A 230686-nucleotide genomic window follows, 5' to 3' on the forward strand; every position below is an offset into this window, starting at 1 on the left:
AATGGCCATGTGCGCTTCTTGCCAATGTTATGTTCTAAATGATGTTGCATTACCAGAAATGGGTGACGATGAAGAAGCTATGCTTTCGGAAGCATTTTATGTTAAATCTAATAGCCGTTTAGGCTGTCAGATTCCAATTACTGAAGACTTAGAAGGTTTAGAGTTAGAATTAGCTCCTGAATACTAAAAATAAAAAAAGCGAGAATTTATTGATTCTCGCTTTTTTTTAATACTTTTTTATAAAATCATCCAAAGAAAACTCTTTTAATAACTTATCCAAATATTTCCCTCTACTGCTCGATTCCCGTTGATATGGCGCAAATAAACTAGTCGATTTATTCAGTTCGTCATTCAATTCTTTCAGGTAATTTTCTTCTTCTACTGTCTGCAATGACGACTTATTAGCGATAAAATCTAAAATTCGTTTTATAGTGATTTCTTTTTCAATAATAGCATTTTCGTCATTATTCAAAGTACAGATTCCGTAAACGCCTTTACAGTAATAATTCCATTCTTCTTCTAAAGCATTTTCTGCTTTTTCAGGATTTATTTCTCCTTTTTCATCAAAAACATTTCCATAAGCAAATGCTTTATTCTGATGTCTGTTTAAATGTAAAAGCAAGTTCTCTTTAAATTCCTTTTTCAATTCTTTATAAGATTCTGTCCTATTCTTTTTAATCAGATCTATAATATTTTTAGCAAAATATCTTTTGGACATTGTTACTGTATGCTGATCATTTAAAGGAGAACTAATCGTTATTTCTGAATTAATTACATAAGAAGGTGACGGAATTAACTTTTCTTCAATAAGCCCATTTAATTCATCATCAGATAATCTTGTAAGTCTTTTGACTTCTTCAAATTCCAGATAATTATCTACGATATAGGCAAGATTTTCATCTCTCATCTTAACTACTTTTTAAAAATTCTGACGGATCAAAAGGTTCAAATTCTCTTTCAGAAAAAACTTCTGTCAAAACCCCTGCTGAACACAGCCAAGAAATAGTTTCTTCCAGCGTATTTCCTGCTTTATAAATCATTTCGCTATATCGTGGCAAAATATAATATTGATTGTTTAAGAGAATGATTTCATCACCATCAAAAGTATCTCCAATTCTGATGGAGTTCAACACTTCCTCTTTCGTTAAAACCTCTTTTCCTTCATCCCAAAACCAATATTCGGTAATACGGTTTTTCCATTCTTCTAGAGTAAGAATTATGGTTTCAGGAAGATAAATCCTTACATAAGTTCCTCCTAAAATCCCGCTTCCGTATGTTTGGACATATTCTTTATAATCTTCATCAAAAGTTATGTTTAATGTTTTTTCGCAAGCCAATATATCTTCTTCATCAGCTGTAAATAAGTCCGTTTTATTGGTATTATAATTGGGAATGATCTTGTATTTATCGAAATTCATAACGTTTAAATTTTAATTGCTAAGTTACTATTTATTGAAACTATTTCTCACAAAAAAACCGTAATTACATTACTGCAATTACGGTTTTTTCTTTATACCAATTTTATTTATTCTTTTTAAATTCACTCCATTCATTGAAACGTCTATCAATAATTGGTTTTAAAGAATTGTAATTCTCCCATGTATTTTCAACATGATAAAATGACTCATATTCAAAGCCTTTTTTTTCTGCTTCTTTATCAAAGTGTTCTCCATAATCGTCACAGTAAGCTCCAAATTCTTTCGCAAAATCTGATTCATCATCATAATAATACGCTTCTGCAAATTCATTCCCTAAATCATTAAGATCATAATTTGAAAATTTTTCGTCACAATAATCTATTAAAAATTCAGCACCAGTCAATTCTCTATTTTTTATGGCATTAATTCCCTCTTCAGAATCTTCCAATTGCTCTTCTGATAAAAGATCTTTATCAATACACCAGGTTAAAAACATTCCAATATGAGTGGAAGCATTTACATCTGGTAAATCATCCGGATAATCTCCCCCGTAATGCCATGACGAATCATCATACTTTGCCATACTTCTTTTTTTTTAAAATTTCTCTTACAAAGATACTTTTATAATATTTTTAAAATTACTTATAAAGCCATTAGACTATCAAAATAAGCCACTTAAAACAAAAAACCGTAATTACATTACTGCAATTACGGTTTTTTCTTTATAACAATTTTAATTAATCTACGAAGATTATACCAAACCTGCTTTAATTAAATATTCAGCAATTTGGATGGTGTTTGTTGCAGCACCTTTTCTTAAGTTATCAGCAACAATCCACATGTTTAATGTATTTGGCTGGCTTTCGTCACGACGGATTCTTCCAACAAAAACATCATTTTTACCTTCTGCGTATAATGGCATTGGGTATGTAAAGGTATCTAAATTATCTTGTACTGTCACTCCATCTGTATTATGAAGGATTTCACGAACTTCATTTACCTCAAAATCATTAGTAAACTCAACGTTTACTGCTTCACTGTGTCCGCCTACAACTGGTACACGAACTGCAGTAGCGGTAACTCTGATAGTGTTATCTCCTAAGATTTTTTGAGTTTCACGAACTAATTTCATTTCTTCTTTAGTGTATCCGTTTTCTTCAAAACTATCGCAGTGTGGAATCGCATTTCTGTGAATTGGATATTTATAAGCCATATCACCTTGAACTCCAGCGTACTCGTTTTCTAATTGTTTAACTGCTTTTACACCTGTTCCTGTAATAGATTGATAAGTAGAAACGATAATTCTTTTAATGTTGTATTTTTTGTGCAAAGGAGCCAAAGTCATTACCATTTGAATAGTAGAACAGTTTGGATTTGCAATAATTTTATCTTCTTTAGTTAAAACATCAGCATTGATTTCTGGAACTACCAATTTTTTAGTCGGATCCATTCTCCATGCAGAAGAGTTATCGATAACAGTTGTTCCGGCAGCAGCAAATTTTGGAGCCCATTCTAATGAAGTATCTCCTCCAGCAGAGAAAACAGCGATATCAGCTTTCATATCAACAGCTGTCTGTAATCCTACTACTTTATATTTGGTTCCTTTGTATTCGATTTCTTTTCCAACTGATCTTTCTGATGCAACAGGAATTAATTCTGTAACAGGAAAATTTCTCTCTGCTAATACTTTAAGCATTACTTCGCCTACCATTCCAGTAGCGCCTACAACTGCAATTCTCATTTTTATATTTTTAAATAATCAATTAATCTAATTTGTAACGCAAAAGTAAGTATAATAAAAGTCTCCACAAGGTGATTCACAAAAAATAACAAATTGTTACAAAATAAACATTTTGTAAAAAAAACCGCCTCTTTAGAAGGCGGTTAAGTTAGACTTAGTGTAGCGGTATTATATTTTTATTTATTTTTCAATAAATCTCTAATCTGTATCAATAATTCTTCTTGAGTTGGTCCAGCTGGAGGCGGTGGTGCAACATCCTTCTTTTTTGCATGGTTCATTCCTTTAATTATCAAGAATAAAACAAAAGCCACAATTATAAAGTTAATTACTGCCGATATAAATACTCCGTATTTTACACCTCCAAAAGCAGTTAATTGTTCAATAGTCGATAAATGTGCAGCATCTAAAGCTGGTTTCAACAGCAATGGCGTGATTACATCTTCAATAAATGAGCTAACAATTTTACCAAAAGCAGCTCCAATGATCACCCCGACAGCCAGGTCAACCACATTGCCTTTCATTGCAAATTCCTTAAATTCTGAAAAAAATCCCATATCGTATCTGTTTATATTTATAATTAAGTAATGTCGAAAATACGCAATTTTATTGGAAATTCTTAATATTATCTAAAAAATACCCTCTTAACACGCTGCGAAATACTCGTCATTATCTCATATGGAATTGTTTTTAAGGCTACAGCCATCTCTATCACAGTTGGGCTTTCGCCGAAAATAATTACCGAATCTCCTTCTTTGCAATCTATATGGCTTACATTGACCATCAACATGTCCATGCAGACACTGCCAACGATTTTTGCTTTCTGGTTTTTAATCGTCACATACCCGATTTCATTTCCCCATAATCTTGAAATTCCGTCTGCATAACCAATCGGAATTGTGGCAATTTTGGTTTCTCTATCGGCCATAAAACGGCGTCCGTAACCTACGCTGTCGCCTGACGGAATGGTTCTTATTTGAGAAATTATCGATTTCAGAGTTCCGACATTTTCTAAATATTTTTGCTCAGCCGGATCATTTGAAACGCCATACAAACCAATTCCTAATCGCACCATACTATATTGAGCATCGGGAAAATTACTAATTCCAGAAGTATTCAAAGTATGCCTTATCGGGTTGATATTTAATTCTGACATTAACTTAGAAGACAGTTTTTCAAACAATGCAATCTGCTGTCGCACAAAATCAAAATGTTTCGGATCATCGCTTGTTGCCAAATGCGACAAAATGCTCTGAACACGCACAGTTGAATTGCCTTTTAAAGTCGTAATCAGTTCATCGATTGTATTGTTTTCAAAACCTAAACGATGCATTCCTGTATCCATTTTAATATGAATTGGATAATCTTTTAAGTTCTTTTCGCGAGCAATTTTCAAAAAAGCATTCAGCCCTTTTAAACTATAAATTTCAGGTTCTAATTGATACTGAATCATAGATGGAAAACTTGTCGATTCTGGATTCAGAACCATAATTGGAACTTTTATTCCGCCATTTTTCAGCGATATTCCTTCATCGGCGAAAGCCACTCCCAAATAATCTACTTTATGATGTTCTAACAGTTTTGCAATTTCTAGACCTCCATTTCCGTAACCAAACGCCTTTACCATAACCATCATTTTGACATTTGGCGCCAATTTTGACTTATAGTAATTAAAATTATGGCTTATAGCATCGAGATTAATTTCGAGAATTGTTTCATGCGTTTTTTCTTCAAGAAGCGAAACAATTTCTTCAAACTGAAAAGATCTTGCTCCTTTTATTAAAATGATTTCGTTATTGAAATTCAGATTGTCTATTACAGCAATAAAATCATCTGTATTTTGAAACATTGTGCTATTTGGAAATTTCGATGCAAAAGAAGAAATTGTTGGGCCAATGCCAATTACACGATTTATTTTATTGTCTGAAATTAGCTGGGCAACTTTAGAATATAATTCTTCATTTGTGAAGCCGCTTTGAAAAATATCTGATAAAATAACGGTTTTTGAGGCTCCTTTTTTCTTTTGGCTTTCTAAGAAATCCAACGCAATTTTAAGTGATTGAAAATCGGAACTGTAACTGTCATCAATAATACTACAATTATTGGTTCCGTTTTTCACTTCTAAACGCATTCGAACAGGATAAAGCATTTGAATACGGCTTTGAATTGTTTCCTGATCGTATTCAAAATGCAATAAAACCAACAAGCAAGAAATAGCATTTTCTAAAGAAGCCGAATCGTTAAATGGAATTTCTAAATTGAACGTTTCTTTTTTGTATTGATATTGAATAAAAGTATGATCGTTTTTATATTCTCTTTTTTCAATAAAAACATCTGCATGCTTATCGGTAAAACTCCATGAAAAAAGTTTTCGCGGATGAATCATATATTCAGCAGCAAACTGAGTCAGACATGATTCTACAACTTCTGTTTTTTGATAGATTATAACTGGACAATCTTTAAACAAAAGTAATTTTTCGTCAATCTTCTGCACTAAGTTTAAAAATCCTTCATCGTGAGCACTTCCAATATTGGTGAGTACACCGATTGTAGGTTTAATTATATTCTCGAGATGAATCATTTCGTTAACTGTCGAAATTCCAGCTTCGAAAATTCCTAAATTATGCTTTTCATTAATTCCAATTACCGAAAGCGGAACTCCGACTTGAGAGTTATAGCTTTTAGGACTTCTAATAATATTATAATCGGGGCTCAATAAAAAATTAAGCCATTCTTTTACAATCGTTTTGCCATTGCTTCCTGTTAGTCCGATAACTGGAAAATGAAAAAGATTTCTATAATATGCTGCAAACTCCTGAAGTGCCTGAAGTGTATTTTTGACTACCAAAAAATTAGCTTTATCGGTACAGCCTTCTGGAATATATTGGACAACAAAATTCTGAACTCCGTTTTCTATTAGATCTGGAATAAATAAATGAGCATCATTGTTAACACCCGCCAGAGCAAAAAATAATGTTTGTGATCCGTTTTGAAGAGAACGGCTGTCAATGGAGATATGATCGATTAAAACATCAGTATTTGAGCCAATGCATTTGGCATTTAATACTGAAACCAAGCTTTTTAAATTTAGGCTCATTTAGAAATTTCTTTTTTTCAAATTTAAAAAAAGGTTTGCCACGAATGTCCCAAATTTTCACTAATTATTCTATTTAATATGAAAATGCAGAAAAAGAAGGTTTGCCACGAATTGCACGAATTTACACGAATTAATTTTTAAAAAAATCTGCTAAATCTGCGTGATTTTTTTTGCCACAGATTAAAAAGATTATCACTTATTATAATCTATTTAATCCTAAAATCTGTGGCTAAAAAATAATTCGTGTGAATTCGTGTATTACGTGGCAGAAAACATTTATTGAGTATATTTGTTTTTACACCACAAATTTCCATGTTTTGAAAAAAGTACTTCCAATATTCTCTTATATATTACATCCGATTTTTATATCGCTATATGCCACTTTGTTTTATTTATTTTACAAAGATGATGTCTTCAGTACACAAGAAAAATATTTTGTTTTAATTCAGATTTTGGTAATCAATGTGATTGTTCCAGTCTTGTTTTATTTATTGCTAAAATCAACAGGACATGTAAAATCAATAATGCTGAGCCAGGCATCAGAACGAACCATTCCGCTCATCTTGCAATGTTTTTTATACATTTTATTGGTCAAAAGAAGTATTGTAATAAACCGCTATCCAGAGCTTCACTTCTTTTTTCTTGCTGCATTATTCAGTACCATTTTAGCTTTGGTATGTGTACTTTTCAAGACAAAAGCAAGTCTGCACATGGTCGCCGTTTCAGGTTTAACGATTTTTGTCATCGGATTAAACATTCATCTTCAGCTTCATAACCCGTATTGGCCTGCTTTACTTATTTTATTGTCGGGAATTGTGGCTTCATCGCGTTTAGAAATGAATGCGCATACTTCTAGAGAAATATTAATAGGATTGTTTATCGGAATAATGCCTCAGCTTTTATTTTTATATCTGTGGTTATAAAATATAAAAAATTAATCCCGCATTTAGGGTTTTCATATTGATCTTTTCGCCATCCAAAGTTGTTGCAGACTTAAACAAAGGACTTAAACCATAATATATATATACATTCCAAGTATTATATCCGGCGGCAAGATATGGGCCGTATTGAAATTTATTAATATCAGCATTATTCTTGATTTTGTATGTTTTCTCACCATCATCAAGAGTCGAAGCATTCGAAAAAACATAACTCAATTTTACTCCGCCATAAATACGCCAAAATTTAGTGCTTTCGTAAGTTGAATTACGCCATCTGAATTCGATTGGAAGATCTACCGAATATTGTCTGTAACGGTTGGAAACAAATTGCCCATAATCGTTTACTCCATATATTGTTTTTCCTGATCCGTCCTCAGAAATAGTAAGATTCTGATAATAATTTTGATAGCTTAAACCTAGACCCGCAGCGATAGCTACAGTTCTCGATTTATTAATGGGCATATCACGCAAAAAACCGCCTGAAAGTCCTAGAGAAAACTTATTCTGTTTAAAATCGATTGGAATATCGGTAAACATATTATAGGTAACCGAAAAATAAAACTGATCTTCTCGATACAAAGAATCAATCTTTATAACTGGTTTTATCTCAGGCTTAACGTCTTCTTGTGCAAAAGAGTTAAAAAAAGTGAGTAAAAATAAGCAGCTAAAAATAATTCGCATATCGTGGTTCGGGTTTAAAGAGGTAATTACAAATAAACGCTTTTTGAATCACATTTATTTCACATACAAATATAATTATAATGCGTTCTGCAGAAAGATATGAAGTAAAAATATTCTCATTTTGACTGCAAATAAAATTAATTGCTGCATTATTTTCAACAAATCAATTCGCAGCGATAAAAAATTAATCAATTTTGTTTTTATCTTTTATACCTTTGCAGAGCATGAAGAAAAAGCAGCTCATATTAAGTTTATCTTTTGCTGTAACAATATTGTTCTCGATATTGTTTCAGTCGATACACAGTTATGAGCATATTGTAAAGCAGCTTTCAGAAAAACAGTGCCATCATAATTATAATGATCCTAATGGTGAAATCACGCATCAGCACCATGATTATGACGTTTGTTTTGTTTGTCATTTTGCTTTTGAATCTTTTATTCTTCCTCAAAATTTCTCTTTTGAATTTCATTCATTTGATAAAGAAACGCCTTATTTCTTCCCATTTTCAGAGAAGATTTTTTCTATTTCAAACACTTCGTATTTCTTACGAGGGCCACCTGCGGCTATAGTTTCTTAAATTTCGATTATTCGAAAAAAATCATTTCTTTCAATTCAAATTCAAAAAACATTGAGTTTCCTAATCCTATTTTTATCAATTAGGGTCAGAATGCTTTATTGTACGTTTTTGGTTTTCATTCGAAGAAAAAATTCCATTTAACTATAGCATCATTTTCAAATGAAAAAAATTATAATTGCCCTTATTTTAGGGTTCTCGAGCGTACTTACTGCTCAAAATTCGGTTTCGGGAACTGTAACCGATAATCAAAACCAGCCATTGCCAGGAGTTTCTGTTTATGCTCCCGAATTACATAAAGGAACAACGACAGACGCAAACGGAAAATACGAATTGAATAATCTTCCAAACGGAAGCCTTCGCATTGCTTTTACTTATGTTGGATATGCCAATCAAAACAAAACAATTGCAAAATTGCTTAAGCAAAATACTCTAGACATTACTCTTGAAGAATCTATTTTAGAAATGGACGAAGTCGTAGTTTCAACACCTTTCAACAAATTGCAATCGCAAAACGTAATGAAAATTGAGCACGAAAGCATTAAAACATTACAACAAAAAGGAACTTCAACTTTGATAGAAGGTTTGGCAACAATTCCGGGAGTTTCTCAGATTTCAACGGGAACTTCTATCGGAAAACCTGTCATTCGCGGGCTAAGTGGAAACCGTGTTTTGGTTTATTCTCAAGGTGTTCGTATCGAAAATCAGCAATTTGGAGACGAACATGGTTTAGGTTTAAATGATGCTGGAATTGAAAGTGTTGAAGTTATCAAAGGTCCAGCTTCTTTATTATATGGTTCTGATGCTTTGGGAGGTGTTTTATATTTCAATCCTGAAAAATTTGCTGATGCTGGCGATTTTAAAGCTAATTTCAGTCAAAAATATTTCACCAATACTCAGGGAAGCAACTCTTCTATCGGATTAAAAACTTCTACAGACAATTGGAAATTCTTAGCTCGTGGAAGTTACAACACGCATTCTGATTACAAAATAGCTGGCGGAGACCGCGTAACCAATTCTCGTTATAACGAAACTGATTTTAAAACTGGAATTGGCTACAGTAATTCAACCTTTTCTAGTGTTTTAAGATACAACTACAACAAATTGGATATTGGAATTCCAGAAGATGGAATTGCAGAACAATCTTCAAGCAAAGACACTCAGTTTCCGAGACAAGGAATTTTCAATCATTTATTGAGTTTAAACAATGTTATCTTTTTTGAAAACTCAAAATTGGATGTTGATTTAGGCTACATCGCTAATGACAGAAGCGAATTTGAAGATAGCAATGAAGCTTCTTTACACATGAAACTGAATACTTTCAATTACAATGCAAAATACCATTTCCCTAAATTCGGAAAAATCGAAACGATTTTAGGCGTTCAAGGAATGCATCAAACCAACAAAAATTCTGGAGAAGAATATTTAATTCCAGATGCAACAACCAACGATTTTGGTGTTTTTGGAACTGCCAATTACGAATGGGACAACAGCGTTATTCAAGCCGGATTGCGTTTTGACAACCGTAATATTACTTCAATCGCTCACGGAATTGAAGGCGAAGAAGGCTATTTTCAAGCTTTAGACCGATCTTTTGATAGTTTTAATGCTTCTTTGGGGTATAAAACAAAACTGGAAGAACCGTTAACGCTTCGTTTAAATGTAGCGACAGGATTTAGAGCTCCAAACTTAGCCGAATTAACTTCAAACGGAGTTCACGAAGGAACAAATCGTTACGAAATTGGAAATGCAAATCTAAAAACAGAACAAAACGTTCAAACCGATTTAAATTTAGAATACAAAAACTCACACTTTGAATTTTTCGTAAACGGTTTCTATAACCACGTAAACAATTATATCTATACTTCGCCAACGGGAGAAGTTTTAGATGATAACGATGTTTTTGCTTATGTTCAAGATAATGCACAATTGTATGGAGGTGAAGTTGGTTTGCATTTTCACCCGCATCCATTAGATTGGTTACACTTTGAAACTAGTTTTGAAACGGTTACGGGTAAAAAAGAAAACAACGATTATCTGCCTTTGATTCCTGCAAACAATTGGAATAATACATTGAGAACTGAATTTAATATCAAAAACTGGTTAAGTGAAGGTTTTGCTTCGCTAAATGTTTCTTCAACTTTCAACCAAAATAATGTAAGCGGTTTCGAAACAGCTTCTAAAGGTTATACACTGGTAAATTTAGGTTTTGGAGGAACCGTGAAACTAGGAAAAACGGCTTTCGATATTAACTTAAACGGAAACAATTTATTTGATAAAAAATATATTGCACACCTTTCTAGATTAAAAACAGATGGTATTCCGAATATTGGAAGAAATATCGTTTTGGGAGTTAATTTCAATTTATAATTAGTTTAACCGCAAAGTACGCTAAGTTTTATTTATTAAGTAACTTTTAAAAAGAATCTCGCAAAGACGCAGAGACGCAAAGTTTTAAAAATTCTTTGCGACTTCGCGTCTTTGCGAGATTAAAAACATTGCGTACTTTGCGTTAAACATATCTCACAAAAAGCACTATTTTTGTTACAACAGATAAAAACTAACTATGAAAAAAACATTTTTATTAATGGCAATTACAACCGCAGGAATTTCGTTTGGACAAGGCAAAATGCAATATCCGCAGACTAAAAAAGGGGAAACTGTTGATGTTTACTTTGACACCAAAGTAAGCGATCCGTACCGTTGGTTAGAAGATGATAAATCTGCCGAAACTGGTGCTTGGGTAAAAGCCGAAAATGAAGTTACTTATGCTTATTTAGATAAAATTCCGTTTCGTGACGAACTTAAAAAACGAATGGAAACACTTTGGAACTACGAAAAAATAGGCGCTCCATTCAAAGAAGGAAAATTTACTTATTATTCTAAAAACAACGGTCTTCAAAATCAATCTGTAGTTTATAGAAAAGATGAAAATGGAAAAGAAGAAATTTTCTTAGATCCGAATACTTTCTCTAAAGACGGAACAACTTCTCTTGGCGGGCTTGATTTTTCTGAAGACGGAAGCAAAGCAGCTTATGCCATTTCTGAAGGTGGAAGCGACTGGAGAAAAGTGATCATCATAGATGCGCTTTCTAAGAAAGTTTTAGAAGATACTTTGGTTGATATAAAATTCAGCGGTATCTCTTGGCACGGAAATGAAGGTTTTTACTATTCTAGTTATGACAAACCAAAAGGAAGTGAATTATCTGCCAAAACAGATCAGCACAAATTATATTTCCATAAGATAGGAACTTCTCAAAAAGACGATAAAGTAATTTTTGGAGCCGACAAAAAAAGAAGATATGTAGGCGGATATGTTACTGAAGATAATCGTTACTTGGTCATTACAGCTGCTAATTCTACTTATGGTAATGAATTATACATTAAAGATCTTACTAAAGCAAATAGTCCAATTGTTACAATCGTTGATAACTTTGATAGTGACAATGGCGTCATTGACAACCAAGGAAGCAAATTGTTTATTGAAACCGATTTTAATGCTCCTAATAAACGTATTGTAACGGTTGATGCAGCAAATCCGAAGCCAGAAAACTGGAAAGATTTTATTAAAGAAACCAAAGATATTTTATCACCTTCAACTGGCGCTGGCTATTTCTTTGCCAATTACACCAAAGATGCCGTTTCATTTGTGCAACAATATGATTATAACGGAAAACTGGTTCGCGAAATTAAACTTCCTGCTGTTGGAACTGCAGGCGGATTTAGTGGTAAAAAAGCTGACAAAATTTTATACTACAGCTTTGCTAATTATACAACTCCAGGAAGTATATATTCCTTTGAACCAAAATCTGGTAAATCTGAGGTGTATCAAAAACCAAAAGTAGATTTCAAAAGCGAAGATTATGAGTCTAAACAAGTTTTCTATACTTCAAAAGACGGTACAAAAGTTCCGATGATTATTACATATAAAAAAGGAACAAAATTAGACGGTAAAAACCCAACTATTCTTTATGGTTACGGCGGATTCAATATTAGTTTAACGCCAAGTTTTAGTATTGCCAATGCGGTTTGGATGGAAAATGGAGGCGTTTATGCTGTAGCTAACTTAAGAGGCGGCGGTGAATACGGAAAAAAATGGCATGATGCTGGAACTAAACTTCAAAAGCAAAATGTATTTGATGATTTTATTGCTGCAGCAGAGTATTTAATTGCTCAGAAATATACCTCATCTGATTATTTAGCTATTCGCGGAGGATCTAACGGAGGTTTATTAGTTGGTGCAACGATGACTCAGCGTCCAGATTTAATGAAAGTGGCATTGCCAGCAGTTGGAGTTATGGATATGCTTCGTTATAATGCTTTTACAGCAGGTGCAGGATGGGCTTTTGATTACGGAACTGCTCAAGACAGCAAAGAGATGTTTGAATACTTAAAAGGATATTCTCCAGTTCACAACGTAAAACAAGGAACTCATTATCCAGCAACAATGGTTACTACTGGAGATCATGACGATCGCGTAGTTCCTGCACATAGTTTTAAATTTGCATCTGAATTACAGGAAAAACAAACGGGAGACAATCCGGTTTTAATTAGAATTGATGTTAAAGCAGGACACGGCGCAGGAAAATCTGTTGCGGCAAGCATTCAGGAGAATGTAGACATCCAGGCTTTTACACTTTACAATATGGGATTTAAAGCTTTACCTAAAAAGTAAGACTTTAAAGCCAGACTTTTTTTAGCCACGAATTCACGATTTATTTGTGAGTTCGTGGCTCTATTTTTTGCCACGAATTTCACGAATTAGCACGAATTTAATTAATGGAATTTGTAGAGTGCTTTTTTGCCACAGATTAAAAGGATTAAAATGATTTTTATTAATCTGTGAAAATCTTTTTAATCTGTGGCAAATATTATAACCACAAAGAATTAGTGGAAATTAGTGCAATTCGTGGCAAACCTTTTTTAAATTTGAAAAACTTAAAACTTAAACCATGAAAATTATAAAATGGGGAATTATTGGCTGTGGAAATGTTACTGAAGTAAAAAGCGGGCCAGCTTTCCAAAAGGCGCCAAATTCTGCTTTAGTTGCTGTGATGCGCAGAGATGCAGCTCTTGCAGAAGATTACGCCAAACGCCACAACGTTCCGAAATGGTATTCGAAAGCCGAGGATTTAATAAATGATCCAGAAGTTGATGCTGTTTACATTGCCACTCCTCCATCTTCTCATAAAGAATACACCATTTTATGTGCTAAAGCCGGAAAACCAGTTTATGTTGAGAAACCAATGGCTCTTACTTTTGAAGAGTGCAACGAAATGATCAATGCTTGTAAAGAACATAATGTTCCATTATTTGTTGCTTATTACAGAAGGGCTTTGCCTCGTTTTTTAAAAATAAAAGAAATAATCGATCAAGGAAAATTAGGAACTATAAGACATGTCAATTGTGTTTTGTATCATCCTTTTGAAGCACGTTATGATGACGAAATCAATCTTCCGTGGACTGTTTTACCACATATTTCAGGAGGTGGAATCTTTGTTGATTTAGCTTGCCATACTTTGGATTTCTTAGATTTTGTTTTAGGTCCGATAAAATCAGTTCGCGGACATGCGACTTCTCAGTTAAAAGCATATCCTGCCGAAGATGCGGTTTCGATGTCGTTCTTATTTGAAAATGGAATTCACGGATCTGGCATTTGGAATTTTGCAAGTTTTGAACGTTATGACAATACTGAAATTGTAGGTGATAAAGGAAAAATTTCATTCTCTACTTTTGGAAACGATCCAATTCATATTCAATATGCTGATGGAGAAAAAGAAACCATTACCATAGAAAATCCTCTTCACATTCAACAACCGTTTATTGAAACTGTTATTGCTGAACTTTTAGGTAATGAAAATGCTTCTCCTTCAAAAGGAGTTTCTGGTGCGAGAACCACTTGGGTTATTGATGAAGTTTTGAAAGAGTTTAGAAATTCCTAATTATCTTCATATTATAATAAAAAAAGCTTTGTCATATTTTTTTATACAACAAAGCTTTTTTTATCTTTTCAATATATTCTTACCTACGCCATTTGCCTCCACCGAGGTAAAAACCAATAGTTATCCCAAAATAGCTATTTTTTTCTTTACCGATAACATTCCCATAATAATCTTGCAAATCTGTTTTCGGAACAAAATTATATTCTGCAGTCAATCTAAATTTCCACCACTCAAAACCTGTACGAATCATTGCTCCAAAAACTGTGTTTGCTTTTGTATTGTACGAATTTCCCGCATCAAGCTGATCAGCAGTATAAAATACATTTTTAACATTATAAATCCCTAAACCTCCTCCAACAAATGGTGCAAAGGATCCGCGATCTTCTTTATTTATAGAATAATAATAATCCGACGTTGCTAAAACAGAAAAACTTGTCATTTCTGTTGTATTATATCTGTCTCTTTGCTCATCAATATAATATAAATCTTTAAACATTCCTGCTCCTTGAAGGCGAAGTCCAAGATTTAAATCATCTTCTAAATTAAATTTAGGCTCTAAACTTAATCCTCCTCCGCCTCCTTTTCCAGATCCTAAAACTAAACCACCGTCTAGGCCTACTCTAAACTTTCCCTTTTCCTGACCATGAATAAAACTTATTACACTTAAAAAAAGAACAACAAAAGTAATTTTCTTCATTAAAAAATATGTGTTAATTAATCGATGTCGAATCTATAATTTATAAAAGACATTTCATTACGGAAAGACGTAAAAAAAAGGACATTCTTTCGAATATCCTCTTTTTTTTAAACTATAAACTATAAAAAATTGGAAAAATTATAGGCTGTATTTGATACCTAATGTTAATCCTAAACCAGAAATACCAACATAAGAACTTAACTCGTCCATTGGTTTGTCTTTGTTAACGCCATTTGGATTTGTTAAAGCATTGTTTGAATTTACATCTAAACCATCTCTGTAATTAGTATGGATTTGAGCTGTAGATCTAGTAGCCAAAGCATCATTTCCGTTTACAGTAAATTCTGTTGTTTCTTTTGTTTTACCATGTACAGTAAAGTTACGGTACTCTAATTCAGCGAAAGCAGAAAGATGTGAAGTAAGTTTGTATGTCGTACCAACCGCAGCTGTAAATCCGATAGTTGGGTTTGGTTTTACTTTATCAACACTATGAACATTTCCAAAAACTGGAGCACCAGTACCTGGGTTAACTCCTACTGGAGCAACAGCGTCAGTTTTAATTTCTAAATCTCCATGAATTGGAACTAAAACCCCAACTTTAGTATATGGTTCAAATCCGTTAGATTCTCCTAAAAACATCACAATTGCAGGTGCTAAATCAAAAGCTGTAATTTGTCCAACTGATTTAAAATTGTAAATTCCTGTAGTTGCAGATGTAGGGATATATGGCTGATCAGAAGTTGTCTGTGCCATAGTTTTATCATTACTAGAATAATAATTAACCCCTAATTCAACTCCAATACGTGTTGAAAAACGGTAACCTGCAGTTATACCAGTTCTAAAACCTTGTCCAAAAGAACCTGTAATGCTTTTTTCAGAAACTAGTTTTCCTCCTACATAAGTTCTGTCTAATGCAGCATTTCCTCCAACAGTTGGAAACTCAGTTGAAGCTGTTTGGTTGAAATATGACCCTCCCAATTTAAAATACCATGTTTCTGGTTTTTCTGCTTTTTCTGTCTGCGCCATTGTTGCCATTGAGCAAACTAATAATCCTAATAAAAATAGGTTCTTTTTCATAATTTTGATTTATTGATTAGTACAAACATAGAATATTTTAACACATTCTTATGGTTTGTAAAGTTAGACTTGGAACGAAAACGTTGTAATTTTGGGCAATATTACTAAAAAAGTATTATGCATGCATATTTTTAACATAAAAATTTAACATGTGTTTAAATTTTAACTGTTAAATTTTTAGTTCAATTTAAAATTAATCTGCATTTTCTCCAATTCCTGCAATAATTCAGCTGAAATTTTAACCTTCAAACGACGGCTTGGCATACTTAGCTTCGTTACTACTTTTATTTCTTCAATCTCATTTACCTCTTGTATTTTTGCATTTCCTTCTCCCTCTTCATTTTCGTTTTCATCTTCAAAAACAGCATCATCTACTTCAAAATCGGCTGGAGTTTCTACCTCAACCAGTTTTTTTATTTTTTCTAATTCCATGATTTCAAAAGTCACAGAATTCTCTCCTTTGTTTTCAGCAAATAAATGACTCAATTTATGAATGAACTCAGGATGCAAATCTTTTATATTTAATAAAACGATTAGCTTTTTAGCGAAAGCTTCTAAAATATCTTGCAATTGACGAATCTCGACAAACTGCATTCTAGGATCCGATTTTTTTCCTGTATCATGATTGACCCAACCGTCTTTTATCATAATTTTCAAAAAGGCAAAGTTGTTTTGAATTAAGAAATGGCGGAATTTCAAATATTCTTCACCAAAAATCTTAAACTCATAACTTTCATCATAGCCTTCTAAATTGAATGCAGCCCACCCTTTTCCGTTTTTAGCTACGCGATGCTGTACGTTATTAATGATTCCGGCAAACATTAAGTTTTTCCCAACATATTCGTTCATACTTTTCAGCGATTCCAAACGAGAATTGCAGAAGTATTTCATTTCAAACCTAAAGTCATCTAGCGGATGTCCAGAAATATAGATTCCGACAACCTCTTTTTCTTTGGCCAGTTTTTCCATCGTGCTCCAGTCTTCGCACGGAGGTACAACAGGCTCTGCAATTTGGACTTCACTCGCTTCTCCAAATAAACTTACCTGAGAGGAATTTTCATTTTCCTGAAACTTCGATCCATAACGCATGGCTTTTTCGTAGAATGTAATTCCATCTCCATCATCGTGGAAATATTGTGCTCTGGTTGTTCCTTCAAACGAATCAAAACCTCCTGCAAGCGCTAAATTCTCAATTGCTTTTTTATTAGCGGCACGCAAATCAATTCGCTTCGCCAAATCAAAAATCGATTTATATCTTCCGTCTTTTCTATTCTCTACAATAGTTTCTACCGCACCAGAGCCAACTCCTTTAATCGCTCCCATTCCGAAACGAACCGCGTAATCGTCATTTACGGTAAATTTATAGTACGATTCGTTTACGTCTGGGCCTAAAACCTGTAATCCCATACGTTTACATTCTTCCATGAAGAACGAAACTTGTTTGATATCGTTCATGTTATTTGAAAGTACCGCTGCCATATATTCTGCAGGATAATGCGCTTTCAAATAAGCCGTTTGGTACGCAATCCAGGCATAACAAGTCGAGTGCGATTTGTTGAAGGCGTAACTCGCGAAGGCTTCCCAGTCTTTCCAGATTTTCTCCAGAATCTTGGCATCGTGACCTTTTGCTGCCGCTTGCTCCACGAACTTCGGCTTCATTTTATCCAGTACGTCTTTTTGCTTCTTACCCATCGCTTTACGCAAGACGTCGGCCTCACCCTTTGTAAATCCTGCCAAAGACTGAGACAAAAGCATTACCTGCTCTTGGTAAACTGTAATTCCGTAGGTTTCAGATAAATATTCGGCACAAGCATCTAAATCGTATTTGATTTCCTCGTCACCATTTTTTCTTCGAACGAAAGACGGAATATACTCCAAAGGTCCAGGACGATACAAGGCGTTCATCGCAATTAAATCTCCAAAAACTGTCGGTTTCAGATCTTTCATGTATTTCTGCATCCCAGGTGACTCGTATTGGAAGATTCCAACCGTTTCTCCTCTTTGGAAAAGTGCATACGTTTCTTCATCATCGATTGGAAAAGTATCTGGATTCAGTTCGATTCCCGTTCTGTATTTCACCAGTTTTACGGTATCTTTTATCAGCGTAAGGGTCTTCAGACCCAAGAAGTCCATTTTCAGCAATCCGGCACTTTCTGCAACCGAGTTATCGAACTGTGTTACATATAAATCGGAATCTTTAGCAGTGGTTACTGGAACATAATTCGTAATATCCGATGGGGTAATGATAACCCCACAGGCGTGAATTCCCGTATTACGCATCGATCCTTCCAGAATTTTTGCTTGCTGAATGGTTTCTCCTGCCAAATCATCTTCATTGGCAATCGCGATTAATTCTTTTACATTATCAAATTCGTCCGAACGAAGTGCTTTTTTCACCTCCTCTTCGCTCTCCGAAATAAAACGCGCCAAATTCCATTTTGACGGCATCATTCCCGGAATCAGTTTCGCAATTCTATCGGCTTCAAATAAAGGTAAATCCAATACACGAGCCGTATCACGAATTGCCGATTTGGTCGCCATTTTACCATAAGTGATAATCTGTGCTACCTGTTTTTGACCGTATTTGTTGATTACATATTCCATTACACGACCACGACCCTCGTCATCAAAGTCGATATCAATATCGGGCATCGATACACGGTCAGGATTTAGGAAACGCTCAAAAAGTAAGTCGTATTTAATCGGGTCAATATTGGTAATTCCAAGACAATACGCAACAGCCGAACCTGCTGCAGAACCACGTCCAGGTCCTACTGAAACGTCCATATTTCTAGCTTCGGCGATGAAATCCTGTACAATCAAAAAGTAACCCGGATAACCAGAGTTCGAAATTGTCATTAACTCAAAATCAAGACGCTCCTGAATCGATTCAGTAATTTCGCCATATCTTCTTTTGGCACCTTCCATAGTAAGGTGTCTCAGGTATTTATTTTCCCCGCGAACACCTCCGTCTTCTTCATCTTCAGGAACCATAAATTCATCCGGAATTTCGAATTTAGGAAGCAATACATCACGATAAAGTGAATATCCTTCAACTTTATCAATAATTTCCTGAATGTTGATAATGGCTTCTGGCAAATCGGCAAAGAGCTTTTTCATCTCGTCTTGCGACTTGAAATAATATTCCTGATTTGGAAGTCCGTAACGATAACCACGTCCACGTCCAATAGGTGTTGCCTGCTTTTCACCGTCTTTTACACAAAGTAAAATGTCGTGCGCATTGGCATCTTCTTTATTTAAATAATAAGTATTGTTGGTAGCAATTAGTTTTACATCGTGTTTTTTAGAGAACTCAATCAGGGTTTTATTGACACGATTTTCGTCTTCCTGATTGTGGCGCATTACTTCCAGATAGAAATCTTCGCCAAATTGATCTTTCCACCAAATCAAAGCTTCTTCCGCTTGATTTTCACCAATATTTAAGATTTTACTCGGAATTTCTCCGTATAAATTCCCAGACAATACCATGATATCGCCTTTGTATTGTTCAACAATCTTTCTGTCAATTCTTGGAACATAATAGAAACCGTCAGTATAAGCAATCGAAGCCATTTTGGCCAAATTGTGGTATCCAGCTTTATTTTTAGCCATTAAAACAACCTGATAACCGTTGTCTTTTTTGCTTTTATCTAAGTGATTTTCGCAGATATTAAATTCGCAACCTACAATTGGCTTTACTTCGGTTTCAGTAGGCTCTTCTCCAGCTTCAACCAAAGCTTTGTTTTTTCCAGAAGCTGCTTTATTGTGGTTCATAACAGCGCTCACGAAGTGGAATGCTCCCATCATGTTTCCGGTATCGGTCATCGCAACAGCCGGCATTCCGTTTTTAGCAGCTGCTGCTACAATATTTCCAACTCCGATAGTCGATTGAAGAACCGAAAACTGTGTATGATTATGCAAATGCGCAAATTTTGCTGCTTTAAAATCCGCTTTATCTTCTTCTGAAACAACGGTCTCTTTGCCTTCTCCCGCTAAAGCTTTGAGCTGTTCTCTGATTTTATCAGAAGCTGCTTTTAAGTTGATGTGTTTTAAACCAATTAACTTAAATGGCTCAGGATTTCTTTCTTGAAAATCTTTGAAATATTCCTTTGGAACGTCAAGTTCTTCTTTGGTAAAAACTTCTCTTCTGACCAATTCCAAGAAACAACGCGTAGTTGCCTCAACGTCGGCAGTTGCGTTGTGCGCTTCCGCGAATGGCTGATCGAAAAGATAACTGTGTAATTCGGTCAAAGTTGGAAGTTTGAATTTTCCTCCACGACCTCCCGGAAGCTGTAATAATGAAGCGGTAACTTCGGTACAAGTATCCAAAACAGGCATTGAACTCATTTGAGAATCCACTCCCATTCTATGGAATTCAGCTCCCATAATATTAACGTCGAAACCTAAATTCTGACCAACAATATATTTGGTTTTGCTTAAAGCAATATTGAATTTCTCTAAAACTTCGGCCAAAGTGATTCCATCGGCTTCCGCCAATTCGGTAGAGATTCCGTGAATACGCTCGGCATCATACGGAATATTAAAACCTTCTGGTTTTACCAAATAATCCTGATGTTCAATAAGCTGTCCCATTTCGTCATGCAACTGCCAAGCGATTTGTATACAGCGAGGCCAGTTATCTGAGTCAGTTATTGGTGCATCCCAGCGTTTTGGTAATCCGGTTGTTTCGGTATCGAATATTAAATACATAGAGTTGTGAAAAGTCAAATTTTAAAGCTCCAAATTCCAAATCCTACACATTGCAAAGCACTGACAACATGAAACATAACAAAATGTGAAATGAAAAATCGGAGGAATTCAAATTTACGCTTTTTTTTAAGTGAATGAAAAACGAAGTTATCAACAAAAGCACAATTAACATCTCAGCATTCAAAATACAAAAACAACCTAATTTGATTCTTTTTTTCTTAAAAAACTTCAATTATTCATTTTGGATACTCATTGAACCAAAATGAACACTTTTAAACTGCAGTGTAACGTGAACTTTGCTTCATCAAATTATAACAATTAAAAAATAATAATCATGAAAACAATTTTTATCACAGGAGCATCATCAGGTTTAGGAAAAGCAACAGCAAAGTTATTCCACGAAAAAGGATGGAATGTAATTGCAACAATGAGAACTCCTGAAAAGGAAACAGAACTTTCTCAATTAAAAAACGTAACGCTTTTGCCATTAGACGTTACAAATTATGAGCAGATACAAACTACAGTTCAAAAAGCAATCGAATTAAACAATATTGATGTCGTTTTTAATAACGCAGGTTATGGATTAATTGGTCCTTTGGAAAGCTTTTCAGATGATCAAATCACAAAACAGCTAAACACTAATTTATTGGGAACAATTCGCGTTACAAATGCTTTTATTCCTTATTTCAGAGAAAAAAGAAACGGATTATTTATTTCAACAACTTCTATCGGCGGATTGATTTCTTTTCCTTTAGGATCTGTTTATCACGCTACAAAATGGGGATTAGAAGGCTGGAGCGAAAGCATGGCATTTGAATTAAATCAGTTTGGAATAAACATTAAAACGGTTTCTCCAGGCGGAATTAAAACAGAATTCCTTCACGGTTCACTTGACACCGGCGTTAAACCCGAATACGAAGCCATGGCAAATAAAATGTTTGAAAATGTAGATGTAATGTTTGAAATGGCATCAACACCAGAACAAATTGCCGATGTTGTTTACGAAGCTGCAACTGATGGAAAAACCAAACTAAGATATGTTGCCGGAGAGGATGCTAAAGCGCTTTACCAACAAAGACTAGAACAAGGCGACGAAGTTTTTCGTGCTGCATTTGGCAAACAGTTTTTGGGAGCATAATTTATTCTGATACCGCTCAGGTTTTGATAATCTGAGCGGTATTAGTTTTTAATTTTTTATAACTTTATATCATGGAAAAGAAAAACAATACACCAACCAAAATTTCTTCTGTTTCACAGTTTCATACTTTATTTGATCTGCCAAAACCGTTGCATCCAATGATTAGTTTGGTTGACAATAAAATTCTGGCTGTTAAAGCAGAAACGAACAATTCTTTTTTACTAGATTTTTACAAAATATCATATAAATATTCTACTAATGGAAAAATGGGATACGGCCAGGGTTATTATGATTTCAACGAAGGTGGTTTGATGTTCACTTCTCCTAATCAATTGATTTTTACGGATAATGAAGAAGGTGCCGAATATCATGGCTATACTTTGTTTTTTCATCCGGATTTTATTCGAAATTATCCTTTAGGAAAAAACATTAAAAAATATGGCTTCTTTTCATACGATACCAATGAAGCTTTACATCTTTCTGACAGTGAAAAAACAACTATTTTAGGATTATTAAATAGCATTGAAAATGAACTTCATACGGCAATTGACGAAATAAGTCAGGATGTAATCGTGTCTTATATCGATGTTTTACTCAATTACAGTAATCGTTTTTACAAACGCCAATTCATTACAAGAAAAACGATTAGTAATGATTTATTACTTAAAGTGGAAGATACTTTAAATGATTATTTCAATAAGGCCGAAACTTTAAAAAAAGGATTGCCAACAGTCGAATTTCTAGCTTCGCAGATTAATGTTTCAAGCCATTATTTAAGCGATATGCTCCGCAATTTAACGGGGCAAAATGCACAGCAACACATTCATTCAAAATTAATTGAAAAATCAAAAGATTTTCTGATGACAACCAATCTTTCAGTTGCAGAAATTGCTTATCAATTGGGTTTTGAATATCCGCAATCGTTTAGTAAATTATTTAAAAAGAAAACGAATCTGACACCTTTGGAATTTAAAAATTCGTTGAATTAATTTTCAAAAAAACTGCCCTTAAAAAATCAGTTTTTATCTCAAAAAATCATAAAATTTCATAAAAATACCCTTCTTGGATGTCGTAGTATTTCGACCTTTTAGTGAATCTAAATAGTGTCCTAAAAACTCTTTTAAAAGCTTTAAAAAACCCAAAAAGCATCCTTTTTGCAAAAATTTCAAAACTAACAATTGTTACTATTTTTATGCATTTTGTTAGATTTTTTCAATTAAATTCTTATATTTTTTACTCATTTTGAGATAAATTTGCAAACTATTAAAACAAAAAACAAACAAGAAAAATTAAAGCCAAGAAAGAAAAAGCAAATCAATTTCTTAATCATTTTTCTTTCAAATTTTAGTTTGCAAAAGCCGTTTGGCAATTTGTAAATTGGTTTGGGTATCGTATATAATGAAATATCGAAATTGACGCTTTTGTATCTTTTTTTACTTTTGTTTTGCTATTATAATGAACAGGAAATTGCTGTGGTTATAGAAATTACAATTAAAAAAAATAAAAAATGAGTAAGACATTATTTGACAAAGTATGGGATTCACATGTTGTGCGTAAAATTGAAGATGGACCAGATGTGTTTTTTATTGACCGCCATTTCATTCATGAAGTTACGAGTCCTGTTGCTTTTTTAGGATTAAAATCAAGAGGCGTTAACGTATTATATCCGGAACGTACTTTTGCAACTGCCGACCACAATACACCAACCATAAACCAACATTTACCAGTTCAGGATCCGCTTTCTGCAAACCAACTTAAAGCTCTTGAAGACAACGCTACTGAATACGGAATTTCGCACTGGGGATTAGGTCACCAAAAAAATGGAATTGTACACGTAGTTGGTCCTGAAAACGGAATTACTTTGCCAGGTGCTACTATTGTATGTGGAGATTCTCATACGTCTACTCACGGTGCTTTTGGAGCTATCGCTTTTGGTATCGGAACGTCTGAGGTTGAAATGGTGCTTTCTACTCAATGTATTATGCAACCAAAACCAAAGAAAATGCGTATCAACGTAAATGGCAAATTGAGCAAAGGCGTTGGTCCAAAAGACGTTGCACTTTATATTATTGCTCAATTAACTACTTCTGGAGGTACAGGTTATTTTGTTGAATATGCTGGTGATGTTTTTGAAAACATGACTATGGAAGGCCGTATGACAGTTTGTAACTTAAGTATCGAAATGGGTGCTCGTGGAGGAATGATTGCTCCTGACCAAACTACTTTCGATTTCCTTGAAGGAAGACTTTACGCTCCAAAAGGAGAAGCTTGGACAAAAGCTGTTGAATACTGGAAAACGCTAAAAACAGATGCTGATGCTGTATTTGATGCTGAATTAAACATTAAAGCGGAAGACATCGAACCAATGATTACTTATGGTACAAACCCTGGAATGGGAATTGGTATCACAAAACATATTCCGAATGCTAAAGAAGTTGAAGGCGGTGAGGAAACTTACAAAAAGTCTTTAGCTTACATGGGCTTCAACGAAGACGACGTAATGATCGGAAAACAAATCGACTACGTTTTCTTAGGAAGTTGTACAAACGGACGTATTGAAGATTTTAGAGCTTTTGCTGAAATTGTAAAAGGAAGAAAAAAAGCAGATAATGTTACAGCTTGGTTAGTTCCAGGTTCTCACGTTGTTGAAGCGCAGATTAAAGAAGAAGGAATTTTAGACATTTTGACTGAAGCTGGTTTTGTATTGCGTCAGCCGGGATGTTCTGCTTGTTTAGCAATGAACGATGATAAAGTTCCTGCTGGAAAATATGCAGTAAGTACTTCAAACAGAAACTTTGAAGGTCGTCAAGGTCCTGGTTCAAGAACTTTGTTAGCTTCTCCAATTATGGCAGCAGCAGCGGCAGTTACTGGAAAACTAACTGATCCAAGAGAACTTTTTTAAAGATTTAGGAATGAAGATTAACGATTTTTGATTTCAGATTTCGGCACACTTCATTAAAAAATCTTTTAAAATTTCAATTCACATTTTACAAAAATATTAACGATTACAATTTTACATTCTAACAATAAATCTAAAATCAGAAATCGTTAATCAAAAATCAAAAATCAAAAATCAAAATGGCATACGATAAATTTAATATACTTACTAGCAGCGGCGTACCGTTGCCAATTGAGAACGTAGATACAGATCAAATCATTCCAGCTCGTTTCTTGAAAGCTACAAAACGTGAAGGTTTTGGAGACAATCTTTTCAGAGACTGGAGATATAATGGAGATGATACTCCAAAAGCTGATTTCGTTTTAAACAATCCTACTTACAGTGGAAAAATCTTGGTTGGAGGAAAAAACTTCGGTTCTGGATCTTCTAGAGAGCACGCTGCGTGGGCAGTTTATGATTACGGATTCCGTGCTGTAGTTTCTTCTTTCTTTGCTGATATCTTCAAAGGAAATTGTTTGAATATTGGTGTTTTACCAGTACAAATCAGCCCAGAATTTTTAGCTAATATTTTCAAAGCTATCGAAGCTGATCCAAAAACACAATTAGAAATCAATCTTCCAAACCAAACGATTACTTTATTGTCAACTGGCGAGCAGGAATCATTCGCTATTAACGGTTACAAAAAGAACAATTTAATTAATGGTTTTGACGACATTGATTACTTACAGGATATGAAGGAAGATATTAAGGCTTTCGCCGATAAACTTCCGTACTAATAGAAATATCATTCAGTCTATTAGACCCGAAAGGCTTCAAAACCTCTCGGGTCTTTCTAAATTAATAATACAAACCTGCTATCATTTCGAATTTAAAGAAATATAGAATATCAATATGGAAAAAAGAAAAATTGAAATAATGGATACGACGCTTCGTGATGGTGAACAAACATCTGGAGTATCATTTTCTGCTGCAGAAAAACTGACCATTGCGCAATTGTTGCTGGAGGAATTAAATATTGATAGAATTGAAATTGCTTCTGCCCGCGTAAGCGAAGGAGAATTTCAGGCTGTAAAAGGCATCACTTCTTGGGCTGAAGAAAAAGGGTACATTAAGAGAATTGAGGTCCTTACGTTTGTTGATGGAGGCGTTTCAATTGATTGGATGAAAAAAGCCGGCGCCAAAGTGCAGAATTTATTAACCAAGGGTTCAATGAATCACTTAACACACCAATTAAAGAAAACACCAGAACAGCATTTTTCTGAAATCGCTCAAATCATTGCTTTAGCCAAAGAAAACAATATTGAAACCAATGTTTACTTGGAAGACTGGAGCAACGGAATGCGAAATTCCCAAGATTATGTTTTTCAATTTCTAGATTTCTTAGCAACACAGCCAATTAAAAGAGTTTTACTTCCTGACACTTTAGGCGTTTTAATTCCGTCTCTAACTTTTGAATTTATATCAAAAATCAGAGCAAAATACCCAACCATTCATTTTGATTTTCATGCTCATAACGATTACGATTTAAGCGTTGCCAACGTTATGGAAGCGATAAAAGCGGGAATCAACGGACTTCACGTAACGGTAAATGGAATGGGAGAACGCGCTGGAAATGCTCCGCTTGAAAGCACAGTTGCAGTAATCAATGATTATATGCCAGAAGTTAATATTGGCATTAAAGAAACTTCGTTGTATTCTGTAAGCAAATTGGTTGAAACTTTTACAGGCTACAGAATTCCTGCCAACAAACCAATTGTAGGTGACAATGTTTTTACGCAAACAGCTGGAATTCACGCTGACGGAGACAATAAAAACAATTTATACTTTAATGATTTACTTCCGGAACGCTTTGGAAGAAAAAGAAAATACGCTTTAGGAAAAACCTCTGGAAAAGCCAATATCGAAAAAAATCTTCAGGAGTTAGGTCTAAAACTTAACAACGAAGATTTGAAATTGGTTACCCAAAGAATCATTGAATTGGGCGACAAAAAAGAAACCGTTACAAAGGAAGATCTTCCATACATTATTTCAGATGTTTTGGACAGTCATACTTACGAAGAAAAAATTACTATAAACTCTTATATGTTGGTACATTCTAAAGGAATGCGCCCATCTACGACTTTATCTTTAAATTTAAACGGAGAAATAATCGAAGAAAATGCACAGGGAGACGGTCAGTTTGATGCTTTTATGAATGCTTTGTCAAAAATTTACAAAAGCAAAAAACTAACGCTTCCAAAATTGATCGATTATGCAGTAAGAATCCCGCCAGGAAGTAGTTCTGATGCATTGTGCGAAACCATTATCACATGGGTCAACAACGGAAAAGAATTCAAAACCCGCGGATTAGATTCAGATCAAACCGTTGCAGCGATTATTGCGACACAGAAAATGTTGAATATAGTTACTTAATATAGGAACAAAGGTTCAAAGTTGCAAAGACACAGAGGTTTTTACCTGCTTTCAAAACTTTGAACCTTTGTTCCTCTGAACCTTTGAACCTTAATAACACATATAGAATGAAATTAAACATAGCCCTTTTAGCCGGAGACGGAATCGGACCAGAAGTAATAAATGAAGCTGTAAAAGTATCAGATGCTGTTGCACAAAAATTTGGACATGAAATCACTTGGAAACCAGCTTTAACTGGAGCAGCTGCGATTGATGCTGTAGGAGAGCCTTATCCAGATGCAACACACGAAGTTTGTAAAAACGCCGATGCCGTTCTTTTTGGAGCGATTGGACACCCTAAATATGATAACGATCCTTCTGCACCAGTACGTCCAGAGCAAGGTTTATTAAAAATGCGTAAAGCATTAGGTTTGTTTGCAAACGTAAGACCAACTTTTACATTCCCTTCTTTATTAGATAAATCTCCTTTAAAAAGAGAAAGAATTGAAGGAACTGATTTAGTTTTCTTAAGAGAATTAACTGGCGGAATTTACTTTGGTGAAAAAGGAAGAAAAGATAACGGAGACACAGCTTACGACAACTGCGTATATACAAGAGCCGAAGTGCAGCGTTTAGCTAAAAAAGGTTTCGAATTGGCAATGACACGTTCTAAAAAGTTATGCTGCGTTGACAAAGCAAACGTTTTGGAAACTTCACGCTTGTGGAGAGAAACAGTTCAAGCAATGGAAAAAGATTATCCAGAAGTTGAAGTTAGCTACGAATTTGTTGATGCTGTAGCAATGCGTTTGGTACAATGGCCAAACTCTTATGACGTATTAATTACTGAAAACTTATTTGGAGATATCTTAACAGATGAAGCTTCTGTAATTTCAGGTTCAATGGGATTAATGCCTTCTGCGTCTATGGGGGCTGAAGTATCTTTATTTGAACCTATTCACGGTTCTTACCCACAAGCTACAGGATTAAATATTGCAAACCCAATGGCTACTATTTTATCTGCTGCTATGATGTTCGAAAACTTCGGATTAATGGAAGAAGGAAAAGCGATGAGAGATGCCGTAAACAAAGCTTTAGAAGCTGGAGTAGTTACAGAAGATTTAGCTAATGGAGGCAAAGCTTACGGTACTAAAGAAGTTGGTGACTGGTTAGCTGCAAATGTATAATTAGTTAATTTTGTTTCAGGTTGTTGGTTTCAGGTTGTTGGAACGTGAAACCTGAAACTTGAAACAAAAAAAGGGATCAACGAAAGTTGATCCCTTTTATATTTTAGAAAAAAAACATTAATATTCTCTTCTGTTTCCGCGATCTCCGCCACGGTTGTTTCCGTAACCACCACGATCGTTTCCTCCGCGGTTGTTATTAAAACTTCTTCTTTCGCCCTCTGGTTTTGGCTCAGATTTATTTACAACAATAGTACGACCTGAAACAACAGCACCGTTCAATTCATCGATAGCTTTCTGAGCTTCGCTATCATTTGGCATTTCAACAAAACCAAAGCCTTTACTTCTTCCAGTAAATTTATCAGTAATAATTTTAACAGAGTCAACTGTTCCATAAGCCTCAAAAGACTCTCTTAAATCTGCTTCCTCAATACTGAATGGAAGGCTCCCAACGAAAATATTCATAGATATTTATTTATAATAAAAAACAAATGTAGTCTTATTTATATCTAATCCACCATATTATCAATTAATTTAAGTTTTTATTCTGATTTGATGTGCCTCAAATTAGAAAATTAATTGTTGTCATGAACAAAATTTTCTTGCGGTGTCACTGGGATTTTATAAAAAACGCCTTCCGAAAAATGTATTGTTTGCTTTTCAGCATCAGAACTAGCATTAACTGCTGTAAATTTAAAAGTTCCAGAAATGGTCTTATCAACTGTATTATATTCTGTAACAACAATTTCTCCGTTTCCTTTGTCTGTTCCAGTGGTAAATTCTGCTTCTTCTCCTTGATTAGTGTTTTTATAAACTGCTTTTATATCATCATTTACACCTAAAACATACGCTTTTTCAGCTGGTTCATGAAGTTGAAATTTAATCTGCTCATAACCTAAAGAACCTTCAATAGTAAAAAAACCATTCGTTTCGATTCCTGCTTTATAAACTTGAGCTCTCCAAAAAACATTATCTCTTAAGGCTTGAAAAGCTTTATTGTTAGACTTTACATCCTCTGATGTACAGGATACAAGTAGAAATAAAAGTGATAAAAAATAAAAGTATTTTTTCATATTTAAAATGAATTTGCTGCAAAAGTATCGTATTAAGAGCTAAACCCTAAAATTTAAAAAGTCAAAAAAATGCTAAAAAAACGACTCAGATATATTTAATGCTTTTTAAAACGTATTTTTCATAAAAAAATTATATCTTTGCGCCCTTAATTAACAGAGGTCGAGTACCTCAAAATTTAATCACTAGATTATGTCAGTAAAAATTAGATTACAAAGACACGGTAAAAAAGGAAAACCTTTTTACTGGGTAGTAGCTGCAGATGCACGCTCAAAAAGAGATGGTAGATACTTAGAGAAAATCGGTACTTACAATCCAAACACTAACCCAGCAACTGTTGAGTTAAACCTTGACAGCGCAGTTAAATGGTTACACAATGGTGCTCAACCAACTGATACTGCAAGAGCTATCCTTTCTTACAAAGGTGCTTTATTGAAACACCACCTTGATGGAGGAGTTCGTAAAGGTGCTTTAACACAAGAGCAAGCAGATGCTAAATTAACTGCTTGGTTAGAAGCAAAAGCTGGAAAAGTTGATGCTAAAAAAGATGGTTTATCTAAAGCAAAAGCTGATGCTAAAGCTACTGCATTAAAAGCAGAAAAAGAAGTTAACGCTAAGCGTATCGCTGATGCTGCCGCTGCACAAGCTGAAGCTGTTGCCGCTGAACAAGCTGCTGAGGCTACTGAAGAAGTTGCTGAAGTTGAAGCTGAAGAAGCTCCTGCTGCTGAAGAGAATAACGAAACAACTGAAGCATAATTTTACTTAGCGATAATGCGTAAAGAAGATTGTTTTTATTTAGGTAAAATCGCTAAAAAATTTAGTTTCAAAGGTGAAGTCTTAGTCTATTTAGACACAGATGAACCTGAGTTATACGAAAATCTGGAATCAGTGTTTGTTGAACACAACAAACACTTGGTTCCTTTTTTTATTGAAAAAAGCTCTTTACACAAAAATGACTTTCTAAGAGTTAGTTTTGAAGATGTTAATACCGAAGAAGATGCCGATGCATTAATCGGAAACGGTGTTTATCTCCCTTTATCTATGTTGCCAAAACTTACTGGCAACAAATTTTACTACCACGAAGTTATTGGTTTCGAAATCGAAGACAAACGTTTAGGTGTTTTCGGAAAAATAACTTCTATAAACGATTCTTCTGCTCAGCCTCTTTTTGAAGTATTAAATGGCGAAGTTGAAATTTTAATTCCTATGATTGACCAATTTCTTGTAAAAATCGATCGTGAGAATAAAAAAGTAATCATGGATCTTCCTGAAGGATTGGTGGAAATGTACTTGTAAAAAGTTTTCAGTTTTCAGTTTTCAGTCACAATTTTGAATTGTGTACCTTCTTAAATATTTACTTAAATTTTTCAGCAATGTCTGTATTCAGTTTTAAGCAATTTTCTATTAATCAAGATCGTTGTGCTATGAAAATAGGCACAGATGGTGTTTTACTTGGTGCTTGGGCTCCAATTAATCATAATCCTTTGAGCGTATTGGATGTTGGTACTGGAACTGGAATTATTGCTTTAATGCTCGCGCAAAGAAGTTATGCAGAACAAATTGATGCTCTTGAAATCGATGAAGAGGCGTACGAACAAGCTGTGGAAAATTTTGAAGCTTCTCCTTGGGGAGATCGCCTATTTTGTTTTCACGCGGGCTTGGATGAAATTATTGAAGAACCAGAAGATGAATATGATTTAATTGTTTCGAATCCACCTTTTTATGCTGAAGATTACAAAACAGAGAATGAACAACGTGATTTAGCTCGTTTTCAAGATGCAATGCCTTTTGAAGAATTAGTTGAAGCTGCCGACTTATTACTTTCAGAAAACGGAATATTTGCTTTAATTATCCCTTTCAAAGAAGAAGAAAAATTTATTGCTTTGGCAAAAGAATCAGAACTTTATCCTTTAAAAATTACAAGAGTTAAAGGAACTCCAAAATCGGAAATTAAGCGTAGTTTATTGGCTTTTAGCCGAAATGAAGTTTCTGAAGTCGAAATTTATGAACTTGTTATTGAAATTGATCGTCATGTTTATACTCCTGAGTATATTGAGCTGACTAAAGATTTCTATTTAAAGATGTAAAAAACATCTTTGTCAAAGTTTAGAACTTTGACAAAGATTCAGAGCTTTTCTATTTATCATTTTTAGCAAAAAGAATCGCTCTTTCCAGAACTTCATCTTTTCCTTGCTGAATACCTAAAATAGTTGGTTTTATTTCGATATCGGGCACAATTCCTATTCTTTGCACCTCTTTTTTATCTGGATAAAAAACACCGTAAGTTGTAAATGAAGTCCAAATACCCTTTATGATTTCAAACCTGTAATTTGCTCCATCTGTACCTGCAGTCTGACTGCCAATTACAATAGCTTTAGGCGCTACTTTTAGTGTCATAGCAGTAAATTCTGAATGACTTATGGATTTTTCATTCACCAAAAGAATAACATTTCCTTTATAGTAATCAGGATTAGTTTTTCCACAGAGAGTTTCTTCTTTTCTCCAAATATAACGTCCCGGATAACTTAAATCAGCATCAATAGACTTTACAAAATTTCTCGGTTCTGGGTTTAAATATTCTGCTATCGCAAAATTAGTCCCTTGAGGATAATTTCGAATGTCAAAAATAATAGATTTACAATCTTTAAACTTTTCCATCATTGCAGAAACATCTTCCGTTGTCAATACGGCCATATTTGCATAACCGATATTATTTTCTAACAATTTGTATTTCTCACTATTATTCTCGTAATTAATATTCAAGTCTTTATAGAGATATCTATTTATTGTTTTTATTGCCGTTTTACCATTTCTTACAAATTCAATTTTGCTAGTATCAGTACGGCCATAAAAAATTGGATATTCATTATTTAAAATTGCCGCATAATTGGATCCTTCAATATATTTTATATTCTCTTTTAAAAGATCGCCAATTGATTTCCCTTCTATTTTAGTAATAACATCCCCTATTCTAATATCATTTATTTTGGATAAGGATTCATTTTTAAATCCAGTAACAATTGCTTTATCATCGATGATTTTAACATCAAAAGAAATACCGTGACGTCCAAAGATATCGAATAATTTATTTGCTCCAAACAAGGCATGGGTATCATTTAACTTAGCGCTAACTTCTTTTAGCGACAAATAATAATCATCTTGTGAAATGGGATTAATCGTTCTTGGTAAAAATTCAAGTAAAGTTAAATTCCAATTTTGATCCATCTGATATTTGTACGGAAAGAAATATTCAACATAGTTCCAAAAACGGAACAAAAGCAAAAGACGAAAGTTTTTGTCTTTGTCGTTAAATTCAGCGTATTCTACTTCATTTTTAAATTCAATTCCTTTTTCAACATAGTACTGTTTACCTTGAATTCTATTTTGTTCAATAAATTTAAGTTTTTGGCAAAGGCTTTTAGAAAACAACAATGTATCTTGTATCCAAGAAAGATCAAGGTTTTTATCAAAATAATCAACTTTTTCGCTTGAGATTTCAGCTTCATATGCTTTAACCTTTCCTAAAGAGTTAATCCATTTTTCAATAACCTTTGAGAATTCTGCATCCGTTTTTGCTCCTTCTATTTTCGGTAATATTTTAAAAAGTTGCTCATCCCAATCAAAATTTCCACTGGCTACATTCGGATGATAATATTTTAAGAACCCCCAAACTTTACAGGTTGCAGCTAACTTTTGAGTTTCGGTAATTGGCTTTGAAAAAGAATATTGGAATAATAGTAAAAATACGATAAGTACTGCTTTTTTCATTCGAAAACTTGGGGTTTGGTTTATGTTAGTTAGAATTAGTATTAAACTTGTTCAAAAATGTTCTTAAACTGATACAGGATCCTTTCGATTAAACGCAGATCTTCGGTTACAATTTCTGCACCTCCCTTCATTTCCTGCTGAAAAGCAATCTGCTTGTTGTATGATGTCTTGAGCCCGTTTGGAAGCGCTACGTCTATAAGCAGATTTCCGTCTTTATCAGGAACCAGAGAAATGTTTTTGATTTCGCCTTTTAAAACGCCAAATTCCCTGTCAGGATAATTCGCCAGACGGATATTTACGCGTTGCCCAATTTTAATTTTCCCTGAATTCAAAGCAGGCGCTTTTACTTTTCCGATAAAACTATTTTTGGCATCCGGAATTATAGAAAATACATTATCTCCTACGTTTATTGTCTGGTTTTCATTCCAAACCTGCAAAAAAGTCACTTTACCGCTGATAGAGGATTTTAATGCATATGCCAGCTCCCAATCCTTTATCACTTTTTTCAGCTGGTAGAAGGACTGGGAAACATTTCGTCCAAGATTAACCTCTTCTCTGGTGCTATTTATTTGAGAATTCTGGCTTGATTTTGTATTGTCAATTAGAGATGACCTTAATTGGGAAATTGATGACAATAGGCTTCTGTAATTCTTCTGAGCCTGAAGAAATCCCAATTTTTTGGCTTCCATTTCCTGAGCAGAAATGATTCCTTTATTGAAAAGGGTTTCAAAACGGGCAACTTCATTCTTTTGAAGTTCCAATTCCCTTTCGTTAATTAATTTCTGCTGCTGGAGAATTTCTATTCTTTCGCTTATCTGGATTTTCTCAGACTGCTGTGCTCTACTTTCTACCTGAAAAGGATGAAGATCTTTATTTAATTCCTGAGCCTGATAATCTTTCTGGAAAATTGCAAAAGCGTTTTCGATTTCCCCTAACTGTGCATTTTTTAGCGATGCAAACGGGAAAGCTTTTTCAGGGTTGTTTATATCATAATGATCAACAATATCTTTTAGCAGAAAAACATCCTTATAATTAGCCGTGTTTTCAATAATGGCTAGCGTGCTGTTTTTATCAACCTCTGTTTTATCCTTCACTAAAATGGCTTCAATTCGCCCAGAAGATTTTGAAACAATCTTCTCTGGCGGAATGTTGGTGGTAATTACAATTTCGGTTTTTACAGTATCCGGATACTTGACGAACCAGGAAACAAAAAACAGCATGATAATGATGGCAAATATCAGAACGGTTCCCCATCTTATCATCCAATGAGGTACTTTGGTTAGGATATCCTGAACCTCTTCGCTTCTTAATTCAAATGTATCTTCTTTCATTGCTAATTGCCTAATTGCAGCTGATTTTTAACCAATTCAAAATAATTCCCTTTCTGTTCAACCAATGATGAATGGCTTCCTATTTCAATAATCTTTCCCTTATCCAAAACCACAATCTGGTCGGCGTTCATTACAGTGCTCAATCGATGCGCTATTACGATTACCGTTTTATTTTTAAAGAAAACATCAAGTTTTTTCATAATCTCCTTTTCATTGTTTGCATCAAGAGCCGATGTCGCTTCGTCAAAAAATAAAATTTCAGGATTTTTATAAACCGCCCTGGCAATCAGCAGCCGTTGCTTCTGTCCAGTGCTCATCCCTAACCCTTCTGCCCCTATTTTAGTATTGAAGCCCAAAGGCAGCTCACTGATATACCCTTTAATATTGGCTGCCTCTGCAGCATATAATAATCTTTCTTTATCAATGCGATCGATTCCAATGGCAATGTTATTGGCAATTGTATCACTAAAAATAAATCCCTCTTGCATGACTGCGCCGATATTTGATCTCCAAGCGCTTTGCGATATATTTTTAAGTTGCGCATTTCCGATTAAAACTTCCCCTTTTTCGGGTTCGTAAAATTTAAGAAGTAGCTTCATCAGCGTTGTTTTTCCGCTTCCACTAACTCCTACTATTGCTGTCACTTTATTGGAGGGAATCAACAGGCTTAGATTATCCAAAACAGGAACATCTGAGCCTAAATACCTAAATGAAAGGTTTTTAATTTCGATGTCTGCGTTTTGGGGAACATCATTTGTCTGATTGGCTTCTTGCTGCAATTCGTCTTCTTTCTGATGGATTTCAGATAGTCTGGCTAGCGAAATTTTAGCATCCTGCAATTCTCTCACAAACTCGATTAACTGGGTAATCGGCCCATTTAAACTCCCCACTATGGCACTTATGGCCAGCATCATCCCGAGTGTTATAGAACCGTCAATTACCAGTTTAGCCGATAGAAAAATGATAAATATATTCTTTAATTCATTAATAATTGAAGAGCCAATGGTTTGTGTCTGCTCCAGAATCAGTCCTTTTATCGATACTCTAAATAGTCTTGCCTGAACATACTCCCATCCCCAGCGCTTTTGCTTTTCTGCATTATGAAGCTTAATTTCCTGCATTCCGTTTATAAGCTCCATCACTTTACTCTGTTCATTTGACACCTCTGCAAATCGTTTGTAGTCCAGTGCTTCTCTTCTTTTCAGAAACAGCACTATCCACCCAAAGTAAAGCACGCTTCCTGCAAAAAAGACTAAAAAAATCTGCAGATTGAAATAGGCTAAAACAGCTCCCATAACAAACATATTAATTACAGAGAAGAGCACGTTAAGAGATGATGTGGTAAGTATTTTTTCGATACGGCGATGGTCGTTTATTCTCTGCATAATATCGCCCGTCATTCTCACATCAAAAAAAGAAATCGGAAGGTTCATCAGTTTTATAAAGAAATCTGAAATAAGAGAAATATTAATTCTGGTTGATAAATGCAATAAAATCCAACTCCTGATAAGTTCCAAGCCTGTTTTCCCCGCAAAAACAAAAAGCATGGCAAAGAGTATCAGATAAATAAAATGGATATTCTGATTCTGGATTCCGACATCGACAATGCTCTGCGTCAGAAATGGAAATATCAGGTTGAGCAGACTGCTTGCAAAGAGTCCTATTGCAAGCTGGATAAGAAATGATTTATATTGAAATAAGTACTGTGAAAGGAATTTAAATCCTAATCCTGAATTTTCTTCCTTATCAAAATCAGACTGAAAAAATTTTGGCGTTGCTTCTATCAATAACGCAATTCCTTCCTTAGTTTCCTCAACGGCATTATTGCCTATCCAAAATTTTAAAAAATCTTTCTTATTGTATTCAATCAGCCCAAAAGCAGGATCTGAGATGTAATACTTTCCTTTTTTGATTTTATAAAGTACAACATAGTGATCTTTGTTCCAATGCAATATGCATGGTAGCGGAGCTTCCTCTATTCTTTTTACAGATAGTTTTACGCCTAAAGTTCTAAATCCGATTTTTTCGGCCGCACCACTCAAAAAAAGCAGATTACTCCCTTCGCGAGTTGTTTCGCTAAAGTCTCTCAGCTCCTGTATATTGATTGTTTTACCGTAATATTTAGCTATGATTTTTAAACATGTCGGTCCGCAATCTTTATTATCTGCTTGTTTATAATGAGCGAATTTTTTCAATTTCTGATTAATTTTCTACCTTGAATGGTAAATTTTTGTTTTGCTAATGTAATATTTATCAGGCACTTTAAGAACTTTTTTATTGCCTTTATAATCCTTTTTGAGCCAAAATAAATGATACATTATTCCTTCAAATTGATTTTTATAATAAATTCTTCCATTATCAAATGTTATTTTACCTGTCAATCCTTCGAGCAGTATAAAATCAAAATGAGCTTTAATCTCTCCTGACATTTCTGCCGCTTTAATTAAATGGGTAAAACTTTCAATTTCAGTATTTAAATTAAATATTGACATTCCTGCCGTTAATGCATCCCAAGCAAAATTACATTCATCAAAACAATAGTGCTCTGAATTAGAAAACACCTTTTTGTAATCTTTACTTCTCATAAAAAAGGTATTCATCATTGGACAATTTTTATATAAGGCAAAACATCCTGTAGTATAATCATGTCTCACACTAATGAAATCATATTCATCAAGCATTTCATTTGTAATGAAATCACGAACATTACCATAAATAATGTCTAAATCGCTTTGCCCCCAAAAATCATATTGCTCAATAATTTCGGGAAATAAAAACCCATAGGCAGGTTTAAAATCACACAATTTATATGGATAATCGATATTTACCTCAAAACCCAGCTTTTTTAAAGCTTCGAGTTTCAACGCCTCTAAGGTTTTAAAAACAATTATTACATTATCTGGTTTGTTAAGTATTGTGCCCAAATTATCTGTAACAATGTAAAAATCTATACTTGGATTAAATGTACATGAATTTATAAAATAAGGAAAATACCAAGGATAATCTCCATACCAGCAAGTAATTACTGCTATTGATTTTAATCTCATTTTAGTATTTTTAAAATTCATCTTCTATTAAATCATTTATAAAGAACTCAAGGCTTTCTCTATTGTATGTCTTTGGATATTCAAAACCATTGACAAAAATGGTGGGTGTGAAATTATATTCATTTTCTTCACACCATTTGTATAGAGAGGTAAATATTCCATCAAATTCGGCAGTTGTGCTTATAGGAAACAAACTAAACCATTCCAATATTTTTTTAATCTCAAACCAATTATTTAATGCTTTTATAAAATCAAATTCACCATTTTGCTCATATATTTTCATCAAACTTCTAAATAGTTTTTTATTGTCTTTGCTTTCTGTTTCAATATTTGCTTTTAATATCACTTGTATTTGTAGATCATTATGATGTTTTTCTAAAATAGCTTCCATCAGTTTGTGTGCTCCCTTGCAATGGCCACAAAACGGACTTGAAATAACTGTAATTATGGTTTTACTTTCTTTGTTGCCAAGTATTATATGATTTTGTGGCAATTGAATTTTGCCTTTTGCAAGTAATGAATTTTTGAAGATATCATAATTTCGTTCAAATCGAATAGCTTTTAATTGATATTCTTTCAGTTCTTTCTGTTTAGTAAGTAATTTTTTCAAAGCTGACCAAATTAGATTAATAAATAAAAAAATAAATCCAAAAACAAGTACTGATTTAGTTAAAACTGCAAAAACTATATTTTGAAAAACAGTCAAATAACTTAGTTCTAAAAGGATAATCGAAATAATAGCTATGCAAATAGGGCACCATTTTTTCTCGACGAACTTTTGATAATATACCGATAAAAATAAAACAGGAATGGATGCTAAAAGCAATATTTTTTGAATTGTAAAATAATCTGTGGCATCGTCAGAAAATAAGAACACCAGTAAGCCAAAGAATTGGGAAACAAAGAAGACAATGCTCAAGTCACTAAAATTTACAACTTCAAAAATTTTCCATTTAGTAGAATCTACCACAGTAGTACAACTAGTGGATGCTGTCTCATTGCAAAAACCATTAAGCAATGTGCTTTTTGCACCAAACAAATCTTTGAGGGCAACAACAGAAAAAAGAATACCAATTATTGGAAAAACAACAAAAAATTTAGTTGAAAAATTTATCTCAAATTGATAAAGCCCCAACATGAATAATACAAAAGCGAAGATTTGTAAAGCCAACCACACAGAATTTTTATTTGATTTTAAGACTTCTACATTTTCCGGTTTCTCTAGTAAAAGTACAATACCATTCCACCGTGATTCAAGTTCTGATTCAGAAATTGCTAATGTCTTTTTATCTTTGTGGTAAAAAAAGGTATTATCTTTTCTTTCAAAAAAGTAGAGTTGTGGCTTATTCATTTCTTTACTCAAAAAAGCAACGAAATGGTTTGGCAATAACTTAATATTAGAAGCTTCAACTCGAATTACTGCATTTTCAATATTAAAGAAACTTAATGTGTCAGCAATTGATAGCAAGGAAGGATAATCAGGATGTGACTGATTTTGAAATAAAAATTCATCTTTGTCAATGTTTATATTTTCTTTGTTAAGATATTGGAATAGGTAATTTAACTCGTTGTTCATTTTTTCGATTAAAATTTTAATTGAGGCATTCATATAATCTATTGCATTTTGCAATAATTTTTTATTGATTTCTTTCCTAAAAGAAACTTTTTATATGAAATACATCTTGCTTTTTGGTAAAAATTTGACAAAATTTACATGAAGACTTTTTTTTAATTATTAATAAATTAAACATTATTTAGAATCAAGAGGAAGTTGTTTGTAATTGCTTATTTGCAAGTGGTATTTATAGATTAGTTGTTAAATATTTTAGTAATTATTCTTTCAATTTCTGCTTTGATTTCTGCACTGCTGCCTATCCATCTGCCAACGATATTTCCATCTTTATCGATTAAGACTTTTACCGGAATTGCTGCTACTGCATAGGTGTCTTCAATTCTGCTTTTGTTTTCTTTGATTGAAAAATGTTTCCATTTATCAATATTTTCCTTTTTTACAGTATTTCTCCATAAATCTAATTTTTCATCCCTTGTAACGCATATAATTTCAAAGCCTTTATCTTTGTTTTTATAGTACACTTCTTTTAGGAAAGAAAAATCTTCTCGACAAGGAGCACACCAAGTTGCCCAAAAATCAAGAAGCACATATTTTTTGTTTTTAAAAGAGCTTAGTCGTAATACGTCAGCATTTATATCTATTACTTTAAAATCAGGTGCTGGGCTTCCGATTCTACTACTTTCAAAATCAATTAATTTTTTAGCAAATTGTTTTCCTCCATATGATTTTTTTACTTCTGGTGTTAATTTATCATATAAATTTTTGATTGTATCATATGGAAATTGTTGATCTGCATCTACCAAAAGGCGATCTAATAAGTCAGGTGTTATAAATGAATTTGGATTTTTTTTTATAAATTCAAAATTAGATTGTCTATTTATTTTTATATTTTGATCCACCAATTGATCCAACTGATTATCAAGCGAATCTAAACTCTTTTGAAATTGAATTTTTAAAGAACTATCATTTACTGTAGTCATTTTAACGGTATACAATCTACTAACTTCTCTGATTGAATCAATTTGCTTGTGAATTTTTTCCTTTTCCGTTGTATTCTCCAATGCATAAAACTCATCATTGGTTCTAGAACCACTTATAATTGTAGTATTCAAATCATCAAAATCGATTACAGCATTCATTATACAGGGCTCCAAATAAATTATCTTTGAATTTAAATTTGTCATATAGAATCTAGCGTCAGTACAAATGATTGCTTTAACAGGAAAATCAATTTCTCCTTTAAATACAAATTTATTGTTATAAATCACTGAAGATTTTGTAATGCTTTTGCCATTGACTTTATATCTCAAATAAATATTTTTTGCATTAGCTTTTTTTGAGCAAACACTATTTAACACAAAGTTGTCCTGTGCTACCATTAGAAATGAAAGGAAACAAAAGAAAATTGTTAGTTTTAATTTCATGTGTCCATTTATTAAGTTTAATATAAAGCAAGAAATCTTAATTGAATAAGATTCCCTACTTTTAACACTAATTTATGTATAAGAAGCTTATGACTATTTAAACGTAAAACAAGAACGTCCATCGCACGCATTACAGCCTGATCCACAATCATATGCGCTAGAACAGACTCCACAGCCTTTTTTGTTTTCATCATATACTCCACTCCCTGCCATAATAGTCTTCATCTCTTTTCTTGATAATTTCCCTTGTGCATTAGCAAGACTCATTTTTTGTGTTTTCATAAATTTTAAAATTTTAAAATTTTAAATTATACATTGAAAAAATCAAAAAAAATCAAAACTTGTCGCGATCAATTTTAAAATTTTAGATTGTTTTTATTTTTTCAAAATTCATAAAAACCAAAATCATATAATTCATTTTTGTAGGAATTTTTTAGGATATTTTTAGGAAAACAAAAAAAATATTTAAAATTTATTAAGAAATAACTGTATATTAGCTTTTATTTATTGCGGATGGAACATGAAAATTTAATAAAAGCCAGAAAAGAAAAAGGATTAACTCAAAAGGAAATGGCCGAAATGCTTGCCATGGAACAGACTACTTATTCTAAAAAAGAAAGAGGCATTACAAAGATACGCGAAAATGAATGGGAACGTTTTGCTAGAATCTTAGATAAAAGTATTGACGATCTGAAAAACAGAAATAAAATAATTCAAAAAAATGAACAACTAGATCATTCATCCTATCTAAATATCATAGAAATTATAATTAAATACAATCAAAAATTGGAAGAAGAGAACTCTTTTTTAAGAAGGCAACTAGGTAGATAAAAAAACAGAGAAGATCTAAATCTTCTCTGTTTCAGTATTTAAAAACAAATTTTAGCAACACAATTTCTTTAGGACATGGCCGCGGTTACCCTAACCAAATAAAAACAACCTAACGGCCAACTCCTAAGAATCTCAGTACCAATCATCAATACTGAGAATTTGCTCAATGTTCCACGATCGAGCGCCTATACATTCAAAAAAAACATGACTAAATTCTAAATAAGGCTATATCGTATTACTTTTAAAAAAGTTAAAAATTCAACAACAAAGACGACTTGTTTCACAAATACCCGATGATGTATTTAGAGGACAAGTTTCGCCTGGCGGTATTAAAAAGCACCCTGCTTCTAAAGCATGAATCCAGCATTCGGGAATTCCTCCTTTCATGGTTTTCTGCTCAAATTTGTTAATGTATTGAGCACCTTCAAGCTTTAAAATCTTCTTTATCATAATTAATACCTTTTTTTAAATAGTAACAGAGTTTTTTTCTCCGTTATCTATTTAATTATAAAAATTAACAAGCATTATATTTTTCCACAACAGCAACATCATGACAATTGAGTTCTTGTAAATACTCATTTCCCAAAATGTTTTTCTGCTCTTTTTTTGTCAGCTTTCTTGTTTCTTTGCTTTTTAAAATTTTTTCTAACATAACTGGTTATTTACGTTTTTTGGTTTAGGCCTCAAATCTTCAATAACTTGATACCTTAAAAATTTTCTTTAGCAGCTTCCAACATAACTATTTGGTATACAGTTCCAGTGCGATGGTACGGTTCCAAATTCGGTACATCTTTTAGCCTTAAATCCATCTTCACAAATAGGAGCATGATCTCCATTTATTGTTTTCAGTTCATTCGCAGTCAACTCTACTGCACCTTTCAATTTCAAAATGTTCTTTAACATAACTGCAGGTTTTTTTAATCGGGGGTTGGGTTATTCTCTTCTATTTTTAACAGTCGAAGCTTCTGTATTTTTTAAGCTATTTTCTCCAAAATTTGAACTTCGTCTACGTAATCGTTTAAGAAATACTTCAATTCATTCAATTCATATTCATTTGGAAATAGCCTTTCGTTGACAATTTTAATGGGTGTATAATTAAAATTGTTCATAGAGCACCAATCATATTGTTTCTGAATTTCCTGATTTATCATCATGCTTACAGAATCAACATTCCATTTTTTAAGCCACTTCTTGTGCGGCATTCTTTTAATATACCAATCCGAAATTGCTTCAACTGTTTTTCCAGGTGTAGTTCTGTTAATAGTTAAAAGTCTTTCTACAACTGCTTTATAAGGATTGTCATTATTTTCTGGATTAATATTAAAAAGAACATTCAAAAATATTTTGTCTGGAAACTTCAATACTAAATCAAAAGCTTCTTGAAAAGTTTTATAACAATGTCCGCAGCTTGGGCTAAGAATTACAGAGAGTCTAACTCCTGCATTTTTATTACCGAATGTCAAGCCTCTTAGATCTTCAAATCCTTTATTATACTTTACTTTTTTAGATAAGAAATTCAATAATGAGTAATTTCTTTTAAATTTTTTAAGCTCTTTTAGAGAGTTTTCATTATCAAGCATTTTTCTTATCATTACTTTAACTGTCGCCCAGATTGGTATTAATAGCAATAAAGAAAATACATAAGGGAAAATTTCATTAAAACTGAAACTTAGCGTAAAAAGATCTGACGAAAACCAAACAATACTCTGAACTAATATTAAAAATGATATTGCAAGACACATTATGCACCATTTTTGAATTTCAAATTTTTGAATCCAGATCGAACAAACTATTACAGGAATAGCTAGTAGGCTCAAGAAACCAATAAAAATTGCTGAACTTAAAGGCTGAACTAGTATTGCAATTGTACTTGAACTAAAGAAAAGCAATGGTAAATCTGAAAAACTTAACCATCTATTTGCAATGTCGTCATTGAAACTTATTACCGAATGGCAAGAAGAATTAGAACTTAAATTACAAAATTTAGAAATTACTGTGTTTTTAACTCCCCATCTTTCCTGAACAATAAATATACTTACTATTAAACCAAGAACCGATGTTACCAAAAATGAAGTACTAAACCAATCAAAACGATTGTAGTAAAAAGACAATCCAGCTACAAGTGCAAGAGGCAGAAAATATTTCAACCAATTATATTCGATTTTTAAATTTTCTCTTGCTACTACATTGTTTGGCTCAATGGCAACAATTACACCGTTCCAATCTAAAAGAAATTTATCATAAGATAATTTTTGATTGCCTTTTTTTGTCGTGGTGATTTTAACACCGCTTTTAATCTTTTCAACTAATATTAATTCATCTTTAAAATATGCCAAAAAATTAGAAGGCAAATCTTCAATCTGCTCTTTCGAAACCCTTACAGCTGCATTCTCCACAGAAAGCAAATCAAACGAGTCTGTAATGGCAAACAAACTCGGATAATTTGGATGAGACAAAAACAGATCCTTGAACTCATTTTTGATGTCTGAGTATCGATTAATTTGCAGAAATTTTTGGACCAGTTTTAACATCGCTTTTGATTGTTTTTAAATCATAATTACACTGCAAAGATTGGGGTTTTTATTGATAAAAATCGCATATACACATACATTTTATTAATTATACCACATACAATTTATAAATTATACCAAGTATAGTGCAAGACACAACTAATTATAAAACAACGCATTACAACATATTTTTCTTTTCAAAAAGCTCACAAAGGCCATTTTCGATTAACGGTTTCGCTTTTTCTCTAGTTTTGGATAAGTAATAATTCAAACATTGAAAAACATGAAAATAAGGACAAGAAAATCATATGATTTTGAAGAAAAAAAATCATAAAAAAGAGGTCTAGAAAACGGCTTCAAATCGTCAAAAAAACCTCAAATCGGAAGTAAAAAAACTCCCTTAAAAGCAAAAAGCAAAACAATAATTTAGAAGTTTTTCCTACAAGTTAAGCTCGATTTTTTTACTGCTTTTGGCTAATAAAACTCAAAAAAACTTATAGCATAAACCAATTTTAGCGCTTTTTTGTGGCATTTAACAATGTTGCAAAAAGCAAATTTTGACAGATTAATATTGCAAAAATATAAACTAAAAATTCAAAGGCATGAAAAAGAAAACATTCACATTAGCAGATTTCGAACTAGAAAAAATTAATAAAGAAACTCAAAAAATTATCCGAGGTGGAGGCAACGATTCTACTAATCCGCCTACAAGCTATCCTATAAAAACTAATGGTGGCGGAAACGGTTGATTCAAATGAAATAAACACTAAAAAATCCAAATAAAACAATCCAAAAAAAGAAAGATATGAAAACTAAAATATTGACATTCAAAGATTTCGAGTTAGAAAAAATAGACAAAAAAACTCAAAAAATTATTCGAGGAGGCGATAACGATTCTATTGACCCACCTGTTGTAAGCTATCCTATTAAAACTAATGGTGGAGGAAACGGTTGATTCTAATTAAATATACACTAAAAAATCCAAATAAAACAATCCAAATAAAACAATCCAAATAAAACAATCCAAATAAAACAATCCAAATAAAACAATCCAAAAAAAGAAAGATATGAAAACTAAAATACTGACATTCAAAGATTTCGAGTTAGAAAAAATAGACAAAAAAACTCAAAAAATTATTCGAGGAGGCGATAACGATTCTATTGATCCGCCTGTTGTAAGCTATCCTATTAAAACTAATGGAGGTGGAAACGGCTGATTCTTATTAAATAAACACTAAAAAATCCAAATAAAACAATCCAAAAAGAAAGATATGAAAACTAAAATATTGACATTCAAAGATTTCGAGTTAGAAAAAATAGACAAAAAAACTCAAAGAATTATTCGAGGAGGCGATAACGATTCTATTGACCCGCCTGTTGTAAGCTATCCTATTAAAACTAATGGAGGAGGAAACGGTTAATAATTCAGCTTTAAATATTGTTCGCAAATTGAGCTGGAGATACTCCAGTTCTTTTGCGAAACGATTTTGCAAATGAAACTGCATTTTTAAAACCAACGCTTTCTGCAATTGCCTGAGTCGAATATTTACGATATAAATGATTTGTAATCATTTGATTAATAACATAATTAATCTTTAATTCATTCGAATATTCTCCAAAAGATTTTCCGAATCTTTTGTTGACAACATAGGACAAATAGGTTGTATTGGTTTTAATTTTTTTAGCAACATACGAAAGTGTAAAATCTGCATTTAAGTATTCTAGTTTTTCTTCTAGTGCCAATAATTTTTCTACAATTTTATTTTCTTTCGCTTCATCGATACTAAGATTTGCGTTTTCCTTTTTAAGCTGAGCATCTTCCAATTCTGGAAAGTCTTCCAAAACTATAGTTTTTTCTAATGCTGCTTTTTCGAGGTCAGCTTTTTCAATTTCTTTTTTCTCAAGATTAGCTTTAAATTCTTCAATTAAAGCGTTCATTTTTTTCTGAGCTTTATTTTTATCTCGAATATTTTTAATTAAGAAAAATACAATACCAACTACCAAAATAACATAGAAGACTTTTAGAGCTTTATTCCATAAAACTTCATATTTATACTTCTCTTGAATGCTCAACATCTCATCACTTAGATTTGCAGTACCCAATTTATAATTAACTTCTAAAGCTTCTTCCCGCAGTTGCCCCTCATATTTTTCATAAGCATCTAAATAAATTTTAGAATGCTTAAAGGCCAATTCAGGCTCGTTTTGAATATTATAAATTTTCGCCTGAACATAATTGGACTGAAAATAGCTGATATCTATTTTCTTCTCCTTAAGATAAAGCGAATCAACTTTTTTCAGGAATATCAGAGCTTTATCGTATTTCTTTTGAGCATAATAAAGATCTCCCAAATTATAATTTGCAGTCTTATAATAGTCTTCGTCATTATTTTGTTTCGCATACATTGCAATATCAAAATAAGATCTCTCGGCATTTTTAAAATCTTTTTTCAACAAATAGATATTTCCTAGACTTAAAGTAGCCGTCATTTTGTTATCCATATAGTTTTGAGAATAGGTTATCGCCCTTTTGTAAAAGTATTCGGCCGAATCAAGTAAAACTGCTTTACTTCGATTCTTCATATAATAACCTTCGTAGACATTCCCTAGATTCGTATAAATGTTACTTTTACTATTCTGAAATTGGTCTTTCTCATAAAGATTTTCGTTCTTGTCCAAAAAGTCACTGTTTTGTCTAAGATTTTTAACGGCGAGTTCATAATTACCCACAGCTTCATTAACCAAGGCGATGTTACTTTTAAACTTTACAATCTGAATAACATCATTAGTTTTGATAGAGAGTTTAATTCCTTCCTGATAATTAGTAAGAGCATTACTAAAGTTTCGTCTCTTCCATTCTATCAACCCTCTATAATTATATAGGTAAGCTCTAAGATTTATTTTTTGAACAGATTCTGGGAGTTTATTATAATAAGCTAATGCCTTGCTAAACCATTCATCACTCTTAGCTCTATTATTTTTTAATTGATAAAGATATGATCCTGCACCATAAGCAAATGCTATGTGTTCATTATTGCTAGATTTTTTTAACTCAGACGCATATTCAAGACCTTGATCAAAGTTACCATTCATGCTGAAACGAATTTTATCTTGTAATTCTAAGTACTTTTGTTCCGTGAGTTCCTCTTTGATTTGAGCAGTCCCACTAGAAAATATTAATAATAAAAAGAAAAAAGAGATGATCAGCCTCATTTAAGTTTGTTTTTGGTATTCAAAAATAGTCTATAAATTATCAATAAACTACAATTAATTTGCCAAATTCCTATTAATATTATTTTTCCACTAAAAAAATATAACAATTTAACATGTATTTGTTATATTTTTATTGTGTAAATTTGCTTTGCTAAAAATTAAAAAACATGAAACCAGACCTATTTCAATCCCCAGATTATTTTAACCTAGACGATTTATTATCAGACGAACATAAATTGGTTCGCGAATCTGCTCGTGCTTGGGTTAAAAAAGAAGTTTCTCCTATTATAGAAGAATATGCTCAAAAAGCTGAATTTCCTAAACAAATTATTAAAGGTCTGGGAGAAATTGGCGGTTTCGGCCCTTATATTCCGGTAGAATATGGCGGAGCAGGATTAGACCAAATCTCTTATGGCCTAATTATGCAAGAAATTGAAAGAGGTGATTCTGGCGTAAGATCTACCTCATCTGTTCAATCATCGTTAGTAATGTATCCGATTTGGAAATATGGAAACGAAGAACAAAGAATGAAATATCTGCCAAAGCTTGCTACGGGAGAATACATCGGATGTTTTGGTTTAACAGAACCAGACCATGGTTCTGATCCGGGAAGTATGATTACCAATTTTAAAGATATGGGTGATCATTATCTTTTAAACGGTGCCAAAATGTGGATTTCTAATGCTCCGTTTGCTGATATTGCTATTGTTTGGGCTAAAAATGAAGAAGGCCGAATTCATGGTTTAATTGTAGAACGCGGTATGGAAGGTTTTACAACTCCAGAAACTCATAACAAATGGTCACTACGTGCTTCTGCAACGGGAGAATTAATTTTTGATAATGTAAAAGTACCAAAAGAAAACCTTTTGCCAAATAAATCTGGTCTTGGTGCTCCGCTTGGCTGTTTAGATTCTGCTCGTTACGGAATTGCGTGGGGAGCAATCGGAGCTGCAATGGATTGTTACGATACGGCTTTAAGATATTCAAAAGAAAGAATTCAGTTTGGAAAACCAATTGGAGGAACACAGTTACAGCAGAAAAAACTGGCTGAAATGATTACCGAAATTACAAAAGCACAATTATTAACTTGGCGCTTAGGTGTTTTAAGAAATGAAGGCAGAGCAACAACCGCACAGATTTCTATGGCGAAACGCAATAATGTAAACATGGCAATTAATATAGCCAGAGAAGCAAGACAAATGCTCGGAGGTATGGGAATTACTGGCGAATACTCTATCATGCGTCACATGATGAACCTTGAAAGTGTTATTACTTACGAAGGTACTCACGACATACATTTGCTTATAACAGGAATGGATGTGACTGGAATTCCAGCATTTAAATAATCTGCGATTATTAAAATATACATAAAATCAATGCGAAAAGCTTCTTCTTGACGGAGAAGCTTTTTATCTTTGCATCAAAATTATTTCAAAAATGAATATCGAAACGATAAACAAAAGCATACAACCTCAAAAAGATCAACTTTTAAACCATTCTTTATACAATAAGATTCAAAATATAGACGACTTACACAGCTTTTTAGAAACTCACGTTTTTGCTGTTTGGGATTTTATGTCATTATTAAAAGCTTTACAAGCTAAACTTACTTGTACAACCACACCTTGGTTTGCTACAAAAAATCCGGAAACTAGATATTTAATTAATGAAATTGTTCTTGCAGAAGAAACAGATTTAAGTATTGACGGAAGAAGACAAAGCCACTACGAAATGTATCTAGAGGCTATGGAAGCTTGTGGAGCAGATACTACTGGAGTTTTAAAATTTTTATCAGAAGTAACTTCTCTTCATAACATTTTTGTGGCCATTAAACAAAGTTCGCTTCATCCAAATGTAAAAGCCTTTTTAGATTTTACTTTTAGAGTTATCGAAGAAGGAAAACCACACGAGATTGCAGCTGCGTTTACTTTTGGAAGAGAGGATTTGATTCCGAGTATGTTTACTGAAATCTTGAAAAACTTCCAGAAGAACCTTCCAGAAAGCGATTTAGCAAAATTGTTATACTATTTTGAAAGACATATAGAACTAGATGCCGATGAGCACGGTCCTATGGCAATGACAATGATTACAGAATTGTGTGAAAACGATGCGCAAAAATGGAAAGAAGTTGAAGAAGTTTCTATTCTTGCCTTAGAAAAACGCATCGCACTGTGGAATGCCATTGAAGAAGATATTTTGATGAAAACTGAAATGGTTTAATCCAAAAACACCTATTTAACGTAACTATTTGTTTAAGATGTTCACAAACCTAATTTGTCAAAATTATGAAACCGCATTTCAAACAAATAGTTATTGTTATACTCAGCATATTTTTATTAAGTTGCAGCACTGAACAATCAGATTCTGAGAACATTTCGGCTCCTCCGGCAACAACTCCGCCCACTGAAGAAGTTCCTACAACTCCGATTTCAAAATCCGTAAATTATCTTGCTTTAGGCGACAGTTACACCATTGGCCAAAGCGTCTGTGAAACCTGCCGTTATCCGGAACAGCTCAAAACTAAATTACAGACAATTTATCCCGAAACTGCTTTTTCATTAAAAGTCATTGCGACAACAGGATGGACCACTGCAAATTTAATTTCAGCAATCAATTCTCAAAATCCAGAATCAAATTATGATTTGGTAACACTTTTAATTGGCGTCAACAATCAATACCAACATTTAGATTTTTCAGTTTACGAAAAAGAATTTCCAGAATTACTCAACAAGGCAATTGCATTGGCCAAAGGCAACAACAAAAAAGTGATTGTGCTTTCGATTCCAGATTATGCCTATACTCCATTTGCTGCAAACTATACCGATTCAAACCGAATGAAGATTTCGAACGAGATAAATCAGTATAACAGTTTTGCTGAAAACTGTTGCATCTCCAAAAATGTTGCGTTTATTTCAATTACCGACATTACCAGACAAGGCCTTAACAATCCTAACTTAGTTGCTTCAGACGACCTGCATCCTTCTGAAACTGCTTATAAAATGTTTGTCGAAAGAATGATGCCTCAGGTTAAAACTGCTTTACAGAAATAAATTAGTTTTACAAATTGCATTTAGTAAAATATTTTCAAACAAAATAAAGATAACTTTGTATGTTGCTATAAATTAATTTGTCATGCAGGCTTCTGTTCCAAAAGATTTATTACCGTATATCAAGCATTATCTTTTTTTAGATGATCCAGAAACTGCGCTGCAAAAATTCCGCTTATTTTCAGATGGCAATACGGGTCTTGTTTTCTCTATAAAAAACAAACTTATTGCTGAAATAAATAAATACGAAGTAAAGAATTATCTGCCCACTTCATTTGTATACGGGCAGTTGAGCAGCTACAAAGATCTTTATTCTGAAAATGAAATTATGCTGATCATTGTCGTTTTTCAGCCCAACGGAATAAATCAATTATTAGGACTTCCTGCCAATGAATTTCACGATTCTATAATTCCTGTTGAAGATATATTTGGCAAAAAAACCTCAACCCTTCAAGAGCAATTGTCTGAGCAAAATAATACAACACGCATTGAGCATTTAAATCGTTTTTTTAGATCCATCATAGCAAAACCGAGCTCAAACCAACTGCTGATAAATAGTTCTCTAAATTTTATTGTTAACAATAAAGGACATTTCTCAATAAAACAATTGGTTGAATATACTGGTTACACTGAAAGGCATCTTGAAAGAAAATTCAAAGAATGCGTTGGGTTAAATCCGAAGAAATTTGGCAATGTGATAAGATTGCATCATTTTCTAAAATTATTAAAAGACAAAACCGAAGATATAAATCTGACATCAATTTCTTATGATGCCGGATTTTCAGATCAATCCCATTTAATAAAAGAATTTAGAAAACATACTGGAATTACTCCAACCGAATACATAAGCAACAGCGGAAAACTAACCAATAATCTTATAAAAACATTTCCGACGACAACATTCTAAAATGTCGGTTTTATACAATCTATAAAATACTGATGCCGCTATTTTTGATTAAAATTAATAGCACATTAAATGAAAAATCTTAAAATAGCCACAGCTCAGTTTGAAAACAAAAGTGGCGATAAAAAATATAACCTATCTGTAATTGAAAATCTTTCTCGAAAAGCATCAATCGAAGGCTGCGATGTGATTTCGTTTCATGAGTGCTCTATAACGGGATACACATTTGCAAGAAATTTATCAAAAGAACAAATGCTTGACTTGGCAGAATTAATTCCGAGTGGAGAAAGCATTTTAAAACTGATTGAAATTGCTAAAAAGAATAACATAGTAATATTAGCCGGACTCTTCGAAAAAGACGAAAACAACAATCTCTTTAAAGCTTATGTTTGTGTAGATAAAAACGGTTTACTGGCGAAGTACCGAAAATTACACCCGTTCATAAATCCATATTTAACCGCAGGTGACCGTTATTGCATTTTTGAAATTGAGGGTTGGAAATGCGGTATTCTAATTTGTTATGACAATAATATTATAGAAAATGTTCGTGCCACAAAACTTCTAGGTGCCGACATTATTTTTATGCCACACGTAACTATGTGCACGCCATCTACCCGACCTGGCGCTGGTTTTGTGGCACCGCAGCTTTGGGAAATGCGCGAAACCGACCCAACTTCTTTACGATTAGAATTTGACGGAATGAAAGGCCGTGATTGGTTAATGAAATGGCTTCCAGCAAGAGCTTACGACAATGCTATTTATGCGATATTTTCGAACCCAATTGGCATGGACGACGATCAGTTAAAAAACGGCTGTTCTATGATTATTGATCCTTTTGGAGATATTTTATCAGAATGTCGCACTTTTGAAGATTCTTTTGCAACAGCTGTACTTACGCCAGAAAAATGCATTCAGGCTGGAGGACATCGTTATATAAAAGCTAGAAGACCAGAATTGTACAGAGACATTATTAGTCAAAATCACGAATCAGAACAAAATGTAGTCTGGCTAAAATCTGATAAAAAAAACATAAATTAAGCATTTCGCCTGTCTAAAGCTATTGAAAGATCTATCTTTGAAGATTCATTAATCTACAGAATAAAGCCAAATAATGGAATTCCTTAAAACTACAACTCAGGATATCAATGCTGTCTTTGATATTTACAATGAAGCTACATCTTATCAAAAAACAGTAAATAATAAAAGTTGGAGAGGTTTTGAAAGAACATTAATCGAAAAAGAAATTGCCGAAAATCGTCATTATATAATCAAAGAAGGAAACGAAGTTGCTTGTACATTTGTACTCACTTTTAATGATTTAATTATTTGGAAAGAAGCCAGTAAAGATCCTGCAGTTTATCTTCATCGCATTGCCACAAATCCAAAATTCAGAGGACAATCTTATGTCAAAAAAATTATAGAATGGACTAAAGAATATGCCAAACAAAACGGTAAAGAATATATTAGGCTTGACACACATAGTGGCAATGAAAGAATAAATAAGTACTACACGAGTTGTGGTTTCACTTATAGAGGAATCAGTACTATTGAATGGACAAACGAATTACCAGAACATTATAAAGAAGGTTCTTTTAGTTTGTTTGAAATTAAACTCTAGATCCTTTTTTGGTTTTCCAAATAAAACCATCCAATAAATAATGTGTAAACTGTGGTACAGTAAGCAAAGGAACCAATAAAATCTGCCAACTCGAAAAATCAAAATTTGTGATGCTAATATTCTCATTCCAAACAAAAAGTTCCCAAAGGAATTCTTCCGAAAAGGCAATCAAAAGCAAAATTACAATGTAAATTAAAAGACCTTTATATTGTTTTAGGAAAGACAATCGCCCCAATTCAGCTTCCGATTTTCCGTCAATTTCTTTAAAATAAACTAAAGCCATATATGGGATTCCATGCGATACGACATTCAATAAAGTAAAAATCAAATCGTCATTAAAATAGATAATTCCGAAATACCACGACAAAGCCGTTCCCAAAATAATGCTGTTTTTCGGAATATTAAAAAACCGATTCTGAATTGATTTTATCGCGGTGTAAACTACATACAAAACTAAAATCCCAATGTAAATCCAAAACAGAATTTCTAGAATTCTTTGGTTTTCAAACCTTAAAAACTCATTTTCTACAAACCAGTTGAACTTTCGCTTAGACGAAAAAAACCAATACAGCATTGGATATCCTGTTGAAGCATAAATGGTAAGATTATCAATCCAAACCGAAATTTTGGTTTTCGTTTCCTTTCTGGCGTACAATCTCATGAAACCGTATTGCTGTCTTATAAAATGAAAAACAGCTACATAAGCCAGAAACGACCAAAAAACTAAACTTCCAAAAGAGAAAAGCACAATTCCCGTTACAAAACAAATAAGCGGCAACAGAATCAATCTTCTTTTTTGTTTCTGGAATTCATCGGCTACAAAATAGGTTTTGAATAAAGTCGCATAAACGTGCGCTACGTCTATAAAAACAATCAGAAAAAGCCAAGTATAAAAAGAATAATGCTCTTCAATCTGAGCAATATAATCCTGAAAAATAAAGATGGTCGCCAATACAAAAAATGACGGACCAATTATAAAAGCCAAATCGGTTTTAGGTTTATGAATCCAAGGTTGTTCCATCTACAATTTCATTTACAACATTAATTCCCTGATGAAAAGCTTCTTCAAAAATCGAAATTCCTGATAAATCACTATGAGCGAAATAAATCTTCTTTTCAATATTCTGTTTAGCCTGCTTCTTTGATTCTCCGAAAATAAATCCCGGCGCAGGCGAAATCATTCCGTGACCCAATAAAAACACTTCTATATCTTCTGTATATTCTTCAATATCCGGATGCGCTACTTTTAAATCGTTCAGAACAAACTGTTTCCAGTATTCTTTATCTTTTTTATAAAGCTCTTTTCTGGTTTTCTTCAAATCAGCCGAAGAAAAACTATAATAGTACGTAATGACTTTTTTATCCTGAACCTGATTCACAGTCTGATGCTGATCATACACATATCCCAAACCTTTTGCATCATAAATTACGTTATCCCACGAAAGCGGAAAACTAAAATTATCTGTTAAATCATTAACTACTAAAGTCGCCAAAAGCCAAGGCGTATAATGAAAATCTTTCGTAAACGCTTTTCTGCCTTCTATCAAATACTGATTGACAAACTGCGGAGAACTCATAATCACTTTATCGGCAATAATCTCAACCGATATTTTATTGACATCATCAAAAGCTTTTGCAATCACTTTATTGTTTTCTACTTTGACATCAAAAACCAAATGATTTTTGAGCGTTTTGTCTCTTGTATATTTTTTCAGATGATTGGCTAAACGCGAATTTCCTTCGGCCCACGTTAAAACGCTGTCGTGCTTTTCGGACGTACAATCTTGTTTTCTTCCTGCAAAATAATGAATTCCCGCCCAAGCCGAAACGTATTCAATTCCCAATCCAAAATCGTCTTTACAGCAATAATCGATATAATTAAACAAAGGTTCAGACGTAAAATGATTGTCTTTAAACCATTGTTTCATGGTAATTTTATCCAAAGCTCTAGTCCTTTCGTCTTTAGAAGAAAGAGAAAGCGGAATATCAAACAAATACTTTTGATCTTCGCCTTTGGCAGTTCTAAAAGTATCCATTTTTTTGAAGAATTTATCAAATTCCAAATCATCAGAAACTAAATTTCCTTCTTTTGGAACTACGCCTTCCTGCCAATTGTTTTTGTAAAACAAACGCTCGTCTGGTGCGAAAGTCAATTGTAATTCATCAAAAACAGGAAATCCTTTTTCATCATAACCTTGAATTATCTTTTCTTCTTCCAGAAAATGAAGCAGTTCTTTATCTTGAAAATTCGGTAAAGGCAAATAATGCGCTCCCAAAGGATATTTGGAATACTTATTTTCTCCGTTGGAAGAATTTCCACCCAAATGATTCTCCAATTCTACGACTAAAAAATCTGAAATTCCTTTTTTATGGAATTGTCTAGCGGCGCTTAAACCTGAAATTCCTCCGCCAACAATCAAATAAGGGATCTCAATCTGTTTAGTTGGTTTAGGAAAATCTTTAATCCATAAACGATGCCCAAGCAAATGTTTTGTTCCCGATAAACGAATCATCAGTACCGCAATTTTATCCGAACAAAACTGCAGAAACGGAACCGCAATTAAAGCCGCTCCAACTACTTTTATAAAACTCCTTCTGGATTTATTGCAGTTTTCCCCACTCTTCATCAAAATAGCGTACTAAAATCTGGTTGTCTAAACGATTGATTTCAATTTGATTCGAAATCATATCATTCGTAAAATAATTAAATCGGTCGAATTGATAATTGTAAAATCTCAATCCGTCAGCTTTTCGGTTTACGGTATTAAAAGTAGTTCCGAAACCATTAATCGCGATAGTATACCCCCATTCTCCAAAAGACGGAACATACGCATGATATGCATCAACCTGCGGAAAAACCTGCATCACCGTTTTATTGATACACCAAAAAGATTTTGGAGCAAAATAAGGTGAAGTGGTTTGTATTACCACTGCCGCATCGGGTTTTAAAATGGTTTTTATGGTTTGATAAAAATTAAGCGAATACAATTTCCCCAAACTATAATTGGATGGATCCGGGAAATCGATTATCGCAACATCATATTTTTCTTTGTTGTTTTTTGCCCAAATATAAGCGTCGGTATTGATTACGGTAACTTTAGGATCATTCAACGAGTTCTGATTGAAATTCGTCAACACCGAATTGGTTTTGAACAGCTTTGTCATTCCTTCGTCCAAATCTACCAAAGTTACTTTCTTTACGTCTTTGTATTTCAGGATTTCACGCACTGCAAGTCCATCTCCACCGCCTAAAACCAAAACATTTTCGACACTTTTTGCCATCGACATCGCGGGATGAACTAAAGCCTCGTGATAACGATATTCATCAGCAGAACTAAATTGTAGGTTATTGTTCAAATAAAGCCTGTAATCGCTCTTATTATGCGTTAAAACGATACGCTGATACGGTGTTGAGTTCGTATAAATGATATTTTCTCCGTACAACTTCCCTTCTGAAAACGCGAGAATATCATTTGAAAAAATAAAAACAGCTAATAATACAAGAAAAGAGAAAACTGCTTTTGCTCTTAATAGAGACGGTTTCTTTAATTCTCTTTTCAATAAAAAGCACAATGCAATAGCAATACTAACATTAATCATTCCGAAGAAAAGAGAAGTTCCCATGATGCCTAATTTTGGCACTAGAACCAACGGAAATAGAATAGAAGCCAAAAGCGCTCCGATATAATCAAAAGTAAAAACATTCGAAACCAGATCTTTAAACTCGACTCTGTCTTTTAAAATATTCATTAAAAGCGGAATCTCCAATCCGACCAAAAATCCGGTTACGAAAACAAATAAATATAAAATGAATTGAAAAGAACCGACATTTTCAAAAAGCAGAAACAAAACTACTGAGCTCAAACCACCGATAAGTCCGACCAGAATTTCGATTTCTACAAAAGTGTTCAGCAGATTCTTATTGAAAAACTTCGAAAAAAAAGAGCCTATACCCATAGAAAACAGGTATACGCCGATAATAAATGAAAACTGTTTTACCGAATCGCCTAATAAATAACTCGCCAACGTTCCTGCAACCAACTCATAAATAAGTCCGCAGGTGGCAATTATAAATACGGCAAAGAGTAAAAGAAACTCAAACCTAAGAAACTTTTTACCCATGAATTGCAGCACTAATAATCATCGAGATTCCGATGATAAATGCTGCCAAAACAATGGCAACAGCAATATTATTTTTTTCTACAACTTCTTTCCAAGTATTCTCTGGAGTCAATTTTTCGATAATATAATAACCGATTAGCAAAATAACTATTCCTAAAAAAGAATAAAGAATTGAGTTTACTATTGGCTGTGCGTGAAATAATTCCATATTTGATAGTTTTTATTTGTGGTAAAAATGATTGTATGATGAACGGCTTCCGCTCGATGTTGATTTATAATTTTCTGTCGATTCGCAATCGCAGATTCTATTTCCTGCAATAGTAAAATAAAGATAAACCCCAAAACAAGCCAATCCAATAAGTAAGGATGTAATATTGTTGCGTATAAAATCGAAAATTCTTTCCATAATTTGTTTAATCTTGGTAGCGAGAATAAGAACTGTCAGCCCATCTATCTCTTTCAAAACTCAATTTAAAAAATCGTATTATAAAATAAATGGCAATCATACCGATAATAACCAGCCAAACATTTCTGCTAGAAGATTGGTTCCAGATCACATTTACACGCATTTCAGTATTAGTAGCATCTTCTGGAGCTTTCATTGGCGTTATTAAAAGATGATATTTACCCGCTTTTACACCACAAATATTAAACTTCTCAGATTGGCTTCCTTCTATCCAAGACTCTCCATCGGTATAACCATGATAGTATTCTAAGTCTTTATTAGCATAAATTTCATCACCGTTATCTTCGTTTATCAAGGCAATATTAAGATTTACCCACGAATTATCAACATCTGAAGAGACCCTGATTGTCATTGGAGCCGATCCGCCTTTTAAAACAAAAGCTTCACTTGTAATTTCTTTATTATCGAATTCACTAAATTTTATTGATTTTGAAAAAACATTCTGTTCCGGCTGATCTTTGTAAATAAGCCAATTCGAAATAATAATCAGCAATGCAATAACACAAAAAATAATAGCTGTATTTCTGAGATCAAAACGAGACGGCTGAATAATATTTGTTCCTGATTGATAAGGCAGATAAACTTTCTTAAACGCTTTTCTTATCTCGCTTTTTTTTATGTATTCGCCATAAAATGCCGTATCCACCTTATGTATTGATTCAATAGAAATCATATAAGGTGGTCTTATATACTCAACAACATAAATTATGGTATTCTGTGGCAATTCGAAATCAAAAAAACCTTCAGCGTTAATGATTTGAGTATTCGAATAATCATAAATATCATAATCCAGACCATCATGTTCTAAAATCAAAGGATGAGATTTAACATTAAAAGTCTCTTCCATTTCAGTTAATACAATCCAATGGCCTTGTGAAAGCGAAAGATAAAGAAACTCGTTCTTATCATTTTGAAGTATAAATTCAGTCCATTTATAACTTTGAACACTTTTGAACAAAATTCCAGTAACCTTATAATTGCTCCCTTTTAGAAATCCAACATCACCAATTGCTAAAGGAGCATCATTCTCTACTGATTTATATTTGTTTTTTCTTCTAAACTTTCCTTCGTTATCACGAGCGTATAAACTGTGACATTTCGGACAAACAAAATTGATAACTTCAAAACCAACCTCTAACTCGGTTTCTGTATTACAATCGTAACAAGGAATCTTCATATCTTATCGGTTAATTTCAAAATCTTTAATAATTTCTGCTTCAAAATAGGCAACATAATCCGCCATTACAGCGCGTACTTTTTCCGAATTATCCTGAAGATAATTACACAAATAAACGTCTAATGTAAGCTGATTGTATTCTGGCCAAGTGTGTATACAAATATGAGATTCTTTCAGGCAGTACGAAATTGTAAAACTTTCGTTCTCGAAATCATGCACTACAACGCCAACTTTCTCAAGATCATATTTTTCTAAAATAGAATTGGTAACTGCAACAAACCCTTTACTGTTGGTAAGCTTAGAAATTTCGTCGACATGTAAGGTAACCAGTTTATGCAATCCTGGCGAATAAGGAGGTAAATCCATCAAGTTATTTATATTACACAGGAGCCAAATATATAATATTTCTAGAATAAAATAATGTGAGAAACCGTATTTTGAAAATAACTTTTTAGGACTATGTTTTTGTGATTTTTTCTTTTTTTTAGATTTTTTGCAAGATCTAATGAATCAATATTTTTTGATTTATAAATCATTAAACTCTCTTTTGCTTTAAATCATTATCCTTAAAACTGATTTATTTTTAATTGAATAATCTCTCTAAAAAATAGACACGCGATTAATCTTTCTAAAAAATGGAGACGCGATTAATCGCGTCTCTACCGTTATTCGGGATTGTTTTTGTTTTATTTTCCATAAAATTTGTCTTTATCCCAATTCAACGGATTGTTCTCTATATAATTTTGTATGGTTTCAAAAGATTTTTCATTTCTAATGATATGATCATGAAAACGCGGTTGCCAACCAAAATCTGCATGTATTTTTTTCATCTCAAAAGAACATCTTCCTTTATACCATCTTATAATTCTCGAAATATTATCGTGCAGCATGGGGTTTTTATTCCCAGCAAAACCACCTGTTTTATATATTGTTTCGGGTAGAGACACGATTAATCGCGTCTCTACGGGTTCGGAAACCGATGCGTTTTTATCGATAATTAAAATCCCATGAACGTGATTTGGCATAATCACAAAATTACCCAATTCGACATACGGAAAATGTTCTGGAATATCTAACCAATATTTTTCTGCCAATATTCCTAATTCCGATGCTTCCAATTTAGAATCAATAATATCTCCAAAATAAAATTCTCTATTGTTAGTACAAATAGTTATAAAATAAGCACCATTTGCACCATAATCCCAATTTTGCAATCGCGAAGATGGAATTCGATATTTATTTTTAAATTTTTGAGACATTGTTCAACAGATTTTTCGAAAGGTGTTCGTAATATATAATCCTGAAATTAATTGCCGCTGATTTTCCCATGCAAATATTGTAAAATCAAATTGCCCAAAATTTTTATTCAATAAGTTTTTTGGGCGTTGATATTGTAGTCTATAATTTGGTAATAGAGACAATAAATAAAAAACCTCGAAATATAGATTTCGAGGTTTGGTATTATTTAATTAAAATTTTGCAGAAAGGAAGGGATTCGAACCCTCGATACAGTTACCCATATACTAGCTTTCCAGGCTAGCTCCTTAAACCACTCGGACACCTTTCTATTTTGGTCTGCAAATAACACAAAAAAAATTGAGTTTAAAAAGTAAAATTAAGATTCGTTTATACTTTTTCGAAATTCTTCCATAAACAGCTTCACTGCTTTTTTCTGATAGCTGCCAATAGTCAGCATAAACGAATCTCGTTTGGTCACGACTCCTGTAATCTGAATGGCTTTTAGACTATGCTCCCAGCCTTTCAGGGCTTTTTCGGCTACAATGGTTGCCCAATCGCTGTTTTCTACCATTTGCAATAGCGCATGAATTGAATTTAACTCTATCGAAATCTTCGGGTTCATGTTGTGTTTTGCAAACAGCAATTCAACATATTCTCTTGAATTGGAACCTTTTCCCGGAAGAATCAACGGTACTTCATCTAATTTCTTAAACGGTATTTTTTCTAATTCAGCTAAAGAATTCGATTTTGAAACCGCCATAACCATGTTTGAAGTAAACAAAGGCACTTTCTGGATTGGTGGACCAATTTCGTGTGATGAAATAACCAGAACCAAATCCAATTCATTATTAATCAGTTTTTGTTCTAATGCTTCTGTTGTACCGTATTCTACAACTATTCTTAAATTCAGATATCTTTTGGCAAAGGCGTTTACAACGGGCAGAATCAATAATCCGAAGATATAGGTTACGCCAATTCGGAGTTGGCCGCCAATCATTTCGTTTAAATCTTCAATTGCCTGTTTTCCGTTTTCAACATTTTCAACCACTTTTTTGGCATGAATTAGAAAAACAGCTCCAGCTTCTGTCAATTGCACTTTCTTGCCAATTCTCTTAAACAATGGCATTCCGAGTTCTTCTTCGAGTTTTTTAATCTGCTGCGAAAGCCCCGATTGCGTTACAAAACACAATTCTGCTGCTTTGGTAAAGTGCAAAACCTCAGCTGTTTTAATAAAATATTGCAATTGATAGATTTCCATATTGATAAGTTTTACTACTTATTATGAGTAAAATTATTAATTTTTCTAATGAAATCATAATCCCGACCTTTGTATCAAATAATAAAGATCATGTTTAAAGCCTTAAAATCAAGAAATTTCAAGTTGTTCTTTTACGGACAATCTGTTTCAGTTATCGGAACTTGGATGCAGAAAACCGCTGTAAGCTGGATGGTTTACAGTATTACAGGATCGGTATTTTTATTGGGTTTGGCAACTTTCTTAAGCATGATTCCGTCTTTGTTTCTTGCACCTCTTGCGGGAAGTATTATTGGACGTTACGACAGACATAAAACCATTTTGTTTTTACAATCTCTTGCTATGCTTCAGGCGGGAACTTTAGCTTTACTGATTTATCTCAAAATTTATAATATCAATTTTATTCTGGCTTTGAGTCTTATTCAAGGAATTATCAATGCTTTTGACATGACGTGCCGTCAAACCATGATGATTGATATTGTCGACAATAAAGAAGATCTTCCCAACGCGGTTGCACTTAACTCAACTATGAACAACTTTGCCAGAATCGCGGGTCCTGCGCTTGCGGGAATTATTCTGCACCAATATGGAGAAGATATTTGTTTTATCGGAAACTTTGTGAGTTATGTTCCTGTACTTATTTCATTAATGATGATGAAAATTACACCGCATATTAAAGCCGAAAATAAACTTAAAATGCTGGACGATCTTATAGAAGGTCTAGATTATGTAAAAAAAGAAACCGAAATGGCAAGAATGCTCTTAATGTTAACCTGCAGCAGTTTATTTGTAATTTCTTTTAACACTTTGATGCCTGTTTTTGCGAAAGACATTTTTAGCGGAAACGCCGAAACTTTCAGTTGGTTTGAAAGCGCTGCCGGAATTGGCTCTGTTTTATCTGCCGTTTATTTAGCCAATTTAAAATCGGCTGAGAATATGGGAAAACTAATGATTGCCGCAAGCTTATTGTTAGGATTTAGCATAATTATTCTAGCCATTTCAAGCAGTATTACGATTGCATTAATCTGTATGACGCTAAGCGGAATCGGAATGATGGGCCAAACTTCTTCTATCAATATTTATATTCAGACGCACAGTATTGTTAGTATGCGTTCTAGAAGCATCAGTTATTATATGATGGCTTATCAAGGAATGATTCCTGTGGGAAGTTTAATTATTGGGTATGTTTCTCACTTTATAGGTGTAAGAGCCACTGTTGCGCTTCAAGGAGTTATCTGTATTCTTTCTGTGATAGTGTACTTGTATTACAAGAAACACAAAGCAGAAGATGAATTGGAGACTTGTCCAGTTACTTATAAAAATTCTAAGTTTTAAATCAAAAGAAAACATTCCGTAGGAATGTCTGGTTGGTAGAATTAGAATGGAATTACGATTATACGTTCCATAGGAACGTTTGATTAACGAGACGGATTTTTTATTGTCGTTAAAAAACATGTGTCCCTACAGGACACAATGCAAAACGATAATTTTTTTCTACCGATGAGATATTCCTATGGAATATACACGCCGCGATAAATTTTCAACTTTGTCAAAGTTTTAAACTTTGACAAAGTTCTTTAACGCAAAGCATTGGAATTTGGGATTTTTAAAATATTGTAATTTAAACTATGATATTTCTCCACGAAGTGCCGTTTCAAAAATATCTTTAAACTCATTTTGTGGAATATTATGTCCTAACAGATACATCAATTTTGTAATTGCGGCTTCTGTTGTAATGTCTTTTCCTGAAATAACGCCTAGAGATTTCAAAGCCGTACTGGTTTCGTATTGTCCCATGTTTACGCTTCCGCCAGAACATTGGGTTACGTTTACAATATGCATTCCCGATTTTATGGCTTTTTCTATTAGGTTTAAAAACCAATCTTCGGTTGGGGCATTTCCTGAACCGTATGTTTCTAAAATAATTCCCCTTAAACCTTTAGTTGCAAGAATTGAAGCCAAAACAATTTCGCTCATTCCTGGGAACATTTTTATGATGGCAACGTGATTGTCTAAATTTTTATGAACGATCAGATTGGCATCTTTATTTACAGGAAGAAATAAATGTCTGTTTAATTTTAAATGAACACCAGATTCTACCAATTCAGGATAATTTGGCGCTGTAAAAGCTCTAAAATGCTCTGCGTTTACTTTTGAAGTTCTGTTTCCACGATATAATTTGTATTCAAAATACAAACAAACTTCGTTAATAACAGGCTTTCCGTCTTCTAAAAGTGAAGCAATCTGAATTGCTGTAATGAGGTTTTCTTTGGCATCAGTACGCAAATCTCCAATTGGCAATTGCGAACCTGTAAACACCACTGGTTTTGCTAAATTCTCCAGCATAAAACTCAATGCCGAAGCGGAATACGACATAGTATCTGATCCGTGAAGGACAACAAATCCGTCGTAAGCGCTATAATTTTCCTCGATAATGGTGGCAATCTTTGTCCACATTTCGGGATTCATATTTGAAGAATCTATTGGATGTTCAAATGAAATCGATTCGATTTCACAATCCAATTGTTTGATTTCCGGAATCTTCTGAATTAATTTACCAAAATTGAAGGCTTTCAGCGCTCCAGTTTCAAAATCTTTGCTCATACCGATGGTTCCTCCGGTATAGACCAATAATATTTTTGCTTTAGATGACATCTTGGTATTTTAATTTGTTGACAACAGGATTAGCATACATCGCTAAAAATCCTTGTCTTGTCACAGGATTATCACTTCCGATTCTCATTTCTAAACGACGCTCAAAAAGCTGTTTTTCGCTCTCTTTGTATTTGTGAGCGAATTTATCTGTTTCGTTTAAAATATCGTAAGCAATAAAATTTGTCGGCCATAATTGATAGTTTTTCAAGATAACATCATCAATAGTTTGTGCCAGAGCTTGAACTTGTTTGTTTACATTATCATTCTCAGCCACAATCTGATCGATTTCTGTATCCAAAACATCGCCAACAGAAATATGTATTCTTTTTTTAGTTCCCATGACGCCACTTATAATGGTCATGAAATCTTCATTTTTGTCTTTTACGTAAACTTCGTTATTTGCTTCCGCCATTAATTGTGGCATTTTCAAAACATCAGTCGGATCGTATTCATAAGAAATAGAAACCGGAACAATTTTTAATTTCTTAAAATAATTCATCAAATCTTCTTCATCAGAAGCCATTCCGATCATTTTTAAAACTCCTGGATTGGTTTCGTCGTTTCCGTCTTTTGTTCTTCCTTCTCTTTGAGCAATCCAAACCGAACGGTTTTCGCGAAGCAGTAATTGTCCCATGTATTCAGACAATAATTTTGAACTTTGCAGCATTTCACGAGGCGTTAATCCTCTTAAAACCAAAAAATTTCGATTTAATTTCGCCAAAGTTGCCAAGAAAGCTTTCTTCACTAAATTGTCTCCAATTGCCGAAGCAGTCATGACCAAACCATGTTCGAATAAACAAACGTTTAATAAGGTTGTATCTAGAAGAATATCTCTATGGTTTGAGATAAACAGATAAGAAGTATTAGGTTCCAGTTTTTCAAAACCTGAAGTTGTAAGGCCTTCAGAGCTTTTTTCTAAAACTTTCTGGATTGTATTGTAAATAAAGTTGCATTGAAAATCACGAATAGAATGTGTTTTCTTTAATTGTTCCTTCCAAACCTCATCTTCTACATCCGGAAATGTAAAGTTCATCATGGTTTTCATCATCGGATGATTGACAACACCATGAAGTGCTTCATTTATTTCGGAATCATAGAACGGTCGAATGGCATCAAATCTCTGCATTATTTATTTGGGTTTAAGTGGGCAAAAGAACAAAAAAAAAATTAAAGTTTTGTAAGGCTTAAGTTAAATACCAAAAACGTCTTTTGAATTTTGCGTTGTAATTGCTGCAATTTCTTCGGCAGAAACACTATAAACTTCGCTTAATTTGGCAATAACATTGACCAAATAACTGCTTTCGTTTCTTTTTCCTCTGTACGGAATCGGCGCTAAATACGGCGAGTCGGTCTCCAAAACGATGTGTTTTAAATCGATTTGATTTAAAAACTGATCAATTTTTCCGTTCTTAAACGTAACTACACCTCCAATTCCCAATTTCATATTGTAAGAAATTGCACGCTCTGCTTGTTCTAAAGTTCCGGAAAAACAATGAAAAATCCCAAATAAATCTTCAGACTTTTCTTCTTCTAGTACTTCAAAAATCTCATCAAATGCTTCTCTACAGTGAATTACGATTGGCAATTTGTACTGTTTTGCCAGTTGAATTTGTCTTTTAAAAGCAATTTGCTGTTCTTTTAAATGCGTTTTATCCCAATATAAATCGATTCCGATTTCGCCAACTGCGTAGAATTTTCTTTTTGATAATTCTGTTTCCACATGCGCCAATTCGTCCAGATAATTATCTTTCACATAAGTGGGATGCAAACCCATCATTAGGAATATATTTTCAGGATAATTTTTCTCCAAATCATACATAGACTGAGTTGCCGCAGCATCGATTGCGGGAATAAAAAAACGTGTAATTCCGGCATCAATAGCGCGTTGAATCATTGCGTCACGATCCTGATCAAATTCTTCAGAATACAAATGGGTATGGGTATCGGTAATAAAGGGTGTTGAATTCAAGTCTATAATTTTAAAGGGACAAAATTACGACAATATTAAAAGAATAGCAATTTCGTGAATTGGACACACATAAAACGGATTTTCTGTATTTGATTAAAAAGAAAAACCTTTGTCAAAGTTTTAAACTGTAACAAAGGCTTGAATAATAATAACCAATTTTTTATCATTCTGAGGAACGAAGGATCTCACAAGAAGCTTCGAAAAGAAAAACCCCCATTTTTTCTTTCGATCAGCTAGTGCGATCCCTCGTTCTTCAGTACGATAAACCAAGATTATTTTGCTGTTTCTATATATAGCAAAGCGCGTTCCAAAACTTCATCTTTGCCTTGTCGAATATCTAAAATTGTTGGTTTTACTTCAATATCGGGTACAATTCCTACACGTTGGGTTTTTCGTATATGGAAAAACTAAAAAAAAACAAATTCTTTCAAAAAGAAAATCGAATTTAGAACTAAAATTCCAAATTCGATTGAGGTTTCCCGTAAAGGGATAAAATTTTTCTTAATAATTACATTTTATTCCAATTCTTCTGAAAGCTGTTCTACTTGATCATAATCTTCGTAATCCTGAGAAATGGTCTGCAAAATGGCCTTACAGTCGTCATATTTGCCTTGTTTTAGTTTAGACAAAGCTAGATTCCATTTTGCTTTTTCTTTATAAACAGAATTTTCTGCTTCTAATTCTTTGAAAATATTTTCTGCTTTCACGTATTTGCCAACCTGCAATAATGAAACTGCGTAGAAATATTTAATCTCGTCCGAATTGTTTTCTTTCAAAATCATTTCAAAAATCGGAATCGCGGTTTCATATCTTTTTCCGTTGAAATTATTCTCTGCTTGCTTTAAAATTGCTTCAGACACGCCTCTTTCTGTAAAATAAGCACTTTCGGGATGATTATAATCTTCAAAATTTGGATAATGCTTATAATCAAAGAAAAACAATCCGAACATAATAATTACAGATGCCGCTGCCGCAAAATACCACGGTTTAAGCGAAGCTGTTTTGTGCTGTTTCTTATTGAAGTATCTATCTGAAATTTTAGTGAGGTTTTCTACAAAAGCGAGGCGATCTGGTTCTGTTGCGAATTGATTTTCCTTTTGGAAATAAACTTCCTTAAAGTTTTCAAATTCAGAACGAAGAACTTCATCACCTGATAACCGTTTTTCTAGACTATTTTTTTCATCAATATCTAATTCATCTTTAAGATAATTATCGAAAATTCTATATTTCTTTTGCTTTTGATCAAATGCTTCGATTTGCTCAACTAGTCCATGGGCAGATTCATTTCTGGAAACAACATTTTCATAAATTGTAACTTTTTTATGCGTAGAATTTTGCAATTCTCTAAGCCAATGTCTTTTGCATAATGAAAAAAAGCAAGCATCAAAGGGACAGTCCAATTGCAGTTGATTTGCTTTTGCTTGATCGAAAAGCAAAATCATAATTTCCTGAATTACATCTTGAGCATCTTCTTTGTCTCCAGAATTATTAGTGATAAACTGAACCACTTTGGGGGCAAATTTTTTATAAATCATTTTAATAACTACAGAATTATTGGTAGCAATTCCGTCAATATATTTCTGATCGGGATGAATTTTATTTAAAACCATAAAAAAACATTTTATAGCTAATTTAAAAAAAGAATCTCAAAAACTACACACAATCGCGTCATATTCAATACCATAACAGCGAAAAAACATTAAATTTTATATTTTTCTTCTATGCACATATTAAATAGAAAATCTTTTATCCAGTTAGCTTTTTGGCAGTAATTAACTTATTTTTGGATTTCAATCCTAAATGAAATGGAAAATCTTCATGAAATTCTCAAAAAAGAGAATTACAAAAAAATAAAATTCAAAATCACTAAAACACAGCATTTGCAGATAAAGGCCAAAATAAATGGCATTTCTGGCAATTTCATTTTAGATACGGGCGCATCAAATACGTGCGTCGGTTTTGAGTCTATTGAACGTTTTGAACTTTCTGCAAAAAATTCTAAAACAAAGGCTTCTGGAGCAGGCGGAACGGGAATGACCACTCAGATTTCGTCTCAAAATAAATTGCAGTTAGGAAGCTGGAAAAGTAAAGGTTTTAGTATCGTAATTTTTGATCTTTCGCATGTAAATGAGGCCTTAGAATCTTTTAAAGCAAAAGCTGTTCACGGCATTATTGGCGCTGATGTTCTATTGGAAGGAAAAGCAATTATTGACTATTTTAACCATTATTTGTACCTTAAGTAGAAAAAAGCCTAACTAAAAAAGTCTTCATTAAAATGAAGACCTTTTTAGTTTTATATCGTTTCTTGATTATCAATTTCTACTTTCGGTACTGAATGTTTTTTCAACGAAAAATAAGCTACTACTGTACTCAATAACATTAAAACTCCTCCCAAAATAAAAGGTGCTCCTGCAAATTTAAAAGGTGCATCGTCATGAGTGAAAAAGTAAAATGTATTGGCCATCATTGGCGGACCAATAATTGAAGAAGCACTCATTAAACTGGTCAAAGTTCCTTGAATTTCTCCTTGTTCGCTTGGCGCTACTTTACTTGCTACAACAGATTGTAACGCTGGACCCGCAATTCCGCCAAGGCAATATGGAATCAAAAACACAAACATCATCCAGCTTTCTGTTGCAAAAGCAAATAATAGCATTCCGATTGTATATAAAGCTAAACCAATGTAAATGCTTTTCTCATTTCCAATTTTTGGATTGATATATCGAACTAATCCTCCTTGCACTACTCCAACCAATAAACCGATTATTCCTAACGAAATCCCGATCATTCTTTCGTCCCAATTAAATTGATAAATAGTGAAAAAACTCCAATTGCTTTGTACGGCATGAGAACCTACATATAAGAGAAATATCGCAACAATTAAACCAATTAAGGTTGGGTGTTTTCTTAATCCTAAAATGGCTCCAATTGGATTGGCACGTTTCCAGTCAAATGGTCTGCGGTTTTCTTTTTTTAATGATTCTGGCAAGATGAAGAATCCGTAAAGGAAATTCAGCATACACAAAACTGCTGCTGCATAAAAAGGAACTCGAGATCCATATTGACCTAAAAGTCCACCAATCACTGGCCCAATGATAAATCCTAATCCAAAAGCAGCGCCAACTAATCCAAAGTTTTTAGCTCTGTTTTCGGCAGTACTAACGTCGGCAATATAAGCTGAAGCGGTTGTAATACTTGCGCCGGTAACTCCAGCTATAATTCTTCCTATGAAAAGCCAGATAATGGTTGGCGAAAATGCCAATAAAAGATAATCTAACGAAAATCCGAAAAGGGAAATTAAAATAATTGGTCTCCTACCATATTTATCACTCAAATTTCCAATTACAGGTGCAAATACAAATTGGGTTATCGCATAAGCGAAAGTCAACCAACCACCAATTTTTGCAGCTTCGCTGATGTCACCGTGAATTAATTCTTCAATTAATTTTGGTATTACAGGAATAATAATTCCCCATCCAGTAATGTCTATTAACATGGTTATAAAAATAAAACCAATTGCTGCTGACTTGTCTTTTTGTAGCATAATATTTTTTGTAAGGTGATGCAAATAAACATATTTTTCAATTAACAATAAAAAAAATCCCAAACTCCAATTTAATGGAATCTGGGATTTTTCATTGTGAAATTCCGAATTCGGGCTCGGAATTTCACTATCAAAAATTAAAACTATTAATGAGTATGTTTAGGATTAAAACCGTCTTCGCTTAATTCAGTATGCACATAATCGGCATGCATTTCAGCTTCGTAGTCGATTTTTTCTCCTTTAGAGAACTTACGGATAATTTTCTCCATAATATCATAGATAACTGGTACCACAATCAAGGTAAGGAATAATGATGAAATCAAACCTCCGATGATTACCCATGCTAATCCGTTTTTCCATTCTGCTCCTGCTCCAGATGCCAATGCAATTGGGAACATACCAAATACCATCGCAATTGTTGTCATCAAGATCGGACGTAAACGTGCATGGTTTGCTTGGATTAAAGCTGTTCTGATAGATTCTCCAGCCGCTCTTCGCTGATTGGTATAATCGACAAGCATGATCGCATTCTTACACACCAGACCAATCAACATGATTACCCCTAAGATAGTAAAGATATTTAAAGTATTGTTTGTTAATGCTAATGCAAATAAAACTCCAATGAACGAAAGCGGAATAGCAAATAATACGACAAACGGGTGAACGAAACTGTCATATAATCCAACCATTACAAGGTAAACCAAAATAATAGCAGCTAATAATGCAATTCCTAAAGTACCAAATCCTTCTGATTGATTCTCTTGGTCACCACCCCAGATGTAATTTACTCCAGTTGGTTTTTGCAATTTGTCAAGTTTTGCCTGCCATTGCTGAACAATTGTTCCTGCTGGCACCCCAACGTTCTGACCTTGCACGGTTACAGAAGCTGTTTTATCTCTACGCTCCAATTTACTTGGTCCAGAACCTTCTGTAATTGTTGCGAATTGGTTTAATTTGATCTGCTGACCTGCATTGTTGATGAAAATCAAGTTACTAACGTCTGTGATATTTTTTCTATCAAATTCGTTGTATTTGATGTTGATGTCATACTCGTATTCACCAGCTCTAAATTTACCGTCTGTATTACCACTATAAGCAGTCTGCATGGTTAAACCAACCGTTTGAAGTGTCAATCCTAATGCAGCCATTTTATCTCTATCAACCTGAACGTTGATTTCAGGGTTTCCGTCTTCAACTGTTAATTTAATCTCAGTTGTTCCAGGAATAGTACGTAATTCAGCTTCGGCAAGTTTAGCAAATTTCATGGCACTTTCTACGTTTGGACCTGTTACGATCAACCCTAAAGTTGCATCCTCAGCTGTACCTAAGATACCTACTGGAACTGTTTTTACTTTTGCACCAACTAAAACTTTTTCTAGTTTACGTTTCACTTTTGCAGCATATACATTGGCGTCATCTGTACGATCTTTTTGATCGATCATTTTAACGTCAATCTCTGCTTTGTATGCTGTTGCTTGAGCTGCTCCTAAACCTTCACTGGTTTGACCAACTGTTGTAATTTGACTGAAAACATATTTCTCTCCTTTTAAGAAAGCTTCTGCTTTTTGCGTCATAAAGTTAGTTTGCTCTAATGAAGCGTCTTTTGGCATCTCGATTTGCACTAAGAACTCACCACTATCAGATGATGCAAAGAACTCACCTCCAATGTATCCACCTCCCATTAACCAGAAGATCGTACCAAAGAACATTACAAGGATAACTCCCATTGTTTTAATGTAGTGATCTAAACACCAGTTAAGCAAGTTTGATACCCAGTTTGTAAAACGAGTCAAATAGCTTTCAAAACCAAGAATAATTTTTCCGAAAAGGTTTTTACCTTCAATATGTTCTAGTTTTCCAAAACGAGAAGATAACCATGGAATAATTGTAAACGAAGCCAATAATGAGAACATCGTTGAGATAATTACTGTAACGCAGAATTGTGTAATAATGTTCGATACCAATCCTGTACTCATTGCAATTGGCAAGAACACCACCACAATTACTAATGTAATCGAAGTTACGGTTGCACCAATTTCGGCAGTTCCATCATAAGCGGCACGAATTCGACTTTTACCCATCTCCATGTGTCGATAAATGTTTTCAAGTACAACGATCGCGTCATCAACAAGAATACCAACTACAAGAGATAAACCAAGTAAAGACATTAAGTTAAGCGTATAACCTAACAAATAGATCCCGATAAATGTAGCAATCAAAGATGCTGGAATAGATACCATTACGATCAATGAGTTTCTAATACTGTGCAAGAAGAACAACATTACGAAAGCTACCAGAATAACCGCAATTAACAAGTCATGCACAACAGAATCTGCTGCTTCAAGAGTAAAGACAGTACTGTCTTTTGCTACTTCTAATTTTAATTGAGCCGATTTGTAATCGCTCTCCAAAGTTTTAATTGTCTTAATCAACTGCTCACTTACCGCAACGGCATTGGCATCTGATTGTTTTACAATTTGAAGTACAATCGCGCTTTTTTGATCTACACGCGCAATTTTCTCTGCTATTTTTTGCGTATCCTGAACGTCTGCAATTTCTCCCAAACGAATTTGAATTCCGTTTTGAGAAGAAACTACTAAGTTTCTTAATTCGTCAACATTTTTATATTTACCCGCCAAACGGATTAAGATTTTTTGGTTACGAGTTTGGATGTTACCCGTTGGGAAATCTAAGTTAGAACTCAAAATTGTCTGCTGAACTTGAGGAACTGAAAGTCCGTAACCTTGCATTTTTACTGCGTCAAGGTTTACCTGAATCTCACGCTCTTGACCACCAATAATGTTTACCTGAGCAACCCCTTGTACACGAGATAAAACTGGAGCAATCTTTTTATCGATCAAATCGTAGAAAGCTGCTTCGTCCATTTTACCATTCGCACCAAGCGTCATAATTGGTAAATCACTCAAAGAGAATTTAGTCAATGACGGCGGATCTGCATCATCTGGAAGATCACTTAAAATCGCATTAATTTTACGCTGTGCATCATTCATCGAAATATCAACATTCGCATTTGAAGTCAACGTGATAGATACTATCGAAAGACTCTCGTAAGATTTCGAATCGATTTTCTTAATATTTTCAAGAGATGCAATGGCATCTTCAATTTTCTTTGTTACTGTATTTTCAACCTCACTCGGAGAAGCTCCAGGATATACAGTTGAAACCGTAATAACGTTGGTTTCGAATTTTGGGATCAGCTCGTAGCCTAGTTGGCTGTAACTGAACAATCCACCTAGTGTCAGAATTGTAAACAATACAATTACCAACGACGGACGTTTTATGGATATTTCGGCTAATTTCATATATTTTATTTTAGGCTGTAGGCTATACGCTGTAGGCTTTAGGCATCTTTGAAAAGGCTTAAAGCTTATTGCTTACGGCTTAAAGCGGTACAATTATTTAATAATTTCTACAGTATTTCCGTCTTGTAGGTTGATTTGACCAGTAACAATTACAGTTTCTCCGTCATTTAAACCATTAATGATTTCAACTTTATCTCCTAAAATTCTTCCTGCCACTACTTTTCTTAATTTAGCAACACCATTTTCTACAACAAAAATTTCGTTACTGCTCACACTACCAACAAAAGCATTTCTCGGAACCACTTTCAAGTTTTGTTTTTGACTCTTCGCACCAAAGTTTGCCGTTCCGTACATACCTGCTTTTAGGTCGTTGTTAGCATTGTTTGTAATTTCAATTTCAACAGGGAAATTTAAAGACGCATCTGCTTTTGCAGCGATGAAAGTAATTTTTCCTGAGAAAGTTTTATCAGGATAAACACTTGCTGTAATGTCTACAGTTTGTCCTAATTTTAAACTAGCAACTTGAGTTTCGTTTACCGTTACAGTCAATTTTAATTTAGAAACATTTACAATATCAAATAAAGCAGTTGCAGGCATTCCAGCTAAAATAGAACCTGGTTCGATATATTTTTTATTGATGTATCCATTGATTGGGGCTTTTACTCTTGTATCTCCAACGTTAATTTTAGCTTGAGTATAGTTAGATTGAGCATTAGTTAAAGCTAATTTTGCTTGATCTAATTGTTGTTTTGTAACACCGCCAGTTTTAAAAGCATTTTCATATCTAGCATAATCAGATTTTGCGTTTTGATATGCTGCTTCAGCTGCTTGAGCGTTTACATTGATAACATCACCTCTTACTGTTAAAAGAGTTTGACCTACTCTTACATAGTCACCTTCTTTAACTAAAACACTAATTACTTTTCCAGATTTTTCAGCAGAAAAAGTCAATTCCTGAATTGGTGCGAAGTTTCCGTTTGCAGTAAAACCTAAGTTAACATCTTCTGTTTTTACTGTAGCCACTTTTACAGAAACTGCTGCGTTTTTTTCTGCTACAATTGCAGTTTTCGCTTCGTTTTCTGCTTTGTTCTTATTTAAAATGTAGCTAACTCCAAAAAAAGCTACAATTATGATTACGAGTGTTATTATTATTTTCTTCATTGTAATAATTTGTTATTTAGTAAGAGATTTAAGTTCGCCTTTCGATTTGATTAGAGATATTTCGGCAATTTTATAATTTAAAACTGCTCTTGTAAAGTTATTTTGAGCTTCAAGAGATGCATTTTCTGCGTCTAGCAAATCGGTTAAAGATGCTAAACCTTGAAGGTAATTGTTTTTGGTATTTCCTAAAATTTCTAACGCCAAACGCATATTTTCTCTCTGATTTTCGATAGTCACAAGATTATTATTAATCTGTGTCATTGCATTTCTATAATCTAAATCAAGAGAAAGTTTTGTGTCTTTGATGTCTTCTTGTAACTCTCTGATTTGAACATCTGCTTGTCTTACTTTTGCACGAGTTCCGAAACCTGTAAAGATTGGCACGTGTAAGTTTAAAGCAATTGCAGAGAAATCTGACCAGTAAACACCTTTATCTGGTTTTGCAAACCAAGGCATTTCAGGTCCTTGTCCGATATAATTGTAACCTGCAGACAATGAAAGTGTAGGATAATAACCTGCTTCAACAGCTTTTTTATTGAATACTAAAAGTTCTTCTTGTTTTTTCAAAAGCAAATATTCTGTTCTGTTTTCAATATTTGGCTCTTGTGTTAAAGCAGCTGGCACAACTTCAAATTCTTCTTTTGGCATAACGATTTGAGTTTCTATAGGCATACCCATATAAAACTTTAATGCATTTTCCTGTAATTCAATCTGATTTTTAACCTGCTGACGATCTGTATCAATGTTAGACATTTTTACAATAATACGATCCAAATCAATTTTTTTAGCTAAACCATTATTAAACTGTCCTTGTACAATATCACGAACTTTTTGTGTATTTACATAGTTACTATCTAATAGAATAAGTCTTTCTCTTTGCACATAAACGGAATAGTAGTTATTTGCAACTCTTTCAATAACTTGTTCTTCCGTTAATTGATCATTTATCTGATAAAACTCACGAGTAGTTTTTGCTGCTCTCAAACCTGTAAAAACAGATTGATCAAATAATGCCTGAGTCAAAGAAAGCCCTGCAGTTGATGTCCATTTCTGTCCAAATGCGGCCTGAATTGTAGTTCCCGGCTGCCCAAAACCTGCACCATCGATAACTGTAGTCTGAATTACCGGATTATACGTTAAATTTCCGTTTGCACTAATTTGTGGTAAAGCTCTCGAACGTATTTCCTGAATCTGATACTCACTATTCTCTACCTGAAGCTTAGCTTTTTTAGCATCGGCTTTATTTTGAAGCGCATAATTGACCGCGTCTTTCAAGGTTAAAGTGGTTTGTGCGTTGACAGACAAGCCAATGGTGCACAAAAATATAAGAAGGATTCTTTTCATAAGTAGTTAAATATTTATTTTTTAAATTTTGAGATAGTACCGTCATTTTCCATCCTCACTCAGAATAATGACGATTGAATATATTTGGATGAATTAATTAGTTATTCTTTTTAGCTGCTTTTCCAATTCCTCTACTCCTTTTACAGTAGCCATTGCACGAGTATGGTATTCTAATGCTTCCAGCTCAATTCTTTGTGCTTCGCTCTCAGAAACGGTATTTTCGTTTATATGAAAAACCAGTGTATAATAAAACTTCACATAAACCTCTACATTCAAATCACTTCGGTAAAGACCTTCACGAATTCCTTTTTCAATATTTTCTCTAAAAAGTTGCGTGCATTGATCAATTTCGAATGAAAGAATATTTTGATAGATCTCAGGATAATGCTTCTTTAACTGATAAATTGGAGACGTATCTATGTTATTTTTAAACATGTCACGAAACATTTCTCTAATTTCAAAATTCTCATGAATAGCATTAAAATTCTTTGCTATAATGGTATCCATGATTTCGTGTACCTGGCCATGAACCAGCGAAGTGCTTTCTTCAATCAGAACTTCTTTATTGCAGAAATACTTGTAAATCGTTTTTTTCGAAATACACATTTCACCCGCAATATCGTCCATTGTAACACTCTTAAAACCAAGCTTTAAAAATAACTCGCTTGCTTTTGCTATAATCTTCTCTTTCATTTTAAATTCTCGATTGCATCACAAATATACTTTGGAAACTAAAATTAAAAAAATAGTTTCCTGTTTATTTGTAATAATTTTACATCAATTTATTGATTTAGTAAGATTTATATGCTAAATTCTAAATTTGCTATAAGTTTAATGTCTTTTCCTAAGGCTGCACCCGAAGTATGATTAAAAGAGCTGTAATCCAAACCAAAGTCTTCACGTTTGATGTTTCCTTTAATTTCAAAAGCTACTTTCTTCTCTCCGTTATAAATATTTTCTCCAAGAAATTCAGCATCCAATTCAACTACTCTCGTGATATCTTTTATCGTTAGATCGCCTTTGAAAAAATTAATGTTCTGATTTACTTTTTGAAATGACGTCGATTTGAAACTGATAATCGGATGCTCATCTTCTTCAAAAAAATCCTGAAGCTGTAAATAAGCATCTATAGATTGGAAACTTTCATTTTTGTTGTTAATATCTAATGAGAATTCAACAGAAGCATCTTCAATTTCATTGTCTTCAATATTCACATACCCATCAAATTTATTTGAGTCTCCTCCCAAATAAGCAGTTCTTGATCGTCTCATTTCTAATAAAACATCTGACTGGCTTGAATCTAACATCCATTTTGTTTTCATAAACACCTGATTTAATTGATTTTAAGAATCATCAAAACTCTCCATGGAAACTTTTACAGTGTTCTTAGTTTCCATTTTATCGCTGCAAATATATACAGGAAACTCTGAATACCAAAAAAGTTTCCAAGTTTTTTGAAAAAAAATTAACGCATTAAAAATGAGATGCATTAAAAGTCCATTTAAAATGATTCATACGCTTTTAACATTTCATCCTTAGAAATTCATATTTGAATTGTATCTTTGAGCCGCGAAATCAGAATTTATTATGCACGATATAAGTCAGTACCAAGATTTTTTTATCAATTATCTAGAGAGTCAAAACATACATAAAGAACCAACAAATCTTTACGAACCTATTGAATACATTTTAGGACTTGGAGGAAAACGCATTCGTCCCGTTTTAACTTTAATGGCCGCAGAAGTTTTTGATACTGATTATTTGATTGCGCTTCCAGCCGCAATGGCGGTTGAAGTTTTTCATAATTTTTCGCTAGTTCATGATGACATTATGGATGATGCGCCTTTAAGAAGAGGAGAAGTTACCGTTCATGAAAAATGGAACATAAATACTGGAATTCTTTCTGGTGATGCCATGCTTATTCTGGCTTATCAATATTTTGAGCAATACGAACCTGAAGTCTTTAGAAACTTAGCAAAACTTTTCAGCAAAACAGCTCTTGAAGTTTGCGAAGGACAACAATGGGATGTTGATTTTGAAGAAAAAAACGATGTTACCATTCCGCAATATCTAAAAATGATTGAATATAAAACTGCCGTTTTGGTTGCTGCTGCTATGAAAATGGGCGCAATTGTAGCCAAAACTTCAGAAAAAGAAGGCAATTTAATTTATGATTTTGGATTGAATTTAGGTTTGGCATTTCAGCTTCAGGATGATTATTTAGATGCATTTGGAGATCCGGAAACTTTTGGAAAACAAGTTGGAGGAGATATTATTGAAAACAAGAAAACCTATTTATATTTAAAAGCTTTAGAATTTTCAACCCCTGAAAAAGCTTCAGAATTAGAAAAATTATTCAGCTTGCAATTGGATGATAATTCAGAAAAAATACAAACGGCAAAAGCCATTTTTAATGAATCAGGAGCATCACGCGCCACGCAGGAAGCAATAGAAATGTACACTTTTAAAGCCTTTGAAACTTTAGAAAAAATGGACATCAATTCTGAAAAGAAAGATATCCTAAGAACATTTGGCGAGAATTTAATGGGACGCAAGGTTTAGTGTTCAGTTATCAGTAGTTAGTGTTCAGTGTCAGTTTTCAGTAAAAAATCTAAAATCAGCAATCTAAAATCTAAAATCAAATGTTTGTAGCACCAGTAAGCACCGAATCACTTTTAGCGCAAGCGCAGGCTGAGACTTTATATTTAAGTTTGATTGAGCAGATTAATAAAGATTTCAATTTAGCTAATGAAGGAATTGATTTTCCGTTAAGCATTTCGCCAGATGAATTAAAGATTCAACTTCACGAAAAAATCTACAGAATGATTCAGTACAAATTTGCTGAATATCTCAACCTTTTATACATAATTGATGTTCCTGAAAATGAGATCAAACAACTCGATGGTTCAGATTTGGTAATTCTCGCTGAACAAGTTGCTTTTTTGATTTTAAAGAGAGAATGGCAGAAGGTTTGGTTTCGGAATTATTATAAGTAAGGTTCTGAGATGCTAAGGTTCTAAGGTTTTATCTCAGTAGGGCGCACTATGTTTTCTAGTTTGTCTAACTCCTCTATAAGCCCAAAACCTTCAGTGTCAATTTTACTACCTACAATCTGGAAACGCGCATTTTTAAAGCAAATCTTTGCTATTCCTATAGTTTTTTTATTCTTTTTAAAAATAAAAATATCTCTATACTCAGCAATACAAGAACAGACCTCATTTTTTAATGAATCTTTTTCACTAAATACATTTTCAATCTGTTTTTGTTGCTTAAAAGATAGGCTTGATTTTTTGTAGTTATATTTCAATAAAAGATTTTCAAAATTTTTCTTTGGAATAGTTTCTGGGTAATTCCCATAAAAAAAGCCGGAGAACTCTTTTTTCTTTGCTGTCTGTGCAGCATTATCTTTAGCTAAATGTTCAAATTCTTTTTCAGAAGAATCTAAATAATAGTGATCTATTTTATCCGAATCAAAAAAAGGTCGCAATTCTTTTTTTGCAACCTTTTCATTATTAGCATCTAACTTTTTGGAATTATTACAGCTTAAAACTAGAATTGCTGTAATTACAAAAATATATTTCTTCAAATTCCTGTATTTAAAACCTTAGAATCTTAGCAACTCAGCACCTTAGCAACTTTAAAAATAAACCCTCACAAAAGGCATAAATCCAGATCCGTAAAGGCTTTTATTCGGATTATACAAAACATCGTAACGTCCACCAATAGTTACATTTTTTGTTCTGTAACCTGCACCTAGATATAGCGCAGTATTCCAATAACTATCTGAATAAGAAGGGAAATTAAAAGTAGCTTCATATTGAGTATCAACCCTTACTTGTTCTAATTCAGCAGACAACTGAATTTCAGGAATTGGGTTCACCAAGCCGATAAGACTTCCTCCCCAAACGAAAGATTCATAATAATGTTTTTGATATAAATAACCAAATTGAAGACCAGCTCCAACAGCAACAACTTCATTTACGTTATAAATAGCACTTGGCATAACCGAAATATTAGTGTATCCGGATCCGAAACCTAATCCGAGTCCACCACCAAACTGAACTTTATCCCAGAAGTGATTACTGTTATCAATGACATAGTTTTGCTGTCCTGATACATTGGTTGAAAATAAAACTGCCAAAATCACAAAAAAAGAATTGAAAACGATTGAAATTTGATTTTTATTCATACTTAACGTTTATTTTAACAAATTTTTACGTAAAAGTACGTAAAAAAAAGATTTAAATAAATGCGATTGTTGTACTTTTGCGTTTCTATATAACAAAAAAGTATATTCACTCAATATTATGGATAGGTTTTCATTTTTAAACGCAGCGCATACCGAGTTTTTTGCACAATTATACGATCAATATTTAGTTAACCCAGACAGTGTAGAACCTAGCTGGAGAAGTTTTTTTCAGGGTTTTGACTTTGGAATGACGACATATAATGACGAAAATCCAGTGCAAACTATCGTTGAGTACGTGACTAGCGATAATACAGATTATAGTCAGATTTCTGAAAAACTAAAGAAAGAATTCAATGTTTTAAAATTAATTGACGGATACCGTACGCGCGGGCATTTATTCACAAAAACAAATCCAGTTCGTGACCGTAGAACTTCATCTCCAACTTTGGATATTGAAAACTTCGGATTAACTACAGCTGACCTTTCAACTGTTTTTGATGCTGCTCAAACAATTGGATTGGCACCATCTTCATTACAAGATATCGTAAATCGCCTTAAAGCTATTTACTGCCAACACATTGGTATTGAATATATGTATATCAGAAATCCTGGCGTTGTAAAATGGATTCAGGATAAATTGGCTGTAAATGTTAATCAGCCTAATTTCTCTACAGAAGAAAAGAAAACAATCTTAAATAAATTAAACGAAGCGGTATCTTTTGAGAACTTCCTTCATACTAAATATGTTGGACAAAAACGTTTCTCATTAGAAGGTGGAGAATCTATCATCCCGGCTCTTGATGCTTTGATCGAGCAGGCTGCTGAAAAAGGTGTAGAACAATTCGTAATGGGAATGGCTCACCGTGGTCGTTTGAACGTTTTGGCAAACATCTTCGGAAAATCTACTCAGGATATTTTTGGTGAGTTTGACGGTAAAGATTACGATCAGGAATATTTTGATGGTGACGTAAAATACCACTTAGGTCTTACTGCTGACAAAAAAACAAGATCAGGAAAAAGCATCAACATCAATTTAGCACCAAACCCTTCTCACTTGGAAACTGTTGGAGCTGTAATTGAAGGTATCACAAGAGCAAAACAAGACAAATATTACAATGACGATTTCTCTAAAGTATTGCCAATCGCAGTACACGGAGATGCTGCTATTGCTGGTCAGGGTATTTTGTATGAAATCATTCAAATGTCTTTACTTGACGGATACAAAACTGGTGGTACAATTCACATTGTAATCAATAATCAGGTTGGTTTTACAACGAATTACTTAGATGCTCGTTCTTCTACATATTGTACAGACGTTGCCAAAGTAACGCTTTCTCCAGTATTACACGTAAATGCTGATGATGCCGAAGCTGTTGTTCATGCAGTATCTTTTGCTTTAGATTACAGAATGCAATTTGGACGTGATGTATTCATCGATTTATTAGGATACAGAAAATACGGTCATAACGAAGGTGATGAACCTCGTTTCACACAGCCGGTTTTATACAAAATCATCGCTAAACATAAAAACCCAAGAGACATCTATGCTGAGAAATTATTATCTGATGGCGTAATTGATGCTTCTTATGTAAATGGTTTAGAAAAACAATACAAATCTAAATTAGAAGAAAACTTAGAAGCTTCTCGTAAAAAAGATTTGACTATCATTACTCCATTCATGAAAAACGAATGGGAAGGATTTGTTCAGGTAACTGATACACAAATGCTTCAAAAAGTAGACACTACTTTTGATAAAAAAGGATTGGATTCTATCATCAATACCATCTCAACTTTACCATCTGACAAGAAGTTTATCAATAAAATAACTAAAATTGTTACAGATAGAAAAGCTGGATACGACAACAACACTCTTGATTGGGGAACTGCAGAAGCATTGGCTTACGGATCTCTTTTAACAGAAGGATTTGATGTTCGTATTTCTGGTCAGGATGTTGAACGTGGAACTTTCTCTCACCGTCATGCTGTAGTTAAAGTTGAAGATTCTGAAGAAGAAGTAATTCTTTTAGATGCTATCGAAAACAAAAAAGGAAAATTCGGCGTATTCAACTCTCTTCTATCTGAATATGGAGTTCTTGGTTTTGATTATGGATATGCATTAGCAAACCCAAAAGCCTTGACAATTTGGGAAGCACAATTTGGAGATTTCTCTAATGGTGCTCAAATTATGATTGACCAATATATTTCTTGTGGAGAAGACAAATGGAACAACCAAAACGGTATTGTGATGTTATTGCCTCATGGATATGAAGGTCAAGGTGCTGAACACTCTTCTGCAAGAATGGAACGTTACTTACAACTTTGTGCAAGACATAATATGTATGTTGCAGATTGTACAACGCCAGCAAACTTCTTCCACTTGTTAAGAAGGCAAATGAAAACAAATTTCCGTAAACCTTTGGTGGTTTTCTCTCCAAAAAGTTTATTGCGTGACCCAAGATGTGTATCTACAGTTGACGAATTAGCAAACGGAAGTTTCCAAGAAACAATTGATGACAATACAGTAGATAAAAAGAAAGTAAAAACATTAGTTTTTGTTACTGGTAAATTCTATTATGACATTGTTGCTGAAAGAGAAAACAACGGAAGAAATGATGTTGCAGTTGTTCGTATCGAGCAATTGTTTCCTTTCCCAGTTGAGCAGATTAAAGAAATCATTGCGAAATATCCAAATGCAGACGATTATGTTTGGGCTCAGGAAGAACCTAAAAACATGGGAGCTTACAGCTTCATGCTAATGAACTTTGATCTTGTAAAATGGAGATTGGCTTCATTAAAAGCATATGCTGCGCCAGCATCTGGAAGTTACACACGTGCAAAACGTCGTCATGCAGATGCAATTAGAATGGTATTCGATAAAAATTTATTCAGATAAAAAATGTTTCAAGTTTAAAGTTTCAGGTTTAACAACGTGAGACTTTAAACCATAAAAACCTTAAACAAAAAATAAGATGATTTTAGAAATGAAAGTCCCATCACCAGGGGAGTCAATAAAAGAAGTTGAAATTGCAACTTGGTTAGTAAAAGACGGAGATTATGTAGAGAAAGATCAGGCTATTGCTGAAGTTGATTCAGATAAAGCTACTCTTGAATTGCCTGCTGAAATGAGCGGTGTAATTACACTAAAAGCTGAAGAAGGTGATACAGTGGCAGTAGGTGCTGTAGTTTGTTTAATTGATACAGATGCTGCAAAACCAGCAGGAGGCGCTGCAGCAACACCAGCAGCAGAAGCTCCGAAAGCTGAGGCTCCGAAAGCAGAAGTAAAAGCTGAGGCTCCAAAAGCTGCGCCAGTTCAAGCTCCAGCAGCTACAAGCTATGCAGCAGGAACTCCATCTCCAGCAGCAAGAAAAATATTAGATGAAAAAAATATTGCTCCAGCAACTGTTTCAGGAACTGGAAAAGGAGGAAGAATCACTAAAGATGATGCTGTAAACGCAGTACCTTCTATGGGAACTCCAACTGGTGGAAGCCGTGGAACTGAGCGTACAAAATTATCTATGTTACGTCGTAAAGTGGCTGAAAGATTAGTTTCGGCTAAAAACGAAACTGCTATGCTTACTACTTTCAACGAAGTAAACATGACTCCAATTAACCAAATTCGTAACGAATACAAAGATGCTTTCAAAGCTAAACATGGTGGTTTAGGTTTAGGATTCATGTCATTCTTTACAAAAGCAGTTACAAGAGCTTTACAATTATATCCTGATGTTAACTCTATGATGGATGGTGATTACAAAATCGCTTACGATTTTGCTGACATCTCAATCGCAGTTTCTGGACCAAAAGGATTGATGGTTCCTGTTGTTCGTAATGCTGAACTTTTAACTTTCCGTGGAATTGAAGCTGAAATCAAAAGATTAGCTTTAAGAGCTCGTGATGGTCAAATTACAGTTGACGACATGACTGGAGGAACTTTCACAATCACTAATGGTGGTGTTTTCGGAAGTATGTTATCTACTCCAATCATCAACCCTCCTCAGTCAGGAATCTTAGGAATGCACAACATCATTGAGCGTCCAATCGCTGTAAACGGTAAAGTTGAAATTCACCCGATGATGTATGTTGCTCTTTCTTACGATCACAGAATCATCGATGGACGTGAGTCTGTTGGTTTCTTAGTTGCTGTAAAAGAAGCTTTAGAAAATCCAGTAGAATTATTAATGAATGGCGACGCTAAACGTGCTTTAGAGTTGTAATTTTTTAAGTAATTTTCGACAATATAAAAGCCTGTTCTTTCATTAGAACAGGCTTTTTTTTGCTTAAAATCAACTTAAGATTAGCTTAAGATGTTAATTTTTTAAATAAATGTAAATTTTACCCCTTAAAAAGTATTTTATTTAGAATAAATAAGAATAACTTGTTTAGTTGCTTTCCAACAATTAAATTTGCACTATCAAAATTAATTCTAAATAAAAATGAAATTAAAATTTACGATTTCGCTCTTAACTTTTTGTTTTTTCTTGTTGATCGGGAATACGATTACAGCACAAGAAAAAGCAACTGTAAAAGGAAAAATATCTTTAAATAATAATGAATCTCCCGAAGGAATTTCTTTAGCGTTAAAAGGCACAAGATTTGGAACAACTGCCGACGAAGAAGGTAATTACAAAATAAAAAATGTTAAGCCAGGAACTTACACATTAAAAGTTTCAGCAGTTGGTTATAATGCCACGGAAAAAAAGATTACTGTCACTGAAGGACAGGAATTAACTGAAAATTTCAGCCTTACTTCAAACTCAGAAGAATTAACAGAAGTAGTTGTAAATGGACGTAAAAATCAATTTGTACGTAAAGACAATCAACAAGTTTCAAGATTACCACTTAAGAATCTTGAAAACCCACAAGTTTATACTACAATTACCGGAGGCGTCTTAAAAGAACAAGTAGTTACAACATTTGATGATGCCCTAAAAAATGCGCCAGGTGTTACACAACTTTGGACTTCAACAGGTCGTGGCGGAGACGGTGCCAGCTACTACTCTCTAAGAGGATTTCCTGTTCAAGCAACTATTGTAAATGGTGTTCCAGGTTTAACAAATGGTAGTTTAGATCCTGCAAATATTGACAGAGTTGAAATTATTAAAGGGCCTTCTGGAACTTTATTTGGTAGCAGCTTAATTTCATATGGCGGATTAATTAATACCACAACAAAAAGACCTTATAAAGGATTTGGCGGAGAAGTAAATTATACAGCAGGAAGCTACGGATTAAATCGCGCAACTGTAGATCTTAATACCTCAATCAACGATAAAAAAACACTTAACTTTAGAGTTAATTCAGCATACAATAAACAAGAAAGTTTTCAAGATGCTGGTTTTGTAGAATCATTTTTTATTGCGCCATCATTGTCTTATGAAGTAAATGATAGATTATCATTCTTAGTTAATACAGAATTTATGAGCAATGAAACAACAAACCCAACAATGTTGTTTTTGGACAGAGCAAATCCGTTAAGAGTTCACAATATTGCTGAATTAAAATACGACAACAATCGTTCATACACAAGCAACGAATTAACAATTAAAACGCCTTCTTACAATATTCAGGCGCAAATGAATTATAAACTTTCTAGCCAGTGGACTTCTCAGACTATTTTCTCGACAAGTTCAGCTAAATCTACCGGTAATTATGCTTATCTATACGAAGGAACTAGTAATAAGGCATTTTCTTCTATTAAGGAAGGTATCGTTTTAGCAAGATTTTTCAATTACCAAGACAATAAAAACACCACTTTTGACATACAACAAAACTTCGTTGGTGATTTTAAAATCGGAAATCTAAGAAATAGACTTGTAGTTGGTTTAGATTACTACAACAGAGTTGGCCTTGATCGCGGTACAGGATATTTTGGAAATGGATATGTTTATATTGGAGACGATTTAGCATCATTTAACGCAATCGTTGGCCAATCAAATGGTGACACAGGAAATTTAACAAAGGCCGGATCTGATGCAATTGTAGGAAACGCTCCAAGAAATAATAATAAAACAAAACAAGAAGTTTACAGTGCTTATTTCTCTGATGTAATTAACTTCACTCCCGCTCTTTCTGCAATGGTAAGCTTACGTGCGGATCGTTTCATAAACAGTGGAGATGTTTCAACTGACGATGACAACTATAACCAGACTTCTTTATCTCCAAAATTCGGATTAGTTTATCAACCCATTATTGATAAGGTATCTATTTTCGCAAACTACATGAATGGTTTTTCAAACGTAGCTCCAAGCGAAAATGTAAATGGAACAGTAAGAACTCCTGTGACGTTTGATCCTGAACATGCAAACCAAATAGAATTTGGTACAAAATTGAATATTTTTAAAGACAAAATTTACGCTACTTTAAGCTACTACGATATTAAAGTTTCGAATATGGTTTATAGCGTTAGACCAAATGCAACTGACGTAACAAACTTTCAAGACGGTGCACAGCACAATAAAGGTTTTGAAGCTGAATTTATTGCTAATCCTATTACTGGTTTAAATATTATTCTTGGCTACAGTTATAATGATGCAACTCTAACTAAAGGAGATGCTGACTTTGTAGGATTTAGACCAGAAAGCGCAGGAGCTTACAACTTAGCAAATTTATGGGCAAGCTATAAATTTACTAATGGTTTATTAAGAGGATTTGGTGTAGGATTTGGAGGAAACTATGTTGGAGACAACAAAATCATGAACAGAGCAGTTTCAGGAACATTTACAATTCCAGAATATACTGTAATTAACTCTTCTTTATTTTACAATACTGAAAGATTTGGAATAACATTAAAACTAAACAATATCACAAACGAAGAAATCTATGACGGATGGTCAACAGTACATCCAAAAGATCCTAGAACTTTCGCTGCAAGTTTTACGTATAAATTCTAATAAAATATAACTAAAAACACCTTTCTATATTGATAAGAAAGGTGTTTTTAAATTCTAATTGATTATGATTACAATTGCCAGTCTTATTGTTTTCTTAGCTTTTTACACACTGTATTACACTTCGAAAAGAGCAGTGTTGTCGTATGATCTAGGTTTTGAAAAATGGATGCAGAAAAATCCAAAGCAAACCAAAATCATTGGATTGATGCTTTTGCTTTCTGCTTATGTAATGTGGCTTTTCACGCAATCATTAGGCTGCGGAACTTTGATGTTTTTCATTCAACTTATGACTGTTGGAAGTTTAATCATTATCCTTACTCCTTTAAAAAAGATAAACAGCAAATTGCTTCTAGCACTACTAATTTTTGTTGCCGCAACTGAACTTTATTACAACTAAAAATCCACTTTAAATTACAATATGCCAGCAAATCCAAAATATCTAAATCCTTCTTTTTGGCCTCGTTTTTCCAAAATTACTGCTGCAATTTTAGGCGGATACTTTGTTTCTGTTACTTTTCATTTGGCATTAGCAACTTGGTTTAGCCGAAAAGATGTGCTAATCACAATGGCTTTCAGCGGTTTTATTCTTTGGGTGGCATTAATGATTATTGCTTTCTTAGCCAAAAGCGGCTGGAAAATCTGGGGAATTTACATTCTGCTGACTTTACTTTTTTGTCTTTTCATTTATCTCGGTCAAACCTATAATACGGCACAATAATATTTATGAATAACCGTCATTACAATATCTATTTTCACACGCATACTGTCAGCGGAATCGTTATCAGTGTAGTTCTTTTTGTAATTTTCTTCGCTGGATCATTTTCTTTTTTTAGAGATGAAATCATCAATTGGGAAAGAAGTGAATCTACAGCAATCACAAGAGAAATTCAATTAGATTATAATGATGCACTTCAGCATCTTGACAAAAAATATGTTTTACACGGAAGAAATCTTACCATTTCTAAACCGTCTGTAGAAAATAGAGTTGCTATATATATGGAAGGAACCAAAGATACACTGGCTCCAAAAAAACAGCAAGCTGGAGAGTTTTTTTATTTAGACAATAAAAACTACAAAGCCTATACGTATGAAGAATCCTATTCATTAGGTGAACTTTTATACCGTCTGCACTTTCTAGCACAAATTCCATATCCTGCAGGATATTATTTATCTGGATTTACAGCTTTGTTCTTTTTGTTCGCCATCATAACAGGAGTTTTATTGCACTGGAATAAAATTGTTTCCAACTTTTACATGTTCCGTCCGAAAGAAAAGTTAAAAACACTTTGGACAGATGCGCACACCGCTTTAGGAATGATTGGTTTGCCATTTCAGTTTGTATATGCGGTTACAGGAGCATTTTTTATGATTAAGCTTTTAATTGTAGCTCCAGCTGTAATGGCTCTTTACAAAGGAGATCAAGATAAATTATACAAGGAACTGGAATATACTGATCCTGATTATAAGTTTGAAAATAAAAAATTGGCAAATCCATTTGACATTAACGAACTGGTTGCCAAAACCAAAAAGAATTGGGCCGATTTTGAAATTACACGTGTTTTTATCCAAAATTACGGCGATACAAATATGCATGTTTTGGTTGAGGGCGAACTTTTAAGCCATAAAAAATTTACAGGAATCGGAAAAGTAGTTTACAGAGTTGCTGACGGAAAAGAAATTGCAAAAAAAGACCCTATTGCACAAACGAGCTATTTAGATATTGTAAAAAATGTTTTGTATAGAATACATTTTGGCGATTACGGCGGATATGCTTTAAAAATAGTAAGCTTCATTTTAGGAATTATAACTTGTTTTGTCATTATCTCTGGAGTTATGATTTGGCTTGTTGCCCGACAAAAAAACAATATGCCAGAAAAGAAAAGACGTTTCAATGCCGCTGTAGTTCGCATTTACTTGGCAATTTGTTTAAGCATGTATCCGATCACAGCTTTGGCTTTTATTGGAAGTAAAATTTTCTACCCTTTAAGTCAGTCTAATTTATATGCACTTTATTTTGGAGGTTGGTTATTACTTACAATCTTCTTTATCATTAAAAAGAATGATGCCTTCACCAACAAGTTCTGTCTAATTTCAGGAAGCATTTTGGGATTTTTGATTCCCGTTACAAACGGAATTGTCTCTGGAGATTGGTTCTGGACTTCATTTATGGAGAACAAATTTCAGATTTTCTTTATCGATGTTTTCTGGATTTTCCTTGCTGGAATTTCATTATACACTGCTTATCATTTAAAACTTAAAAGAGTCGTTTCTTAATAAGAACCGCATTTTTTTATATAATAGCACTATTTTTTTTAGTCCCACGATTCCGACAGCTATTGGATTGTGGGACTATTTTTTTATCAATAAAGACTCTTTTATCGCAGTTATTCATAAATTATTTCTAATCACTTGTCCCTTATAAATTTTGAGCATACTTTTACGCTTTTAATCAAAAAATGGGATTCAAGACCAAAATACGTTTTATACATAAATGGCTCGGATTAATTTCTGGGATTATCGTTTTTATAGTCTGTATTACGGGTTGCATTTTCTGTTTTCATGATGAAATAAAAGACATTACCAGAAAAGAATGGCGTTTGATTGAACCTCAAAACAAACCTTTTCTACCACCATCTCAGCTGCAAGAAAAAGCAAAAGAAGTTATCCCTAGAAACAAAGCTACCATGATCGCTTATTATGGAAAAGATAGGTCGGCGATTGTTTACACTTATTCAGATACAGGAAATCTCTACTTATATTTTAATCCGTATACTGGAAAATATCTAAAATCAGAAAATCCAGAAACCGATTTTTTCATTATTGTAGAATACATTCATCTATATCTTCTTCTGCCCGATTATATCGGAAAGCACATTATTGGCGGTGCAACCATTATTTTTATTCTTTTACTGATTTCGGGAATTATACAATGGTGGCCAAAACGAAAAAGTGACATCAAAAGAAGTTTCACCATCAAATGGTCGGCAAAATGGCGACGCGTCAATTATGACTGACATAATGCCACAGGTTTTTATATTTCTATAATAGCCTTAATTTTAGCCATAACCGGACTTACATTTACCTACGAATGGGTTGGCGACGGAATTTATAAATCTTTCAATTTTGGAGGAGACAAAGCCGCCGAAACAAAAACTCCAACAATCGATACAACCTCTTTCAAAGCAAATTTGGTTACAGCAATTGACAAAGCATTTATTCAAACTCAGAAATTGCAGCCACAAGCAGAAATGTTTTTTATAATGATTCCCCAGAAAAAAGGGGATATCGTCAGCACAGGCGCTTATCCACACACATTGCGTTACGATCAGCAGAGCAATTATTATTTTCATCCGTCAAGCGGAAAATTAATCCAAAGTCAGACTTTTGATAAAAAAAGCCTCGGACTGCAAGTTGTTGAAATGAATTACGGAATACATACAGGACAAGTTTTAGATCTTCCTGGAAAAATTCTAGCTTTTACCGTAAGCCTAATTGCTGCGGCACTACCAGTAAGTGGATTTATAATTTGGTTTGGAAGAAACAGAAAATCAAAAAAATAAAGGCATAAAAAAACCGTTCCGAAATATCGGAACGGTCTTTTTATGATTTTGGTTTCTGAAATTATAATTAATTTCTGTTTGCTAAAGCATCTTTCTGTAAATTTTTAACCGAACTTACTTTGTTATCTACATAAGCAACTTCGCTTAAAGTATTTTCATTAAAGAAAATCCATTTTCCAGTTTTAACTCCGTCTGCGTATTCTCCAACGGCTTTTTTATTTCCTTTTTCGTCATAAGATACCCAGACACCGTCTAATTTACCGTCTTTAAAAAAGCCTTCTTGCTGCACATTACCATTTTCGTAGTAATAGGTTGCTTTTACCTTGTTCCCAGCAGCTTCTAATTCAGGCTTTCCTTCTTGTGCAACTACAATTCCAGAGAACAATATTGCAGCTAAAATTACACTCTTTTTCATATCTTTAGGTATTAATGTTAAGAAATCTTTATCAAATATAGTTAATTGTTTACATTAAAAAAACTTTTACTTAACAATTTGGTAACATTGAATAAAAACTTAACATTGGAAAAATCTATTAAATAAAAAAACCAGCGCTGAGACACTGGTTTTACTGGTATTTTCGAAAAATTGAAACTTTACGATAACGTTGTAAATTTCGTAAATAAATTAGTTCAATAATGCACTAAGCTCTTTATCTAATTCCGGATCAGAAGGTCTTGATGCATCAGATTTCAGAATATTACCTTGCGGATCTATTAAAATGAATCTTGGAATTCCTGTTACACCGTAGTTAACAACAAACTCAGATTCCCAATCCTTATCTGCAAATAGCTGAACACCACCTAGTTTCTTATCGTTTACAAACTTTTTCCATTTTTCATTGTCTTTTGCTTTGTCAATAGAAATACTTACAAACTCTATATTTTTTCCGTGATATTTCTCCTCAATCTTTTGTAAATAAGGAATCTCAGCTCTACAAGGCGCGCACCATGTTGCCCAAAGATCAATGTAAACATATTTTCCTTTTAAATCAGAAAGTTTTGTTTTTCCTCCTTTAAAATTTTCGTAGTCAAAACCTGGAGATGCTTTTCCAACCATTTTATTTGCCTTAGAAACTCTTTCATATTCTTCGGCAGCATATTGATGAAAACTTTCAAAACTACGTTTTAGAGCTGTTTTAAATTCTGGAGCAAAATTTCCTTTTTCCAAACTCTCTGTATCGGTCTTTAATTTACCATCAAGCAAAGACGTAAATTCGCTTGATTCTTTAGTAAAAGCATCCTTCTGAAAGTTTTCATCTTTTAAAGCTTGTTGCGCCAAAAAATTACTTTCATCCACACCTTTACCTTTATACAGTATAGTTTCATCAAATTCTTTTGCATTCATAGTCAAATTGACTTCAGAATTTGGTTTTAAATATAGATTAGAAGATTCTGTCCCGTCAGAAAAAACATAAAATCCTTGAGGAGCATCAAAAGTTGCAACAAAAACCTCTTTTTTATCAATTGGAATTACTTGTCTGAAATTATCTCTTCCTTTAATCACTAAAGTATCGCTATTTCTATTGGCGATTTTAGCAGTGAACTTAATTGAATTTTTGCTTTGAGCAACAATATTCAAAGCATTAAAAAGCACTAAACCTGCAACAAAAAGTTTTTTCATAGGTATTATGATTAGTTTTTAGATGAATCAAAACTAAAGAAATTAAAGCTTCTGACTTTTAGAATTAACAAAATATTTAACACTACCTACCCCTTACTTTAACAAAGTCTCGAATTGTGACTGAAGTGATAGTGAAGCAGGCTCCCATGCATCAGTTTCCAAAATATAACCTTTGGGATCTACTAATACATACTCGGGCACTTCTTTTATACTACATTTTGTTATAAAATCAGATTTAAATCCTTTATCAGATAAAAGCTGAATTCCACTTAATTTCTTTTCTTCTATATATTTTTTCCATGAATCACGCTCGTACTGCTCATCTATTGAAACATTTACAAATACAACATTCTTGTCTTTATATTTTTCAGTAACTCCTCTAATATTATTAAACTCCTCCAAGTATTTATCATTCCAGAATGTCCAAAAAATGATATAAACATACTTTCCTCGAAAGTCTGATAATTTTGTTTTTCCTCCTTTATAATTTTCGTACTCAAATTCGCTGGCGCCTTTACTATTTAACTCACGCAATTTTGAGCCATCTTCATATTCTTTCGATAATTCATTATAAAATGCTTCCAACACATTTGTCATTGTGTCTTTAAAATCTGAATCATAATTTCCACTATTAATACTTTCTAAATCTGCTTTCTTTTCTTTTTCAACCAGCGATACAAACTCAGAACGCTCTTTCAGTAAAACTTCTTTTTTAAAATTTTCCTTTTTAAAAGTGTATTTTACTAAAAAGTTATTTTCATTTATCTCTTTTCCTTTATAAACAATGGTTTTGTCCACATCTTTTCCATCAAATGTTAGATCTATTTCAGCATTTGGCTTTAGATATAAGTGCAGATAATTATTCCCATCGAATAAATCATAAAATCCCTTCATTATTTTGAAATTAGCTTTAAAAGATCCTTTTTTATTAATTAAAATCACCTTTTTAAAATTATTGGCTCCAGTTATAACTAAACTGTCGCTATTTCTATTAGAAATATTTGCGGTAAATTCTACTTCGCCTTCAGTTTGACTGCAACTACTCAGAATGCTAAAAATCATTAAAGCTAAAACAAAGCATTTATTCATATCTATTAAATTTTGGTTTTTGATAAATTCAAATCTAAAAAAATAACGATTCAAATTTTAACATTTGACAAAATATTTAAAATTATACGCATCAAGTTTCCCTCTTTATTATATTATATTGAATTTTGTATTTACTTTTGCAATCTAAAATTTAGATCATGTATAGAAGTCATAATTGCGGCGAACTAAATGCCTCAAATATTAATACGGAAGTTACACTAGCGGGATGGGTACAAAAATCGCGCGATAAAGGATTTATGAACTGGGTTGACTTACGTGACCGTTACGGAATTACACAGCTTATTTTTGACGAAAGCCGTACCGATAAAACTGTTTTTGAATTGGCAAAAACTTTGGGAAGAGAATTTGTAATTCAGGTAAAAGGAACTGTTATTGAGCGTGAAGCTAAAAACAAAAATATTCCAACTGGTGAAATCGAAATTTTAGTCTCTGAATTAACTATCTTAAACACTGCTTTAACTCCTCCATTTACAATTGAAGATGAAACTGACGGCGGAGAAGACATCAGAATGAAATACCGTTATTTGGATATCAGAAGAAATCCAGTAAAAAATAGTTTATTGTTCCGTCATAAAGTAGCGATGGAAGTTCGTAAATATCTTTCTGATTTAGATTTCTGCGAAGTTGAAACGCCTTATTTAATCAAATCGACTCCAGAAGGAGCGAGAGATTTTGTGGTTCCAAGCCGTATGAACGAAGGGCAGTTTTATGCATTGCCTCAATCTCCACAAACTTTCAAACAACTTTTGATGGTAGGTGGAATGGATAAATATTTCCAAATCGTGAAATGTTTCCGTGACGAAGATCTACGCGCAGACCGTCAGCCTGAGTTTACTCAGATTGACTGCGAAATGGCATTTGTTGAACAAGAAGATATTTTAAATGTTTTCGAAGGTTTGACAAGACACTTATTAAAAGAAATTAAAGGTATAGAAGTAGATAAATTCCCAAGAATTACCTACGACTATGCTATGAAAACATACGGAAATGACAAACCAGACATTCGTTTCGGGATGAAGTTTGGAGAATTGAACGAATTTGCACAGCACAAAGAATTCCCAGTTTTTAATTCGGCTGAATTAGTTGTGGGAATTGCAGTTCCTGGAGCAGGAAATTATACTCGTAAAGAAATCGACGGGTTAATTGACTGGGTTAAACGCCCACAAGTTGGAGCATCTGGGATGGTTTACGTAAAATGCAACGAAGATGGAACATTTAAGTCATCTGTAGATAAATTCTACGACAATGATGATTTAGCAAAATGGGCAAAAGCTACAGAAGCAAATCCGGGAGATATGATTTTTGTACTTTCTGGTCCAGCAAATAAAACACGTGCACAACTTTCTGCACTTCGTATGGAATTAGCAACTCGTTTAGGATTACGCAATCCAGAAGAATTTGCTCCATTATGGGTTGTAGATTTCCCATTATTGGAACTTGATGAAGAAAGCGGTCGTTACCATGCAATGCACCATCCATTTACTTCTCCAAAACCAGAAGACATGGCCTTGTTAGAAACAGAACCAGGAAAAGTTCGTGCAAATGCTTACGATATGGTTTTAAACGGAAACGAAATTGGAGGTGGATCTATTCGTATTCACGATAAAGCCACACAACAATTAATGTTCAAATATTTAGGATTTACCGAAGAAGAAGCAAAAGCGCAATTTGGATTCTTAATGGATGCCTTCCAGTTTGGAGCACCTCCACATGGTGGTTTAGCTTTTGGTTTGGATAGATTAGTTGCTATTTTAGGAGGTCAGGAAACGATTAGAGATTTTATTGCATTCCCTAAAAACAATTCAGGACGCGATGTAATGATCGATGCCCCTGCTTCAATTGATGATGCACAATTAAAAGAGCTTAGAATTAAAGTCGATATTGCTTAATTGCAGTAAATTAGTCATAAAAAATAGAAAAGCCGCTGAAAATTCAGCGGCTTTTCTGCTTTAATGAATTGTTAAGAAAAATCCTAAGCGCTATTTTTTTGAATTATTATATTCTTACAATTGAAACATTTTCATATTCCTACAATTAATGATTCGTAAATTAAGGTATTCCATAAGCAAATTGATGCAATAAAGCGCGTAAAAACACTGTAAATCAATAATTTTTACAAAAAATTAACACGTATATGTCTTTTGTATGATTTTATATATTACATTTGTTTTATTATAAATTATTATTACAATTACAATGCGTACAGGTACAGTAAAATTTTTCAATGAATCTAAAGGTTATGGATTCATTACAGACGAAGAAACAGGAAAGGACATCTTCGTTCACGCTTCAGGAATTAACGCGGAAGAATTACGCGAAGGTGACCGTGTAAGCTATGAAGAAGAAGAAGGAAGAAAAGGGAAAGTTGCTGCTAAAGTAGCAGTAATCTAAGAAAAATATAGCAATTTATTTTTTTTGCCTCTGAATGGTCTAAGAAGACGTCCCGAATACTTCGGGACGTTTTTTTTTTGCCCTTTTCTTAAAAAAATATTAAAATAACGCAATGTTATTTATAATGAATAAAAATTAGACATAAACACTGTTTCGCACCCTACTTAAATCTTGTTTTAACTTGTGTTTTACAGACTTCCAAGTTATCTTTGTGGCTCATTTTTTAAGTATAAAATCTAAGTTTATGCAATCTGATCAATACAGTTACATCCCTATTTTAATGCAGTTTATTTTAGCTGTTGGTTTTGTGGTAGGAACAATCATTATTTCTGGCAAATTAGGACCAAAAAGATCCTCTGAAGTTAAAGATCAAAACTTCGAATGCGGTATCGAATCTGTTGGTAACGCTCGTATTCCTTTTTCTGTAAAATACTTCTTAGTTGCCATTTTGTTTGTATTGTTCGATGTAGAGGTGATCTTCCTTTATCCATGGGCAGTAAACTTCAAAGACTTAGGAATTGAAGGAATGTTAAAAATGTTAGTTTTCATGTCTTTGCTTTTGGTTGGTTTCTTTTATATCATCAAAAAGAAAGCATTAGAGTGGGAATAATGATTTTAGATTTTAGATCTGAGATTTTAGATTTATCTAATATTGAGATTTAAAATTTGAATTCAAATTTAAAGTACTGATTTAAAAAATTGATTTTACTTTGACGATTGCAAAAAATCTAAAATCTAAAATCAGAAATCTAAAATAAAATGAGCGATTCAAAAGTAAATATGGTTGCGCCGCCAGAAGGAGTTACTGGTGAAGGTTTCTTCGCTACAAAACTTAGTGATGTTGTTGGTTTAGCAAGAGCCAACTCATTATGGCCGCTTCCTTTCGCGACTTCATGCTGTGGTATCGAATTCATGGCAACAATGGCATCTCACTATGATTTAGCTCGATTTGGTTCTGAGCGTGTGAGTTTCTCGCCTAGACAAGCCGATATGTTATTAGTAATGGGAACTATTTCTAAAAAAATGGCCCCAATTTTAAGACAAGTATATGAGCAAATGGCTGAACCTAGATGGGTAATTGCCGTTGGAGCATGTGCTTCTTCAGGAGGAGTATTTGACACTTATTCTGTTCTTCAGGGAATTGACAAAGTAATTCCTGTTGACGTTTACGTTCCTGGATGCCCACCAAGACCTGAACAAATTGTTGATGGAGTAATGAGACTTCAAGACCTGGTAAAAAGCGAATCTGTACGAAGAAGAAGCTCACCAGAATACCAAGAATTATTAGCTTCATATAATATCTCATAAAATGGCTTTAGAAAACACCCTGATCCAAGATAAACTTACTGAAACATTTAATAACGATGTTTTCAATTTTCAGCAAGAAAGAGATATTTTTTCTTTAGAAGCTTCAGCTGATAAAATTACACCATTGATTCTGTTCCTTAAAAACGATCCAGAATTAAAATTTCATTTCTTAACTGACTTATGCGGTATCCATTATCCTGATAATGAAAGCGAACGTCAGTTTGCAGTTGTTTATCATTTACACAACTGGTATGAAAACAAAAGATTAAAAATCAAAGTTTTCTTGAACGGTGAAAAACCAGAAATTAAATCGGTTTCAAATATTTTCTTAAGTTCAAACTGGATGGAAAGAGAAACTTTCGATTTCTACGGGATTAACTTTATTGGACATCCTCAGTTGAAACGTATTTTGAATATGGACGAAATGGTATCTCATCCGATGCGAAAAGAATTCCCAATGGAAGACAGCGGAAGAACCGACAAAGACGATAGATTCTTTGGAAGAACAACAACAAATTGCTAAAAAATAATTCAACATTATAAAATGTCAGAACTATTATTACCACCAGAGCATCGATATGCTAAAATAATTAAGGAGAGACTAAACGATGACGGAAGTGAACTTTCTGTACTGAATTTAGGTCCTACACACCCTGCAACACACGGTATTTTTCAAAATATCTTGTTGATGGATGGTGAAAAAATTCTTGAGGCTGAGCCAACCATTGGTTACATCCACAGAGCATTCGAAAAAATTGCCGAAAATCGTCCTTTTTATCAAATTACACCTCTTACAGACCGTATGAACTATTGTTCCTCTCCTATCAATAATATGGGATGGTGGATGACAGTTGAAAAACTATTAGGTATTGAAGTTCCTAAAAGAGCTCAATATTTAAGAGTTATCGTTATGGAGCTGGCTCGTATTACAGACCACATTATCTGTAATGGTATCTTAGGTGTTGATACTGGTGCGTATACTGGTTTCTTATACGTTTTTCAATTTAGAGAAAAAATCTACGAAATCTACGAAGAAATTTGTGGAGCTCGTTTGACTACAAATATGGGAAGAATAGGTGGTTTTGAAAGAGACTGGTCTCCAGAAGTTTTCAAAAAACTAGATAAATTCCTAGAAGAATTCCCACCAGTTTGGGAAGAATTTCAAAACTTATTCGAGAGAAATAGAATTTTCCTTGATAGAACTGTAAACGTTGGTGGTATTACTGCTGAAAAAGCAATGGCTTACGGATTTACAGGTCCAAACTTACGTGCTGCCGGAGTTGATTACGACGTACGTGTAGCACAACCTTATTCATCTTACGAAGATTTCGATTTTATTGTTCCTGTTGGAAAATCAGGAGATACTTACGATCGTTTCTGTGTTCGTAATGCTGAAGTTTGGGAAAGTTTAAGCATTATTCGTCAGGCGTTAGAAAAAATGCCTCCAGGTAACGAATACCATGCTGAAGTTCCAGATTACTACCTTCCTCCAAAAGAAGATGTTTACACTTCTATGGAATCTTTAATTTATCACTTTAAGATTGTAATGGGAGAAGTTCCTGTACCAGTTGCAGAAATCTATCACCCTGTAGAAGGAGGAAATGGAGAACTTGGTTTTTATTTAGTAACAGACGGAAGTAGAACTCCATATAGATTACATTTCAGAAGACCTTGCTTTATTTATTATCAAGCATTCCCAGAAATGATTAAAGGTGCCATGCTTTCTGATGCAATTATCATTCTTTCAAGTTTGAACGTAATTGCTGGAGAATTAGACGCCTAAAAGATTGTAGATTTAAGAATTTAGATTTTAGATTGCTGATTGAGAATGCAGATTTTAGAATTTAGATTTAAAATTATAATTAGGGATTGAAAAATTCAGATTGAAGAATCTAAAACTTAAACAATGATTGAAGAATCATAGATTATAGATCAAGATTAAAAAAATCTAAAATCTAAAATCTAAAATCTAAAATTAAAAATGGAACGTAAACATTACAAACAAGAAATAAACATGACTGAGGCATTGATCGCTCGCATCAATGAATTAATCAGTCATTATCCTGAGGGCAAACAAAAATCGGCTTTATTGCCTGTTTTGCACGAAGTTCAGGATGCACATAACAACTGGCTTAGTATTGAATTGCAAGATAAAGTTGCTGAAATTCTTCAGATAAAACCAATTGAGGTTTATGAAGTAGTTACTTTCTATACGATGTTCAACCAGAAGCCAATTGGTAAGTACATGTTTGAATTCTGCCAGACTTCTTGTTGTTGTTTAAGAGGTGCCGAAGATTTGATGGATTATACTTCTGAAAAACTAGGCATTAAAATGGGTGAAACAACTCCAGACGGAATGTTCACTATTGCTGGTGTAGAATGTTTAGGTGCTTGCGGATACGCTCCAATGATGCAATTGGGAGATTTCTACAAAGAAAAACTAACAGAAGAGAAAATCGATCAGATCATTGCTGATTGTAGAGATGATAAAATAATATTACACGATAAATAAGATGTCACAAAAAATATTATTAGATAAAATCAATATTCCTGGAATTAAAACCTACGAAGTATATCGCCAAAATGGTGGTTACGCTTCTGTAGAAAAAGCTTTAAAAACATTAACTCCAGACGAAGTAACTGAGGAAGTAAAAAAATCAGGATTACGTGGTCGTGGTGGTGCAGGTTTCCCTGCCGGAATGAAATGGAGCTTTATTGACAAAAAATCAGGAAGACCAAGACACTTAGTTTGTAATGCCGACGAATCGGAGCCTGGAACATTCAAAGATAGATTCTTGATGGAATATATTCCTCACTTATTGATCGAAGGAATGATTACTTCTAGCTACGCTTTGGGCGCTAACCTATCATATATCTACATCCGTGGAGAATACATGTGGGTTTTCAAAATTTTAGAAAGAGCAATCGCCGAAGCAAAAGCTGCGGGTTGGTTAGGAAAAAATATATTAGGAACAGGTTATGATCTTGAACTTCACGTACACTGTGGAGCTGGAGCATATATCTGCGGAGAAGAAACAGCATTGATCGAATCATTGGAAGGTAAAAGAGGAAATCCTCGTATTAAACCACCTTTCCCAGCAGTTTCTGGTCTTTGGGCAAATCCAACTGTGGTAAACAATGTTGAAACAATTGCGACTGTGCCTTGGATTGTAAACAATTCTGGTGATGATTATGCTAAAATTGGAATTGGACGCTCTACTGGAACTAAATTAATTTCTGCTTCAGGACACATTAAAAATCCTGGTGTTTACGAAATTGAATTAGGTTTAAGTGTTGACGAATTCATGAATTCTGATGAATATTTAGGAGGAATGTCTTCAAGCAGACCTTTGAAAGCATTTGTACCGGGAGGTTCTTCTGTGCCAATCTTACCAGCTGAATTGATTTTCAAAACAGCAAATGGTGAAGATCGTTTAATGACTTACGAATCTTTAAGTGATGGTGGTTTTGCTACCGGATCGATGTTAGGTTCTGGAGGATTTATTGTTTACAATGATACTGCTTGTGTCGTAAGAAACACTTGGAACTTTGCTCGTTTCTACCACCACGAATCTTGCGGACAATGTACGCCATGTCGTGAAGGAACAGGTTGGTTAGAAAAAATCTTATGGAGAATCGAAAACGGTCAAGGCCGTGAAGAAGATATCGAATTATTGTGGAGCATTCAAAGTAAAATTGAAGGAAACACAATTTGTCCACTTGGTGACGCCGCTTCTTGGCCAGTAGCTGCAGCAATTCGTCACTTTAGAGATGAGTTCGAATATCACGTTCGTTTCCCAGAAAAAATTAAAAATAGAGATCACTTTGTCGCTGAGCCTTTTTCTCAGGTAAAACATTTAGTTGGCGGTAAAGTAATCGTATAAAAATATATAGCAGAAAGTTAAAAAGTTAACAATATTAAAAGGACAGCAACTCTTTTGAATATTCCGACTTTCAACATTCAAATCAATAAGAGATGAAAGTAACCATAGACGGTCAAAGTATAGACGTAGAACCAGGAACAACGATCCTGCAGGCTGCACGTATGATTGGTGGAGATTTAGTTCCGCCAGCCATGTGCTATTACTCAAAATTAAAAGGCAGCGGCGGAAAATGTCGTTGTTGTTTAGTTGAAGTTTCTAAAGGTAGTGAAGCTGATCCAAGACCAATGCCAAAATTAATGGCATCTTGTGTAACAGGATGTATGGACGGAATGGAAGTAAACAGTAAATCTTCTGCCAGAGTTACCGAAGCGCGTAAATCTGTAACAGAATTTCTATTAATCAATCACCCATTAGACTGTCCAATTTGTGATCAGGCGGGAGAATGTGATCTTCAAAATTTAAGTTTTGAGCACGGAAACCCAAAATCACGCTATATTGAAGAGAAAAGAACATTTGAACCAGAAGATATCGGTCCAAATATTCAACTGCATATGAACCGTTGTATCTTATGCCAAAGATGTGTACAAGTTGCAGATCAATTGACAGACAACAGAGTTCACGGAGTATTAGATCGTGGTGACCACGCTAATATTTCAACTGGTATTTCTAAAGCTATCGACAATGAATTCTCTGGAAACATGATCGACGTTTGTCCAGTTGGAGCTTTAACAGATAAAACTTTCCGTTTTAAATCAAGAGTTTGGTTTAACAAACCTTACAACGCACACAGAGAATGTACTACTCCAGGATGTTGCGGTAAAACTACAGTTTGGATGTTTGGTGGAGAAATTCAGCGTGTAACTGGTCGTAAAGACGAGTACCATGAAGTAGAAGAATTCATCTGCAACAGCTGTCGTTTTGATCATAAAAATGTTGATGATTGGGTTATTGAAGGACCAAGAGAATTTGAAAAAGATTCTGTTATCAACCAAAATAACTATACTCAAAAATTAGAGAAAGTTACCATCGATACTGAAAAGAACATTCTTTTAGGTAGAGATATCGACCGTAAAAAAATTAGTATGGCAGCAATTCCATTAACTGATAAAGATCAAAAATAATAAGAAATGGAAAGTGCATTTATTATAGAAAAAAGTGTTGTTATTGTTGTCGTTTTTGCGGTAACAATGATTATGGCGATGTATTCTACTTGGGCAGAACGTAAAGTTGCTGCTTTCTTGCAAGATCGTGTTGGGCCAAACCGTGCGGGATGGGGAGGATTATTACAACCACTTGCGGACGGTATGAAATTATTCTCTAAAGAAGAATTTTTCCCAAACACACCAAATAAATTTTTATTCGTTGTAGGACCGGCAATTGCAATGAGTACTGCTTTAATGACTAGTGCTGTGATTCCGTGGGGAGATCGTTTGCATCTTTTCGGAAGAGACATTATTCTTCAAGCTACAGACGTAAATATTGCTTTATTATACATTTTTGGAGTGCTTTCTGTTGGAGTTTACGGTATCATGATTGGTGGATGGGCTTCTAACAACAAATTCTCTTTAATGGGGGCTATCCGTGCTGCTTCTCAAATGGTTTCTTACGAGATTGCAATGGGATTATCAATAATCGCTTTATTGATGATGACAGGAACAATGAGTTTAAAAGAAATTTCATTACAGCAGCAAGGAATGAACTGGAATGTTTTTTATCAGCCATTATCATTCTTAATTTTCTTAATCTGTTCATTTGCAGAAACAAACAGAACCCCTTTCGATTTAGCTGAATGTGAAAACGAATTAATTGGAGGTTACCATACAGAATATTCTTCGATGAAAATGGGATTCTATCTATTTGCTGAATATGCAAGTATGTTTATCTCTTCTACTATTATTTCTGTATTATTCTTTGGTGGATACAATTACCCAGGAATGCAATGGATGGTAGAAAATGTAGGTATAAATACAGCTAACTTATTAGGAATTGGAGCATTATTTATAAAAATATGTTTCTTCATTTTCTTCTATATGTGGGTACGTTGGACAATTCCAAGATTTAGATATGACCAATTAATGCACTTAGGTTGGAGAATATTAATTCCACTTTCGATCGTTAATATCATGATTACAGGTATTGTAATATTAAGACACGAAATTGCAGCAGCTTTAGGATTCTAAGAACCACAAAAAGCTTCAAATAAAAAACAAAATAGATTTTGAATTTGATTGATTTCAAATTGTAAATCATAAACTATAATAGTAAAAATGTCAATAGAAACTATATCATTATCGGGTAGAAAAAAGGTGGTGTCAAATAAAGACATGTCTTTTGTTGAACGATTGTATCTTGTGGCGATTGTAAAAGGTTTGATTATAACTGTAAAACACCTTTTTAGAAAAAAAGTTACCATTCATTACCCAGAACAGGTTCGTGAAATGAGTCCAGTTTATCGTGGTCAGCACATGCTAAAACGTGATGAGCAAGGCCGTGAAAACTGTACTGCTTGTGGATTATGTGCTTTATCATGCCCTGCAGAAGCGATTACGATGAAAGCTGCAGAACGTAAGCCTGATGAAAAACACTTATATAGAGAAGAGAAATATGCAGAAATCTACGAAATCAATATGCTTCGTTGTATCTTCTGTGGTTTATGTGAAGAAGCTTGTCCAAAAGACGCTATTTACTTAACAGAATCTAAAGTATTGGTTCCTGCTAACTACAATAGAGAAGATTTCATTTTCGGGAAAGATAAATTAGTAATGCCTTTAGAAATGGCTTTGAAAAACGCTCAACTTAAAAACGCTAACTAAATGATACATATTCCTGATTTTGCACACGCAACAACTATTCAAGTTATCTTTTGCTTTTTAGCGTTTATTACCGTTATTACTGCTTTCTTGACTATTTTCAGCAGAAACCCGATTCATAGTGCCATTTACTTGGTAATTTGTTTCTTTTCTATTGCTGGTCATTATTTACTATTAAATTCTCAGTTCTTAGCTGTTGTTCATATAATAGTCTACTCCGGAGCTATTATGATCCTGTTCCTGTTTACCATCATGTTGATGAACTTGAACGAACAGCGAGAAGTTCACCGTCCTAGAATTACACGTTTAGGTGCTATTGTTTCTTTCTGTTTAATATTGATTGTTTTGATTACAATCTTTATCAACTCGAAACCAATTGTCGGTGAATACGATTCTACTGGAGAAGATTTCCAATCAATTAAAGTTTTAGGTAAAATTTTATTGGACGAATATATGGTTCCTTTCGAATTTGCTTCAATCTTACTTTTGGTTGCTATGATTGGAACAGTTCTATTGTCTAAAAAAGAAAAATTAAATAAATAATGGGTAATATATTAAATCAAATAGGTATTGAAAACTACATCTTTTTAAGTGTTGTACTTTTCTGTATTGGTATTTTTGGTGTATTGTACAGACGAAATGCTATTATCGTTTTCATGTCTATCGAAATTATGTTGAATGCGGTAAACCTTTTATTTGTTGCTTTTTCAACTTATCATCAAGATGCACAAGGACAAGTTTTTGTGTTCTTCTCGATGGCGGTTGCTGCAGCCGAAGTTGCGGTAGGATTGGCCATTTTAGTTTCTATCTTTAGAAATATCGGATCAATCAGTATCGATAATTTAAAAAATTTAAAAGGATAATCAGAAATGGATACCAATTTAGCTTTAATTTTAGTTTTAACTCCTTTACTAGGATTTCTAGTAAATGTCTTTTTTGGAAAAAGCTTAGGCAAAACAGTTTCTGGTGCAATCGGAACTATTGCTGTAGCAATTTCTTTTGTAGTTTCTCTTTTACTTTTTAATCAAATAACTTCAACTGGAAAAGGAATCGAAGTTACTTTATTTGATTGGATTCAAATTAGCAACTTAAAAATCAACCTTGGATTTTTATTAGATCAATTATCTGTTCTTTGGTTACTTTTTGTAACGGGAATCGGATCTTTGATTCACTTATACTCTATCAGTTACATGCACGATGATGAAAATATGCATAAGTTTTTTGCGTATTTAAATCTATTCGTATTCTTCATGATTACACTTGTAATAGGAAGCAATTTATTAGTTCTTTTCATTGGATGGGAAGGTGTTGGACTTTGTTCTTACCTATTAATTGGATTCTGGCATAAAAACCAGGATTACAATGATGCTGCGAAAAAAGCTTTCATCATGAACAGAATTGGAGATTTAGGTTTATTAATCGGAATGTTCATCATTGGATCAATGTTTTCAACATTAGATTATGCAACTTTAAAAACTGCAATTGCTGGAGCTTCAAACTTAAATTTACCTTTACTTTCTTTAGCTGCTTTATGCTTGTTTATTGGAGCTTGCGGTAAATCTGCTCAAATTCCGTTATACACTTGGTTACCCGATGCGATGGCTGGACCAACTCCAGTTTCTGCTTTAATCCACGCGGCTACAATGGTAACTGCTGGTATCTTTATGGTAACAAGATTAAACTTTGTTTTTGACCTTGCAACAGATGTTCAATCTGTAATTGCAATTATTGGAGCAATCACTTCATTAGTTGCAGCTACAATTGGATTAGTTCAAAATGACATCAAAAAAGTATTGGCTTACTCTACAGTTTCTCAATTAGGTTTAATGTTTTTAGCATTAGGATTTGGAGCTTATGAAGTAGCGGTTTTCCACGTAATCACTCACGCTTTCTTTAAAGCTTGTTTATTCTTAGGATCTGGATCTGTAATTCACGGATTACACGGAGAACAAGATATGCGTAACATGGGAGGTTTGCGTAAAGCAATGCCAATCACTTTCTGGACAATGTTGATTTCTTCATTAGCAATTTCAGGAGTTCCATTCTTCTCTGGATTCTTCTCTAAAGACGAAATTTTATTGACTGCATTCCACCACAGTATTCCATTATACGTTGTTGGATCTGTTGCTTCAATCATGACGGCTTTTTATATGTTCCGTTTAATGTTCTTGACTTTCTTCAAAGAATTTAGAGGAACAGAAGAGCAAAAACACCATTTACACGAAAGTGGTTCATTAATTACTATTCCGCTTATCATCTTAGCTATTTTAGCGACTTTTGGTGGATTAATCAGTTTACCTGGAAACAGCTGGTTAAATGGTTACCTTGCTCCTCTTTTCACAAAAGTGGCAGGCGAAGAGCATCATTTAGGCACAACAGAATACACTTTAATGGGTGTTGCAGTTTTAGGCGGATTACTAGGAATTTTAATTGCTTACGTTAAATACTTTAAACAAGATAATGTTCCAGAATTTGATGAAAACATTACTGGTTTAAGTAAAGTGTTATACAACAAATACTATGTAGACGAAGTTTACGACGCTGTATTTGTAGCACCAGTAAATAGTTTATCTAAATTCTTTAGAGATTATATCGAGACAGGATTGTCTGCTCTTGTTTTTGGATTAGGTAAAATAGCAAACGAAATTGCTTTCCAAGGAAAAAAATTACAAACCGGAAGTATAGGATTATATCTATTTGTATTTGTTTTAGGACTTTGTGCAATTGTTTCCTATATATTTTTAGCTCAATAATATTATTACTATGAACGTTTCTACTATATTAATTATACTTTTAATTGGTGCATTTGCCACTTACTTTTCTGGTGACAAACTAGCTTCGAAAGTTGCTTTACTTTTTAGTTTAGCCGCTTTAGGATGTTCAATTGTATTATTGAATAATTATAACGCAGGTGAAAATATCAGCGTAATCAACAGCTGGATTAATCAGCCAAAAATTTCTTTCGCTTTAAACGGTGACGGACTTGGGCTAGCGATGGTTTTATTAACTGCAGCTTTAACTCCGATAATCATATTTTCTTCTTTCGGAAATGAATATAAAAATGCAAAAGGATTTTATGCTTTGATCTTATTCATGGCTTTTGCTATGACTGGAACTTTCTTAGCTTCTGATGGTCTTTTATATTACATTTTCTGGGAATTAGCTCTTATTCCAATCTACTTTATTGCTTTGATCTGGGGTAACGGAGATGCTGAAGAGCGTAGAAAAGCAGTGGTTAAATTCTTTATTTACACGCTTGCTGGTTCGTTATTTATGTTAACTGCTTTCATTTATTTATACCAAAAAGCAGGTTCTTTCTTAATCGAAGATTTATACAAAGTAAACTTATCTGCTTGTGAGCAATTCTGGATTTTCTTGGCTTTCTTTTTAGCTTATGCTATCAAAATTCCAATTATTCCTTTCCATACTTGGCAAGCAAATGTATACCAAAAAGCACCAACCGTTGGAACAATGCTTTTATCTGGTATCATGCTAAAAATGGGATTGTATAGTGTACTTCGTTGGCAATTGCCAATTGCGCCAATCGCTGCAAAAGAATACATGTATATATTTATAGCTTTAGGAATTGCTGGTGTTATCTACGGATCAATCGTTGCATTAAGACAAAAAGATTTAAAGAAATTATTGGCTTATTCTTCTCTTGCTCACGTTGGATTAATTGCTGCAGGATCTTACACTTTAACTCTAGATGGTTTTAGAGGTGCAGTTATGCAAATGATCGCTCACGGTTTTGTTGTAGTTGGATTATTCTTCGCTGCTGAAGTAATTTTCAGAAGGTACGAAACTAGAGAAATTGAAGAAATGGGTGGTATTCGTACTCAGTCTCCAAAATTCACATCAATGTTTTTAATCTTAGTATTAGCTTCTGTTGCATTACCAAGTACATTTAACTTTGTTGGAGAGTTTACAGTATTATACAGTTTATCTCAAATTAATATCTGGTTTGCTATTCTTGGTGGAACTACTATTATTTTAGGAGCTTACTATATGTTAAGAATGTTCCAGCATGTAATGTTAGGAGAAACAAATTCTAAAACATTTGCTGATGTAACACTTAACGAAGGAATTTCATTTGTTGTAATCATTGCTGTTTTATTATTCTTCGGATTCTATCCAAAACCAATCACAGATTTGATTACACCAAGCTTGGAAACCATTTTACAAGTTATCAATAAGAACTAATATTTTAAACAAAAAATAAATTAGGATTACACTTAAAAATTGGAATCCTAAATCAAAAAGATAAAAATGAATACATTAATAGCTATAACAGGATTGGGTATTTTCTGCCTATTGTTTGAAATTCTTAATTTAAGAAAGGCCATTGTTCCTATTACCATTTTGGGTTTAATAGGTGTGTTGGCTCTTAATTACTGTGAATTTGGAACAGAACAAAGTTATTACAACAATATGATAGCAGTGAGCAAGTTTTCTACAGCTTTTTCATCATTGTTTATCGTTTTGACTATATTCCTTGTAGCATTAAGTCATAATTTTTACCACAATCACCCAACGAAAATTTCAGATTATGTGGCTATTAAAATTTTCTTATTAGCTGGTGCTGTAGCAATGGTTTCTTTTGGAAATTTAGCAATGTTCTTTTTAGGAATTGAAATCTTATCTATTGCTTTATATGTACTTGCTGCAAGCGATCGTTTAAATATCAAAAGCAATGAGGCTGGTATGAAATATTTCTTAATGGGTTCTTTCGCTTCAGGAATTATCTTATTCGGAATCTGTTTGATTTACGGTGCAATGGGAAGTTTTGACATTAGTGATATTCACGAAAGTGCACTTTCTGCAGAGTTACCAATATGGTTTCCAATTGGAATGATTTTAATGGTTGTTGGAATGTTATTTAAAGTAGCGGCAGTTCCTTTTCACTTCTGGGCTCCAGACGTTTACGAAGGTTCTCCTGCTTTAACTACAGCTTTAATGAGTACTTTAGCAAAAGTAGTCGCAATTGCAACTCTATTCAAGTTGGTTTCTGGTATGAACTTAATTGCTTCATTAGACAACCAAGACCTTCTACATACATTTGAAGTTATCGTAGTTATTATTTCTATTGCGTCTATGTCTGTTGGTAATATTATGGCATTAAGACAAGTAAACGTAAAACGTATGCTTGCTTTCTCTGGAATCTCTCACGCAGGTTTCATGTTAATGACATTATTAACTGTTTCAGCTTCTGCTGGAGTTTTATTATACTACACTGCTGCTTATGCATTAGCTGGTATAGCTGCTTTTAGTGTAATTTTATATGTTTGTAGAGATCATGACAATGAAGATATTACAAATTTCCACGGTTTAGGAAAAACAAATCCGCTATTGGCTGCAGTTCTTACAGCTTCATTATTATCAATGGCCGGAATTCCTATTTTCTCTGGATTTTTTGCTAAGTTATTTTTATTCAACCAAACTATTCAAGCAGGATACATTGGTTTAGTAATTGTTGCTGTAATTAACTCTATCATAAGTGTTGGATACTATTTCAAACTAATCATTGCAATGTATTCTAAAGAACCAAATCAAGAAAGAACAGGAAGACCATTCCTTATTTATGCTACAGCCGTAGTGTCAATTGTTTTAAATATTGCTTTAGGTTTATTTCCATCATTAGTTTTAGACTTATTGAAATAAAATTATTTCTTTAAAAAATACTCAAAAATCCATTAAATCAGTTTAATGGATTTTTTTTATGCCTTAAATTAAGAACAGAAATTCATGTTAAAAATTTCTTCTAGACAATTGCACTTCAAAAAATCTCCATATATTTGAGTTCAATTAAATGTATTAAATTATGAACTTTAATTCAAAAAATCCATTTTTAAACAGTAAGCGTTTTTCGTCTAATGCTGAACCAAGAACAGAAGTACACCACGCTCAGATTATTGATTACAATCAAGAAATGACGGTGTCTGGAACAATCAACAAAACAGCAATCCTATTCCTAATCTTATGCGGAGCTGCTATGGTGACATGGTGGATGACTTTTAACGGAATAAACCCAATGCTTCCTACAATTGGAGGTGCAATTGTTGGTTTCATTTTAGTATTAGTTTCTTCATTCAAACCACAATTATCTCCTTACCTAGCTCCAGGATATGCATTATTTGAAGGATTATTCATAGGAGGTATTTCTGCAATATTTGAATTAAAATTTCCTGGAATCGTAATCAATGCAGTTGGTGCAACTCTTGTTACTTTCTTGGTTTGTTTAGGTTTATATAAATTTAGAATCGTAAAAGTTACAGAACAATTCAAATCTGTTGTTGTTGCTGCAACATTGGCTATTGCCACTTATTATTTAATTTCTTGGGTTGTATCAATGTTTACAAGCTGGACACCTGTTCATTACGGAAATTCTATGATGAGTATTGGTATTAGTGTTTTTGTTATCATCATAGCTGCTCTTAACCTTTTCTTAGATTTTGATTTAATTGAAAAAGGTGCAAGAGAAAAAATGCCAAAATTTATGGAATGGTATGGAGCAATGGGATTGATGATTACATTAGTTTGGTTGTATATTGAATTCTTAAGACTTTTATCAAAACTTTCTAGCAAAGACTAAATAAGTCTCTTTTAAATAATCTAAAGCCTTTTTGAGTAAAATCAGAAAGGCTTTTTTATTTCAATCAATTAATTTTTCTGGTTATAAATGTCAAAACTTCTAAGAATAATCTGCTATTCAAAACACGAAAAGAATCTATTTCCTACAAAAAATTAAAATGTAATTTATGTAATAAAAAAAAATGCAGTCCCTTTCTATTTTTTTTGTTTAACGTTTGAAATTAAAAAAAGCGAGAAAAATACGGCTTTCCGTACTCGATAAGTGATGTGTAATAAATTACAATCAATGCAATTTATTACATTTTTATTATTTTAAAAGCTACATTTTTTAAGTATATTCTTTTTTTTAGCTAAAAAATTATACTATTTAAAATTAATATATAATTTTGTGTAATCGATTACAATTAAACCACTTGGAATCGAAAGTAAAACCACTTACTTTTTTTTATTAACTATCTTAAACAAACCTTATGAAAAAAAACCTACTTTTCGTGGCTGTCTTTCTTATGACAGTTCAACTATGGTCCCAAACCATTCAAACTAACGAAGCTTCAGGCTGGTTAGAGTCAGCTTTTGTAAAATGGCAACCAGTCAGCGGTGCCCAGACCTACAATGTGTATTACACAGGTAACGGATTTACAGATCAAAAAATAGACGACCAGCTTATTAGAAGTTATGGCTCTTATTTTCGTGCTGACATTCCAGGACTTAAAGCCGGAACTTACACCGTTAAAGTAAAACCTGTTGTAAATGGCACCGAAGGATCTGGAGCAACAACTGGAAGTTTAACCGTAACAGCACACGACAGAAACGGATTCGCATTTGAAGGCGGTCGTGTTCCTGGTGGATACAAAGCAGACGGAACTCCTAAAGACAATGCTGTAATTCTTTACATCACCCAAAACACCAAAAACACGATTTCGATGAATATTACTGGAGCTAGCGCAAATCCTTGCATTGGTCTTCAAAATATTCTTTATGCCATTAAAAAAGGAAAAGACACGCGTCCGTTCATTATTCGTTTAATCGGAAATATTACAGATATGACTGTTATGGAAGGTGGCGACGTAGTTATTGAAAACGCAAACAACGCTTCAAGCTATGTTACTATTGAAGGTGTTGGTGACGATGCCGTAGCAAATGGATGGGGAGTTAGATTAAAATCGGCTTCAAACATAGAAGTAAGCAACCTTGGATTTATGAACTGTAATAGTACTGCCGGTGATAACGTAGGAATGCAGCAGGATAATGATCACGTTTGGGTTCACAACTGTGATTTATTCTACGGAAATGCAGGAAGTGATGCCGACCAAATAAAAGGTGACGGAGCATTAGACAATAAAACTTCTACATACATCACACTATCTTATAACCACTTTTGGGATAATGGAAAAGCGAGTCTTTTAGGTTTAAGTGAAGGAACAACTTCAGGATTATACATCACGTATCACCATAACTGGTTTGATCACTCCGATTCTCGTCATCCTCGTGTACGTTATTATTCAGCACATATTTACAACAACTATTATGATGGAGTTTCTAAATATGGTGCAGGATCAACTATGGGATCTTCGCTTTTTGTTGAAGGCAATTATTTCAGAAATAGCAAGCACCCAATGCTAACTTCTCTTCAAGGTTCTGACATTTGGGACGAAGCCAATCAAGTGAATAATGCAGGAACAATGGGAACGTTCTCTGGTGAAGCTGGAGGAAGCATTAAAGCTTTCAACAATACTTTTGACGCTTCTAACGGAACAAATAATATGCGTTTTGTAGCGTATAACGATCCTAATCCTTTATATAATATCTCTGGAAAAATTAGCTCTACAACAGATTTTGATGCTTATGTAGCTGCAACAAGAGGAGAAGTGGTAAGCAGTGCTGTAAAATCTAAATCGGGTGCTAACACGTACAACAATTTTGATACTGACGCTAATTTATATGTAAAAAATTTAGTAATCGATACGCCTGCTGCTGCAAAAACTAAAACTACTCAATATGCAGGACGTGTTTCTGGAGGAGATTTAAAATGGACATTTAATAATGCTACTGACGATACTTCTTCTTTGGTTATTACAGCATTAAAAACAGCTCTTACAAATTACACTGGAAATTTGGTCGCTGTACAAGGTGAAGGAAATCCTCCTTCTGGATCGCAAACTTTAACTTTGACTTCCGCTTCAAACAACAATCAAACAGTTGTAAGCGGAACAGCTATTTCTTCAATCGTGTTTACATGGGGAGCAGATGCAACTGACGCAACTGTAACTGGACTACCAGCTTCTGGATTGACTTTTGTAAAAAACACAACAGCAAAAACTATAACTATTTCTGGTACACCAACTGCGACAGTTTCGTACTCAATTGCAACTTCTGGAACTAGTGGTTCCCCAGCTACTGGTTCTGGAACTGTAACAGTAACTCCAGCTGGAACACAAATATTAACTTCATCTGGCAATAACAGCCAAACTGTTTCTTCTGGAACTGCTATTGCTTCTATTGTATTTACTTGGGGCGGAAATGCTACAGACGCTTCTGTAACAGGATTACCTGCTTCTGGATTGTCTTTTGTAAAAAATACTAGCGCAAAAACAATAACTATTACTGGAACTCCAACTGCAAATGTGTCTTACTCTGTAACAACTTCTGGTACTGCGGGGACTCCTGTAACGGCATCAGGAACCATAACGGTTACAACGGGTTCAACAGGTGGATCTGAACTACATAATTTTACAACTTCTGGAAAAACGAGTACATTCTATTCTATTACAGGAAATATGAATTCTACTCCAGCTTCTGTAACATACAACGGATTGACATTGACTGAGCGTTTAAAAATAGAATCAAGCACATCAATAACATACACTACGACTAGTGCATCTACATTGACTTTGGTTTTCGATTCAAGTTTTGCGGGTACAATCAAAGTTGATAACGTTTCGTACACAGCATCTGCAGGTATCGTAACAGCTTCAATTGCTGCTGGTTCTCATACTATAACTAAAGGATCTGTTGCCAACTTATTCTACATCAGCACGGTTTACAGCGGAAGCACTTCAAGAATGGCTGTTACAACTGAAACTGCTGCAAAAGAAAGCACAGAAACTTCACAAATAATCTTATATCCGAATCCAGTTTCAAGCACTTTATACTTATCAGACCCAGAACAGAAAGTACAAAAAGTACTTATCTACAACATTTCTGGAAATCTAGTGATCAATTCTGGAAATTCTCAAAGCATTGACACAAGTAGCTTAATTCCTGGAACTTATCTTGCAAAAATTTACACTGTCGATGGGTCATTTAATCAAACATTAATTAAAAAATAAAGACTAATTTAACGTAAAAAGGCTTCCAAATTTGGAAGCCTTTTTTTTATATCAAATAGTATCAATTACAAATCAAATTTAATTCCTTGTGCTAGCGGAAGATTTGTGGTATAATTAATTGTATTGGTCTGACGTCTCATGTAAATTTTCCAAGCATCAGAACCAGACTCTCGCCCTCCTCCAGTTTCTTTTTCACCACCAAAAGCACCTCCGATTTCTGCTCCTGAAGTTCCGATATTTACGTTTGCAATTCCGCAATCAGAACCTGTTGCAGATAAAAATCTTTCGGCTTCACGCAGATTATTGGTCATAATTGCAGAAGACAATCCTTGAGCAACACCATTTTGAATTTCGATTGCATTCTCTACTTCTCCAGAATATTTAATTAAATATAAAACCGGTGCAAATGTTTCATGCTGTACAATTTCAAAAGAATTTTCAGCTTCTGCAATCGCAGGTTTTACATAACATCCGCTTTCGTAGCCTTGACCAGATAACACTCCTCCTTCAACCAAAATTTTTCCGCCTTCAGCTACAACTTTGTTTAATGCCGCAGCATACATTTCAACAGCGTGAGTGTCAATTAGTGGTCCAACATGATTGTTTTCGTCAAGCGGATTTCCAATTCTTAACTGTTTGTAAGCCGCTACTAAAGCATCTTTTACTTTATCATAAATACTCTCGTGAATAATTAATCTTCGAGTTGAAGTACAACGTTGTCCAGCTGTTCCAACAGCTCCGAAAACAGCACCGATAACGGTCATTTTAATATCGGCATCTGGAGTCACAATAATAGCATTGTTCCCTCCTAGTTCTAATAATGATTTACCTAATCTTCCTGCCACAGTCTGCGCAACAATTTTACCCATTCTTGTAGAACCTGTCGCAGAAATAAGCGGAATACGAGTGTCTGCCGTCAACAATTCTCCTATTTTATAATCTCCGTTAATTAAACACGAAATTCCCTCTGGAAGATTGTTTTCTTTAATAACCTGAGCTATAATGTTTTGGCAAGCAATACCGCAAAGAGGAGTTTTTTCAGAAGGTTTCCAAACGCAAACATCTCCAGAAATCCATGCTAAAGCAGTATTCCAAGACCAAACGGCAACTGGGAAATTAAATGCAGAAATAATCCCAACAATTCCCAACGGATGATATTGCTCATACATACGATGTCCCGGCCTTTCAGAATGCATTGTTAATCCGTGAAGCTGACGAGATAAACCAACTGCAAAGTCACAGATATCAATCATTTCCTGTACTTCTCCAAGACCTTCTTGAAATGATTTTCCCATTTCATAAGAAACTAGTTTTCCTAGAGCTTCTTTATTTTGTCTCAATTTTTCTCCAAACTGACGTACAATTTCACCTCGCTGTGGCGCTGGAATCAATCTAAAAGTTTTAAATGCTTCTGCCGCTGTCTGAATTGCTTTTTCATAATCTTCTGCAGTTGACATTTTTACCGAAGCAATTAATTTTCCGTCAACAGGCGAATAACTCTCTAGAATTTCTCCAGAAGAAAAATTATTAATTCCAGTTGATGTTCCTTCATTTATGGTCTTGATGCCCAATTTTTCAAGAGCTTCCTTCATTCCAAATTGCGATGCTATTGTTGTCATTGTAACTTTTTTGGTTAAAATTGTTATATTTTTAGGTAAAGATATTGTTTTAGAATTAATTTCCTATTGAAGTTAATTCATAAAGCAACGTAAATTTAAGCTTATTTTATAGTATTAACAGAAACGAAACGTCATTATTGAATTTATTTAATGAAATTTGCAGTACTTAAAATTAAAATTATGACCCATTGCGTTAGGCTTCTGCTTTGTTTTCTTTTAATTTCAACCCATATATTTTCTCAAAAAGAAAAACCCTCATTTCAAGTAGTTCCTTTAGGAGTAAAAGGCGGTATTGACGAAAAAAATCTATCAGCTTATTTAATAGCTCCATCAAACACAACCAATTATATCTGTCTTGACGCTGGAACTGTAAATGCCGGAATAGAAAAAGCGATAGAAAAGAAAACGTTTAAAGTTTCTACAAGTGAAGTTCTAAGAAAATATATCAAAGGATATTTGATTTCTCATGCCCATTTAGATCATGTTTCTGGTTTAATCATTAACTCTCCAGCCGATTCTTCTAAAACTGTTTATGCTACAACTAAGTGCATGGAAATGATGGAAAATCATTATTTCAATGATCAGACTTGGGCAAATTTTGGAGATGCAGGCCCTGGCTTTCCTTTAAAAAAATATCATTTTCAAACCTTGAATCTGGGAGAAGAAACTTCTTTAACTAATACAAAAATGACGGTTAAAGCATTTTCTTTAAGTCATGTAAATCCTTTTGAAAGTACTGCTTTTTTAATTAAAAACGAAAATGATTACGCACTATATTTAGGCGATACTGGTCCTGACGAAGTAGAAAAAAGCAATAATCTTCGCGAGTTATGGACAGCCGTTGCCTCATTGGTAAAAGCCAAACAATTAAAGGGAATTTTTATTGAAGTTTCGTTTCCAAATGAACAGCCAGATAAATTTCTATTCGGTCATTTGACACCAAATTATCTGATGAAAGAGCTTCATGTTCTGGAAGATTTAGCAGGAAAAGGTTCTCTTGAAAACTTTAAAATTATTATCGCTCATTTGAAACCGCCTGCTAAAAATATTACCAAAATTAAAGAACAGCTAAAAGCTCAAAACGATTTAGGATTGAAGATTATCTATCCTGTACAAGGGAAGAAATTTGAGTTGTAATCTTTTTTTTGCCACAGATTATACAGATTAAAAGGATTCCTTCATAAATCCTCAACCAAAACATAATAGAAACCCGTCAGGTTTTAAAAAACTGACGGGTTTTTATTTTTAATCAAATAAAATTTATTTCTTCATTTCTTCGCTACAAACCTAGGATCACTTTCCATAACAGTTCCGCAGTTATCACAAGTTCTTAGTTCTTCTGAATTGTAGAAATGTTCAAAATGAGGAAGAAAATCCTTCTCTATGTTATGAAGTTCAAAATACACTTCATACAATTTATGGTTACAGTTATCACAATGCCAAAGCAAACCATCTGTAAAACCTTGTCCTGCACGTTTTCTTTCTATAACAAGACCTATCGAACCCTCTGAACGAACAGGAGAATGAGGCACTTTTGCAGGATGCAGATACATATCTCCAGCATTTAATTCCATTTCTTTACGCTGTCCATCTTCCTGAATTACAACTTTTATACTTCCTTCTAACTGATAAAAAAGTTCTTCTGTTTCGTTATAATGATAATCTTTTCTCGCATTTGGTCCCGCCACAACCATTACAATATAATCACCAGAATCTATGTAAAGATTTTTATTTCCAACAGGCGGTTTAAGTAAATGACGATTTTCGTCAATCCATCTAGTTAAGTTGAAAGGTTTTGCTATAGCCATTTTTTTAATTCTAAATTATGAAAAGCTAAGGTAATGAAATTGTAGAGACGCACCGCAGTGCGTCTATGGTTTGTAATTTAATTTCTGAAAATGTTAGACGCACTACAGTGCGTCTCTACCTTAAAACCTCTTTTATCAAATAAACATAAACAGGAAGATGATCACTAAAACCAGCCTGAGTCAATGTATTGCGCAACGGATAACCTTTATACTGCCCAGAATTTTGAATAAGATAAGGTTTATTGAAAATGCCTGCTTTCCAAAAACTAAACGTTGAAAAGTCCAATTTAATTAAAGACTCCGTCATGATAATCTGGTCAAAAACATTCCACGAATCGCGATACGCAATGGTTCCTAAACCTTTATTAGCAAGTTCTTCAAACGGATTAAAAACACCAAATTCAGCAACTTCAACTTTTGTTCCTTTTGCTCCTAATCCACTTTTAATACTTTTATTGAATGGTCCATCATTAAAATCTCCCATTGTTAATACTTTTGCTTGAGGATTAATCTGCTGTAACGAATCAATAATTCTTCTATTTAATTTTCCTGCGGCTTCGCGAAACAAACTCGTCGCTTTTTCTCCTCCAGATCTAGATGGCCAGTGATTTATAATAATATGTATTTCTTCATTTTCTAAAAATCCAGAAACCAAAAGCTGATCTCTTGTAAAAACACGATTTTTGTTTTCTTTTTTAACCTCAATTTCATCGTCTAAGACTTCTGCTTCTTCTTCTCTTTTGGAAATTTCTTTTTTATAAATGATTAATGGAATATTGGAATAAGAAGTTGGTCTGAAATATTTTTTCTGATAAAGCAGCGCCACATCAATACCGCGTTTGTCTGGCGAATCAAAATGTATAATTCCTAAATCTAAAGACTGTAGTTTTGGTTCTTTGATTAAATCTTCCAAAACTTCTCGATTTTCAATTTCTGCTCCTCCGATCAAAGTTGGCGCATTAGAATTTTCGGGAGTTCCAATTTCAGATAGTACCCTTGCAAGATTTTTTAACTTCTGCTGATATTTCTCGATTGTCCAATGTTGAGCTCCGTTTGGAGTCCATTCGTCATCATTTGTAAATTCATCATCTACAGTGTCATAAAGATTTTCAAAATTGTAAAAAGCAACTGTATGTATTTTATATTTTTTGGATTGAGCATTTGAAAAGTTAATAAAAAAGAAAAGAATCCAAAAGGTTAAAGCTATATGGCGCATAATTGTAATTAAAATAAAAATCCAATTTATGAAAAACTAATTAAATTGTAAGAATTTTCTAAATAATTATTCTAGCTTTTCTTTCATATAATCAAATTCTCATGTAACTTGCTGACTTAAATTCACTATTCAAAAAATGAAAAAAATCCTTTTGGTTTTTATACTGTTTTTAATGCACAACAATCTTTGTTATTGCCAAAAAAATAGCCAATCTATAGACAGCATAAGAATAAAATATAATATTCCAGAAATTGCTTATGCAGTTGTTTCTTCTGATTCTGTCTTAGAAATAAGTTCTTTAGGATATAAAAAAATCAATAGTAACTTGAAAGCTGAATTATCAGATCGATTTAGATTAGGTTCTATCTCCAAAACAATTACAGCTTATTTAGCAGCGGTTTTGGTTAAAGAAGAAAAAATAAAATGGGAAACTAAATTTTTTGATTTATATCCAGAATTAAAAACCAAAAGCAATCCTAATTACTACAATTTTACATTACGAGATTTTATAACCTTTAGAGCACATATTCCAACTTGGTCTTATGGAAACGAAACCCCAACCCAAAAAGAAATAAAAGGAACTGATTCCGAACAACGTTATGAGTTTATAAAATGGTTTTTTAAGCAAAATTCTACTATTTCAGAGAAGCAAGATCTTTATTTGTCTAATCCTAGTTACGTTGCTGCTGGACTAATGCTTGAAAAAGCAACTGGAAAAACATATGAAACTTTAGTGCACGAATTAGGAAAAAAACTAGATGTTGATTTTGATTTTGGACAGCCGAATTTAAAAAATGAAAAACAAACTTGGGGACATGACGAAAATCTGTTTCCTGAAAAACCTTCTTTAAATTACAAATTAAACTGGCTTTCATCAGCAGGAAACATAAATGTAAGTTTACCAGACTTTTGCAAATTTATTCAAATGCAACTTCAGGGTTTGCAAGGAAAATCTAAATTGTTTACAGAAGAAGAATTTAATTATATGCATTTTGGCCTGCCAGAATTTTCGTTTGGCTGGTATTCAGAACTGAACAAAAAGAATGAACCGCAATATTCATTTCACAATGGAAATCCTGGAACATTTTTAACCAAAGTGTATATTTGTAAAGCCGTCAATAAAGCATTTATTCTTTTTGCCAACGTACAATCTGAAAAAGCCGATGAAGGATTAATACTGATTTTAAAAGAATTAGAAACTAAATATGGATGTGATCCGTTTTATTAAAACTAGAGTTAAAATAATTTATAATTTTAAGTAAAAAGAAAAATGAAAATAAAAAGCCTTCAACACTTCAAAAAACACTTTACACTTTATAGAGTTGCATTTCTTATTTTTGCTTTTCAATCTTTCACTTGTCAATCTCAACAAAACATGATAACACCACCTTATTTACAAAAAGGAGATACTGTCGCTCTTTTAGCTACAGCTAGAAAAAATATAGATGACAATCTAAAACCAACCATCGATTTATTGCACAGCTGGGGTTTGGAAGCCGTTATTGGAAGTACAATCGGATTAGACTACCACCAATTGGCAGGGACAGATGAACAAAGAGCTGCCGATTTCCAAAAGCAAATGGATAACCCAAATATTAAAGCAATCTGGTGTGTTCGCGGCGGATATGGTACTGTTAGAATGTTAGATTTATTGGATTTTACAAAATTCAAACAGCACCCAAAATGGGTAATTGGTTTTAGTGATGTAACAGTTCTCCATAATCATTTGAATACAATGGGTTACAAATCTATTCACGGAATAATGCCTGTCACAGTTCCTAGGGCAACTCCAGATGCTGTAAGTTCATTAAAAGCGGCTTTGTTTAACGAGCCTATTTCCTATACTATCAGCCCAACTCCAATGAACCGTTTGGGAAGTGCTACTGGCGAATTAGTTGGAGGTAATTTGTCTATTTTATACAGTTTATTAGGATCACCATCTGCAATTGACTGCAAGGATAAAATTTTATTTATCGAAGATTTAGATGAATATCTTTATCATATTGACCGTATGATGATGAATCTAAGACGTAACGGATGTATAGAAAATCTAAAAGGAATTATCATTGGCGGAATGACAAGCATGAAAGACAATGAAGTGCCTTGGGGAAAAAATGCTTTAGAAATTATAGATGACGTAACCAAAAAATACAATATTCCAGTAATTTTTAATTTCCCTGCAGGGCATATTAGAGACAATAGAGCTCTAGTTATGGGAAATATAGTTACAATGGAAGTTACAGCTTCTGGAAGCACAGTAACGTTTAAAAAATAGCTTAATTCTTTAAACCTTTCTTTTTTAAAGGCTTAAATACCACATAAAATCTCACAGAGACGCAAAGCCGCAAAGTTTATTAACACTTTGCGGCTTTGCTTTTTTACACACAAGAAACCTCAAACGTGAAACATTAAACTTGAAACAAAAAACATGGCAAAACATAACGAACTCGGAAAATTAGGTGAGGACCTCGCAGCAGCACATCTTGAAGAAAACGGATATTCTATTATAGAACGAAACTTTGTTATACAGAAAGCAGAAATAGATATTATTGCTCAAAAAGATTCCATTTTAGCCATTATTGAAGTAAAGACCCGTTCGAATTTAGATTTTGGTTCTCCGCAAGATTTTGTCAAGCAAAAAAAGATACAATTACTCATTAAAGCAGTAAATGCCTACATAAACGATAGGGAAAAGGATTTTGAAGAAGATTTAGAAATCCGTTTTGACATCATTGCGATCCATAAAAATGAGGAATCATTTGCAATTGAACATCTTACTGATGCTTTTTATCACTTTTAACATAATTTTTCATTGTTATAATTGTAACAATTTGTTTTTTTATTTATATTTGCAAAGAATTATAACATCGCAATGTTAAATTAACAAACCAACTCAACTGTTACCAAAAAAAAAAAAGAATTATGAAAACTGTTTCTTCTATTGTAGAAAACTACATTAAAACAAAACCATTTTTATTAAATGCTCTATCGCTTGGAATTATTAACCTAACATCACTTTCGCGAAATATTATGACCGAATTAGAAAGTGAATTTGGGAAAGAAGTAAAACAAGGCGCTGTTGTAATGTCTTTAAAACGACTGACGGAAGAATTAGATTTTAAATTGAACCACAAAATCAATAAAGTAATTAAAAATATAGGTGAAATTACAGTTCGTTCTGAACTTACAGATTACACTTTCGCAGCATCTGAAACTGTCTTAAACAAACAGGCAGATTTAATTTCTGATATTAATGCTTTATCTGATATTTTTTATACCTCATCTCGTGGAGTTAACGAAACCAATATCGTAGTGAGCAGCAGTGTAAATCACTTAGTTGAAAAACACTTTATGAGAGAAAAATTGATCCAGAAATTAGATAATTTAGCTTCTATTACCGTAAAATTACCAAAAGAAAACATTGTTGTTCCTGGTATTTACTACTTCATTTTCCAACGTTTGGCTTGGGAAGGAATCATCATCAATGAAGTAATTTCGACTTCAAATGAATTTACTATTTTAGTTGGAGAAGATCAAGTTGATGTTGCTTTTAAAGTAATTAAAGACTTAAAAAACTAATCAAAATAAGATTAAAAAATCGTTTTGATTCTTCATTTATAACACAAAATCCTTTTGTCTTTTAATAAAAGATGAAAGGATTTTTGTTTGAATAAAAGTCGAATAAGAGTAATTGCTTTTTTTAGCAAATAAGAATATTCTCAAAAGACAAATTGTGAAATAAATATTATTTCAGAAAAGCGTCAATATGACACTTACTTATAAAAAGCGACTTTGCACTATGTTTTATGTGTTTTATATAAAAAACTAACAAAAAATCCGAATTAAGTTTTTTTATATATAATTTGTTGCGAATAATATTTTTATATATTTGCGAAGAAGTCAGACATCAGACCTCGCATTTGATAGTTTAATACCATTGGAATTAAATAAACGCAAATTAAATTGTTAGAAGCGGCCAACCATAGTGAAAGATTATTGGTGAGTGAACTCAAAAAAGGAAACGAAAAGGCCTTTCGCCAACTTTTTGATTTGTACCGCCAAGACATTTACGGGTACAGCATTAGTCTTCTAAAATCAAAAGAAGCAGCGGAGGAAAATGTACAGGATGTTTTTTTGAAAGTTTGGCTCAATCGCGAAAGTTTAGATGTAGAACAGTCTTTTAAAGCCTACATTTTTACAATTGCAAGAAATCAGGCTTTTAATGTTTTGAATAAAGCCGCCAATGAAATTGTATTGAAAGAAGCTGTTTTCTACGAAAGTCAGAAATCACATGAATACGGAGATTATGCGGTTCGGGAAGCCGATTGTAAAAAACTCCAAAAGCAAGCTATAAAACAGCTCCCGCCCAAACGACGGCAAATTTTTAAAATGTCGCGGAAAAAAGGAATGAGCTACGAAGAAATAAGCGAGGAACTAGGAATCTCGATAAATACAGTCCGGAACCAAATGAGTAAAGCGCTCGAATCGATGCGCGGTTTTTTTCAACTTCACGATGAAATTATCTAACCAAAACCACAATAATGCCCTTAAAATCACTCTTCGGAGTGATTTTTTTTGTATGCTTTAAAACTTCACTCAATCTTGTCATCCTGAGGAACGAAGGATCACAAAAGAAATTCCACAATCAAAATCGATAACTTTTGTTTGCTTCTATTGATTTTCTCTAGCAAAAATTAAAAGATAGAATCGCTAATAAACCTGTTTGCCCGCGAGAGGGATGGGAGCAAGCTACCGAAGTAGCGCGGACAGCCCGACAGCATTAGGAAAAGGGGCGCATAAAGACAACGATTGTTGGCCCCTTTTTCTAATGCTGGCTCGCCCAAAAAATCAATTTTATATTCATATTGAGTTTTTTTTTGTCGCTTTCTTTTGTGATCCTTCGTTTCTCAGGATAACAAAATGCATTTAATCATTATTTCTTCAAAAAAATAATTTTCATCATTTCGTTAAAAATCAACATATTAAACAACTCAAAATGTTAAAATTTAAAAATTTATAACGTTTGAGTAGTACTCAATTGCATCTCAGCTGTATTATAGAAACACAGAACCTAAAAACATTCTTAATGAATTCAAATTCTGAAATAAAAACGCTTTTAGAAAAGTTTATTTTAAATCAATGTACTGCCGAAGAAACAGAGCAAGTAGTTGCCTATTGTCGAAATAATAATCTTACTGAAGAATTTCCGACTGTTGAAGAAGTAAAAAATCTATTGGGCGAAATGCCAAAAATGGATGAACAAAAAGCTGATTCGATTTTCGACAGTATTTTAACTGCTGCAAAAGAACAAGAAATAGTAATAGAATTACAGCCAAGAAAATCAAATTATAGAAAATATATTGCTATTGCAGCTTCTGTCTTGGTTCTTTTGGGAGTTGGTTTTACTTACAAACAAGGTTTCTTTAATAAAAATACAGAAGTTCCATTCAGTTTTAAAAGTTCAGACATTGTCTTGCAAATGGAAGACGGAAGTGTTCAGATTATTTCTGAAAATGGCAAAGTTCAAGTTCATGATAAAAATGGAAATATTGTCGGAAATCAAAGCGGCGATAAATTAGTTTACGAAAACCAAACCGATTCTGATAAATTGGTTTATAACACCCTTAAAATTCCATTTGGCAAAAAATTCCGACTTCAATTATCTGACGGAACTATGGTTCATTTAAACTCTGGAACTACTTTAAAATATCCTGTAAAATTTATCGCTGAAGAAAATCGTCAGGTTTATCTAGACGGAGAAGCTTTTTTTGACGTCGCAAAAGATAAAAAACATCCTTTTGTTGTAAATGCTGATGCACTAAATGTACGCGTTTTAGGAACACATTTTAATGTTTCTAATTATCCTGAAGATGCTGTTACAGATGTTGTTTTGGTTGAGGGTTCTGTCGGAATGTACCATTCAAACGAAGAATTTGACGCTTCTAAAAACACAATCTTAAAACCTGGTTATAAAGGAAGCTTCAACAAAGAAAATGCTTCCATTTTGACAAAACCGGTTATTACAGAAATCTATACTTCTTGGATAGACGGCGGTCTGACTTTTAGAAACATGACTTTCAAAAACATCATTACCAAACTGGAAAGACGCTACAACGTAACGATCATTAATAAAAATGAAAAATTGGCGAATGAAAAATTCAATGCCAGCTTTAAAGAAGAATCAATTGAGAATGTGATGAGCTATTTTAATGATGTTCATGGCATTAATTACACTATAAAAAACAATCAAATACTAATTAAATAACCACTAAAACCAATACAATATATGATGAGATAACTTTACGGGAATAAAAAAATCGGAAAGAGCTGCGAACAATTTCCGATTAACTAAGTGATTGAATATAACGAATTAACTACAATCAATTAACAAAATTATGAAAAAAAAATCTAAGAATAATGGGTTTCTATACTCATTGTTCCAAAATGACCTAAAATTGAAATTAACTACACTACTTATTTTGGTCGCCATGTTTAATATCAAAGCAAGTACTTATGCCCAAAAAACAAAAGTTACCCTTGAATTGAACAATTCAACAATCGAAAAGGTTATTGAGACCATTGAACAAAAAACAGATTTCAGATTTATTTACAAAATGAATGATGTCGACTTAGATCGAACAGTTTCCATTTCTGTAAAGGAACAATCGATATATGTAGTTTTAGACAGAATTTTTAAAGGAACTCCGACCGAATTTAAAATTCGCGACACGCAGATTATCCTTAAAAAACCAGAACTAAAAACACAAAATATCGAGTCCGAAAAAGAAACTATTTCTGGAATTATTACTGACGAAAATGGCGCTCCTCTTCCTGGAGCTTCTATTATCGAAGAAGGCACAAAAAATAGTGTTATAACCGATTTTGATGGCAAATTTAAACTCACTGTCGAAAGCAGTTCTTCTATAATCGTAGTAAGTTTTGTGGGTTATAAAACAAAAAAAGTTCCAGCTGGAAATGGCATTTTAAATATTCAATTGGAACCAGATGCTACCAACTTACAAGAAGTTGTGTTGGTAGGTTACGGTTCTGTTTCTAAAAAGGATGTAACGGGTGCAGTTTCTTCTATTACTGCAAAAGATATGAATCAAGGTCCAATAGTAAATCCGTTGCAATTAATTTCTGGAAAAGCGGCAGGTGTAAATATTAACCAGATTGGAAGTGAACCAGGTTCTGGACCAAGTGTACGTATTCGTGGAGTAAGTTCTTTAATTGGCGGGAGCGACCCTTTGGTTGTAGTAGATGGAATTCAGGGAAATTTAGATTTATTAAATTCTATTCCTCCAACAGAAATTGCGTCTATAGATATTCTAAAAGATGCTTCGGCTACGGCCATTTATGGATCTAGAGGAGCGCCAGGTGTTATCATTGTAACTACCAAAACTAACAAATCAGGAAAAACGACTTTTGAATATGTAGGTTCTTCTGCTATCGATTTCATTCCAAAAAAATTGGATTTTCTAAATGCCGATGAATGGTGGGCTGCCGCACAAAGCGTTGGTGTTCCAGCTTCTGCAAACCATGGAGCCAACACTGATTGGTACGGAATTTTAACACAAACAGGATTTACACAAACACACACACTTTCGTTTGGTGGAGGCAGTGATAAATTCAGTTACCACGGGTCTTTGAGTGCTATTTTACAAGATGGTGTTGTAATTAACTCTAGCAATAAAAAATATATTGCAAGATTACAAGCCACACAAAAAGCATTGGATGATAAATTGACTTTGAATTATACTTTAACTAACGGAATTAGTAATACTCAAAGTAGCGTACAAAGTATTGGTAGAGTAAATCAGGTTTCAAACTTAATTTCTCAGGCTTATCAAATGCGTCCTACTGATCCTGTGTTTCAAGCAGACGGAACTACCTATTATACAGATCCAAACCTGTTTCAGTATTTGAATCCTTATGCGGCTCAACAAGAAATTACTAACGAAGGAAAATATGATAATTTATTTGGAAGCCTTAAAGCAGATTTAGATATAGTTGATGGTTTACAGGCTGGTTGGTTTGGAAGCTGGAGAAAAGCTAATAATTCAATTGGTTTTTATAATCCTGCAAAATCTACAGATGCAAACGCAATTAACCAAAAAGGTTTTGGAAACATTGATAATATTCGTCAAGAAGAGAAATTAATGGATATTAGTTTGAATTACAAAAAAACATTTGGAGTTCACTCAATAAATGCCTTGGGTCTTTACGAATGGCAATACCAAAGCGAGCAGAAAAATTATTCTCAAGTAAGAGGTTTTGTTAATGATTTAGCAACTTATAATAACCTTCAATTAGGTGATATTAGTAAAGCTTTACCTGGCGATATTAAATCTTCCAAAAATGATAGAACTCTCGTTTCTTTTTTAGGAAGAGTAAATTACTCTTTATTTGATCGTTATTTGGTTACAGCAAGTATAAGACGCGATGGCTCTTCTGTGTTTGGAGAAAATAACAAATGGGGTAATTTCCCATCTGCTTCGGTGGCTTGGCAAATTGCAAAAGAATCGTTTATGGCCAATCAATCTGTAGTTAATGATTTGAAATTACGTTTAGGTTATGGTGTTACTGGTAATCAGCAAGGTTTACTGCCTCAAGGATCAATTTCTTTAGTGGGGCCTGCAGGAACTACTTATTTTGGAGGTTCTCAAATTTCAAATTACAAAATTACTCAAAATGCTAATCCTGATTTGAAATGGGAAACTAAAAAACAAACCAATATTGGTCTAGATTTTGGCTTAATCAATAACAGATTAAGAGGTACAGTTGACTTATACACTTCAACGACTGACAATTTATTATTCAATTATACCGTTTCTCTACCTCCTTACCAATACGAGAAAATTCAAGCCAATATTGGTAGCCTGAGAAATGAAGGTATCGAGTTTGCTTTAGCATATGACGTAATTAGCAACGAAAACACAACCTTAACTTTGGCTGGAAATGTATCTTTTATGCGTAATGAGGTTCTTAAATTAAATGGAGAAATTAATGGTGTACCATTGAAAACAAACTATATAGATTGGGGTGCTCCAAATTCTTACTTAATAGAAGGACAACCAATTGGTACATTTAACATTTTGCAACACGACGGAAAAAACGCAGCCAACTCTGAAACAGTGGTAGATCAAAATGGTGACGGAAATTTTGATCAAAGTAATACGAGTGCAGATCGTGTAATGCAAGGTTCTGCTCTGCCAACTTATACTTTTGCTTTCAATCCAACTTTGAGGTATAAAAAGTTTGACGCTTCTTTCCTATTAAGAGGATCTGGAGGAAATAAAATCTATAACACCGTAAATCAACGTTCAAGCTATATGGAAAACATTGGAAAAAGCAATGTTTTAGAAAGTGCTGTTGGCTTAGGTATTTTCACCTCTCAATATTCTTCAAATTTGTGGCTAGAAGACGGTTCTTTTGTTCGTTTAGAAAACGTTACTGCAGGATACAATTTTAGTTTTAAAGATCGATTTATAGAGTCAATTAGACTTTCTCTTACTGGAAATAACCTATTCCTTATCACTAACTATTCAGGTATCGACCCTGAAATTAACTTAAGTGGTAGTGGTGCTGAAGATGCTTATTTTGGAGGAGATAAAGGAATTTATCCTCGTACAAGAAGCATTTCGTTTGGTGTAAATGTTAAATTTAAATAGTAAAAGAAATGAAATTAAGAAATATATTTATAGCAGGAAGCATCTGTTTCTTTGCTCTTACAGCTTGCACCGATCTTGAAGAAAATGTATATGACAAATATCCTGCATCAGAATTTTATGGATCTCCTCAAGGCGCAGATATCGCTCTAGCTGGTGTTTACGGACAAATTCCCGGCAATTGGAATGGTGTTGGTTATGCTGGTGCAGATTTGGGCTGGTATGATTTAAACTCCATGTGTGTTGATGATCAGGTTATTCCTCATAGAAACACAGGAGACTGGTCAACAGAATTTGCAATCTTGTTCAAACATCAATGGCTGCCAACAGATGAAGTCGTTAGAAATACCTGGAACTGGTTATATGTATCAGTCTTCAATGCAAACCTCGCAATAAAACTATTGGAAGACTCTAAAGCTGATGCATCAAAAATTGCTGAAGCAAAAGTCTTAAGAGCTTTTTTCTATTATTTATTAATTGATGATTTTGGAAATGTACCATTTTATACAGACAACAATATTACAGTTGATAAAATACCACAAGCAAGCCGTAAAGAAGTATTTGATTTTGTAGTTTCTGAATTAAAAACAAATATTGATTTATTGCCTGGAACTAAAGGCGGAGAATTTTACGGTAGATTCAACAAATGGGCTGGGTACACTTTACTTGCTAAAGTATACATGAACGCAGGCGTTTTAACTGGAACCCCAAAATGGGAAGAATGTCTTGCAGCTTGTAATGTTGTAAATGGCGGAGGGTTTTCACTACATCCTGCTCTTTCAGATGCTTCAAGTCCATTAGGTAATAAATACTATGAATTGTTTGGAGATGTAAATCCGCAAGACGAGACCATTTTATCTATTTATACTACCGTGGATATTGTAGGTCGTAATATTTTTACTGTACGCAGTTTGATTGGACCACATGCAAATGCTTTATTTGGTTACAGTGGTTGGAACGGATCTGTTGTTCCAAAAGATTTTTATCTAAAGTATGACGATAAAGACATCCGTAAAAAACAATTTTTATTAGGGCCACAACCAGGTGACATAAATTATACACTAGACATCACTTCATTAGATAATCCGGGAGCAGGTGCTCAGGAAGGTGTTCGAAATGTTAAATTTTATCCTGCAGGTTCAATGAACGGTGGAGGGGCTTCAAATGATTTCCCAATTTATAGATATGCGGATGTAATGCTAATGACTGCTGAATGTAATGTTCGTTTAGGAAATGCAGGCGCAGCTAAACCTTTAGTTGATGCTATTAGAACTCGTGCTGGTCTTGCTGCTTTAGCTTCAAACCCTACTCTTGACGATATTTTTGATGAAAGAGGACGTGAATTAAATTGGGAAGGGCATCGTAGAGAAGACATGATTCGTTTTGATAAATTTTTGTTACCAAACGAATTCAAAGGCACTTCAGAAGAATATAGAAAAATATTCCCTATCCCAACTTCAGCTTTAAATGCAAATCCAGGACTTAAACAAAATCCAGGTTACTAAAACAGCTAAATACTATGAAAAAATATATAAATAAATTAGTAGCATTACTTACATTAGTAATCGTGTCTACTTCTTGTGAATCTGATGCGGAATTAACCGTTTTAAAATCGGTTACTTTTCCTGCCGCAATTACATCTTCTGCAAGTAAAATTGTGCTTACAGAAGATACCGCCGACGATACTGCAACAACGATTTCTTGGCCAGCTGTTGTTTTCCCAATTGAAGCTCCCGTTTTATATACGGTTCAATTTGATCTGCCAGCAAATACTACTGGTGCAAAGGCGTGGTTGAATGCTAAAGTATTCGAAGCAGGAAACGATGTTTTGAGTAAATCTTTTACTGTTCGTGATTTGAATAAAATTGCAACTGATTTAGGAATTCAACCAAATATAGAAGGGAAGTTAGCAGTAAGAGTTGTGGCTGCAATGGACAGAAATATTTATTCAGATCCAATTGAGATAATGGTTACTCCTTACGAAAAAGCAGTTGTTTTTGGTGAAATCTATATGCCTGGAGATTATCAAGGTTGGGCGGTTGAAACTGCCGCAGCTTTAACAGCAATTGAAAAAGGAGTATATCAAGGATACATGACTGCTGAAGGCACTGCATTAGCATTCAAATTAAATACTTCCAGAACATGGGCTGAATTTTATGGCGCAGGTGCTACTAATGAAGATTTAGTTAGAATGGATGATGATAATTTATTTCTTCCGAGTGCAGGTTCGTACCAAATTAAAGTAAATTTGAACACGTTAAAATGGTCTGCGACTCCTTATGCATGGGGAATTGTTGGAACAGCTCAAACTGGAGGATGGGACAACAGCACACCGATGAGTTATGACCATCAAACAAAAACATGGAAAGTAACGGCAGATTTAGTTCCTGGAGCATTAAAATTCAGATTGAACAACAAATGGGACGTTAATTATGGACCTAAAGATGCTACAACAAATACCATTAATCGTGACGATCAAGGTTCTTATACCATTGCTGAAGCGGGAACTTATGAAGTTACGTTAACTATTGAAGAAACAGATCCAAACACAAATGGCTATCCTGCAACAGCAATTTGCAGTATAGTTAAAAAATAATCTAGCACATTCATACTTGTTTAGATTAGTTTTGAGTGATACCTGCCTTTCTGAGCAAAAGGCAGGTTATCTAAAAATAAAACTGCCGCTCAGATCTTATAAAATTTAATTCAAAAAAATCATGAAGTCTAACTCCAACATTTTACTTGTTTTACTGCTTTCTTTAGCTTTTGTATCGTGCAGTTCTTCTGAAGAAAATCCGAAACCTGAGCCAAACCCACAGCCTGAAAACGAATATCAGCAATATGGCTCTCCATTTGATAAAGTTGCAGCAAACGAAAATGCTGTAATTTATCAAGTAAACGTGCGTTCTTTCAGTCCAGAAGGAAACCTAAAAGGTGTTCAGAAACGACTGGGAGATATTCAAAAATTAGGCGCTAATGTTATTTATCTAATGCCTATTTATCCTGTTGGAAAAGTAAAAATGGCTGGAAAATTAGGCTCACCTTATTCCATTAAAGACTACAAGGCAGTAAATTCTGACTATGGAAATTTAGAAGATCTTCGAGCTTTGGTTACAGAAGCACACAGCAAAAATATGGCAGTGATTTTAGACTGGGTTGCCAATCATACTTCTTGGGATAATCAATGGATTACGGCACATCCCGACTGGTATCAAAAAGATGCTAGCGGAAACATTACTATTCCTCCGGGAACCAACTGGCAAGATGTTGCACAATTAAATTATACTAATGCAGAAATGAAAAAAGCCATGATCGATGCCATGTCCTATTGGGTTTATAATGCCAATATTGACGGTTTCAGATGTGATGCTGCCGATTTTGTTCCGATGAATTTCTGGTCAGAAGCAATAACTAAAATTCGTAAAATCAAAAACCAAAGAATGCTTTTAATGGCAGAAGGAACTAGAGTCAATCATTTTGATGCGGGATTTGATTATACTTTTGGTTTTGCTTATTTCGGCGCTTTAGAAAAAGTGTTTGCAGAAGCTCAGCCAGCAAGTTATCTTCAAACAGAAAGTTCAAAAGAATATGGACAGTTAGATGCTTCAAAAAGAATTGTACGTTACACCACAAATCACGACGTTAATCTTTCTGACGGAACTCCGCTCGAACTTTTTGGAGGCAAAAAAGGATCTCTAGCAGCGTTTGTAATTGCATCGAGTATGAAATCTATCCCTATGATTTATAACGGTCAGGAAATTGGGTATAACAAACGTATCGATTATTTTGATAATGTTCCTATTGATTGGTCGACTGCAGATAATGACATGCTTTTGGAATACCAAAAAATAATTGCTTTTAGAAATTCTAGCGAGGCATTACGTAAAGGAAAATTAACAGGATACAGCAGTAATGACGTTAGTGTATTTACAATGGAAACTGCAAATGACAAAGTTCTGATTGTTGCCAATATTAAAAACAAATCACTTAAGTATACTGCTCCTACAGCTTTAGCGAACACAAATTGGACAAATGCATTAACAGGAAATCAAATTGCAATTGGTGCGGAACTAAATTTAGAAGCTTATCAATATTTAATACTTAAAAAATAATAAACGCTTCTAATAAAACTAGATTTGCAAAAAACTAAATAACATGAATTTTCAATCCAAAAAAATGCTTCAAATTCGTTTGGGCAAAAAATTAGCGCTTTTATTTTTTGTATTCCTAAGCTCATTATGGATTCAGGCACAAGAAATAACTTCACCAGACAAAAATCTTACTCTAAAATTTGAATTAAAAGAAGGCGGAATTCCGTCTTACCAATTATCATACAAACAAAAACCAGTTATTAAGCCGAGTTCGTTGGGTTTAGAATTGCAGAACAAAGCTTCGTTTATGGATGGTTTTTCCATTACAAATACGGCTCAATCTTCTGTTGATGAAAATTGGAATCCGGTTTTAGGAGAAGAAAAAACAATTCGCAATCATTACAACGAATTGGTTATTACTTTAGCGCAAGCGAAAGAAAACAACAGATTTATCCGTATTCGTTTCCGTTTATTCAATGACGGATTAGGATTTAGATATGAATTTCCAAAACAAAATGAGCTGAGTTATTTTGTAATTAAAGAAGAACGTTCTGAATTTAATTTAGCGGGAAATCATAAAATTTTCTGGATTCCAGGAGATTATGATACCAACGAATATGCTTATACGACATCAAACATTTCAGAAATTCCTTCGTTGATGAAAAAAGCAACGATCGAAATCAATGCACAACAACCGATCAAAGAACTATCTGTACAAACGCCTTCCATGATGAAATCTGATGATGGTTTATACATCAACATTCACGAAGCAGGATTAATTAATTATCCTGCAATGTATCTTGAAGTTGATTCTAAAACCAACAAAATGACAAGTCACTTAGCGCCAGATGCTGTTGGAGCAAAAGGTTATATGCAAACTGACGCACAATCTCCTTGGAGAACAATTGTAGTAAGTGATAAAGCAACAGATATTTTAGCTTCAAAATTAATTTTAAACCTAAACGAACCAACAAATTACAAAGATGTTTCTTGGATTAAACCAGTAAAATATATCGGAATTTGGTGGGAATATTTCGTAGCAGGAAGAAGTACTTGGGCTTTTGGAAAAGAGAACAACGTAAAAATTACGGATGATTTTACCAAACTTACTCCAAACGGAAAACACGGAGCCACTACAGAACGTGCCAAAGAATACATTGATTTTGCTGCTAAAAATGGTTTCGATGCCATTCTTATCGAAGGCTGGAACATTGGCTGGGAAGACTGGATTGGCAATTGGAAAGAAGAAGTTTTTGACTTTGTAACAGCTTATCCTGATTTTGATGTGAAAGCAGTTCATGCTTATGCCGCTTCAAAAGGTGTAAAAATCATTATGCACCACGAAACTTCAGGATCTGCAACCAATTACGAGCGTCGTTTAGATCGTGCCTTTCAGTTTATGAATGACAATGGCTATGATGCTGTAAAAACTGGTTATGTGGGACAGATTATTCCACGTGGCGAACATCACGACGGACAATGGATGGTCAATCATTACATTAATGTTGCCAAACGTGCTGCCGATTATAAAATTATGGTCAACAGCCACGAAGCCGTTCGTCCGACGGGATTAAACCGAACTTTTCCAAACTGGATTGCTCAGGAATCAGCGCGCGGTACTGAGTTTGAATCTATGGGAGGATTAGCTCCGGATCACACGACTATTTTGCCCTTTACCCGTTTAATGGGAGGTCCAATGGATTATACGCCTGGAATTTTTCAGACCGATCTTTCGTATTACGGAACAGGAAGTTCACAACGAGTAAACACCACTTTAGTAAAACAATTGGCTTATTATGTAACCATGTACAGTCCGCTGCAAATGGCTGCTGATATTCCTGGAAATTACGAGCGTTTTCCAGATGCTTTTCAGTTCATTAAAGATGTAGCTGTAGATTGGGATAACAGCTATATTCTAGAAGCTGAACCAGGAGATTATATTACAATTGCAAGAAAAGCAAAAGGCAAAAATGAATGGTTTATTGGCGGAATTACAGATGAAAATACAAGAACAGCAAACATTTCATTTGATTATTTACCTGCAGGAAAAAATTTCGTTGCCACTATTTATGCCGATGCTAAAGACGCTAATTGGAACCAAAATCCACAGAAATATACCGTTACTAAAGTTATTGTAAACTCAAAAAGTAAACTGAAGCAATATTTAGCTCCTGGCGGTGGTGTTGCCATCAGCATCAAAGAAGGAACTGCTTCAGATTTAAAAGGATTGAAAAAATTATAGACTACTAAGGTTTTTTAGCCACGAATTACACAAATTTCACGAATTAATAATTGCCAAATATTCTAAAAAGAATAAAAAATTAGTGCAATTCGTGTAATTCGTGGCAGAAAAACTATGCTCATTTTTGAGCAAAATTAAAACTTACTATTTTGAAAACTATTAACCACAAATGTTTGTCGAATTTAAAAACAATGCGAGTGAGAATGAATTTTAGTTAGAAATGCCGACAAGCATGCAAAAAACTACTATTATGAAAATCAAAATTACCCCTAGATTATTTCATATTACCAAAGCAATATTTTGCTTTCTACTATTATTTGCAGGTTCAGTTTATGCGCAAGATCCTGCTCAATACGGGACACCATTTGCTGGTGTTCCTGCTACGAGAGATATCAACATGTATCAGGTGCACATTCGTCCGTTTAGTGCCAACGGAGATTTAGCCGGAGTAACTGCCCGATTAGATAATATTAAAGCACTCGGTACGAATGTGATTTATTTAATGCCAATTTTCCCGCATGGAACCGATTCCCGAAGTTCGGCTTCGCCCTATTGTATCAAAGATTTTAAAGTTGTTGGATCTGAATATGGTTCTCTGGCTGATTTAAGAACTTTAGTCGATGGCGCTCACAGCCGAGGAATGGCCGTTATTTTGGACATTGCCATCAACGGAACTTCTTGGGATAATGTCTGGACGGTCTCGCATCCTGAATATTATAAACGAACTGGAACAACGATTCAGCAATTAGGGAACTTCTCCGATATTGCAGCACTTGATTTGAATAGTACAGCAACAAGAGCAGCAATTAAAGATGCTATGCGTTACTGGATTTTTGCTGCCAATATTGATGGTTACCGTTGCGATTATGCTAATAATCCTCCATTAGATTTTTGGTCAGAAGTGAATTCAAATCTTCGCGGAATCACATCTCATAAATTATTAATGTTAGCCGAAGGTGACAGACAAGAAAATTTTGAAGTTGGTTTCGATATGAATTATGGTGATAGATGGTTTCATGCAGGTTTGTATGATATTGCTGGCGGAGGACCTGTTTCTCAAAGAATTCAAGATCAAACTACTTATGAATATGCTAAAGCAACAGGAAATCAGCAAATCGTTAGATATACTGGAAATCACGACACTTATACCAACGATGATGGTGTAAGAAGACCATTCGTAGTATTTAAAAACCATAATGGTGTCGTTGCCAATTTCTTAGTTTCAGCTTATATGAGAGGTGTTCCTTTTTTAATGAGCGGACAAGAAATTGACTATGAACCAAAAACCGATTGGCCTTGGACGAATTTTAAATTCAACTGGTCTCAAAACCCAACTGCAGCTGCTGATTTTGCTAAGATTCTTAATTTTAGAACACAAAGCGCAGCTATACGTCGCGGTGATTTGACCACCTATGCAAACGATGATATCTGCATTTTCACTAAAACATTAGGAACGGAAAAAGTTATCGTAATGTCAAATTTGAGAAATGCTTCAAAATCGTATGTTATTCCAGCGGCTTTGGCAGGAACTTATGTAAATCCGTATAACAATAATGCTTCAGTAACTTTAACTGCTGGTGCTACACGCAATTTTGCTGCTTTCGAATATTTAGTTTTAACCAATACAAATGCTCCTGTTGTAGCAGTTACAGGTGTTTCGGTTAGTCCAACATCAGCAACAGTTGGTTTAGGCACAACACAGCAATTAAATGCTACGATTGCTCCTGCAAATGCTACAAATCAGAATGTAAGCTGGGCATCGAGCAATACGGCAGTCGCAACAGTAAATGCATCTGGATTGGTAACAGCAGTTGCTGCTGGAACAACAACTATTACGGTTACAACTGCTGACGGAAACAAAACAGCAACTTCTGCTATAACTGTTTCTACGATTCCAGTTTCTTCTGTAGCGGTTTCACCAACTTCTGCAAGTTTATATGCTGGAAACACACAACAGCTTACAGCAACGATTTCGCCTACAAATGCAACAAACAAAAATGTAACTTGGTCATCAAGCAATACAGCAATTGCAACTGTAAATTCAAGCGGACTTGTTACAGCTGTTGCAGCGGGAACTGCAACGATCACAGCAACAACTCAAGACGGAAACAAAACAGCTTCGGCAACCATTACCGTTAATCCGAATACGAATTTCACAGTTTATTTCTACAAACCATCAAATTGGGGAACTGGAATTAAAATCTATTATTGGAATGCTTTGCCAACAGGAGTTTTAGCAACTGTAAACTGGCCTGGAGTAAATATGACGGACGCTGGAAATGGATGGTACAGCTATACATTTACCAATGTAACCTCAACCAACTTAATCTTTAACGACGGAACCAACCAAACTGCCGATTTAAGCCGAAATAAAACAGGCTGGTACATGAACAGCGCTTGGTACGATTCGAATCCAGGAACTGGCGTTGCGGTTACGAGCGTTAGTTTGAGTCCAAGTTCAGCTTCATTAAATGTTGGTGGAACTCAGCAATTGACTCCGACTGTTCTTCCTGCAAATGCAACTAATAAATCGGTAACTTATAGCTCAAATAATACGGCTGTTGCAACTATAAATAGTTCTGGTTTAATAACCGCTGTCGCGAATGGAACTGCAACAATTACCGTAGCTACTGTCGACGGAAACAAAACTAGTACTTGTGTTGTAACCGTTTCAACTCCTTCTGGCGGAGGAAATTACTACACGATCAAAAACAGATGGACAGGCGCTTATTTATCTGATGCAGGAACAAATACAGGTTATGGAACAAGCGTTTCTGGAAACAACTTTAAATGGCAAAAAATTGCAATTGACGCTACTTATTTTGTATTGAAAAATGTAGCAACAGGAGAATTGATGAATATTGAAGGTCAGACTGGAACTGTACAATGTAACATTACCGATACTACTTTTTGGAGCGCACAATGGTCTAGCGATTATATTGACGGAACTTGGGTTCGTTTAAGAAACAGATGGCAGTCAGGAAATATTATTCATGTCGAAAACCAAACAGGTGCTGCACAATACGGAAATTCACAAGACGGCTGGTACAGCGCACAATGGCAATTGGAAGCAACAACAGTTGGAACATCAAAAATGGCTTTAAATGCTGAAGAGGCTTCTAAAGCAGAGCCAGTAATTGGTATTTATCCAAATCCGGCAATTAATAATGAGTTTAATATTTTAATGCCAGAATTATCAAGTGGAGATGCTGAAGTTATTGTTTCTGATTTGAACGGAAGAACTCTTTTAAACCAGAGACTTTCTACTTCAGGACAAGTTAGCCATCATTTATCTTCAGGAGTTTATATTGTAAATATTATTTCTAAGGATTTTAATGTGACTAAAAAACTAATTGTTAAATAAATTGGATTGAGTTAAAAACAACAAAGCGCATGAAATTATCATGCGCTTTGTTTTTATTTTGCCACAGATTAAAGGATTATGAAGATTAAAAAAATCATTTAAATTCTTTTAATCTGTGGCAAAATAATTAGTGGCAATTCGTATAATTCGTGGCAAACTTTTTCTCTAAAATGAATAATTCAAAGCAAATCCGAAATCATTCTTAAATGTAATATCGTTTTTTATAACAGCAGGTTTAAAAGCTAATCTTTCGTCTACATTAAATTGAGATAAAGCCGCATCTATATTAGCATCAATAATATTTAAAACATAAAGTCCAACTATAAATAGCGCTGATAAATCTCTGTATCGCTGATATTCTTTTTGAGCAGATGTCAATTGGCTTTCTGTTAAACGTGCTAAAAATTCAGAATCGCTTTTTTTACCTTCAAGCCTATTTTTGTATTCGTCTCTGTATAAATTATATTTTTTCTGATTGTCAATATAAAAATAAGTGCTCGTGCCAATTGCCCCATAAACTAAAGGAACCTTCCAATATTTCTTATTGTAAACTTGACCTAAACCTGGTAAAACAGCCGAATAAAATGCGGCCTTTGCAGGACGAAGCGGATCAATCGTTTCCGATTTTAGAGAATCTTTTGAAATGATTTTACTTTTTTCTTGAGCGAAGATTGTAGTTAATCCAAAAAATAAAAATAGTAGAATAAATTGGTTCTGCATATAAAGTTATCTTTGAAAATTTGAGTCAAAGAAAACTTTTTAGTTCTAAGATTTTTCTTAAATAAAAGATAAAGAAAGCTTAATTTTTGATTCACCACGAATTCACGAATTCACACGAATTATTTTAAAAAATTATTGCCACAGATTAAAAGGATTTAAATGATTTTTTTAATCTTCATAATCTTTTTAATCTGTGGCAAAAAAATTCGTGCAAATTCGTGGCAAACTTTATTTTTACTCTTCAAACAATTCCATCAACTCCAAAGCACGTTTTATTGACTTCACATTTTCAAAAGTCAATAACAATCGTAAGCCGTTTACGGTTTGCTTTTCTTTCATTTTACAAAGCGTACTATGCTTTTGAACAAAGTTCAACACATTTCTAAACTTTACAGATTGGTAATAATCAGACTGCTGATCCGAAACGAAATAACCAATCATTTTGCCTTGTTTCAAAACCAATTTCTCGATTCCGACTTTTGTAGCAATCCATTTGATTCTGATGCTATTTAATAAAGCAACAGCTTGTTTTGGCAATGGTCCGAAACGGTCAATTAGTTTTTTCTCAAATTCCTGTAAACCTGCTTCGTCTTTTATAGCGCCCAATTCGTTGTATAAAACCAAACGTTCCGAAACATTATTGATATATTCATCTGGAAATAAAAGTTCAAAATCGGCGTCGATTTGAATGTCTTTTACGTATTCTTTCGTGTCGATATCATTTTCTTCTGGATACAAATCTTTGAATTCGTTTTCCTTCAATTCCTCAATCGCTTCATTCATGATTTTTTGGTACGTATCAAAACCAATTTCATTAATGAAACCGCTTTGTTCACCACCTAATAAATCTCCCGCACCACGAATTTCAAGATCTTTCATCGCAATATTGAAACCACTTCCTAATTCGCTGAATTGTTCCAATGCCTGAATACGTTTTCTTGCATCTTCGGTCATTGAAGAATATGGCGGACAGATGAAATAACAGAATGCTTTTTTGTTGCTTCGCCCTACTCGACCGCGCATTTGATGCAAATCTGATAATCCAAAATTATTGGCATTATTGATGAAAATCGTGTTCGCATTTGGAACGTCCAAACCACTTTCGATGATTGTGGTTGCCACCAAAACATCAAAATCTCCGTTCATAAAACCTAACATCAATTCTTCAAGTTTGGCACCGTCCATTTGTCCGTGACCAATTCCGACTCTTGCATTTGGAACCAAACGCTGAATCATTCCTGCCACTTCTTTTATATTTTCGATTCGGTTATTGATAAAGAAAACCTGTCCGTTTCGTTGAATTTCATACGAAATCGCATCACGAATGATTTCTTCATTAAATCCAACCACATTCGTTTCAATTGGATAACGATTTGGTGGAGGCGTTGTTATTACCGATAAATCTCGCGCCGCCATTAACGAAAACTGAAGCGTTCTCGGAATTGGCGTTGCCGTTAATGTCAAAGTATCAACATTTGCAGCAATAGTTTTCAGTTTATCTTTTACGTTTACCCCAAACTTTTGTTCCTCATCGACAATCAATAAACCTAAGTCTTTAAAAACCACATTCTTGTTTACCAATTGGTGCGTTCCAATTACGATATCAAGTTTTCCTTCAGCTAAATCCTTTAAAGTCTGTGTTTTTTGTTTTGTAGTTCTAAATCGGTTTAAGTAACCAATAGAAACGGGCATGTCTTTTAATCGCTCAGAAAAAGTTCTATAATGCTGATAAGCTAAAATCGTAGTCGGAACTAAAACGGCCACTTGTTTACTATTGTCAACGGCTTTAAAAGCAGCTCGAATCGCAACTTCTGTTTTTCCAAAACCAACGTCACCACAAACCAAACGATCCATTGGACGATCGCTTTCCATATCGGCTTTTACTTCTGCCGTCGATTTCATTTGGTCTGGCGTATCTTCGTAAATAAACGAACTTTCCAATTCGTTTTGAAGGTAACTATCTGGCGCAAACTGAAAACCTTTTTCTAAACGACGTTTTGCGTAAAGCTGAATCAAATTGAATGCAATATGTTTGACGCGTGCTTTGGTTTTCTGTTTTAAAACTTTCCAAGCATTCGATCCTAATTTGTAGATTTTTGGAGGCGTTCCGTCTTTTCCGTTGTATTTTGAAATTTTATGAAGCGAGTGAATACTCACATACACAATATCATTATCGGCATAAACCAATTTTATGGCTTCCTGCGTTTTTCCTTCAACCTGAATTTTCTGCAATCCGCCAAACTTACCAATTCCGTGATCGATATGCGTTACATAATCGCCAACAGAAAGCGCGGTTAATTCTTTTAAAGTGATATTCTGCTTTTTAGAATATCCGTTTTTGATGTTGAATTTATGATAACGCTCAAAAATCTGGTGATCGGTATAAGCCGTTATTTGATTTTCTTCATCAATAAAACCTTGATATAAAGGCAATACAATGGTATGATATTGCTTTCTGATATTTTCTGAATTGGCTTCGTCCAAAGATTCAAAAATATCATGAAAACGTTTTGCCTGCGTGTCATTAGAACAAAACAGATAATTCACATATCCGTTAAAATGATTATCGCTCAAATTATTCAGCAATAAATCAAATTGTTTATTGAAAGAAGGCTGAGGCTGAATATGAAATTCGAATTTTTTAGTTGTTTTATAAACTGGTCTTGAAGCCAATTCTACAACCGAAAAATCTAAAGATCTTTTTATAAATGACGCCTGATTTAAAAACAGTTGTTCTGGTGTGGCGTGTTTTATTTCTTTCGACAATTTCTCAAAAGCTTCTTCTGCCCTTGCAAACTGTTTGTCTAATTGACTAAAAAGTCCTTCGGTATTTTGAATAAAGAGGACTGTTTTTTCTGCAATATAATCTAAGAAACTCTCACGGTTTTCCTGAAACAATTTGTTTTCAACATTCGGGATAATCGTGATTTTTTTATGTGTTTCAACAGACAATTGCGTTTCAACATCAAAAGTTCTGATGCTGTCTACTTCGTTTCCGAAAAACTCAATTCGATACGGATGATCATTAGAAAAAGAAAAAACATCGACAATTCCTCCACGAACCGAAAATTCACCGGGTTCTGTAATAAAATCAACTCTCTTGAATTCGTATTCGAACAAAACTTCATTGATAAAATCAATCGAAATTTTATCATTCAAAGCCACTTTTAAAGTGTTTTTGTCAAGTTCTCTTCTCGTAACCACTTTTTCAAAAAGTGCTTCGGGATACGTAACAATTACGGCTGGTTTTTTACGAGAGTTTATTCGGTTTAAAACCTCAGCACGAAGCAAAACATTGGCATTATCGGTTTCATCTATTTGATACGGACGACGGAACGAAGCTGGATAAAACAAAACATCCTGCTCACCGATCATTTGTTCCAAATCATTCAAATAGTAAGCCGCTTCTTCTTTATTGTCTAAAACAATTAGAAAAGGCAATTCTGTCTTTCTGAAAACGGAACGTATAATAAATGAAACAGCAGATCCTAATAATCCGCTGATATTCATTTTTACCTGATTTCCTTCAAGTAAACTTGATGCAATCTGCTGTGCTTTTGGCAGATTATCGTATGTAGTATATAAGGCGTTTTTACTCAACTTTCTGTATATTATTTTGATCTATTGGTGGCGCCGAGCTCGGAATCGCACGCGTTGTGTCTAACATTTTAAGAAAATCGGCTTCTCCTTCTTCTTTTGGTATTTTGGCTTTTTCGACAATTTTATCCATTTGTCTTTCTAGTGAAATCAGTTCTTTGTTGATTTCTTGTATTAAAAAAACCACTTTATCGTCTGGAATTTTGTTTAAATGGATAAATAAATCCAGCATTCTAATTTTAGTAATCAAAATAGAAATACGGCTTCTAATCTGTGGCTGATTAAACTGAGCCGGAATATTATTGTTTAAAGCCATTGCTTTTTTAGAAATCGCAGCCGATTTCTTCTGAAAAGCACCAATTGTCTTTCTAGGCTTATCTCCAATTTCTTTTATAAACTCGCGCCATTCTGTCCATGAATTCAATTGTGATTCTGAAATTTCATTAATGGGTTCATCTAGAAAAGTCCAGCCTTTATTTATATTGTTAAAAATAGCTTCTTTCTTTTTCGCTTCTTTCGCATTTTCTGCAAGGCGTTTTTCATTTTCATTTTGGCAAGAAAATAACACAGTTGTCAAAAGCAGAAAAAGAGATATTGGGTATTTCATTTGATAAAAATAGTTAGGCTACAAAGTTACGAAGTAAATTTACAATTATGAATTCTGTTTTTTGCTAAAGATTCTATAAATCAAGGTTATTTTTTATCTTTTAATCCTTATTATAATGATAATTTGAAATATTTTGTTTGATACTTTTTCCAATAAAATAGCGCTTTTTCATGGATTTTCAAAAAGGCACAAAGACACACTCTTAAAAGAGAATAATATAACAAACAAACTTTTTAATTATTGAATTTACAATTTATTCTCCAAAAAAGCGCGCGTAATTGCGAAAACGTTATATTTGTATCTCTAAAAATCATCACGAAAATGAATCCTAAAATATTGATCATTGGCGCCTGCGGTCAGATTGGAACAGAACTGACGCAAAAACTGCGTAAATTATACGGAACCGAGAATGTTATCGCTTCTGATATTCGAAAATTAAATACTGATGTTGTGAATTCAGGCCCTTTTGAAGTGGTCAATGCTTTAGATTTTAATCAGATTGAACATTTGGTTGAAGTGCATAAGATTACAGATATCTATCTGATGGCTGCGCTTTTATCGGCAACTGCTGAAAAAAATCCAGCTTTTGCTTGGGATTTGAATATGAATTCTCTTTTTCATGTTTTGAATTTAGCTAAAGCTAAAAAGATTCAGAAGATTTTCTGGCCTTCAAGTATCGCTGTTTTTGGGCCAACAACTCCAAAAGAAAACACGCCTCAATATACTGTAATGGAACCTTCAACGGTTTACGGAATCAGTAAACAAGCGGGAGAAAGATGGTGCGAGTATTATCATAATATTTATGGTGTTGATGTTCGCAGTATCCGTTATCCAGGCTTAATAAGCTGGTCTACTCCTCCTGGCGGCGGAACTACAGATTATGCTGTAGATATTTTCTATAAAGCGATTGCAGATAAAAAATACGAATGCTTTTTATCATCTGAAACCAAAATGCCTATGATGTATATGGATGATGCAATTGATGCAACCATTAACATCATGAAAGCACCTGTTGAAGAAATCAAAATTCATTCTTCGTATAATTTGGCTGCGATGAGTTTTACTCCAACTGAAATTGCTGCGGAAATCAAAAAGCATATTCCTGAATTTGAAATTACTTATAATCCAGATTTTCGTCAGAAAATTGCAGATAGCTGGCCAGCAAGTATTGATGATAGCTCTGCAAGAAAAGATTGGGGATGGAATCACAAATTTGATTTGGAAACTATGACAAAAGATATGATTGAGCATTTGAGTTAAATTTTCAATTATCATAAAAAACAAAAATCCCGTTTAGAAATTCTAAACGGGATTTTTATATTCAATTCTGAAGATTATTTCACTTCAAAAACATTGTTTGTCTGCTTAACATCAGCCATTAATCCGCTTGGATCGATAGTGATTTTTTTGATTGACGTTTTGTTTTTGTCAATTGTAAAACTATAGTTTTGCTGTGCCCAAGCCCAATCTTCTAAAACAGTTCTTTTTTCGTTCGGGTTTGGATTTGGTTTAATGAAATTCATCATTCTTAACGGAATATAGAATGTCTCAGATGTTCCGTCTGTATAATCTACTTTTAAATCGATTGGCATTGGCATTCTTCCAATTCTTTCTAAAGAAACTGTTGTTTTTCCTGCATTATCAGCAACGTCTTTAATTCCGTAATCGATCGTATTTGTTGTTTGTGTCCAGTCAATCAAATACCAATCTAATTCAGCTCCAGAAACTCTTTCAGCTGTTCTTTTAATATCGTTTGGAGTTGGATGTTTGAATTTAAAATCGTTGAAATATCTTTTTAAAGTTGCATCAACATTCTCTTTTCCAATTACATATTCTAATTGAGAAAGGAAAAGACTTCCTTTAACATAAGAAGAAATGCTGTACGGACGGTTTTCATCGTAACGATCTCCATGAGTTGTTTGTGGCTGTTCTTTACCAGAATTTACTAAACTGTAATATGCCTTGTAATTCCCAGCAAAAGGATTTACTTCTTTTTTGTCTCCTTTTAACTCATTCAAAGCACTGTCTTCAATGTACGTTGTAAAACCTTCATCCATCCAAGGGTGTTTTGATTCGTTTGAAGCTAAAATATGCTGGAACCAAGAGTGTCCTAATTCGTGTGTTGCAGTTCCTAAAATTCCTTCAAGAGTTCCGTTTCCTAGCATTAAAGTACACATCGCGTATTCCATTCCGCCATCTCCACCTTGAATAAATGAGTATTGTTTGTACGGATAAGCTCCAACTCTCTGGTTGTAATATTCCATTACTTTAACCATTAGAGGTTCTAACTGTTTCCAGTTTGCAGTTGTTTTTTCGTTGTTTTTGTAGAAGAAATGCAAATCAACATCGTTTGGTCCTTTTACAATATCATGGGTATATTCTTTATCGGCAGCCCATGTAAAATCGTGAACATTTGGCGCAATAAAATGCCATGTAAGTGTTTTAGCTTTTTTAGGATATGTAACTGTCACACCAGCATCTTGATAACCGTGTCCAATAGAATTTTTGTCTTGCAAATATCCAGAACCGCCAATTGTGTAGTCTTTATCGATTGTAATTTTCACATCAAAATTACCCCAAACACCGTGAAATTCTCTTGCGATGTAAGGATCTGCATGCCATCCTTCAAAATCAAATTCTGCCAATTTTGGATACCATTGCGACATAGAAAGTTCTACTCCTTCAGAATTGTTTCTTCCAGAACGACGAATCTGAACTGGAACTTGTCCGTCAAAATCTAATGTAAAAGTCGTTTTAGAATTTGGAAGGATTGGTTTAGCCAAAGTTACTTCTAAGATTGTTCCTGAAACTCTTGTTTGAGCAGTAACGCCGTCTTGTTTGAAGTTTGCAATTTTTAAATAACCAATTTCGTTTGGTTTTAAAGTCTCGATACGACTTTGTTTTACTTCTTTTCCGTCAGCTTGTTTTACTTTGTTTACCATTCTTCCGTCTGGATCTTTAATAAAATGAAGACGCGCATCCATTTCGCTTCCTGGTTGAAATGCGTTTGGAAACAAATGATAGAATACTTTTTTTAGAGTATCAGAAGAGTTGTTGGTATACACCAATTCTTGTTTTCCTTTGTACTGATAGTTTTTTACATCCATCGAAACCTCCATTTTATAGTCAGCGTGCTGCTGCCAATATGGGGCGCTTTGTGCAAAAGCCGAATTAAAACCTAAGCTTAGGAAAGAAAGTAAAATAATTTTTCGCATGTTAATATGTAATAGAAAATGGAAGAGCGCGAACTCTTCCATTGGATTAATAGTGTATTAGTGTTTATTTTTTAGACATCTTTTCAGCCATTAATAAAGCGTTGTAAGCGTTTACCATCTTAGCTGTTTTTGATGATTCTACAGAAGAAACCGCTTTCGGTTTTTCGTCTGGATTTTCACTTTCACCCAAAACAACCATTGAGGGAAGTGCTACTCCAGAGTCCATTAAAATCTTTTTAACTTGAGCTGCTTTTAATTTTGGATAGTAAGAACGAATCAGGGCTGCAACACCTGCTGCATTTGGAGATGCCATTGATGTTCCTTGCAAATATTTGTATTTGTTGTTTGGAACTGTTGCATAGATTTCTTCACCAGGAGCAAAAACATCTACATTTATTTTCCCGAAATTCGAGAATGGCGCCACAACATTTTCTCCATAAGATTTATTAATCGCTCCAATTGTAATTAAATTGTCTGCAAACTCTTTTACATTGTCTTTAGAATCGTTTGGATAATTGATGTTTTTTGCTTCATCAATATTGTAACCATCGTTACCCGCTGCATGAACAATTAAAACGTCTTTTTTAGCCGCATAAGTAATCGCATCGTAAACCCATTGTTTGTGTGGAGAAAAGCTTTTTCCAAAACTTCCGTTGATTACTTTTGCTCCATTGTCTACTGCATAACGAATTGCTAAAGCAATATCTTTATCGTACTCGTCTCCGTCTGGAACGGCACGAACAGTTAGAATTTCAACGTTTGCCGCTACTCCGTCTCCACCTAAATTATTACCGCGAACTTGAGCAATGATTCCCGCAACGTGAGTTCCGTGAAGTGCTTTTTCTTTATCTGGACCAAAAACTACATTATTACCATAATGATTGTTTTTAATGTCTTCTGGATTATCGCCTACAATTTTTCTTCCGTCATAATCTTTGTTCAAATTGTAATCCAACTGATCGTAAACTTGTTCTTTGTATTCTCCGAAATCTGCTTCTGGATCAAAAGTCGAACCTGCATTTGTAAAAATTTGAGTCATAATCATTTTACTTCTTGCCACCTTTGGGTCTGTTGAAGTAATTGAACTTAAATCTTCAATTTTGTACGTAGTTTTATTAAGTTCTTTTTTGATTGTATTATGAACCTCAAGTAAAAAATCTACTTGCTCTTTATCCTTTAACGCTTTTTCATATTTCTCTGTGTATTGTGCCAAAGCTGCCTTGTATTCTGGAGAACCATCATCAGCTTTTTTCACGATACGCGTCATTTCAAGATTTTCGTGAACAGCATCTCCAAGGAAGTTCCATCCGTGAATGTCGTCTATAAATCCGTTTTTATCGTCATCGATTCCATTTCCTGGAATTTCTTTAGGATTTGTCCAGATCATTCCTTGTAGATCTTCGTGCTCGATATCGACACCTGAATCTACAATTCCAACAATTACTTTCTGCCCTTTTTTACCTTGCAGTAATTCAGCATAAGCTCTGTCAACACTCATTCCCGGAATTGAGTCTTTTATTAAATCAAGATGGCTCCATCTTTTTAATTCATTTTCGCTAACAGGCGCTTTTTTTGCAACTGCTGCTGGCGCTGTAATAAACTCTTTCGAAGTAGAAACCTGCGCTTGAACTGTAGCGCTGCATCCTGCTAAAACAAGCATCGCAAAAGCAGATAATTTAAGAGGTTTTATATGACTCATGTATGTTTAAATATTAAGTAAAGTTAAAAGATGGGTCTAAATTATGCTTTTTTGTTACAAAAAGCTAACTGTTAACAATGTGTTATGACATTTTGACGAAAGTACTGGATTCTATAATACCTGCAAATGCTTACTAGTCAAAATAATTATAATACAATGCTATGGATTAAAAATATACTTATGAGCAATTATTTGTTGCGTAATTGAGAAAAAATCAACAAATAATATAGTCTTTACGGTTTCACGTAAGGTCAACCCATTTTATTAACTTATACTTGCGCGACCTAATTCTAAACTTATTCTATGAAGACAAAACTACTCTTGTTATTCTTATTGACAAATTTTTCTATTTATGCGCAAATTAATTTAGTCCCAAATGGCGGACTTAATTCTTGGGCGGGATTTACACTTCAAGACTGGATCACGGAAAATAGTGTCTCCAGAAGAAGTGCCAATTATGAAGGGACTTTTAGTGCAGAATTATCGTATATAAGCGCTTCCCCTAAAATTACTGCGCAAGTACCATTACAGGCAGGTGTTACTTATACGATCAAATTTAAGTACCTGTACACAGACAACAATTATAATGGAAGCCATCCTATTTCATTAAATATCTCAAAAAACGGAAGTTCTAGTGCTTTATCTTCAAGTACTATTGCTACCAACAATTTATGGAATGAAAAAGAAGCAACTTTTACTCCTGACGCAAATCTTTCATATGATTTATCAATTTCTACTTTTAGTTTTGATAATGCTCCTTTCACTGTCTTGATCGACCACGTTCAGGTATATGTAGCTGGAACAGAACAATACACAAAAATTCCTGATATAAATTTTGAAAATAAATTGATTGCCTTAGGTATTGATTCTGGGACACCTGATGGAAAAGTACAAACAAGCAATATTAATACAATAACAACATTGGACGTTTCAACCAGTAATATTACTGATTTAACAGGGATTGAAGACTTCGTTTCGTTAACTCAGTTATATACAATGTCGAATAAATTGACAACATTGGATTTGTCTAAGAATGTAGAGTTAACAACCTTAAGATGTGATTCAAATTATAGTATAACAAGTTTAAACGTCTCTAAAAATACTAAACTAATCAATTTATATTGCGCTGACAATAAGCTCTCTAGTTTAGATGTTTCTGCTCTTCCAGACTTAATAGATTTATATTGCAGTAGTAACCAACTAAGCAGTTTAAATCTTTCTTCTAATACAAAATTGCAATATCTGTATGTAAATGGAAATCTTTTGACGTCTTTGGATTTAAGTAAAAATACGCTTTTAAATACTATACAATCTCAAGACAATAGCAGACTTGAAACCTTAAATCTTCAGAATGGGCAAAACACTCTGATAAAAAAAATAAACTTAAACTATACTCCAAGCTTATATTGTATTCTAGTTGATGATGTAGCATATTCTACTGGTAACTGGGAATCATTTAAAGGCAGCAATGTTGATTACTCATTAACTTGCCAAACTCCTGAATACATTATAATACCTGATCCAGAATTCGAAAAAGCTTTAATGACTAATAGTTTGGACGGTGTAGTAGACGGTAAAATTCTAAAATCTAAAGTTTTAGCTACCGAAAAACTAAATCTTAACATCGAGAATGTAACCGATGTAACAGGTTTAGAATCTTTTAAAAACTTAAAAAAATTAGAACTTACGGCATTCTCGAAAGCGAGTACAATAACTAAATTTGATATTACTCCTTTTACTCAACTTACATCTTTCATTTGCCGAACTAGAAGCCTATCTGAAATTAATGTATCGCAGAATGTAAATCTTACAGAATTAAATTTAAGCAATAATAAGCTTACTAAGCTTGATGTGCGTTCAAATTTGGCTTTAGAAACATTAATAATTTCATCAAATGCAATTACTGAACTTAATGTTACTCAAAATACAGCATTAAAAACACTAGGTTGTGGCGAAAATCCTTTAACAGTAATTAATGTTTCTAAAAACACTGCACTAGAAAGCCTTTACTGCTACAATAACAAAATCAAAACTTTGGATATCACAAACAATCCTGCTTTAAAGAATTTAGATGTTGAACTTAATGATTTAAAATTACTAGACATTTCTAAAAACTTACAGTTAGTGACTCTTAATTGTGATCAAAACGATTTTAAATCGTTAGATATTTCGAAAAATACTTTAATAACAAAATTTTCTTGCGGTTATAATAACGATTTGTCTTATTTAAACCTTAAAAATGGTAATAATAAAAACTTCATAACAAACACCTCAAACTATAGAGGTTTTAGAAATACAAGATTAAGCTGTATTGAAGTAGATGATGTTGAGTACTCTAATGCAAATTGGGCAACATTAAAAGATGCCTCTGCGACTTATTCTTCTTCATGCGATGTAGTACTTGCATATACCACAATCCCTGATTCAAATTTTGAAGAGGCATTAATTCTAAAAGGAATTGACAAAGATGGTAAAAATGGTAAAGTTTTAACTTCTGAGATACTTAATCTTACTTCTTTAAACGTATCCGACAGTAACATTAAAGACCTAACGGGAATTCAGGATTTTGTTTCTTTAACTTCATTAGATTGTTCTAAAAATAATTTGACAGCATTAAATGTTTCCAACAATACATTCTTAACTGAATTAAAATGTAGCAACAACACTCTTTTTTCATTAGATGTATCTTATAATACTACGCTGACTAACTTAAGCGCAAGTTTTAACAAAATAGTAAGCTTAGATCTTTCTGCAAACAAGAGTCTAAAAGAAGTTGACTGTGCTTCTAATAACCTGCACAATCTTAATTTGAAAAACGGAAATAATGCAAATATGCAGCGTATGATTTTCGGTAATTTCACCGAAAACCCTCATTTAGTGTGTATCGAGGTTGATGATGTTGCATTTGCTGAAGCAAACTGGATTGCTAAAGATGCAAGTGCAAGTTATTCGTCTCAAGCATGTCCGCTAAATGAACAGCAAACATTAATTCCTGACTTAAATTTTGAAAAAATATTAATTGCTAAGGGCATAGATAAAGATGGGGAAAATGGAAAAGTACGTACTTTGAGCATTTTAACATTAACAGATTTAACCTTAAATGACACAAATAATAAAGTTTCAGATCTAACGGGTATCCAAGATTTTAGAGCTTTGACCTCACTTAATGCAAACAATAATAATATTAAAACAATTGATCTTTCTAGCAATACTGCATTAATTATTCTAAATCTTGATAATAACCAACTAGCTGAAATTGATGTATCGAACAATACTTCTTTATGGGCTTTGAGCTTAAACTATAATAAACTAACTACGCTTGATATTTCTAAAAACACAAGATTAGGATCTTTAAATATACAAGGAAATCAATTTACAGATCTTAACATTTCAAAAAATACAAATTTAAGCACATTAGATGTTCGAGACAATCTATTAACCGCTTTAGAACTTTCTAAAAACACTATCTTGAGCAGGTTATATTTAGGCAGTAATAATTTGAAAACCATCGATTTGTCTCAAAATGCAAAATTAGATTATTTATCAATTTACGACAATTTACTAACATCCTTAGACGTTTCAAACAACCCGCTTTTACTTGCATTACAATGTGCTGGAAATCAGATCAGAACTTTAGATTTGTCTAAAAACAACAAACTGACCCAATTATACGTAAATGATAATAAGATATACAATTTGAATTTGAAAAACGGAGCTAATAGTTTAATAAATACTACCTACTCAGACTTCAAAAGAAACCCTTATTTAACTTGTATTGAGGTTGATGATGTGGCTTTTTCAAACGAAAAATGGAGTAACCTGAAAGATGTAACTGCTAGTTTTTCATCAGCAACATGTCCAAATGGAGAACCTTTTACATTAATTCCCGATGTTAATTTTGAAAATAAATTAATAGCTCTTGGAATTGACAAAGATGGTCCAAACGGAAAAGTTGCAACTTATAACATTGATACAGTAACTTCTCTAAACGTATCAAAGAGTAATATTGCTGATTTGACAGGATTAGAAGATTTTACTGCATTAACTTCATTAGAAGCTGCTGATAACAAATTGACGACAATTAATATTACTAATAATAAATTGTTGGCCAATTTAAATGTAAGCAAAAACCAATTGTCTTCTGTAGATGTCTCTGCAAACTACAAATTAGCGTCCTTAAACTGTAATGCAAATAAAATCACAGCTTTAAATCTTTCCAGTAATTACTTATTGAGCAATTTAAATTGCAGCAATAATGCAATTACAACATTGAATGTATCTAATCAATCACAATTAACCAATTTAGACTGCAGCACTAATGAGCTTACAGCTTTGAATGTTTCTAAAAACACTCAATTAAAAGTTTTAAGTGCCAGTATCAATAAATTGGAAGACTTAGATGTTTCGAAAAATACAGCATTAAAAGAAATTGATTGTGCTAGCAATAACTTGTACAACTTAAATTTAAAGAATGGAAACAATGTTAACATGGAAAGAGTAATTTTTGGAAATTTCACAGAAAATCCAAACTTACTTTGCATTCAAGTTGACGATGCTGCATTCTCAAATGACAATTGGATTGCAAAAGATGCAACGGCAATATATTCTACTGACGTATGTCCGTTAAATGGAAAATTCACAGCTATACCTGATCCAAATTTTGAAAAAATATTAATTGCTAAAAACATTGACACAGATGGTGAAAACGGAAAAGTACTTACCAAAAGTCTTTCAAGAGTTACCTATTTGAATGTTAGCGACGGTAATCTAAAAGTATCTGACTTAACAGGTATTGAAGATTTTACGGCATTAGAAACTTTATATTGTTATTCAGCTGCATTGACATCTTTAGATTTATCTAAAAACGTAAAATTGACAATGGTTGACTTTTCAAGTAATAAATTAACATCTGTAGATTTATCTGCCAACACCAATTTAACAAACGTAGTAGCTTACAATAATGAATTAGTAAGTTTAGACGTTTCTAAAAACACCGCTTTAAAATCTTTAAATGTTTACAGAAATAAATTAACCAGCTTAAATATTTCTAAAAGCACCGAATTAACAAGCTTAGATGCTTCTATCAATCAGATAAGTAATTTTGATATTAGTGCAAATACAAATCTAACAAAAATAGATTTTTCTAATAATCAGCTAACTTCTTTGGATTTTTCTAAAAATCTGCTTCTAAAAGAAGTAAGAATTAATGCTAATAAGTTAGAAAACATAAATGTATCTAATCTTAACGCTTTAACATCATTATCAGCAAGTGATAATCTACTTACTACAATTGACCTTTCTCGAAATACGGGATTACTTTCTCTTGATATTTCTAATAATAAATTAAGTACGATTGATGTTTCAGCTAATACTGCTCTAACTGCTTTAGGCGTTTCCAAAAATCAATTAAAAACTTTAGATATTACAAAAAATACGGCTTTGGTTGGTCTTTATGCAAATAATAACCAATTGACAAGTTTGGATATGAGAAATGGAAAAAATACATTGATGCAAAATTACAATTTATCATTTGTCTCTAATCCACAATTATATTGCATTCTTGTTGACGATGTTACTTTTGCCAATACAAACTGGTCATCAAGAAAAGATGCAATTGCTAAATACAACACAGAATGTACTGGCGAATTGGTTCTAGATCCAAGCAATTTTACTGTAGAAACTAAAGGAGAATCTTGTTTAGGTGAAAATAACGGAGAAATCAGTATTGTTGGAAAAGCTTCATTTGCTTACAACGCAACGATAAATGACAAATCGTACACTTTTACAAATAATGCTTTAAAAGTTTCTGCATTAACTCCAGGAGTTTACAAAATTAAGATTACTATTCCTGAAATGATTTTCGAACAAAATTTCAATGTAACCATTCAAAAAGGTGCTACTATTACAGGAAAATCTAATGTAAGCGCAAAGAATGTAAATGTTGAAATCACTGAAGGAACAGCTCCTTTCACTGTATTTGTTGATGGTGCAGAGCAATTCCAAACAACAGACAGCAATTTTACAGTTTCTCTAGATAAAGCAGGATTAGTTGAAGTTGCAACTGCAAAAGCTTGTGAAGGTGTTTTTGCTAAAAAAATTACTTCTTATGAATTAGGAACAATGCTTTCGGCTTATCCAAACCCTACCTCTGGCAGTATCGAAATCGAAATTCCAAGTACTAAAACTGAAGTTACTATTGATTTATACAACTTTGGTGGTCAATTAGTTTCACACGAAACTTATAATATTGAAAGCGGAAGAGCGCTTTTAAATCTTGAAAAATTGCCTTCAGGAATTTATGCCGCTAAAATCAACTTAGAAACTCCAGAATACATTAAAATCATTAAAAAATAAAAAATGAAGAATTCTATATACCTGTCAATAATCTGTTTAGTATTTGCAGCCTGTGGAAGCGGAGGCGGAGATGATCCTGTTACTCCACCAGTAGCAAACACAGCTCCTACAGTACCTGTATTGAGTATACCGGCTGACAATAAATTATGTTTAGACAATACTGTTTCTTTTCAGTGGAATGCTTCAACTGATGAGCAAAAAGATGCTATAGTTTATCAGATTCAAATTGCAAAAGATAATGCATTTGCTCAGATTGTTAATACATTAGACAATTCATCTCTTTCAACAAGCGGTTTAGCATTAGAAAAAAATACCGCTTATTATTGGAGAGTAAAAGCGACAGATGCTAAAGGATTATCTAGTGCTTATTCTTCAACATTCAAGTTTTATACTGCTGGCACAGCTGTTGTAAATCATTTGCCATTTGCTCCAGAATTGATTGCTCCAGCAATCAATGCAGCCTTGAGCGCATCAACTGCAACTTTAAGTTGGAATGCTTCTGATGTTGATACTTCTGACATTCTTACTTATGATGTTTATTTTGGAACTGCAAATCCGCCAACAGCAAAAGTAAGTGAGAATGCAAATTCAAAATCATTTCAAGCTTCACTTCAACCAACAACACAGTATTACTGGAGAGTAGTTGTCAAGGATAATAAAGGTGGTGAAACCGTAGGTCAAGTTTGGAAATTCAAAACCAACTAAGTTTAAAAAATTATAATTAGTTAAAGTTAAAAATCCCATTTTCAGTATTTTGAAATGGGATTTTTTACGTTCAATATATTTTGCTTAAAGAATCTCCTCGCAAGTAAAAACCTCTTTTAATCGAACACCTTTTTCAGTATGCTCAACAGTTATAATTTGATTGTGTGCATCGTGCTCCAAAAACAAATAATGATTATTATCTGCTGCCAAATTCAAGAATTTCGATTTCTCTGGCATTGTTAATAAAGGTCTTGTATCATAACCCATTACATACGGAAGCGGGATATGCCCTGCTGTAGCTAATAAATCTGCACAAAAAACAATCGTTTTATCTTGGTATTTTATATACGGAATCATCTGTTTTTCTGTATGTCCGTCAACATAATAAACATCAAAGCCAAGTTCTTTTGCAAATCCAAAATCAGATTCTGGTCTTTCGATAAAATTTAATTGTCCGCTTTCCTGCATTGGCAAAATATTTTCAGACAAGAAAGACGCTTTTTCCCGTGCATTTGGTTTTGTTGCCCATTCCCAATGATTTTCGTTTGTCCAGAATTTGGCATTTTTAAAAGCTGGCTCATAACCTGTTTTATTGGCATTCCATCGAACACTTCCTCCACAATGATCAAAATGAAGATGCGTCATAAAAACGTCTGTAACATCGTCTCGATGAAAACCATATTTTGCCAAAGACTTATCTAAGGAATGTGATCCCCAAAGCGAATAATATCCAAAAAACTTCTCAGATTGTTTATCGCCCATTCCGGTGTCAATTAAAATAAGACGATTTCCATCTTCGATCAATAAACATCGAGCAGCAATATCAATTAAATTATTAGCATCGGCAGGATTTGTCTTATTCCAGATTGTCTTCGGAACAACGCCAAACATAGCGCCTCCATCTAATTTAAAATTTCCGGATTCTATTGGGTAAAGTTTCATGAGAATGATTTTCTAAAAACAACAAAGCTAGAAAATTCAAACTCCTTTTGCTAAAATTTAAAGTCAAAAAAATTATTCTAATGTAATAGAAGTGCTTCCCATTATTTCCTGCTTATCAAAATAATTCACAAAATAAGTTCCTTTCTTAAACTGATCTGCGTTCAAAATTCCGTACGCATTTACCGATTTGCCTTGAAAATCGGTGCTTACTATAAAGCTATAAACAAGCGCTTTATCATTACCAAATTCAATTAGTTTATTATCTCCTAGAACCGTATTTTTCTGATCTAAAACCTGAACATAAAAAACTCTTTTTCCTGTTTTTGCAACAGCATTTCCGTTAACAGTAAAACTAATTTTAAGTTTTTTTGTATTCTTCGCTTTTGTCGTTTCCAATTCGGCTCCAGAATTTTTTTCGCGAAGTGCAATAGCTTTAAAATTACTTAAATAAAGTTTCGAAGCATCTTTTAAAGTTGATTCTAATTTTTTTTGTTTGGAAACCAAAGTGTCGTTTTCTACTTTTTGATTGTACATGACAACATTCTGGCTTTCAATTTCTGTCAATAAATTTTTATTCTGAGATTTCAATTTTTTAATTTCCTGAACTCTGCTTTCTAATGACGCATTCAAATCTGAAAGCTGATTTCGATAAACTCTAATCTGCTCTGCCGATGGATTATTAGAAGCTTTAATAATAGCTTCTAAATTCTCAACATTCTTACGCTCCAACTCTAATTCTTTAGATAAAGCTGTTTTTTCTAAAATAGCCTGATCATATGCGTTTTTTAATGTATTTAAAGAATCTAAAATATTCTTTTTCTCACTTGTTTCTTTACTATCAAATGAGATTGTATTGGAAATACTTTCCTTTTTAGCTTCACTATTATTCTTATCAGGTTCACTGCTAAAAACCAAGACTACAGCACCTAATCCTAAAACAAAAATTAAAGCAAACAAAGGTTTGAACCACTTTATTTCATTTTGTTTTTTCATGATTACTCCTAATTTTCTGCAAAAATATTGAATAAAAAACAGTTATAATCAGTAGAAATACTTGTTTTTTAACATTTAGGAGCGATATTTGCAGCTTAATTCTAAAAAAGAGCTCCTTTTGAAATTTTGGAACTTTTTTAAGATCGATTTGTCAAAATAAGTATTATCTATTTTCTCATTTGTTATAATAATGTGAACCGTTATGGAAAAAGGTTTTTAAGTCGTATCTTTGCCGATAATTTCTATTTAACATTGAAAATTAGCGTTTTAAATCTGTACTAAATTCATTACAGAGAAAAAATGCTCATTAAAAACAAACATCTAAGAACCATGATAAAAGTTTCTGATACTGCCAAAAAGAAAATCATCGACTTGATGACCGACGATGGTTTTGACGCCGCAAGCGACTACGTAAGAGTAGGCGTGAAAAGCGGTGGATGCTCTGGTTTGTCTTATGATTTAAAATTTGACAAAACCAAAGGAGAAGACGACAAAATATTCGTTGACAACGACATACAAATTGCTGTAGAAAAAAAATCATTCTTATACCTAGCCGGAACAATTTTAGAGTTCTCCGGCGGATTAAACGGAAAAGGATTTGTTTTCAATAATCCTAACGCAAGCAGAACTTGCGGATGTGGAGAATCATTCTCTTTATAGTCAAAAACCGAAAGTCAATAAAGTCTTAAAGACTCTAATTGACTTTCAGATTTTATGACTTTAAAACTTTTAAGACAACATTAAAATATAATGAGCAAATACACCGAAGACGATTTAAAAATCGAACTGGAAACTAAAGAATATGAGTACGGATTTTATACCGATATAGAATCTGAAACTTTCCCTATTGGCTTAAACGAAGAAATTGTTAGAGCTATTTCTCTTAAAAAAGAAGAGCCTGAATGGATGACCGAATGGCGTATCGAAGCTTTCCGCGCTTGGAAAGAAATGATCGAGCCAGAATGGGCAAACGTACGTTATGAAAAACCAGATTTTCAGGCAATTTCATATTATTCAGCTCCAAAACAAGTAGATCCTAATAAAACTCTAGACGATGTTGATCCAGAATTATTAGAGATGTATAAAAAACTTGGAATTTCTATCGACGAACAGAAAAAGATGAACAATATCGCTATGGATATTGTTGTCGATTCTGTTTCGGTTGCTACAACTTTCAAGAAAACTTTAGCAGAAAAAGGAATTATTTTCTGTCCAATTTCAGAAGCTATTAAAGAACATCCTGAATTAGTAAAAAAATATTTAGGAACTGTTGTACCTCAAAAAGACAACTTCTACGCAGCATTAAACTCAGCGGTTTTCTCTGACGGAAGTTTCTGTTATATTCCAAAAGGTGTAAAATGCCCAATGGAACTTTCAACTTATTTTAGAATCAATCAAGCAGGAACTGGACAATTCGAAAGAACTCTAGTTATTGCTGATGAAGGAAGCTACGTTTCTTACCTTGAAGGATGTACTGCTCCAAGCCGTGACGAAAATCAATTACACGCTGCTGTAGTTGAATTAATCGCTTTGGATGATGCTGAAATTAAATATTCTACCGTTCAAAACTGGTTTCCTGGAAACAAAGAAGGAAAAGGTGGAGTTTACAACTTCGTAACCAAAAGAGGTTTGTGCGAAACAAACGCTAAAATTTCTTGGACACAAGTTGAAACAGGTTCTGCTGTAACTTGGAAATATCCTTCTTGTGTACTTAAAGGAGACAATTCAGTAGGAGAATTTTATTCAATTGCTGTTACTAATAATTTCCAACAAGCGGATACCGGAACTAAAATGATCCATTTAGGAAAAAACACTAAATCGACTATTATTTCTAAAGGTATTTCAGCTGGAAAATCACAAAATAGCTACCGTGGTTTAGTACAGATTTCGCCAAGAGCGGAGAATGCAAGAAACTTTTCACAATGTGATTCATTGTTAATGGGTAACAATTGTGGTGCGCATACTTTCCCTTATATCGAAAGTAAAAATCCATCTGCAAAAATTGAGCACGAAGCAACTACAAGTAAAATTGGAGAAGATCAAGTTTTCTATTGTAACCAAAGAGGTATTCCGACTGAAAAAGCGATTGCCTTAATTGTAAACGGTTTCAGTAAAGATGTATTGAATAAACTTCCGATGGAATTTGCCGTTGAAGCTCAAAAACTATTAGAGATTTCTTTAGAAGGATCTGTAGGTTAATTTGAAAATGGAAAACAAAACAGTCATCATTTTAGGTTCCTCAAGAAAAAACGGAAATACAACAAAAATTGTAGATGCGCTTTCAAAAGAACATAATATTGATGTCGTTAATTTAAGTGATTATAATATTTCGTATTATGATTACGAAAGCAAAAATATAGACGATGATTTTTTACCTCTAATAAGAGGAATTATCGAAAAGTATGACACTTTAATTTTTGCAACGCCCATTTATTGGTACAATATGAGCGCAATTATGAAGGTCTTTTTTGATAGGATTTCAGATTTAATCCGAATTGAAAAAGAGACCGGAAGAAAACTAAGAGGAAAGAAAATCGGAGTGATATCAAATTCTCACGATGATGAAACTGACGAAAGTTTTTACATTCCGTTTCAAAAATCAGCCGATTATTTAGGCATGGAATATTTAGGACACTCGCATTTTAATGCCAATATCCTAAACCAAACAACAAAAATAGAATTGACATTTATATAAAATAAAGAACAATGTTATCAATAAAAAACCTTCACGCCGCGATTGGTGATAAAGAAATCCTTAAGGGAATTAATATAGAAGTTAAAGCTGGAGAAGTTCACGCGATAATGGGGCCAAACGGTTCTGGAAAAAGTACACTTTCTGCTGTTATTGCAGGAAACGAAAATTATGAAGTTACAGACGGAGAGGTTATTCTTGATGGAGAAGATCTTGCTGATTTAGCTCCTGAAGAAAGAGCACATAAAGGTGTTTTCCTTTCTTTTCAGTATCCGGTAGAAATTCCTGGAGTTAGCGTAACTAACTTTATGAAAACTGCTATCAACGAAACTCGTAAAGCAAACGGACAAGAAGAAATGCCGGCTAACGAAATGTTGAAAGTAATTCGTGAGAAATCTGAATTATTAGAAATCGACCGTAAATTTCTTTCTCGTTCTCTTAACGAAGGATTTTCTGGAGGAGAGAAAAAAAGAAACGAGATTTTCCAAATGGCAATGTTGGAACCAAAATTAGCTATCCTTGACGAAACTGATTCTGGTCTTGATATCGATGCTTTAAGAATTGTTGCAAATGGTGTAAACAAATTAAAAAGCGAGAAAAACGCAATCATAGTTATCACACACTACCAACGTTTGTTAGATTATATCGTTCCTGATTTCGTTCACGTTCTTTACAACGGAAGAATCGTAAAATCTGGAGGAAAAGAGCTGGCATATGAGCTAGAGGAAAAGGGTTACGATTGGATCAAGGCAGAAAACTAAATTTTTTGTTTCAAGTTTCATGTTTTTTTAGTTTCAAGTTAAATTACATTTTGTAAGTTTAAACTTAAATTTATTAAAATAGAAATGGCAACAATTACGAGGTTTGAAGATTTAGAAATCTGGAAAGAGGCGAGACGATTAGCAAAAGAAATACATTTTATTTCAGTTGAAACAGAGTTAAGATCTGATCTCAGATTTAAAAATCAAATAAAAAGTTCTTCGGGTTCAGTAATGGATAACATTGCTGAAGGTTTTGAAAGAGATGGAAATTTAGAGTTTCGACAATTTTTATCAATTGCAAAAGGTTCAGCCGGAGAAACGAGATCTCAATTATATCGTGTTTTTGATTTTGAATATATTTCAGAAGAAAAATTCGAAGCTTTAAAAAAGGATTATGAAAATTTAAGCGGTAAAATAAAAAACTTTATCACTTATTTAAATAAAAAGGATTTCAAAGGGAATAAGTTTCAATAGGTAAACATGAAACTTGAAACCTGAAACACCGAAGGAAACAAAAACAGAAATGGATTTAAAAGAAAAATTAGTATCGTCTTTTATGGCTTTTGAAGAGCGTGTCGATGTACATTCAGATTTACATGACATACGCACAAATGCTTTAAAAAACTTCGAAAATAAAGGTTTCCCAACCAAAAAAGAAGAAGCTTGGAAATACACATCGCTAAACGCCATCTTAAAAAATGACTTTACGGTTTTTCCAAAGCAAGAAAATGCAATCGAATTCAATCAGGTAAAAAAATACTTTTTACACGAAATTGATACTTACAAATTAGTATTTATCGATGGCGTTTTTAGTTCGCATTTGTCTTCTACAACGCATGACGGAATCGATGTTTGCTTGATGTCATCTGCATTGACCAAACCAAAATACAAAATGGTTATTGATACATACTTCAATCAAATTGCAAGTAAAGATGACAGCTTGACTTCATTGAATACTGCTTTTGCAATTGAAGGTGCTTTTATCAATATTCCGAAGAAAAAAGTAGCAGATAAACCAATTGAGATTATGTATTTCTCAACTGGAAATGAGTCTGCTTTAATGGTTCAGCCAAGAAACTTGGTTATTGTGGGTGAAAATTCACATGTTCAAATTATTGAGCGTCACCAAAGTTTAAATGAAAATCCAGTTTTAACAAACTCTGTTACGGAGATTTTCGCTCAAAAACGTGCGATTGTTGATTATTACAAAATTCAAAACGACAACAGCGAAGCGAATTTAATTGACAACACTTACGTTTCGCAACAACAAGAAAGCCATGCTTACGTTCATACTTTCTCTTTTGGTGGAAACTTGACTCGTAACAATTTAAATTTCTATCATTTCGGAGAAAGATTGACAAGTACGCTTAACGGAATTTCGATCTTAAATGACAAACAACACGTTGATCATTATACTTTGGTAAACCACGCACAGCCAAACTGCGAAAGTTTCCAAGATTATAAAGGAATTTTCTCTGATCGTTCGACTGGAGTTTTCAACGGAAAAGTTTTGGTTGAGAAAGAAGCTCAAAAAACAAATGCTTTCCAAAAAAGCAACAATATTTTATTGAGCGACAAAGCTACAATCAATGCAAAACCGCAATTGGAGATTTTCGCTGATGACGTAAAATGTTCTCACGGATGTACAGTTGGGCAATTGGATGAAACAGCAATGTTCTACATGCAGTCTCGTGGAATCCCGAAAAAAGAAGCTAAAGCTTTATTGATGTACGCATTCTCAAATGCCGTAATCGAAAGCATTAAAATACCAGAATTAAAACAAAGAATTACTAAAATCATTGCCATGAAATTGGGCGTGAATTTAGGATTTGATTTGTAGTCGAGGTTTTACCGCAAAGACACAAAGGTTACGCAAAGTTCGCAAAGGTTTATTACAAAACTTTGCGAACTTTGCGCTTTTTACTTTGCGCCTTTGCGGTTAAATATTATTTCCCAACAGAAGCAATCACTTCCTTCAAAAACCCATTAAAATCAAAGCCCGGTTCTTCTTCTCTTACCCCCATTCTCACTATTACCATATCTTTAGACGGAATAATCGCTACCATTTGCCCTTGATATCCACTGCAATAAAACATATCACGAGGAACATCCGGGAATTTCCCACCAGCATTTAGCCAGAATTGTGCTCCGTATTTTCCTTCTGAAGTATTCGTTGGTGTTGCAGTATATTTTACCCAACTTTCATCAAGGATTTGCTCTCCGTTCCAGTTTCCTTTTCTTAAGTATAATAATCCGAATTTTGACCAGTCGCGTGGAGTTGCCCATCCGTAAGATGAACCAACAAAAGTTCCTGACATGTCTTGTTCAACAATCATCGAGTTCATTCCGATTTTGTCGATTACAGCGCTGTACCAAAAATCAAGATATTCTTGTTGCGTTTTAAATTGTCTTCTTAAAATCAGAGATAATAAATTTGTCGTTCCGGACGAATAATTCCAATGTGTGTTGGGTTTGAATTGTGCTGGTTTTTCTAATTGTACTTTTCCCATATCTTCGGCTTGGAAAAGCATTTTTGTAGCGTCGCAAATTGTGCTATAGTTTTCTTCCCATTCTAAACCAGAATTCATATGAAGCAAATCGTTAAGCGTAATAATTTTACGTTCATCATTTTGCCATTCTGCAACTGGAGCAGGTTTGTAAATATCAATTTTTCCTTGTTTAGCCAAAACTCCAAAAGCCGAACTGGTGATACTCTTTGTCATCGACCAACCTAAAATTTTGCTGTCTTTATTGAAACCTGTATCGTATTTTTCAGCAATTAAATGGTCTTTATATAAAACTACAACGGCACGCGTGCGTTTTGCTTTTCCGCCATCTTTATCAAAAGAATCATCAATTGCTTTTTTCAATTTTGCGTAATCCACATTCGCAAAAGCGGTATCTTTTGGTTCATTATTTCCATATGGAAAAGGAAGATTATTAACCAATTTTGTTCTTTTTGGAAGCAAATAGGGTTTCGAAATATCATAATCATCATTAATTAACAAAGCACCTAAACCGTCTCTGTAAATTGCTTTTCTTTCTTTCAAACCATAAACTGCCGATGTTGCAAATTTGCCAGCATCGTTAATTGTGTTGGTCGCAAGATCTAATAAATGAATATCATTATCGGTTTTCTGAATTAAATCTAAAGATCGATGATCCATAAAGTGTCCAGATGCAACACTTTTGGCCGAAAAACCAGAAATCAAATCAAGCTTCGGATAAGTCGTAAATCCGAAATACAAAAAAGCGAGAACCACTGCAAGCAGCAATACTTTGAGAAATTTTTTCATGATATGTTAGTATTTTTATTGCAATATAAATAATTTATGTTCACGATTTTAGAACTCAAATTATAAATCTCATTCAGATAATTCAGAAAACCGAACAGATTTTTACAGAATCAGCATTTGCACCTTATGACAATCACGTCATAAAAGGAAATTATAGAATTACTGTATAAACAAATTTAGTTTTAGTACTTTTGTAAATAGATTTTTTCTAAATAAGACATGCTAGATATTCAAAAAATAAGAGCTGATTTCCCGATACTTTCACAAACTGTAAATGGAAAGCCATTAGTATATTTCGACAACGGAGCGACTTCGCAAAAACCACAAGTTGTGATCGATGCAGAAGTAAAATATTATAACGAAATCAACGCCAATATTCACCGTGGCGTTCACACTTTAAGCCAGTTAGCAACTGATGCTTATGAAGTTTCTCGTGGTAAAGTAAAAGACCATATAAACGCAAAACATGCTCATGAAGTACTTTTTACTTCGGGAACAACTCACGGAATTAACTTAGTTGCAAACGGTTTTGCTTCGATTTTAAAACCAGGCGACGAAGTTGTGGTTTCTTCATTGGAACATCATAGTAACATTGTGCCTTGGCAAATGTTATGCGAAAAAACTGGTGCTGTTTTAAGAGTTATTCCAATTGATGAAAATGGAGAATTAATCATTTCTGAATTTGATGCTTTGCTTTCTGAAAAAACCAAAATTGTTACCGTAAATCATATTTCAAATGCATTGGGTGTAATTAATCCAATCAAATATATTATTGATAAAGCGCATGCTGTTGGCGCTGCAGTTTTAATTGACGGCGCGCAGGCTGTTCCGCATTTAAAACCAGATGTTCAGGAATTAGATTGCGATTTTTATGCTTTTTCGGGTCATAAAATGTGTGGTCCAACCGGAACTGGAATTTTATACGGAAAAGAAGAATGGCTCAACAAACTTCCTCCTTATCAAGGTGGTGGCGAAATGATCAAAGAAGTGACTTTCGAAAAAACAACTTACGCAGATCTGCCTCATAAATTTGAAGCCGGAACACCAAACATTGCTGGCGGAATTGTTTTAGGAACTGCAATTGATTATCTAAACAAGATCGGTTTTGACAAAATTCATGAATATGAAAATGAATTGTTAGAGCACGCAACAAAACGTCTTAACGAAATTGAAGGCATTAGAATTTACGGAAACACTAAAAATAAAGCTTCTGTAGTTTCATTTAATATTGATGGAATTCACCCGTATGATATTGGTTCTATTATAGATAAATTAGGAATTGCTGTTAGAACAGGACATCATTGCGCACAGCCAATCATGAATTTCTTCTGTATTCCAGGAACAATTCGTGCTTCGTTTTCTTTCTATAATACTAAAGAGGAAATCGATCAAATGGTTGATGCTGTTAAGAAAGCACAAACTATGTTAAGCTAAAAAACAAAATATATGCGAATAGTATCATTATTGCTCCTGACACTTTTTATTGCTACGGGATGCTGCAGTCAAAAAAAAGCAGACATGAAATCTACTCAAATTGAATATTCTGCGCTTTCAAGAGGTTATTACAAAGTAATTACCGTTGAAAACAAAACTGTTTCAGTTGTTAAAGAACGTAACGCCGAAGCTGTTAAAAGCAATATTGATGATGCAAAATGGAATAAAATTGTTGATGCATATTCAAAAGTTAACTTAGAGAATCTTTCTTCTTTAAAGGCGCCAACAGACAAACGTACTTATGATGGTGCAGCTATAGGAAATTTAAAAATAACTAAAGATGGAAAAACATATGAAACTGCAGGTTTCGACAATGGTTTTCCTCCAAAAGAAATCGAAAAACTAGTAAACTTATTAGTTGATTTTTCTAAAGAATAATTATGACGATAAAAGAAATACAAGACGAAATAATAGACGAATTTTCAATGTTCGATGACTGGATGCAGCGTTATGAGTACATCATCGAACTAGGAAAAAGTCTTCCGTTAATTAAAGAAGAATACAAAACCGACGATAATTTAATCAAAGGCTGTCAGTCTAAAGTTTGGTTGCAAGGAGAACAAAATGATGATAAAATTGTTTTTACAGCAGATAGCGATGCAATTTTGACAAAAGGAATAATCGCAATTTTAATTCGCGCTTTCTCAAACCAAAAAGCAAAAGACATCCTTGAAGCAGATACTGATTTCATTGACGAAATCGGATTAAAAGAACATTTATCTGCAACTCGTGCCAACGGTTTGGTTTCGATGATAAAAAACATCAAAATGTACGCTTTGGCTTTTGATGCTAAAAACAAAAATTAAAAAAAATTTAAACCATTAAGACATTAAGGTTCATAAAGCTTTAAGCTTAATTTTCTAAGTATTACAAGAGAATTAAGCGCACTGCTAAACTTAATTTTCTTAATACCTTAATGGTAAAAACAAAAATAACAATGGAACAAGAAATAGACACAAACGAATTAGGAGAATCAATCGTAAGAGTTTTAAAAGGCATTTACGATCCTGAGATTCCTGTAGATATTTACGAATTAGGATTAATTTACGACGTAATGGTAAACACAGATTATGAAGTAAAAATCCTTATGACATTAACATCTCCAAACTGCCCTGTTGCTGAAAGTCTGCCAAGAGAAGTAGAAGAAAAAGTAAAAACAATCGAAAACATTAAAGATGTTGACGTAGAAATTACTTTCGATCCGCCTTGGAGCAAAGATTTAATGAGCGAAGAAGCTAAATTAGAATTAGGAATGCTTTAATATTTGTTTCTGGTTTAAAGTTTCAAGTTTCAGGTTACGCAACTTGAAACTTGGGACCTCAAACTTGAAACCATTTTTCACATGGAAGAAATCATCAATAAAGTTGCCAATAGTGCTTTAGAAGTTTTTGATTTAGAGGATTATTATCCAAAAGGAATGCGTGTTCAGATTGACATTTCGCAATGGCTTTTGGAAGGATTTTTATTGAAAGAAAAAGACTTTAGAGAGCATCTTAAAAACCACGACTGGTCGCAATATCAAGATCAATATGTTGCTGTATACTGCAGTACAGATGCCATAATTCCTGCGTGGGCATTAATTCTAGTTAGTGTTCATTTAGTTCCTTTTGCAAAAAAAGTAGTCAACGGAACTATTGAAGATCTTGACGCAAGTCTTTACGAAGAGCTTTTAAGCAAAATAGATTATACTGTTTACAAAGGCAAACCAGTTATTGTAAAAGGCTGCTCTAGAAAGCCCGTTCCTATGCGCGCTTATATTTTGGCTACAAATTATTTACAACCTTTTGCCCGCAGTATTATGTACGGCGAAGCATGTTCTGCAGTGCCTTTATATAAAGAATCTAAGAAATAACCTGCAATAACACCATAGCACACTTTAACTTTCCATTGGTTTTTAGTATATTTGATAATACACTCTAAACTAAAAACCATGAGAAAGATAACCTTATTACTTTTCATTTTAGTAAACTTCACGTTTGTACAAGCCCAAAATTCAGAAAAAGAGTTAATTCAGAATACTGAAAAGGCAGTAAAAAAAATTAACGATACTATCGAAGGCGAAGGCTGGAAAACAAAAGGAACTGTTTCCCTTTTACTGAACCAATCTAGTTTTAACAACTGGATTGCAGGAGGTGAAGACAGCTTTTCTGGAACATTAGGAATCAATTATGATTTCAATTACAAAAAAGATGATTTAACTTGGGACAACAAGGTTTTAGCATCGTACGGTCTTCTTCAAACCAAAAATGATGACTTCACAAAAAAAACGGATGACCGTTTAGAATTCAATTCTATACTAGGAAAAAGAGCTTTTGGAGAATGGTATTACTCCTACTTCTTAAATTTTAGAACACAATTTTCAACTGGCTACATTTATGATCAAGATGCCAATGGAAAGCAAATAAGGACTGAGCAAACCAAATTTATGTCTCCTGGTTATCTTACTACAGGACCTGGTATTTACTGGACAAAAGACGACAATCTTAAAGTAAATTTTGCCCCACTAACTTCAAAATTTACTTTTGTAGATAATACCTATACAACTGGAATTGATAGATTTACCGGACTGCCATATGTAGACGGTAGCTATTTTGGTGTTGACGAAGGCAAAAGCATGCGTTACGAACTTGGTTTTTATGCTTCAGTTTATTACAAATTGGCAATTATGACAAACGTGACCGCCGAAAACACACTTAATCTTTATTCCAATTATCTTGAAGACCCACAAAATGTGGATATAAATTATTCACTAAATGTTATAATGAAAATCAATAAGTTTTTATCTGCTAACTTATCCTTTCAGGCAATCTATGATGATAATGCATTTGCAGGACTTCAAACTAGAGAAGTGTTTGGTTTAGGCGTTAATTTTGGATTTTAATTTTCGTAAGAGCTAAGTCTGGCAATTGAATTTTAAAATTTATAATGCCACAGATTAAAAGATTATTTCAGATTAAAAAATCTTTTAAATCCTTTAATCTGTGGCAAAACAAAAAGAGCTTTTGATTTTATCAAAAGCTCTTTTTGTTATTCTTCATCTTTTTCAACTGCATCCTTATAATCTGGGTATAAGAAATTGTTGTATGGAAAACGTGTAATATGAATCTGGCGGACAGCTTCGTAAACTGTTTCTCTGAACTCTTCAAAATTCTCTTTATTCCTAGCAGAAATAAACAATGCGTTATGCTCTCCTACATTGCTCATCCACGTTTGTTTCCATTCGTCAAGTGTCCAGTGTTTTCTGGTTCTTTCTGTGATCAAATCATCTTCATCGATTGTAAGATGTTTGTAAGCATCGATTTTATTAAAAACCATAATAGTTGGCTTATCGTTGCTTTTTATTTCCTGCAAAGTCTTATTCACCGATTCAATATGATCTTCAAAATCAGGATGCGAAATATCGACTACATGCAACAATAAATCGGCTTCACGAACCTCATCTAGAGTACTTTTAAAAGAATCGACCAATTGTGTTGGCAGTTTTCGAATAAATCCAACTGTATCAGAAAGCAAGAACGGAAGGTTTTTAATCACCACTTTTCTAACTGTTGTATCTAAAGTTGCAAACAGCTTATTCTCGACAAAAACATCACTTTTACCAATTGCATTCATCAAAGTCGATTTCCCAACATTGGTATATCCAACCAAAGCGACACGAACCATTGCCCCGCGGTTGCTTCGCTGAATACTCATTTGCTTGTCGATCGTTTTGATTTTCTCTTTCAACAACGAAATTCGGTCACGAACAATACGTCTATCGGTTTCAATCTCTGTCTCTCCAGGTCCACGCATACCAATCCCTCCTTTTTGACGCTCAAGGTGTGTCCATAAACCAGAAAGTCTTGGCAACAAATATTGACATTGCGCCAATTCTACCTGCGTTCTTGCGTATGAAGTTTCAGCTCTTTGCGCAAAAATGTCTAGAATTAAGTTTGTTCTGTCTAGAATTTTACAATCAATAATTCTTGAGATATTTTTCTGCTGCGATGGCGTTAATTCGTCATCAAAAATTACAGTCGATATTTTGTTTTCTTTTACAAAAAGATTGATGTCGTCAATTTTCCCCGTCCCTACAAAAGTTTTCGGGTTAGGGCGTTCCATTTTCTGCGAAAAGCGCTTAATAACTTCACCTCCAGCGGTAAAAGTTAAAAACTCTAATTCGTCTAAATATTCATTTAGCTTTTCTTCACTTTGATTCTGAGTAACAATACCAACAATTACTGTTCTCTCAAAATTTATAACTTCTTTTTCTAACATAGTCTTGAATAAGGTGCAAATTTAATCATTTGTCAGCTACAATCAATTATACAATTTTGTTTTTACATTTATATTACCAGAATAAACTCCAAAAAAAATGGAACCTGTTAAGATAAACTCAACAAGGTTCCACTTAATCAATAAATGGTCTAAGTTTAAAACTTTTATTCGTAAATAAAAGTTTTTTCCGTTTTCACAATTCCGTTTTCTTCTATCTGAGAGCAAGAAATCGGGTAATTTAATTTATTGTACTTGTATTTTCTGCTCACCGCAACTAAAGCTGTTGATGATGGACTGAAATTCATTTCATTATTATAAGAAATCGATTCAAACTCAAATTCTTCTTCATGATAAGAAATCATCGGAACGATTACTTTGTAATTATCCCCAAAAAGACTTTGAACAATTAGCTGATCAACCGATTTTTTATCGTCATAAGTATATGATTTTGAGATTTTATCTCCAACCAATCCTTTGTGTCTTGACACGTTATCATTTACATAAACATATTCCAATTTTCCAATGATGGCCTTGTTTCTATCGCGCGAAGTACGTCTTACAATAATTCCGTTTTCAACTAGATATTCAATATCGTCTACTAGATTCTGATGATTAGTGCTTTTTTTGGTTGTTACTTTTACCCTTGCCCCTTCATATACAAAAGAAACGACTTTTGTTATGTAATTTGGTCCTTCTTGGTATTTTTTTACAAATTTGGTAATGTTGTTATCAGGATTATAGGTGTAATTTATCACCTCTTTCCAATCACTTCCCACTTTATCCTTTACTGTCATATCTAGCAGTCCATTTTTGTTGTAATAAAAATGCTGTACAACATCTGAAGTAGTAATAGATTGAAGTTTACCGTCCTTAAAAGCCATTGTTTTGTTAACAATTTCGCCGTCTTTAGAGTTTTGGTAATTTGTTTTTACAATGTTAATCTGCTTTAGTTTAACGTTGTCTTGACTTTGCATAAAGAAAGGAAACACCATCATTAAGATGGCAATAAAGTAGGTTTTCATGTGGTATTTGTATTGATTTGGGATGACCAAAATACAAAATTCAATTAGATTTTAACGTTTTGAAATACAAAAACTACAAACTTTTCAACAATACTCTAAAAATCAACACATTATTTCAATTATTCTAAATTACTTCTTACTTCTCTCCAAATATCTTTATATCATCTACCATAAAAGCACCATTTAATGTTTTGTCTTTTCCAGAACCAATATACTTAAAAGCAATATTTATGCTTCCAGAATAAATAGAAAGATCGATTCCTCCAGAGCTGATAAGCTCACGGGTAGGTGTTGAAAGTGTCGGAACTTTTGCTTTCAATTTTATCCACTTTGCTTTGGTCACACTTGCGCCATCAAAATCAGTTGAAACGTAAACTTCAAGTGTATTTAGTGGAGAATCGACTTTTAAATCGTGTTGTGCGCTTCTAAACGAAAGCACTGCATTTTTATATCCTGATAGATTTATTTTAGGTGACACCAGCCAAGCCACATTCTCAGCTGCGGTTGTGCTTGTTGTATTAAATTCTGCATAACCATTTCCTGAATACACCATACTCTTCCAGAGTTTTGTAGCTTTTTCTACAATATTACTCCAGCCTGGAAGCGCAAAATTGACATTATTTTTAACTGACTGAAAATCCTCTGAAAAAAACGGAGTATTTCTCTTTCCATTCATTACAATATCACTTTCATATCGAACCATAAATTGATAGTCAGTGCCGAATTTTGTTAAAATTCCCTTCACTTTACCGCTTCCTTCTGGCACATCATGATTTGCAAATTTTGCATAACTACTGGTTCTAAAAATGATCTGATTTCCAGTTTTATCTCTCAAATACCAATTGGTAGAACCTCCAACATTATTAGATTCTTCAAAATAATGTCGTCCTAATGCTGCTTCGGTAAACTCGACATCGTTTAACTCTATCAAAGTATTTAACTTAGAATCTGAAAGCGCTTCTTCTACAGAAAGTGATTTAACCAATTGACTTTCGTCTATATTGGTGCAGGAAGCGTTTAATACATTTTTGTATTCATTTTGAGAAATTCTCCCAATTGTTGGGTCGCCAGCATTGCTTACATATAAACTCCCAACTCTTAAACCGCCATAATACAAATCTGTAAATTGGTTTTTAAGTTTTACAAACACTTTATTTCCCAAACGATAATCAATGTAAGTGTTATTGGCATCAATTGGAATACTAAAACCAATCGCAGGAATTCCCTCAGTTTCTCTTGTCTGCAATGAAATAGTTTTAAAAAAATTGCCTTCCTCATCACTCGAAACTACATAAGCTTCTATAATATCATCGTACAAATATTGTTTCGCTGTTGTACCCGAAAGTTCATAAACTTTTTCTACACTTTTATTTACAATAAGATTGGGTTGGGTGCAAGCTAATTTTGGAGTTTCAACATCTTTACTGCAACTGATTAGGGATAATACAAAAAATAAAATTAATTTTTTCATGAGAAATAAATTTTCAGTTTATAAACCGATTGTAAGATTTAGGAAATAAGTTCGGCCATAGCCATAATAATATCTTGGACCAAAAGATGGCGTTCCGCTTGAAACGTCTTGATTCAATGCTCTAAAATTGGCATTTCTTGCCTGTTCGAAACCACCTGTTTTATATATTAAATCCAAAACATTATTTACGCTGGCAAAAAGTCCCACATACTTTTTATGAATACGCCAAGATTTTCCCCCAGTCAAATTCAATAATGTAATAGGGTTAAATTTTTCTTGTTTTAATAATTCATTCCCTCTTTCAGAAGTAGCTTCAGGAAAAGAAAAACCGTTGGCTGGATTGATGTAAAACTGAGATGTTCTAGAAATTGGTGAAACATCTATATAACTCTCTGCCAAATAATTGATATTCCCGCCAATCCACCAAAACTTCGGATTACGATATTCCAATCCAAATGAATAAGCTTGCTGTGGAGTTCCTGGCTGTTTGTAATTCTTTAAAAGAGCTCGACCAAAATCAAAAGTGGTTTGCGCTCCATCTTTTGCTCTACTGGCATCATTTGTAATCATTACATTCGGATTGCTGTTATAGACATAATTTCCAAATGATGCTGATAAAGTTGTTTTTAAAGTTGACCAAACCTGATATTCAAAACTTAATTCTGCTCCCGTATTTTTCTTATCCAAATTTGTTAGAGTCTGACTTACAAATGCATTTGCAACATCATACCCAGAACCGCTATCAAAAATTCCTTCAGCATAGAAATAAGAAGTTTTTGAAGTATTTTTAATTGCAGTATAATAAGCTGTTAAACGCAATTTGAGTTTTGCTGAACGGTATACGTAATTAGCTTCAGCACTACTGATATTTTCACTTTCAATTCCGCCAACAATATTATTATTTAAACGTGAATTTGAAAAAGTATTCCGAAGCGAAGGCGCTCTAGTAAAATGTGCAGCATTAAAAAACAGCAATCGTTTTCCTGAAATTTTATAGGTAAAACCGCCTTTGAAGCCGAAATTTTCAAAATTTACCTTCTCACTTTTGCCCAATGAAGTTGTTGGATAAAGTCCATTTTGATATAATCCTTCTCTTTGATAATCTGACATGGAATAGGATTGCGCCAAGAAGAATTCTGTTTTATTATAACTAAATTTAAACTGCGCAAAAACATCTAAAGTATTAGCCAGTAAATTATAATTATATCCGTAAATATCTCCTTTTATGACTTGACGATCTGGATGCTTTAAATCAGACTGAGAAAGGTTTCCTTTATAAAATGGATCAATATCTTCAAAATATGCTCCGCCAAGAAGATCCAATAAATACTGAAAATTATGCGATTTTAATTTCTTAAAAATAAATCCACTATCAAAAGAAATATTGGGAGTTATCTGTGTATTTAGATTTGAATTTACTGCAAAAGTCCTATCATCTGTTCGGTCTTCGTAAAGCACGTAATGGCTCTGAGCAGGCACGTAACCATTTTGTCCTATTTTTTGATTGGCAAAATACATTTCGTCCCAATTTACCTGTGGATGTTCCAAAAATGCTATTTTGTTTTTTTCTGCATTTTCATAATCTGGAGTAAATTCACCAGAGAATTCTCCCTGATCTTTAGCATAAACCGAGCTAAAATAACTTGGCATTTTCTTGTAATAAACAGGATCAGGACTGTCAGCATTTTGATAATCTATATTGCTGTTTCCAACTTTGCCAAATTGATACATAATAGCAGAATTCAGATTGGTTTTATCATCAATTTTAAAATAATGATTCAGCATAAAGAGTGGCTCTTCTACATTTTTTACTCTTGCATTTCTCTTTTCACCATTCTGAAATCCCCAGTACGAATTGTATTTTTCACCCATTAAATCGGTAACCTCAGCGGTATTAGAAGAATTCTTTCCGCGAGAATTTGGTGTATAAAAACCTGTAAAATTGATTGAATTTCTATTGTTTAGTTTCTTTTCGACACTAAGAAAAAAAGAGTCTGCGTCGAAGTTTGTGCCTTCAAAATAACCTTCGTCAGCCCAGCGTTTTCCAGCTGAAACCACAAAAGCCCATCCAGAAGCATTCATTCCTGACGCATAAGTCCCGTTTGCTCGCCATAAATAAGTTGTATTACTTCCAGAAAAAGTTATTGATGTTCCTTTTCTGTATAAAGAAGCGCGAGTAAAAATCTGCTGTGTACCCAAAACACCACCGAAGGTATAATTGGAAGCCGCTGTTCCAACTGAGAATTCCTGATTTCGAAGTACATTGTTTAAACCGCCCCAATTTCCCCATTGCGGTCTGCCATCGTAGATTTTATTCATTGACATTCCGTTAAGCATCGTGATTGCATTTTCGCTGTCTAAACCACGCATACGAAATCGCGCTTGCCCCCAATTGAATGCCGATGCTTGCATAAAAGCATCTTTTGAGGATTGCAAAAGACCTGATGTCATTTCTGATGAACTGTTATCATCTGAAAAATCATTCTCTGATAACGTAATTAATGCAGCAGGAACCTCATCTGAATAAGTATCTTCTAATTGTAATATTCCAAGATTGATATTCTCTCCAGCGTTTGACTTTACTTTCAGAAGGAAATCTTTATATCCCTGACTTCTGAGCAAAAGCAATTGTTCTTTTTGGGGGAAAATATGAAGTTCGAATTTTCCTGATTTTGAAGTAAGCTGCATCACAGCCGTGTTTTGTATTGTCACCACTACATTCTCTAGCGGATTCTGCGTTCGGGCATCAATAACAAATCCTGTTACCTTTATTTCCTGTTGCGAAAAAGCAAAATTAAAAAACCATATAAAAAAGAAGACAGCGTATTTTTTTACCATTAAAAATCCAATTTACTTTGAAAAATAATCTTAGGATTGAAATCCTTTATTCAAAAGATAAAATTGGTTTTTGGAAAAAAAAGCCGTTTAGAACTCGAGCCAATGCTTGAATTCAAATATAGAGAATATATTTAAAAAACAAATAAATTCTTACAAGTTTATTTGTTTTTAATAAATCTTAATCGAAAATAGAATTATGCTTAAGTTCTAATTTTAGAAACCATAAAAGCAATCAGCACACCAAAAATTCCGATAAAGGCAAAAGAAAACTGCAGTCCGAAGCTTTGTGCAATATGTCCAATTACTGGAGGCCCCATTAAGAAACCAAGGAAACTTACGCTAGAAACAATCGTTAAAGCTTCTCCCGCAGGAACTGTTGGATTTTTACCTGCAATACTATAAACGGTAGGAACAATTGTAGCAACGCCCAAACCTACAAACATAAATGCGATTGTACACGGAATTATATAAGGAAGAAAAACAGCCGTAAAAAGTCCAGCCGAAATCATAACGCCACTAATTTGCATAACACGTTCGCGTCCAAATTTATTGATTAATCCGTCGCCTAAGAATCTTCCGCTGGCCATCATAATCATAAAAGAAGTATAACCTAAAACTACCAAAGGTCCAGGTGCTTTTACAATATCTTTAAAATAAACACCACTCCAATCGAACATAACGCCTTCGCTGGCCATACTGCAAAACCCTATAACACCAAGCCAAAGCAAAGCTGTATCTGGTTTTACAAATAGTTTTTTGCCTTCTTCTTTTGGTTTCTTTTTTTCTTTGGCTCTCACCAAAAATTTAAAGTTAAAAGCGACCATCAATAAAACAATTATGGCAACAATTATAAAATGATGCAATGGACTTAATTTTAAAGCTAGCATTCCTAAACCTACTAACGCACCAGTAAATCCGGCAAAACTCCACATTCCATGAAAAGAAGACATGATTGTTTTTTTAAACAAAACTTCGGTATAAACTCCTTGAGTATTTACGGCAATATTGGCAAGATTTCCGAACACGCCAAATAGAAATAATCCTAATGACAGTTGCAATGATGTTGTTGCCAAACCTAAATTGATTAAGCATAAAACATACATTATTAAAGAGAAAATCAGAATGCGATGGCTACCGAATTTGGTTACCATTTTTCCTGAAAAAGGCATAACTATTAGCTGTCCAACCGGAAGTGCAAAAAGTATAGATCCTAAATCGCCTTCTGTTAAATGTAAAGCAGTTTTGATATCTGGAATTCTGCTGGCCCATGTAGCAAAACTCAAACCCATTCCGAAATAGAACATTCCAACAGCAAAACGAATGCGATTTAAATATGAAGCTTTGGCTTCTCTATATACTTTCTTGATTTTGGCTTTGGTCTGAAAAAGCGATAATGGATTAATGTTTATCAGCATATTGAATTTTATTGGAATGTTGTCAAAAATACTAAAAACGCTCGTTAAAGCGCACAAAACCTAAGGTTATACACAATATACAACGTTATTGTTTATAAATTCAATGGTTTTTATTTGAATTTAGCTTATTAAAATTACAACATTTCAACTTTATTTCTGGAATTGCGGTCAAAAAAAAGACGCACAATAGTGCGTCTCCATTTTATTGTATTCCGATTACCTTTTGTTGCGCATTACTCGCAATCGCAGCTTCTATAACCTGCATTACTTTTACACCTTCATCTGCGGTAACAGGTTCTTTTTTATCGTTTGTAATTGATTCGTAAACGCCATCGAAGAAACTGAAATAATTGCCTTGAAGCGTTGGGATTTTTTCTCGCACAATTTTACCGTCAATTTCGGTATGCAAAAGTCCTTGCAAGCTTACATCTTCAGTTCCCCAAGAATCTAGGTTTGGCTTTTTCCCAATTTTCAATTCGTCTTCCTGAACATCTCCACGTGGTTTTAAGAAAGAACCTTTTTTTCCGTGAAGTGTGTAGGCTGGATTGGCTTCTCTAACAAAAAAACCAGCTTTTAAACGGACTCTAAAATTAGAATAAAACAACGTCAAATCGATCCAATCGTCTACAACAGAATTTTCTCTGGTTACTCTAATGTCTCCAAAAACAGCTTTTGGGCAACCAAACAAACTAACCGCCTGATCTATAATGTGCGGTCCTAAATCTTTTAGAACTCCTGCTCCATCATTGGCAGTTTCTTTATGCGCTTTCGGACTCAATAACGAATTATATCTGTCAAAGTGAAATTCGGCTTCTACTAAATCTCCTAAAACGCCTTCATCTATTACTTTTTTAACGGTTTTAAAATCGCTGTCCCATCTTCTGTTCTGAAAAACAGCCAATTTCAAGCCTTTTTCTTTTGCAATTTTTGCCAATTCTTTTGCTTCTGCGGCAGTTGTCGTAAATGCTTTTTCTACAACAGCATGTTTTCCCGCCAAAAGCACTTTTTTAGCATATTCGTAATGCGTTCCAACTGGCGTATTTACAATTACCAAATCGACATCGTCGCTTAATAATTCGTCTAGCGAAGCGTAACTTTTTACGTATGGATAATCTTCTTGAATCAGCTTTTTACTTCTTTCCCAAGAACCTAATAATTCAAATCCTTCATGAATATCTAAAAATGGAGCGTGAAAAACTTTCCCCGACATTCCGTATGATAATAGTGCTGTTTTTATTTTCTGCATTGGTATAGTTTTTTTGTTTGCCACAGATTAAATTGATTTTCACAGATTCTTTTTTAGTTGCCACGACCCGAGCGATAGCGAACAGGCGAAGCAATTACACAAATTAACACAAATCAGTATCTATAAAATTTTAATTCGTGAAAATTCGTGTAATTCGTGGCAAAAAAATCATTTTAATCTTTAAAATCTGTGGCTAATAAATTTTAAAGTTTAGCTCTTTCGTATTGTTTTGGCCATTGAATATCGTCGTTTAATGCTGTGGCAAAATCCAAAGGCAGGTTTGGGTTTCTCAATGATTCTCTGGCGAATAAAATCAAATCGGCTTGATCCATATTTAAAATTTCTTCGGCTTGTTTGGCTTCTGTAATTAATCCGACTGCTCCTGTTGCAATTCCTGCTTCTGCTTTCACTTTTTCTGCAAAAGGAACTTGATAACCTGGCCCTAATGTTATTTTCTGATGCGAAACCAATCCGCCTGACGAAACATCTATTAAATCTACTCCTTTTTCTTTTAATATTTTAGAAAGCTGCACAGATTCTTCAGGATTCCATCCATTTTCTGCCCAATCGGTTGCCGAAATTCTAACAAACAAAGGCAAATCTGAAGGCCATTCTGACTGAACAGCTTCCACAACTTCCAATGTAAAACGGATTCTGTTTTCAAAACTTCCTCCATATTCATCTGTTCTCACATTTGTTAAAGGCGATAAAAACTGGTGCAATAAATATCCATGAGCCGCATGGATTTCTACAACCTGATATCCTGCTTCAACTACTCTTTTTGTTGCGGTTTTAAAATCGGAGATTACTTTTTGAATTCCGTTTTTGTCCAATGCTTCAGGAAGAAATGGTTCATTTTCATGATACGGAATCGCACTTGGCGCAACGGTCTGCCATCCGCCTTGAGCGAAATCTAACTTTTTATTGCCAAGCCACGGAGCCGAAACACTTGCTTTTCTTCCTGCATGCGCTAATTGAACGCCAAGAATGGAATTTTGAGAAACGATAAAGGCATTGATTTGTTTTAGTTTTTCGATATGTTCATCTTTCCAGATTCCAAGATCTGAAGGAGAAATTCTAGCTTCTGGAGAAACCGCTGTGGCTTCTTGAATAATAAGTCCTGCTCCTCCGCTGGCACGGCTTCCTAAATGAACCAGATGCCAATCGTTTGCAAATCCGTCAATTGCAGAATACTGGCACATTGGCGAAATCGCAATTCTATTTTTTAAGGTGATATTTTTTATGGTAAAGGGAGAAAATAATTTCGTTGCCATATACTTGTAACTTTTAGTGATTTTATACTACCAATTGAGTAAGGCAGTGTTCGAAAAGTAAAGTTACGGCATCTTGTTAAAACGAGAAATCGAAATGTTTATTAATTAACAAACATTTAAAATCTTAAACACTATCTTGCACACTTATATTAAAATAGAAAACGCTACTTTTGTGCGTTAAATACGAATTAAAAACAACAAATGGATATAGTTATCAAACTGTCTCAATTTCTATTGAGTTTATCTTTACTTATTATTCTTCATGAATTAGGGCATTTTATCCCTGCTAAATTGTTTAAAACCAGAGTCGAAAAATTTTATTTGTTTTTTGATGTTAAATATTCACTTTTCAAAAAGAAAATCGGAGAAACAGAATACGGTATCGGATGGCTTCCGCTTGGGGGTTATGTGAAAATTTCTGGAATGATTGACGAAAGTATGGACAAAGAGCAAATGGCTCTTCCTCCTCAACCTTGGGAATTTCGTACTAAACCAGCTTGGCAGCGTTTAATTATTATGCTTGGCGGTGTTACGGTAAACTTTATCCTGGCTTTTATTATCTATATCGGAATGGCATTTGCTTACGGAGATACTTATATTGCTAATGCTGACTTAAAAGACGGTGTTGCAATTGAAAATCCTGCTATGCTTAAAGCTGGTTTTAAAACCGGTGATAAAATTATTTCTATTGATGGAAAGGCTGTAGAAAATTTTGACAGCGATATGAACATGAATGTAATCATGGCTAAACACGTTTTGATTGAAAGAAACGGACAACAGCAAACGATTACAATGCCAACAGATTTTGTTGACCAACTTTCTAAAACAGAAAAAGGCTTATTAGTTGGTATTAGAATGCCATTTGTTGTGGGCAAAATTTCTGAAGAATCTGAGAATACTGCTCTAAAACCAAAAGATTTAGTGGTAAGTCTGAACGGACAGAAAATTAAATATTTTGATGAAGCTAAAGCTATTTTAGAAAACAATAAAGGAAAATCTATTCCTGCTGTTGTTTTGCGTGATTTGAAAGAAACTCCTATTACAGTAAAAGTATCTAATGCAGGGAAACTTGGAGTTGCTGTTGGCGGTTTAGGAATGGACTCTTTAGAAAAATTAGGTTATTATAAAGTAAGTAAAAAAGAATACGGTTTCTTCGAATCGATTCCGGTTGGTCTTCAAAAAGGAAAAGATCAATTGGTAGGTTACGGAAAACAATTGAAAATGATTTTTAATCCAGAAACTAAAGCTTACAAACAAGTGGGTGGTTTTGCTGCTATTTACAATATTTTCCCTAGTTCTTGGAGTTGGGAAGTTTTCTGGTCAATCACAGCTTTATTGTCAATTATGCTTGGAGTTATGAATTTATTGCCAATTCCGGCTCTTGATGGTGGTCATGTGATGTTTTTATTATATGAAATTGTAAGCGGCAAAAAACCGAGTGATAAATTCCTAGAGAATGCGCAAATGGTTGGTTTTGTTTTACTTATTTCACTACTACTATTTGCTAATGGTAACGACATTTACAAAGCCATTGTAGGCAAGTAAAAAAAAGTCAAAAAAAGAGTGAAAATGTTTTTGAGAAACTAAAAATAGTTTTATATTTGCACTCGCTAAAAAGAGCAACACTTTCCTCCTTAGCTCAGTTGGTTAGAGCATCTGACTGTTAATCAGAGGGTCCTTGGTTCGAGCCCAAGAGGGGGAGCAACTTTTTTTAGCAAACATATTTACCTTTAAGGTGATTCCTCCTTAGCTCAGTTGGTTAGAGCATCTGACTGTTAATCAGAGGGTCCTTGGTTCGAGCCCAAGAGGGGGAGCTTAAAAAAAGACGATCAAATTTGATCGTCTTTTTTTTGTTTAAATTCCAATTTTAAAAATTCCAAATTCCAATATTTAGAGTTGCTTATTTAACCGCAAAGAGCGCAAGGTTTTTACGCAAAGTGCGCTAAGATTTACGCAGAGGTCGCTAAGAGTTTTTTTTCGAGACTTAAATAGGAATCTATAAAGGAGATCGCAAAGGTTGCCAATCTTTGTCGATATGCGAGTGTGATCCTTCGTTCCTCAGGATGACAAACTGCAGGTAAAACAAAAAAGCTCACAGAGCTTTATAAACACAAAGCTTTGCGAACTTAATCTTTATTTAACTCAAAATATTCTTAGCGAACTTTAAGCCTTTGAACCTCTGCAGCTCTGTCCCTTTGAACCTTTGAAAAAAACTATTTCATACTCAAAGTTTCGCTCTTAAATCTTTTCATTAAAGTATTTGCTTTTTCATCTTCGTTTATAGCTTTTAAGGACTGGGCGTATCTGTAATAATAAATAACTTCCAGATTAGGAGATTCTTCAAATAGCTGCGCATAATAACCTACCGCTTCCTTCAAATTCCCTTCAAAATACAGTCGATCGGCGACTTTTTTCAACATATCGGTAGTTTTGTAACCTTTGTCAATAACTTTTGCATACGTGTTTACTACATCGACTTTTACGTATTTTGAACTTATAGAAGCAGGAGTTGTAACTTCTACCTTAACAGGCGCTACAGAAGTATTCGAACTTGCGACAAGCGTTTTTGTCTCAATTGTATTTGGAGCTACTTTAGGTTTTCTTTTTACGTAATTCGGAATTACCGTTCTAGTATTATTAGGCCCAAGATCGTAAGTATCGACCATGTCCAATTTTGAAACTTGGTAGGTAATAATTCTACCTCCAAAAAGTTTATTTATTCTTTCTTCTACATAATAAGATTGTATCACCAAATCATTATTAGAAATACTATCCGTCAATAGTGTCGTTTTTCCTGGTACTGGAGAAGCAGAAGCACTGTTTGTGCTCTGAGCAAAACAGCCGAGAGAAAATACGAACGCAAGTGTACATAAAATTGCTTCATACTTTTTCATGATTTTTGAATAAAATTAAATGTCCCAATTAAAAAACTCAGATTAAAGTTACTGATTTTCTTTTAGTTAGCTTTTATTCTAACCATGAATTACTTAGAAAGCCGATAAAGTACTTCTTTTTACGCATTGATCATTTTAACGCAGGCTTTTTGCACTTCTTCGTCTGAAAATGGCTCTAGCGCTTTTGCCAACATTTTACTGGTTCTAATGCAGCTTAGCATTTTAATTCGCAAGGAACGGCTGTCTCCAGATTCTGTTTCTAGAAGATACTCAAAAATCTCCATTAAGTATTCTGGATGGTTTTTAAATTCTCCGTCGAAACCAATATCTGATATCAATCTCGCTACCGATTCTATCACTTTGTTCTCATTGGCATTGTTTTCGTTTTCTGTTTTCATGGCGTTTATTTATGATTTTGGTTAATGAATATTTATTGTACGAAAAATTGTATTTTTGTTTCGGCTAAATAAACGATAGAATACATTCTAACAAAATAGATCGTGATTTTATCTCACAAGCAAAAAGATTGTATTTTACTATATTCCTAATTTTTAAGGATTTTTAATATCTTTGAAGTATGAGCACAGCAACAAAACCAAAACATATCGGGAGAAACATAAGCCGCATTCGTGAGCTTAGAGGAATGAAACAAGAAGCACTTGCCATTGCAATAGGCGTAAGCCAGCAATATGTTTCCACTCTTGAAGGAAGCGAAAATGTTGACGACGAAAGACTAAATTCTATTGCAGAAGCTTTAGGAGTTTCAGCTGATGCAATTAAGAATTATAGCGACGAAGTTGTATTAAACAATATTCAAAATAATCACGAAGGTTCTGTTATTCATAGCGGACCAACTGTTAACCATAATTGCAACTTCAATCCGCTTGATAAAGTTGTGGAACTTTATGAGCGTTTGGTTCAGGCTGAAAAGGATAAAGTAGAGTATTTGGAGAGGTTGATGAAGGGGAAGTGATTACCTAAAAAAAATAACCGAAAATATTTATAATTCTTTTTTTTTTTACTAACTTTAGAATAATACTCAATTTAAGTTCTTATTTTGAAATGAAATAACTAGGTTTTCTTTATTTAGATATTATATTTGTGTAAAAATTTAAGGATCTTTTCAATTACCTAATTTAAGATATCAAAACAAATTGATAATATCTTTTGAAAATAAAGAATTGCGTAGCATCTGTGAAAATGAATTTGAAGCACAAACTAAATTAGGTTTGAATGTTTCTATGAAATTAAAAAATAGATTATCTGACCTCTTAGCGGCTAATTCAGTTAATGACCTTGTAGCCGGTTCTCCGAGCAAGATAAATGAAAATCTATATAGAATTAATTTAGTAGAAAATCATTTTATCTTATTCTCTTCAAATCATCCCAGCCCTCCTTTAACAGAATTAGGAGAGATAAATTGGAATGAAGTATCAAGAATAAAAATTTTAAACATCTCCAATGAGTAATCAATTAACCTTTCAACCGAACTGGAGCTCTTCCCCCGGAAATACAATTTATGATATTTTAGAAGAAAAGAACATTTCTTTAAAACATTTTGCTGATTGTATGAATTCCAATATGGATTTTGTTGAAAAACTTATTAATGGTCAAGTTTCTATAAACAATGAAATAGCAGAAAAACTTCAGTTAAACCTTGGTGCAACAACTGATTTTTGGGTAAAAAGAGAAGAGCAATATAGAGAGTCTATTGAGCGCAACAATTTAATTGAAAAATCATGGCTAAAAGAACTTCCAATTAAAGATATGATTAAATTTGGATGGATTGAAAAAAGTGATGATTTATTAAAAACATGTTTAGATTTCTTCAAAGTTCCAAATGTATCATCTTGGAAAGCAAAGTATCCAAATGAAATTAATAGCTTAGCTTTTAGAACTTCTCAATCTTTCAATTCATACGAAGCTGCAACCGCTACATGGTTAAGACAAGGTGAAATTATAACTGAAGGCATTGATTGTAAAAATTGGAATAAAGATTTATTTGAAGAAACTCTAATCGAAATTAAAAAATTAACTCGTTTAAAAAACCCTAAAGATTTCATTCCGAAACTTATTAAACTTTGCGCAAATTGCGGTGTTGCTGTTGGAATTGTTCCGACTCCTTCTGGATGTCGAGCTAGTGGTGCGACAAAATTCATGAATAAAGACAAAGCAATTCTTTTATTAAGTTTTAGATATTTGTCTGATGACCAATTTTGGTTTACTTTCTTTCATGAAGCTGGACATCTTATATTACATAATAAAAAATCTCTTCATTTAGAAGTAACTGATAAAAATAATAAAGTAATTAGTGACGAAGAGAATGAAGCAAATGCTTTTGCTGCTGAAACACTTATACCATATATGCTTCATGATAAGCTAAGAAGTATAAGAGGAAATATGAAGAGAATAATTTCTTTAGCTTCAGAAGCAGGGGTTTCTCCAGGAATTGTTGTTGGCCAATTACAATATTTAGGTTATATAGACTTCAAATACTTAAATGGTTATAAAAGACGTTATAATTGGGACGAAATTAAATCGCTAAATTTTTAAAAAGTTGAACCTAAAAGAATCTGTTTCCAAGTATATTGAAGATGGTGGATATCTAGACGAAATTCTTTTTTTTGCAATACTAAAAAATGATATCAGTTCACTAAAAGAAATAATTCGACTTGTTGATTCTGATCATGGAGGAGGATCTTATAAATGGGAAATAAAATATACAGCAGCCTTCGCTGTTCTTTTTTGGGAAGAAGAAGGAATCGAAGAACTCTATAATATAATTTTAAAAAACCCATCACATCCAAATATTTCAGTAATATCTACAGTTTTATCGTACGCTGCTGCTGGAAAAATTGAAAATCTTCCTTTTAAGTTTAACTCTTATTCAATCGATATTCCAAATAAAATTGAAAAATTTAAAACTGAAAAAATAAAAATAAAAGCTCAGTCTGCATTAATAGATTTGATGCATAATGTAGAAACTGAAGATAAATTTCCTATTAGCTTAATAACGGGTCTAACCAAACCTATACATTCAGAAGAAGCACAAGAACAATATTTTGCTGCCTTAGTAATGCGCTGGTTTCATTTCAGCAACTATAGCACTGAAAAATATAAAGACTTAATCTATAAAGAAAATCTTAGTGAAGAAATATATCATAAATTTTTAAATGAAAATCCTTTTTTACTCGAGGCATTTCATTCAAAAATATGGTCAAAACCAAGATTTGGAGAATTATTACAACCTGATTTTGTAATAAAAGCTATTGACAACAACTATACTATTATAGAATTAGAAAAACCTTCTTTACAAATTATAACTAAAAATGGTAATTTAAGCAGCCACGCTACCCATGCGAAAAAACAAGCTTTGGAATATCGTGAATGGGCTATTAGCAACAATACATATGCTAAAGAAAGGTTTTCTGATATATGGAGGCCTTCTTGTTTAGTAATCATAGGGCTCGAGAGCAAACTTACAGAATCTCAAAAAGTAAGGCTAAAACAAGAAAATGAATCAACTCAAGGAATTTTAAAAATTGTTGGTTTTGATTGGATATTAAATAGAGCGCAAGCTACATTTGAGAACCTTATAAAATATGGTTTTAAACAAACACCATAAATTTATCCTCCAAAATATTCATAGATATTAGGGCTTTTCTGCCAATTACAGACGGCATCTTCAATTACTTGCATTCCAAAAGGAAGTTGTAAACATTCATCTAATTCTGAAAAGTAAGAATCCAACAACCTTCGATTTGGATTTCCTCCAAATAAAAGTCTACCACCTGTAAATGGTCCTGTTGCCCCATCCATATAGGTTGAATCTGGTTCAATATCTAACAAACCTAACTTACCAACCATCGTTAAGTAATCGAATTTAGCCATTCTTCCAAAGCTCATAACAGCATTCATGGAAATATATAAATGCTTAAATAAAAGTTTCGGATCGTTGCCAGCAGCTAAAAAAGCTCTATCAATTAAGCTCTGATGATTATTATCAACGCCAATCCAATCAATGTAACTTGAGACAGCAGCACCAGTTCCTGTTGGATTATAAGCTCCTAAACTTTGATACTTCCTGTGGTTTCCGACTTTACCTCTCGCTTTTAAAGCCAATACATTATCATTAAGCCAATTTTTAAATCCATTCACATCTCCACTGACTGCTTCCCAATTCCAGACAACATCATTCGTCAAACCACTATAGACATCTTTAACTAAATTCCATTTTGTTCTATGATGTCTGCTAAAATGTGTTGCTAAAAAAACTAACCAAAACGCTTCATTAATATTTCCTTGTTTATTATACCAAGCAGCTGCCTTCAAAGGGTCAAATGCTATATTACTCGGATCGGCCACAATTGGGTTATTTGTTCTTTCGGCAATTAATTTCACATAATTTACTCTGCGTACACTATCAATAATTTGTCTAATAAAACAACTTTCTCTTTGTACAATTCCAATTCCTGGCAAAGATCTAGTTTGTTGCTTAAAAGTTTGCAATTTTGCATGCACGTCATTATATAAAACTAAATCAGCTGGTCTCATAAGAATATTCATTAATATTAAGTGTTATCCATTTACGGATTGAAGTTTGAACTTGGGAAGTTACTCCAAAACTACTCTGAATGTTGTGGTTATATCCAAGCACTTTTACTTTTCGCTTTAAATCAATTGTCCCAATGGTTTCAACATATCCTTGATAAGAATAACCAGCAACATTTTCTGTCTTTTTTCGAGGTAATTCCCAATCTTTTTCCGTTGTTTTATAGAGTTTTAAATTAGAAATTTTTTCGAAATTATTAACAACTGTTTGACCATTTAACAAAATAATTTCAATAGATGATTCTGCAATTAATATTCCTAAAAAATCACTAAAAAGATTAAGTAATGTATTCTGTTGTATAGGAGTTAAATTTGACCATTTTTCAAAAGTGGCAAATGGAATTAAGTCCAAATGACATGCTTCTTGTGAAGGAAAATAATATGACATGGAAGTTCCAGATATTAAGTAATCTAATTTTTTAAACCAGCCATCATATGGATTTCTTAAAAAATATTCATCACATAATTCAATAATTAAATTAATATGCTTTTCCTTTATTTCTGACCAATTTTTAATCTCCAAAGAATTAAGCGTGTGAAATCTTCTATTATCTCCTTTTAATTCTAAACCTTGCAAATCAACAAATTCTCTATTGCTAGGATTAATCCCAAGCGTTGCAATTTTAGACTTTAAAATATTCCCAAAAGATAAAATTGGAGTCGACCATGGAATAATTGACAAATCATCTGGTTGAGTTTTTTTTAAAACCTCTAATAAATTTAATACGTGTGAGTTGTTTATTTGCTTCATTCAATTTTTACTAATTCTTGCAAATTTAGCATTAAAATCATCAATCTTCTTGTTTACAAATGCGATATAAGATTCATTTGAAATTTTATTTTTTTCATCTTCAATTTTATCATATACTTTATTCTTAGATAATGCTAGAATTTTTAACATGTAAGCTAAATCCATCCAATACTTGTCCATTTTAAGATTTTCTACAGAAGCATCATAACTATTCCTAACATCATTTTCAAATTTCAAAATTTTATGTATCGAGTCCCAAGGATCTTCATTCGGCATTTCTGGCATAGGAAATTTAGTAGATTGAACTCCTTCTTGCAAATACTGATTTGCATCTTTTTGATTTTTCTCATAAAGATGTAAACTTGCTACTACATGTTTGTAAACACCTAGTTCCGCTCCAATTGATCTCGCAACTATTTCTTGTAACATTGTAAAACAAAAAATGTCATGTGGTAATCCTAAATATGCATCATTACTTCGCATAAAAGTAATCATATTTAATTTTCCATCTCTTAGAAGAAATTGCAATGTACATGTACATGGGATATCTTTATGCTCGATTAATAAATCTTCTGCATCGAATAACTGAATGACTGCTTGACGAGTATTTGGTTTACTTTTTAATAATTTAATAACCGTTTCAAATTGATTATGCTCTCCTCTCATATTGAATAGTCTAGGTCCATAACCTCCGTAAATAGTTTCTCCATCATCGGAATATGTTTTATATCTATGAATAAAATATGAAATATATTCTAACGAATTTGATCGAGATAAATACCAAAATAATTCTCCTAATGCACTAAAAGATTTACCCCTCGTTTCAGTTCTACTTAATCTGGCTCTTGGATTTGTAAGTTCTAACATAGCACCAAAAATTTCACTACAAGCTCCTTTGGTTGGAACAATATCAAAAGGTTTGTCGCATAATTCTTTAAGAATTTCACGCATTAAATCATCAATAGTTTCTTCTTTAAAAAGCATCTAACTGAATGTAAATTAGAATTAAACAACTCAAGATCAATAAAAACATTCAACAATATTAATGATTTAAAATCAAATAGTTTTACGGAAAACCATAAAAATTACAAAGTAAAATATTACTTTATAATTAAATTAAATTTCAATTAACTGGTAATAAAAAAGCGCCACAATCTTTAAGATTGTAGCGCTTTTTTATTTTCTGTAAAACTCTCAGTTAATTAAACCCCTAACTTCTTAGCAATTTCAGCAGGAATTCCTCCTTTGTTTACTAGTAATGCAGTAGTTTTATATTTTACGAAGTTCTTAGTTACAAACAAGAAACCTTTGTAGTCGTTTGTTTCTCCCCAAGAATTTTTTACGATATAGTATTCTTTTCCAGTTTGATCTTTTGCAAGACCAATAATGTGCATTCCGTGGTCGTCTGTTGTAGTGTAGTTATCAAACGCTGCCTGACGCATTTCTGGAGTAATTTCTGGTTCTGCTTTTGGTCCGTTAAACATGTCTGCTTTTTCTTCAGCCGTCATGTCGTCGAATTTTTTAGATGCTACGTAAGCTACACCATTTTTCCAGCTAAAGCTTTTCTCGCTCACATCTGTTGCCCAAGCTACAGTATATCCTTTTTTCAAAGCATTGTCAATAACGTCTGTCATATCGTTCAATTTTACGTTGTAAACTTGATCCAATGACCAGTTGTCTGGCACCATCATAGTTGTTTTTTGGTAGTAAGGCGCATTTGTAAAAGATGACATTTCTACGTAATCGTCTGGATTAATTCCTACTACTTCTTTAGCAAAAGATTGCGGTGTATAGCTTTTTCCTTTGTATGTAAAGTTATCTGGCACTTTTCCTAAATAAGAATCAATAACAGCAGAATATGCTTTTTGCCAGTTTGGAGTCAATTCTCCGTTCGGGTTTTTTACCACTGCTGCCAAAACACCTTCTATAAGAGCGCTCATTTCGGCAAATTTGTTTTTGTCTGTTCCGTAGTTTAATCCTGTGTAAACTTCTCTAGGCACAGTTCCGTATTTTTTGTACATATTAATTACATCGTGAAGAGCTCCTCCATCTCCAAGCGTAATTGCTCCGTGCATACGAACATAGTTAATTCCTTTTTCTACATACACGTTTCTTGCAGAATAAATTTGAGAAAGCTCAACAGGCTGTTTTCCTAAACGAATCATTTCTGACTCTAAGAATGAGTTTGTTGAGTAGCTCCAGCAAGTTCCAGATGATCCTTGAGATTTTACCGATGTTGTTCCTAGGTTAATTACTTCTGTAAATTTGAAGTTCTCTTTACTTTTGTCGCTAGCATTTAGTTTTAGTGAATTTACTAAAATGTCTTGCGCAAAACAGCCTGCAGTTCCAGCCAAAAATATTGAAGCGGCAAACACTGATTTGAATGAAAATGTATTCATAAGTTATGTTTAAGATTTTATAAAATTAGTCTCAAATGTTTCCAATTTGTTACAAAACAATTAAATATTATACAATTTGTGTAATGTTTAGTTGTTAATATTTTCTTAACGATATAATTTATTAAGGTATTTAATACAAAAAAGCCTCAATAACATGGTATTAAGGCTTTTTGAGTTTATTATTTATAAATTAACTTCTTACAAGTTTTTTTGTTTTTTAGCTATCGCATCCAGTTACTTCCAAAAACGATGTAGTAAGCCCATTCTTCGTTTCCTTTAGCCACATCGATCCCCATACGAAGTTTAAATTTTCTCGCAATAAGGTATCTAAAACCTGTTCCGTAGCTGTAAACTACAGGTTTGGCAAAGGCTTGATCCCAATCGTTAAAAGCGCTTGCAAGACCGCCGTAGCCCATAAGGCTCCATCTTCGGTAGAGATCCCATCTAAATTCAAGTTCAGAAACAATGCTGGTGTTTCCCATGTATCTGGCTGCGGGAATACCTCGCATATTGATTCCAGGTTTTAAATAAAAAGGCGGACTCCCCAACGCCTGCTCTCCTTCAATCCTTAGTCCGCCAATTAAGGTTTTCGCCAACGGATAATATCCAATTGCCGATAAATTGATACGCCATGCCTGATAATCGCTCCCCAATGCTTTATCTGACCAGAAAAAATCGGTTTGGATTCTTATTCCTTTATCTGGCGTAAATATGTTGTCACGTCCGTCAAACTGGAGCGCGGCTCCAAGCTGACTTATGGTGCTTTTAATATCTTTCGGGTCTACAAATGGTGGCGGAAGATCTAAATCGGGCAGATTTATTTTGGAATTTAAAAATAAATACTGCGGCCCTGCACTCCATTTTGCATTATTAAATTGTTTGAGCCATTGTGTGTAGAAAATGGTCGACTTAAAATTGAGTTTAAATTCTTCGTCATTATGATTCGGCAGATTATTGGCATAAAACGATAAATTCATGTCGCCATAAGCTGCAAAAGCTCGGTATAATATTTTGGGCTTTACCAATGTTGCCGAACGGAAAGCTCCTGCCAGCCAGCTTTTATTGGCCGTATACATTCCGATTCCTCCTGTAATGTCTGGGTTTATAAATCGTTTTTTGCCATTTTCATCAATTACAGGTGCACGTTTTTTTAAGAAAATTGGCGCAACTGCACCTCCAAATCCTCCAACAGCAGGTTCTGTAATAATGGTTGGCACGACTATGAATCCGTTGGCATAAATTAGAAAGTCGCTTAAATCGAAAGCTCCGTCTAAGGAATCTTTCATAACGGTATGATGTTTCTGTGCATTTAAAACATTAAACGATACTAATATCCAAAGCAAAAACAGGATTTTTTTGTGAATTGTTTTTTTGTTTTTCATAGAATATTTATCGTTTTAGATTTAAATTTTCACTTCGTCAAAAAAATCTTAAGCAATTATTTTTTCTTAAAACTGAACACGTGCGCAAGGGTAATAAAGAAAGTATTTCCTTGAAATCTATTTACAGCGCCAAGTTCTGAAACCCATCTAAAACCAGCTTGCGTCATACAACCAATATGAAGATAATTGACCTCGGCCCCAAGCGCACTTACATGATCTTTGTCTGGCTCAAGCAATAAGAAACTTCCAACTGGAATTTTATCGTCGGATACTTTATATTGGAAATAATAAATTAATCCCGCATTCAAGATTCCTTTTGGTGCCGTTTTTTCGGCATTCATACAATAAAATGTTTTTCCTAAACCGCCTTCAATACTCAAAATATCTCCTGTTTTAATATCGGTATCTTTCTTTTTTCCGTTGATTTCGTAAGCGGCCAAAGCAGAAAAATGGAATGTTTTTTTATCATTAAAATATAAAGTTGTTCCTGCCGAAAACTCATTCATAAACATTCCGAGACCGCTGTTGTCGCTTCCGCCAACTTCATATTTTCCTGTTGGCAGATACATTTGATAACTGAAAACAAAATCGGCTCTTTTATTGTGCCAACCCAACTGAACGGGCTGTATGTACATATCTGTAAAAGCAAAATCGCTTTTAGAACCAATATAACTTCCTTGAATCGTATTGGAAGCGCCTGCCAACAGAATTGTAGCTCCGTAATTGGCACCCAAAATTTTGAAATCGCTTACATAATTGGCTCCAACGCCTGTTATAAACATGGTAAGATCTGGATTGCCTACTTTGTCTCCGTCGGCATTTCTCAGACAATTTGCCGTGTAAATATAAGCTGGAATATAAACGCTCAAGGTTTTTTCTGGAGCCTGAGTTCCCGATTGGAGTCCCATTGCGCCAAGAATATGTCCGCCTTTTAATTGTGCATTACAATAAACAGAAACCATTAAAAGCATTACTACGTAGGTAAACTTCGCTTTTTTTCTGGAATAAATATTTTCTAATTTCATGGTGGAATATTTTGCATTAAGGCTCTGTAACAGCCGTTACTTCTTATTTTTCCAGAAAAAACTTTACTTAAAGTAATACGCTCCTGATCGGTCAGGATTTATTCTGATGGTTTTAAAGTATTCTGAAGGAGATTTTCCGGTGTGTTTTATAAATGCTCTAAAACAAGTGGTTCGAGATTTAAAACCAGAACCCCAAGCCATGCCTTCTAAGGATAAATCTTTCCACTCTGGATCGTTTATTTTGTCTTTAAAATATTCGATTCTTTTAAGATTTACATAATCCTGAAAATGAAGTCCGAATTCAGAATTAATCAAATTGGACAGATGATGCACTGATATTCCTGTTTCGTCAGACAAATCTCTGATTACAAAATCTTTTTTTAGGAATAGATTTTTAGTAACCAAAACATGCTCTAGTTTTAAAAGGTATTCTTCTCTTTTTTCGAGCGTCAGTTCATTTGTTATCGGAATTGTATTCTTGGTTTCCTTTGTTTTTATTGCCAAAGTATTGTCGACAACAAAATCGAATGTTTCTTCTTCATCATGAAAAATCTGCGGTCTGAAATACAGCCAGCCAACTGTAAAAAACAGCACAGAAGAAATTAGCACATAACAGGAAAGATCTGTTGCGTCTACTTTTCTTAATAGAAAGTGATGCACAAAAAGCGCCGAAAATAAGAACAAAATCATGAGATTATATACTCTTATCCAGTTAATTACTTTAATTTGATGAAATTGGTTTCCTTTAAATTTTTTCAGATCATAGTTTAAAATCAACATGGTTTGAAAAAAGACATAGAAAAGCCAAATCGTCAGCGTTAAAACAGAAAATGGATTTTTGATTAATCTCGCAATGTAATCGACAGCTTTTATATTGGTGTAACTTCCAACGTAAACAACTAGGGTTAAAAAGAAATAAATAACAAAAGGCACAAAATGCAGCCAATCGTATTTTCTAAAACTTTTATTTAATGATAAAATATTTCTAACGTACAAAAAAGAGCATGGAGCAGTTAAAAATATAAACGCTTTTGTAATAGTAAATAGATCTGGGAAATTTTTAAATAAATTGGCCGACAAATAAAAATTGTAGATACTTACTACCGCCAAACTCAGTAGAAACATTCCTAAAAAGAAACTTTTTGAATAGTTTTTTTTGGAAAACAAAACCATAATTGAAGTTGCCAGGCCTGCAATTGTGGCTATAAAAAAGAAAAGGGAGAGTAATATATCGATCATTTTTTTTAAGCTTAATGGTGGGAAATGTTTTTCTTAAAATCTTAAAAATAGAATACGATGGGGGCGTATGTAGAAAGGTAAAGAATTGTACTTGCCGAAGTTTGGCAAGTACAAAATCTTCATTTCTAGTTATTTTTTAACTGCTCCCGGAGGGAAACCAGCTAGTATTTTTTGGACAGAACTATTGATAAATTCTTCTGGATTGTCTGGTCTGCTGTCAATTTCGGCATTTCCAATTCCCTGCCAAAGCAGCTTATCTGTTTTTGCAGATACAATATCTATTACCAACGAACCGTCAACATAATCGTAAGTATTAAATGTTGTATTGGCGCCGCCCATCATGGCTCCGCCGCCCCAATATCCGTATGGACGATACATTCCGCCATAACCGTAAAAGTCTGTGTTAGCACTAACCGATGTTTTGTTTTTTAGGATAGAAACGGCATTGACTTTTAAATCAGGATTGCTGGATTCTGTAAATCCTTTTGCGAGCATTTCGTTTCGGATTGCTTTTGCAACACGATCAACATTCAACTGATTAATTTGGCCTTGCTGCGCTTTTAAGTCATAAACCGCAAAAGTTTTGTATTCGCTGAAGTTAGCAGCATGATCATAATCAGTTGTAACTTTTACAGTTGGAGAGCAGCTGTAAAACAAACCCAACAATAAAATTGGGATTATACGAAGACTTGTTCTTTTAATATTCATGTTGTGGTATTTATTTAAATTAATAATTAAATCAGTTTAACTCGAATGTATTAAAATCATAAAAATCTTGAACGAAGGGGCTGAAACATCTAAGTAATTTACCCGAACACACAAGTACTTACTAAACAATTACTTAGATCACTCTCAAAGATAAATCATTTTATTTAATTAACAGTATTAAATAAATAAAATCTTACTTTGTTTTCATTTGCTTATTTTTCCTAAGATTTTTAGTTTTTTTCAGATCTCTTTACCTTGTATAGCTACATCTTAAATTTCGGCAGCTATAGGCAGTTTTCCGTGTTTTATGGCTTCCAGCATTTTATTATAATCCGCTTCGTTTTGATTGGCATATAAAACCGAAAATTCAGAAATGACATCGGCAAATTCGTCTGTATTTCCAATATAGCCCGAAATCATAGAAGGATCTCCAGAACGTGCATGAGCTCTTGCAAGAGCCCACCCACAGGCTTTGGCATAATCTGCCATATTTTTAGGTTTCATAACCTCTAAAACCGGTTTTATTTTGGCATCTCTAAGCTGTCTGATATAGAAGAATCGATCTTTACTGTCGTTTGTCCAACCCAGAAACATATCAGATGCAGACTGCATTAGTTTTTGTCCCATCACAATCCGTTCGCCCTGATGGGCATATTTGCCTTTAATTTTTACATGTTCTTCTAGAACGCTTTTTCTGGCTTCTTTAAATTGTAAAAAAATAGGCTCTCCTGTGGCAGACATTAGCAGACTAATTCCGCAAAGAGTTCCAACACTTCCTACGCCCACCACTTTTATAACAATATCGTGCATCTTATATCTGCTCAACAAAATCTGCTTTTCTTCTGAAAGCGATTCTATATATCTTTTATGAATAATTTCGCCTTCTTTGGCAACTTGTTTTTCAAGATCTCCGCTTGGATGAAAAATCAAAGGCGGTTCGTCTTTTATTCGTGCTCTGGCTCCGTCAAAATAAGTCATCTTTGCAAACTCTTTTTCATGAGCGGTATATTCTGATGCTTTTTTTATTCTCTTTTGGTCAAACTCTTTGAGTTCTTTATCGTGGCCCAATTCAATCATTTCTGCTAAATCAATATCTGCATACCAAATTTGAAGCGCCGATAATTTGCTGTAATCCAACATATGCCTTTTGTAACTGTCGGTAACATGCCAAGCAAATTCTTTACAATTTTTATTAGAAAATTTTCGCCATCTTCCAGCAATAACAAAACTGGCTGCTAGACGTTTCACATCCCATTCCCAAGGTCCTGGAAACGTTTCGTCAAAATCATTTATATCAAAAACCAATTTACGTTCTGGAGTTGCAAATCCGCCAAAATTCATCAAATGGCAATCACCACAAAGCTGCAGGTTTATTCCCGATACAGAAGTATGAGCTAAATCGGCGGCCATAATCGCGGCAGCTCCTCTGTAAAATGCAAAAGGCGATTCCATCATTCTGCTATACCGAATTGGCACCAGACTTTCAACTCTTCCCGCACTGGTTTGAATTAAAATGTCTACAGGATTTTTTCTATTCTTAAAAGAATTCCATTCCTGATGCTTTTCCAAAGGAACTTTTTTTCTAATAGAAGCTCCTTTTTCATAACGTTCTGTTTTTGATGCAATGGGATCAAAAGGTTTTTCTTCCATTTCTTAGAATTTAAAATGATCTTTTCTAAAACTCTTATGCAGAATTACTGCGGAAATATAAATGCTACCACCGCTCGTAATCCCCAATCTGGTCTTATGTTTGAATGGCCTACAACCGGAATTAAAGGCATAACAGCAAATTGCATGGTCTGGCCACCTAATTTTGTAATTGCGCCAACGTTCGGACTAACTGTAATAAGGGTTGTATTGCCTTGCCAGTTTTGAGTAATTTCTGAAGTGATTCCTAAACTCGCTCCACTTTTGTAACTGTGCGTTAAGAATATTTGCGTGTAGAACTGATTGAAATCTGCTCGATCAGCATTACCTGCAACAGACCAAATTTGATTGGCTAGAAAACCTATAGAAAGTCCTTTTCCTTGATGCATTACTAAAACGCTGGGACCAATTCCAAATTTTTCTGTTCCCAAAAGTTTTTCTGTAGCCGTTGGCACTAAAAAAGCAGGACCAACACCCAAGATAATTCCTTTGGTTTTAGGAGCAAAAAATGCTGTTACAGTTGCATCACTTAAACCAAACTCATGAGTATTTTCTCCTGTGACATCCTGCTGATCTACAACTGGAAGAATATAACGCGTAATCAAGTTTAGATTCTCACTTAACTTGAACGGAACAACAGGCTGTATATTGATCTGATATTTTGATCCATTATAAGCGCCAATTCCGTAAGTAAGATTGTTTTGCAACGGAACACTAATTAAACTTGCTACAGGGTTTGCCATTTTATCGGCTAGTTCCTGTGCGCTGTTTCCCGGTTTTGCAGGTTCTTCTTGAGCCGAAATTGTAAAAGTGACAAACAGCAGCAATATTGCTAGAAAAGAATTTTTCATACGGCTTAAATTTTATTAATTAGAAAAACTTCAACTCTTTAATTCTCTGTAATCTGCAAACAACTTTTTCTCTTACTCTGCGAAAACTTTTTTCCAGTCTTTCTGCATATCCACAACATGCCATTTGTTTTTCGCAGCTGCATTTAATGAAGCATTATCTTTTTCTTGATACTTGTACTCTCTTATTGAATCGTTATGATTTACAAGCAATTGAAAAGATGGATATTTATTTCCCTGCGAATAAGTTAGCATTGCAATATCTCCTGCACCGCCTTCGTTGCCGCAAGCAAAAACAGGTCGCTGTCCAATGTGCAATTGAATACCAACTGGCTTACCTTCTTTATCATTAAAATGATCTAAAGCCGCTTCTCGTTGTACCGCATTTTTAACTGCATCGTATTTATATTTGAAAGAAGTTCCTACTACTTGATCTTTTGGAATTCCGTAAAAATCCTGAGATATTGCTCTTACTACTTCTATTGTTCCGCCAGTTACGATGTACGTTTTAAATCCGTTCGCGCGTAAATAATTTAGCAGTTCTAATTGCGGCTGATAGCGTATTTGCTTCACAGGAACATTTTTACCAGGATATTTTGCACCTTTAAAGAAATCATTAACTGAAGCTTCAAATTCATCTTCTGTCATTCCGGTATGAGTTGCTGCAACGAGTTCTATAAGCGCTTTATCTCCTCCTTTTTCAAAAAAGGTTTTGTCTTTTTCTATTACTGCTTTAAAAGGCTGTTTTTGGGCTAATTCTGGCTTAGCTTCTACCATTTTTTGTACTCTATAAAAAGCAAAAAGTTCCTGTACATAAGGTTTTTCAGCCCATAAAGTTCCATCATTATCAAAAGTCGCAATTCGATATTCTTCTGGAATAAAATCTGGACTTCCTTCTTTTGTTACTTTTTCTACATAAGCAATTATATCGCTTTTTAAAGCTCCGTCGTTCCAGCTTGGCAATGGATCACCACTTGTTGCAGTAGTTGCTGTACTCTCTTTTGATTTAACATCTGTATTTTCTTCTGATTTTTTACACGAAATAAATAAAACAAGAAGCATCGGAATTAATACTATTTTTTTATGCATAACAAATACTATTAAGTGAAAGAAACAGGACGTAAAAAGTCCTGTTTCTTGTAATTATCTATAATTTACTTTTTCTTTTTTGGAGCTGTCTCTTCATCTTTTAACTTCGGAAGAACATTTTTCTCAATATATTGTTGTGCTTTAATGTCTTTCATCGCTTCTTCCATAATAGTGTAAGCAGAGAAACTTGGCGGTATTGATCTTGGAGGATATTCTTTAAATGTTTCCGCAAATACGCCTACATCATATATTGCTCCATATACCATTTGAACGTGATTCATAACCCAATCCCAATAGGTATTTGAGGTAAAATCAGCTCTTTCAAAAGGATCTTGATATAGATTAAATATTTTTTGCAAACGAAGTTTAGTAAATGGCTCTGCCCAAACTCCAAGTGTTCCAGCTAGACGCTGTTCTGCAAAAACATATTTATAATCACCTTCTCTTAACCCTACTAAAAGACCATCATCATCTGTATAGAAGAATTTATCTCTAGCACTTTTTGGTGTTTTTCCTAGTAAAAAACTACTTTGGTCATAACCATCTAAATGAACTTTATAGGTTTTTCCATTTGCAGAATAACCTTTCAGTAGTTTGTTAACGATATCTGGTTCTCCTGCAATTGAAGCCAATGTAGGAATCCAATCGTTATGGCTCATTAATTCATTAGTAATAGTTCCTGGTTTGATATGCCCTGGCCAACGAACAATACAAGGTACACGGAAAGCTCCTTCCCAGTTGGTATTTTTTTCTGAACGGAATGGAGTCATTGCTCCATCTGGCCATGTATTCATATGAGGTCCATTATCTGTTGAATAGATCACAATCGTATTATCAGCAATTCCTAAATCATCTAATGCTTTTAGAATGCTTCCAATAGTTTCATCGTGTTCAATCATACCATCAATGTATTCACTGTCTCCGTGAGTATATCTTCCTCTATGTTCTTTTCTAACGTGTGTACGAAGGTGCATACGAGTAGCATTAAACCAGCAGAAAAATGGTTTGCCCGCAGCATTTTGTCTCTTGATATAATCAATAGCTGCTGCAGAAGTTTCATCGTCGATAGTTTCCATTCTTTTTTTAGTAAGTGCTCCAGTATCTTCGATTTTTTGTTTTCCTACTCTTCCAAAACGAGGATCTGTTGTACCATCATCGACATTTGTAGCAGTACATTTTAATACTCCTCTTGGCCCAAATTTTTTCAAATATTCTGGATCCTTAGGATAATCTGGCAATTCTGGTTCTTCTTCTGCATTTAAGTGATACAGATTTCCGAAAAACTCATCAAATCCATTCACCGTTGGCAAGTTTTCATTACGATCTCCAACGTGATTTTTACCAAATTGTCCGGTTGCATAACCAAGACTTTTCATAATTCCTCCAATTGAAGGATCTAACTGACTCATTCCCATTGGCGCCCCAGGATAACCCACTTTTGTAAGACCAGTACGAAGACCGTGCTGTCCTGTTAAAAAAGCGGCACGTCCTGCAGTACAGCTTTGTTCCCCATAATAATGTAAAAATCTTAGTCCTTCATTGGCTAAACGGTCTATATTAGGAGTTGTATACCCCATAAGTCCATCACTATATGCACTTATATTAGTTGTTCCAATATCATCACCCCAAAGCACCAAAATATTTGGCTTTTTGCTTTGCGCTATAATAGAAACCCCAGAAAAAAATAGTAACACAAATACCTGTAAGGCATTTGAAAATCCGCATTTTAATTTGATTTGTTTCATGATAAAAAAATTCGTTAATGACCTTGTTATTTATATGAGCTTGAAAATCCAAAAAAATAAATGGGAAAAATTATAAGCTTTCAAAAAAAATATTCTCGATTTGAGGTTGCATCTTTTTGATGTGTTTCAAATTCGTTTTATTTTAAAATCTGAAACAAAATATTTTTAACTTTTTCTTAAGTATCTCAAATTTAACTAATAAAAGAGCGAACAATAGTGTTTATTTGGCACGAGCTTGTTTCATTTTATAAAATGAAACAAGATAATTGGAGAATTTGAACCAAAATGTTTCATTTTATAAAATGAAACACACCAAACTGTCAGAAAATTAAGTAGTTATGTTTCTAGTTATAAAAGAGTAAAAAGAGAGCAAAAAATAGTTTGAAGTGCTTTTCTCTATGGATATTTTTTTATTTTTTAGCAAAATGAAACAAAAAAATCTCTTTTTTAGCCTAAAATTTTATCAGATTATCAGAAAATTAAGGCGTAAAATGTCCACGAAAAGACAAAATATCAAATTGGGAAAGTAATTTTACTTTTATAAAAAAAGCATTAAAAACAAAAAGCCGCTTAAATTTTTTTAAGCGGCTTTTTTAAAATTTATTTGAGTGATTATTCGATTTCAGAAACTCTCATCGTGTTAACCATTCCTTTATCTTTAATTGGCATTGCAGCAAGGTTGATTAAATAATCTCCTTTTTGTGCATAACCTTTTTCAACTGCGATTTGATTTACATCTGTTACAGTATCATCTGTACTTTCTTCATTATCATAGTAGAAAGATTTAACTCCCCATAATAAATTCAATTGCGTTAAGATTCTTCTGTTTGAAGTAAATACTAAAATATGAGCTGTAGATGGTCTCCAAGCCGAAATTTGGAAAGCCGTATAACCACTGTTTGTTAAAGTACAGATTGCTTTAGCTTGGATTTCGTTAGCCAATAATGCTGCTTGGTGGCAAACTGTTTTAGTAACAAAACGTTTCGTTTTAATTTGTGGTGTATTTTGAGGAACCTGAATAAGTGGCGAATTCTCAACAGCCTCACAAATTTGTGCCATTCTTTGAATAACTTGTACTGGGTAATTTCCTGTAGCAGTTTCTCCAGACAACATTACAGCATCTGCACCGTCCATTACTGAGTTAGCAACGTCGTTTACCTCTGCTCTAGTTGGAGTTAAACTTGTAATCATTGTTTCCATCATTTGTGTAGCAACGATAACAGGAATTCTAGCCGTTTTAGCTCTTCTAATTAAATCTTTTTGTACCAATGGTACTTCGTGAGCAGGAAGCTCAACACCAAGATCTCCACGAGCAACCATTAAACCATCGCAATATGCTACAATTTTGTCCATATTCTCAAGAGCTTCTGGCATTTCAATTTTAGCAATGATTGGAATTTTAACTTCTGAATGTTTAGCGATTAATTCTTGTAAATCTTGTAAATCGCGAGGCGTTTTTACAAATGAAAGTGCGATCCAGTCTACTTTTTGCTCAATTGCAAAAATTGCATCTGCAATATCTTTTTCAGTTAAAGCTGGTAAAGAAATTTTTGTATTTGGAAGATTAACCCCTTTTTTAGATTTTAATTCTCCACCTTGAATAACTTTAGCAACAACCTCAGTTTTTTTATCTGTAGAAACAATTTCAAAAATTAGTTTACCATCATCAAGCAAGATACGCTCTCCAACATTTACATCATTTGGAAAATTTTGATATTTCATGAATGCTTTTTTTGCATTCCCGATAATATCTTCTGCTGTAGTGAAAGTGATTTCGTCTCCATCGTGAACTACTGTTCCTTCTTCCATTACACCAACTCTTAGTTTTGGTCCTTGCAAATCTCCTAAGATTGCTGTTGTGTAACCAAACTCTTCATTTAATCCTCTAATGATGTCGATTTTTTCTTTTACTCCTTCGTAATCTGCATGCGAAAAATTGATTCTAAACACATTAACACCTGCATCGATCATATCTTTAATGATCTCTCTTGTACTACAAGCGGGGCCAAGTGTAGCAACAATTTTGGTTTTCTTGTTTGTTAACATTTTTTTTAAAAAATTAGATTGTTTTTTGATTTTATTTTGTCTGTATCAACGGCATAAATAGCCGCAATACTTTCTATTGTGTTTAATTTTTGTTGAATTTCTGAAAAATTAAGCGCCTCTTCGCTATTATCAATTTTCAGGAAAAAATCGACTTTTTTAAATTCAGGAAGTAAATGAATTGTTGTCGAAACCTCACTTGTTTCATTAGAAAACAAATTCTGGAAATCATTTGTACTCACAGAAATGATTTCATTTTTATTCTGAATCAAATTCCAGGAAACAGCTTTTTCTTCATCATAATAATAGAATCTGGAAAAATTTGCTTCACCTTCCTTAGTTTGAGCATGGATCTCGTTTTTGCTCTTACTTAAGTTGATCGGAAGGATTTTATTGATAAAATAGGCCAATCTATAATCTTCTAATGAAGTATGAATTGCCATTAAATAATAATCAATTTCGTCAAATTCGTCTAAATCCAATTTATGAATAGCCATGTCTTGAAAAATCAAGTTGTAAATATACTATTTCTAAACGGAGCATCAACAGTTATGACATGCTTGTTTTGTTAAATTATAAACGAAAACGATGTAGCATTGTGAGAGTTACAACATTTTTGCAGCTATTTCTTGTCAATTTTTTCTTGAAACGCAAAATAAGCTCTCTGTGATGCTTTTTCTTCTGCCTTCTTTTTTGAAGTTGCTCTCGCTCTTGCAACAACTTTATCATCAATACTCAATTTGACACCAAATAAACGCTGACCGTCTATTCCGTTATCTTCAAAAATGTCATAATGAAAAACTCTTTTTTCTTTCTGACACCATTCGATAACCAAACTTTTATAACTTATAACTTTTCCTTCTAGTCGAGCAATATCGACATAAGGTGTAACTACTCTTTTTTGGATAAACTTCTCGCAAAAAGAATAGCCTTTATCTAAATAAATGGCACCAATAAGAGATTCAAAAATATTACCATGAATGTTTTCTCCAAAATGCTGAATCGGCACTTTGCTTTCTACAAACTGTACTAAATTTAAATCCTTACCTAATTCGTTCAAATGTTCACGGCTCACAATTTTAGAACGCATTTTAGTTAAGTAGCCCTCATCCCCATTTGGAGCTTTATTAAATAAATGCGCAGCAATAACAGCACTTAACATCGCATCTCCTAAAAATTCTAAGCGCTCATAATTAATAGGATGCCCGTTTTTATCTAATTTATTAGACGAACGATGTGTAAATGCTCTTCTGTAAAAATCTATACTAGAAGGCTGAAAACCAAGAATTTTCTGAATAGTGTCAAAAAAAATCCCGTCTTCTAGAGAACGGGATTTAGAAAATATTTTTTTGATAATATTCATATACAGAAATTAGTCAGCTAATTTTTTAAACAATACGCAAGCATTGTGTCCGCCAAAACCAAATGTATTACTCATAGCAACATTTACTTCTCTTTTTTGAGGTTTGTTTAGAGTAAGGTTTAAAGATGGATCAATGTTTTCGTCAACAACTGTATGGTTAATCGTTGGAGGAACAATCCCGTGTTGCATTGCCAAGATCGAAGCAATAGCTTCAATAGCTCCAGCCGCACCCAATAAGTGTCCTGTCATTGATTTTGTAGAGTTGATATTGATGTTTTTAGCGTGATCTCCAAAAACTTTGCTAATCGCTTTTAACTCAGCAACGTCTCCTAATGGAGTAGAAGTTCCGTGAGTATTGATATGGTCAACCTGATCTGGAGTCATTCCAGCATCTCTCAATGTATTTTCCATTACTGCAATAACTCCAATTCCTTCCGGATGTGGCGCAGTTAAATGGTAAGCATCAGATGACATACCTCCACCGCCAATTTCGCAGTAGATTTTTGCACCTCTCGCTTTAGCATGTTCATAATCTTCAAGAACCAAAGCTCCCGCTCCTTCTCCTAAAACGAAACCATCTCTGGTTGCATCAAAAGGTCTTGAAGCTGTTTCTGGGCTTTCATTTCTTGTAGATAAAGCGTGCATTGAGCTAAATCCTCCCATACCAGCAATTGTAACAGCGGCTTCAGAACCACCAGAAACAATAACATCACACATTCCTAAACGGATGTAGTTGAAAGCGTCGATTAATGCATTTGCAGAAGATGCACAAGCAGAAACCGTAGTATAATTTGGTCCCATATACCCGTTACGCATAGAGATATGCGCAGGAGCAATATCGGCAATCATTTTAGGAATAAAGAATGGATTGAACTTTGGAGTTCCATCCCCTTTTGCATAATACAATACTTCATCTTGGAAAGTTTCTAAACCTCCAATTCCTGCTCCCCAGATAACACCAACTCTTTGTTTGTTTACATTATCATTTGTGATTCCAGCATCTTTAATAGCTTCATCACTGGCAGCAATTGCATATTGTGCAAATTTATCTAATCTACGAGATTCCTTGCGATCCATGTAATCTTCAATGTTGAAGTTTTTTACTTCGCAGGCAAATTTCGTTTTGTGTTTCTCGGTATCATAATATGTGATTGGAGCGGCTCCGCTAACTCCATTCACAAGTGCATTCCAATATTCTTGGATATTATTCCCAATAGGAGTAAGTGCACCTAATCCTGTTACAACAACTCGCCTTAATGCCATAAATATGTATTTTGTACTTTAAACAAATAAAACCCACGCTTTCTTAACTTAATAGTTATTTAAGAGCCATGGGAATTACAATATAAATATATCTTTTTGATTGAAAATCAATCGAAATTTAAATTTTAAAAAAATAATAACACCCGACTCTTAAAAATTTCAAAAATCAAATTCCAAAAATTGGTCCCGATAGCTATCGGGATGGAATTTCAAAAATTGGGACTTTTAGAAATCGGGTGTGGTATTATTATTTTTTTGCTTCTTCGATATAAGAAATAGCTTGACCAACAGTAGCAATGTTTTCTGCTTGATCGTCTGGAATTTGAATATCAAATTCTTTTTCGAATTCCATAATAAGCTCAACAGTGTCTAATGAGTCAGCTCCTAAATCATTAGTGAAGCTTGCTTCTGTTACAACTTCGTTTTCGTCAACACCTAATTTGTCTACGATAATCGCTTTTACTCTTGATGCAATGTCTGACATAATCTTTAATTTTAGAATTTAATTTGTTGGCAAAAATAAAAAACTTTATTTTAAAACAACTATTTAGTTTATAAATGTGACACTAATTTATAAAATTAATTTCAAGAAAGGTCTTTTAAAGCTATTTATTTTCGATTTTTATTCCGTTTTTTGCACTCTCAAAACACACAACTTTATGAAAAAAATTATTGTTTTTGCCTCAGGATCAGGAACTAACGCAGAGAACATTATAAAATATTTTTCGAACACTGAAATTGCAAAGGTCGTTTCGGTCTTTACAAATAATGCTTCGGCAAAAGTGATTGAAAGAGCAAAAAATCATCAAATTCCAGTCGAAATCTTCTCAAAAAATGAACTTTTAGAGAGAAATGTATTACAAAAAGTACAAGAAATCGACCCAGATTTGATAATCTTGGCTGGTTTTTTATTGAAATTCCCAGAAAACATAATTGAACAATATCCGAACAAAATAATCAATATTCATCCAGCACTTTTACCTAATTACGGGGGTAAAGGAATGTACGGAATGCACATACACAGAGCAATTGTAAACAATAAAGAAAAAGAAACTGGAATCTCTATCCATTATGTTAACGAAAACTATGACGAAGGCGCTATAATCTTCCAAGCTAATGTGGCTTTAACAGACGAAGACACTCCTGAAACGGTTGCAGAGAAGATTCATGAGCTGGAACAAAAACATTTTCCAGAGATTATCCACAGAATTCTTGACGAAAATTCCAAAATTTAAATTCCAATTTTAGACAAAGCATTAAATCTGCAATCTAAAATCTACAATCTAAAATAAATAAATGAATCACGAAGTACATATATATACAGATGGCGCGGCAAAAGGAAATCCTGGAAATGGTGGTTACGGCGTGGTAATGGAATTGGTTGGCACTCCTCATAAAAAAGAATTCTATGAAGGTTTTCGCCTTACTACTAATAATAGGATGGAACTTTTGGCTGTTATTGTCGGGTTAGAAAAACTAAAAAAAACAAATATGAAAGTATTGGTCATTTCTGATTCTAAATACGTTGTAGATTCTGTTGAAAAAAAATGGGTTTTTGGTTGGGAGAAAAAAGGCTACAAGGACAAAAAAAATCCTGATTTATGGAAACGTTTTTTAATTGTTTACCGCAAACACCAAGTCGATTTTAAATGGATCAAAGGCCATAACAATCATCCGCAAAACGAACGCTGTGATCAATTGGCCGTTATGGCATCCATGCAACCAAAACTTTCGGTTGACGTTTACTACGAAACCATTGGATCTAAAGAATAAAAAAAAGCGCATCAAATATGATGCGCTTTTTGTTTTTTTTACTCTCTTACTTTTCTTCTTCTACCTTATCTAAATCTTTGGCCGTTCCAAATCCTATTAATAATCCAACTCCAGCCATTATGAATATGATTGAAGGATAAACCGCTCCATCATTCAATGATGTGTAAGTGGTGATTAATAAGGCTATAAAAATACCTAAACCACTTCCTATTAATAAAAAGGCAATATTAACAACAAAGATTTTCCATGCTGGAACCCCTTTACCCTTTCCTTGTAAAAAAATACTCGCATCTACTCCTTTTTCTATAAGAGCCAAACGCTCCCTGTTTCTTGTTGAGTAAATTAAATAAACAATCCCGAAGATCATTAAGAAAAGACTGATTGGAATTAAAATTTTTTCGTCCATGATATTTTATGTATTTAATTGATTGATATATTCCATATGACGAAGGCTTTTAAATTGAGGTTACAACTTTTGGTGAAAAATTTCAAATTTTAAATTCAAAATTCCAAAACTAACTGATTATCAATTAATTTTGATTCTGAGAAACTTTGTCAAAGCTTATACTATTATATAATAAGTATAATTTGAATTTTAACTCTGATAGTTATTGGATTGGAATTTGAGATTTGCTTTTTGGAATTTATTTTCAAATTTCTTGTAACCTAAATTAACATTCTGTCGTCCTATATAATATGAGCACATTAACTGATCAACATTATATCGATAAAATCCTGCAGGGCGAAACCAATTCGTTTGCTGTTCTTGTGGATCGTTATAAAGATATGATCTTTACTTTGGCCCTTAAAATGGTGAAAAACCGGGAAGAAGCCGAAGAAGTTGCTCAAGATACATTTATTAAGATTTACAATTCACTAAACAAATTTAAAGGCGATTCTAAATTCTCGACCTGGATTTATAAAATTGCTTACAATACCTGTTTAGATCGATTAAAGAAAAACAAGAAAGACGATTTGAATATTTCTATAGATGATTTCTCTTCTCATTTGATCAAAACAATGGATAATGCATTAAGTGCTTTAGAAGAGAAAGAACGAAAGCAAACCATTCAGAAATGCTTAAATTTATTGCCCAATGATGAAAATTTCCTTTTGACTTTATTTTATTTTGACGATCAGAATTTAGAAGAGATTGGAAAAATAATGAATATATCGGCTAACAATGCTAAAGTAAAACTGTTTAGGTGTCGACAAAAATTAGCCGTAATTTTGAGACAGCAGTTAGAACCAGAAATAATAGAATGTTATGAAAGAGAGCGATAAAAATATAGAACAACTTATTGAGAAAATGATGGCTGAAGACAAACTGCAATCACCATCAATAGATTTTACTTCTAAAATTATGGCAGAAGTTCAGGTTTTAGAAGATAAAAAACTTAAAACTTACAAGCCTTTAATTTCTAAAACCGTTTGGATGCTTATGGGAGCTGCTGTAATCGCTTTGATTATTTATATCTCTCTATTCTCATCAGCAGAAAGTAATCTGGAAATAGATAAAGTTGGGGAATTATATTCTGATAAAATTTCGAACACTTTTTCAGGAATTCATTTTTCTAAAAATACAATGTACGCCATTTTGATCGTTCCAATCATGATCTTGGTTCAGGTTGGGATTTTGAAAAATTATTTTGATAAGAAATATGAATTATAAAATGAGAAATAAACCGACAATTTTTAAACACATTTTAAAATTAAAACAGACATACACATATTATATCTTGTTTTTATTGTTTATTACTAGTTACGCATCAGCAGCTCCATCAAACTTTACAACTAAAGAAGTAAAATTTGTTAGCGAAGGGATTTCGCTCGCTGGAACTATTTTTACACCTAACAACATACAAGCAGCAGTTGTAATTGTTCACGGATCTGGGCAAGAAAAAAGAATGGTAGAATTTGCAACAACTCTAGCCAACAATGGTATTGCAGTTTTAACGTATGATAAACGTGGAGTTGGAGAATCAGGTGGCGTGTACGCGGGACCTGAAGTAGGAACAAATAATGTTGATTTTGCCAATCTAACCCTTTTGTCTTTAGACGCAAGTGCTGCCGTAAATACTTTAGCCCAACATTTATCAAACAATAAATCATCAATCGGTTTAATAGGTGGCAGTCAAGCTGGATGGATTATTCCGTTAGCTGCAGAGAAAAACAAGAAAGTTAAATTTATGACCATATTTAGCGGAGCTCTTATAACGGTTAAAGAACAACTAAGATTCCAATTTTATACTAATGGAGATCAAAATTTTTGGAATACGCACTCTGAAGAAGAAGCAAGAAAACATGTATTCAATGATCCAGACAAATATGAGTTTATTGATACAAATCCTATTGATGTACTTTCTAAATTATCTATCCCAGGAATTTGGATTTTTGGAGGTAAGGATATTCAAGTTCCTGCGAATTTATCCATCGAATATCTTGATAAATTAAAATCTACAGGAAAACAATATGAATATAAATTGTTTCCAAATCTGGGACACAATACCGCTTTTTCAAACTCTGAAGAGCCTATGAACGATGCTATCAATTGGATTAAAAATATAGGCAAACTAAAGCAATTATAAAAAAATGATACAAAAAATCATTACTCCAAAGGATAAAATTGTCAATCTTTCATTTGAAATTCCAAAAAACTATGTTGGGAAATCACTGAAAGTATCGATTGATTTCGAAAACGAAGTTGATCAAATTGAAAGCGATTTATCCAAAGAAGATTTTGTTAAGTGGATCGAAAATGCCGAAAAATCCAAAACAATGTCTTTAGAAAAGTTTAATAAAAAGTGGGAAGAAAAAAAGCTGAAGATACAAAACAATATACGTTAGATATTGCTGAAAATTATTTCAATAATTATTGGGGCTAAATGGAAAACAAAAATATACGTTATTCAAAAAACTCAGCTAGAAGAATAACCTGTAAAATATTCGCAATTATTTTCGAAAAACTTGCAGATTAATTCTGAAAAATCTATTTTAAGCTTCATTAAAAACAGTTTTTAACCAATTCATTTACAGTATTTTCACTCCGAAATCGATGTCATTTTTTTAAGAAAATTTTGAGACCCTAAACCGTTGCAAGATTGTAACTTATGAAGTATCTTTGCACCCTAATTCGAAATTCATAAAATGAATAAACTATTGATTGTTGGAACAGTTGCTTTCGACGCGATTGAAACTCCTTTCGGAAAAACAGATAAAATATTAGGTGGTGCTGCAACCTACATCGGATTATCGGCATCATTTTTTAACTTGCAATCGGCCATTGTTTCTGTAGTTGGCGACGATTTCCCTCAAGAACATTTAGATCTTTTAACTTCAAAAAATATTGATATCTCTGGTATCGAAATTGTAAAAGGCGGAAAGACTTTTTTCTGGAGCGGTTTATACCACAACGATTTGAATTCTAGAGACACTCTTGTAACTGAGTTGAACGTTTTAGCTGATTTTCAGCCAAAAGTTCCTCAAAACTACAAAGATGCTGATGTTGTGATGTTAGGAAACTTACATCCGTTAGTACAAAGCAGTGTTTTAGATCAAATGCAGAAAAAACCAAAATTAGTAGTTTTAGACACTATGAACTTTTGGATGGACTGCGCTCTTCCAGAGTTATTAGACGTTATTAAACGTGTAGATGTTATTACAATCAATGACGAAGAAGCTAGACAGCTTTCTGGCGAATATTCATTAGTAAAAGCAGCTTCTAAAATCCAAGATATGGGACCAAAATATGTGGTGATCAAAAAAGGAGAACACGGAGCACTTTTATTCCACAATAGAGAAGTTTTCTTTGCACCAGCATTACCATTAGAAGATGTTTTTGATCCAACAGGAGCTGGAGACACTTTCGCAGGTGGTTTCTCTGGATTTATTGCACAGAGCGAAAACATTTCATTCAACAACATGAAGAATGCAATTATTTACGGTTCAAATTTAGCTTCGTTCTGCGTAGAAAAATTTGGAACTGAAAGGATGGAATCATTAAGCAAAGCCGAAGTAGCGATTCGATTACAGCAATTTAAGTCGTTAACTCAGTTTGACATAGAAATATAATGCCTAAGAGCCTCGATAAAACGGGGCTTTTTTATTACGAATACACACAACTTACAACAACACACAAATAACAAAAAACAATGAGCGACGCTTTAAAACACGAATGTGGTATAGCCTTAGTTAGACTACTAAAACCGCTTGAATATTATAAAGAAAAATACGGAACTGCTTTCTACGGAATCCAGAAGATGTATTTAATGATGGAAAAACAGCACAACCGCGGACAAGACGGCGCTGGTTTTGCAAGTATTAAGTTTGATGTTGATCCAGGGCAACGCTACATTAGCAGAGTTCGCTCGAATCACTCACAGCCAATACAAGATGTTTTTAAACAAATCAATGAAAGAATCAGTGAAGAGCTAAAAGCACATCCAGAACTTGGCGATGACATGAAGGAACTAAAAGCAAACATTCCTTATATTGGAGAATTATTTTTAGGTCATGTTCGTTACGGAACTTTTGGAAAAAACAGTATTGAAAGTGTTCACCCATTTTTACGTCAGAGCAACTGGATGCACCGTAACTTGATTTTGGCTGGAAACTTCAACATGACCAATGTTAAAGAGCTTTTCGAAAATCTAGTTGAATTAGGACAGCATCCAAAAGAAATGGCTGATACTGTTACTGTAATGGAAAAAATTGGTCACTTCTTAGACAAAGAAGTAATGCAATTGTACCAAGACTGTAAAGCCGAAGGTTACTCAAAAAGAGATGCTTCTCCAGTAATTGCAGAACGTTTGGATATTGCTAAAATATTGGCTCGTTCAGCTAAAAATTTAGACGGAGGTTATGCTATGGCTGGTTTATTAGGTCACGGTGATGCGTTTGTTTTTAGAGATCCAGCCGGAATTCGTCCAGCTTATTTTTATCAAGATGACGAAGTTGTGGTTGTAGCTTCTGAAAGACCAGTTATTCAAACCGTATTCAATGTTCCTTTTGAAAGCGTTCAGGAAATCGACCCAGGAAACGCGTTGATTATCAAGAAAAACGGAAAAGTTTCTATGAATCAAATCTTAGAACCAACCGTTAAAAAAGCTTGTTCTTTTGAAAGAATTTATTTCTCAAGAGGAAGTGATGCTGAAATCTACCAAGAACGTAAAGATTTAGGGAAATTAATTTTACCTGCTGTTCTTAAAGCAATTGACAGCGATACAGACAACACTGTTTTCTCTTATATTCCAAATACAGCCGAAACTTCTTTTTATGGTTTAGTTGAAGCAGCTCAGGATTTCTTAAATCAGAGAAAAAACAATTATATTCTAGAAAACAGAAATACATTAACAACAGAAACGCTTCAGGAACTTTTATCTGTAAAAATACGTACAGAGAAAGTTGCTATTAAAGATGCTAAACTTAGAACTTTTATTACTGAAGATAGCAGCCGTGATGATTTGGTAGCTCACGTTTACGATGTTACTTATGGCGTAATCAAACCAGAAGACAACTTGGTAATTATTGACGATAGTATTGTTCGTGGTACTACACTGAAAATGAGTATCATTAAAATGATGGATCGCTTGAAACCAAAACGTATTGTAATTGTTTCATCTGCACCACAAATTCGCTACCCTGACTGTTACGGAATCGATATGGCAAAACTAGAAGGTTTGGTTGCTTTTAGAGCAGCACTTGCTTTATTAAAAGAAAGAAACCAATACCATATTGTAGACGAAGTTTACGCTAAATGTAAAGCACAAGAAAATTTCGCAGATAAAGATGTTGTAAATTATGTAACAGAAATTTATAGCCAATTTACAGATGAAGAAATTTCAGATAAAATTGCAGAAATGTTAAGCTCACCAGAAATTAATGCTGAAGTAAAAATCATCTTCCAAACAGTAGACGATTTACATAAAGCATGTCCTAAAAATTTAGGTGACTGGTATTTTACAGGAGACTACCCAACTCCTGGTGGAAATCGAGTCGTAAATCGTGCTTTTATGAATTTTTACGAAGGAAAAGACGCTCGAGCTTATTAATAAAATACTAACAAAAGGTTAAATTGTGCATTTCATCGGTTTTTTTTGCCGTTCATCCTATTTCTTTGGTGAAATTGAAAAGCTATAATACTTTTGAGATACCATAACATTAGTAGGTTAAGTTTATGGTAGATTTGGGGCAAAAAGGGTGGAAGAAATTCCACCTTTTTTATTGGAATAAACTCAACTTATTTATAAACAACCGATTATATCTCTTTATCGGATTTACTTACCTTTCATCTAAAAATTTTTCTTCACAAGAATAACTGCCATACATTTACTACACCATAACATTAGTAGGTTAGTTTATGGTAGATTTGGGGCAAAAAAGGCGGAGTAACTTCCGCCTTTTTTATTTTACCAACATAAAACACTGAAAAACAAATCATTAAGCACTTTTCATCGAATATAATTGCTTTTCATCTAAAAATTTTTCTTTATAAAAATTACTGCCATACATTTACTGAACCATAACATTAGTAGGTTAGTTTATGGTAGATTTGGGGCAAAAAAGGTGGAAGAAATTCCGCCTTTTTTATTGAAATAAATCTAGAAAATTTTAAAAACAGACTTTTGGGGTCTTTCATCGGATATAGTTGCTTTTTATCTGAAAAGTTTCGTTCAAAAATTTATCTACCATACCTTTGCAGAACCATAACATTAGTAGGTTAAGTTTATGGTAGATTTGGGGCAAAAAAGGCGGAAGAAGTTTCGCCTTTTTTATTTTCTTTTCTCTAGAAAAAAGAAAATTGAACATAGAATAAAGACTTTTAAAAAATGAGCATAAAAAAAGACGAACCTATGGCTCGTCTTTTTTCTATATTCTATGCTCTATTTTCTTATTTATCTAAAGCAAATCTTCTAGCAACTTCTGTCCAGTTAATTACACTGAAGAAAGCTTCAATATAATCTGGTCTTCTATTTTGGTAGTTTAAGTAGTAAGCGTGCTCCCAAACATCCATTCCTAGGATTGGAGTTCCACCGTTACCAGCAACTTCTGGCATTAATGGATTATCTTGATTTGGAGTACCTACAACTTCTAATTTTCCTCCTTTTTGAACTGTTAACCAAGCCCATCCAGAACCAAATTGTGTTGCACCAGCTTTAGCAAATTTTGCTTTAAATTCTTCGAAAGATCCGAAAGAAGCTTCAATCGCTGCTAATAAATCACCAGTTGGTAATCCTCCTCCGTTTGGAGACATTACAGTCCAGAATAAATTGTGGTTGTAGAAACCTCCACCATTGTTACGAACTGCAGCGTTAGATTTATCTAAGTTAATTAAGATGTTTTCGATAGTTTTTCCTTCTAAATCTGTTCCAGCAATAGCTGCATTAAGATTTGTAGTATATGCATTGTGATGCTTTGTATGATGGATTTCCATTGTACGCGCATCAATATGTGGTTCTAATGCATCGTATGCATATGGTAATTGTGGTAATTCAAAAGCCATGGTATTATGATTTTTATGGTTTATAAATAATTTATCCCAAATTTAGACATTTAACTTTGGAATTGAAAATACTATTTCGTTATAATTGAATTAAATTCATTGATAATTTACATTTTTACAATATAAACAACTGAAAATCTTTATTTTCCATTAAAAGTTGTCATTGTATTTTCTAAACCAGCTGTCCCAAAAGTTCTAATTATTTCTGCTGAAGTTTCTAAACGCTCTGGAAGTTTTACTTCTTCTTCAGCAGTCCATTCTCCTAAAACATAATCTACTTGTTGTCCTTTTTTAAATTCATCACTTATACCAAATCTGTAGCGTGTATAATTTTGTGTATTTAAAACCAGATTAATATTTTTAAGTCCGTTATGACCACCGTCGCTTCCTTTTGGTTTGATTCTAATTGTACCAAATGACAGATTTAAATCGTCTGTAATGACCAAAATATTCTCTAATGGTATATTTTCTTTGTCCATCCAATATTTTACCGCCTTACCGCTTAAATTCATGTAAGTGTTTGGTTTCAAAAGAAAAAAGGTTCTTCCTTTAAATTTATACTCAGCCAATGAGCCTAGTTTTACAGTTTCAAATGTAAGCCCTTCTTTTTTGGCAAAAAAATCAAGCACTTTAAATCCGATATTGTGTCTGGTGTTTACGTATTCGGCTCCGATGTTACCTAAACCTACTATTAAATATTTCTTCATATTATCTTCTATGTTCTCTTCTTTCGATGTTGATGAAAACAGTTTTATTATCCATTTTATCATTTGGCAAAAGTAAACTTAATTAGGGAATGTGGCAATTGGATAATTAGATAATTACTTAATGGTCGAGATTTAACCGCAAAGTTCACGAAGGTTTACGCAAAGATCGCTAAGAAAATGAAGCATCCTCTGTTAACTGAAGCTTCAAAAGAGTTCGCAAAGGTGCCATTGAAAGAAGACTTGTTAGAATCTTATAAAAAAGATATTTTCTTGCTAGCCCTGACAGAAGCGGCATCCTTTTTCTTGCTTCTTTAGCAGGGAAAAGATATAGCGGATGGCAGGAATGTCACGTCTTCTGAAAACGAGGAATTTCTGCTTCTAAAAAAATAACCGAAAAAACTTAGCTCCTTAGAAGCTCAGCATCTCAGAACCTCAAAAAAAAGCCCCAATCGTAAGATTGAGGCTTTTTGTATAGTTTGAAAAAATTATTTTTTCTTTCCTTTTGCAGGAGCTTTTGCAGCTTTTGCAGCCTCTTGAGCAGCTTTCATAGCAGCACGAGAGATTCTCACTTGACAAACAACAGTGTTGTCTGGGTGCATAATTTTGTACTCTGGTTTTCCAACTTTAGTAACGTATAATTTGTTACCCATTTCAAGTGGAGTGATGTCAGCTTCAACGAAATCAGGAAGATTTGCTGGTAAAGCTTTAACTTTTAATTTACGTTGGTTTAAACGCAAAACACCTCCCGCAAGAACACCTTTAGATGTACCAACGATTTTCACAGGAACTTCCATTGTGATTTCTTTATCATCAAATAATTGGAAGAAGTCAATGTGTAAAATTTTGTCAGTTACTGGGTGAACTTGGATATCTTGCAAAATTGCATTGAATGATTTTCCTTTTCCAAGCTCAATCACAACTGTGTGTGCATTTGGAGTGTAAACCAAGTTTTTGAACGCTGCAGCGTCTGCTGAGAAGTGTACTGCTTGATTTCCTCCGTATAACACGCAAGGAACCGCTCCAGCATTACGTAAGGCTTTAGTTGACACTTTGCCCACGCTTTCTCTTTCTGATCCTTTAATTGTAATCGATTTCATTGTAAAAAAATATAGTTATTAATATAAATATTCTATTTTGCTATAGGCTTTAAGCACTAGGCTTTAAGCTTTTTTGTAATTGCGAATAGCTTACGGCTTATAGCCTAAAGCTTATTGCTTTTACATTATAAATTTTCCACTGATGGAATTGTTGTGGTGAACCATTTGCATTACCTCAGCAAATAGAGGTGCACAGCTTACCACTTTTATTTTCTTTGATTCTCTCTTTAACGGAATAGAATCGGTTACGATCAACTCAGTTAGTTTTGAGTTTTCAATTTTCTCGTATGCTCCACCAGATAAAATAGCGTGCGTACAAATTGCTCTTACACTTAGCGCTCCTTTTTCGATCATTAGGTCTGCCGCTTTCGCTAAAGTTCCTCCTGTATCGATCATGTCGTCTACTAAGATTACGTTACGTCCTTTTACTTCACCAATAAGCTCCATAGTGTCAATAACGTTGGCTGCTTTTCTTTGTTTGTAACAGATTACTACATCTGATTCTAAAAACTTAGAGTAAGCATATGCTCTTTTTGAACCTCCCATGTCTGGAGATGCAATTGTTAGATTTTCTAATTTTAAACTTTCTACGTATGGTAAAAAGATTGTAGATGCAAATAAATGATCTACTGGTTTTTCAAAGAATCCTTGAATCTGATCTGCATGCAAATCCATAGTCATGATTCTTGTTGCTCCTGCAGCTGTTAGTAAATTCGCTACTAACTTGGCTCCAATTGGAACTCTTGGTTTGTCTTTTCTATCTTGTCTTGCCCAACCAAAATAAGGCATAACAGCTGTAATATGTCTTGCTGACGCGCGTTTTGCTGCATCAATCATTAACAACAATTCCATCAGATTATCTGCACTTGGAAAAGTTGAACACACGATAAAAACGCGTAAACCTCTTATTGATTCTTCGTAAGACGGCTGAAATTCTCCGTCACTATACGTTGACATCGTTACTTTTCCTAACGGAATTCCGTAATCTTTTGCAATTTTTTCTGCAAGATAAACACTTTGTGAACAAGCAAAAATTTTAGCTTCTGGTTCTAGGTGCGACATTGTAATTTGTTGTTTTATTCCGCTACTTTCACACTATTCGACTTTATTTTTTAAATAAAGAGGAATGCGCATAAATGTCTCGAATGTAGTTAGTTGTGTGTGCTTCGTTTTAACGAGGTGCAAATTTATAAAATTTATTGAACACTGAAAGCAAAAATTTAAGTATTTTTAGTAGTTCGTTTAAAATTATTTTTTACATTTGCACCGTGTTAAAGGAATGGCGCCATTTATGACTTCATTCTATTGCGTTAAAATAATTGATTTATTATTTATTTTTTCGTCTGCTACGCCCGGATGGCGGAATTGGTAGACGCGCTGGTCTCAAACACCTGTGGGAAACCGTGCCGGTTCGACTCCGGCTCCGGGTACATAAAACCTCTTCTTAACGGAAGAGGTTTTTTTTATGCTTGTCGTCCTGAAAAAAGTTGACTATAATTAAGTTAATTATGTTACTAACAAGAGAAGAATTCAAAAGCTGTACCCGAGTATGCTTACAGTGAGGCATTCAAAAAACAGGTTGTAAAAGAATTTGGATCATCTGAAATCTTTGAAGATTTTGAGAACCTAAAAAAGCAAGTTCTAGAATCTGTTTTATTTTATAATCAAATAAGAGTGCATTTATCAATAAATATGCTGACTCCAAATCAAGCACATTTACAAAATCAAATCAAACTTAAAAGATGGAAAAAAATAAATCGGAACAAAAGTAATTCTGTTCCGATTTAATTAATTTCATATTACTAATAGAGTCAACCTTTTTCAGGACAACTCAGCTTTTTTTATTAAAAATACTTTTTTGAGATTTCCATAAAAGGCTTTTCAATAAATTTATATCCTACAAAACTGACAATAACAACAATTGGTGTTGTCAAAAATATAATCATGCAATATTTTGAGCCTGTAAACATTTTAGCCTTTTCTAAACCAATTCCAAAATAAAAAACTGTAAAAAGAACTATTCCATGAAGCAAGTAGGTACTGTAAGAAATCTCTCCTAGCAACTTCAATATAGGACTCTTTAAAATTCCAAATATTGTATTCCCAGATGATATTAATAAAAAAATAATCGTAATTAATATTTTACAAGGCATGTTTGTAGATTTTTCAAACTGCCCTATCAAGACAAGACAAACTAAAATCAAAACACTGTAAACAACATTTTCAGCATTTTTTAATAGTTTGTATTTCAAAACTATTGCCCCTAGAGCTCCGCCAACAAAAGAAAGCATATGCTGAATATTAATTCCTCTTATGTAAAAGTAGCCACAAATAAAAAAAAGACTTAACAATATATAAAAAACAGAAGGTTTTATTTTTAAAATAAAAAGCGAAATTAGTGGTAAATTAAAATAAAATAACCACTCAAAAGGAAGAGACCATACGACACCCGCATTAATCAAATAAGTTAGCGCAAAACCATTAATAGCTGTGTCTCTTATAACTGTAAAAGTTCCCCACAAAAACATTTCATGAAAAAACTCAAACATTCCTGATTTTAATTTCCAGTCGGTTATAATCATTACAAAAAGTAAAATTAAACCAACTGAAAAATAATACATTGGGGCCAATCTGAAAACTCTTGATATAAAAAAAGATTTCCAGTTAAAGTCTTTTTCTACTGAATTTAAAAGCTTTGAAATGAACAAAAAACTTGAAATCATGAAAAAGAAAGCAACACTTGCAGAACCTAACTGAGAATATAAATATGATCTAGACATCCATTTGCCCTCTTGAATATATTGGTACCAAGTGCTACTGTGAGCAATAAAGACACTGATCGCTAAAAAACCTCTTAATCCGTCAACAGATTCATATCTTGAAGATGTGTTGTAGGTTACTTTATATTTTAAATTAATTATATAAGCTGTAAAATAGGCAATAACAAAAATAATAACGGCAAATAACGGATTAAGATTACTCATTTAAGGATATTTTTATATTTTCTATTGAAAAACAATCAAACCTAATAAGTAGATATTATCTTTCAATTCTTAGAATAGTTAAGAATCGCAAAGAAACAATTATTCTTGAATTTTCAATTCAATTTTTAAATTATTTAAATCTTAAAAAAAACCTTAAATCACCTCACAACTCGCCTCATGCAAAACAGGAAAATTACATGAATTAGCAATAAAACACAGTTGATTTGCTTTTTGATGTAATTCTAAAGCCAATTCTATTTTATCCGAATTTGAAATTTTTACTTTAGGATACAATCTTGCTTCAACAAAGCACCCGCTTCCATCTAGATTTACTTCTAAAGTTGCTTCAGCGTTATCTGAATATTCTAGAACTTCTATTCCGTTTTGCGAGCAGACATATAAATATGACATCATGTGGCAGGAAACTAAACTGCTTAACAATAAATCTTCGGGATTATATAATGATGGATCACCTTTGAAAGCTTTTGCTGCCGAAACATTTAAAACTGATTTTCCTTCAATTTTAATTTGATGGCTTTTGCTGTAGAATCTTTTGGAAGAATCTTCATTTTGTTTTGAAGTCCAATTTAGTTGCGCTTTAAATAAATGTTTCATTTCGCTAAGTTAAGATTTTAAGCTGTAATTGAATGAATCTCGCAAAGTCACGGAGTCGCAAAGTTTTATTTACTTGGCGCCCTCGCGACTTTGCGAGATTCAAAAACAATTGTTTGAAAGTCATTTATTTTTGTTTTTTAGCCACTAATTTAAATGAAGTTGAAATTAGTGGCTAAATAATTCTGTTGATTAAATTTTATTGACCCGCTTTAGCCAAATCTGAATCTGGTCTTTTAAACGGCTCTGATAAAAACTTATTGGCAACTGCATTAAATACTTCTGGATTTGAAGCTGGCGCAAAATGCGTTTCGCCAGGCAAAATACAAAGCTGTGCTTTAGATAAATTTTCAAAAATTTCGACTGTATGTTCGTTTCTGATTATGTCTCTATCTCCAGCTACTACAAGCACTTTTGCTTTAATTTTCGATAAATCTTTAGTTGGTATATTAGGTTGATCTACTAAAAGTCCTGAAAGTTGTTTTAACAGATTCCAATTTTCGCTCGTGTCTTTTTCTTTAATTTTCGAAATAACCATTTTTCTCATACCCTGAATGTCTTTTATCGCGTACGAGTTAACAGCCGTAGAATCTGGCCTTAAATTGGCACCCATGGTTACAATTTTCTTTATTTTTGACTTCCCTGAAATCCCCATTTGCAGCCCAACAATTCCTCCGTCACTCCAGCCAATAACACTTATCGAATCTAATTTTAAGTGATTAACCAGTCCTTCCATATCTTTTGTAATTTGCACATAGGTAAGAGAATCCGTTTTCAACTCCGATTTGCCTTGCCCTCTACTATCGACAGCAATAACCCTGTATTTACTTTTAAAATAATCAATTTGATTTCCCATTGATTCAATATTTCCCCCGTTTCCGTGAATCAATAACAAAGGTTCTCCTTTTCCATATTCTTCATAGTAGATTTTAGCGCCATTGAGTTCGGCAAATTTTCCAACAGCAGAGTTTTTACCATAAGGTGTGTCGAATTTAAAATTCATTTGAACCTGAGCGTTTGCTATTACACATACAGAATAAGCTAATACGGCCATTAGCAATTTGACTGGTTTCTTCATAAGTAAGTTTTTTTTAGGATAGTTATTTCTCAAATGTAAGAAAGATTTGCATAAACTAGCTTTTGTTTTAAAATCATTTTAAATGCTCCTTTAGAACTTTGCTTTAACCTAACTTAATTATGTTTTTAATAAATTTAATTATTCAATTAACTTTCAACTATTTAACCCGTTATCTTTTTAATGAAAAATGCCCTGAGAAAACAGTTTTATCATTAAAATTAGCTTTGAACCAGTAATCATCAGAAGGCATTTCTGTTCCATTATAAAATCCGTCCCAGCCTAAATCATTTACAAAAAGCTCTTTTAACAATCTGCCATATCTGTCAAATATGGAAATTTTCGAATTCGGATATTTCTTCATACTCGAGATCTGCCAGAGATCATTATGACCATCACTATTAGGAGTGAAAAATTTAGGATAATCAATTATTGTGACTTCTTTTGAATCTTGACCACAGCCTTCTTTATCCCTCATATAAATCATATAGATTCCGCCCTGAACATCCGAAAAATAATTACTGTCCTGATAATTTATACCATCAATAGAATATTCAAAATTCCCCTCAATTGTTGGAATAATTTCAATAAAATTATTATCTGACAATTCTTTATATCTTACTCCTTTAATAGAAGGAAGTGTAGATCTTATTAATTCGAATTCAAATTTATTTTCACAATAAACACCATTTTGAGTTTTTCCAACTACTAATGTGTATTTTCCTGAGTTTGCTAAATCTGCTTCACTGGTATTTGAAACAACATTACCATCTTCAAATTTCCAGCTGTAATTATCCAAATTGTTCTCAACTTTTACATGCAATGACGCTTCTAAATTGCAAAGAAAATATGTTTTTTCAACCTTTACTATCGGTAATTCATTGACTAATAAATCAAAACTTGTTTCAGAATTGCAAAGGCCGTTTGTTTGGTCTTCTACTTTTACTTTTATGGTCTGCGATTTTGGCTGAGTATTTCGAAATAAAGCAGGAAACGGATTTGACAATTGGTTTCCGTTATCATCAAAATACATCACCTTAAGTCCAGATTGATTTCCTATAATCTCGGTTTCTATATTAGACATGTCAAAAGTTGCAAAACCATTTCCTTCGTCACAGGCATATTTATTTGAAGGTTTGTTGATTTGAGGCTGTGAAACTGTTTTTAAGACCAGCGTAGTTTCTGCGTAGCAATTGGTCAAACTATTTGTTACTCTAACTGTTATTGTTTCTTTATTTTTAATTGAATTTTTAAATGGATTAGACAAACCAACCAATTGATTTCCCATTGCGTCAAAATAAGAAACTTTCATTCCTTGCTGATTTCCTACAACAATAGATTCGACATTTGAAGTGTCAAAATACTCTGAAATTCCATCATTATTATCATCACATCCTAGCAGTTCTGGCAACGGATTTGCCCCAGGTAACGGATTTACGATTAATTTAAAAGCTGATTCATTATAACAATTTGTATTGGTATTAATGACTCTTACTTTTATTATTTCCTCTTTGGAAATCAAATTCGTAATTGCATTTATCGGATCTACTATTTTCTGACCGTTTTGATGATAAAATTCAACTTTTAAATGGGTTGAAGTACCTATAATTATATCTTCTATTGGTTTTAAATTAAATTGAGCAAACCCATCTGTATCATTATCACATGCATTTAAATCAGTTATAGGAGATATATTTGGCCATGTATTTACAATTAAGTCAAAAGTTGTTTCAGAATAACAACAAAGATTATCTTCATGACTTACTCTAACTGTTATCGTTTCTCGGTCTTTAACCGTATTTGTAAACGGGTTTGGCAAAGTCTCATATTTGTTTCCTTTACTATCTGTGAAAGTAACTTTTTTTTCTGTTTGTCCTCCTAAGACCTGCTGAGTAACTGTTGAAGTATCAAAAGAAGTCGAAAATCCTGTGTTTAAATTATCTTCACAAGCATAAATATTATTAATTCCATATGCTTTTGGTGGCTCTTTTACATCAATTGTTTCTTTTAATGTTTCTATGTTCCCATCTTTCGCAGTAACTACTGCAGTAACAGTATAAATGCCATCTATTGAAAAATCATGAAAAGGGGATAAATCTGTAGAAGTATTTGTTGCTCCTGAACTTGGATCCCCAAAATTCCATGCAATTGAAGCAATTTTCGTCTGATCGCTAACGCTAAATTCCTTCAAAAATTCAGAACAAATATTCGAAACGTTCATTTCAAAAGCATTATTCCTAACTTGGTTTACATTTCCTGTTACGTTGATATAAAAATTAGCTTGTGGTTTTCCAAAATCAGCAGTTGAAACATACCCATTTCCAAGATCAGGATATCCAGCTAGAGCCGTACACCCTCGTTGCCATGACACATCATTACTTTGTGTTGTACCCGCTATAAAAGCAACTCCGTCTCCGTAAACAATTCCTTTATGAACTTCTACCAAAATTTTTTTTACACCAGCTGGAATTTTGATGGGTCTATCAAAATCTACCTGAACAATTTGAGAATTCTCGTCGATACTGGGTCTAAGTTGATGGTATTGGCTGCTTCCTATTAATTTTTTTTCAGAAAAAGAACAAGGAAAATTATCGTCTATCTCATAGATATTAAAACTAATTTCGGGCAACCAACCGGTTTTATTAATTCCAACCTGCCCTGAGTTAATTATAAATTCTTCATTGTTTGATATACCAAAGTCTTTTAATGTAAAAGCTCTTGCCCAATAAATATATGACGCTGTACACGAATGTATGCCAGTATCTATTAATTCTTCATTCAGGTTATGTGATAATCTGGTGATTGGCCCTAAACTCTTTGTATCAAACACTTCACCTGTAACATTGATATAAAAATTTGCATTTGGAACAGGAATAGTCAAATCAGTGGTACGAGAAAAAGGAAGCGTTTTATCACAACCTAAATACCAAGAATCTCCATTATCTTGCACTGTACCTGCTACAAAAACTTCTGCTGATGTATAATTAGTATAATCTTTTCCCTTACCCACGGTTACCAAAATTCTTTCAACTCCAGCGGGAACAATAATTGGCTCATCAAAATCTATTTGCATTATTTCTGGATTACCATGAATATCTTTTGTTGGTTTAAGACCCCGAGATCCAAGTAATGGTTTTGAAAAATAGGTTTTAAAAAGATCCGGAAATCTGTCGTCAACAATGTAAACCGAAAAAGACAAATTTGCACCAGCATCTGATTTAGCAATTCCAATCTGTCCTGATTTAATAATAAATTGTTCATTTGGTTTTATACCAAAGTCTGATAACTTAAATACTCTTGACCAGCTTTCATCATCTTGGCAAGAATACATATCAGTCTTAACAAGTGTTGTGCCCACATTATTGGTCAATGTTATTTGCGCATTTGTGTATTGAAAAAACAGAAAACACAAAAACGAAATTGCTGTGTTAAATTTATTTTTTTGGAAGATTGTCATTCTCATTATTAAGTAGTCTTGGGCCTTTCTTTTAAAATTTAGGTTTGATAATTTAAGTTCAAATATAAGAATCAAATGATATAAATTTGGTCGGAAAAATATTTCTTTAAAAACTAAATAATCTTTTAAACAAAATACCTCGAAAGCAATAAACTTTCGAGGTATTTAGAGAATTACTAAACTAATTAACAGATTCTAAAACTATTTTTTAACTGAGAATTTAAAAGTAGTTTTAGTTTTATAATTTTCTCCCGGGTTTAAAACCGTTGTTGGAAAATTTTTCTGGTTTGGAGAATCCGGATAATGTTCTGTTTCTAAACAAAGTCCTGTTCTATGTGCAAAAGTTCCTCCGTTTGGCATTGGCAAAGTTCCATCAAGGAAGTTTCCAGAATAGAACTGAATTCCAGGTTCGTCTGTTGTCATTTCCATAACTCTTCCACTTGCTGCGTGGTATACTTTTGCAATGATTGTTTTTCCTTTTTCAGAATTGTTCAACACCCAGCAGTGATCGTAACCTTTTCCTTTTTCTAATTGGTCATTTTTTGTATTGATGTCTTTTCCAATTAATTTTGGAGTTCTGAAATCGAAAGGTGTATTGGCAACATCTTCTAATTTTCCTGTCGGAATCAAATCTGCATCAACTGGAACTAATTTGTCTGCATTTAAAGTCAATTCGTGATCTAAAATGGTTTTGCTAAAATCTCCAGATAAATTGAAATATGTATGTTGTGTCAAGTTAACAACCGTTTTTTTGTCTGTTGTAGCTTCATACAAAACCTCTAACTGATTATCTTTTGTCAATGTATAAGTCACAAAAACTTTCAAGTTTCCCGGGTAACCTTCTTCCATATCTTTACTTAAGTAAGATAATTTTAAAGAAGCTGTTTCACCAGATTTAACCTCATCTGCTTTCCAAACTACGTTAAAAAATCCTTGCGGGCCGCCGTGTAAAGCATTTGGCGCATTGTTGATTGCCAATTGATATTCTTTTCCGTCTAGAGTAAATTTGCCTTTAGCAATACGGTTTCCAAATCTTCCGATTAAAGCGCCAAAAAATGGATTTTCTTTTTCGTATTGCGCCAAAGAACTAAATCCGATTACCACATTTTCTGAAACACCAGCTTTATTTGGCACTTTCAAATCTGTAATTCTTCCTCCAAAAGTGATGATGTCAACTTCCATCCCATTTTGGTTTTTCAGTTTATAGCTTTCAACTTTTTCGCCTTTGACAGTAGTTCCGTATTCCGATTTTTCGATTGTAACTTGTGCTTTTTTATCTGAAGAAACTGTAGTATTATCCATTTTTTTATCGCTTTTGCATTGAACTGTAACTATAGCAATACCGAGCATGCTTAGTATGAAAAGGGAACGTTTTAATACATTCATAAATGATAGTTTTTGGTTTGTAAAAAGTTAAATGTTAGATGTAAAATGTTAGACGTGAAATTTAATCATTTTAAAAATGTAAAAATTACCTTTTTAAGTTTTTTCACATTTTATAACTTACAAATTACATTTTACTGCTTTATAGGCCGTGCTGAAACAAATGATAATATGCTTCGTTAGCATTAATTTTATCTTTAAAATCTCTTACTGTTGTTTTTTCGTCAATAACTAACAGCTCAATTCCAGCGATATCGGCAAAATCTTCCATATATTCTGTTGTAATAGATTGACTGTAAACTGTATGATGCGCTCCACCAGCTAAAATCCAAGCTGTCGCTGCAACTTCTAAATTTGGTTTACAATCCCAAAGAACACGTGCAACTGGTAATTTCGGTAATTCTGCCATTGGTTTTACAGCTTCCACTTCGTTCACAATTAAACGGAAACGAGTTCCCATATCAACCAAAGAAACATTGATTGCGTCACCTGCAGGCGAATTAAATACCAAACGAGCTGGATCTTCTTTTCCACCAATTCCTAATGGATGCACTTCGCAAGAAGGTTTTCCGTCAGCAATAGATGGACAGATTTCCAACATGTGAGATCCTAAAACATATGATTTTTGAGGCGTGAAATGATAAGTGTAATCTTCCATGAAAGAAGTTCCGCCTTCAAGACCAATACACATTACTTTTAAAGCTCTCACCATTGCAGCGGTTTTCCAGTCTCCTTCTCCACCAAAACCATAACCATCGGCCATTAATCTTTGTGTTGCGATTCCTGGTAATTGTTTCCAAACTCCAAGATTTTCAAATGTATCTGTGAAAGCGCCAAATCCTCCTTCTTCAAGGAAAGCTCTTAATCCTAATTCGATTTTTGCTGCTTCAACTAATGAACTTCTTTGTGCTCCGCCTTCTTTTAAAGAATCGGTTAAGTTATAAGAAGACTCATAAACTGCCAATAAATCAGCCAATTGCTTATCTGTTACTTTCTCGATATGCTTTGTAACGTCTGAAGAATCATATCCATTTACAGACATTCCGAAACGAATTTGTGCCTCAACTTTATCACCTTCGGTAACGGCAACTTCACGCATATTATCTCCAATACGAGCTACTTTTAGGTTTTGAAGTTCATCCCAACCAAGCACAACTCTTGACCAGATTCCTAATTGTTTTTGAACTCTTTGATCTTCCCAATGTCCGACTACAACTTTACGTTTTTTGCGTAATCTAGACATGATGAAACCAAATTCACGATCTCCGTGAGCCGATTGGTTTAAATTCATAAAATCCATGTCGATAGATCCCCACGGAATTTCAGCGTTATATTGTGTATGCAAATGACATAATGGTTTTTTAAGGATATTTAATCCGCCGATCCACATTTTTGCTGGAGAGAAAGTATGCATCCAAGCAATAATTCCGATACAGTTTTTAGCAGAGTTTGCTGCCAAACAAACCTCTAAGATTTGTGATGGTGATTTCACAACATCTTTGTAAACCACTTTTACTGGAATTGAAGATGAAGCATCTAATCCTTTTGCAATAATCTGTGAATGTTCTGCTACTTTTCTAAGCGTTTCTTCACCGTATAATTCCTGGCTTCCTACTACAAACCATACTTCTTTTTGAGATATATCTATCATTGTTTTGTTTATTTTGTTTCAAGTTTCAGGTTTCAGGTTGTTGGAATCTGAAAAGCTTGAATTGTTATTTTATTGTTTTGTTTTTGTTTGTTTCAAGTTTCAGGTTTCACGTTCCAACAACTTGAAACTTGAAACAAAGAAAACCTGAAACAAAATCCTTACTGTCCGTAATACGAATCTTTTCCGTGTTTGCGGTTATAATGTTTCTTTATTAACGAATCTTTTAATCTTGGTGCGTTTGGGTTGATTTGTAAAGTCAGGTACGCCATTTCTGCCACAACTTCTAGAACTTTACTGTTGTAAACCGCTTTCGCAGCATTTTTCCCCCACGCAAACGGACCGTGATTTCCTATCAAAATCATTTCTACTTCTTCGTATGAAAGATTTTTTTCTTTGAAGCAATCCAGAATCTGAATTCCGGTATTGTGCTCGTAGTTTCCTTCGATAAGCGAATCTGCCATTGGCGGTGCGCACGGAATATCAGCTGTTAAATGATCGGCATGCGTTGTTCCGAAAATCGGAATATCCTGCTGAGATTGTGCCCAAGCAACTGAATACGTTGCGTGTGTATGTGCAACGCCACCAATATTTGGCCAATTTTTGTATAAATAAGCATGCGTTTTTGTGTCAGATGACGGACGCATCGTTCCTTCAATAACGTTATTATCAAAATCGACAATTACCATATCTTCCGGTTTTAAATCTTCGTAAGGAACCCCGCTTGGTTTAATGGCAAAAACACCTTTTTCCCTGTCTACGGCACTTACATTTCCAAAAGTATAGACAACCAAATTCAATGCATTTAACTGCATATTGGCGTCGTAACATTCTTGTTTTAAATCTTTATAAAGAGAGCTCATGTTGCGATATTTTAAGGTTTGGATCTGCAAAAGCGCTTAGTTTTTCATAACCTAAAAGAAGTTTATGATACGCTTCTACTTGGTCTGTCTGAGGGAAATATTCACCATCAAAATCGCTTCCGATTTTCTGGCTTGCTTCGATTACGTTTGGATAAATTCCTGCTGCAACCGCTGCGTAAATTGCTGCTCCTAAAGCTGGAGTCTGGTCTGAAGCTGCAATTTTAATTGGCTTGTTTAAAACATTAGCCAAAGTCTGCATGATAAAAGGAGATTTACGGGCAACACCACCAATTCCGATTACGCTGTCGATTTTTACACCTTCTTCTTCAAAACGGTCTACAATTTTCTTTGCTCCAAAACAGATTGCGTTTACTAAAGCTTTAAAAATATGAGGCGCTTTTGTTCCTAATGATAAATTTGAAATTGCGCTTTTTAATTCTTGATTGGCATCTGGCGTTCTTCTTCCGTTAATCCAGTCTAAAGCAATTGGGAGACTTTCTGAAACTGGAATTTTTTCTGCTTCTTTAGTCAATTCTACAATTAATTTATCGCTGAATTCTTCTCTTAATTGTTCTTTTTGAACATCATTTAAAAGAGACGAAGTTCCTAATAAATGTTCTGTCGGCCACATTAATAATTCTTTGTACCAAGCCAATAAATCGCCAAAAGCTGATTGTCCTGCTTCCAAACCAATAAATCCTGGAATCACAGATCCATCAACTTGTCCGCAGATTCCGCGAACGGTTTTTGTTCCCACTTCATCATAAGAACCAACTAGAATATCACAAGTTGAAGTTCCCATAACGCGAACCAAAGTATTCTCTTCGATTTTAGCACCAACAGCTCCAGAATGCGCGTCGAAAGTTCCAACAGCCACAACAGTATCTGTAGAAAGTCCTAAACGATCTGCCCATTCTTGGCTTAAATTTCCGGCAACTAAATCTGATGTATAAGTTTCATCATATAAATTACCGCGAAGTTGCGCTAAATATGGATGCAGTTTTTCTAAGAATTCAACTGGCGGTAATCCATTCCAGTCTGTATGCCACATCGCTTTGTGTCCCGCAGCGCAACGGCTTCTTTTGAATGTTTTTAAATCTTTATCTTCAATTAACAAATACGTCATTAAATCGCAGTGCTCCATCCAAGTGTGTGCTACATTTCTAACCGCTTCGTCTTGTCTTGCGATATGAAGAATTTTTGCCCAAAACCATTCAGAAGAATAAATTCCTCCCACATATTTCGTAACATCTTCTCCGCCCCAGCTTACTGCCAGTTCGTTAATTTCGTTTGCTTCATTTATAGACGTATGATCTTTCCATAAAACCATCATGGCATTTGGATTTTCTTCAAAACCTTTTGTCAATGCTAATGGCGTTCCATCTTTTGTAACCGGAACTGGAGAAGATCCTGTTGTATCAATACAGATTCCGCGAACTAATGACGGATCCACTTTACTTTCTTTAACTACATTTTGAATTGTAATTTCTAATCCCTCGATATGATCCAAAGGATGCTGGCGAAATTGGTTTATAGAAGCGTCACAATATTGCTTGTTTTTCCATCTTTTGTAATGAGAAACATTCGATGCCAGCTCCTGTCCATTCTCAGTATCAATTAGCACCGCGCGAACAGAATCTGTTCCGTAGTCCAATCCTATTACATAATTTTTCATTCGTATTTTATTTTAAAATATTGACAAATATAGAGATAAATATTTTATAAGTGTATAAAAAACACTTAACTAAAATTGCATAATTAATTTTTACTAAAAATGCATTAAAACAGCATTTTAGCCCTTAATTAAAAAATAAATGTTAATAACACATTTATAATATTGCGATTATTTCATTCTAAAACAAAAATTATTTATTTTAAAAATTGCATTTTGCTTGCTTAAGCTATAAAATCCGCTCTTTTGTAGAACGGATTTTAAGTTTTTTTCTATTATTTCCCTTCTAAAACCAACACGGAGTAAGGAGGTAATGTTATTTCTAACTTTCCTTTTTTGTTTTCAAAACCTTTAAAAGCAACAGGAACAATTTTGTTTGGATTTTCGAAAGAGTTATAATCCTGAAGTTTTGAAGCAGTAATTATGCTTCCTGAAAAACCTTTCACACCAAGATCTTTTATATCAATTTCTATTTTGTTTTTATTTACTGGATCAATATTTACCAACGAAATGTGAACAGAACCGTTCTGATCTTTTGAAGCAGAAGCCGATACTGATGGAATACTCTGATCTTCAAAAACATATGTAGGTGATTTAAAATCTATTGGCAATAATTTTGCATCCTGATGCACGCTGTACATTTTCATGACATGATAAGTCGGCGTCGTAATCATTTTTGCTTTATCGGTTAAGATTACAGCCTGAAGCACATTAACACATTGTGCTAAATTTGCCATACGAACACGATCTGCGTGGTTATTGAAAATATTTAAAGTTGCTCCAGCCAAAACCGCATCTCTCATTGTATTCTGCTGATATAAAAATCCTGGATTTGTTCCTTTCTGAACTTCATACCAACCGCCCCATTCGTCTACAATCATAGCCACTTTTTTCTCCGGATCATATTTATCCATAACAGCAGCATGTTTTGTCACTAATTCTTCCATTTTTAAAGCAGACTGCATGGTTAAGAAATACTCTTTTTCGGTAAAATCAACATCAGCACCTTTTTTGTCCCAATTGATTACAGCATAATGATGAACACCAACACCGCTAAGCATATTTAACGGAATGTTTTTCATTAAAACTTCAGTCCAGTTGTAATCAGAACTGTTTGCTCCAGAAGCAATTCTTGTAATTCCACCTGTATTTCCCCAATCAGACATAAAAGTGGCAAACTTTTTATATTCGTTTGCATAATAGTCTGCCGTCATATTTCCTCCGCAGCCCCAAGCTTCATTACCAATTCCCCAGTATTTTACTTTCCATGGCTCAGTTCTTCCGTTTTTCTTTCGCAGGTCACTCATAGGGCTTTTACCTCCAAAATTGGTGTACTGCACCCAGTCTGCCAACTCCTGAACGGTTCCGCTTCCAACATTTCCAGACAAATAAGGTTCTGCCCCTAGCAATTCGCACATATTTAAAAAATCGTGCGTTCCAAAACTATTGTCTTCTGTTACTCCTCCCCACCATTGGTTTACAATTGTTGGACGCTGTTCTTTCGGACCAATTCCGTCTTTCCAATGGTATGTATCAGCAAAACATCCGCCTGGCCATCTTAAATTTGGGATCTTTAAATCTTTTAATGCTTTTACAATATCATTTCGAACTCCGTTGGTATTTGGAATTTTAGAAGTATCTCCAACAAAAAATCCGCCGTAAATACAACGTCCAAGATGTTCTGCAAAATGACCGTAAATATTTCTATTTATCGTCGGTGCTGAAGCATCATTTTTCACTGAAATGATTATGGATTCTTTCTGTGCAGATATGTTTTGAATGCAGAGCACTGTAAAAAATATCAGTAGTAACTTTTTCATGGTTTTTAGATTTTTGGTTTTTAGAAAATTAGATATCTCCTTTTTTCTACATTGTGGTTTTATTATAAGTGTTTGTTTAACATTTGTAAATTTAAATAAAAAAAAGCCAGATAAAAAATAAAAACATTAAAACAACTGGTTGCAAAAAATGGATTTCGCAATTAGACCTTAAAAATCAATAGAAAACAAGATTTCTTTAGATTATGAAAACGTAAAAACCAAAAAAAATCGACAAAAAACCTTTTAACAGTGGTATTCGTAACAAAATTTGAAAAATTTTAATTCTTAAACACGAAATAATAATCCCTAGATTAATTCTCTTTTAAAAATGTTTCTACCTTTGACTTTGTAATTTTGATATAAAACTGAGGACGAAATACCGAAAAACTCCTTTATTGCGATCTTATTAAAATTGATTGTTAGAATTCTTTTTTATTACAGTTCAATATTAAGTGTAAAATTGACATTAATAATTTATGATACGTTTTAGGAAGTTTATATATTTACCCATCCAAATTAATTATATATGCTAAACAGTTATAGTTCTGCTGATAAAGTTTTACTGGCGGTAGACTGCATCATTTTCGGATTTGACAATGATGGTCTGAAAATCCTTTTGATTCAAAGAGATTTTGAACCTGAAAAAGGAAAATGGTCCTTGATCGGAGGATTTCTAAAACGTGATGAAGTTTTAGACGCTGCCGCAACTAGAATATTAAATACGTATACAGGTTTGAACGATATTTATATGGAGCAGTTGCATGCTTACAGCGAAATCGATCGTGACCCTGTAGAAAGAACCATTTCGGTTTCTTATTTTGCTTTGATAAATATCGAAAACCACAACGCTGAATTGATAAAAAACTACCACGCTGAATGGTTCCCGATTAACGATGCGCCAAACTTGATTTTTGACCACAACGAAATGGTTCAAAATGCTATCAAGAGACTTCGTTACAAAACTTCGGTAAAACCAATTGGTTTTGAATTGCTTCCTGAAAAATTCACCATGCGTCAGCTTTTAGAATTATATGAAGCTATTTTGAGCAAAGAATTGGACAAAAGAAATTTTATTAGCAAAATAAACTCTCTTGAAATTCTAAATAAATTAGACGAAAAAGACATGCAGTCCTCTAGAAAAGGTTCTTACTTATATACCTTTAATAAGGAGAAATACGAAGAAAAACTGCAGAACAACTTTGCACTCAATTTGTAATTTTATCCTATTATAAAGAATTCCTCAATATAAGAGCAGATTTGTTTTCAATCTGCTCTTTTATTCCTTGCAGAACCATATCGGCTAGAATTTTTCCCATTAATTCAAAATTGGTCGAAATTGTCGTAATTCCGTTTGCTGCAATTTTCTTCAATGGCGTTTCATTGTATGATATTATTCCGAAATCTTCTCCTAATTTTAAATTTCTGCTCATCGCATTTTCTATCACCAAAAGCAGGTCACGGTCATGAGGAATAATATACAAGTCTCCAAAAGCAATAGATTGATTGCTGAAATCTGAAATAATCTCATAATCAAAACTATAGGCTTGGCAAAACGATTCAAATCCTAATTTCATTCCTGGAGGCTCCCTAAAACCAGGGAAAATTAAAATCAGTTTCTTGTATTTTGACAATCGGGACTTGCCTTTCATTAAGCCTTCATAAATATCTTTTTGATGGTTTTGGTAAATCGCTGGGAACATTTTTAACTCAGAATTAGTCTGATC

General features: G+C 33.7%; 195 protein-coding genes, 4 tRNA genes and 2 pseudogenes (2 of these 201 running past the window's edge). 101 read left to right on the forward strand and 100 right to left on the reverse strand.

Annotation, left to right across the window (positions count from 1 at the left end):
- On the forward strand, nucleotides 1-187 hold the 3' portion of the coding sequence (locus ABXT06_RS00755) for a 2Fe-2S iron-sulfur cluster-binding family protein (protein ID WP_091490641.1). It extends 131 nt beyond the left edge of the window; 187 of the gene's 318 nt are visible here — the last part of the coding sequence; its start codon lies beyond the left edge, outside the window; the stop codon is at nucleotides 185-187.
- 39 nt (nucleotides 188-226) lie between these two features.
- Here the strand turns inward: ABXT06_RS00755 and ABXT06_RS00760 are convergent, their stop codons facing one another.
- The 6 genes from ABXT06_RS00760 to ABXT06_RS00785 form a co-directional block, all read right to left on the reverse strand.
- Nucleotides 227-907 carry a DUF6058 family natural product biosynthesis protein gene (locus tag ABXT06_RS00760; protein ID WP_354589037.1) on the reverse strand — a complete coding sequence of 227 codons (681 nt, stop codon included), beginning with the start codon at nucleotides 905-907 and terminating at the stop codon, nucleotides 227-229.
- A gap of 1 nt (nucleotide 908) precedes the next feature.
- Entirely contained in the window at nucleotides 909-1418 is a 510-nt protein-coding gene (locus ABXT06_RS00765; protein ID WP_354589038.1) for an SMI1/KNR4 family protein, read from the reverse strand.
- 103 nt (nucleotides 1419-1521) lie between these two features.
- Nucleotides 1522-2001 carry a DUF7832 domain-containing protein gene (locus ABXT06_RS00770; RefSeq protein ID WP_354589039.1) on the reverse strand — a complete coding sequence of 160 codons (480 nt, stop codon included), beginning with the start codon at nucleotides 1999-2001 and terminating at the stop codon, nucleotides 1522-1524.
- A gap of 168 nt (nucleotides 2002-2169) precedes the next feature.
- Nucleotides 2170-3159: an aspartate-semialdehyde dehydrogenase gene (locus tag ABXT06_RS00775; RefSeq protein ID WP_354589040.1), complete on the reverse strand. Its 990-nt coding sequence runs from the start codon at nucleotides 3157-3159 to the stop codon at nucleotides 2170-2172.
- A 176-nt stretch (nucleotides 3160-3335) separates the two neighbouring features.
- Nucleotides 3336-3713: a large conductance mechanosensitive channel protein MscL gene (gene mscL, locus ABXT06_RS00780; protein ID WP_354589041.1), complete on the reverse strand. Its 378-nt coding sequence runs from the start codon at nucleotides 3711-3713 to the stop codon at nucleotides 3336-3338.
- Nucleotides 3714-3781: 68 nt separating this feature from the next.
- Entirely contained in the window at nucleotides 3782-6253 is a 2472-nt protein-coding gene (locus tag ABXT06_RS00785) for a bifunctional UDP-N-acetylmuramoyl-tripeptide:D-alanyl-D-alanine ligase/alanine racemase (protein ID WP_354589042.1), read from the reverse strand.
- Nucleotides 6254-6570: 317 nt separating this feature from the next.
- On the opposite strand from ABXT06_RS00785, the gene ABXT06_RS00790 reads away from it, so the two are divergent.
- Entirely contained in the window at nucleotides 6571-7176 is a 606-nt protein-coding gene (locus tag ABXT06_RS00790; protein ID WP_354589043.1) for a hypothetical protein, read from the forward strand.
- Here the strand turns inward: ABXT06_RS00790 and ABXT06_RS00795 are convergent.
- Nucleotides 7171-7875, reverse strand: coding sequence for a porin family protein (locus ABXT06_RS00795; protein WP_354589044.1), 705 nt, complete (start codon nucleotides 7873-7875; stop codon nucleotides 7171-7173). The two genes, ABXT06_RS00790 and ABXT06_RS00795, sit on opposite strands and share 6 nt — an antisense overlap.
- A 224-nt stretch (nucleotides 7876-8099) precedes the next feature.
- Here ABXT06_RS00795 and ABXT06_RS00800 point away from each other — a divergent pair, with 224 nt between their 5' ends.
- From ABXT06_RS00800 to ABXT06_RS00815, 4 genes are all read left to right on the forward strand, one after another.
- Nucleotides 8100-8453, forward strand: a complete 354-nt coding sequence (locus tag ABXT06_RS00800; RefSeq protein ID WP_354589045.1) for a hypothetical protein — start codon at nucleotides 8100-8102, stop codon at nucleotides 8451-8453.
- Nucleotides 8454-8612: 159 nt separating this feature from the next.
- On the forward strand, nucleotides 8613-10820 hold the full coding sequence (locus ABXT06_RS00805) for a TonB-dependent receptor (protein WP_354589046.1): 2208 nt from the start codon (nucleotides 8613-8615) through the stop codon (nucleotides 10818-10820).
- A 196-nt stretch (nucleotides 10821-11016) separates the two neighbouring features.
- Nucleotides 11017-13125 carry a prolyl oligopeptidase family serine peptidase gene (locus ABXT06_RS00810; protein ID WP_354589047.1) on the forward strand — a complete coding sequence of 703 codons (2109 nt, stop codon included), beginning with the start codon at nucleotides 11017-11019 and terminating at the stop codon, nucleotides 13123-13125.
- 277 nt (nucleotides 13126-13402) lie between these two features.
- Nucleotides 13403-14392 carry a Gfo/Idh/MocA family protein gene (locus ABXT06_RS00815; RefSeq protein WP_354589048.1) on the forward strand — a complete coding sequence of 330 codons (990 nt, stop codon included), beginning with the start codon at nucleotides 13403-13405 and terminating at the stop codon, nucleotides 14390-14392.
- Between the two features lie 79 nt (nucleotides 14393-14471).
- On the opposite strand, the gene ABXT06_RS00820 is transcribed toward ABXT06_RS00815, so the two are convergent.
- The 3 genes from ABXT06_RS00820 to dnaE form a co-directional block, all read right to left on the reverse strand.
- On the reverse strand, nucleotides 14472-15089 hold the full coding sequence (locus ABXT06_RS00820; protein WP_354589049.1) for a hypothetical protein: 618 nt from the start codon (nucleotides 15087-15089) through the stop codon (nucleotides 14472-14474).
- 138 nt (nucleotides 15090-15227) lie between these two features.
- Nucleotides 15228-16166 carry an outer membrane beta-barrel protein gene (locus tag ABXT06_RS00825; protein ID WP_354589050.1) on the reverse strand — a complete coding sequence of 313 codons (939 nt, stop codon included), beginning with the start codon at nucleotides 16164-16166 and terminating at the stop codon, nucleotides 15228-15230.
- 177 nt (nucleotides 16167-16343) lie between these two features.
- Nucleotides 16344-20876, reverse strand: a complete 4533-nt coding sequence (gene dnaE, locus ABXT06_RS00830; protein ID WP_354589051.1) for a DNA polymerase III subunit alpha — start codon at nucleotides 20874-20876, stop codon at nucleotides 16344-16346.
- Between the two features lie 334 nt (nucleotides 20877-21210).
- On the opposite strand from dnaE, the gene ABXT06_RS00835 reads away from it, so the two are divergent.
- The 6 genes from ABXT06_RS00835 (at nucleotide 21211) to leuB (ending at nucleotide 28488) form a co-directional block, all read left to right on the forward strand.
- Nucleotides 21211-22014 (forward strand): SDR family oxidoreductase, encoded by an 804-nt coding sequence (locus tag ABXT06_RS00835; protein WP_354589052.1) that lies wholly within the window; start codon nucleotides 21211-21213, stop codon nucleotides 22012-22014.
- Between the two features lie 71 nt (nucleotides 22015-22085).
- Complete coding sequence (locus tag ABXT06_RS00840; protein ID WP_354589053.1) at nucleotides 22086-23003, forward strand: helix-turn-helix domain-containing protein; 918 nt, start codon at nucleotides 22086-22088, stop codon at nucleotides 23001-23003.
- 518 nt (nucleotides 23004-23521) lie between these two features.
- Nucleotides 23522-24916 carry a 3-isopropylmalate dehydratase large subunit gene (leuC, locus tag ABXT06_RS00845; RefSeq protein WP_201999007.1) on the forward strand — a complete coding sequence of 465 codons (1395 nt, stop codon included), beginning with the start codon at nucleotides 23522-23524 and terminating at the stop codon, nucleotides 24914-24916.
- Nucleotides 24917-25092: 176 nt separating this feature from the next.
- Nucleotides 25093-25689, forward strand: coding sequence for a 3-isopropylmalate dehydratase small subunit (leuD, locus tag ABXT06_RS00850; RefSeq protein WP_354589054.1), 597 nt, complete (start codon nucleotides 25093-25095; stop codon nucleotides 25687-25689).
- 115 nt (nucleotides 25690-25804) lie between these two features.
- Nucleotides 25805-27325, forward strand: a complete 1521-nt coding sequence (locus ABXT06_RS00855; RefSeq protein WP_354589055.1) for a hydroxymethylglutaryl-CoA lyase-like TIM-barrel protein — start codon at nucleotides 25805-25807, stop codon at nucleotides 27323-27325.
- Nucleotides 27326-27432: 107 nt separating this feature from the next.
- Complete coding sequence (gene leuB / locus ABXT06_RS00860; RefSeq protein WP_320569590.1) at nucleotides 27433-28488, forward strand: 3-isopropylmalate dehydrogenase; 1056 nt, start codon at nucleotides 27433-27435, stop codon at nucleotides 28486-28488.
- A gap of 117 nt (nucleotides 28489-28605) precedes the next feature.
- Here the strand turns inward: leuB and rbp are convergent, their stop codons facing one another.
- Nucleotides 28606-28950, reverse strand: coding sequence for an RNA-binding regulator (gene rbp, locus ABXT06_RS00865; RefSeq protein WP_012023384.1), 345 nt, complete (start codon nucleotides 28948-28950; stop codon nucleotides 28606-28608).
- 110 nt (nucleotides 28951-29060) lie between these two features.
- Nucleotides 29061-29558 carry a DUF6252 domain-containing protein gene (locus ABXT06_RS00870; RefSeq protein ID WP_354589056.1) on the reverse strand — a complete coding sequence of 166 codons (498 nt, stop codon included), beginning with the start codon at nucleotides 29556-29558 and terminating at the stop codon, nucleotides 29061-29063.
- 190 nt (nucleotides 29559-29748) lie between these two features.
- On the opposite strand from ABXT06_RS00870, the gene ABXT06_RS00875 reads away from it, so the two are divergent.
- The 3 genes from ABXT06_RS00875 to ABXT06_RS00885 all read left to right on the forward strand — a co-directional run bounded on the left by ABXT06_RS00875 (nucleotide 29749) and on the right by ABXT06_RS00885 (nucleotide 31643).
- On the forward strand, nucleotides 29749-30312 hold the full coding sequence (locus ABXT06_RS00875) for a 30S ribosomal protein S16 (protein ID WP_354589057.1): 564 nt from the start codon (nucleotides 29749-29751) through the stop codon (nucleotides 30310-30312).
- A 15-nt stretch (nucleotides 30313-30327) separates the two neighbouring features.
- Entirely contained in the window at nucleotides 30328-30852 is a 525-nt protein-coding gene (gene rimM, locus ABXT06_RS00880; RefSeq protein WP_354589058.1) for a ribosome maturation factor RimM, read from the forward strand.
- A 77-nt stretch (nucleotides 30853-30929) separates the two neighbouring features.
- Complete coding sequence (locus tag ABXT06_RS00885; RefSeq protein WP_354589059.1) at nucleotides 30930-31643, forward strand: tRNA1(Val) (adenine(37)-N6)-methyltransferase; 714 nt, start codon at nucleotides 30930-30932, stop codon at nucleotides 31641-31643.
- Nucleotides 31644-31692: 49 nt separating this feature from the next.
- Here ABXT06_RS00885 and ABXT06_RS00890 read toward each other — a convergent pair whose 3' ends face one another.
- From ABXT06_RS00890 to ABXT06_RS00920, 7 genes are all read right to left on the reverse strand, one after another.
- Nucleotides 31693-33324, reverse strand: coding sequence for a S41 family peptidase (locus ABXT06_RS00890; RefSeq protein WP_354589060.1), 1632 nt, complete (start codon nucleotides 33322-33324; stop codon nucleotides 31693-31695).
- A 41-nt stretch (nucleotides 33325-33365) separates the two neighbouring features.
- Nucleotides 33366-34655, reverse strand: a complete 1290-nt coding sequence (locus tag ABXT06_RS00895) for an HlyD family secretion protein (protein WP_354589061.1) — start codon at nucleotides 34653-34655, stop codon at nucleotides 33366-33368.
- Between the two features lie 2 nt (nucleotides 34656-34657).
- Complete coding sequence (locus tag ABXT06_RS00900) at nucleotides 34658-36850, reverse strand: peptidase domain-containing ABC transporter (RefSeq protein ID WP_354589062.1); 2193 nt, start codon at nucleotides 36848-36850, stop codon at nucleotides 34658-34660.
- Nucleotides 36851-36865: 15 nt separating this feature from the next.
- Entirely contained in the window at nucleotides 36866-37702 is an 837-nt protein-coding gene (locus tag ABXT06_RS00905) for a DUF6625 family protein (RefSeq protein WP_354589063.1), read from the reverse strand.
- Nucleotides 37703-37712: 10 nt separating this feature from the next.
- Nucleotides 37713-39311 (reverse strand): vitamin K epoxide reductase family protein, encoded by a 1599-nt coding sequence (locus ABXT06_RS00910; RefSeq protein ID WP_354589064.1) that lies wholly within the window; start codon nucleotides 39309-39311, stop codon nucleotides 37713-37715.
- Between the two features lie 200 nt (nucleotides 39312-39511).
- Nucleotides 39512-40699, reverse strand: a complete 1188-nt coding sequence (locus ABXT06_RS00915) for a thioredoxin-like domain-containing protein (protein ID WP_354589065.1) — start codon at nucleotides 40697-40699, stop codon at nucleotides 39512-39514.
- 93 nt (nucleotides 40700-40792) lie between these two features.
- Nucleotides 40793-40966 carry a hypothetical protein gene (locus ABXT06_RS00920; RefSeq protein ID WP_354589066.1) on the reverse strand — a complete coding sequence of 58 codons (174 nt, stop codon included), beginning with the start codon at nucleotides 40964-40966 and terminating at the stop codon, nucleotides 40793-40795.
- Nucleotides 40967-41212: 246 nt separating this feature from the next.
- On the opposite strand from ABXT06_RS00920, the gene ABXT06_RS00925 reads away from it, so the two are divergent.
- Nucleotides 41213-41530 (forward strand): helix-turn-helix transcriptional regulator, encoded by a 318-nt coding sequence (locus ABXT06_RS00925; protein ID WP_354589067.1) that lies wholly within the window; start codon nucleotides 41213-41215, stop codon nucleotides 41528-41530.
- Between the two features lie 514 nt (nucleotides 41531-42044).
- Here the strand turns inward: ABXT06_RS00925 and ABXT06_RS00930 are convergent.
- The 3 genes from ABXT06_RS00930 to ABXT06_RS00940 form a co-directional block, all read right to left on the reverse strand.
- Entirely contained in the window at nucleotides 42045-42182 is a 138-nt protein-coding gene (locus ABXT06_RS00930) for a hypothetical protein (protein WP_354589068.1), read from the reverse strand.
- Nucleotides 42183-42250: 68 nt separating this feature from the next.
- A complete protein-coding gene (locus ABXT06_RS00935; RefSeq protein ID WP_354589069.1) occupies nucleotides 42251-42433 on the reverse strand; it encodes a hypothetical protein in 183 nt (60 codons plus the stop codon).
- Nucleotides 42434-42504: 71 nt separating this feature from the next.
- Complete coding sequence (locus ABXT06_RS00940) at nucleotides 42505-44061, reverse strand: vitamin K epoxide reductase family protein (protein ID WP_354589070.1); 1557 nt, start codon at nucleotides 44059-44061, stop codon at nucleotides 42505-42507.
- Between the two features lie 581 nt (nucleotides 44062-44642).
- Here ABXT06_RS00940 and ABXT06_RS00945 point away from each other — a divergent pair.
- The 4 genes from ABXT06_RS00945 (at nucleotide 44643) to ABXT06_RS00960 (ending at nucleotide 45461) form a co-directional block, all read left to right on the forward strand.
- On the forward strand, nucleotides 44643-44789 hold the full coding sequence (locus ABXT06_RS00945) for a hypothetical protein (protein ID WP_354589071.1): 147 nt from the start codon (nucleotides 44643-44645) through the stop codon (nucleotides 44787-44789).
- A gap of 56 nt (nucleotides 44790-44845) precedes the next feature.
- Nucleotides 44846-44995: an rSAM-modified peptide gene (locus tag ABXT06_RS00950; RefSeq protein ID WP_354589072.1), complete on the forward strand. Its 150-nt coding sequence runs from the start codon at nucleotides 44846-44848 to the stop codon at nucleotides 44993-44995.
- 112 nt (nucleotides 44996-45107) lie between these two features.
- Nucleotides 45108-45257, forward strand: a complete 150-nt coding sequence (locus ABXT06_RS00955) for an rSAM-modified peptide (protein ID WP_354589072.1) — start codon at nucleotides 45108-45110, stop codon at nucleotides 45255-45257.
- A gap of 54 nt (nucleotides 45258-45311) precedes the next feature.
- Nucleotides 45312-45461, forward strand: a complete 150-nt coding sequence (locus ABXT06_RS00960; RefSeq protein ID WP_354589073.1) for an rSAM-modified peptide — start codon at nucleotides 45312-45314, stop codon at nucleotides 45459-45461.
- Between the two features lie 10 nt (nucleotides 45462-45471).
- Here ABXT06_RS00960 and ABXT06_RS00965 read toward each other — a convergent pair whose 3' ends face one another.
- Nucleotides 45472-47253 (reverse strand): helix-turn-helix domain-containing protein, encoded by a 1782-nt coding sequence (locus ABXT06_RS00965; RefSeq protein ID WP_354589074.1) that lies wholly within the window; start codon nucleotides 47251-47253, stop codon nucleotides 45472-45474.
- 167 nt (nucleotides 47254-47420) lie between these two features.
- On the opposite strand from ABXT06_RS00965, the gene ABXT06_RS00970 reads away from it, so the two are divergent.
- The 6 genes from ABXT06_RS00970 to ABXT06_RS00995 all read left to right on the forward strand — a co-directional run bounded on the left by ABXT06_RS00970 (nucleotide 47421) and on the right by ABXT06_RS00995 (nucleotide 52822).
- The gene (locus ABXT06_RS00970; RefSeq protein ID WP_308853569.1) at nucleotides 47421-48599 is read left to right on the forward strand and encodes an acyl-CoA dehydrogenase family protein; all 1179 of its coding nucleotides are present in this window, start codon (nucleotides 47421-47423) and stop codon (nucleotides 48597-48599) included.
- Between the two features lie 91 nt (nucleotides 48600-48690).
- Complete coding sequence (locus ABXT06_RS00975) at nucleotides 48691-49473, forward strand: DUF3050 domain-containing protein (protein ID WP_354589075.1); 783 nt, start codon at nucleotides 48691-48693, stop codon at nucleotides 49471-49473.
- Between the two features lie 65 nt (nucleotides 49474-49538).
- Nucleotides 49539-50303 (forward strand): SGNH/GDSL hydrolase family protein, encoded by a 765-nt coding sequence (locus ABXT06_RS00980; protein WP_354589076.1) that lies wholly within the window; start codon nucleotides 49539-49541, stop codon nucleotides 50301-50303.
- A gap of 82 nt (nucleotides 50304-50385) precedes the next feature.
- Nucleotides 50386-51207, forward strand: coding sequence for a helix-turn-helix domain-containing protein (locus ABXT06_RS00985; protein WP_354589077.1), 822 nt, complete (start codon nucleotides 50386-50388; stop codon nucleotides 51205-51207).
- Between the two features lie 69 nt (nucleotides 51208-51276).
- Nucleotides 51277-52242, forward strand: coding sequence for a nitrilase family protein (locus ABXT06_RS00990; RefSeq protein ID WP_354589078.1), 966 nt, complete (start codon nucleotides 51277-51279; stop codon nucleotides 52240-52242).
- Between the two features lie 73 nt (nucleotides 52243-52315).
- Entirely contained in the window at nucleotides 52316-52822 is a 507-nt protein-coding gene (locus tag ABXT06_RS00995; protein ID WP_354589079.1) for a GNAT family N-acetyltransferase, read from the forward strand.
- On the opposite strand, the gene ABXT06_RS01000 is transcribed toward ABXT06_RS00995, so the two are convergent.
- From ABXT06_RS01000 to ABXT06_RS01045, 10 genes are all read right to left on the reverse strand, one after another.
- A complete protein-coding gene (locus ABXT06_RS01000) occupies nucleotides 52812-53843 on the reverse strand; it encodes a hypothetical protein (protein ID WP_354589080.1) in 1032 nt (343 codons plus the stop codon). The genes ABXT06_RS00995 and ABXT06_RS01000 overlap by 11 nt on opposite strands.
- Nucleotides 53821-55449 carry an NAD(P)/FAD-dependent oxidoreductase gene (locus ABXT06_RS01005; protein ID WP_354589081.1) on the reverse strand — a complete coding sequence of 543 codons (1629 nt, stop codon included), beginning with the start codon at nucleotides 55447-55449 and terminating at the stop codon, nucleotides 53821-53823. Before ABXT06_RS01005 ends, ABXT06_RS01000 begins: the two co-directional genes overlap by 23 nt.
- Nucleotides 55424-56944 (reverse strand): polyamine aminopropyltransferase, encoded by a 1521-nt coding sequence (locus ABXT06_RS01010; protein ID WP_354589082.1) that lies wholly within the window; start codon nucleotides 56942-56944, stop codon nucleotides 55424-55426. Before ABXT06_RS01010 ends, ABXT06_RS01005 begins: the two co-directional genes overlap by 26 nt.
- The gene (locus ABXT06_RS01015) at nucleotides 56937-57152 is read right to left on the reverse strand and encodes a DUF350 domain-containing protein (RefSeq protein WP_201999025.1); all 216 of its coding nucleotides are present in this window, start codon (nucleotides 57150-57152) and stop codon (nucleotides 56937-56939) included. The genes ABXT06_RS01010 and ABXT06_RS01015 overlap by 8 nt, the downstream gene beginning before the upstream one ends.
- Nucleotides 57153-57164: 12 nt before the next feature.
- Nucleotides 57165-57350 carry a hypothetical protein gene (locus tag ABXT06_RS01020; RefSeq protein ID WP_354589083.1) on the reverse strand — a complete coding sequence of 62 codons (186 nt, stop codon included), beginning with the start codon at nucleotides 57348-57350 and terminating at the stop codon, nucleotides 57165-57167.
- Nucleotides 57351-57357: 7 nt separating this feature from the next.
- On the reverse strand, nucleotides 57358-58587 hold the full coding sequence (locus ABXT06_RS01025; RefSeq protein WP_354589084.1) for a DUF4178 domain-containing protein: 1230 nt from the start codon (nucleotides 58585-58587) through the stop codon (nucleotides 57358-57360).
- Nucleotides 58588-58590: 3 nt separating this feature from the next.
- Nucleotides 58591-58953 (reverse strand): S-adenosylmethionine decarboxylase family protein, encoded by a 363-nt coding sequence (locus ABXT06_RS01030; protein WP_354589085.1) that lies wholly within the window; start codon nucleotides 58951-58953, stop codon nucleotides 58591-58593.
- A gap of 320 nt (nucleotides 58954-59273) precedes the next feature.
- The gene (locus tag ABXT06_RS01035; RefSeq protein ID WP_354589086.1) at nucleotides 59274-59846 is read right to left on the reverse strand and encodes a transposase; all 573 of its coding nucleotides are present in this window, start codon (nucleotides 59844-59846) and stop codon (nucleotides 59274-59276) included.
- 221 nt (nucleotides 59847-60067) lie between these two features.
- Nucleotides 60068-60154: transfer RNA gene (locus ABXT06_RS01040), tRNA-Ser, on the reverse strand.
- Between the two features lie 48 nt (nucleotides 60155-60202).
- Nucleotides 60203-61084, reverse strand: a complete 882-nt coding sequence (locus ABXT06_RS01045) for a LysR substrate-binding domain-containing protein (RefSeq protein WP_354589087.1) — start codon at nucleotides 61082-61084, stop codon at nucleotides 60203-60205.
- A gap of 90 nt (nucleotides 61085-61174) precedes the next feature.
- Here ABXT06_RS01045 and ABXT06_RS01050 point away from each other — a divergent pair, with 90 nt between their 5' ends.
- Nucleotides 61175-62416 (forward strand): MFS transporter, encoded by a 1242-nt coding sequence (locus ABXT06_RS01050; protein WP_354589088.1) that lies wholly within the window; start codon nucleotides 61175-61177, stop codon nucleotides 62414-62416.
- Between the two features lie 291 nt (nucleotides 62417-62707).
- Here the strand turns inward: ABXT06_RS01050 and ABXT06_RS01055 are convergent, their stop codons facing one another.
- From ABXT06_RS01055 to ABXT06_RS01070, 4 genes are all read right to left on the reverse strand, one after another.
- Nucleotides 62708-63736, reverse strand: a complete 1029-nt coding sequence (locus tag ABXT06_RS01055; RefSeq protein WP_354589089.1) for an asparaginase — start codon at nucleotides 63734-63736, stop codon at nucleotides 62708-62710.
- Complete coding sequence (locus tag ABXT06_RS01060) at nucleotides 63726-64862, reverse strand: 1-acyl-sn-glycerol-3-phosphate acyltransferase (RefSeq protein ID WP_354589090.1); 1137 nt, start codon at nucleotides 64860-64862, stop codon at nucleotides 63726-63728. The genes ABXT06_RS01055 and ABXT06_RS01060 overlap by 11 nt, the downstream gene beginning before the upstream one ends.
- Before the next feature lie 63 nt (nucleotides 64863-64925).
- A complete protein-coding gene (locus tag ABXT06_RS01065) occupies nucleotides 64926-65705 on the reverse strand; it encodes a TatD family hydrolase (RefSeq protein ID WP_354589091.1) in 780 nt (259 codons plus the stop codon).
- A 515-nt stretch (nucleotides 65706-66220) separates the two neighbouring features.
- The gene (locus tag ABXT06_RS01070) at nucleotides 66221-67315 is read right to left on the reverse strand and encodes a tetratricopeptide repeat protein (RefSeq protein WP_354589092.1); all 1095 of its coding nucleotides are present in this window, start codon (nucleotides 67313-67315) and stop codon (nucleotides 66221-66223) included.
- A gap of 195 nt (nucleotides 67316-67510) precedes the next feature.
- On the opposite strand from ABXT06_RS01070, the gene ABXT06_RS01075 reads away from it, so the two are divergent.
- Entirely contained in the window at nucleotides 67511-67948 is a 438-nt protein-coding gene (locus ABXT06_RS01075; RefSeq protein ID WP_354589093.1) for a retropepsin-like aspartic protease, read from the forward strand.
- Nucleotides 67949-67998: 50 nt separating this feature from the next.
- Here ABXT06_RS01075 and ABXT06_RS01080 read toward each other — a convergent pair whose 3' ends face one another.
- The 6 genes from ABXT06_RS01080 to ABXT06_RS01105 form a co-directional block, all read right to left on the reverse strand.
- Nucleotides 67999-69273, reverse strand: a complete 1275-nt coding sequence (locus tag ABXT06_RS01080) for a TCR/Tet family MFS transporter (RefSeq protein WP_502909019.1) — start codon at nucleotides 69271-69273, stop codon at nucleotides 67999-68001.
- A gap of 122 nt (nucleotides 69274-69395) precedes the next feature.
- On the reverse strand, nucleotides 69396-72572 hold the full coding sequence (locus tag ABXT06_RS01085) for an efflux RND transporter permease subunit (protein ID WP_354589095.1): 3177 nt from the start codon (nucleotides 72570-72572) through the stop codon (nucleotides 69396-69398).
- Between the two features lie 93 nt (nucleotides 72573-72665).
- Nucleotides 72666-73733 carry an efflux RND transporter periplasmic adaptor subunit gene (locus ABXT06_RS01090; protein WP_354589096.1) on the reverse strand — a complete coding sequence of 356 codons (1068 nt, stop codon included), beginning with the start codon at nucleotides 73731-73733 and terminating at the stop codon, nucleotides 72666-72668.
- Between the two features lie 12 nt (nucleotides 73734-73745).
- Entirely contained in the window at nucleotides 73746-75077 is a 1332-nt protein-coding gene (locus ABXT06_RS01095; protein WP_354589097.1) for a TolC family protein, read from the reverse strand.
- Between the two features lie 93 nt (nucleotides 75078-75170).
- Nucleotides 75171-75770 (reverse strand): TetR/AcrR family transcriptional regulator, encoded by a 600-nt coding sequence (locus ABXT06_RS01100; protein ID WP_354589098.1) that lies wholly within the window; start codon nucleotides 75768-75770, stop codon nucleotides 75171-75173.
- A gap of 107 nt (nucleotides 75771-75877) precedes the next feature.
- Nucleotides 75878-76399 carry a YceI family protein gene (locus ABXT06_RS01105; protein WP_354589099.1) on the reverse strand — a complete coding sequence of 174 codons (522 nt, stop codon included), beginning with the start codon at nucleotides 76397-76399 and terminating at the stop codon, nucleotides 75878-75880.
- Between the two features lie 265 nt (nucleotides 76400-76664).
- Here ABXT06_RS01105 and ABXT06_RS01110 point away from each other — a divergent pair, with 265 nt between their 5' ends.
- Nucleotides 76665-77639, forward strand: a complete 975-nt coding sequence (locus tag ABXT06_RS01110; protein WP_354589100.1) for a polyprenyl synthetase family protein — start codon at nucleotides 76665-76667, stop codon at nucleotides 77637-77639.
- An 80-nt stretch (nucleotides 77640-77719) separates the two neighbouring features.
- Nucleotides 77720-78073 (forward strand): hypothetical protein, encoded by a 354-nt coding sequence (locus ABXT06_RS01115; protein ID WP_354589101.1) that lies wholly within the window; start codon nucleotides 77720-77722, stop codon nucleotides 78071-78073.
- 20 nt (nucleotides 78074-78093) lie between these two features.
- On the opposite strand, the gene ABXT06_RS01120 is transcribed toward ABXT06_RS01115, so the two are convergent.
- Together ABXT06_RS01120 and ABXT06_RS01125 are read right to left on the reverse strand one after the other, a co-directional pair.
- On the reverse strand, nucleotides 78094-78663 hold the full coding sequence (locus ABXT06_RS01120; RefSeq protein WP_354589102.1) for a hypothetical protein: 570 nt from the start codon (nucleotides 78661-78663) through the stop codon (nucleotides 78094-78096).
- A 51-nt stretch (nucleotides 78664-78714) separates the two neighbouring features.
- Entirely contained in the window at nucleotides 78715-79266 is a 552-nt protein-coding gene (locus tag ABXT06_RS01125) for a hypothetical protein (RefSeq protein ID WP_354589103.1), read from the reverse strand.
- Nucleotides 79267-79384: 118 nt separating this feature from the next.
- On the opposite strand from ABXT06_RS01125, the gene ABXT06_RS01130 reads away from it, so the two are divergent.
- The 7 genes and pseudogenes from ABXT06_RS01130 to ABXT06_RS01160 all read left to right on the forward strand — a co-directional run bounded on the left by ABXT06_RS01130 (nucleotide 79385) and on the right by ABXT06_RS01160 (nucleotide 89713).
- Nucleotides 79385-82159: a 2-oxoglutarate dehydrogenase E1 component gene (locus ABXT06_RS01130; RefSeq protein WP_354589104.1), complete on the forward strand. Its 2775-nt coding sequence runs from the start codon at nucleotides 79385-79387 to the stop codon at nucleotides 82157-82159.
- A gap of 76 nt (nucleotides 82160-82235) precedes the next feature.
- A complete protein-coding gene (gene odhB / locus ABXT06_RS01135) occupies nucleotides 82236-83480 on the forward strand; it encodes a 2-oxoglutarate dehydrogenase complex dihydrolipoyllysine-residue succinyltransferase (protein ID WP_354589105.1) in 1245 nt (414 codons plus the stop codon).
- A 219-nt stretch (nucleotides 83481-83699) separates the two neighbouring features.
- Nucleotides 83700-86153, forward strand: coding sequence for a TonB-dependent siderophore receptor (locus ABXT06_RS01140; RefSeq protein WP_354589106.1), 2454 nt, complete (start codon nucleotides 83700-83702; stop codon nucleotides 86151-86153).
- 64 nt (nucleotides 86154-86217) lie between these two features.
- Nucleotides 86218-86550: a hypothetical protein gene (locus tag ABXT06_RS01145; protein WP_354589107.1), complete on the forward strand. Its 333-nt coding sequence runs from the start codon at nucleotides 86218-86220 to the stop codon at nucleotides 86548-86550.
- Between the two features lie 21 nt (nucleotides 86551-86571).
- Nucleotides 86572-86871, forward strand: a complete 300-nt coding sequence (locus ABXT06_RS01150) for a hypothetical protein (RefSeq protein WP_354589108.1) — start codon at nucleotides 86572-86574, stop codon at nucleotides 86869-86871.
- Nucleotides 86872-86876: 5 nt separating this feature from the next.
- Nucleotides 86877-88427, forward strand: a complete 1551-nt coding sequence (locus ABXT06_RS01155) for a PepSY-associated TM helix domain-containing protein (RefSeq protein WP_354589109.1) — start codon at nucleotides 86877-86879, stop codon at nucleotides 88425-88427.
- A gap of 182 nt (nucleotides 88428-88609) precedes the next feature.
- A pseudogene (locus ABXT06_RS01160) lies at nucleotides 88610-89713 on the forward strand (PepSY-associated TM helix domain-containing protein).
- Nucleotides 89714-89780: 67 nt separating this feature from the next.
- Here ABXT06_RS01160 and ABXT06_RS01165 read toward each other — a convergent pair.
- The 3 genes from ABXT06_RS01165 to ABXT06_RS01175 all read right to left on the reverse strand — a co-directional run bounded on the left by ABXT06_RS01165 (nucleotide 89781) and on the right by ABXT06_RS01175 (nucleotide 92423).
- On the reverse strand, nucleotides 89781-90128 hold the full coding sequence (locus tag ABXT06_RS01165; RefSeq protein ID WP_354589110.1) for a toxin-antitoxin system YwqK family antitoxin: 348 nt from the start codon (nucleotides 90126-90128) through the stop codon (nucleotides 89781-89783).
- A 210-nt stretch (nucleotides 90129-90338) separates the two neighbouring features.
- A complete protein-coding gene (locus tag ABXT06_RS01170) occupies nucleotides 90339-91334 on the reverse strand; it encodes a TlpA family protein disulfide reductase (protein ID WP_354589111.1) in 996 nt (331 codons plus the stop codon).
- A 93-nt stretch (nucleotides 91335-91427) separates the two neighbouring features.
- A complete protein-coding gene (locus tag ABXT06_RS01175) occupies nucleotides 91428-92423 on the reverse strand; it encodes a TlpA family protein disulfide reductase (RefSeq protein ID WP_274255024.1) in 996 nt (331 codons plus the stop codon).
- 158 nt (nucleotides 92424-92581) lie between these two features.
- Here ABXT06_RS01175 and aspS point away from each other — a divergent pair, with 158 nt between their 5' ends.
- The 18 genes from aspS (at nucleotide 92582) to ABXT06_RS01265 (ending at nucleotide 112757) form a co-directional block, all read left to right on the forward strand.
- Nucleotides 92582-94333 (forward strand): aspartate--tRNA ligase, encoded by a 1752-nt coding sequence (aspS, locus tag ABXT06_RS01180; RefSeq protein WP_354589112.1) that lies wholly within the window; start codon nucleotides 92582-92584, stop codon nucleotides 94331-94333.
- Between the two features lie 307 nt (nucleotides 94334-94640).
- A complete protein-coding gene (locus tag ABXT06_RS01185) occupies nucleotides 94641-94835 on the forward strand; it encodes a cold-shock protein (RefSeq protein ID WP_007137066.1) in 195 nt (64 codons plus the stop codon).
- Nucleotides 94836-95079: 244 nt separating this feature from the next.
- Nucleotides 95080-95445, forward strand: coding sequence for an NADH-quinone oxidoreductase subunit A (locus ABXT06_RS01190; protein ID WP_008466117.1), 366 nt, complete (start codon nucleotides 95080-95082; stop codon nucleotides 95443-95445).
- Between the two features lie 149 nt (nucleotides 95446-95594).
- Nucleotides 95595-96143: an NADH-quinone oxidoreductase subunit B gene (locus tag ABXT06_RS01195; protein ID WP_095929653.1), complete on the forward strand. Its 549-nt coding sequence runs from the start codon at nucleotides 95595-95597 to the stop codon at nucleotides 96141-96143.
- Nucleotide 96144: 1 nt separating this feature from the next.
- The gene (locus tag ABXT06_RS01200; RefSeq protein WP_109191392.1) at nucleotides 96145-96666 is read left to right on the forward strand and encodes an NADH-quinone oxidoreductase subunit C; all 522 of its coding nucleotides are present in this window, start codon (nucleotides 96145-96147) and stop codon (nucleotides 96664-96666) included.
- 21 nt (nucleotides 96667-96687) lie between these two features.
- The gene (locus ABXT06_RS01205) at nucleotides 96688-97926 is read left to right on the forward strand and encodes an NADH-quinone oxidoreductase subunit D (RefSeq protein ID WP_223706963.1); all 1239 of its coding nucleotides are present in this window, start codon (nucleotides 96688-96690) and stop codon (nucleotides 97924-97926) included.
- 198 nt (nucleotides 97927-98124) lie between these two features.
- Complete coding sequence (locus tag ABXT06_RS01210; RefSeq protein WP_012023324.1) at nucleotides 98125-98655, forward strand: complex I 24 kDa subunit family protein; 531 nt, start codon at nucleotides 98125-98127, stop codon at nucleotides 98653-98655.
- A 1-nt stretch (nucleotide 98656) separates the two neighbouring features.
- Nucleotides 98657-100027, forward strand: coding sequence for an NADH-quinone oxidoreductase subunit NuoF (gene nuoF / locus ABXT06_RS01215; RefSeq protein WP_179003261.1), 1371 nt, complete (start codon nucleotides 98657-98659; stop codon nucleotides 100025-100027).
- Between the two features lie 92 nt (nucleotides 100028-100119).
- Nucleotides 100120-101148, forward strand: a complete 1029-nt coding sequence (locus tag ABXT06_RS01220) for an NADH-quinone oxidoreductase subunit G (protein WP_354589113.1) — start codon at nucleotides 100120-100122, stop codon at nucleotides 101146-101148.
- A 6-nt stretch (nucleotides 101149-101154) separates the two neighbouring features.
- Entirely contained in the window at nucleotides 101155-102207 is a 1053-nt protein-coding gene (gene nuoH, locus ABXT06_RS01225; protein WP_354589114.1) for an NADH-quinone oxidoreductase subunit NuoH, read from the forward strand.
- Nucleotides 102208-102294: 87 nt separating this feature from the next.
- Nucleotides 102295-102840 carry a NuoI/complex I 23 kDa subunit family protein gene (locus ABXT06_RS01230; protein WP_263523901.1) on the forward strand — a complete coding sequence of 182 codons (546 nt, stop codon included), beginning with the start codon at nucleotides 102295-102297 and terminating at the stop codon, nucleotides 102838-102840.
- Nucleotides 102841-103380 carry an NADH-quinone oxidoreductase subunit J family protein gene (locus ABXT06_RS01235; protein ID WP_111368846.1) on the forward strand — a complete coding sequence of 180 codons (540 nt, stop codon included), beginning with the start codon at nucleotides 102841-102843 and terminating at the stop codon, nucleotides 103378-103380.
- Nucleotides 103380-103700, forward strand: a complete 321-nt coding sequence (gene nuoK, locus ABXT06_RS01240) for an NADH-quinone oxidoreductase subunit NuoK (RefSeq protein ID WP_008466103.1) — start codon at nucleotides 103380-103382, stop codon at nucleotides 103698-103700. The genes ABXT06_RS01235 and nuoK overlap by 1 nt, the downstream gene beginning before the upstream one ends.
- A gap of 6 nt (nucleotides 103701-103706) precedes the next feature.
- Entirely contained in the window at nucleotides 103707-105590 is a 1884-nt protein-coding gene (nuoL, locus tag ABXT06_RS01245) for an NADH-quinone oxidoreductase subunit L (RefSeq protein ID WP_354589115.1), read from the forward strand.
- A gap of 10 nt (nucleotides 105591-105600) precedes the next feature.
- Nucleotides 105601-107040 (forward strand): complex I subunit 4 family protein, encoded by a 1440-nt coding sequence (locus tag ABXT06_RS01250; protein WP_354589116.1) that lies wholly within the window; start codon nucleotides 105601-105603, stop codon nucleotides 107038-107040.
- 66 nt (nucleotides 107041-107106) lie between these two features.
- Nucleotides 107107-108498, forward strand: a complete 1392-nt coding sequence (locus ABXT06_RS01255; protein WP_286971461.1) for an NADH-quinone oxidoreductase subunit N — start codon at nucleotides 107107-107109, stop codon at nucleotides 108496-108498.
- Between the two features lie 160 nt (nucleotides 108499-108658).
- Entirely contained in the window at nucleotides 108659-109429 is a 771-nt protein-coding gene (locus ABXT06_RS01260; protein ID WP_198854885.1) for a Bax inhibitor-1/YccA family protein, read from the forward strand.
- Between the two features lie 469 nt (nucleotides 109430-109898).
- On the forward strand, nucleotides 109899-112757 hold the full coding sequence (locus ABXT06_RS01265) for a pectate lyase family protein (protein ID WP_354589117.1): 2859 nt from the start codon (nucleotides 109899-109901) through the stop codon (nucleotides 112755-112757).
- A 65-nt stretch (nucleotides 112758-112822) separates the two neighbouring features.
- Here the strand turns inward: ABXT06_RS01265 and amaB are convergent, their stop codons facing one another.
- Nucleotides 112823-114376 (reverse strand): L-piperidine-6-carboxylate dehydrogenase, encoded by a 1554-nt coding sequence (gene amaB / locus ABXT06_RS01270; protein ID WP_354589118.1) that lies wholly within the window; start codon nucleotides 114374-114376, stop codon nucleotides 112823-112825.
- A 180-nt stretch (nucleotides 114377-114556) separates the two neighbouring features.
- Between amaB and ABXT06_RS01275 the strand changes: the two genes are divergently transcribed.
- Entirely contained in the window at nucleotides 114557-115513 is a 957-nt protein-coding gene (locus ABXT06_RS01275) for an MBL fold metallo-hydrolase (protein ID WP_354589119.1), read from the forward strand.
- A gap of 131 nt (nucleotides 115514-115644) precedes the next feature.
- On the opposite strand, the gene ABXT06_RS01280 is transcribed toward ABXT06_RS01275, so the two are convergent.
- On the reverse strand, nucleotides 115645-116184 hold the full coding sequence (locus tag ABXT06_RS01280; protein ID WP_354589120.1) for a 3-hydroxyanthranilate 3,4-dioxygenase: 540 nt from the start codon (nucleotides 116182-116184) through the stop codon (nucleotides 115645-115647).
- A gap of 115 nt (nucleotides 116185-116299) precedes the next feature.
- Nucleotides 116300-117400 carry an endonuclease/exonuclease/phosphatase family protein gene (locus tag ABXT06_RS01285; protein WP_354589121.1) on the reverse strand — a complete coding sequence of 367 codons (1101 nt, stop codon included), beginning with the start codon at nucleotides 117398-117400 and terminating at the stop codon, nucleotides 116300-116302.
- A gap of 136 nt (nucleotides 117401-117536) precedes the next feature.
- Between ABXT06_RS01285 and ABXT06_RS01290 the strand changes: the two genes are divergently transcribed.
- The 12 genes from ABXT06_RS01290 to ABXT06_RS01345 all read left to right on the forward strand — a co-directional run bounded on the left by ABXT06_RS01290 (nucleotide 117537) and on the right by ABXT06_RS01345 (nucleotide 136765).
- Nucleotides 117537-118628 carry a serine hydrolase domain-containing protein gene (locus ABXT06_RS01290; protein WP_354589122.1) on the forward strand — a complete coding sequence of 364 codons (1092 nt, stop codon included), beginning with the start codon at nucleotides 117537-117539 and terminating at the stop codon, nucleotides 118626-118628.
- A 147-nt stretch (nucleotides 118629-118775) separates the two neighbouring features.
- Complete coding sequence (locus tag ABXT06_RS01295) at nucleotides 118776-119675, forward strand: S66 peptidase family protein (RefSeq protein WP_354589123.1); 900 nt, start codon at nucleotides 118776-118778, stop codon at nucleotides 119673-119675.
- Between the two features lie 153 nt (nucleotides 119676-119828).
- Nucleotides 119829-120200: a YraN family protein gene (locus ABXT06_RS01300; RefSeq protein WP_354589124.1), complete on the forward strand. Its 372-nt coding sequence runs from the start codon at nucleotides 119829-119831 to the stop codon at nucleotides 120198-120200.
- A gap of 122 nt (nucleotides 120201-120322) precedes the next feature.
- Nucleotides 120323-120979 carry a hypothetical protein gene (locus ABXT06_RS01305; RefSeq protein ID WP_008466087.1) on the forward strand — a complete coding sequence of 219 codons (657 nt, stop codon included), beginning with the start codon at nucleotides 120323-120325 and terminating at the stop codon, nucleotides 120977-120979.
- Between the two features lie 384 nt (nucleotides 120980-121363).
- Nucleotides 121364-121927: an RNA polymerase sigma factor gene (locus ABXT06_RS01310; RefSeq protein ID WP_354589125.1), complete on the forward strand. Its 564-nt coding sequence runs from the start codon at nucleotides 121364-121366 to the stop codon at nucleotides 121925-121927.
- Between the two features lie 559 nt (nucleotides 121928-122486).
- A complete protein-coding gene (locus tag ABXT06_RS01315) occupies nucleotides 122487-123665 on the forward strand; it encodes a FecR family protein (RefSeq protein ID WP_354589126.1) in 1179 nt (392 codons plus the stop codon).
- Between the two features lie 190 nt (nucleotides 123666-123855).
- Nucleotides 123856-127071 carry a TonB-dependent receptor gene (locus tag ABXT06_RS01320; protein WP_354589127.1) on the forward strand — a complete coding sequence of 1072 codons (3216 nt, stop codon included), beginning with the start codon at nucleotides 123856-123858 and terminating at the stop codon, nucleotides 127069-127071.
- A gap of 8 nt (nucleotides 127072-127079) precedes the next feature.
- The gene (locus tag ABXT06_RS01325) at nucleotides 127080-128573 is read left to right on the forward strand and encodes a RagB/SusD family nutrient uptake outer membrane protein (RefSeq protein WP_354589128.1); all 1494 of its coding nucleotides are present in this window, start codon (nucleotides 127080-127082) and stop codon (nucleotides 128571-128573) included.
- 14 nt (nucleotides 128574-128587) lie between these two features.
- Nucleotides 128588-129664: a SusE domain-containing protein gene (locus ABXT06_RS01330; protein WP_354589129.1), complete on the forward strand. Its 1077-nt coding sequence runs from the start codon at nucleotides 128588-128590 to the stop codon at nucleotides 129662-129664.
- Nucleotides 129665-129785: 121 nt separating this feature from the next.
- On the forward strand, nucleotides 129786-131180 hold the full coding sequence (locus tag ABXT06_RS01335; protein ID WP_354589130.1) for an alpha-amylase family glycosyl hydrolase: 1395 nt from the start codon (nucleotides 129786-129788) through the stop codon (nucleotides 131178-131180).
- 43 nt (nucleotides 131181-131223) lie between these two features.
- Nucleotides 131224-133401 (forward strand): glycoside hydrolase family 97 protein, encoded by a 2178-nt coding sequence (locus ABXT06_RS01340; protein ID WP_354589131.1) that lies wholly within the window; start codon nucleotides 131224-131226, stop codon nucleotides 133399-133401.
- A gap of 250 nt (nucleotides 133402-133651) precedes the next feature.
- Nucleotides 133652-136765 carry an Ig-like domain-containing protein gene (locus ABXT06_RS01345; RefSeq protein WP_354589132.1) on the forward strand — a complete coding sequence of 1038 codons (3114 nt, stop codon included), beginning with the start codon at nucleotides 133652-133654 and terminating at the stop codon, nucleotides 136763-136765.
- Between the two features lie 165 nt (nucleotides 136766-136930).
- Here the strand turns inward: ABXT06_RS01345 and ABXT06_RS01350 are convergent, their stop codons facing one another.
- From ABXT06_RS01350 to ABXT06_RS01360, 3 genes are all read right to left on the reverse strand, one after another.
- Entirely contained in the window at nucleotides 136931-137485 is a 555-nt protein-coding gene (locus ABXT06_RS01350) for a DUF5683 domain-containing protein (protein WP_354589133.1), read from the reverse strand.
- 234 nt (nucleotides 137486-137719) lie between these two features.
- Nucleotides 137720-141085, reverse strand: a complete 3366-nt coding sequence (gene mfd / locus ABXT06_RS01355) for a transcription-repair coupling factor (RefSeq protein ID WP_354589134.1) — start codon at nucleotides 141083-141085, stop codon at nucleotides 137720-137722.
- The gene (locus tag ABXT06_RS01360) at nucleotides 141078-141689 is read right to left on the reverse strand and encodes a hypothetical protein (protein ID WP_354589135.1); all 612 of its coding nucleotides are present in this window, start codon (nucleotides 141687-141689) and stop codon (nucleotides 141078-141080) included. The genes mfd and ABXT06_RS01360 overlap by 8 nt, the downstream gene beginning before the upstream one ends.
- A gap of 321 nt (nucleotides 141690-142010) precedes the next feature.
- Here ABXT06_RS01360 and ABXT06_RS01365 point away from each other — a divergent pair, with 321 nt between their 5' ends.
- On the forward strand, nucleotides 142011-142949 hold the full coding sequence (locus ABXT06_RS01365; protein WP_343540524.1) for an L-threonine 3-dehydrogenase: 939 nt from the start codon (nucleotides 142011-142013) through the stop codon (nucleotides 142947-142949).
- Between the two features lie 74 nt (nucleotides 142950-143023).
- On the opposite strand, the gene ABXT06_RS01370 is transcribed toward ABXT06_RS01365, so the two are convergent.
- On the reverse strand, nucleotides 143024-144904 hold the full coding sequence (locus ABXT06_RS01370; RefSeq protein ID WP_354589136.1) for a M1 family metallopeptidase: 1881 nt from the start codon (nucleotides 144902-144904) through the stop codon (nucleotides 143024-143026).
- A gap of 64 nt (nucleotides 144905-144968) precedes the next feature.
- A complete protein-coding gene (locus ABXT06_RS01375; RefSeq protein ID WP_354589137.1) occupies nucleotides 144969-146603 on the reverse strand; it encodes a S8 family peptidase in 1635 nt (544 codons plus the stop codon).
- Nucleotides 146604-146906: 303 nt separating this feature from the next.
- On the opposite strand from ABXT06_RS01375, the gene ABXT06_RS01380 reads away from it, so the two are divergent.
- Both ABXT06_RS01380 and ABXT06_RS01385 read left to right on the forward strand, forming a co-directional pair.
- Nucleotides 146907-152957 (forward strand): T9SS type A sorting domain-containing protein, encoded by a 6051-nt coding sequence (locus ABXT06_RS01380; RefSeq protein WP_354589138.1) that lies wholly within the window; start codon nucleotides 146907-146909, stop codon nucleotides 152955-152957.
- A gap of 3 nt (nucleotides 152958-152960) precedes the next feature.
- Nucleotides 152961-153662 carry a glycoside hydrolase family 78 protein gene (locus ABXT06_RS01385; protein WP_354589139.1) on the forward strand — a complete coding sequence of 234 codons (702 nt, stop codon included), beginning with the start codon at nucleotides 152961-152963 and terminating at the stop codon, nucleotides 153660-153662.
- Nucleotides 153663-153746: 84 nt separating this feature from the next.
- Here ABXT06_RS01385 and ABXT06_RS01390 read toward each other — a convergent pair whose 3' ends face one another.
- On the reverse strand, nucleotides 153747-154604 hold the full coding sequence (locus tag ABXT06_RS01390) for an MBL fold metallo-hydrolase (RefSeq protein WP_354589140.1): 858 nt from the start codon (nucleotides 154602-154604) through the stop codon (nucleotides 153747-153749).
- A gap of 72 nt (nucleotides 154605-154676) precedes the next feature.
- Entirely contained in the window at nucleotides 154677-155597 is a 921-nt protein-coding gene (locus ABXT06_RS01395; protein ID WP_354589141.1) for a coiled-coil domain-containing protein, read from the reverse strand.
- A 330-nt stretch (nucleotides 155598-155927) separates the two neighbouring features.
- Between ABXT06_RS01395 and ABXT06_RS01400 the strand changes: the two genes are divergently transcribed.
- From ABXT06_RS01400 to sufD, 6 genes are all read left to right on the forward strand, one after another.
- Nucleotides 155928-156257 (forward strand): HesB/IscA family protein, encoded by a 330-nt coding sequence (locus ABXT06_RS01400; protein WP_012023267.1) that lies wholly within the window; start codon nucleotides 155928-155930, stop codon nucleotides 156255-156257.
- A gap of 90 nt (nucleotides 156258-156347) precedes the next feature.
- Nucleotides 156348-157796, forward strand: a complete 1449-nt coding sequence (gene sufB / locus ABXT06_RS01405) for a Fe-S cluster assembly protein SufB (protein ID WP_354589142.1) — start codon at nucleotides 156348-156350, stop codon at nucleotides 157794-157796.
- Between the two features lie 7 nt (nucleotides 157797-157803).
- Nucleotides 157804-158292, forward strand: a complete 489-nt coding sequence (locus ABXT06_RS01410) for a flavodoxin family protein (protein WP_354589143.1) — start codon at nucleotides 157804-157806, stop codon at nucleotides 158290-158292.
- Nucleotides 158293-158303: 11 nt separating this feature from the next.
- Nucleotides 158304-159050, forward strand: coding sequence for a Fe-S cluster assembly ATPase SufC (sufC, locus tag ABXT06_RS01415; RefSeq protein WP_057121683.1), 747 nt, complete (start codon nucleotides 158304-158306; stop codon nucleotides 159048-159050).
- 84 nt (nucleotides 159051-159134) lie between these two features.
- Nucleotides 159135-159524: a four helix bundle protein gene (locus ABXT06_RS01420; protein ID WP_354589144.1), complete on the forward strand. Its 390-nt coding sequence runs from the start codon at nucleotides 159135-159137 to the stop codon at nucleotides 159522-159524.
- Nucleotides 159525-159573: 49 nt separating this feature from the next.
- A complete protein-coding gene (gene sufD / locus ABXT06_RS01425; protein WP_073413408.1) occupies nucleotides 159574-160890 on the forward strand; it encodes a Fe-S cluster assembly protein SufD in 1317 nt (438 codons plus the stop codon).
- A 106-nt stretch (nucleotides 160891-160996) separates the two neighbouring features.
- On the opposite strand, the gene ABXT06_RS01430 is transcribed toward sufD, so the two are convergent.
- Nucleotides 160997-162346 carry a serine hydrolase domain-containing protein gene (locus ABXT06_RS01430; protein ID WP_354589145.1) on the reverse strand — a complete coding sequence of 450 codons (1350 nt, stop codon included), beginning with the start codon at nucleotides 162344-162346 and terminating at the stop codon, nucleotides 160997-160999.
- A gap of 219 nt (nucleotides 162347-162565) precedes the next feature.
- On the opposite strand from ABXT06_RS01430, the gene ABXT06_RS01435 reads away from it, so the two are divergent.
- The 6 genes from ABXT06_RS01435 (at nucleotide 162566) to ABXT06_RS01460 (ending at nucleotide 166721) form a co-directional block, all read left to right on the forward strand.
- Entirely contained in the window at nucleotides 162566-163780 is a 1215-nt protein-coding gene (locus ABXT06_RS01435) for an aminotransferase class V-fold PLP-dependent enzyme (protein ID WP_354589146.1), read from the forward strand.
- Nucleotides 163781-163792: 12 nt separating this feature from the next.
- Nucleotides 163793-164218 (forward strand): hypothetical protein, encoded by a 426-nt coding sequence (locus tag ABXT06_RS01440; RefSeq protein ID WP_354589147.1) that lies wholly within the window; start codon nucleotides 163793-163795, stop codon nucleotides 164216-164218.
- A 2-nt stretch (nucleotides 164219-164220) separates the two neighbouring features.
- Complete coding sequence (locus ABXT06_RS01445) at nucleotides 164221-164646, forward strand: SufE family protein (RefSeq protein ID WP_012023259.1); 426 nt, start codon at nucleotides 164221-164223, stop codon at nucleotides 164644-164646.
- 131 nt (nucleotides 164647-164777) lie between these two features.
- Entirely contained in the window at nucleotides 164778-165101 is a 324-nt protein-coding gene (locus ABXT06_RS01450; RefSeq protein WP_012023258.1) for an SUF system Fe-S cluster assembly protein, read from the forward strand.
- A gap of 81 nt (nucleotides 165102-165182) precedes the next feature.
- Nucleotides 165183-165692 carry a DUF2480 family protein gene (locus tag ABXT06_RS01455; RefSeq protein ID WP_354589148.1) on the forward strand — a complete coding sequence of 170 codons (510 nt, stop codon included), beginning with the start codon at nucleotides 165183-165185 and terminating at the stop codon, nucleotides 165690-165692.
- Nucleotides 165693-165770: 78 nt separating this feature from the next.
- Complete coding sequence (locus ABXT06_RS01460) at nucleotides 165771-166721, forward strand: DUF3078 domain-containing protein (protein ID WP_354589149.1); 951 nt, start codon at nucleotides 165771-165773, stop codon at nucleotides 166719-166721.
- 146 nt (nucleotides 166722-166867) lie between these two features.
- On the opposite strand, the gene hflX is transcribed toward ABXT06_RS01460, so the two are convergent.
- From hflX to ABXT06_RS01495, 7 genes are all read right to left on the reverse strand, one after another.
- Nucleotides 166868-168097 (reverse strand): GTPase HflX, encoded by a 1230-nt coding sequence (gene hflX / locus ABXT06_RS01465; RefSeq protein WP_354589150.1) that lies wholly within the window; start codon nucleotides 168095-168097, stop codon nucleotides 166868-166870.
- A gap of 164 nt (nucleotides 168098-168261) precedes the next feature.
- Nucleotides 168262-169119, reverse strand: coding sequence for a hypothetical protein (locus ABXT06_RS01470; protein WP_354589151.1), 858 nt, complete (start codon nucleotides 169117-169119; stop codon nucleotides 168262-168264).
- Between the two features lie 136 nt (nucleotides 169120-169255).
- Nucleotides 169256-170590, reverse strand: a complete 1335-nt coding sequence (locus ABXT06_RS01475) for a DUF5689 domain-containing protein (protein ID WP_354589152.1) — start codon at nucleotides 170588-170590, stop codon at nucleotides 169256-169258.
- Nucleotides 170591-170608: 18 nt separating this feature from the next.
- Complete coding sequence (locus tag ABXT06_RS01480) at nucleotides 170609-173428, reverse strand: carboxypeptidase-like regulatory domain-containing protein (protein WP_354589153.1); 2820 nt, start codon at nucleotides 173426-173428, stop codon at nucleotides 170609-170611.
- A gap of 200 nt (nucleotides 173429-173628) precedes the next feature.
- On the reverse strand, nucleotides 173629-174843 hold the full coding sequence (locus ABXT06_RS01485; RefSeq protein ID WP_354589154.1) for an MFS transporter: 1215 nt from the start codon (nucleotides 174841-174843) through the stop codon (nucleotides 173629-173631).
- A 202-nt stretch (nucleotides 174844-175045) separates the two neighbouring features.
- Entirely contained in the window at nucleotides 175046-176089 is a 1044-nt protein-coding gene (locus tag ABXT06_RS01490; RefSeq protein WP_354589155.1) for a Gfo/Idh/MocA family oxidoreductase, read from the reverse strand.
- A 203-nt stretch (nucleotides 176090-176292) separates the two neighbouring features.
- Nucleotides 176293-177363: an NADH:flavin oxidoreductase/NADH oxidase gene (locus ABXT06_RS01495; protein WP_354589156.1), complete on the reverse strand. Its 1071-nt coding sequence runs from the start codon at nucleotides 177361-177363 to the stop codon at nucleotides 176293-176295.
- 201 nt (nucleotides 177364-177564) lie between these two features.
- On the opposite strand from ABXT06_RS01495, the gene rseP reads away from it, so the two are divergent.
- The 3 genes from rseP to ABXT06_RS01510 all read left to right on the forward strand — a co-directional run bounded on the left by rseP (nucleotide 177565) and on the right by ABXT06_RS01510 (nucleotide 179177).
- Nucleotides 177565-178908, forward strand: a complete 1344-nt coding sequence (rseP, locus tag ABXT06_RS01500; RefSeq protein ID WP_354589157.1) for an RIP metalloprotease RseP — start codon at nucleotides 177565-177567, stop codon at nucleotides 178906-178908.
- Nucleotides 178909-178991: 83 nt separating this feature from the next.
- Nucleotides 178992-179065 (forward strand) — tRNA-Asn (locus tag ABXT06_RS01505).
- Between the two features lie 38 nt (nucleotides 179066-179103).
- Nucleotides 179104-179177, forward strand: a tRNA-Asn gene (locus ABXT06_RS01510).
- Between the two features lie 399 nt (nucleotides 179178-179576).
- Here ABXT06_RS01510 and ABXT06_RS01515 read toward each other — a convergent pair.
- Together ABXT06_RS01515 and ABXT06_RS01520 are read right to left on the reverse strand one after the other, a co-directional pair.
- Nucleotides 179577-180257 carry a tetratricopeptide repeat protein gene (locus ABXT06_RS01515; RefSeq protein ID WP_354589158.1) on the reverse strand — a complete coding sequence of 227 codons (681 nt, stop codon included), beginning with the start codon at nucleotides 180255-180257 and terminating at the stop codon, nucleotides 179577-179579.
- A gap of 119 nt (nucleotides 180258-180376) precedes the next feature.
- Nucleotides 180377-180655, reverse strand: coding sequence for a hypothetical protein (locus tag ABXT06_RS01520; protein ID WP_354589159.1), 279 nt, complete (start codon nucleotides 180653-180655; stop codon nucleotides 180377-180379).
- A 179-nt stretch (nucleotides 180656-180834) separates the two neighbouring features.
- Here ABXT06_RS01520 and ABXT06_RS01525 point away from each other — a divergent pair, with 179 nt between their 5' ends.
- From ABXT06_RS01525 to ABXT06_RS01540, 4 genes are all read left to right on the forward strand, one after another.
- Nucleotides 180835-181230, forward strand: a complete 396-nt coding sequence (locus ABXT06_RS01525) for a helix-turn-helix domain-containing protein (protein WP_111368767.1) — start codon at nucleotides 180835-180837, stop codon at nucleotides 181228-181230.
- Nucleotides 181231-181411: 181 nt separating this feature from the next.
- Nucleotides 181412-181726 (forward strand): hypothetical protein, encoded by a 315-nt coding sequence (locus ABXT06_RS01530; protein ID WP_354589160.1) that lies wholly within the window; start codon nucleotides 181412-181414, stop codon nucleotides 181724-181726.
- Nucleotides 181719-182810 carry an ImmA/IrrE family metallo-endopeptidase gene (locus ABXT06_RS01535; RefSeq protein WP_354589161.1) on the forward strand — a complete coding sequence of 364 codons (1092 nt, stop codon included), beginning with the start codon at nucleotides 181719-181721 and terminating at the stop codon, nucleotides 182808-182810. The genes ABXT06_RS01530 and ABXT06_RS01535 overlap by 8 nt, the downstream gene beginning before the upstream one ends.
- A gap of 4 nt (nucleotides 182811-182814) precedes the next feature.
- The gene (locus ABXT06_RS01540) at nucleotides 182815-183882 is read left to right on the forward strand and encodes a Shedu anti-phage system protein SduA domain-containing protein (RefSeq protein ID WP_354589162.1); all 1068 of its coding nucleotides are present in this window, start codon (nucleotides 182815-182817) and stop codon (nucleotides 183880-183882) included.
- Nucleotides 183883-183884: 2 nt separating this feature from the next.
- Here ABXT06_RS01540 and ABXT06_RS01545 read toward each other — a convergent pair whose 3' ends face one another.
- From ABXT06_RS01545 to ABXT06_RS01625, 17 genes are all read right to left on the reverse strand, one after another.
- The gene (locus ABXT06_RS01545) at nucleotides 183885-184811 is read right to left on the reverse strand and encodes an alpha-glutamyl/putrescinyl thymine pyrophosphorylase clade 3 protein (protein WP_354589163.1); all 927 of its coding nucleotides are present in this window, start codon (nucleotides 184809-184811) and stop codon (nucleotides 183885-183887) included.
- Nucleotides 184798-185619, reverse strand: coding sequence for a hypothetical protein (locus ABXT06_RS01550; protein WP_354589164.1), 822 nt, complete (start codon nucleotides 185617-185619; stop codon nucleotides 184798-184800). Before ABXT06_RS01550 ends, ABXT06_RS01545 begins: the two co-directional genes overlap by 14 nt.
- Nucleotides 185620-186603: a thymidylate synthase gene (locus tag ABXT06_RS01555; RefSeq protein WP_354589165.1), complete on the reverse strand. Its 984-nt coding sequence runs from the start codon at nucleotides 186601-186603 to the stop codon at nucleotides 185620-185622.
- Nucleotides 186604-186821: 218 nt separating this feature from the next.
- A complete protein-coding gene (locus tag ABXT06_RS01560) occupies nucleotides 186822-188018 on the reverse strand; it encodes a C1 family peptidase (protein ID WP_354589166.1) in 1197 nt (398 codons plus the stop codon).
- A gap of 221 nt (nucleotides 188019-188239) precedes the next feature.
- Nucleotides 188240-189400 carry a BamA/TamA family outer membrane protein gene (locus tag ABXT06_RS01565; protein ID WP_354589167.1) on the reverse strand — a complete coding sequence of 387 codons (1161 nt, stop codon included), beginning with the start codon at nucleotides 189398-189400 and terminating at the stop codon, nucleotides 188240-188242.
- Between the two features lie 56 nt (nucleotides 189401-189456).
- A complete protein-coding gene (locus ABXT06_RS01570) occupies nucleotides 189457-190425 on the reverse strand; it encodes a SphA family protein (RefSeq protein ID WP_354589168.1) in 969 nt (322 codons plus the stop codon).
- Between the two features lie 63 nt (nucleotides 190426-190488).
- Nucleotides 190489-191664, reverse strand: coding sequence for a helix-turn-helix domain-containing protein (locus tag ABXT06_RS01575; protein WP_354589169.1), 1176 nt, complete (start codon nucleotides 191662-191664; stop codon nucleotides 190489-190491).
- 129 nt (nucleotides 191665-191793) lie between these two features.
- A complete protein-coding gene (locus ABXT06_RS01580) occupies nucleotides 191794-192372 on the reverse strand; it encodes a DUF4136 domain-containing protein (RefSeq protein WP_354589170.1) in 579 nt (192 codons plus the stop codon).
- 270 nt (nucleotides 192373-192642) lie between these two features.
- The gene (locus tag ABXT06_RS01585; RefSeq protein WP_354589171.1) at nucleotides 192643-194022 is read right to left on the reverse strand and encodes a DUF2252 domain-containing protein; all 1380 of its coding nucleotides are present in this window, start codon (nucleotides 194020-194022) and stop codon (nucleotides 192643-192645) included.
- Nucleotides 194023-194066: 44 nt separating this feature from the next.
- The gene (locus ABXT06_RS01590) at nucleotides 194067-194870 is read right to left on the reverse strand and encodes a hypothetical protein (protein ID WP_354589172.1); all 804 of its coding nucleotides are present in this window, start codon (nucleotides 194868-194870) and stop codon (nucleotides 194067-194069) included.
- 72 nt (nucleotides 194871-194942) lie between these two features.
- A complete protein-coding gene (locus ABXT06_RS01595) occupies nucleotides 194943-195956 on the reverse strand; it encodes an HAD family hydrolase (RefSeq protein WP_354589173.1) in 1014 nt (337 codons plus the stop codon).
- A 65-nt stretch (nucleotides 195957-196021) separates the two neighbouring features.
- Nucleotides 196022-197701 (reverse strand): arylsulfatase, encoded by a 1680-nt coding sequence (locus ABXT06_RS01600; protein ID WP_354589174.1) that lies wholly within the window; start codon nucleotides 197699-197701, stop codon nucleotides 196022-196024.
- 612 nt (nucleotides 197702-198313) lie between these two features.
- Nucleotides 198314-199747: a pyruvate kinase gene (gene pyk / locus ABXT06_RS01605; RefSeq protein ID WP_354589175.1), complete on the reverse strand. Its 1434-nt coding sequence runs from the start codon at nucleotides 199745-199747 to the stop codon at nucleotides 198314-198316.
- A 5-nt stretch (nucleotides 199748-199752) separates the two neighbouring features.
- A complete protein-coding gene (locus ABXT06_RS01610; protein ID WP_095930692.1) occupies nucleotides 199753-200241 on the reverse strand; it encodes an IPExxxVDY family protein in 489 nt (162 codons plus the stop codon).
- A 125-nt stretch (nucleotides 200242-200366) separates the two neighbouring features.
- On the reverse strand, nucleotides 200367-201107 hold the full coding sequence (rnc, locus tag ABXT06_RS01615) for a ribonuclease III (RefSeq protein ID WP_354589176.1): 741 nt from the start codon (nucleotides 201105-201107) through the stop codon (nucleotides 200367-200369).
- Nucleotides 201108-201116: 9 nt separating this feature from the next.
- Nucleotides 201117-202370, reverse strand: a complete 1254-nt coding sequence (gene fabF, locus ABXT06_RS01620) for a beta-ketoacyl-ACP synthase II (RefSeq protein WP_111368511.1) — start codon at nucleotides 202368-202370, stop codon at nucleotides 201117-201119.
- Between the two features lie 247 nt (nucleotides 202371-202617).
- A complete protein-coding gene (locus ABXT06_RS01625; protein WP_007137004.1) occupies nucleotides 202618-202854 on the reverse strand; it encodes an acyl carrier protein in 237 nt (78 codons plus the stop codon).
- 175 nt (nucleotides 202855-203029) lie between these two features.
- On the opposite strand from ABXT06_RS01625, the gene purN reads away from it, so the two are divergent.
- Together purN and rnhA are read left to right on the forward strand one after the other, a co-directional pair.
- Entirely contained in the window at nucleotides 203030-203605 is a 576-nt protein-coding gene (gene purN, locus ABXT06_RS01630; RefSeq protein ID WP_354589177.1) for a phosphoribosylglycinamide formyltransferase, read from the forward strand.
- Between the two features lie 61 nt (nucleotides 203606-203666).
- Nucleotides 203667-204143 (forward strand): ribonuclease HI, encoded by a 477-nt coding sequence (gene rnhA / locus ABXT06_RS01635; RefSeq protein ID WP_354589178.1) that lies wholly within the window; start codon nucleotides 203667-203669, stop codon nucleotides 204141-204143.
- 46 nt (nucleotides 204144-204189) lie between these two features.
- Here rnhA and ABXT06_RS01640 read toward each other — a convergent pair whose 3' ends face one another.
- Nucleotides 204190-204549 (reverse strand): DUF6249 domain-containing protein, encoded by a 360-nt coding sequence (locus ABXT06_RS01640; RefSeq protein WP_111368507.1) that lies wholly within the window; start codon nucleotides 204547-204549, stop codon nucleotides 204190-204192.
- Between the two features lie 290 nt (nucleotides 204550-204839).
- Here ABXT06_RS01640 and ABXT06_RS01645 point away from each other — a divergent pair, with 290 nt between their 5' ends.
- The 6 genes from ABXT06_RS01645 (at nucleotide 204840) to ABXT06_RS01670 (ending at nucleotide 210193) form a co-directional block, all read left to right on the forward strand.
- Nucleotides 204840-205427, forward strand: coding sequence for an RNA polymerase sigma factor (locus ABXT06_RS01645; protein WP_354589179.1), 588 nt, complete (start codon nucleotides 204840-204842; stop codon nucleotides 205425-205427).
- The gene (locus ABXT06_RS01650; protein WP_354589180.1) at nucleotides 205411-205815 is read left to right on the forward strand and encodes a hypothetical protein; all 405 of its coding nucleotides are present in this window, start codon (nucleotides 205411-205413) and stop codon (nucleotides 205813-205815) included. Before ABXT06_RS01645 ends, ABXT06_RS01650 begins: the two co-directional genes overlap by 17 nt.
- 1 nt (nucleotide 205816) lies before the next feature.
- The gene (locus ABXT06_RS01655; protein WP_354589181.1) at nucleotides 205817-206731 is read left to right on the forward strand and encodes an alpha/beta hydrolase family protein; all 915 of its coding nucleotides are present in this window, start codon (nucleotides 205817-205819) and stop codon (nucleotides 206729-206731) included.
- Nucleotides 206732-206735: 4 nt separating this feature from the next.
- Nucleotides 206736-206990 (forward strand): hypothetical protein, encoded by a 255-nt coding sequence (locus tag ABXT06_RS01660; RefSeq protein WP_354589182.1) that lies wholly within the window; start codon nucleotides 206736-206738, stop codon nucleotides 206988-206990.
- 300 nt (nucleotides 206991-207290) lie between these two features.
- Nucleotides 207291-208214 carry a PfkB family carbohydrate kinase gene (locus tag ABXT06_RS01665; protein ID WP_354589183.1) on the forward strand — a complete coding sequence of 308 codons (924 nt, stop codon included), beginning with the start codon at nucleotides 207291-207293 and terminating at the stop codon, nucleotides 208212-208214.
- 80 nt (nucleotides 208215-208294) lie between these two features.
- On the forward strand, nucleotides 208295-210193 hold the full coding sequence (locus tag ABXT06_RS01670; protein WP_354589184.1) for an amidophosphoribosyltransferase: 1899 nt from the start codon (nucleotides 208295-208297) through the stop codon (nucleotides 210191-210193).
- An 839-nt stretch (nucleotides 210194-211032) separates the two neighbouring features.
- On the opposite strand, the gene ABXT06_RS01675 is transcribed toward ABXT06_RS01670, so the two are convergent.
- The 4 genes from ABXT06_RS01675 to ABXT06_RS01690 all read right to left on the reverse strand — a co-directional run bounded on the left by ABXT06_RS01675 (nucleotide 211033) and on the right by ABXT06_RS01690 (nucleotide 214510).
- On the reverse strand, nucleotides 211033-211644 hold the full coding sequence (locus tag ABXT06_RS01675; protein ID WP_095930681.1) for a superoxide dismutase: 612 nt from the start codon (nucleotides 211642-211644) through the stop codon (nucleotides 211033-211035).
- Between the two features lie 140 nt (nucleotides 211645-211784).
- Nucleotides 211785-212414, reverse strand: coding sequence for an aminoacyl-tRNA hydrolase (gene pth / locus ABXT06_RS01680; RefSeq protein WP_354589185.1), 630 nt, complete (start codon nucleotides 212412-212414; stop codon nucleotides 211785-211787).
- A gap of 422 nt (nucleotides 212415-212836) precedes the next feature.
- The gene (locus ABXT06_RS01685) at nucleotides 212837-213448 is read right to left on the reverse strand and encodes a 50S ribosomal protein L25/general stress protein Ctc (RefSeq protein WP_026727205.1); all 612 of its coding nucleotides are present in this window, start codon (nucleotides 213446-213448) and stop codon (nucleotides 212837-212839) included.
- 120 nt (nucleotides 213449-213568) lie between these two features.
- Nucleotides 213569-214510: a ribose-phosphate pyrophosphokinase gene (locus tag ABXT06_RS01690; RefSeq protein WP_111368496.1), complete on the reverse strand. Its 942-nt coding sequence runs from the start codon at nucleotides 214508-214510 to the stop codon at nucleotides 213569-213571.
- Nucleotides 214511-214798: 288 nt separating this feature from the next.
- Between ABXT06_RS01690 and ABXT06_RS01695 the strand changes: the two genes are divergently transcribed.
- Nucleotides 214799-214878, forward strand: a tRNA-Leu gene (locus ABXT06_RS01695).
- 148 nt (nucleotides 214879-215026) lie between these two features.
- Nucleotides 215027-215236 (forward strand): annotated as a pseudogene (locus tag ABXT06_RS01700) (IS3 family transposase); the annotation flags it as partial.
- A gap of 56 nt (nucleotides 215237-215292) precedes the next feature.
- Here the strand turns inward: ABXT06_RS01700 and ABXT06_RS01705 are convergent.
- From ABXT06_RS01705 to ABXT06_RS01745, 9 genes are all read right to left on the reverse strand, one after another.
- On the reverse strand, nucleotides 215293-216432 hold the full coding sequence (locus ABXT06_RS01705; RefSeq protein WP_354589186.1) for an acyltransferase family protein: 1140 nt from the start codon (nucleotides 216430-216432) through the stop codon (nucleotides 215293-215295).
- A gap of 153 nt (nucleotides 216433-216585) precedes the next feature.
- On the reverse strand, nucleotides 216586-217047 hold the full coding sequence (locus ABXT06_RS01710; RefSeq protein WP_354589187.1) for an OsmC family protein: 462 nt from the start codon (nucleotides 217045-217047) through the stop codon (nucleotides 216586-216588).
- Between the two features lie 196 nt (nucleotides 217048-217243).
- The gene (locus tag ABXT06_RS01715; RefSeq protein ID WP_354589188.1) at nucleotides 217244-218122 is read right to left on the reverse strand and encodes an alpha/beta fold hydrolase; all 879 of its coding nucleotides are present in this window, start codon (nucleotides 218120-218122) and stop codon (nucleotides 217244-217246) included.
- Nucleotides 218123-218291: 169 nt separating this feature from the next.
- The gene (locus ABXT06_RS01720) at nucleotides 218292-221477 is read right to left on the reverse strand and encodes an FIDD domain-containing protein (protein WP_354589189.1); all 3186 of its coding nucleotides are present in this window, start codon (nucleotides 221475-221477) and stop codon (nucleotides 218292-218294) included.
- 300 nt (nucleotides 221478-221777) lie between these two features.
- Complete coding sequence (locus ABXT06_RS01725) at nucleotides 221778-222962, reverse strand: aldose epimerase family protein (protein WP_354589190.1); 1185 nt, start codon at nucleotides 222960-222962, stop codon at nucleotides 221778-221780.
- 139 nt (nucleotides 222963-223101) lie between these two features.
- Nucleotides 223102-224610 (reverse strand): L-arabinose isomerase, encoded by a 1509-nt coding sequence (gene araA / locus ABXT06_RS01730; protein WP_354589191.1) that lies wholly within the window; start codon nucleotides 224608-224610, stop codon nucleotides 223102-223104.
- Between the two features lie 158 nt (nucleotides 224611-224768).
- Nucleotides 224769-225470, reverse strand: coding sequence for an L-ribulose-5-phosphate 4-epimerase (locus tag ABXT06_RS01735; protein ID WP_354589192.1), 702 nt, complete (start codon nucleotides 225468-225470; stop codon nucleotides 224769-224771).
- Nucleotides 225454-227145: a ribulokinase gene (locus ABXT06_RS01740; protein WP_354589193.1), complete on the reverse strand. Its 1692-nt coding sequence runs from the start codon at nucleotides 227143-227145 to the stop codon at nucleotides 225454-225456. Before ABXT06_RS01740 ends, ABXT06_RS01735 begins: the two co-directional genes overlap by 17 nt.
- A gap of 272 nt (nucleotides 227146-227417) precedes the next feature.
- Nucleotides 227418-228962, reverse strand: coding sequence for an alpha-N-arabinofuranosidase (locus ABXT06_RS01745; protein ID WP_354589194.1), 1545 nt, complete (start codon nucleotides 228960-228962; stop codon nucleotides 227418-227420).
- Nucleotides 228963-229488: 526 nt separating this feature from the next.
- Here ABXT06_RS01745 and ABXT06_RS01750 point away from each other — a divergent pair.
- A complete protein-coding gene (locus ABXT06_RS01750; protein ID WP_177211433.1) occupies nucleotides 229489-230178 on the forward strand; it encodes an NUDIX hydrolase in 690 nt (229 codons plus the stop codon).
- 10 nt (nucleotides 230179-230188) lie between these two features.
- Here ABXT06_RS01750 and ABXT06_RS01755 read toward each other — a convergent pair whose 3' ends face one another.
- Nucleotides 230189-230686: the end of a GntR family transcriptional regulator gene (locus tag ABXT06_RS01755; protein WP_354589195.1), read on the reverse strand. 501 nt of this gene lie beyond the right edge of the window; the window shows 498 of its 999 coding nt (coding positions 502-999); its start codon lies off the right edge, out of view — the gene reads right to left on this strand; it ends in the stop codon at nucleotides 230189-230191.

The organism is Flavobacterium sp. UW10123 (assembly GCF_040538975.1).
Lineage (GTDB): Bacteria > Bacteroidota > Bacteroidia > Flavobacteriales > Flavobacteriaceae > Flavobacterium.

Coding starts and splice junctions, on each gene's coding strand:
- ABXT06_RS00760 (WP_354589037.1), bottom strand. CDS start 907: ATGAGAGATGAAAATCTTGCCTATATCGTAGATAATTATCTGGAATTT.
- ABXT06_RS00765 (WP_354589038.1), bottom strand. CDS start 1,418: ATGAATTTCGATAAATACAAGATCATTCCCAATTATAATACCAATAAA.
- ABXT06_RS00770 (WP_354589039.1), bottom strand. CDS start 2,001: ATGGCAAAGTATGATGATTCGTCATGGCATTACGGGGGAGATTATCCG.
- ABXT06_RS00775 (WP_354589040.1), bottom strand. CDS start 3,159: ATGAGAATTGCAGTTGTAGGCGCTACTGGAATGGTAGGCGAAGTAATG.
- mscL (WP_354589041.1), bottom strand. CDS start 3,713: ATGGGATTTTTTTCAGAATTTAAGGAATTTGCAATGAAAGGCAATGTG.
- ABXT06_RS00785 (WP_354589042.1), bottom strand. CDS start 6,253: ATGAGCCTAAATTTAAAAAGCTTGGTTTCAGTATTAAATGCCAAATGC.
- ABXT06_RS00795 (WP_354589044.1), bottom strand. CDS start 7,875: ATGCGAATTATTTTTAGCTGCTTATTTTTACTCACTTTTTTTAACTCT.
- ABXT06_RS00800 (WP_354589045.1), top strand. CDS start 8,100: ATGAAGAAAAAGCAGCTCATATTAAGTTTATCTTTTGCTGTAACAATA.
- ABXT06_RS00805 (WP_354589046.1), top strand. CDS start 8,613: ATGAAAAAAATTATAATTGCCCTTATTTTAGGGTTCTCGAGCGTACTT.
- ABXT06_RS00810 (WP_354589047.1), top strand. CDS start 11,017: ATGAAAAAAACATTTTTATTAATGGCAATTACAACCGCAGGAATTTCG.
- ABXT06_RS00815 (WP_354589048.1), top strand. CDS start 13,403: ATGAAAATTATAAAATGGGGAATTATTGGCTGTGGAAATGTTACTGAA.
- ABXT06_RS00820 (WP_354589049.1), bottom strand. CDS start 15,089: ATGAAGAAAATTACTTTTGTTGTTCTTTTTTTAAGTGTAATAAGTTTT.
- ABXT06_RS00825 (WP_354589050.1), bottom strand. CDS start 16,166: ATGAAAAAGAACCTATTTTTATTAGGATTATTAGTTTGCTCAATGGCA.
- dnaE (WP_354589051.1), bottom strand. CDS start 20,876: ATGTATTTAATATTCGATACCGAAACAACCGGATTACCAAAACGCTGG.
- ABXT06_RS00835 (WP_354589052.1), top strand. CDS start 21,211: ATGAAAACAATTTTTATCACAGGAGCATCATCAGGTTTAGGAAAAGCA.
- ABXT06_RS00840 (WP_354589053.1), top strand. CDS start 22,086: ATGGAAAAGAAAAACAATACACCAACCAAAATTTCTTCTGTTTCACAG.
- leuC (WP_201999007.1), top strand. CDS start 23,522: ATGAGTAAGACATTATTTGACAAAGTATGGGATTCACATGTTGTGCGT.
- leuD (WP_354589054.1), top strand. CDS start 25,093: ATGGCATACGATAAATTTAATATACTTACTAGCAGCGGCGTACCGTTG.
- ABXT06_RS00855 (WP_354589055.1), top strand. CDS start 25,805: ATGGAAAAAAGAAAAATTGAAATAATGGATACGACGCTTCGTGATGGT.
- leuB (WP_320569590.1), top strand. CDS start 27,433: ATGAAATTAAACATAGCCCTTTTAGCCGGAGACGGAATCGGACCAGAA.
- rbp (WP_012023384.1), bottom strand. CDS start 28,950: ATGAATATTTTCGTTGGGAGCCTTCCATTCAGTATTGAGGAAGCAGAT.
- ABXT06_RS00870 (WP_354589056.1), bottom strand. CDS start 29,558: ATGAAAAAATACTTTTATTTTTTATCACTTTTATTTCTACTTGTATCC.
- ABXT06_RS00875 (WP_354589057.1), top strand. CDS start 29,749: ATGTCAGTAAAAATTAGATTACAAAGACACGGTAAAAAAGGAAAACCT.
- rimM (WP_354589058.1), top strand. CDS start 30,328: ATGCGTAAAGAAGATTGTTTTTATTTAGGTAAAATCGCTAAAAAATTT.
- ABXT06_RS00885 (WP_354589059.1), top strand. CDS start 30,930: ATGTCTGTATTCAGTTTTAAGCAATTTTCTATTAATCAAGATCGTTGT.
- ABXT06_RS00890 (WP_354589060.1), bottom strand. CDS start 33,324: ATGAAAAAAGCAGTACTTATCGTATTTTTACTATTATTCCAATATTCT.
- ABXT06_RS00895 (WP_354589061.1), bottom strand. CDS start 34,655: ATGAAAGAAGATACATTTGAATTAAGAAGCGAAGAGGTTCAGGATATC.
- ABXT06_RS00905 (WP_354589063.1), bottom strand. CDS start 37,702: ATGAGATTAAAATCAATAGCAGTAATTACTTGCTGGTATGGAGATTAT.
- ABXT06_RS00910 (WP_354589064.1), bottom strand. CDS start 39,311: ATGAATGCCTCAATTAAAATTTTAATCGAAAAAATGAACAACGAGTTA.
- ABXT06_RS00915 (WP_354589065.1), bottom strand. CDS start 40,699: ATGAAATTAAAACTAACAATTTTCTTTTGTTTCCTTTCATTTCTAATG.
- ABXT06_RS00920 (WP_354589066.1), bottom strand. CDS start 40,966: ATGAGTCTTGCTAATGCACAAGGGAAATTATCAAGAAAAGAGATGAAG.
- ABXT06_RS00925 (WP_354589067.1), top strand. CDS start 41,213: ATGGAACATGAAAATTTAATAAAAGCCAGAAAAGAAAAAGGATTAACT.
- ABXT06_RS00930 (WP_354589068.1), bottom strand. CDS start 42,182: ATGTTAGAAAAAATTTTAAAAAGCAAAGAAACAAGAAAGCTGACAAAA.
- ABXT06_RS00935 (WP_354589069.1), bottom strand. CDS start 42,433: ATGTTAAAGAACATTTTGAAATTGAAAGGTGCAGTAGAGTTGACTGCG.
- ABXT06_RS00940 (WP_354589070.1), bottom strand. CDS start 44,061: ATGTTAAAACTGGTCCAAAAATTTCTGCAAATTAATCGATACTCAGAC.
- ABXT06_RS00945 (WP_354589071.1), top strand. CDS start 44,643: ATGAAAAAGAAAACATTCACATTAGCAGATTTCGAACTAGAAAAAATT.
- ABXT06_RS00950 (WP_354589072.1), top strand. CDS start 44,846: ATGAAAACTAAAATATTGACATTCAAAGATTTCGAGTTAGAAAAAATA.
- ABXT06_RS00955 (WP_354589072.1), top strand. CDS start 45,108: ATGAAAACTAAAATACTGACATTCAAAGATTTCGAGTTAGAAAAAATA.
- ABXT06_RS00960 (WP_354589073.1), top strand. CDS start 45,312: ATGAAAACTAAAATATTGACATTCAAAGATTTCGAGTTAGAAAAAATA.
- ABXT06_RS00965 (WP_354589074.1), bottom strand. CDS start 47,253: ATGAGGCTGATCATCTCTTTTTTCTTTTTATTATTAATATTTTCTAGT.
- ABXT06_RS00970 (WP_308853569.1), top strand. CDS start 47,421: ATGAAACCAGACCTATTTCAATCCCCAGATTATTTTAACCTAGACGAT.
- ABXT06_RS00975 (WP_354589075.1), top strand. CDS start 48,691: ATGAATATCGAAACGATAAACAAAAGCATACAACCTCAAAAAGATCAA.
- ABXT06_RS00980 (WP_354589076.1), top strand. CDS start 49,539: ATGAAACCGCATTTCAAACAAATAGTTATTGTTATACTCAGCATATTT.
- ABXT06_RS00985 (WP_354589077.1), top strand. CDS start 50,386: ATGCAGGCTTCTGTTCCAAAAGATTTATTACCGTATATCAAGCATTAT.
- ABXT06_RS00990 (WP_354589078.1), top strand. CDS start 51,277: ATGAAAAATCTTAAAATAGCCACAGCTCAGTTTGAAAACAAAAGTGGC.
- ABXT06_RS00995 (WP_354589079.1), top strand. CDS start 52,316: ATGGAATTCCTTAAAACTACAACTCAGGATATCAATGCTGTCTTTGAT.
- ABXT06_RS01000 (WP_354589080.1), bottom strand. CDS start 53,843: ATGGAACAACCTTGGATTCATAAACCTAAAACCGATTTGGCTTTTATA.
- ABXT06_RS01005 (WP_354589081.1), bottom strand. CDS start 55,449: ATGAAGAGTGGGGAAAACTGCAATAAATCCAGAAGGAGTTTTATAAAA.
- ABXT06_RS01010 (WP_354589082.1), bottom strand. CDS start 56,944: ATGGGTAAAAAGTTTCTTAGGTTTGAGTTTCTTTTACTCTTTGCCGTA.
- ABXT06_RS01015 (WP_201999025.1), bottom strand. CDS start 57,152: ATGGAATTATTTCACGCACAGCCAATAGTAAACTCAATTCTTTATTCT.
- ABXT06_RS01020 (WP_354589083.1), bottom strand. CDS start 57,350: ATGGAAAGAATTTTCGATTTTATACGCAACAATATTACATCCTTACTT.
- ABXT06_RS01025 (WP_354589084.1), bottom strand. CDS start 58,587: ATGAAGATTCCTTGTTACGATTGTAATACAGAAACCGAGTTAGAGGTT.
- ABXT06_RS01030 (WP_354589085.1), bottom strand. CDS start 58,953: ATGGATTTACCTCCTTATTCGCCAGGATTGCATAAACTGGTTACCTTA.
- ABXT06_RS01035 (WP_354589086.1), bottom strand. CDS start 59,846: ATGTCTCAAAAATTTAAAAATAAATATCGAATTCCATCTTCGCGATTG.
- ABXT06_RS01045 (WP_354589087.1), bottom strand. CDS start 61,084: ATGGAAATCTATCAATTGCAATATTTTATTAAAACAGCTGAGGTTTTG.
- ABXT06_RS01050 (WP_354589088.1), top strand. CDS start 61,175: ATGTTTAAAGCCTTAAAATCAAGAAATTTCAAGTTGTTCTTTTACGGA.
- ABXT06_RS01055 (WP_354589089.1), bottom strand. CDS start 63,736: ATGTCATCTAAAGCAAAAATATTATTGGTCTATACCGGAGGAACCATC.
- ABXT06_RS01060 (WP_354589090.1), bottom strand. CDS start 64,862: ATGCAGAGATTTGATGCCATTCGACCGTTCTATGATTCCGAAATAAAT.
- ABXT06_RS01070 (WP_354589092.1), bottom strand. CDS start 67,315: ATGGTTTTAAATAAAATTCATCCCGATCAGAAATATATTGACGGAATT.
- ABXT06_RS01075 (WP_354589093.1), top strand. CDS start 67,511: ATGGAAAATCTTCATGAAATTCTCAAAAAAGAGAATTACAAAAAAATA.
- ABXT06_RS01085 (WP_354589095.1), bottom strand. CDS start 72,572: ATGAAATTAGCCGAAATATCCATAAAACGTCCGTCGTTGGTAATTGTA.
- ABXT06_RS01090 (WP_354589096.1), bottom strand. CDS start 73,733: ATGAAGAAAATAATAATAACACTCGTAATCATAATTGTAGCTTTTTTT.
- ABXT06_RS01095 (WP_354589097.1), bottom strand. CDS start 75,077: ATGAAAAGAATCCTTCTTATATTTTTGTGCACCATTGGCTTGTCTGTC.
- ABXT06_RS01100 (WP_354589098.1), bottom strand. CDS start 75,770: ATGAAAGAGAAGATTATAGCAAAAGCAAGCGAGTTATTTTTAAAGCTT.
- ABXT06_RS01105 (WP_354589099.1), bottom strand. CDS start 76,399: ATGAAAACAAAATGGATGTTAGATTCAAGCCAGTCAGATGTTTTATTA.
- ABXT06_RS01110 (WP_354589100.1), top strand. CDS start 76,665: ATGCACGATATAAGTCAGTACCAAGATTTTTTTATCAATTATCTAGAG.
- ABXT06_RS01115 (WP_354589101.1), top strand. CDS start 77,720: ATGTTTGTAGCACCAGTAAGCACCGAATCACTTTTAGCGCAAGCGCAG.
- ABXT06_RS01125 (WP_354589103.1), bottom strand. CDS start 79,266: ATGAATAAAAATCAAATTTCAATCGTTTTCAATTCTTTTTTTGTGATT.
- ABXT06_RS01130 (WP_354589104.1), top strand. CDS start 79,385: ATGGATAGGTTTTCATTTTTAAACGCAGCGCATACCGAGTTTTTTGCA.
- odhB (WP_354589105.1), top strand. CDS start 82,236: ATGATTTTAGAAATGAAAGTCCCATCACCAGGGGAGTCAATAAAAGAA.
- ABXT06_RS01140 (WP_354589106.1), top strand. CDS start 83,700: ATGAAATTAAAATTTACGATTTCGCTCTTAACTTTTTGTTTTTTCTTG.
- ABXT06_RS01145 (WP_354589107.1), top strand. CDS start 86,218: ATGATTACAATTGCCAGTCTTATTGTTTTCTTAGCTTTTTACACACTG.
- ABXT06_RS01150 (WP_354589108.1), top strand. CDS start 86,572: ATGCCAGCAAATCCAAAATATCTAAATCCTTCTTTTTGGCCTCGTTTT.
- ABXT06_RS01155 (WP_354589109.1), top strand. CDS start 86,877: ATGAATAACCGTCATTACAATATCTATTTTCACACGCATACTGTCAGC.
- ABXT06_RS01165 (WP_354589110.1), bottom strand. CDS start 90,128: ATGAAAAAGAGTGTAATTTTAGCTGCAATATTGTTCTCTGGAATTGTA.
- ABXT06_RS01170 (WP_354589111.1), bottom strand. CDS start 91,334: ATGAAAAAACTTTTTGTTGCAGGTTTAGTGCTTTTTAATGCTTTGAAT.
- ABXT06_RS01175 (WP_274255024.1), bottom strand. CDS start 92,423: ATGAATAAATGCTTTGTTTTAGCTTTAATGATTTTTAGCATTCTGAGT.
- aspS (WP_354589112.1), top strand. CDS start 92,582: ATGTATAGAAGTCATAATTGCGGCGAACTAAATGCCTCAAATATTAAT.
- ABXT06_RS01185 (WP_007137066.1), top strand. CDS start 94,641: ATGCGTACAGGTACAGTAAAATTTTTCAATGAATCTAAAGGTTATGGA.
- ABXT06_RS01190 (WP_008466117.1), top strand. CDS start 95,080: ATGCAATCTGATCAATACAGTTACATCCCTATTTTAATGCAGTTTATT.
- ABXT06_RS01195 (WP_095929653.1), top strand. CDS start 95,595: ATGAGCGATTCAAAAGTAAATATGGTTGCGCCGCCAGAAGGAGTTACT.
- ABXT06_RS01200 (WP_109191392.1), top strand. CDS start 96,145: ATGGCTTTAGAAAACACCCTGATCCAAGATAAACTTACTGAAACATTT.
- ABXT06_RS01205 (WP_223706963.1), top strand. CDS start 96,688: ATGTCAGAACTATTATTACCACCAGAGCATCGATATGCTAAAATAATT.
- ABXT06_RS01210 (WP_012023324.1), top strand. CDS start 98,125: ATGGAACGTAAACATTACAAACAAGAAATAAACATGACTGAGGCATTG.
- nuoF (WP_179003261.1), top strand. CDS start 98,657: ATGTCACAAAAAATATTATTAGATAAAATCAATATTCCTGGAATTAAA.
- ABXT06_RS01220 (WP_354589113.1), top strand. CDS start 100,120: ATGAAAGTAACCATAGACGGTCAAAGTATAGACGTAGAACCAGGAACA.
- nuoH (WP_354589114.1), top strand. CDS start 101,155: ATGGAAAGTGCATTTATTATAGAAAAAAGTGTTGTTATTGTTGTCGTT.
- ABXT06_RS01230 (WP_263523901.1), top strand. CDS start 102,295: ATGTCAATAGAAACTATATCATTATCGGGTAGAAAAAAGGTGGTGTCA.
- ABXT06_RS01235 (WP_111368846.1), top strand. CDS start 102,841: ATGATACATATTCCTGATTTTGCACACGCAACAACTATTCAAGTTATC.
- nuoK (WP_008466103.1), top strand. CDS start 103,380: ATGGGTAATATATTAAATCAAATAGGTATTGAAAACTACATCTTTTTA.
- nuoL (WP_354589115.1), top strand. CDS start 103,707: ATGGATACCAATTTAGCTTTAATTTTAGTTTTAACTCCTTTACTAGGA.
- ABXT06_RS01250 (WP_354589116.1), top strand. CDS start 105,601: ATGAACGTTTCTACTATATTAATTATACTTTTAATTGGTGCATTTGCC.
- ABXT06_RS01255 (WP_286971461.1), top strand. CDS start 107,107: ATGAATACATTAATAGCTATAACAGGATTGGGTATTTTCTGCCTATTG.
- ABXT06_RS01260 (WP_198854885.1), top strand. CDS start 108,659: ATGAACTTTAATTCAAAAAATCCATTTTTAAACAGTAAGCGTTTTTCG.
- ABXT06_RS01265 (WP_354589117.1), top strand. CDS start 109,899: ATGAAAAAAAACCTACTTTTCGTGGCTGTCTTTCTTATGACAGTTCAA.
- amaB (WP_354589118.1), bottom strand. CDS start 114,376: ATGACAACAATAGCATCGCAATTTGGAATGAAGGAAGCTCTTGAAAAA.
- ABXT06_RS01275 (WP_354589119.1), top strand. CDS start 114,557: ATGACCCATTGCGTTAGGCTTCTGCTTTGTTTTCTTTTAATTTCAACC.
- ABXT06_RS01280 (WP_354589120.1), bottom strand. CDS start 116,184: ATGGCTATAGCAAAACCTTTCAACTTAACTAGATGGATTGACGAAAAT.
- ABXT06_RS01285 (WP_354589121.1), bottom strand. CDS start 117,400: ATGCGCCATATAGCTTTAACCTTTTGGATTCTTTTCTTTTTTATTAAC.
- ABXT06_RS01290 (WP_354589122.1), top strand. CDS start 117,537: ATGAAAAAAATCCTTTTGGTTTTTATACTGTTTTTAATGCACAACAAT.
- ABXT06_RS01295 (WP_354589123.1), top strand. CDS start 118,776: ATGATAACACCACCTTATTTACAAAAAGGAGATACTGTCGCTCTTTTA.
- ABXT06_RS01300 (WP_354589124.1), top strand. CDS start 119,829: ATGGCAAAACATAACGAACTCGGAAAATTAGGTGAGGACCTCGCAGCA.
- ABXT06_RS01305 (WP_008466087.1), top strand. CDS start 120,323: ATGAAAACTGTTTCTTCTATTGTAGAAAACTACATTAAAACAAAACCA.
- ABXT06_RS01315 (WP_354589126.1), top strand. CDS start 122,487: ATGAATTCAAATTCTGAAATAAAAACGCTTTTAGAAAAGTTTATTTTA.
- ABXT06_RS01325 (WP_354589128.1), top strand. CDS start 127,080: ATGAAATTAAGAAATATATTTATAGCAGGAAGCATCTGTTTCTTTGCT.
- ABXT06_RS01330 (WP_354589129.1), top strand. CDS start 128,588: ATGAAAAAATATATAAATAAATTAGTAGCATTACTTACATTAGTAATC.
- ABXT06_RS01335 (WP_354589130.1), top strand. CDS start 129,786: ATGAAGTCTAACTCCAACATTTTACTTGTTTTACTGCTTTCTTTAGCT.
- ABXT06_RS01340 (WP_354589131.1), top strand. CDS start 131,224: ATGAATTTTCAATCCAAAAAAATGCTTCAAATTCGTTTGGGCAAAAAA.
- ABXT06_RS01345 (WP_354589132.1), top strand. CDS start 133,652: ATGAAAATCAAAATTACCCCTAGATTATTTCATATTACCAAAGCAATA.
- ABXT06_RS01350 (WP_354589133.1), bottom strand. CDS start 137,485: ATGCAGAACCAATTTATTCTACTATTTTTATTTTTTGGATTAACTACA.
- ABXT06_RS01360 (WP_354589135.1), bottom strand. CDS start 141,689: ATGAAATACCCAATATCTCTTTTTCTGCTTTTGACAACTGTGTTATTT.
- ABXT06_RS01365 (WP_343540524.1), top strand. CDS start 142,011: ATGAATCCTAAAATATTGATCATTGGCGCCTGCGGTCAGATTGGAACA.
- ABXT06_RS01370 (WP_354589136.1), bottom strand. CDS start 144,904: ATGCGAAAAATTATTTTACTTTCTTTCCTAAGCTTAGGTTTTAATTCG.
- ABXT06_RS01375 (WP_354589137.1), bottom strand. CDS start 146,603: ATGAGTCATATAAAACCTCTTAAATTATCTGCTTTTGCGATGCTTGTT.
- ABXT06_RS01380 (WP_354589138.1), top strand. CDS start 146,907: ATGAAGACAAAACTACTCTTGTTATTCTTATTGACAAATTTTTCTATT.
- ABXT06_RS01385 (WP_354589139.1), top strand. CDS start 152,961: ATGAAGAATTCTATATACCTGTCAATAATCTGTTTAGTATTTGCAGCC.
- ABXT06_RS01390 (WP_354589140.1), bottom strand. CDS start 154,604: ATGAAACTTTACCCAATAGAATCCGGAAATTTTAAATTAGATGGAGGC.
- ABXT06_RS01395 (WP_354589141.1), bottom strand. CDS start 155,597: ATGAAAAAACAAAATGAAATAAAGTGGTTCAAACCTTTGTTTGCTTTA.
- ABXT06_RS01400 (WP_012023267.1), top strand. CDS start 155,928: ATGATAAAAGTTTCTGATACTGCCAAAAAGAAAATCATCGACTTGATG.
- sufB (WP_354589142.1), top strand. CDS start 156,348: ATGAGCAAATACACCGAAGACGATTTAAAAATCGAACTGGAAACTAAA.
- ABXT06_RS01410 (WP_354589143.1), top strand. CDS start 157,804: ATGGAAAACAAAACAGTCATCATTTTAGGTTCCTCAAGAAAAAACGGA.
- sufC (WP_057121683.1), top strand. CDS start 158,304: ATGTTATCAATAAAAAACCTTCACGCCGCGATTGGTGATAAAGAAATC.
- ABXT06_RS01420 (WP_354589144.1), top strand. CDS start 159,135: ATGGCAACAATTACGAGGTTTGAAGATTTAGAAATCTGGAAAGAGGCG.
- sufD (WP_073413408.1), top strand. CDS start 159,574: ATGGATTTAAAAGAAAAATTAGTATCGTCTTTTATGGCTTTTGAAGAG.
- ABXT06_RS01430 (WP_354589145.1), bottom strand. CDS start 162,346: ATGAAAAAATTTCTCAAAGTATTGCTGCTTGCAGTGGTTCTCGCTTTT.
- ABXT06_RS01435 (WP_354589146.1), top strand. CDS start 162,566: ATGCTAGATATTCAAAAAATAAGAGCTGATTTCCCGATACTTTCACAA.
- ABXT06_RS01440 (WP_354589147.1), top strand. CDS start 163,793: ATGCGAATAGTATCATTATTGCTCCTGACACTTTTTATTGCTACGGGA.
- ABXT06_RS01445 (WP_012023259.1), top strand. CDS start 164,221: ATGACGATAAAAGAAATACAAGACGAAATAATAGACGAATTTTCAATG.
- ABXT06_RS01450 (WP_012023258.1), top strand. CDS start 164,778: ATGGAACAAGAAATAGACACAAACGAATTAGGAGAATCAATCGTAAGA.
- ABXT06_RS01455 (WP_354589148.1), top strand. CDS start 165,183: ATGGAAGAAATCATCAATAAAGTTGCCAATAGTGCTTTAGAAGTTTTT.
- ABXT06_RS01460 (WP_354589149.1), top strand. CDS start 165,771: ATGAGAAAGATAACCTTATTACTTTTCATTTTAGTAAACTTCACGTTT.
- hflX (WP_354589150.1), bottom strand. CDS start 168,097: ATGTTAGAAAAAGAAGTTATAAATTTTGAGAGAACAGTAATTGTTGGT.
- ABXT06_RS01470 (WP_354589151.1), bottom strand. CDS start 169,119: ATGAAAACCTACTTTATTGCCATCTTAATGATGGTGTTTCCTTTCTTT.
- ABXT06_RS01475 (WP_354589152.1), bottom strand. CDS start 170,590: ATGAAAAAATTAATTTTATTTTTTGTATTATCCCTAATCAGTTGCAGT.
- ABXT06_RS01480 (WP_354589153.1), bottom strand. CDS start 173,428: ATGGTAAAAAAATACGCTGTCTTCTTTTTTATATGGTTTTTTAATTTT.
- ABXT06_RS01485 (WP_354589154.1), bottom strand. CDS start 174,843: ATGCTGATAAACATTAATCCATTATCGCTTTTTCAGACCAAAGCCAAA.
- ABXT06_RS01490 (WP_354589155.1), bottom strand. CDS start 176,089: ATGCAGAAAATAAAAACAGCACTATTATCATACGGAATGTCGGGGAAA.
- ABXT06_RS01495 (WP_354589156.1), bottom strand. CDS start 177,363: ATGGCAACGAAATTATTTTCTCCCTTTACCATAAAAAATATCACCTTA.
- rseP (WP_354589157.1), top strand. CDS start 177,565: ATGGATATAGTTATCAAACTGTCTCAATTTCTATTGAGTTTATCTTTA.
- ABXT06_RS01515 (WP_354589158.1), bottom strand. CDS start 180,257: ATGAAAAAGTATGAAGCAATTTTATGTACACTTGCGTTCGTATTTTCT.
- ABXT06_RS01520 (WP_354589159.1), bottom strand. CDS start 180,655: ATGAAAACAGAAAACGAAAACAATGCCAATGAGAACAAAGTGATAGAA.
- ABXT06_RS01525 (WP_111368767.1), top strand. CDS start 180,835: ATGAGCACAGCAACAAAACCAAAACATATCGGGAGAAACATAAGCCGC.
- ABXT06_RS01535 (WP_354589161.1), top strand. CDS start 181,719: ATGAGTAATCAATTAACCTTTCAACCGAACTGGAGCTCTTCCCCCGGA.
- ABXT06_RS01545 (WP_354589163.1), bottom strand. CDS start 184,811: ATGAGACCAGCTGATTTAGTTTTATATAATGACGTGCATGCAAAATTG.
- ABXT06_RS01550 (WP_354589164.1), bottom strand. CDS start 185,619: ATGAAGCAAATAAACAACTCACACGTATTAAATTTATTAGAGGTTTTA.
- ABXT06_RS01555 (WP_354589165.1), bottom strand. CDS start 186,603: ATGCTTTTTAAAGAAGAAACTATTGATGATTTAATGCGTGAAATTCTT.
- ABXT06_RS01560 (WP_354589166.1), bottom strand. CDS start 188,018: ATGAATACATTTTCATTCAAATCAGTGTTTGCCGCTTCAATATTTTTG.
- ABXT06_RS01565 (WP_354589167.1), bottom strand. CDS start 189,400: ATGAAAAACAAAAAAACAATTCACAAAAAAATCCTGTTTTTGCTTTGG.
- ABXT06_RS01570 (WP_354589168.1), bottom strand. CDS start 190,425: ATGAAATTAGAAAATATTTATTCCAGAAAAAAAGCGAAGTTTACCTAC.
- ABXT06_RS01575 (WP_354589169.1), bottom strand. CDS start 191,664: ATGATCGATATATTACTCTCCCTTTTCTTTTTTATAGCCACAATTGCA.
- ABXT06_RS01580 (WP_354589170.1), bottom strand. CDS start 192,372: ATGAATATTAAAAGAACAAGTCTTCGTATAATCCCAATTTTATTGTTG.
- ABXT06_RS01585 (WP_354589171.1), bottom strand. CDS start 194,022: ATGGAAGAAAAACCTTTTGATCCCATTGCATCAAAAACAGAACGTTAT.
- ABXT06_RS01590 (WP_354589172.1), bottom strand. CDS start 194,870: ATGAAAAATTCTTTTCTAGCAATATTGCTGCTGTTTGTCACTTTTACA.
- ABXT06_RS01595 (WP_354589173.1), bottom strand. CDS start 195,956: ATGCATAAAAAAATAGTATTAATTCCGATGCTTCTTGTTTTATTTATT.
- ABXT06_RS01600 (WP_354589174.1), bottom strand. CDS start 197,701: ATGAAACAAATCAAATTAAAATGCGGATTTTCAAATGCCTTACAGGTA.
- pyk (WP_354589175.1), bottom strand. CDS start 199,747: ATGTTAACAAACAAGAAAACCAAAATTGTTGCTACACTTGGCCCCGCT.
- ABXT06_RS01610 (WP_095930692.1), bottom strand. CDS start 200,241: ATGGCTATTCATAAATTGGATTTAGACGAATTTGACGAAATTGATTAT.
- rnc (WP_354589176.1), bottom strand. CDS start 201,107: ATGAATATTATCAAAAAAATATTTTCTAAATCCCGTTCTCTAGAAGAC.
- fabF (WP_111368511.1), bottom strand. CDS start 202,370: ATGGCATTAAGGCGAGTTGTTGTAACAGGATTAGGTGCACTTACTCCT.
- ABXT06_RS01625 (WP_007137004.1), bottom strand. CDS start 202,854: ATGTCAGACATTGCATCAAGAGTAAAAGCGATTATCGTAGACAAATTA.
- purN (WP_354589177.1), top strand. CDS start 203,030: ATGAAAAAAATTATTGTTTTTGCCTCAGGATCAGGAACTAACGCAGAG.
- rnhA (WP_354589178.1), top strand. CDS start 203,667: ATGAATCACGAAGTACATATATATACAGATGGCGCGGCAAAAGGAAAT.
- ABXT06_RS01640 (WP_111368507.1), bottom strand. CDS start 204,549: ATGGACGAAAAAATTTTAATTCCAATCAGTCTTTTCTTAATGATCTTC.
- ABXT06_RS01645 (WP_354589179.1), top strand. CDS start 204,840: ATGAGCACATTAACTGATCAACATTATATCGATAAAATCCTGCAGGGC.
- ABXT06_RS01650 (WP_354589180.1), top strand. CDS start 205,411: ATGAAAGAGAGCGATAAAAATATAGAACAACTTATTGAGAAAATGATG.
- ABXT06_RS01655 (WP_354589181.1), top strand. CDS start 205,817: ATGAGAAATAAACCGACAATTTTTAAACACATTTTAAAATTAAAACAG.
- ABXT06_RS01660 (WP_354589182.1), top strand. CDS start 206,736: ATGATACAAAAAATCATTACTCCAAAGGATAAAATTGTCAATCTTTCA.
- ABXT06_RS01665 (WP_354589183.1), top strand. CDS start 207,291: ATGAATAAACTATTGATTGTTGGAACAGTTGCTTTCGACGCGATTGAA.
- ABXT06_RS01670 (WP_354589184.1), top strand. CDS start 208,295: ATGAGCGACGCTTTAAAACACGAATGTGGTATAGCCTTAGTTAGACTA.
- ABXT06_RS01675 (WP_095930681.1), bottom strand. CDS start 211,644: ATGGCTTTTGAATTACCACAATTACCATATGCATACGATGCATTAGAA.
- pth (WP_354589185.1), bottom strand. CDS start 212,414: ATGATAAAATGGATAATAAAACTGTTTTCATCAACATCGAAAGAAGAG.
- ABXT06_RS01685 (WP_026727205.1), bottom strand. CDS start 213,448: ATGAAATCGATTACAATTAAAGGATCAGAAAGAGAAAGCGTGGGCAAA.
- ABXT06_RS01690 (WP_111368496.1), bottom strand. CDS start 214,510: ATGTCGCACCTAGAACCAGAAGCTAAAATTTTTGCTTGTTCACAAAGT.
- ABXT06_RS01705 (WP_354589186.1), bottom strand. CDS start 216,432: ATGAGTAATCTTAATCCGTTATTTGCCGTTATTATTTTTGTTATTGCC.
- ABXT06_RS01710 (WP_354589187.1), bottom strand. CDS start 217,047: ATGAAACATTTATTTAAAGCGCAACTAAATTGGACTTCAAAACAAAAT.
- ABXT06_RS01715 (WP_354589188.1), bottom strand. CDS start 218,122: ATGAAGAAACCAGTCAAATTGCTAATGGCCGTATTAGCTTATTCTGTA.
- ABXT06_RS01725 (WP_354589190.1), bottom strand. CDS start 222,962: ATGAATGTATTAAAACGTTCCCTTTTCATACTAAGCATGCTCGGTATT.
- araA (WP_354589191.1), bottom strand. CDS start 224,610: ATGATAGATATATCTCAAAAAGAAGTATGGTTTGTAGTAGGAAGCCAG.
- ABXT06_RS01735 (WP_354589192.1), bottom strand. CDS start 225,470: ATGAGCTCTCTTTATAAAGATTTAAAACAAGAATGTTACGACGCCAAT.
- ABXT06_RS01740 (WP_354589193.1), bottom strand. CDS start 227,145: ATGAAAAATTATGTAATAGGATTGGACTACGGAACAGATTCTGTTCGC.
- ABXT06_RS01745 (WP_354589194.1), bottom strand. CDS start 228,962: ATGAAAAAGTTACTACTGATATTTTTTACAGTGCTCTGCATTCAAAAC.
- ABXT06_RS01750 (WP_177211433.1), top strand. CDS start 229,489: ATGCTAAACAGTTATAGTTCTGCTGATAAAGTTTTACTGGCGGTAGAC.